This is a genomic window from Chloroflexota bacterium, assembly GCA_016875875.1.
Lineage (GTDB): Bacteria > Chloroflexota > Dehalococcoidia > GIF9 > UBA5629 > 9FT-COMBO-48-23.
This window is the reverse complement of record VGOP01000002.1, coordinates 1-230,686: the sequence shown is the minus strand read 5'-3', so window position 1 is coordinate 230,686 and position 230,686 is coordinate 1. Positions and strand designations below refer to the sequence as shown.

Annotated in this window: 239 protein-coding genes and 3 pseudogenes; 129 read left to right on the top strand and 113 right to left on the bottom strand. The window is 48.5% G+C overall.

The window, feature by feature from the left end; genetic code table 11:
• Positions 1-80 precede the first annotated feature (80 nt).
• From FJ023_02585 to FJ023_02565, 5 genes are all read left to right on the top strand, one after another.
• Entirely contained in the window at positions 81-1,922 is a 1,842-nt protein-coding gene (locus FJ023_02585) for an aldehyde ferredoxin oxidoreductase family protein (GenBank protein ID MBM4446227.1), read from the top strand.
• 66 nt (positions 1,923-1,988) lie between these two features.
• Positions 1,989-2,372, top strand: coding sequence for a 50S ribosomal protein L21 (rplU, locus tag FJ023_02580; GenBank protein ID MBM4446226.1), 384 nt, complete (start codon positions 1,989-1,991; stop codon positions 2,370-2,372).
• On the top strand, positions 2,372-2,635 hold the full coding sequence (locus FJ023_02575) for a 50S ribosomal protein L27 (GenBank protein ID MBM4446225.1): 264 nt from the start codon (positions 2,372-2,374) through the stop codon (positions 2,633-2,635). The genes rplU and FJ023_02575 overlap by 1 nt, the downstream gene beginning before the upstream one ends.
• Positions 2,632-2,838, top strand: coding sequence for a 50S ribosomal protein L31 (gene rpmE / locus FJ023_02570; protein ID MBM4446224.1), 207 nt, complete (start codon positions 2,632-2,634; stop codon positions 2,836-2,838). Before FJ023_02575 ends, rpmE begins: the two co-directional genes overlap by 4 nt.
• Positions 2,839-3,214: 376 nt before the next feature.
• Positions 3,215-4,120: a DUF1385 domain-containing protein gene (locus FJ023_02565; protein MBM4446223.1), complete on the top strand. Its 906-nt coding sequence runs from the start codon at positions 3,215-3,217 to the stop codon at positions 4,118-4,120.
• On the opposite strand, the gene hisI is transcribed toward FJ023_02565, so the two are convergent.
• The 3 genes from hisI to hisA all read right to left on the bottom strand — a co-directional run bounded on the left by hisI (position 4,117) and on the right by hisA (position 5,900).
• Positions 4,117-4,437 (bottom strand): phosphoribosyl-AMP cyclohydrolase, encoded by a 321-nt coding sequence (gene hisI / locus FJ023_02560; protein ID MBM4446222.1) that lies wholly within the window; start codon positions 4,435-4,437, stop codon positions 4,117-4,119. The two genes, FJ023_02565 and hisI, sit on opposite strands and share 4 nt — an antisense overlap.
• A gap of 82 nt (positions 4,438-4,519) precedes the next feature.
• Positions 4,520-4,999: a hypothetical protein gene (locus tag FJ023_02555; protein ID MBM4446221.1), complete on the bottom strand. Its 480-nt coding sequence runs from the start codon at positions 4,997-4,999 to the stop codon at positions 4,520-4,522.
• A 187-nt stretch (positions 5,000-5,186) separates the two neighbouring features.
• A complete protein-coding gene (hisA, locus tag FJ023_02550; GenBank protein MBM4446220.1) occupies positions 5,187-5,900 on the bottom strand; it encodes a 1-(5-phosphoribosyl)-5-[(5-phosphoribosylamino)methylideneamino]imidazole-4-carboxamide isomerase in 714 nt (237 codons plus the stop codon).
• Positions 5,901-6,063: 163 nt separating this feature from the next.
• Between hisA and FJ023_02545 the strand changes: the two genes are divergently transcribed.
• From FJ023_02545 to FJ023_02475, 15 genes and pseudogenes are all read left to right on the top strand, one after another.
• Complete coding sequence (locus FJ023_02545) at positions 6,064-7,206, top strand: acyl-CoA dehydrogenase (protein MBM4446219.1); 1,143 nt, start codon at positions 6,064-6,066, stop codon at positions 7,204-7,206.
• 88 nt (positions 7,207-7,294) lie between these two features.
• On the top strand, positions 7,295-8,848 hold the full coding sequence (locus tag FJ023_02540; protein MBM4446218.1) for an acyl-CoA carboxylase subunit beta: 1,554 nt from the start codon (positions 7,295-7,297) through the stop codon (positions 8,846-8,848).
• Between the two features lie 15 nt (positions 8,849-8,863).
• Positions 8,864-9,607, top strand: a complete 744-nt coding sequence (locus FJ023_02535) for a methyltransferase domain-containing protein (GenBank protein ID MBM4446217.1) — start codon at positions 8,864-8,866, stop codon at positions 9,605-9,607.
• A gap of 18 nt (positions 9,608-9,625) precedes the next feature.
• A complete protein-coding gene (locus tag FJ023_02530) occupies positions 9,626-9,844 on the top strand; it encodes a hypothetical protein (GenBank protein MBM4446216.1) in 219 nt (72 codons plus the stop codon).
• 237 nt (positions 9,845-10,081) lie between these two features.
• Positions 10,082-10,972, top strand: coding sequence for a prenyltransferase (locus tag FJ023_02525; protein MBM4446215.1), 891 nt, complete (start codon positions 10,082-10,084; stop codon positions 10,970-10,972).
• Positions 10,973-11,178: 206 nt separating this feature from the next.
• The gene (locus FJ023_02520; protein MBM4446214.1) at positions 11,179-12,891 is read left to right on the top strand and encodes a TIGR04190 family B12-binding domain/radical SAM domain protein; all 1,713 of its coding nucleotides are present in this window, start codon (positions 11,179-11,181) and stop codon (positions 12,889-12,891) included.
• Positions 12,892-12,902: 11 nt separating this feature from the next.
• Positions 12,903-13,637 (top strand): TlyA family RNA methyltransferase, encoded by a 735-nt coding sequence (locus FJ023_02515; protein MBM4446213.1) that lies wholly within the window; start codon positions 12,903-12,905, stop codon positions 13,635-13,637.
• 121 nt (positions 13,638-13,758) lie between these two features.
• Positions 13,759-14,018 (top strand): annotated as a pseudogene (locus FJ023_02510) (GIY-YIG nuclease family protein).
• Between the two features lie 148 nt (positions 14,019-14,166).
• On the top strand, positions 14,167-14,955 hold the full coding sequence (locus FJ023_02505) for an alpha/beta fold hydrolase (GenBank protein MBM4446212.1): 789 nt from the start codon (positions 14,167-14,169) through the stop codon (positions 14,953-14,955).
• A gap of 33 nt (positions 14,956-14,988) precedes the next feature.
• Complete coding sequence (locus tag FJ023_02500; GenBank protein ID MBM4446211.1) at positions 14,989-16,404, top strand: amidophosphoribosyltransferase; 1,416 nt, start codon at positions 14,989-14,991, stop codon at positions 16,402-16,404.
• Entirely contained in the window at positions 16,385-17,410 is a 1,026-nt protein-coding gene (locus FJ023_02495) for a phosphoribosylformylglycinamidine cyclo-ligase (GenBank protein MBM4446210.1), read from the top strand. The genes FJ023_02500 and FJ023_02495 overlap by 20 nt, the downstream gene beginning before the upstream one ends.
• Before the next feature lie 10 nt (positions 17,411-17,420).
• A complete protein-coding gene (gene purH / locus FJ023_02490) occupies positions 17,421-18,953 on the top strand; it encodes a bifunctional phosphoribosylaminoimidazolecarboxamide formyltransferase/IMP cyclohydrolase (GenBank protein MBM4446209.1) in 1,533 nt (510 codons plus the stop codon).
• Positions 18,954-19,091: 138 nt separating this feature from the next.
• Positions 19,092-19,574: a transposase gene (locus FJ023_02485; GenBank protein MBM4446208.1), complete on the top strand. Its 483-nt coding sequence runs from the start codon at positions 19,092-19,094 to the stop codon at positions 19,572-19,574.
• Between the two features lie 136 nt (positions 19,575-19,710).
• Complete coding sequence (locus tag FJ023_02480; protein ID MBM4446207.1) at positions 19,711-20,034, top strand: hypothetical protein; 324 nt, start codon at positions 19,711-19,713, stop codon at positions 20,032-20,034.
• Positions 20,006-21,109 carry a hypothetical protein gene (locus FJ023_02475; GenBank protein MBM4446206.1) on the top strand — a complete coding sequence of 368 codons (1,104 nt, stop codon included), beginning with the start codon at positions 20,006-20,008 and terminating at the stop codon, positions 21,107-21,109. The genes FJ023_02480 and FJ023_02475 overlap by 29 nt, the downstream gene beginning before the upstream one ends.
• Positions 21,110-21,341: 232 nt before the next feature.
• Here FJ023_02475 and FJ023_02470 read toward each other — a convergent pair whose 3' ends face one another.
• Positions 21,342-22,550 (bottom strand): hypothetical protein, encoded by a 1,209-nt coding sequence (locus FJ023_02470; GenBank protein ID MBM4446205.1) that lies wholly within the window; start codon positions 22,548-22,550, stop codon positions 21,342-21,344.
• Here FJ023_02470 and FJ023_02465 point away from each other — a divergent pair.
• From FJ023_02465 to FJ023_02330, 28 genes are all read left to right on the top strand, one after another.
• On the top strand, positions 22,549-22,740 hold the full coding sequence (locus FJ023_02465) for a hypothetical protein (GenBank protein ID MBM4446204.1): 192 nt from the start codon (positions 22,549-22,551) through the stop codon (positions 22,738-22,740). The two genes, FJ023_02470 and FJ023_02465, sit on opposite strands and share 2 nt — an antisense overlap.
• A gap of 46 nt (positions 22,741-22,786) precedes the next feature.
• On the top strand, positions 22,787-24,169 hold the full coding sequence (locus FJ023_02460) for a 2-hydroxyacyl-CoA dehydratase (GenBank protein ID MBM4446203.1): 1,383 nt from the start codon (positions 22,787-22,789) through the stop codon (positions 24,167-24,169).
• A gap of 147 nt (positions 24,170-24,316) precedes the next feature.
• On the top strand, positions 24,317-25,483 hold the full coding sequence (locus tag FJ023_02455; GenBank protein ID MBM4446202.1) for a 2-hydroxyacyl-CoA dehydratase: 1,167 nt from the start codon (positions 24,317-24,319) through the stop codon (positions 25,481-25,483).
• Positions 25,484-25,538: 55 nt separating this feature from the next.
• The gene (locus tag FJ023_02450; GenBank protein MBM4446201.1) at positions 25,539-26,351 is read left to right on the top strand and encodes a 2-hydroxyglutaryl-CoA dehydratase; all 813 of its coding nucleotides are present in this window, start codon (positions 25,539-25,541) and stop codon (positions 26,349-26,351) included.
• 70 nt (positions 26,352-26,421) lie between these two features.
• Complete coding sequence (locus FJ023_02445; protein ID MBM4446200.1) at positions 26,422-27,204, top strand: 2-hydroxyglutaryl-CoA dehydratase; 783 nt, start codon at positions 26,422-26,424, stop codon at positions 27,202-27,204.
• Between the two features lie 251 nt (positions 27,205-27,455).
• Entirely contained in the window at positions 27,456-28,901 is a 1,446-nt protein-coding gene (locus tag FJ023_02440; protein MBM4446199.1) for a hypothetical protein, read from the top strand.
• The gene (locus FJ023_02435) at positions 28,898-30,559 is read left to right on the top strand and encodes a hypothetical protein (GenBank protein ID MBM4446198.1); all 1,662 of its coding nucleotides are present in this window, start codon (positions 28,898-28,900) and stop codon (positions 30,557-30,559) included. The genes FJ023_02440 and FJ023_02435 overlap by 4 nt, the downstream gene beginning before the upstream one ends.
• Complete coding sequence (locus FJ023_02430) at positions 30,519-31,715, top strand: HesA/MoeB/ThiF family protein (protein MBM4446197.1); 1,197 nt, start codon at positions 30,519-30,521, stop codon at positions 31,713-31,715. The genes FJ023_02435 and FJ023_02430 overlap by 41 nt, the downstream gene beginning before the upstream one ends.
• Before the next feature lie 13 nt (positions 31,716-31,728).
• Positions 31,729-32,298 carry a TM2 domain-containing protein gene (locus FJ023_02425; GenBank protein MBM4446196.1) on the top strand — a complete coding sequence of 190 codons (570 nt, stop codon included), beginning with the start codon at positions 31,729-31,731 and terminating at the stop codon, positions 32,296-32,298.
• A 17-nt stretch (positions 32,299-32,315) separates the two neighbouring features.
• Positions 32,316-32,621 (top strand): hypothetical protein, encoded by a 306-nt coding sequence (locus FJ023_02420; protein MBM4446195.1) that lies wholly within the window; start codon positions 32,316-32,318, stop codon positions 32,619-32,621.
• 38 nt (positions 32,622-32,659) lie between these two features.
• On the top strand, positions 32,660-33,685 hold the full coding sequence (locus FJ023_02415; GenBank protein MBM4446194.1) for a ubiquitin-conjugating enzyme E2: 1,026 nt from the start codon (positions 32,660-32,662) through the stop codon (positions 33,683-33,685).
• A 104-nt stretch (positions 33,686-33,789) separates the two neighbouring features.
• Positions 33,790-34,218 carry a hypothetical protein gene (locus FJ023_02410; GenBank protein MBM4446193.1) on the top strand — a complete coding sequence of 143 codons (429 nt, stop codon included), beginning with the start codon at positions 33,790-33,792 and terminating at the stop codon, positions 34,216-34,218.
• 280 nt (positions 34,219-34,498) lie between these two features.
• Entirely contained in the window at positions 34,499-35,758 is a 1,260-nt protein-coding gene (locus FJ023_02405; protein ID MBM4446192.1) for an acyl-CoA dehydrogenase, read from the top strand.
• Between the two features lie 509 nt (positions 35,759-36,267).
• On the top strand, positions 36,268-36,627 hold the full coding sequence (locus FJ023_02400; protein MBM4446191.1) for a winged helix-turn-helix transcriptional regulator: 360 nt from the start codon (positions 36,268-36,270) through the stop codon (positions 36,625-36,627).
• 72 nt (positions 36,628-36,699) lie between these two features.
• A complete protein-coding gene (locus tag FJ023_02395; GenBank protein ID MBM4446190.1) occupies positions 36,700-37,323 on the top strand; it encodes an SCP2 sterol-binding domain-containing protein in 624 nt (207 codons plus the stop codon).
• A 17-nt stretch (positions 37,324-37,340) separates the two neighbouring features.
• Entirely contained in the window at positions 37,341-38,405 is a 1,065-nt protein-coding gene (locus tag FJ023_02390) for a permease (GenBank protein ID MBM4446189.1), read from the top strand.
• Positions 38,406-38,441: 36 nt separating this feature from the next.
• On the top strand, positions 38,442-38,708 hold the full coding sequence (locus FJ023_02385; GenBank protein MBM4446188.1) for a thioredoxin family protein: 267 nt from the start codon (positions 38,442-38,444) through the stop codon (positions 38,706-38,708).
• A 57-nt stretch (positions 38,709-38,765) separates the two neighbouring features.
• A complete protein-coding gene (locus FJ023_02380; protein MBM4446187.1) occupies positions 38,766-39,281 on the top strand; it encodes a hypothetical protein in 516 nt (171 codons plus the stop codon).
• Positions 39,281-39,994 (top strand): sulfite exporter TauE/SafE family protein, encoded by a 714-nt coding sequence (locus tag FJ023_02375; GenBank protein ID MBM4446186.1) that lies wholly within the window; start codon positions 39,281-39,283, stop codon positions 39,992-39,994. Before FJ023_02380 ends, FJ023_02375 begins: the two co-directional genes overlap by 1 nt.
• Before the next feature lie 22 nt (positions 39,995-40,016).
• The gene (locus FJ023_02370; GenBank protein ID MBM4446185.1) at positions 40,017-41,738 is read left to right on the top strand and encodes a redoxin domain-containing protein; all 1,722 of its coding nucleotides are present in this window, start codon (positions 40,017-40,019) and stop codon (positions 41,736-41,738) included.
• A 13-nt stretch (positions 41,739-41,751) separates the two neighbouring features.
• Entirely contained in the window at positions 41,752-42,585 is an 834-nt protein-coding gene (locus FJ023_02365) for a tetrahydromethanopterin S-methyltransferase subunit A (GenBank protein MBM4446184.1), read from the top strand.
• Between the two features lie 11 nt (positions 42,586-42,596).
• Positions 42,597-43,673: an ACR3 family arsenite efflux transporter gene (gene arsB / locus FJ023_02360; protein MBM4446183.1), complete on the top strand. Its 1,077-nt coding sequence runs from the start codon at positions 42,597-42,599 to the stop codon at positions 43,671-43,673.
• A 67-nt stretch (positions 43,674-43,740) separates the two neighbouring features.
• Positions 43,741-44,070, top strand: a complete 330-nt coding sequence (locus FJ023_02355; protein MBM4446182.1) for a helix-turn-helix transcriptional regulator — start codon at positions 43,741-43,743, stop codon at positions 44,068-44,070.
• Positions 44,071-44,102: 32 nt separating this feature from the next.
• Complete coding sequence (locus tag FJ023_02350) at positions 44,103-44,756, top strand: hypothetical protein (GenBank protein MBM4446181.1); 654 nt, start codon at positions 44,103-44,105, stop codon at positions 44,754-44,756.
• A 5-nt stretch (positions 44,757-44,761) separates the two neighbouring features.
• Entirely contained in the window at positions 44,762-45,463 is a 702-nt protein-coding gene (locus tag FJ023_02345; GenBank protein MBM4446180.1) for a hypothetical protein, read from the top strand.
• A 26-nt stretch (positions 45,464-45,489) separates the two neighbouring features.
• Positions 45,490-46,239, top strand: a complete 750-nt coding sequence (locus FJ023_02340) for a hypothetical protein (GenBank protein MBM4446179.1) — start codon at positions 45,490-45,492, stop codon at positions 46,237-46,239.
• An 88-nt stretch (positions 46,240-46,327) separates the two neighbouring features.
• A complete protein-coding gene (gene arsM, locus FJ023_02335) occupies positions 46,328-47,161 on the top strand; it encodes an arsenite methyltransferase (protein ID MBM4446178.1) in 834 nt (277 codons plus the stop codon).
• Positions 47,158-48,243, top strand: coding sequence for a DUF763 domain-containing protein (locus tag FJ023_02330; protein MBM4446177.1), 1,086 nt, complete (start codon positions 47,158-47,160; stop codon positions 48,241-48,243). The genes arsM and FJ023_02330 overlap by 4 nt, the downstream gene beginning before the upstream one ends.
• A 9-nt stretch (positions 48,244-48,252) precedes the next feature.
• Here FJ023_02330 and FJ023_02325 read toward each other — a convergent pair whose 3' ends face one another.
• Complete coding sequence (locus FJ023_02325) at positions 48,253-49,560, bottom strand: MFS transporter (GenBank protein MBM4446176.1); 1,308 nt, start codon at positions 49,558-49,560, stop codon at positions 48,253-48,255.
• Positions 49,561-49,682: 122 nt separating this feature from the next.
• Here FJ023_02325 and FJ023_02320 point away from each other — a divergent pair, with 122 nt between their 5' ends.
• Entirely contained in the window at positions 49,683-50,474 is a 792-nt protein-coding gene (locus FJ023_02320; protein MBM4446175.1) for a DUF3800 domain-containing protein, read from the top strand.
• Between the two features lie 204 nt (positions 50,475-50,678).
• Entirely contained in the window at positions 50,679-51,083 is a 405-nt protein-coding gene (locus FJ023_02315) for a DUF2784 family protein (GenBank protein ID MBM4446174.1), read from the top strand.
• A gap of 150 nt (positions 51,084-51,233) precedes the next feature.
• Here the strand turns inward: FJ023_02315 and FJ023_02310 are convergent, their stop codons facing one another.
• Positions 51,234-51,731: an exonuclease gene (locus tag FJ023_02310; GenBank protein ID MBM4446173.1), complete on the bottom strand. Its 498-nt coding sequence runs from the start codon at positions 51,729-51,731 to the stop codon at positions 51,234-51,236.
• 303 nt (positions 51,732-52,034) lie between these two features.
• On the opposite strand from FJ023_02310, the gene FJ023_02305 reads away from it, so the two are divergent.
• Positions 52,035-53,411 carry an MFS transporter gene (locus FJ023_02305; GenBank protein MBM4446172.1) on the top strand — a complete coding sequence of 459 codons (1,377 nt, stop codon included), beginning with the start codon at positions 52,035-52,037 and terminating at the stop codon, positions 53,409-53,411.
• A gap of 371 nt (positions 53,412-53,782) precedes the next feature.
• Positions 53,783-54,463: a hypothetical protein gene (locus FJ023_02300; protein MBM4446171.1), complete on the top strand. Its 681-nt coding sequence runs from the start codon at positions 53,783-53,785 to the stop codon at positions 54,461-54,463.
• Between the two features lie 124 nt (positions 54,464-54,587).
• Here FJ023_02300 and FJ023_02295 read toward each other — a convergent pair whose 3' ends face one another.
• Both FJ023_02295 and FJ023_02290 read right to left on the bottom strand, forming a co-directional pair.
• Complete coding sequence (locus tag FJ023_02295; protein ID MBM4446170.1) at positions 54,588-55,448, bottom strand: DegV family protein; 861 nt, start codon at positions 55,446-55,448, stop codon at positions 54,588-54,590.
• Between the two features lie 355 nt (positions 55,449-55,803).
• Positions 55,804-56,286 carry a YbhB/YbcL family Raf kinase inhibitor-like protein gene (locus FJ023_02290; GenBank protein ID MBM4446169.1) on the bottom strand — a complete coding sequence of 161 codons (483 nt, stop codon included), beginning with the start codon at positions 56,284-56,286 and terminating at the stop codon, positions 55,804-55,806.
• A 297-nt stretch (positions 56,287-56,583) separates the two neighbouring features.
• Here FJ023_02290 and FJ023_02285 point away from each other — a divergent pair, with 297 nt between their 5' ends.
• From FJ023_02285 to FJ023_02275, 3 genes are read left to right on the top strand one after another with little or no spacing between them, the layout of a single operon-like run.
• A complete protein-coding gene (locus tag FJ023_02285; GenBank protein MBM4446168.1) occupies positions 56,584-57,498 on the top strand; it encodes a DUF362 domain-containing protein in 915 nt (304 codons plus the stop codon).
• Positions 57,499-57,543: 45 nt separating this feature from the next.
• Positions 57,544-58,137, top strand: a complete 594-nt coding sequence (locus FJ023_02280; protein MBM4446167.1) for an ECF transporter S component — start codon at positions 57,544-57,546, stop codon at positions 58,135-58,137.
• A 42-nt stretch (positions 58,138-58,179) separates the two neighbouring features.
• Complete coding sequence (locus FJ023_02275; protein MBM4446166.1) at positions 58,180-59,175, top strand: DUF1893 domain-containing protein; 996 nt, start codon at positions 58,180-58,182, stop codon at positions 59,173-59,175.
• 36 nt (positions 59,176-59,211) lie between these two features.
• Here FJ023_02275 and FJ023_02270 read toward each other — a convergent pair whose 3' ends face one another.
• The 4 genes from FJ023_02270 to FJ023_02255 form a co-directional block, all read right to left on the bottom strand.
• The gene (locus FJ023_02270) at positions 59,212-60,351 is read right to left on the bottom strand and encodes a hypothetical protein (GenBank protein MBM4446165.1); all 1,140 of its coding nucleotides are present in this window, start codon (positions 60,349-60,351) and stop codon (positions 59,212-59,214) included.
• 52 nt (positions 60,352-60,403) lie between these two features.
• Positions 60,404-60,847 carry a hypothetical protein gene (locus tag FJ023_02265; protein MBM4446164.1) on the bottom strand — a complete coding sequence of 148 codons (444 nt, stop codon included), beginning with the start codon at positions 60,845-60,847 and terminating at the stop codon, positions 60,404-60,406.
• A gap of 88 nt (positions 60,848-60,935) precedes the next feature.
• Entirely contained in the window at positions 60,936-61,514 is a 579-nt protein-coding gene (locus FJ023_02260) for a MaoC family dehydratase (protein ID MBM4446163.1), read from the bottom strand.
• Between the two features lie 179 nt (positions 61,515-61,693).
• Entirely contained in the window at positions 61,694-62,173 is a 480-nt protein-coding gene (locus tag FJ023_02255; protein ID MBM4446162.1) for a hypothetical protein, read from the bottom strand.
• A 220-nt stretch (positions 62,174-62,393) separates the two neighbouring features.
• Between FJ023_02255 and FJ023_02250 the strand changes: the two genes are divergently transcribed.
• The gene (locus FJ023_02250; protein MBM4446161.1) at positions 62,394-63,440 is read left to right on the top strand and encodes an aldo/keto reductase; all 1,047 of its coding nucleotides are present in this window, start codon (positions 62,394-62,396) and stop codon (positions 63,438-63,440) included.
• A 12-nt stretch (positions 63,441-63,452) separates the two neighbouring features.
• Positions 63,453-63,902 carry a DNA-binding protein gene (locus FJ023_02245; protein MBM4446160.1) on the top strand — a complete coding sequence of 150 codons (450 nt, stop codon included), beginning with the start codon at positions 63,453-63,455 and terminating at the stop codon, positions 63,900-63,902.
• A gap of 9 nt (positions 63,903-63,911) precedes the next feature.
• Here FJ023_02245 and FJ023_02240 read toward each other — a convergent pair whose 3' ends face one another.
• The 20 genes from FJ023_02240 to FJ023_02145 form a co-directional block, all read right to left on the bottom strand.
• Entirely contained in the window at positions 63,912-64,607 is a 696-nt protein-coding gene (locus tag FJ023_02240) for an amino acid racemase (protein MBM4446159.1), read from the bottom strand.
• Between the two features lie 6 nt (positions 64,608-64,613).
• Complete coding sequence (locus tag FJ023_02235) at positions 64,614-65,978, bottom strand: alpha/beta fold hydrolase (protein ID MBM4446158.1); 1,365 nt, start codon at positions 65,976-65,978, stop codon at positions 64,614-64,616.
• A 140-nt stretch (positions 65,979-66,118) separates the two neighbouring features.
• A complete protein-coding gene (locus FJ023_02230) occupies positions 66,119-66,871 on the bottom strand; it encodes a hypothetical protein (GenBank protein ID MBM4446157.1) in 753 nt (250 codons plus the stop codon).
• Between the two features lie 15 nt (positions 66,872-66,886).
• Positions 66,887-67,477 carry a rhomboid family intramembrane serine protease gene (locus FJ023_02225; GenBank protein ID MBM4446156.1) on the bottom strand — a complete coding sequence of 197 codons (591 nt, stop codon included), beginning with the start codon at positions 67,475-67,477 and terminating at the stop codon, positions 66,887-66,889.
• Positions 67,478-67,517: 40 nt separating this feature from the next.
• Positions 67,518-68,495, bottom strand: coding sequence for an MBL fold metallo-hydrolase (locus FJ023_02220; GenBank protein ID MBM4446155.1), 978 nt, complete (start codon positions 68,493-68,495; stop codon positions 67,518-67,520).
• Positions 68,496-68,911: 416 nt separating this feature from the next.
• Positions 68,912-69,907: a DUF128 domain-containing protein gene (locus FJ023_02215; protein MBM4446154.1), complete on the bottom strand. Its 996-nt coding sequence runs from the start codon at positions 69,905-69,907 to the stop codon at positions 68,912-68,914.
• A gap of 170 nt (positions 69,908-70,077) precedes the next feature.
• The gene (locus FJ023_02210) at positions 70,078-71,814 is read right to left on the bottom strand and encodes an NAD+ synthase (protein ID MBM4446153.1); all 1,737 of its coding nucleotides are present in this window, start codon (positions 71,812-71,814) and stop codon (positions 70,078-70,080) included.
• Between the two features lie 161 nt (positions 71,815-71,975).
• The gene (locus FJ023_02205; GenBank protein ID MBM4446152.1) at positions 71,976-72,344 is read right to left on the bottom strand and encodes a hypothetical protein; all 369 of its coding nucleotides are present in this window, start codon (positions 72,342-72,344) and stop codon (positions 71,976-71,978) included.
• A gap of 119 nt (positions 72,345-72,463) precedes the next feature.
• Entirely contained in the window at positions 72,464-73,807 is a 1,344-nt protein-coding gene (gene glnA / locus FJ023_02200) for a type I glutamate--ammonia ligase (protein ID MBM4446151.1), read from the bottom strand.
• A 34-nt stretch (positions 73,808-73,841) separates the two neighbouring features.
• The gene (locus FJ023_02195) at positions 73,842-74,183 is read right to left on the bottom strand and encodes a P-II family nitrogen regulator (GenBank protein MBM4446150.1); all 342 of its coding nucleotides are present in this window, start codon (positions 74,181-74,183) and stop codon (positions 73,842-73,844) included.
• Positions 74,180-75,406: an ammonium transporter gene (locus FJ023_02190; protein ID MBM4446149.1), complete on the bottom strand. Its 1,227-nt coding sequence runs from the start codon at positions 75,404-75,406 to the stop codon at positions 74,180-74,182. Before FJ023_02190 ends, FJ023_02195 begins: the two co-directional genes overlap by 4 nt.
• A 134-nt stretch (positions 75,407-75,540) precedes the next feature.
• A complete protein-coding gene (locus FJ023_02185) occupies positions 75,541-76,224 on the bottom strand; it encodes a response regulator transcription factor (protein ID MBM4446148.1) in 684 nt (227 codons plus the stop codon).
• A gap of 44 nt (positions 76,225-76,268) precedes the next feature.
• A complete protein-coding gene (locus FJ023_02180) occupies positions 76,269-77,267 on the bottom strand; it encodes a DUF128 domain-containing protein (GenBank protein ID MBM4446147.1) in 999 nt (332 codons plus the stop codon).
• 17 nt (positions 77,268-77,284) lie between these two features.
• Entirely contained in the window at positions 77,285-78,055 is a 771-nt protein-coding gene (locus FJ023_02175) for a hypothetical protein (GenBank protein ID MBM4446146.1), read from the bottom strand.
• A 2-nt stretch (positions 78,056-78,057) separates the two neighbouring features.
• Positions 78,058-79,563 (bottom strand): FMN-binding glutamate synthase family protein, encoded by a 1,506-nt coding sequence (locus tag FJ023_02170; GenBank protein MBM4446145.1) that lies wholly within the window; start codon positions 79,561-79,563, stop codon positions 78,058-78,060.
• Between the two features lie 14 nt (positions 79,564-79,577).
• Positions 79,578-80,351, bottom strand: a complete 774-nt coding sequence (hisF, locus tag FJ023_02165) for an imidazole glycerol phosphate synthase subunit HisF (GenBank protein MBM4446144.1) — start codon at positions 80,349-80,351, stop codon at positions 79,578-79,580.
• A gap of 23 nt (positions 80,352-80,374) precedes the next feature.
• On the bottom strand, positions 80,375-81,523 hold the full coding sequence (locus FJ023_02160) for a hypothetical protein (protein MBM4446143.1): 1,149 nt from the start codon (positions 81,521-81,523) through the stop codon (positions 80,375-80,377).
• A 16-nt stretch (positions 81,524-81,539) separates the two neighbouring features.
• Complete coding sequence (locus FJ023_02155) at positions 81,540-82,820, bottom strand: NAD(P)/FAD-dependent oxidoreductase (protein MBM4446142.1); 1,281 nt, start codon at positions 82,818-82,820, stop codon at positions 81,540-81,542.
• Positions 82,821-82,827: 7 nt separating this feature from the next.
• A complete protein-coding gene (hisH, locus tag FJ023_02150; GenBank protein MBM4446141.1) occupies positions 82,828-83,457 on the bottom strand; it encodes an imidazole glycerol phosphate synthase subunit HisH in 630 nt (209 codons plus the stop codon).
• 44 nt (positions 83,458-83,501) lie between these two features.
• A complete protein-coding gene (locus FJ023_02145) occupies positions 83,502-83,951 on the bottom strand; it encodes a 4Fe-4S dicluster domain-containing protein (GenBank protein MBM4446140.1) in 450 nt (149 codons plus the stop codon).
• 515 nt (positions 83,952-84,466) lie between these two features.
• Between FJ023_02145 and FJ023_02140 the strand changes: the two genes are divergently transcribed.
• Positions 84,467-85,246: a hypothetical protein gene (locus FJ023_02140; protein MBM4446139.1), complete on the top strand. Its 780-nt coding sequence runs from the start codon at positions 84,467-84,469 to the stop codon at positions 85,244-85,246.
• Between the two features lie 93 nt (positions 85,247-85,339).
• Positions 85,340-85,849 (top strand): hypothetical protein, encoded by a 510-nt coding sequence (locus FJ023_02135; GenBank protein MBM4446138.1) that lies wholly within the window; start codon positions 85,340-85,342, stop codon positions 85,847-85,849.
• A gap of 478 nt (positions 85,850-86,327) precedes the next feature.
• Here the strand turns inward: FJ023_02135 and FJ023_02130 are convergent, their stop codons facing one another.
• The 6 genes from FJ023_02130 to FJ023_02105 all read right to left on the bottom strand — a co-directional run bounded on the left by FJ023_02130 (position 86,328) and on the right by FJ023_02105 (position 92,407).
• Complete coding sequence (locus FJ023_02130) at positions 86,328-87,200, bottom strand: IS1595 family transposase (GenBank protein ID MBM4446137.1); 873 nt, start codon at positions 87,198-87,200, stop codon at positions 86,328-86,330.
• An 88-nt stretch (positions 87,201-87,288) separates the two neighbouring features.
• Positions 87,289-87,957, bottom strand: coding sequence for a phosphate signaling complex protein PhoU (gene phoU / locus FJ023_02125; GenBank protein MBM4446136.1), 669 nt, complete (start codon positions 87,955-87,957; stop codon positions 87,289-87,291).
• Between the two features lie 60 nt (positions 87,958-88,017).
• Entirely contained in the window at positions 88,018-88,950 is a 933-nt protein-coding gene (locus tag FJ023_02120) for an inorganic phosphate transporter (protein ID MBM4446135.1), read from the bottom strand.
• Between the two features lie 113 nt (positions 88,951-89,063).
• Entirely contained in the window at positions 89,064-89,693 is a 630-nt protein-coding gene (locus tag FJ023_02115) for a DUF47 domain-containing protein (GenBank protein ID MBM4446134.1), read from the bottom strand.
• A 398-nt stretch (positions 89,694-90,091) separates the two neighbouring features.
• Positions 90,092-90,877 carry a hypothetical protein gene (locus tag FJ023_02110; protein ID MBM4446133.1) on the bottom strand — a complete coding sequence of 262 codons (786 nt, stop codon included), beginning with the start codon at positions 90,875-90,877 and terminating at the stop codon, positions 90,092-90,094.
• 147 nt (positions 90,878-91,024) lie between these two features.
• Positions 91,025-92,407 carry an NAD-dependent malic enzyme gene (locus tag FJ023_02105; protein ID MBM4446132.1) on the bottom strand — a complete coding sequence of 461 codons (1,383 nt, stop codon included), beginning with the start codon at positions 92,405-92,407 and terminating at the stop codon, positions 91,025-91,027.
• Between the two features lie 357 nt (positions 92,408-92,764).
• Between FJ023_02105 and FJ023_02100 the strand changes: the two genes are divergently transcribed.
• Positions 92,765-94,297 carry an aromatic ring hydroxylase gene (locus tag FJ023_02100; protein MBM4446131.1) on the top strand — a complete coding sequence of 511 codons (1,533 nt, stop codon included), beginning with the start codon at positions 92,765-92,767 and terminating at the stop codon, positions 94,295-94,297.
• 255 nt (positions 94,298-94,552) lie between these two features.
• On the opposite strand, the gene FJ023_02095 is transcribed toward FJ023_02100, so the two are convergent.
• Positions 94,553-95,398: an NAD-dependent deacylase gene (locus FJ023_02095; protein MBM4446130.1), complete on the bottom strand. Its 846-nt coding sequence runs from the start codon at positions 95,396-95,398 to the stop codon at positions 94,553-94,555.
• A gap of 438 nt (positions 95,399-95,836) precedes the next feature.
• Here FJ023_02095 and FJ023_02090 point away from each other — a divergent pair, with 438 nt between their 5' ends.
• From FJ023_02090 to FJ023_02080, 3 genes are all read left to right on the top strand, one after another.
• Positions 95,837-96,142 (top strand): hypothetical protein, encoded by a 306-nt coding sequence (locus tag FJ023_02090; protein ID MBM4446129.1) that lies wholly within the window; start codon positions 95,837-95,839, stop codon positions 96,140-96,142.
• Positions 96,143-96,296: 154 nt separating this feature from the next.
• Positions 96,297-96,752, top strand: a complete 456-nt coding sequence (locus FJ023_02085) for a hypothetical protein (GenBank protein MBM4446128.1) — start codon at positions 96,297-96,299, stop codon at positions 96,750-96,752.
• 285 nt (positions 96,753-97,037) lie between these two features.
• On the top strand, positions 97,038-98,459 hold the full coding sequence (locus FJ023_02080; GenBank protein ID MBM4446127.1) for a hypothetical protein: 1,422 nt from the start codon (positions 97,038-97,040) through the stop codon (positions 98,457-98,459).
• 260 nt (positions 98,460-98,719) lie between these two features.
• Here FJ023_02080 and FJ023_02075 read toward each other — a convergent pair whose 3' ends face one another.
• Positions 98,720-100,657, bottom strand: coding sequence for an FAD-dependent oxidoreductase (locus FJ023_02075; GenBank protein ID MBM4446126.1), 1,938 nt, complete (start codon positions 100,655-100,657; stop codon positions 98,720-98,722).
• Positions 100,658-100,864: 207 nt separating this feature from the next.
• Between FJ023_02075 and FJ023_02070 the strand changes: the two genes are divergently transcribed.
• Positions 100,865-101,968, top strand: coding sequence for a GNAT family N-acetyltransferase (locus FJ023_02070; protein MBM4446125.1), 1,104 nt, complete (start codon positions 100,865-100,867; stop codon positions 101,966-101,968).
• The gene (locus FJ023_02065; protein MBM4446124.1) at positions 101,958-103,190 is read left to right on the top strand and encodes a glycosyltransferase family 1 protein; all 1,233 of its coding nucleotides are present in this window, start codon (positions 101,958-101,960) and stop codon (positions 103,188-103,190) included. The genes FJ023_02070 and FJ023_02065 overlap by 11 nt, the downstream gene beginning before the upstream one ends.
• Before the next feature lie 58 nt (positions 103,191-103,248).
• Here FJ023_02065 and FJ023_02060 read toward each other — a convergent pair whose 3' ends face one another.
• Complete coding sequence (locus FJ023_02060; GenBank protein MBM4446123.1) at positions 103,249-104,085, bottom strand: tetratricopeptide repeat protein; 837 nt, start codon at positions 104,083-104,085, stop codon at positions 103,249-103,251.
• Positions 104,086-104,284: 199 nt separating this feature from the next.
• Here FJ023_02060 and FJ023_02055 point away from each other — a divergent pair, with 199 nt between their 5' ends.
• Complete coding sequence (locus FJ023_02055; protein MBM4446122.1) at positions 104,285-104,584, top strand: hypothetical protein; 300 nt, start codon at positions 104,285-104,287, stop codon at positions 104,582-104,584.
• 480 nt (positions 104,585-105,064) lie between these two features.
• Positions 105,065-105,295, top strand: a complete 231-nt coding sequence (locus tag FJ023_02050) for a hypothetical protein (GenBank protein ID MBM4446121.1) — start codon at positions 105,065-105,067, stop codon at positions 105,293-105,295.
• 200 nt (positions 105,296-105,495) lie between these two features.
• Here FJ023_02050 and FJ023_02045 read toward each other — a convergent pair whose 3' ends face one another.
• Positions 105,496-107,052, bottom strand: coding sequence for a hypothetical protein (locus FJ023_02045; GenBank protein MBM4446120.1), 1,557 nt, complete (start codon positions 107,050-107,052; stop codon positions 105,496-105,498).
• A gap of 38 nt (positions 107,053-107,090) precedes the next feature.
• Positions 107,091-107,990, bottom strand: a complete 900-nt coding sequence (locus FJ023_02040) for a GNAT family N-acetyltransferase (GenBank protein ID MBM4446119.1) — start codon at positions 107,988-107,990, stop codon at positions 107,091-107,093.
• 150 nt (positions 107,991-108,140) lie between these two features.
• Here FJ023_02040 and FJ023_02035 point away from each other — a divergent pair, with 150 nt between their 5' ends.
• Entirely contained in the window at positions 108,141-108,833 is a 693-nt protein-coding gene (locus FJ023_02035; GenBank protein MBM4446118.1) for a PIG-L family deacetylase, read from the top strand.
• A 5-nt stretch (positions 108,834-108,838) separates the two neighbouring features.
• Here FJ023_02035 and FJ023_02030 read toward each other — a convergent pair whose 3' ends face one another.
• Complete coding sequence (locus FJ023_02030; GenBank protein MBM4446117.1) at positions 108,839-109,486, bottom strand: MBL fold metallo-hydrolase; 648 nt, start codon at positions 109,484-109,486, stop codon at positions 108,839-108,841.
• Positions 109,487-109,752: 266 nt separating this feature from the next.
• On the opposite strand from FJ023_02030, the gene FJ023_02025 reads away from it, so the two are divergent.
• The 3 genes from FJ023_02025 to FJ023_02015 are packed head-to-tail and all read left to right on the top strand — an operon-like array spanning position 109,753 to position 111,938.
• Positions 109,753-109,977 (top strand): hypothetical protein, encoded by a 225-nt coding sequence (locus FJ023_02025; GenBank protein ID MBM4446116.1) that lies wholly within the window; start codon positions 109,753-109,755, stop codon positions 109,975-109,977.
• A 55-nt stretch (positions 109,978-110,032) separates the two neighbouring features.
• Complete coding sequence (locus FJ023_02020) at positions 110,033-110,938, top strand: MBL fold metallo-hydrolase (protein MBM4446115.1); 906 nt, start codon at positions 110,033-110,035, stop codon at positions 110,936-110,938.
• Position 110,939: 1 nt separating this feature from the next.
• Positions 110,940-111,938 (top strand): hypothetical protein, encoded by a 999-nt coding sequence (locus FJ023_02015; GenBank protein ID MBM4446114.1) that lies wholly within the window; start codon positions 110,940-110,942, stop codon positions 111,936-111,938.
• 8 nt (positions 111,939-111,946) lie between these two features.
• On the opposite strand, the gene FJ023_02010 is transcribed toward FJ023_02015, so the two are convergent.
• Both FJ023_02010 and FJ023_02005 read right to left on the bottom strand, forming a co-directional pair.
• Positions 111,947-112,786, bottom strand: coding sequence for a DegV family protein (locus tag FJ023_02010; GenBank protein MBM4446113.1), 840 nt, complete (start codon positions 112,784-112,786; stop codon positions 111,947-111,949).
• Positions 112,787-112,814: 28 nt separating this feature from the next.
• Positions 112,815-113,198, bottom strand: a complete 384-nt coding sequence (locus FJ023_02005; GenBank protein ID MBM4446112.1) for a PadR family transcriptional regulator — start codon at positions 113,196-113,198, stop codon at positions 112,815-112,817.
• Between the two features lie 233 nt (positions 113,199-113,431).
• On the opposite strand from FJ023_02005, the gene FJ023_02000 reads away from it, so the two are divergent.
• Entirely contained in the window at positions 113,432-114,775 is a 1,344-nt protein-coding gene (locus tag FJ023_02000) for a DUF4147 domain-containing protein (protein MBM4446111.1), read from the top strand.
• Here FJ023_02000 and FJ023_01995 read toward each other — a convergent pair.
• The gene (locus FJ023_01995; protein ID MBM4446110.1) at positions 114,764-115,252 is read right to left on the bottom strand and encodes a GNAT family N-acetyltransferase; all 489 of its coding nucleotides are present in this window, start codon (positions 115,250-115,252) and stop codon (positions 114,764-114,766) included. The two genes, FJ023_02000 and FJ023_01995, sit on opposite strands and share 12 nt — an antisense overlap.
• Complete coding sequence (locus tag FJ023_01990; GenBank protein MBM4446109.1) at positions 115,253-116,554, bottom strand: peptidase U34; 1,302 nt, start codon at positions 116,552-116,554, stop codon at positions 115,253-115,255.
• A 151-nt stretch (positions 116,555-116,705) separates the two neighbouring features.
• Here FJ023_01990 and FJ023_01985 point away from each other — a divergent pair, with 151 nt between their 5' ends.
• Positions 116,706-117,812 (top strand): CBS domain-containing protein, encoded by a 1,107-nt coding sequence (locus FJ023_01985; protein ID MBM4446108.1) that lies wholly within the window; start codon positions 116,706-116,708, stop codon positions 117,810-117,812.
• On the opposite strand, the gene FJ023_01980 is transcribed toward FJ023_01985, so the two are convergent.
• Positions 117,783-119,246, bottom strand: a complete 1,464-nt coding sequence (locus tag FJ023_01980; protein MBM4446107.1) for an alpha/beta hydrolase — start codon at positions 119,244-119,246, stop codon at positions 117,783-117,785. The genes FJ023_01985 and FJ023_01980 overlap by 30 nt on opposite strands.
• 215 nt (positions 119,247-119,461) lie before the next feature.
• Here FJ023_01980 and FJ023_01975 point away from each other — a divergent pair, with 215 nt between their 5' ends.
• Together FJ023_01975 and FJ023_01970 are read left to right on the top strand one after the other, a co-directional pair.
• Positions 119,462-121,720: a hypothetical protein gene (locus tag FJ023_01975; protein MBM4446106.1), complete on the top strand. Its 2,259-nt coding sequence runs from the start codon at positions 119,462-119,464 to the stop codon at positions 121,718-121,720.
• A gap of 41 nt (positions 121,721-121,761) precedes the next feature.
• On the top strand, positions 121,762-122,010 hold the full coding sequence (locus FJ023_01970) for a hypothetical protein (GenBank protein ID MBM4446105.1): 249 nt from the start codon (positions 121,762-121,764) through the stop codon (positions 122,008-122,010).
• A gap of 102 nt (positions 122,011-122,112) precedes the next feature.
• Here FJ023_01970 and FJ023_01965 read toward each other — a convergent pair whose 3' ends face one another.
• From FJ023_01965 to FJ023_01935, 7 genes are all read right to left on the bottom strand, one after another.
• Positions 122,113-122,940: an amidohydrolase gene (locus FJ023_01965; protein ID MBM4446104.1), complete on the bottom strand. Its 828-nt coding sequence runs from the start codon at positions 122,938-122,940 to the stop codon at positions 122,113-122,115.
• A 167-nt stretch (positions 122,941-123,107) separates the two neighbouring features.
• Positions 123,108-123,602 carry an isoprenylcysteine carboxylmethyltransferase family protein gene (locus FJ023_01960; protein ID MBM4446103.1) on the bottom strand — a complete coding sequence of 165 codons (495 nt, stop codon included), beginning with the start codon at positions 123,600-123,602 and terminating at the stop codon, positions 123,108-123,110.
• 154 nt (positions 123,603-123,756) lie between these two features.
• Positions 123,757-124,953: a DUF4872 domain-containing protein gene (locus FJ023_01955; GenBank protein ID MBM4446102.1), complete on the bottom strand. Its 1,197-nt coding sequence runs from the start codon at positions 124,951-124,953 to the stop codon at positions 123,757-123,759.
• Complete coding sequence (locus FJ023_01950; GenBank protein ID MBM4446101.1) at positions 124,892-125,923, bottom strand: hypothetical protein; 1,032 nt, start codon at positions 125,921-125,923, stop codon at positions 124,892-124,894. The genes FJ023_01955 and FJ023_01950 overlap by 62 nt, the downstream gene beginning before the upstream one ends.
• Before the next feature lie 27 nt (positions 125,924-125,950).
• Positions 125,951-127,168: a saccharopine dehydrogenase gene (locus FJ023_01945; GenBank protein ID MBM4446100.1), complete on the bottom strand. Its 1,218-nt coding sequence runs from the start codon at positions 127,166-127,168 to the stop codon at positions 125,951-125,953.
• Between the two features lie 13 nt (positions 127,169-127,181).
• Positions 127,182-128,492 (bottom strand): ribulose 1,5-bisphosphate carboxylase, encoded by a 1,311-nt coding sequence (locus FJ023_01940; protein MBM4446099.1) that lies wholly within the window; start codon positions 128,490-128,492, stop codon positions 127,182-127,184.
• A 12-nt stretch (positions 128,493-128,504) separates the two neighbouring features.
• A complete protein-coding gene (locus FJ023_01935; protein ID MBM4446098.1) occupies positions 128,505-130,046 on the bottom strand; it encodes a hypothetical protein in 1,542 nt (513 codons plus the stop codon).
• Between the two features lie 281 nt (positions 130,047-130,327).
• On the opposite strand from FJ023_01935, the gene FJ023_01930 reads away from it, so the two are divergent.
• From FJ023_01930 to FJ023_01900, 7 genes are all read left to right on the top strand, one after another.
• On the top strand, positions 130,328-130,699 hold the full coding sequence (locus tag FJ023_01930; GenBank protein MBM4446097.1) for a winged helix-turn-helix transcriptional regulator: 372 nt from the start codon (positions 130,328-130,330) through the stop codon (positions 130,697-130,699).
• A gap of 26 nt (positions 130,700-130,725) precedes the next feature.
• Positions 130,726-130,908 carry a hypothetical protein gene (locus FJ023_01925; protein MBM4446096.1) on the top strand — a complete coding sequence of 61 codons (183 nt, stop codon included), beginning with the start codon at positions 130,726-130,728 and terminating at the stop codon, positions 130,906-130,908.
• A gap of 246 nt (positions 130,909-131,154) precedes the next feature.
• Complete coding sequence (locus FJ023_01920) at positions 131,155-131,631, top strand: hypothetical protein (GenBank protein MBM4446095.1); 477 nt, start codon at positions 131,155-131,157, stop codon at positions 131,629-131,631.
• Positions 131,632-131,660: 29 nt separating this feature from the next.
• Positions 131,661-131,891: a sulfurtransferase TusA family protein gene (locus tag FJ023_01915; GenBank protein ID MBM4446094.1), complete on the top strand. Its 231-nt coding sequence runs from the start codon at positions 131,661-131,663 to the stop codon at positions 131,889-131,891.
• Positions 131,888-132,508, top strand: a complete 621-nt coding sequence (locus FJ023_01910) for a hypothetical protein (protein ID MBM4446093.1) — start codon at positions 131,888-131,890, stop codon at positions 132,506-132,508. Before FJ023_01915 ends, FJ023_01910 begins: the two co-directional genes overlap by 4 nt.
• A gap of 4 nt (positions 132,509-132,512) precedes the next feature.
• The gene (locus tag FJ023_01905; protein MBM4446092.1) at positions 132,513-133,790 is read left to right on the top strand and encodes a (Fe-S)-binding protein; all 1,278 of its coding nucleotides are present in this window, start codon (positions 132,513-132,515) and stop codon (positions 133,788-133,790) included.
• A gap of 44 nt (positions 133,791-133,834) precedes the next feature.
• On the top strand, positions 133,835-134,014 hold the full coding sequence (locus tag FJ023_01900; GenBank protein MBM4446091.1) for a zinc ribbon domain-containing protein: 180 nt from the start codon (positions 133,835-133,837) through the stop codon (positions 134,012-134,014).
• Positions 134,015-134,053: 39 nt separating this feature from the next.
• On the opposite strand, the gene FJ023_01895 is transcribed toward FJ023_01900, so the two are convergent.
• The 3 genes from FJ023_01895 to FJ023_01885 are packed head-to-tail and all read right to left on the bottom strand — an operon-like array spanning position 134,054 to position 135,375.
• Positions 134,054-134,527 carry a redoxin domain-containing protein gene (locus FJ023_01895; protein ID MBM4446090.1) on the bottom strand — a complete coding sequence of 158 codons (474 nt, stop codon included), beginning with the start codon at positions 134,525-134,527 and terminating at the stop codon, positions 134,054-134,056.
• A gap of 57 nt (positions 134,528-134,584) precedes the next feature.
• Entirely contained in the window at positions 134,585-135,097 is a 513-nt protein-coding gene (locus FJ023_01890; protein ID MBM4446089.1) for a ferredoxin:glutaredoxin reductase, read from the bottom strand.
• Positions 135,094-135,375, bottom strand: a complete 282-nt coding sequence (locus tag FJ023_01885; GenBank protein MBM4446088.1) for a glutaredoxin family protein — start codon at positions 135,373-135,375, stop codon at positions 135,094-135,096. The genes FJ023_01890 and FJ023_01885 overlap by 4 nt, the downstream gene beginning before the upstream one ends.
• Positions 135,376-135,604: 229 nt before the next feature.
• Between FJ023_01885 and FJ023_01880 the strand changes: the two genes are divergently transcribed.
• The 3 genes from FJ023_01880 to FJ023_01870 all read left to right on the top strand — a co-directional run bounded on the left by FJ023_01880 (position 135,605) and on the right by FJ023_01870 (position 138,764).
• Positions 135,605-136,735, top strand: coding sequence for a hypothetical protein (locus FJ023_01880; GenBank protein MBM4446087.1), 1,131 nt, complete (start codon positions 135,605-135,607; stop codon positions 136,733-136,735).
• Between the two features lie 198 nt (positions 136,736-136,933).
• Positions 136,934-137,806: a universal stress protein gene (locus tag FJ023_01875; GenBank protein ID MBM4446086.1), complete on the top strand. Its 873-nt coding sequence runs from the start codon at positions 136,934-136,936 to the stop codon at positions 137,804-137,806.
• Between the two features lies 1 nt (position 137,807).
• A complete protein-coding gene (locus FJ023_01870) occupies positions 137,808-138,764 on the top strand; it encodes an abhydrolase domain-containing 18 (GenBank protein MBM4446085.1) in 957 nt (318 codons plus the stop codon).
• A gap of 178 nt (positions 138,765-138,942) precedes the next feature.
• Here FJ023_01870 and FJ023_01865 read toward each other — a convergent pair whose 3' ends face one another.
• Positions 138,943-139,254, bottom strand: coding sequence for a hypothetical protein (locus FJ023_01865; GenBank protein ID MBM4446084.1), 312 nt, complete (start codon positions 139,252-139,254; stop codon positions 138,943-138,945).
• A gap of 184 nt (positions 139,255-139,438) precedes the next feature.
• On the opposite strand from FJ023_01865, the gene FJ023_01860 reads away from it, so the two are divergent.
• The 11 genes from FJ023_01860 to FJ023_01810 all read left to right on the top strand — a co-directional run bounded on the left by FJ023_01860 (position 139,439) and on the right by FJ023_01810 (position 154,264).
• Positions 139,439-140,914 carry a hypothetical protein gene (locus FJ023_01860; GenBank protein ID MBM4446083.1) on the top strand — a complete coding sequence of 492 codons (1,476 nt, stop codon included), beginning with the start codon at positions 139,439-139,441 and terminating at the stop codon, positions 140,912-140,914.
• Positions 140,915-141,103: 189 nt separating this feature from the next.
• A complete protein-coding gene (locus FJ023_01855; GenBank protein ID MBM4446082.1) occupies positions 141,104-141,544 on the top strand; it encodes a DUF1616 domain-containing protein in 441 nt (146 codons plus the stop codon).
• A gap of 73 nt (positions 141,545-141,617) precedes the next feature.
• Positions 141,618-142,859, top strand: coding sequence for an NAD(P)/FAD-dependent oxidoreductase (locus tag FJ023_01850; protein ID MBM4446081.1), 1,242 nt, complete (start codon positions 141,618-141,620; stop codon positions 142,857-142,859).
• Between the two features lie 51 nt (positions 142,860-142,910).
• Positions 142,911-144,257, top strand: a complete 1,347-nt coding sequence (locus FJ023_01845) for a hypothetical protein (protein ID MBM4446080.1) — start codon at positions 142,911-142,913, stop codon at positions 144,255-144,257.
• On the top strand, positions 144,250-144,966 hold the full coding sequence (gene uppS, locus FJ023_01840; GenBank protein ID MBM4446079.1) for a di-trans,poly-cis-decaprenylcistransferase: 717 nt from the start codon (positions 144,250-144,252) through the stop codon (positions 144,964-144,966). Before FJ023_01845 ends, uppS begins: the two co-directional genes overlap by 8 nt.
• Positions 144,967-145,149: 183 nt before the next feature.
• Positions 145,150-146,550, top strand: coding sequence for a transcription termination/antitermination protein NusA (nusA, locus tag FJ023_01835; GenBank protein MBM4446078.1), 1,401 nt, complete (start codon positions 145,150-145,152; stop codon positions 146,548-146,550).
• Between the two features lie 25 nt (positions 146,551-146,575).
• Positions 146,576-146,848: a YlxR family protein gene (locus FJ023_01830; GenBank protein ID MBM4446077.1), complete on the top strand. Its 273-nt coding sequence runs from the start codon at positions 146,576-146,578 to the stop codon at positions 146,846-146,848.
• Entirely contained in the window at positions 146,845-148,653 is a 1,809-nt protein-coding gene (infB, locus tag FJ023_01825) for a translation initiation factor IF-2 (GenBank protein ID MBM4446076.1), read from the top strand. Before FJ023_01830 ends, infB begins: the two co-directional genes overlap by 4 nt.
• A 77-nt stretch (positions 148,654-148,730) precedes the next feature.
• Positions 148,731-149,099: a 30S ribosome-binding factor RbfA gene (rbfA, locus tag FJ023_01820; GenBank protein MBM4446075.1), complete on the top strand. Its 369-nt coding sequence runs from the start codon at positions 148,731-148,733 to the stop codon at positions 149,097-149,099.
• Positions 149,089-150,078 carry a tRNA pseudouridine(55) synthase TruB gene (gene truB, locus FJ023_01815; GenBank protein ID MBM4446074.1) on the top strand — a complete coding sequence of 330 codons (990 nt, stop codon included), beginning with the start codon at positions 149,089-149,091 and terminating at the stop codon, positions 150,076-150,078. Before rbfA ends, truB begins: the two co-directional genes overlap by 11 nt.
• Before the next feature lie 49 nt (positions 150,079-150,127).
• The gene (locus FJ023_01810; GenBank protein ID MBM4446073.1) at positions 150,128-154,264 is read left to right on the top strand and encodes a hypothetical protein; all 4,137 of its coding nucleotides are present in this window, start codon (positions 150,128-150,130) and stop codon (positions 154,262-154,264) included.
• A 333-nt stretch (positions 154,265-154,597) separates the two neighbouring features.
• Here FJ023_01810 and FJ023_01805 read toward each other — a convergent pair whose 3' ends face one another.
• Positions 154,598-155,263, bottom strand: a complete 666-nt coding sequence (locus tag FJ023_01805; protein MBM4446072.1) for a histidinol phosphate phosphatase domain-containing protein — start codon at positions 155,261-155,263, stop codon at positions 154,598-154,600.
• A gap of 64 nt (positions 155,264-155,327) precedes the next feature.
• Here FJ023_01805 and FJ023_01800 point away from each other — a divergent pair, with 64 nt between their 5' ends.
• From FJ023_01800 to FJ023_01770, 7 genes are all read left to right on the top strand, one after another.
• Positions 155,328-156,236 carry a universal stress protein gene (locus FJ023_01800; GenBank protein ID MBM4446071.1) on the top strand — a complete coding sequence of 303 codons (909 nt, stop codon included), beginning with the start codon at positions 155,328-155,330 and terminating at the stop codon, positions 156,234-156,236.
• A 51-nt stretch (positions 156,237-156,287) separates the two neighbouring features.
• Entirely contained in the window at positions 156,288-157,415 is a 1,128-nt protein-coding gene (locus FJ023_01795) for an inositol-3-phosphate synthase (protein ID MBM4446070.1), read from the top strand.
• A gap of 43 nt (positions 157,416-157,458) precedes the next feature.
• Positions 157,459-158,583: a glycosyltransferase family 4 protein gene (locus tag FJ023_01790; protein ID MBM4446069.1), complete on the top strand. Its 1,125-nt coding sequence runs from the start codon at positions 157,459-157,461 to the stop codon at positions 158,581-158,583.
• Positions 158,584-158,592: 9 nt separating this feature from the next.
• Complete coding sequence (locus FJ023_01785; GenBank protein ID MBM4446068.1) at positions 158,593-159,195, top strand: CDP-alcohol phosphatidyltransferase family protein; 603 nt, start codon at positions 158,593-158,595, stop codon at positions 159,193-159,195.
• Between the two features lie 22 nt (positions 159,196-159,217).
• Positions 159,218-159,406: a hypothetical protein gene (locus tag FJ023_01780; protein MBM4446067.1), complete on the top strand. Its 189-nt coding sequence runs from the start codon at positions 159,218-159,220 to the stop codon at positions 159,404-159,406.
• Between the two features lie 73 nt (positions 159,407-159,479).
• On the top strand, positions 159,480-160,763 hold the full coding sequence (locus FJ023_01775) for an adenylosuccinate synthase (protein MBM4446066.1): 1,284 nt from the start codon (positions 159,480-159,482) through the stop codon (positions 160,761-160,763).
• A 48-nt stretch (positions 160,764-160,811) separates the two neighbouring features.
• Positions 160,812-161,294 (top strand): MGMT family protein, encoded by a 483-nt coding sequence (locus FJ023_01770; protein MBM4446065.1) that lies wholly within the window; start codon positions 160,812-160,814, stop codon positions 161,292-161,294.
• A 14-nt stretch (positions 161,295-161,308) separates the two neighbouring features.
• Here FJ023_01770 and dapA read toward each other — a convergent pair whose 3' ends face one another.
• The 5 genes from dapA to rpsO are packed head-to-tail and all read right to left on the bottom strand — an operon-like array spanning position 161,309 to position 166,632.
• Positions 161,309-162,211, bottom strand: a complete 903-nt coding sequence (gene dapA, locus FJ023_01765) for a 4-hydroxy-tetrahydrodipicolinate synthase (protein MBM4446064.1) — start codon at positions 162,209-162,211, stop codon at positions 161,309-161,311.
• 22 nt (positions 162,212-162,233) lie between these two features.
• Entirely contained in the window at positions 162,234-163,259 is a 1,026-nt protein-coding gene (locus tag FJ023_01760) for an aspartate-semialdehyde dehydrogenase (GenBank protein ID MBM4446063.1), read from the bottom strand.
• Complete coding sequence (locus FJ023_01755; GenBank protein MBM4446062.1) at positions 163,246-164,064, bottom strand: 4-hydroxy-tetrahydrodipicolinate reductase; 819 nt, start codon at positions 164,062-164,064, stop codon at positions 163,246-163,248. Before FJ023_01755 ends, FJ023_01760 begins: the two co-directional genes overlap by 14 nt.
• Before the next feature lie 51 nt (positions 164,065-164,115).
• On the bottom strand, positions 164,116-166,317 hold the full coding sequence (locus FJ023_01750) for a polyribonucleotide nucleotidyltransferase (protein MBM4446061.1): 2,202 nt from the start codon (positions 166,315-166,317) through the stop codon (positions 164,116-164,118).
• Positions 166,318-166,341: 24 nt separating this feature from the next.
• Positions 166,342-166,632, bottom strand: coding sequence for a 30S ribosomal protein S15 (gene rpsO, locus FJ023_01745; GenBank protein MBM4446060.1), 291 nt, complete (start codon positions 166,630-166,632; stop codon positions 166,342-166,344).
• 158 nt (positions 166,633-166,790) lie between these two features.
• Between rpsO and dnaX the strand changes: the two genes are divergently transcribed.
• From dnaX to recO, 4 genes are read left to right on the top strand one after another with little or no spacing between them, the layout of a single operon-like run.
• Positions 166,791-168,413 (top strand): DNA polymerase III subunit gamma/tau, encoded by a 1,623-nt coding sequence (dnaX, locus tag FJ023_01740; GenBank protein MBM4446059.1) that lies wholly within the window; start codon positions 166,791-166,793, stop codon positions 168,411-168,413.
• Positions 168,410-168,715 carry a YbaB/EbfC family nucleoid-associated protein gene (locus tag FJ023_01735; protein MBM4446058.1) on the top strand — a complete coding sequence of 102 codons (306 nt, stop codon included), beginning with the start codon at positions 168,410-168,412 and terminating at the stop codon, positions 168,713-168,715. The genes dnaX and FJ023_01735 overlap by 4 nt, the downstream gene beginning before the upstream one ends.
• Positions 168,716-168,743: 28 nt before the next feature.
• On the top strand, positions 168,744-169,340 hold the full coding sequence (recR, locus tag FJ023_01730) for a recombination protein RecR (protein MBM4446057.1): 597 nt from the start codon (positions 168,744-168,746) through the stop codon (positions 169,338-169,340).
• Positions 169,341-169,352: 12 nt separating this feature from the next.
• Positions 169,353-170,123 carry a DNA repair protein RecO gene (recO, locus tag FJ023_01725; protein MBM4446056.1) on the top strand — a complete coding sequence of 257 codons (771 nt, stop codon included), beginning with the start codon at positions 169,353-169,355 and terminating at the stop codon, positions 170,121-170,123.
• Between the two features lie 55 nt (positions 170,124-170,178).
• Here recO and FJ023_01720 read toward each other — a convergent pair whose 3' ends face one another.
• Entirely contained in the window at positions 170,179-173,697 is a 3,519-nt protein-coding gene (locus tag FJ023_01720) for a PAS domain S-box protein (GenBank protein ID MBM4446055.1), read from the bottom strand.
• Positions 173,698-173,978: 281 nt separating this feature from the next.
• On the opposite strand from FJ023_01720, the gene FJ023_01715 reads away from it, so the two are divergent.
• Positions 173,979-176,030, top strand: coding sequence for a M28 family peptidase (locus tag FJ023_01715; GenBank protein MBM4446054.1), 2,052 nt, complete (start codon positions 173,979-173,981; stop codon positions 176,028-176,030).
• Between the two features lie 47 nt (positions 176,031-176,077).
• Here the strand turns inward: FJ023_01715 and FJ023_01710 are convergent, their stop codons facing one another.
• From FJ023_01710 to FJ023_01540, 35 genes and pseudogenes are all read right to left on the bottom strand, one after another.
• Positions 176,078-176,320, bottom strand: coding sequence for a hypothetical protein (locus FJ023_01710; GenBank protein MBM4446053.1), 243 nt, complete (start codon positions 176,318-176,320; stop codon positions 176,078-176,080).
• On the bottom strand, positions 176,317-177,000 hold the full coding sequence (locus tag FJ023_01705; protein MBM4446052.1) for an oxidoreductase: 684 nt from the start codon (positions 176,998-177,000) through the stop codon (positions 176,317-176,319). The genes FJ023_01710 and FJ023_01705 overlap by 4 nt, the downstream gene beginning before the upstream one ends.
• Before the next feature lie 2 nt (positions 177,001-177,002).
• On the bottom strand, positions 177,003-177,617 hold the full coding sequence (gene wrbA / locus FJ023_01700) for an NAD(P)H:quinone oxidoreductase (GenBank protein MBM4446051.1): 615 nt from the start codon (positions 177,615-177,617) through the stop codon (positions 177,003-177,005).
• A 43-nt stretch (positions 177,618-177,660) separates the two neighbouring features.
• On the bottom strand, positions 177,661-177,909 hold the full coding sequence (locus tag FJ023_01695) for a hypothetical protein (GenBank protein ID MBM4446050.1): 249 nt from the start codon (positions 177,907-177,909) through the stop codon (positions 177,661-177,663).
• A gap of 30 nt (positions 177,910-177,939) precedes the next feature.
• Complete coding sequence (locus FJ023_01690; protein MBM4446049.1) at positions 177,940-178,725, bottom strand: DOMON domain-containing protein; 786 nt, start codon at positions 178,723-178,725, stop codon at positions 177,940-177,942.
• Entirely contained in the window at positions 178,604-179,029 is a 426-nt protein-coding gene (locus FJ023_01685) for a CoA-binding protein (GenBank protein ID MBM4446048.1), read from the bottom strand. Before FJ023_01685 ends, FJ023_01690 begins: the two co-directional genes overlap by 122 nt.
• Positions 179,030-179,032: 3 nt before the next feature.
• Positions 179,033-179,557 (bottom strand): type 1 glutamine amidotransferase, encoded by a 525-nt coding sequence (locus FJ023_01680; GenBank protein ID MBM4446047.1) that lies wholly within the window; start codon positions 179,555-179,557, stop codon positions 179,033-179,035.
• A gap of 67 nt (positions 179,558-179,624) precedes the next feature.
• A complete protein-coding gene (locus tag FJ023_01675; GenBank protein MBM4446046.1) occupies positions 179,625-179,972 on the bottom strand; it encodes a Rieske 2Fe-2S domain-containing protein in 348 nt (115 codons plus the stop codon).
• 30 nt (positions 179,973-180,002) lie between these two features.
• The gene (locus FJ023_01670; protein MBM4446045.1) at positions 180,003-180,581 is read right to left on the bottom strand and encodes a superoxide dismutase; all 579 of its coding nucleotides are present in this window, start codon (positions 180,579-180,581) and stop codon (positions 180,003-180,005) included.
• Between the two features lie 31 nt (positions 180,582-180,612).
• On the bottom strand, positions 180,613-180,738 hold the full coding sequence (locus FJ023_01665; GenBank protein ID MBM4446044.1) for a desulfoferrodoxin FeS4 iron-binding domain-containing protein: 126 nt from the start codon (positions 180,736-180,738) through the stop codon (positions 180,613-180,615).
• 84 nt (positions 180,739-180,822) lie between these two features.
• A complete protein-coding gene (locus FJ023_01660) occupies positions 180,823-181,662 on the bottom strand; it encodes a ferritin-like domain-containing protein (GenBank protein MBM4446043.1) in 840 nt (279 codons plus the stop codon).
• A 262-nt stretch (positions 181,663-181,924) separates the two neighbouring features.
• Positions 181,925-184,351: pseudogene (locus tag FJ023_01655) on the bottom strand (copper-translocating P-type ATPase).
• A gap of 76 nt (positions 184,352-184,427) precedes the next feature.
• A complete protein-coding gene (locus FJ023_01650) occupies positions 184,428-184,760 on the bottom strand; it encodes a cupin domain-containing protein (GenBank protein MBM4446042.1) in 333 nt (110 codons plus the stop codon).
• Positions 184,761-184,764: 4 nt separating this feature from the next.
• Positions 184,765-185,181 carry a hypothetical protein gene (locus FJ023_01645; protein ID MBM4446041.1) on the bottom strand — a complete coding sequence of 139 codons (417 nt, stop codon included), beginning with the start codon at positions 185,179-185,181 and terminating at the stop codon, positions 184,765-184,767.
• Between the two features lie 62 nt (positions 185,182-185,243).
• Positions 185,244-185,549 carry a hypothetical protein gene (locus tag FJ023_01640; GenBank protein MBM4446040.1) on the bottom strand — a complete coding sequence of 102 codons (306 nt, stop codon included), beginning with the start codon at positions 185,547-185,549 and terminating at the stop codon, positions 185,244-185,246.
• Between the two features lie 13 nt (positions 185,550-185,562).
• Positions 185,563-185,664 carry a rhodanese-like domain-containing protein gene (locus FJ023_01635; GenBank protein MBM4446039.1) on the bottom strand — a complete coding sequence of 34 codons (102 nt, stop codon included), beginning with the start codon at positions 185,662-185,664 and terminating at the stop codon, positions 185,563-185,565.
• Between the two features lie 30 nt (positions 185,665-185,694).
• Positions 185,695-186,066 (bottom strand): rhodanese-like domain-containing protein, encoded by a 372-nt coding sequence (locus FJ023_01630; GenBank protein MBM4446038.1) that lies wholly within the window; start codon positions 186,064-186,066, stop codon positions 185,695-185,697.
• A 42-nt stretch (positions 186,067-186,108) separates the two neighbouring features.
• On the bottom strand, positions 186,109-187,293 hold the full coding sequence (locus FJ023_01625) for an FprA family A-type flavoprotein (protein MBM4446037.1): 1,185 nt from the start codon (positions 187,291-187,293) through the stop codon (positions 186,109-186,111).
• A 12-nt stretch (positions 187,294-187,305) separates the two neighbouring features.
• The gene (locus FJ023_01620) at positions 187,306-188,511 is read right to left on the bottom strand and encodes a DUF438 domain-containing protein (GenBank protein MBM4446036.1); all 1,206 of its coding nucleotides are present in this window, start codon (positions 188,509-188,511) and stop codon (positions 187,306-187,308) included.
• Positions 188,512-188,551: 40 nt separating this feature from the next.
• Positions 188,552-189,238, bottom strand: a complete 687-nt coding sequence (locus tag FJ023_01615) for a High molecular weight rubredoxin (GenBank protein MBM4446035.1) — start codon at positions 189,236-189,238, stop codon at positions 188,552-188,554.
• A gap of 22 nt (positions 189,239-189,260) precedes the next feature.
• On the bottom strand, positions 189,261-190,496 hold the full coding sequence (locus tag FJ023_01610) for a SufD family Fe-S cluster assembly protein (GenBank protein MBM4446034.1): 1,236 nt from the start codon (positions 190,494-190,496) through the stop codon (positions 189,261-189,263).
• Positions 190,484-191,233: an ABC transporter ATP-binding protein gene (locus tag FJ023_01605; GenBank protein ID MBM4446033.1), complete on the bottom strand. Its 750-nt coding sequence runs from the start codon at positions 191,231-191,233 to the stop codon at positions 190,484-190,486. The genes FJ023_01610 and FJ023_01605 overlap by 13 nt, the downstream gene beginning before the upstream one ends.
• A 12-nt stretch (positions 191,234-191,245) precedes the next feature.
• Positions 191,246-191,779, bottom strand: a complete 534-nt coding sequence (locus FJ023_01600; GenBank protein MBM4446032.1) for a hypothetical protein — start codon at positions 191,777-191,779, stop codon at positions 191,246-191,248.
• Between the two features lie 13 nt (positions 191,780-191,792).
• Positions 191,793-192,020, bottom strand: coding sequence for a sulfurtransferase TusA family protein (locus tag FJ023_01595; GenBank protein MBM4446031.1), 228 nt, complete (start codon positions 192,018-192,020; stop codon positions 191,793-191,795).
• Positions 192,021-192,049: 29 nt separating this feature from the next.
• A complete protein-coding gene (locus tag FJ023_01590; protein ID MBM4446030.1) occupies positions 192,050-192,256 on the bottom strand; it encodes a hypothetical protein in 207 nt (68 codons plus the stop codon).
• A complete protein-coding gene (nifU, locus tag FJ023_01585) occupies positions 192,231-192,659 on the bottom strand; it encodes a Fe-S cluster assembly scaffold protein NifU (protein ID MBM4446029.1) in 429 nt (142 codons plus the stop codon). Before nifU ends, FJ023_01590 begins: the two co-directional genes overlap by 26 nt.
• Positions 192,660-192,671: 12 nt before the next feature.
• Positions 192,672-193,871 (bottom strand): cysteine desulfurase, encoded by a 1,200-nt coding sequence (locus FJ023_01580; protein MBM4446028.1) that lies wholly within the window; start codon positions 193,869-193,871, stop codon positions 192,672-192,674.
• Positions 193,872-193,885: 14 nt separating this feature from the next.
• A complete protein-coding gene (locus FJ023_01575) occupies positions 193,886-194,752 on the bottom strand; it encodes a hypothetical protein (GenBank protein MBM4446027.1) in 867 nt (288 codons plus the stop codon).
• Positions 194,753-194,932: 180 nt separating this feature from the next.
• Positions 194,933-195,844: an FAD-binding protein gene (locus FJ023_01570; GenBank protein MBM4446026.1), complete on the bottom strand. Its 912-nt coding sequence runs from the start codon at positions 195,842-195,844 to the stop codon at positions 194,933-194,935.
• 16 nt (positions 195,845-195,860) lie between these two features.
• The gene (locus FJ023_01565; protein MBM4446025.1) at positions 195,861-196,097 is read right to left on the bottom strand and encodes an NrdH-redoxin; all 237 of its coding nucleotides are present in this window, start codon (positions 196,095-196,097) and stop codon (positions 195,861-195,863) included.
• A gap of 367 nt (positions 196,098-196,464) precedes the next feature.
• Entirely contained in the window at positions 196,465-196,842 is a 378-nt protein-coding gene (locus FJ023_01560) for a transcriptional repressor (protein ID MBM4446024.1), read from the bottom strand.
• A 198-nt stretch (positions 196,843-197,040) separates the two neighbouring features.
• Positions 197,041-197,523 carry a PaaI family thioesterase gene (locus FJ023_01555; GenBank protein ID MBM4446023.1) on the bottom strand — a complete coding sequence of 161 codons (483 nt, stop codon included), beginning with the start codon at positions 197,521-197,523 and terminating at the stop codon, positions 197,041-197,043.
• An 87-nt stretch (positions 197,524-197,610) separates the two neighbouring features.
• The gene (locus FJ023_01550) at positions 197,611-198,120 is read right to left on the bottom strand and encodes a hypothetical protein (GenBank protein MBM4446022.1); all 510 of its coding nucleotides are present in this window, start codon (positions 198,118-198,120) and stop codon (positions 197,611-197,613) included.
• Positions 198,047-198,328, bottom strand: coding sequence for a zinc-ribbon domain-containing protein (locus tag FJ023_01545; GenBank protein ID MBM4446021.1), 282 nt, complete (start codon positions 198,326-198,328; stop codon positions 198,047-198,049). The genes FJ023_01550 and FJ023_01545 overlap by 74 nt, the downstream gene beginning before the upstream one ends.
• Before the next feature lie 169 nt (positions 198,329-198,497).
• Positions 198,498-199,259, bottom strand: coding sequence for a cyclase family protein (locus tag FJ023_01540; protein ID MBM4446020.1), 762 nt, complete (start codon positions 199,257-199,259; stop codon positions 198,498-198,500).
• A gap of 431 nt (positions 199,260-199,690) precedes the next feature.
• On the opposite strand from FJ023_01540, the gene ligA reads away from it, so the two are divergent.
• Together ligA and FJ023_01530 are read left to right on the top strand one after the other, a co-directional pair.
• Positions 199,691-201,721, top strand: coding sequence for an NAD-dependent DNA ligase LigA (ligA, locus tag FJ023_01535; GenBank protein ID MBM4446019.1), 2,031 nt, complete (start codon positions 199,691-199,693; stop codon positions 201,719-201,721).
• Positions 201,722-201,872: 151 nt separating this feature from the next.
• The gene (locus tag FJ023_01530; GenBank protein ID MBM4446018.1) at positions 201,873-202,454 is read left to right on the top strand and encodes an aminoacyl-tRNA hydrolase; all 582 of its coding nucleotides are present in this window, start codon (positions 201,873-201,875) and stop codon (positions 202,452-202,454) included.
• 32 nt (positions 202,455-202,486) lie between these two features.
• On the opposite strand, the gene FJ023_01525 is transcribed toward FJ023_01530, so the two are convergent.
• From FJ023_01525 to FJ023_01515, 3 genes are all read right to left on the bottom strand, one after another.
• Positions 202,487-203,062 carry a flavodoxin family protein gene (locus tag FJ023_01525; protein MBM4446017.1) on the bottom strand — a complete coding sequence of 192 codons (576 nt, stop codon included), beginning with the start codon at positions 203,060-203,062 and terminating at the stop codon, positions 202,487-202,489.
• Positions 203,063-203,121: 59 nt separating this feature from the next.
• Positions 203,122-203,565, bottom strand: a complete 444-nt coding sequence (locus FJ023_01520) for a peptidylprolyl isomerase (GenBank protein MBM4446016.1) — start codon at positions 203,563-203,565, stop codon at positions 203,122-203,124.
• Between the two features lie 90 nt (positions 203,566-203,655).
• Complete coding sequence (locus tag FJ023_01515; GenBank protein ID MBM4446015.1) at positions 203,656-205,236, bottom strand: FAD-dependent oxidoreductase; 1,581 nt, start codon at positions 205,234-205,236, stop codon at positions 203,656-203,658.
• A 126-nt stretch (positions 205,237-205,362) separates the two neighbouring features.
• Here FJ023_01515 and FJ023_01510 point away from each other — a divergent pair, with 126 nt between their 5' ends.
• From FJ023_01510 to FJ023_01480, 7 genes are all read left to right on the top strand, one after another.
• Positions 205,363-206,331, top strand: coding sequence for a phospholipase (locus tag FJ023_01510; protein ID MBM4446014.1), 969 nt, complete (start codon positions 205,363-205,365; stop codon positions 206,329-206,331).
• Between the two features lie 221 nt (positions 206,332-206,552).
• The gene (locus tag FJ023_01505) at positions 206,553-206,780 is read left to right on the top strand and encodes a hypothetical protein (protein MBM4446013.1); all 228 of its coding nucleotides are present in this window, start codon (positions 206,553-206,555) and stop codon (positions 206,778-206,780) included.
• A 20-nt stretch (positions 206,781-206,800) separates the two neighbouring features.
• Positions 206,801-207,001: a 30S ribosomal protein S21 gene (gene rpsU / locus FJ023_01500; GenBank protein MBM4446012.1), complete on the top strand. Its 201-nt coding sequence runs from the start codon at positions 206,801-206,803 to the stop codon at positions 206,999-207,001.
• An 11-nt stretch (positions 207,002-207,012) separates the two neighbouring features.
• Positions 207,013-207,342, top strand: a complete 330-nt coding sequence (locus FJ023_01495) for an RNA-binding protein (GenBank protein MBM4446011.1) — start codon at positions 207,013-207,015, stop codon at positions 207,340-207,342.
• Positions 207,343-207,404: 62 nt separating this feature from the next.
• A complete protein-coding gene (locus tag FJ023_01490) occupies positions 207,405-208,544 on the top strand; it encodes a DEAD/DEAH box helicase (GenBank protein MBM4446010.1) in 1,140 nt (379 codons plus the stop codon).
• Positions 208,545-208,893: 349 nt separating this feature from the next.
• Complete coding sequence (gene tcmP / locus FJ023_01485) at positions 208,894-209,721, top strand: three-Cys-motif partner protein TcmP (GenBank protein MBM4446009.1); 828 nt, start codon at positions 208,894-208,896, stop codon at positions 209,719-209,721.
• Positions 209,722-209,731: 10 nt separating this feature from the next.
• Positions 209,732-210,457, top strand: a complete 726-nt coding sequence (locus tag FJ023_01480; GenBank protein MBM4446008.1) for a phage Gp37/Gp68 family protein — start codon at positions 209,732-209,734, stop codon at positions 210,455-210,457.
• Between the two features lie 135 nt (positions 210,458-210,592).
• On the opposite strand, the gene FJ023_01475 is transcribed toward FJ023_01480, so the two are convergent.
• Positions 210,593-211,564, bottom strand: a complete 972-nt coding sequence (locus tag FJ023_01475) for a hypothetical protein (protein ID MBM4446007.1) — start codon at positions 211,562-211,564, stop codon at positions 210,593-210,595.
• Between the two features lie 115 nt (positions 211,565-211,679).
• Entirely contained in the window at positions 211,680-212,129 is a 450-nt protein-coding gene (locus tag FJ023_01470) for a hypothetical protein (GenBank protein MBM4446006.1), read from the bottom strand.
• A gap of 188 nt (positions 212,130-212,317) precedes the next feature.
• On the opposite strand from FJ023_01470, the gene FJ023_01465 reads away from it, so the two are divergent.
• Both FJ023_01465 and FJ023_01460 read left to right on the top strand, forming a co-directional pair.
• Positions 212,318-213,205, top strand: coding sequence for a hypothetical protein (locus tag FJ023_01465; protein MBM4446005.1), 888 nt, complete (start codon positions 212,318-212,320; stop codon positions 213,203-213,205).
• Between the two features lie 238 nt (positions 213,206-213,443).
• The gene (locus tag FJ023_01460; GenBank protein ID MBM4446004.1) at positions 213,444-213,833 is read left to right on the top strand and encodes a cupin domain-containing protein; all 390 of its coding nucleotides are present in this window, start codon (positions 213,444-213,446) and stop codon (positions 213,831-213,833) included.
• A gap of 30 nt (positions 213,834-213,863) precedes the next feature.
• Here FJ023_01460 and recN read toward each other — a convergent pair whose 3' ends face one another.
• Complete coding sequence (gene recN / locus FJ023_01455; protein ID MBM4446003.1) at positions 213,864-215,639, bottom strand: DNA repair protein RecN; 1,776 nt, start codon at positions 215,637-215,639, stop codon at positions 213,864-213,866.
• A gap of 396 nt (positions 215,640-216,035) precedes the next feature.
• On the opposite strand from recN, the gene typA reads away from it, so the two are divergent.
• From typA to rlmB, 3 genes are all read left to right on the top strand, one after another.
• A complete protein-coding gene (gene typA, locus FJ023_01450; protein ID MBM4446002.1) occupies positions 216,036-217,886 on the top strand; it encodes a translational GTPase TypA in 1,851 nt (616 codons plus the stop codon).
• Positions 217,887-217,996: 110 nt separating this feature from the next.
• Positions 217,997-218,563, top strand: a complete 567-nt coding sequence (locus tag FJ023_01445) for an NYN domain-containing protein (GenBank protein ID MBM4446001.1) — start codon at positions 217,997-217,999, stop codon at positions 218,561-218,563.
• A gap of 122 nt (positions 218,564-218,685) precedes the next feature.
• On the top strand, positions 218,686-219,423 hold the full coding sequence (rlmB, locus tag FJ023_01440) for a 23S rRNA (guanosine(2251)-2'-O)-methyltransferase RlmB (GenBank protein MBM4446000.1): 738 nt from the start codon (positions 218,686-218,688) through the stop codon (positions 219,421-219,423).
• 56 nt (positions 219,424-219,479) lie between these two features.
• On the opposite strand, the gene FJ023_01435 is transcribed toward rlmB, so the two are convergent.
• Positions 219,480-220,130 carry a thymidylate synthase gene (locus FJ023_01435; GenBank protein ID MBM4445999.1) on the bottom strand — a complete coding sequence of 217 codons (651 nt, stop codon included), beginning with the start codon at positions 220,128-220,130 and terminating at the stop codon, positions 219,480-219,482.
• 212 nt (positions 220,131-220,342) lie between these two features.
• Here FJ023_01435 and FJ023_01430 point away from each other — a divergent pair, with 212 nt between their 5' ends.
• The 5 genes from FJ023_01430 to gap all read left to right on the top strand — a co-directional run bounded on the left by FJ023_01430 (position 220,343) and on the right by gap (position 224,648).
• The gene (locus FJ023_01430) at positions 220,343-220,849 is read left to right on the top strand and encodes a TIGR00725 family protein (protein MBM4445998.1); all 507 of its coding nucleotides are present in this window, start codon (positions 220,343-220,345) and stop codon (positions 220,847-220,849) included.
• A gap of 4 nt (positions 220,850-220,853) precedes the next feature.
• On the top strand, positions 220,854-222,143 hold the full coding sequence (locus tag FJ023_01425; GenBank protein MBM4445997.1) for a phosphopyruvate hydratase: 1,290 nt from the start codon (positions 220,854-220,856) through the stop codon (positions 222,141-222,143).
• Between the two features lie 10 nt (positions 222,144-222,153).
• A complete protein-coding gene (locus tag FJ023_01420; protein ID MBM4445996.1) occupies positions 222,154-223,152 on the top strand; it encodes an MBL fold metallo-hydrolase in 999 nt (332 codons plus the stop codon).
• Between the two features lie 26 nt (positions 223,153-223,178).
• Entirely contained in the window at positions 223,179-223,565 is a 387-nt protein-coding gene (gene queF, locus FJ023_01415; GenBank protein MBM4445995.1) for an NADPH-dependent 7-cyano-7-deazaguanine reductase QueF, read from the top strand.
• 69 nt (positions 223,566-223,634) lie between these two features.
• Positions 223,635-224,648 carry a type I glyceraldehyde-3-phosphate dehydrogenase gene (gap, locus tag FJ023_01410; protein ID MBM4445994.1) on the top strand — a complete coding sequence of 338 codons (1,014 nt, stop codon included), beginning with the start codon at positions 223,635-223,637 and terminating at the stop codon, positions 224,646-224,648.
• Between the two features lie 52 nt (positions 224,649-224,700).
• Here gap and FJ023_01405 read toward each other — a convergent pair whose 3' ends face one another.
• Genes FJ023_01405 through FJ023_01390 form a run of 4 tightly spaced genes read right to left on the bottom strand, consistent with a single transcriptional unit; the run spans position 224,701 to position 229,120 of the window.
• Entirely contained in the window at positions 224,701-225,468 is a 768-nt protein-coding gene (locus FJ023_01405) for a hypothetical protein (protein MBM4445993.1), read from the bottom strand.
• Positions 225,469-225,508: 40 nt separating this feature from the next.
• Positions 225,509-226,678 (bottom strand): (Fe-S)-binding protein, encoded by a 1,170-nt coding sequence (locus tag FJ023_01400; GenBank protein MBM4445992.1) that lies wholly within the window; start codon positions 226,676-226,678, stop codon positions 225,509-225,511.
• Positions 226,675-228,066, bottom strand: a complete 1,392-nt coding sequence (locus FJ023_01395) for an FAD-binding oxidoreductase (GenBank protein ID MBM4445991.1) — start codon at positions 228,064-228,066, stop codon at positions 226,675-226,677. Before FJ023_01395 ends, FJ023_01400 begins: the two co-directional genes overlap by 4 nt.
• A 4-nt stretch (positions 228,067-228,070) precedes the next feature.
• On the bottom strand, positions 228,071-229,120 hold the full coding sequence (locus tag FJ023_01390) for a (Fe-S)-binding protein (protein ID MBM4445990.1): 1,050 nt from the start codon (positions 229,118-229,120) through the stop codon (positions 228,071-228,073).
• Between the two features lie 141 nt (positions 229,121-229,261).
• Between FJ023_01390 and FJ023_01385 the strand changes: the two genes are divergently transcribed.
• On the top strand, positions 229,262-229,846 hold the full coding sequence (locus FJ023_01385; protein MBM4445989.1) for a sigma-70 family RNA polymerase sigma factor: 585 nt from the start codon (positions 229,262-229,264) through the stop codon (positions 229,844-229,846).
• A gap of 574 nt (positions 229,847-230,420) precedes the next feature.
• Positions 230,421-230,686, top strand: a pseudogene (locus tag FJ023_01380) (cell surface glycoprotein related protein).

Here is a 230,686-nt window from a genome sequence, read left to right as displayed (position 1 = left end):
TTTAGCCTTAACTGTATAATAACCTTGTTGTCCCGTCATTCCAAAATTTCGCACCAGATTTCGCTTCAGGAGGTGAACCAATGGCCGGTGGCTACTTAGGTAAAATTCTCTACGTTGACCTGACAAAAGCCAAGATAATGGAGGAGCTTGTTGAAGAGGCTCTGTATCGGAATTTCCTCGGCGGTTACGGTATCGGCGCCAGGATATTATTCAGCCGTCAGAGAGCTCAAGTAGACCCCTTGGGGCCAGATGCCATGCTGGGATTCGTTACCGGCGTTCTCACCGGCACTCCCGCCCTCTTCGGCTCGAGATATGTGGCGGTGGGCAAATCACCGCTCACCGGAACCTGGGGTGATGCCAACTCCGGCGGTGATTTCGGACCACACCTGAAATTCGCCGGCTATGACGCCATTTTCTTCACCGGCATATCACCAGCACCCGTTTACCTCTTAATCGATGATGGTAAAGCCGAGCTGAGAAAAGCAGACAAATTGTGGGGCAAAGACACCTGGGAAACGGAGTCGCTGCTCCAGGCTGAGCTTGGCAAAGAGGCTCGAATCTCCTGCATCGGCCCTTCAGGAGAGAGTCTGTCCCTCATCTCCTGCATCATAAACAACAAGGGGAGGGCCGCCGGCCGCTCTGGGCTGGGGGCGGTGATGGGGTCGAAGAAGCTCAAAGCCATAGTGGTGCGAGGGAATAAGCCAGTTCCTATTGCCCATGAGTCAGAGCTAAAAGAGGCTAGGACGAAATACCTCAAGGAGCTAGGCGGCGCCGTTGAGGCATTCCGCAATTTCGGCACTTGCGCCGGTATGAATGTATTAGTGCAAATCGGTGATGCCCCGGTCAAGAATTGGCAAGGGACAGCGCTGGACTTTACCACTGCTGCCGACATAAGCGACCAGAGCGTGATTAACCTGCAGGAACGCAAATACGGCTGCTGGCAATGCCCCGTTGCCTGCGGCGGCCATATGAAGCCAGGCACAGGACAATACAACTATCCGGCGGAAGTGCACAAGCCGGAATACGAGACCCTGGCAGCCTTCGGCTCCATGTGCCTGAACGACAACCTCGAGTCCATAATAAAGATCAACGATATCTGTAATCGCTACGGGCTGGACACGATTTCCGCCGGCTGCACAATGGCCTTCGCTATAGAGTGCTACGAAAATGGGCTTATCAGCAACAAAGACACCGATGGCATCGAGCTTAAATGGGGTAACCACAAAGCCATCGTGGAGATGACCGAGAAGCTGGCAAAGAGAGAGGGTTTTGGTCAGGTGCTAGCCGATGGCGTCAAGCGGGCAGCGCAGCAGATAGGCAAAGGAGCCGAAGAGTTCGCCATCCACATCCAAGGCCAAGAAGTGCCCATGCACGACCCCAAACGCTACCTGTACTATGCCACTGCCTATCTTGATACCACGCCAGCCCGCCATACACAGGGAAGCTACGGCACCAAGCCAGCCAGCGGTCTGGAATTTCCCGCTTACGACAGCAAGTCCACTGCCGGCCGCGGCCAGGCAAACAAGATGGGCAGCGACCTGATGCATGCCATAAGCTGCGCCGGCCTGTGCATGTTCGGTTTGGGTTTCATGCCCGCCAGCGCCCTCACCGACTTCATAAACCTGACCACAGGCTGGAACTACAGTATAGATGACCTGCTGAAAATAGGAGACAGAATCGCCAACATACGGCAGGCGTTCAATATCCGTGAAGGTATAGGCATGGCTGACTTCAAAGTCCCGGGCAGAATTTCCGGCAATCCTCCACCCGAAGCTGGCCCCACGGCGGGAAAGAGCGCGGATTTCCCCACACTGCGCAACGATTATCTCGCCGCCAGGGACTGGGACGCCAGCGGCAAACCCAGCAAAGAGAAACTGCTCGAGCTCGGTCTGGAGGACGCGGCTAAGGCTCTATGGGGTTAAGCTGCCAGGTGAGGGTGAATTTGACATTCAGCTATCTAATCTGGTAAATTACCCTTTGCTTTGAAAATGACACAAACTTACGCTATAGTCGAAACCGGCGGCAAGCAATATAAAGTAGCCCCGGGCCAAAAGATCAGTGTTGACCGTCTAGAAGTTGCCGACGGCGAAGATGTCGAACTTTCTAAGGTGCTGCTTATCGCCGATGAAGAAGACACCATCGTCGGCAGCCCGACCATCGATGGCGCCAAGGTAATTGCCACCTGCCTCGGTGAAGGTAAAGGCGACAAGGTTATCGTCTTTAAGTATAAACCCAAGGTGCGCTATCGCCGGAAAAAGGGACATAGACAGCTTTATGCTAGACTGGAAATCAAGGAAATCGTTAAACCCGGCAAGGAGATAGCACCAAAGAAAACCCAAAAGAAAAAGGCGACAACCGGAGGTAAGAGCTAATGGCACATAAGAAGGGCGGAGGCAGTACACGCTACGGGCGCGACAGCAAGTCTAAAAGGCTTGGCGTGAAACGGTACAGCGGTCAGCAGGTTCATGCTGGCACCATACTGGTCAGACAGCGAGGAACTCGCATTCACGCGGGTAACAACGTGGGCATAGGCAAAGACCACACCCTGTTTGCCCTGATTGACGGCACCGTCAAATATGAACCGGCAACCAAGAACCGGAAAAAAGCTAGCGTTTATGCTGAGCAAACGAAATGAAGGCTAAAATACATCCTGAATACCACAACGATGCTAAGGTGATCTGCTCCTGTGGCAATACCTTCACTACAGGCTCCACCAGGAAGACACTGAAAGTGGAGCTATGCAGCAAATGCCATCCATTCTTCACCGGCGAACTGAGGATAGTGGACACCGCCGGTAGAGTGGAACGCTTCAAACGCCGCTACAAGCTTACCAAATAACCAGGCGGATTTGAGACACTCCTTATCTACGTACAGGCCTAAAGACCTGTGCCTACAATCTCACGAAAATCCTAATCTCAAATTTCCAAGCACCAAGCAAATCCCAAACTCAAAATACAAATGACCAAAACCATCAGGTGTTTCGAATTTGGCAAATTCGGATTTTGATATTGTTTGGGATTTAGGGTTTAGTATTTAGGATTTCTTATCTTATGAGCGAGTCTCGACTCTTTAGGGTCGAGTTCCCGAGGTTAAAACCTCGGGTCTAGGATTTCTCTGATGGGGCTAAAGTGATGAGTGTAGGGACAGACCTTCAGGTCTGTCCGCCTGCGGACAGGCTTAAAAGCCTGTCCCTACGTCAGCAGAAAAGTTAAGTATGAAAGAGAAACCTTTCCATTACGGTGGGCAAGCGGTAATCGAAGGCGTGATGATACGAGGGCAGGAGAATGTGGCTGTCGCTGTCCGCCGACCCGATGGTGAGATAAGCGTAACCAGCCAGCCACTTGCCAACCTATACAAAGGCCGCGTGAGAAATTGGCCCATCATCAGGGGCATAATAGTACTCATCGAGACTTTAGCCCTGGGGATTCAAACCCTGCTTCACTCCGCCCAGATTGCCGCAGCCGAGGAAGACGAAAAGGGCATATCTCCAGCGCTGCTGTGGGGGAGCTTGGTTATCGCCGTTGCCTTCGCTGTAGCTCTATTCTTTGTCACTCCACTGCTGCTCACTCGATACCTGGTCGATCCATACATCGCCTCAGCCCTAGCCAGCAACATCGTCGAGGGCATCATACGCATCGGCATCTTTATCGCCTATCTGAAAGTGATAAGCCTGATGCCAGATGTGAAGAAGATTTTTGCCTATCACGGCGCCGAACACAAGGTGGTCAATGCCTACGAAGCCGGGATGCCCCTGGAAATAGATTATGTCAAAAACTACTCTACATCCCACGCCCGCTGCGGCACCAGCTTCCTGTTGGCAGTCCTGGTTATCTCTATTTTTGTCTTCGCCCTGCTGGGTCGCCCGCCACTGTGGCTGGGCATTCTGTCCCGCATCGTTCTCATCCCTGTCATCGCCGCCATCGGTTATGAGTTTATCCGCTTCGGAGCCAACCATAGTCGGAACTGGTTTATACGTGGTCTCCTCGCCCCAGGTCTTCTATTACAAACCATGACCACAGGAGAACCAAACGACAACCAACTGGAAACAGCCTTATCTGCGCTGAAAAAAGTCATCGAAGCCGATAGTGGCGAGCCATTAACCTCTAACAATCAAGCTTAGCCGATATCTTTCCTGTCAAATTCCTGAAAGAAACAGCTCCGGTTGCCGGTGTGACATACCGGGCCGGCCGGTTTAGCCCGAATCAGGATAGCATCGCTATCACAGTCTTTAGCCATGGACTGCACTTTCAAAATGCTACCGGAGGTAGCCCCTTTGTGCCATAATTCCTGTCGGCTGCGGCTGTAGAACCAGGCCTCACCGCTATCCAGCGTCCGCTGCAGAGCTTCCTTATCAGCGTAGCCCAACATCAGCACTTCGCCGCTATCGGCATCTTGAATTATGACCGGAATTAGACCCTTATCATCGAATTTCAACATCACACACCACCTTATTTATTATCCGACATCGGACAGGTCTGAAGACCTGTCCCTACATTTTCTAATCTGTAGGGACAGACCTTTAGGTCTGTCCGCCCAGTTCCTTGATATCAAACATGAAGGAGCCTGCAAAAGCATAGCTCTTATAATCATCCACTAACCCCTTCCGCACCGGATTATTCAGTATATACAAAGCCACCTCTTCAAGCACCTCTTCCTTCCTGAGGACATGGTCATAATAGCTCCTTTGCCAAAGAGGACTAGCATGCGCTCTCGTAAATGCAAAACTGCTTTCTGGCTTAAACGTCCTAATAAATTTATGCAGGGAAGATTCTTTCTCTCCCAAAAGCAAGAGATGAAGATGGTCAGGCATGAAACAGTAAGCATAAATACCAAAGTCATTTTGTTCACCGCTCCGTCTTAAAACAGGTAAAACAATATCAACTATTTCTTTGTTTTTAAAATATGGCCTCTTTTGATATGTAGAGCACGTGATGAAATAAGCATAAGGCCCTGTGTAATCAAAACTCATAAGCCTTGGTGAACTTCTTCGCTGCTGCAATATTTCCCCCTCTACTTTCGGACGTGTCTAAAGACCTGTCCCTACATACCCTCCCCCGTCATTGCCAGCGAAGCGTGGCAATCTCATAGTTCCCCTCACCGAGATCGCCACGTCGCTAACGCTCCTCGCGATGACACCAGAGAAAAAGACAAACGTATGGATAGACCTTCAGGTCTGTCCGCCCTCCTCATAGCCCCAGAGCTAGAGCCTCGCTCAATTTCATATCGCCGGTGTAAAGCGCCTTGCCCACAATAGCACCTTCTACCCCTATCTCCTTGAGCTTACTCAAGTGATTCAAGGCTGAAATGCCACCGGCAGCAATAATCGGCAAATTCAAACCTTTGACCATCCCGGCTATGGCTTCAAAACCAGGCTCGGTAAGTGTGCCATCGCGTTTTATATCGGTATAGATAATACGTCTCACTCCCATAGCCGCCATCTTCAAGCCCTGCTCTAAAGCTGTAATCCCAGTGCCCTTCTGCCAGCCATGAGTAGCCACACGCCCATCCCTGGCATCTACACCAACGACTATGGCTTCACCGAACTTCTGGCACAATTTTTCCACCATCTCTGGCTGCTCTACTGCCACTGTCCCCAGAATCACGCGATTTATCCCTATAGCTAACAGCCTGACCACCGTAGCTTCATCCCTTATACCGCCGCCAAGCTGCACGAGTAAGTTCACCCGTTTTGCTATAGCCTCGACAACAGCAATATTACGCGGCTCACCACCGGCAGCACCGTCCAGGTCAACCAGATGCAGCCGACTAGCTCCTTGAGCCTGCCAGTCGAGGGCAACAGCCACCGGGTCCTCAGAGAAAACCATCTCCTGGCTGTAATCGCCCTGATACAGCCGGACACATCTGCCACCTTTGATATCAACGGCTGGAATTATCTCCATGCCATACCTGCAGTTCAACTACGAGATTGCCACGGCTGTTCCCTCGCTTCACTCGGGACGCCTCGCAATGACAAAGGAACACACTATTTTAACTTCCATGGATTTACTATACAATATTAAAGGTTTGCCCAATTACTTTCAAATACAAGGAGGACAATAAAAAATGGACTTCGAGCTTTCCGAAGAGCATAAAATGTTCCAAGAAGCCATACGTAATTTCGCGGAAAAAGAAATCGCTCCGCTCGTTGAGGAAGCTGAGAAAACAGCCACCTTCCCCCTCCAGCTATTTCCCCAGATGGGCAAGTTAGGTTACCTCTGCGTCAGGTATCCCGCCAAGTATGGCGGCGCCGAGATAGGCAAGGTAGGCGACTGTATTTCAGTCGAGGCTGTAGCTTACCACAGCGTCGGCATATGTGCCGGTATCATGGTACAGGGAGGAATTGCTACCTCTGCTGTCTACGCACGAGGGAGTGAAGACCAGAAGCAGAAATACTTAATGCCAGCCATTAAAGGAGAAAAAATAGCCGCTTTCGGGCTTACCGAGCCTAACGCCGGCTCCGATGCCGCAGCTATAGAGACAACAGCAACTAAAAAGAACGGCAAGTACATTCTCAATGGCACAAAGATCTTTATCACCAATGGAAATATCTGCGACTTCGTTCTGGCTGCCGCTTATACGGACAAAAGCAAAGGGTCTAGAGGCGGAGTCAGCCTGTTCATTGTCGAAAAAGGCACCCCCGGATTCAACCGTGCCAAGCTGCATAAGTTTTGTGGCCGTTCCGGTGAAACAGGGGAGCTAAGCTTCGAAGATTGTCCCGTACCCGAAGAAAATCTCATCGGTGAAGAAGGTAAAGGCTTTCCCTACGTTATGGAATCGCTAACTGGCGGCAGAATATCCCACGCCTCCCGAAGTCTAGGCTTGGCCCGGGCAGCTTATGATGCTTCCCTCAAATACGCTCAGGAAAGGGTACAATTCGGGCAACCTATCGCCAAATTCCAAGCCAATGCCTTCAAACTGGCACGAATGACCATGGACATAGAAGCAGCGCGCTGGCTGATATTCCACGCCGCCTGGCTCTATGACCAAAACAAGCCACACTTGAAAGAAGCAGCTATGGCCAAGCTTTTTGCCAGCGAGGTAGCAGTAAGCGTGACCGCCGAAGCCATGCAGATTCACGGCGGCTATGGTCTGACGGAAGAGTCCGTGGTCCAGCGCTACTTCCGCGACTCCCGAATGTCAACCATCACCGAAGGAACTTCAGAAATCCAGCAGCTCGTCATCTCCAGAGAAATCGGCATTCGCTAAAGCCAGGAATAAGTTTCATTGCATTTAGGCATTGAGGTAAGCGAAACATCTAGCAGCTAAAAACCAGACTGCGAAAGGCGGGGCAACAATGTCAAAGACCAAAGAGCTAATTGAGGCTTACAAGGCAAAGCGAGACAAAATAAAGCAAATGGGTGACCCTAAAGCCATTGAGCAGCGCCATAAAGCTGGGCAATGGTCAGCACGGGAAAGAATTGACTATTTCTTTGACGCAAATACTTTCACCGAAATAGGACTTTTCGTTAAGCACAGGACTACAAGTTTCGGTATGGACAAAAGGGAGGTGCCGGCTGAAGGAGTAATAACTGGCTACGGTAAGGTAAATGGCAGACCAGTCGTCGCTATTGCCGAGGACTTTACTGCTATGGCAGGAACCTTTGGCGAATATCACGGCAAGAAATTTGCCCGCGCCCTCGAATTTGCCAAAGACATGGGCTGGCCCTGCATAAGCATGAACGACTCAGGAGGAGCCCGGCTCCAAGAAGGAATGGATACTCTTGAGGCTTATGGCTGGCTCTTCAGAGCCCAAATCCTGGCTTCTGGCATAGTGCCCCAAATATCTTTGCTCATGGGACCATGTTTAGGCGGGCAGGCTTATCACCCGGTAATGCAGGACTTCCTCATTCAATGCCGGCACACCGGCTTCATGGGCATCGCTGGCCCTGCCTTCGTAAAAACTCAAATCGGGGAGGAAATTACACTGGAGGAGCTTTCTGGCTGGAAAGCTCATGCCATTAAATCGGGGCAAACCCACATCGTAGTCGGAAACGACAAAGAAGCCTTAGATGCCTGCAAACAGCTTTTGTCCTTCCTCCCCTCTAATAATAAGGAAAAGCCACCCTGTGTCAAGACGAAGGACGACCCCGAGAGAACAATCCCAGAACTGGATACCATAATTCCCGACAACTCAGCCCAACCCTTTGACATGCTTAAACTAATCACACTGGTAGTTGATGATGGCTGCCTTTTTGAGCTACTGAAAGACCACGCACCGAACTGCATCATAGGCTTTGCCCGATTCAATGGTCGCCCGGCAGGTATAGTAGCCAATCGGTCAACGTACATTGGCGGGGTAATCGACGTAGACGCCGCAGACAAAATGGCCAGATTTATAAGGTTTTGCGACCTGTTTAGCATCCCGCTGATCAGCTTCCAGGACTGTCCCGGGTATATGATAGGCTCTGAACAGGACTGGAAAGGTATTCTGCGGCATGGCGCCAAGTTGCTTTACGCCTGGGCCGATGCTACCGTGCCCCTGATTTCAATCATGGTAAGGAAATCTTACGCCGGTGCCCACTACGGGATGTTGGACAAATCCATCGGTGCCGACCTAGTCTTCGCCTGGCCAACAGCACAGGTCACCATTGTCGGAGCTGAGACTGCAGCCAGCGTCATCTTTGCCAAGGAGATAAAAGAGGCAGAAAACCCCAAAGAGGTGAAGGGCAAACGAATACAGGAGTATCGAGAACTCTACGAGAATCCCTACATGGGAGCCGAGCGAGGCTACATCGATGACATCATAATGCCTAGCGATACCAGGAAGATGATAAATAGAGCCCTAGACACCTTGGGAAATAAGACCGTGGCCCGACCATGGAGAAAGTATTCTAATATCAACCTCTGAAACCTTAGAAGTCGCATGGCAGTCAACTACACCGATATTTCAAAGACATATGACAATTATCGCTCCTACCCACAGAGTCTGATAAAAAAGGTTATTGCACTGGGGAGGATTAGTGCAGGAAAGAAGGTCTTAGACCTGGGCTGCGGCACGGGAAATATAGCTTCGCAATTACGGAATATAATAAAGACAGATGTAATCGGTGTAGACGCGTCGCTCCCCATGTTGAAGGTCGCCAGGGGCAAATCTGTTGAAGTTATCTGTGCCGATATCGATAACCGGCAATTGCCTTTCCGTGACGGTTCTTTCGATACCATAATAGGAGCTTACGTTGTTCATCAAATAAAAAACCTGAACTCCATGCTTTCAGAGTGTTATCGCGTGTTGCGTGGTGGCGTCCTGGTTCTTTTAACCTCCAGTCATAAACAAATCGAAAATCAACATCCGATTATTAAAAATTTTTTCCCCAGCTACATCGATATCGATAAAGGTAGATTCCCAGATATTCACCAGATAGATTACCTGTTGAACTGTCACGGTTTCAAAAATATTAAACACGAAGAGGTGACTGTTGAGAACATCCCCATAGACTACGAATATCTGCAAAAAGTGAAGAGCAAATATGTCTCGACTTACCACCTTATACCCCAAGGCGAATTCGAGAGTGGTATTAGGCAATTGGAAGCGTTCATCGTGAACCGGAATCAGTCAGAATTCAGGAACTGGCATGGGACGATAATATGTGGACTAAAGACTGTTTGATAAGGAGGTAAATACGGAATGTTCTGCTTAAATTCGTATCCGACAGAAATTGTGTGGACATGGATTATCCTCTTGGTCGCCCTCTGGACTATGCCGTGGAAAGGCGTGGCTCTATGGCGTGCTGCCGGCAACAAGCATCTATGGTGGTTTGTGGCACTGTTTGTGCTCAATACGCTGGCCATCCTGGAGATAATATATATCTTCGGATTCAGCCGGAGGAAATCAGCAGCAGCCTGAACAACCCATCCATCACCCAAAAATCTTAAATACTAAACCCTAAATCTCAAACAATACCAAAACTCGAATTCTCCAAATTCGAAACTGCGCTGTTTTGGTCATTAGAATTTTGGGTTTTGAGTTTGTTTAGAGCTTAGAAATTCGAATTTAGGATTTATACGGTAAGATGCACAGAATAGATCACTATCGAACATACTGTAGACATGGCCTTCGCCTGTTTGCTATACTCAAGAACTCGTGAAGCTAAAAGTTTGGTTCCTCGAGACCAGGCCACAGTTTTTGCTCCTCTCCGTGGTGCTAGCTTTTCTGGGCACCTGCATGGCCTGGCATGACGGCGCCTTTCATCTTGGCCACGCTATACTGGCTTTCATCGGACTGCTTCTGTGCCATATCAGTGTCAACGTCCTCAACGACTACTATGACTATAAAAGCGGCATTGACCTGAAGACCAGGAGGACACCATTCAGCGGCGGCAGCGGCTTCCTTCCCGCCGCCTCTCTAAAGCCTAAGCATGTCTTCTGGTTTGGCCTAACCTGCTTCCTGCTGGCAGTACCCATAGGCATTTACTTCGTGCTGGTCAGCGGCTGGCTCCTGCTGCCGCTGCTTGTTATAGCTGCTGTATGCATTCTACTCTACACGCCGCTACTGACCAGGCTGGGATGGCCTGAGTGGTCACCGGGAGTTGGTCTGGGAACACTGCCGGTTCTGGGAGCTTACTTCATTCAGACGGGCGAATACACGCTCCCCGCTGTTATAGCGTCTATCCCCTCCGGCATATTAGTGCACAATTTGTTGTTTCTGAACGAATTCCCTGACACCGAGGCTGATATGATAGCAGACAGAAAGACACTGCCCATAACTTTGGGGAAGGCAAGGGCGAGCATAGTCTACTCAGTTCTCACTGTAGCAGTATATGTATGGATATTCGGCTCTGTGGAACTAAAGCTGATACCTGCATTCTGTCTCATAGCTTTGCTAACGCTCCCCTTCGCCATCAGGGCTATTCAAGGTGCCCTGAGATATCAAGACGAAAGCAAGCTGATGCCGGCTATGGCAAATAACGTCCTTGTTGTTCTGCTGACTCAATTACTTCTGGGCATTGGCTATCTCCTAGCAGGAATCTTCTGAAAATGTAAAAACTAAACATCAAAATGCAAAATTACAAGTCAAAATCCAAAAATGGTTCTTAAAGAGCAAGTTTACGCTTTATAAAGTGGACTCTACTGCGTCCATTGAGCAAGGTTTCTATTTTGCATTTTTATCTGTCATTTTGATTTTAAACTTTTTATTTTTGATTTTTAAGATAGCAAAGCTATAGAATTGCCATCTAGGAGATTACTGTGCCAACTGACCTGATTCTGCTACATGCCCCCAGCATCTACGACTTCCGCAAAAAGACTATACTTTACGGACCGGTCAGCGACCTGATTCCACCTTCCTACGTCTTCGAGATGTACCCCATCGGGCTCACCAGCATCGCCGAATATCTGGGACGCGCCGGCTACCAAGTGCGCATCGTAAACCTTGCCGTGCGTATGCTCAGAGACGGGAAATTCGATGCCGAAGCCTTTATAAAGCGCCTTAAGGCGCCAATCTTCGGTATCAACCTGCACTGGATGGTGCACTGTCACGGCTCAATTGAGGTGGCAAAGATAGTTAAAAAATGGCACCCTGAGTCAAAGTTGATATTCGGCGGCTTCTCCTCCACCTACTTCTCCAAAGAGCTGCTTGAATACCCCGATATAGACTACGTGCTCAGGGGAGATTCCACGGAAGAACCATTCCGCCAGCTAATGGACTGCATAATAAGGCATAAGGGGGAACTGGGGAAAGTGCCAAACCTTGCCTGGAAAGACAGCCAGGGCAGGATACAAGAAAACCCCTTCTCCCACGTCCCCACCGACATCAGCGATGTCATGGTCAACCATTACGGCAACGTAGTTCGGTCTGTGATTAGGTACCGCGACCTCATCAGCTACACACCGGTCAAGGACTGGCTTCGCTATCCCATTACGGCGGTGCTCACCTGCCGCGGCTGTACCGAGAACTGCGTTATCTGCGGAGGCTCTGCCGCAGCTTTCCGCAAGTGCTATAACCGAGGCAAGCCAGTTTTCCGCTCTCCGGAAGCGGTGGTTCGAGACGTCAGGCAAATCTCGCGCTTCAGCAACGGCCCCATCTTCATACTGGGCGACCTGCGTCAGGCAGGAGAAGACTACGCCAGCCAGGTCTTTAGCCTGCTTCAGAAGAACCGGGTTAAAAACCAGTTCATTCTCGAGCTATTCTACCCGGCTTCGAAGGACTTCCTGCGCCAGATGAGCCTGGCCTGCCCTGACTTCTGCCTGGAGATTTCTCCCGAATCTCACGACCCCGAGATAAGGAAAGTCATCGGCAGGCCATATTCCAGCCAGGAACTGGAACAAACGCTGGGCGACGCCCTCGATGTCGGCTGCCGGCGGCTGGATGTGTTCTTCATGATTGGACTGCCCGGGCAAACCCCACAGTCAGCCATAGACACCACCGATTATTGCGAACATTTACTTGAAAGATTCCGTGGAGACAAGCGGATTTCCATGTTCACCTCCCCGTTGGCGCCATTTCTCGACCCGGGCAGCCTTGGCTTCGAGTACCCCGAGCGCTACGGCTACCATATACTGTTTCGGACGCTGAAAGAGCACCGCCAGGCGCTGGCATCGCCGAGCTGGAAATATTCCCTCAATTATGAGACGGACTGGATGACCCGCCAGCAGATTGTGGACACATCCTACGAAGCCATACTGCGCCTGAATCAACTCAGAGTGAAATACAGAATTATATCTGAACGATTAGCCAAAATAAGCGACCAGCGCCTTAGAGCCGCCTGGGAGATGGCACGTCGCCTTGATGACTTGCTGTCAAAGAACAATATTGAGGAAATAGACCACCTGAAACCAGAGGTGGACAGAATCAACATGTTCCCCGTAGCCGAGAAAATTCAACTGGAAGTACCGCCGCCATTCATCAAACTGAAGCCATTCCGAGCGCTGTGGTTCTTAGTGACAGGACGGTAAATGCTATTGCTATGCCAAAGCAGCGGCTGGACAATCTGCTGGTGACGAGAGAGCTGGCTGAAAACAAGAAAATGGCCCAAGCTCTGATTATGGCCAGCAAGGTAACCGTGTCCGGCAGGAAAATCACCAAGCCGGGCACCCTGGTTGATGAAAACGCAGAGCTTGAGCTAGCCGAAAAACTGCCATATGTCAGCCGGGGCGGCTTCAAGCTGGCTTACGCCTTAGATGAGTTCAAGCTCGATGCCACCTCCCTGACAGCCATGGACGTCGGCGCCTCCACCGGCGGCTTCACCGATTGCCTGCTCCAGCGTGGTGCCAGGCGTGTCTACGCCATAGACGTCGGCTACGGCCAGCTCGACTACAAACTGAGGCAGGACCCCAGATTAATTGTCATGGAAAGGGTCAACGCCCATTATCCCTTCTCCCTGACGGAAAAGGTTAATATAGCCACCATGGATTTGTCCTTCATCTCGGTGACCAAAGTAATCCCCAATGTCGTAGAACACCTTGCACTACCAGGTTGCATAATAGTGCTATTCAAGCCGCAATTCGAGGCAAAGAGAAAAGAGGTGGGCGAGGGTGGCATAATCAAAGACCCGCAGATTCACGCCCGAGTTCTGGCACGCTTCATCGTCTGGATAACCGAGCATGACTTAAGATTGCGCGGACTGGTCGCCTCGCCTATACTGGGTGCCGAGGGCAACAAGGAATTTCTGATACTGCTCACACCAAGCCAGATGAAATGACATAAGAGTTACGTTTACTTATCATCACGAAGAGCTTCCTTCTTTGTGTCATCGCGAGGAGCGTAGCGACGTGGCGATCTGAACAGAGACGAAAATGCATAAGCAGTATTATGTCTATATAATGACAAACAATAGTAACAGAGTGCTATTACAGGTGTTACAAATGACCTTAAAAAGAGAGTTTATGAGCATAAGGAGAAATTGATAGAAGGCTTCACCAAAAGATACAATGTGACTAAGCTAGTATACTTCGAGGCCTGTGATGATGTAAAAGCTGCCATTTCCAGGGAAAAGCAAATCAAAGGTGGCTCAAGACAGAAGAAGATAGACCTGATTTGCAATATAAACAATAAGTGGCAGGACCTATATGATGATTTGTGAGAGATTGCCACGCTTCGCTCGCAATAGCATTTCTTGTTTGTCATCGCGAGGCGTGTAGCGACGTGGCGATCTCATTAAAAGGCAGACGTGGTTGCCAAGCAGAGATTGCCACGCTTCGCTCGCAATGACATGAGTGAAGAGGCTCGCAATGACAGGAGAAAAAAAGAAAAAGAACTTCACGCTCACAGTGGACAACCTTCGCCTTCCCGGTGAGGTCTATTTCCCAGAAACCACCAAACGGCCTTGCCCAGCCCTGTGCCTTTGCCACGGCATCCCCTCCGGAAAGCCCAGCTCAAGCGATGACGGAGGCTATCCAGGGTTAGCCGAAAGGTTCTGCGCTGCCGGCTTTATCACCCTGATTTTCAACTTCCGGGGAGCAGGCCCGGCTCAGGGCAATCTGGACATGCTGGGCTGGACACGAGATTTAAAGGCTGCCATCGACTATCTAGCCGGCATACAGGAAGTGGACAAGTCACGCCTCTGCCTCCTCGGTTCCAGTGGTGGTGCTGCTGTGAGCGTTTATGTCGCCGCCAATGACCACAGGGTATCTTCTGTGGTAACCCTCGCCTGCCCGGCTGAATTCAATTTCTTGACTGATAAACAGCGCGCTAAGGCTACCATTAACCACTTCCGCAACATCGGGCTGATAAGAGATAAAGACTTTCCGCCCTCGGCCGATGAATGGCTTCATGGCTTCAACACAGTCTCGCCGCTCCGCTGGATAGACAGAATCTCTCCCCACCCCCTGCTCCTGATTCACGGCGATAAAGACGACCTGGTGCCAATAGAACACGCCTACAAGCTCTATAAAGAAGCCGGCCAGCCTAAAGAGATGGTAATAATTCCTGGCGCCGGGCACAAATTGCGCCTAGAAGAAAAAGCCGTAACCACCGCCCTGGACTGGCTAAGAGCAACCACCAAATTGACCTCTACATAGGAAAAGGCTTATAATTAAGATGCAAGTTTAGCTATGCATGAAAGCTGCGGTATATTCGGCATCTATGCTCCTGGAGTAGATGTAGCCCGAATTACCTTTTTTGGCCTTTATGCCCTCCAGCATCGTGGTCAGGAAAGCGCCGGTATCGCCACCGCCGACGGAAAGAAAATCTGCCTCCACACCTCAATGGGACTTGTTTCCCAGGCGTTTACCGAGGACGAGCTAGCCCAACTCCAGGGTCATATAGCTATAGGTCACACTCGTTACTCCACCACCGGCTCAAGCCGCGCCAGCAACGCCCAACCCATACTGATTGAAGCAAACTCGACAACCATAGCTTTAGCCCACAACGGCAACATAGTTAATGCCAAATTCCTCCGCGACGAGCTCTGTCATCTGGGATACACTTTCGCTACCACCACCGATTCTGAAATTATAGCCAATCTCGTCATGTCCTCCACAGAAAGGAATCCTGTAGACAGGATAAGGTATGCTATGCGCCGGCTGCAAGGAGCCTATTCTGTGGTAATTTTGACTAAAGATAAGCTGATTGGAGTTCGCGACCCTATGGGAGTACGGCCGCTTTGTCTTGGGACTATCGATGGCGGCTGGGTAATTGCCTCAGAAAGCTGCGCCCTCGGCCATGTTGGAGCTCAATTTATCAGGGAAGTAGAACCTGGCGAAATAGTGGTCATAAATAAAAATGGGGTCAAGAGTTTTACCGAAGAGAGCACCCGAAAAGCCTTATGTATCTTCGAGTATATCTACTTCGCCCGTCCCGACAGCATTATCCAGGGCAAGCTTCTTTATCCAGTACGGCAAGCCATGGGCAGAATACTGGCTCGAGAATATCCTATTGAGGCTGATTTGGTGATGGGTGTTCCTGACTCGGCTACCGCTGCTGGCATCGGTTATGCCACAGCTTCGGGCATTCCCTACTGCGAGGGCCTAATCAAGAACCGCTATGTGGGACGCACTTTCATCGAGCCTGACCAGAGACTGCGAGACCTCGGCGTTAAGCTGAAGTTCAATCCACTGTCTGAAACAATCGTCGGGAAAAGGCTGATAGTCGTTGATGATAGCATCGTCCGCGGCACCACCACTCCTAAGGTAGTCGCTATGCTCAAGCGAGCTGGCGCCAGAGAGGTACACCTGCGCATCTGCTCCCCACCCATACGTCACCCCTGCTTCTTCGGCGTGGATATGGCAACCAGATGGGAGCTTATCGCTGCCCAGAAGACCATACCTGAAATCAGAGACGTCATTGGAGCTGATTCCCTCGGTTATATAAGCATCGACGGCTTAATCGAGTCGGTAGATCTGCCTAAAGATATATTCTGCCTGGCTTGCTTCACCGGCGAATACCCCATACCGGTTCAGCTGGAGATGGACAAACTGGCACTAGAAGCCATACCTTCAGGGAGCTTGAGTGAACTCGGCGGATCGTGAGGCTTACGCCCAGGCCGGCGTTGATATCAAAGCCGCCGATAAAGCCAAAGAGCTGATTAAGCGACTGGCTCGGTCTACTTCCAGACCCGAAGTCTTAACCGATATCGGCTTATTCGGCGGCATGTTCCAATTAAAGGACTACGCCGAGCCGGTATTAGTTTCCAGCGTCGACGGCGTGGGCACCAAGCTCAAAATCGCCTCGTTTTTGAATAAGCACAACACCATCGGCTTCGATTTAGTAAACCACTGCGTTAATGACATACTCACCTGCGGTGCCAATCCGCTTTTCTTTCTCGACTATATCGCTATGGGCAAACTACTGCCAGAAAGAGTGGAAAGCATCGTCAGCGGCATAGCCCAGGCCTGTAAAAACGTCGCCTGCGCCCTCATCGGCGGTGAAACCGCCGAGATGCCGGGAATATACCAGGGCGATGACTATGACCTCGTCGGCTTCATCGTTGGGGTGGTGGAAAAGGCAAACATACTCAATGGCAATTTCATCACTTCCGGTGATATTATCCTCGGTTTGCCTTCCAGCGGGCTGCATACTAATGGCTATTCGCTGGTGCGTAAGGTCTTCGATATAGACCGCAACCCGTCTTCGTTGCAGGTCTTGTACCCCGAACTGAAACGGAATCTCGGCGAGGAGCTTCTCCAGCCGCACCGATGCTACTATTCAGAGCTGAAGTCAGTTTTGCCGATGGTTAAAGGTCTGGCTCATATTACCGGCGGGGGATTCGAAGGAAATATCCCCAGAATCTTACCCCAGGGCATAGCTGCCCAAATCAGCAAGGATTCCTGGCCTGTTCCGCCCATCTTCAAGCTCATTCAAGAGCGGGGCAAAATAAAAGAAGTCGAGATGTACCAGGTCTTTAATATGGGAATAGGCATGGTCATTATTTGCTCGCCAGAACAAGTAGCCGAACTCGCCACTGCCTTGCCTGAAACCCAAAAAATTGGTAAAGTTATCAAGTCCACAAATAGCCAAAAAATAATCATTTCCTAAGGAGGTTAACTTGCGCGCTATTGTCAGCGTATCCGACAAATCAGGACTGGTCGATTTTGTCCAAAAACTAAAAGATTTAGATGTCGAAATCTTCAGCACCGGTGGCACTAAAAAGGCTATTGATGCCGAGGGCATAAAGGTCCACAGCATCTCAGAGCTAACCGGTTTCCCTGAGATTTTAGATGGTCGGGTGAAAACCCTTCACCCGGTAGTCCACGGTGGCATCTTAGCCAGGCGTGACTTTCCCCAGCACATGGACGAGCTGGCAAAGAACAAGATTCAAACTATAGATATGGTAGTGGTCAACCTATATCCCTTTGTCCAGACAGTGACCAAAGCAAATGTCTCCCTTGAGGAGGCACTTGAGAATATAGACATCGGCGGGCCGACGATGATCCGTGCCGCCGCCAAGAACTTCCCATCTGTCCTGGTAATCGTCGACCCTGAAGACTATGACGTTATCCTCGACAAGCTGCGCCAGGGCAAGGTGGACCAGAAAGAGCGGAAAAGGCTGGCTCAAAAAGCTTTCCAGCACGTTGCCATGTATGACACTGCCATCTCCCAGTATCTCCGAGACGAAGAGACCTTCCCACAAGACATGACCATAGCCATGAAGAAGCTCTATGACCTGCGCTATGGGGAAAATCCCCACCAAAAAGCTGCCCTCTACACCGAGCAATCCATAAAGCAGAAGCCTACGGGCATGACATCGGTCAAGCTGCTCAGCGGCCCGGAACTATCCTTCAATAATTTCCTCGACCTTGAGGCCGCCTGGAGCACTGCCTGCGACTTCAACGATCCCACCATAGCCATAATCAAGCACAACAACGCCTGCGGGCTTTGTAGCAACAAAGACCTTATCGAAGCCTACAAGAGAGCTCTTGCCGGTGACCCGGTATCCGCATTCGGCGGCATCGTTGCCTGTAACCGCCCCATTGACCTCGCCCTAGCTGCCGAAATTGATAAAACTCATTACGACTGCATCATAGCCCCAGGCTACAGTGACGAAGCCCTTGAAATCTTTAAACGCAAGAAGAACATGCGTCTACTCTCGTTGCCCATACAGACACATCAAGGCAAAACCGGGAACATCGACCTGCGCCCTATCGGCGGCGGTTTCCTGGTGCAAGAGCAGGACTATTACACCGAGGAAGAATTTAAGCCCAAGACGGTATCCAAGCGCGAGCCAACCAAGGCTGAAATGCGCGACCTTCTCTTCGCCTGGAAAGCGGTGAAACACATAAAGTCGAATGGTATCGTCCTGGCTAAAGACAACACGCTGCTCGGCATGGGCACAGGGCAACCCAACAGGGTAGTTAGCGTCGAGTTGTCTCTGAAGAGGGCTGGTGATGCCGCCAAAGGCAGTGTCCTCGCCTCCGATGCCATGATTCCATTCCCTGACACCGTTGAGGTGGCAGCACAGGGCGGAGCAACTGCCGTAATCCAAACCGGCGGCTCAGTAAGAGACAAAGAGGTAATCGCCACGGCCGATAAGTATAATATGGCTATGGTGCTCACCGGTATACGCCATTTCAAGCACTAAGACGACGGACACATAATGTAGAGGGCAGGTCTTTAAGGCCTGTCCGCAACGGACAGACCTGAAGGTCTATCCCTACAGAATTGATAACATGGCGAATGTAGGGGCAGGTTTTTAGACCTGTCCGCAAAACGGGGAGGAATGCTAAAGCAACGAAAGAGTTCACCAAGGCTGTGCAGCTTCGATTATTCAGGGCCTTATGCATATTTCGTCACTTGTTCAACCTATCAAAAAAGACCATATTTCAAAGAAAAGGCAGTCATTGACACTGTTATGCCCTTATTGAAACGTTTGGGTACGCAGAATAGCTTCACTATTTACGCCTACTGTTTTATGCCTGACCACCTTCACCTTTTACTATTAGGAGAGGATAAATCCTCTTTACACACGTTTATGAAAACATTTAAACAAGAGACCAGCTTTAAATTTAGGAGGACATGTAATAGCCCTCTTTGGCACAGGAGTTATTATGACCATGTTCTGAGAAAAGAAGAGGCACTTGAAGAGGTGGCTTTATATATACTGAATAATCCGGTGCGCGCAGGGCTGGTGGATGACTATCGGAGCTACGCCTTTTCTGGTTCTTTCGTTTTCGATACAAACGTGGCGAGTAGACAGACTTAACAAGCAGAGTGCATAATGTAGGGACAGGTCTTTAGACCTGTCCGCAACGGACAGACCTGAAGGTCTGTCCCTACAGAGTTAAAGACACGAGGAAGCTACATGTTTAGTCCACAGAGGTGAATAGTTTGGAGGTGAAATGGAAATGATGATAATCGATAAAGATAGTGTCAGTGCTACCAAGCAGAAGGTGGCTGACCCTAAGAAAATAAAACAGGCTATTAAAGATGTGAAAAAAATGCTGGAGATAAAAGAGGCTCTCCTGTGGCGGTCTGAAGGGATGACGCCCTGCTGCGGCTCTCTATGCAATATATCGGCACATCTCACCCGTGAAGTAAGCATACTGGAAAACACCCTGTCGGCATTGGAAAATGGTAATACGGCTCAAGCCACCGACTTATTACAAGAGTATATCAATGCATTAGAGGCAAGCTGTGAACCCAGCCAGCCAAACTATTGTTGACCTCGATACTCTGGTCGAGGCTCTGCCCCAGAAAGCAAAAAGGCTTTTCCAACGCATATTCTCGGTTTCGACTGCTAAGGGCTGCCTCAAGCCACCTGCCACCATGCTCCCCTGGATTGAGCAGCAGTTCGGTTCGGTGGATAGGGTAACCGAGCAGAAAATCATCAAGGTAACCAACTTGGTCACCTTTGAAGGCGCCATATTCAACTCACTGCGAGCCCTGCGTCCACGGCAGTATGAAGACAGGCTTAGAGTCGAAGCCAATATTCTGGATAAAGCCAAAGACGACCCGCTAAGCAAACCTCTGGAAGATACCCCGGAAGACCTTTTCGGCAGAATAAAAGGAAAGTACTGCATCACCGCCAGCAATATCGCCAAATATGACGGGCTCCACGGCATGATAATCTTCAAAGACTTTAACCCGCTCAAGTTCTCCAGAGAGGAGATTATCGACTATCTGGACACCGGCTGGAAGTGGGCACAAAAAGCCCACCAGTTCGACCCCTCGGCCAAGTACTACTTCTTCCTGTGGAACGCACTGAAGAAAGCCGGAGCGAGTATGGCTCATGGCCATGCCCAGGTGGTGCTCAGCCACGATTGTCATTACGCCAAAATCGAAGCCTTGCGCCAGGCCGCCCTTCGCTACAAAGCCGAAAATGGCTCCAATTATTTCGACGACCTGTACCAAGTTCATCTCAACCTTGGCCTGGCTCTAGAGAAGGACGGAATCCGAATCCTGTCTTACCTGACCCCCATCAAGGAAAAAGAAATGATGCTCCTTTCACCCGCCTTGAACGACTCCTTCAAAGACAGGCTCTATGAGGTCCTGGCCTGCTTCCGTGATTGCATGCATGTAACCGCCTTCAACGTGGGCATAGCCACCCCACCCCTTAACTCTCTCCCCAAAGAATGGAAAGGCTTCCCCATCGTCGCCCGAATAGTTGACCGCGGCTATCCGTGGGATGGCTCCTCTGATTTCGGTACTATGGAGCTTTACGCCGCCAGCATCATCTCCAGCGACCCGTTCCAGGTAGCCCAAGAGCTTAAGAAGGCTTTAGTCTCACCCGCACAATAGCAAATCCCAAATACTAAGCACTAAATCCTAAACAATATCAAAATTCGAATGCTCCAAATTCAAAACGCTCAATTTTAAAGAACTGTCATTGCGAGCGGAGCGTGCCAATCCCCGCACAGCAACAACGTTTGCCTCTGCTTAGATCGCCACGTCGCCCTTCCCATACGGGAAGGGCTCCTCGCGATGACAAAGGACAAATGTAGGGACAGTCCTTCAGAACCTGTCCGAGAATTCAGTCGCTACCGCCTATAGTGGATGGCACCGCACTAGGCTGCTTCCTCTTCAACCTCATCCCGAAGATGAACCTGGTGACATTAGTTCGTTTTATACACTCGTAGAGAAGCATAATCGTCGTGAACGATAACGCCGCGATGATAAGGTACTTGAGATAGATGTTGATATCCCACTGGATCACATAGTAGCCTACGATGATTATCACAGTCTGGTGCAGTATATAAAACGGCAGCACCGCCTCATTGCCGTATTGCAGGAAACGATTAGTGAAAGATAAGTACCTGCGGGCATAGCCCAGGATAGCCATTATCCAGAACCAGGTATTAAAGCACCGGAGACAGGTGAACAATATACTCGCCGGCGAGTAACCAAGGGGCGGTACGCGTTCTGATAGTTCAACATATGCGTCTGTTGCAGTCATCATCAGCGCCAGGATAAGTGCCAGCGCTTTGTGGCGGTCAATGGCCTGCCAGAACCTGCCATCAGCGCAGAAAAGGCAGCCATAGACAAAGAAAGTAATGTAGTAGAGAAAGAATGCCCAATCTTTCACCAGATTTTGTTCTCCGCCGGGAAACAATGGCAGCAGCGCGGCAAGGAAAATCCACAAGGGCACGGCATACAAGAATATGATTCCTCGCTTACGTACAGAATCAGCCAGTTTTGAAATCAACTTCTCGCCCGCTGGCTTGCGCAGCCATAGAAAAAGCGGCAACGCTAACAGCGTGAAGGTGAACAGGTAGGCGAGGAACCAGAGGTGATGCCAGCTGAGGTTGCCCGTCCCTGCATAACTTCCCGAGTAGGTGCCTTCAAAAAAGTGCGGGTAGAACTGAAAGAACGAGCCAGTGAACTGCCCCTCATATATCCGTTCCAGGTATACTTGTGGCGGCACAACTAGCAGCATGCCGAAAATTAGAGGGACCAGTAGCCTCAAGACACGTTCCTTGATAAAAGGTCCTTTCTTTCTAGCGCCGAGGGAAAACCAGGCAGCAGCACCAGCTACCAGGAAAAGAGGCTGCATGCCCCAGTAATTGAAGAAATGATTGTAAGTCGCGAAGGCCAGACCGGTTTTAGCGTTTTTCAAATGCCAGGGGTCAAAGTCAAAAAACCTGCTGCAATGAAATAGGAACAACGCCAATATAGCCAGAACCCTGACCCAGTCAAGGTCATAACGCCTCACAGAGCTACTGTGCACCTTAGACCCAGCCATGAAATCTTCCGCATATTATAACAGGTCAGTCAATAGCTTCTTTCCCAAGGACGACCTGTTGGTAATGCTGCCGACAGACATGGAGGTCTGCCCCCTGTTTGTCATTGCCAGCCCTTCCACGGAAGGACCTCCTCGCGATGGCAGAATAGAAACCGAGATTGCTTCGCCACTATATGTAGTGGCAAATTAAACGATGCATAATCCTCTCTTGTGTTATAATACGGGACATATATCTGATGCCCTTCAGCCAAGATTTCAAAAGGAGTGAATTAGCTATGGTTACGGAAGAGAAAAAGAAGGTTATAAACCGGCTGAAATCAATGTACCCGCTTCGAGCCAAGGTAAATGAGACCTACCTGAAGAGCACTGAAGCCATCAAGGCGGGCAAGCCCGCTGTCTGGGCTATGCTCAACTTCTACTACGGCGACCCTATACTCAAAGCCATGGACGTGGAAGTGGTCTATCCCGAAAACTATGGTGCCATTGCTGCGGCAACAGGAGTTGCCCAGCGATACCTGGAACAGGCTGATGCCGATGGCTTTCCTACACATCTCTGCGGCTACAGTCTGACCAGTCTCGGCTATACATCGCGGATGATGAGAGAATTCAAAGGTGAGGTGCCGCCAGAGGCTCCCTTTGGAGGCATGCCAAAGCCGGTATTTCTGCTGTCCTCAGCCGCTATCTGCGACGCCAGGTACAAGTGGTTCCAGTCATTAGGCCGCTACATGGATGTGCCGGTATGGCCACTGGAATCACCCAGCCCCGGAACAAAAGAGTTCTTCATCGAAGGCGCTTTCCAGAAAATGGTTGACCTGGGAGTGAAACATCTCAGGGACTTTGTCACCTTCGTCGAACGCATGGTGGGCAGGAAAATAGACTGGGACAAGCTAGATGAAACGGTTAACCTCATGATAGAAATAAACCGGGTGTGGCATGAGGTGAACGAGCTGCGCAAGGCAAAACCATGCCCCATGCACAGCAGGGACTTCTGGAGCACCATGCCAGCAGCTCTGTTCCTGGCCGGCGACCTAAAGGATTCGCTGCAGCTCTACCAAAATATGTATAAAGAGGTGAAAGACAGGGTAAATGACCACGTAGGAGCCGTTCCTGAGGAGAAATACAGGTTGGTATTCGCCGAGCTTCCACCCTGGCATAGCTTGGGATTTTTTGACAAACTGGCTGAGAGGGGGTGGAACTTCGTCGTCGAGAGCTTTGGCTATCGCCCGCCCATCCCCGTTGACCTCAGCCAGGTCAAAGACCCGCTGGAACGAATCACCAGATTCAGCCTCCAGTTCTTTGCTGGCTACTACGAAGATGCCCGGCAACAGAATGTGCTCGGTGGCTCTTTCGCTTATCCTTATTTGAAATATGCCAGAGAATGGAAATGTGACGGGGCAATGCTTCATCCCCTTATCACCTGCCGCAGCGCCTCCACGCACCTGCCTTACGTGGCAAATATGCTGATGGAAAAGCTGAAAGTGCCTTCACTGAGCATAGAAGGAGATATCGTAGACCTCAGATTGTTCAACCCTGAAGATGCTTTAGCCAAGGCAGAGCCATTCGAGGAAACAATGGAGCACTACAGAAGAGTGAGGAAACAGGAAGGCTTCGACTGGTGAACAAAAGTAAAAAATAAAACATCAAAAGTCAAAGACGAAAATGTGCTTTGATGTTTGTTCGCTTGAAAAAGAAACATTTTTGCATTTTTATCTGTAATTTTGATTTTTGGTTTTTAATCTTTGATTTTTCAAAAAGAGGTTGCAGCAATGTCAGATAAAAGCCAAGGACTGAGCAAAGCCCAGGAGATCTACTTAAACCGGTCGAAGAGGGTCAGGGAACTCAAAGCAACTGGCAAGAAGATAATAGGCTATCCCTGCGTCTATGTCCCTTTAGAAATGCTTACCGCACTAGACCTCGTCTCGTACCGGACGTGCGGGGACATCAAAGAGCCGGTAACTGAGGCAGATAGAGCGCTGCCCAGTTCATTCTGCCCTATTATGCGCACCTGCCTCGATTGTGCCTTGAAAAGTAAAAACGATTTCCTTGATGGTATGGTCACCGTCCATTCCAGCGACCCTCAGGAAAAGACAGCCCGCGTCTGGGAATCTTATATCAACTACCCATATTTTCACTTCATAGATATGCCCAGCACCATCCGTCCCGAGGCCATTGAATACTTCAAGTCACAATTGAATGACTTCAAGAAGACTTTGGAGTCCTTCACCGGAAAGAAACTGACCGCAGATAAGCTTAAGGCAGCCATTAAGTCTCATAATCAACAACGAGCGTTGGTGCAGGAATTATACGAGCTGACCAAGCCAGCCCCACCGCTTATCTCAGGCACTGAGCTTGTCCAGGTAGTAAAAGCGCTTATGAGCCTGCCTGTAGCCGAAGGGAATAACCTGTTAGCGCAGGTTATAGGCGAGGTCAAGGACCGCGCCGATGGCCCCAAGAAAAAGCCAGCGCGTCTACTTATCTGGAGCAGTACATTGGATGATATTGATGTCATGCAGGTATTTGAGGCTAAGGCAAATGTGGTGATGGATGAGAGTTGCGGCAGCATCAGAGCCTACAGGGGCAGTGTAAAGCTGACCACTGACCCATTGGATGGACTGGCTGATTACTACATGAAGGAGATTACCTGCGCCCGCACCTTCAGACAAGCCAATATCGGTGAGACAAAGAAAGACTATGCCAAAGACATACAAAGCCGCTTCGGTTACCTCAAGGGCATCGTCAGAGAATGGAAAATCAATGGCGCCGTATTGCTGTTAGTCAGGTATTGCGACCCCTTTGCCTTCGAAATGCCGTCGCTCAAAGACTACCTCGACAGCATCGGCATTCCCAGCACTTACATAGAATATGATTACACTATAGGAGCTTTAGCCCCATTAAGAACCAGGGTTGAGGCCTTCCTTGAGACAATCCGCTAAGAACATTTCTCCAGAGGTCAACTTGTATTTCGCTGGCGTAGACATAGGTTCCACCATGACCAAGGTGGTGCTCACGGACACAGCTGACAGGATATTGTCTGCCATAAAAGGCCCTACTGGACCTGAGCATCGCCAGCTAGCCAACGAGGTCATGAGAATGGCACTGGAGCAAGCCGATTTGCAGCTCGGCGACATCTCCTACATCGTAGCCACGGGCTACGGGCGGGTGAATGTCCCTTTTGCTGACGACCAGATAACAGAGCTTTCCTGCCATGCCAGAGGCGTCTCCAGTTTGTTTCCCAACGTCAGGACTGCCATAGATATCGGCGGACAGGACGCCAAGTGTATGAAGACAGAGAAAGGTAAGCTGGTCGACTTCGTCATGAACGATAAATGCGCTGCCGGAACCGGCAGGTTCCTAGAAGTCACCGCTGCCACTTTGGGTATCAGGCTGGAAGACATGGGAGACATCGCATTGAAATCTACCAAGAAAATCCAGATCAGCAACCTATGCACCATCTTCGCTCAGCAGGAGGTGGTAGCACTGCTATCCCGCGGGGAAAAGCTGGAAGATATCATAGCTGGGCTCCACGATGCGCTGGCCAGCCGGGTGGCAGCACTGGCACGGCGGCTGAAGATAGAACCCGATGTAGTGCTCACCGGTGGCGTGGCCAAGAACATCGGCATGGTTAAGGCGATGAAAGAGAGTTTGGGCTGCGAAATCCTCGTCCCTGAAGAGCCACTACTAACTGGGGCGCTTGGGGCTGCCATACTGGCAAAGGAAATCTATATGAAAGCAACGGCAGAGGGCGAGCCCATCCCAACAAAGCCTCGTCGCCTGGAAAAGGCTACCTTCTTTCAACAATAAAATATAAAAGTGATTAAAACATTTTTGCATTTTTACCTGTCATTTTGATTTTTGGTTTTTGATTTTTAATATGATGTGGTTTATGGGCATAGACATCGGCTCGGCATATAGTAAAGGAGTCATAATCAGAGATTCCGAGCTTGCCGCTTACCGCGTGATTCCTTCCGGAGCCAATTACCAGACAGCGGCAGAGACGATAAGGCAGGAGCTTCTGAGACAGCTTAAGCTGAGTCAAGATGATATAGCCGATACTGTAGCCACTGGCAGCGGCGCCAACAACGTGGCTTTCGCCAGCCGACAAGTCAGTGACATAGTCTGCACTGCCAGAGGCATAAATAGCATCTTTCCCCAGGTCAAAACAGCAATCGAGGTGGCGGGACAGTCTACCAAAGTAATACGGATAAATGAACAGGGAATGGTGACCAATTTCACCGTCAGCGAAAAATGCGCTGCCGGAAGTGGCCGGTTTATCGAAGTCATTGCCAACGTACTGCGAATAGATTTAAAAGATTTCGGCCCGCTTTCGCTTAAGTCCAAAAACCCAATCACCTTCGGCACCGGTTGCGCTGTCTTCGGCGAATCAGAGGCCATCACCAGAGTCACCGAAGGTATCCCAAAGGAGGACATCGCCGCCGGGGTCAACAAAGCCTTAGCCAGCAAGATTTCATCGCTGGTCAAGAAGATTAAGCTGGAGGAGCCATGCGCCCTCTGCGGTGGTGGCGCGCTCAATACCGGCCTCGTCAAGACTGTAGAGCAGGAATTGAATATACAGCCCCTTGTGCCCCCACAACCCCAAATCATCACCGCCCTAGGCGCCGCCGTAACCGCCAGAACCTCAAACTTAAACACGTAGCCAATGGATAATGCCCCCCGTGTCATTGCGAGCCCCGATACAATCGGGGCGTGGCAATCTCAACACTCCCCACCGGAGATCGCCACGTCGTCCCGATGCAATCGGGACTCCTCGCGATGACGGAAACCTATAAGAGTTCAGCGAGGCTAAAGCCTCACTGCTACATTTTTCCAATCAAAACTAAATTCAGTCGTCATGCCACCGACACAATGTGTTAGAATAGTGGTAAGTCAATCGGGAGGAGGGCAAAGATGAGATTCATTCTGCTGATCCTAGCTGGTACCTTGGTTTTGGGCTTATTTACAATAGGTTCCGTGGTTGTGCCATGTCAAGTAACTGCTTCAAATTTCCAAGTAAAGGAAGCTATTCCAATATTTACAAATGCCACTTTATCTAATGAAGAAACTATCCAGAGCAAAATCGCTCTCCAAACATCATATCTTTCACTGTCGCTGAGGACCGACAAGCCAGTATATTTGGCCGGCGAGACTGTAAATATTACCGTCAGCACATCTGTAGTCAACACCTATGTTCGTGTGCTAGCCCAGCTTCCAAGTGGTCTTCAGGAAACAATTGCCAACTTCACCACAAGTGGCACTTATACATTCTCGTGGTCGGCACCATCAACACCAGGACAGGTAAGATTCACCTGCGAGGGTCAAGCCGTAGTGGAAGTATGGGGCAGTTGCGTCAGCTACGTATGTGTTGCTTCAGATTGCTGGTTCGAGACTTACCCCTGCCTCCAGGCGACTACGGTCACGGGCAATGCCTCGTATGACATTCGCGTTTTCAGCCGGGCAGCGTCCATATCAGGCCGCGTCACTGACACCAATCAGAACCCGATTAGCATGGCTACTGTTTATCTTGCCAGTACTATGCAAAGCACCACAACAAACAACGATGGATTTTATGAATTTATCTCCTACCAGCTTGGCAACAATTACACTTTGATTAACCAGATACCTACGGTTACAGAAACTGTTTCTGCCGATGCAATCGCCTGCGAACCACAGCCTGGCAAAAGTGTACAGGTTCAGGCCGAGCGCGGCGCTTCCGAAGTTAACTTCACCCTGAGGCGTTCTTTTTATCCACCGGATATTGATTTATCTGATTTCACCTTCGATGCTTTCCCTGGCTGGCCAGAAGCTAAGGAATACTCCACATGGCAGAATATCGTTGGTATCACCATTGACGGGCCGGTGGAGCCGAGAAAGTTGCTCTTTGGATCAAAGGAGATATCGCCACCGTGGTTCAATATGGACAATAAGAAACTGTACCTCATTACCAAACCAGAGTTCGGCCGCTATTTTATAGAACTCCAGGGCGCTCAGAACACTGACTATACAGTTGCCGCTGCCACAACCCTGAACAACCAGTACTTCGAGCCAGTGACTATGAGCGGAAGGATCGAAGGCCAGAGTGGCCAGCGGATCAGACTTATGCTTAACCAGAACGGGATGGAGTTAAAGTCTATCAAACCATTTCCCTTAATTCTGGTGATTATCCCAGCGGTCGTCGGAGTCATAGGTGGCCTTGTTGCCGCCTACTTTCTAACCGGTGGAAAATTCCGAGGGCTGAAACTGCAAAAACGGAAGGGTGCGGCTAAGGGGAAAGCTCAACAAAAGACTGGTAAAGAGGGCCGAGGTAAAAAGGGCGAAAAAAAGAAGCCAAGCAAGAGCACGCGTAAAGGCCGATGAACAGAATCAGCGGCAAGGCGAGCTTGAAGGTCTGGGGAAGCCCTGAAGATAGCAAGGTTGTTATCTACATAGAGAAGCAAGCTTACGACGCCATTTATCGCCACGGTGCAGCCAATCCTCAACGAGAGATAGTCGGTATCCTTCTGGGCAATGTCTCCGAAGATAGCACTGGCAAATATCGGGTTGACATCGTCGGCATTGTTAAATCGGATTCTGCTCCCGGGAATCAAACCCAGGCGCAGTTCACCCATGAGGTCTGGCTACAGCTCGTAGAATCAGCTCAGAGAAACTATCCCAACCAGAAAGTTGTCGGCTGGTACCACACTCATCCCGGATTCGGCGCCTTCATGTCCGATGATGACGTAAATTCCCATCGCGTTGCTTTCTCACACCCGTGGCATGTGGCTGCTGTATGTGACCCCATAAAAAACGAGCTCAGCTTTTTCGGTTGGGATAGCTCAGAAATAAAGGCGATCAAAGGTTTCTACACCTATGAAGTCCTGTCTAATGAGCCAGAACCATTACTTCAGCCAGAGAAAATGGCACCACCGCAAAGGAAGATGCCTGCTTTCCTTATACCGGCTTTGGCGCTTTTTGTGGCTCTGTTTATCATCATAGGACTTGCCTTTACCGTCTGGTTACCAGGAGGACAGAAGGAGGCAAGCCAACCACCATTCAAGGATTTTCCAGTAGCTGCTGTCCCATTCCGTAACGAAGAGAAAGGGGAGGTATATAACTATTATTTCATTCAAAATAACGGCGAGGTTTGGCGTTATACACTGAACAAGGAAAAGCCCTGGACTAAAGAAAAATCCTTGCCCATCACCTTGAAAGAAATTGTGGAACAGCCAACAGCTAATCCACAAGAGAATAGTGGTAACAACATCGGCGCCTTGGAATTGCAAGCTAATGATGGAACTGGGAAGCCTTGGACTCTGAGTGCATATATCATCAATACCGGTGAGCTTACAGAGTGGCGAAAGACAGAGACGAGCGCAACACCAACAGCCGGCATCTCACTCTCCGTCTCTGAGAAGTATTTGCTCTTTGGCGCAGCCAAAGATACAATGCCTCTACAGTTATCATTCACCGGCAGCGGAAACCTCTCCTGGCTCGTCTCATCTAAACCGGACTGGATAAAGGTGGATAAAGAATCTGGAGTCGGTAATGCTACTATCAATGTTACGGCGAAGCGCAGTGATCTCAGCCCGGGAGACCACCTAGACAAAATGCTCTTTAGCTACAATAGTGACAAAAAGACTGAGGAGGTTATCATTTTTGTTACAGTCGTTCCGGTGACCGAACCGTTGGCCAAACCAGAGCAGAAACTGCCGAGCTTCAAGATTATTTCTGTAAAAGATGAAAACGATGATGGGAAAATTTCACGGGAGGGCGAGAAGGTTTTAGTTCTGGTACAGAATAGAGGAGATAGTTCTGGTATGGTTGAGGTTTCAATCGATTCCAGCGCAGTGTTTGCCATTTTGGAGTCACCCGAAGCTCAAGAACTAAAGCCTAACGGAGAATTTGAATTTGTATTCCACCTTAAATCCAAGACAATAAGAAGTGGAATCAGTGAGAACTTAGTCTTTAAGGTCAAAAATTTAAACTCAACTACCGATGAATATGATGAAGAATCAGAACGCTTCTTCACACCCTAGCCATACTCCAGACCCCATTCAGGGTCGCTACGACACTCTTAGATTGATTTCCTGGTGGCAACAGGAAAAGGTGGCCAAGGCCAAGGTGATGGTAGTCGGTGCTGGAGCTTTAGGAAACGAAATCCTGAAAAACCTGGCACTGGTCGGCACCGGCCGCATACTTATAATTGACTTTGACGTCGTTGAAGCTGCCAACCTTACCCGCTCTGTCCTGTTCCGGGCTGAGGACATCGGTAAACTAAAGGCCAAGGTAGCTGCCCAGCGACTGAAGGAGCTGAATCCGGATGTCAAGGCTTCCTACATTTGTGGTGATATCACTAGCGATGTCGGCCTCGGCATCTTCCGCAATATGGATGTCATTCTGGTTGGAGTGGACAATTTCGGCGCTAGGATTTTTATCAACCGCGCCTGCTTCAAGGTGGGCACGCCCTGGATTAACGGCGGCATACAGGAACTGATTGGAGAATTCCACGTCTATATACCCGGTGAAGGTGCCTGCTACGAATGCAATCTACCAAAGGAAGCCTACAAGGAAATGAAACGCCGCCTATCCTGCCTGCTACCGATTGAGGAGCTAGAACAGGGAAGAGTCCCGACAACACCCACCATCGCCTCCATTATCGGCGGGCTCCAGGTCCAGGAAGCTCTTAAACTTACCCACGGGCATGAGATTACCGGCGGCAGCGGCCTTGTTTTCAACGGGTTGACCAATGAGTTTTTGCCGGCTAACTTTCCCCTCAACGAAAGATGCCTAAACCATAATCAATTCAAATCCGTTATTAGTACTGCAAGGGGCGCTGCCGACAGCACTTTCGGGGAACTGTTGAATATGGCCGAAGAGAAACTTGGTTCCGGGGCAGTTATACAACTGGATTTTGACCTGGTTTTCAGAGCGACTTGCACTTGCGGTCACTCTAGGCAGATTCTGAAACGACTCGACAAACTTAGCTCAGACAAGCTAAGATGTCCAAAATGCAAAAAACTCATGCAGCCAGATATGACATCCACTATCAGCAAAGCTACACCATGGATTCTGGACAAGACTTTGTCCCAGGGGCAAGTGCCGCCGTTCCACGTTATCACGGCAAGGAATATGGCGTCAGTGGCCCACTTTGAACTTGACGCGGACAGGGATAAAGTATTAAATTTCACATGAAAGGAGGTTCACTATGGAAGAGTTGGAGGTAAGACTAGTCCGTCTATGCCCTAGCTGTGGTCCTGTTACCGACTACAATGCCGACTTCAAATGCAAGGCTTGCGGAAAGTATACCAAGGAAGAAGTCATCGCCGGCGAATTAGCCGTAGGGCCTGCAGCAGCAGTCACAGAGCGGGAGGAACGCTATGGGCGTAAAAGGATGTGCCATGAGCACGGAAAAGAAATAGATATGAATGCCAGAGTGTGTCAATACTGTGACATCCATATACCCGACAGCCGTGTCTCAGGGAACACAGTCATGGCTCTGGCTGTAATCCCCGGCATTTTCGGATTGCATGGCCTAGGACACATAATTCTGGGCAGAATAGCCATAGGTTTTCTCATTCTCTTTGCCGGGTTGGCGCTCATTGGTGGTTTGATAGCCTGCGCCGTTACATATTACTACTACATGGAATCCGCCTACATCGCCTTGATTGCCATACTAGCCATCGCCTACATTTTCCTGTTTGTCTGGCAAGTCATAGATGCTAATGCCAGCGTTGGCAAATACAATCGGGCTTACGAGAGCCATAAGGTAGCATAAGGCGGGGTGTTGAAGTCGTGACGGTATTGCTTGTCCTCACCCTATGCATAGCCGGCTTTGTTATTGGTTTCATAGTCCTGTACACAATGCGTCGGCGATACACCAAGGCCAAGCCAGCAAGCCAAGAGATAGTTAAAAAAAACGTGGAGGAGACACCTTGCCTCTGGTGCGGCAAACAAGAATACAGCAGTAAAAACCCTTCTTTCACCTGCCCCAAGTGTGGCACAGTGCATCACCGGTCATGCTGGATGGAATATGGAGGCTGCACCACATGGGAGTGCCCTCTGGCACCACTCGGGGAAAAGGCAAAAGAAGAGGCCTGATAATTCAGCCAGCAACATAAATGAAGGAGGTGGCTTAAATGAGAGTATACATCTGGGATTTCACCCATGACCGCTATTATCCGGCATTAGTCTCCGAAAATGCCACGGTTGGAAGGCTGCTCTCGCAAATTACACCGCAAATAGTTAAGGAGCGGGGACCTGGGAGGCAAATGGTCGCTTATCTTCAGAAGACCGGTGAGCAATTATACCGGAATCCCGAGGGACGCTATTTAAGAAGAGGTGGGGTCTCCCGATACTTAACGCTTCACCCGTGGCAGACTCTAGCCTCAGTCGGTGTCGTTGAAAATGAGATACTGGTTCTGTGCTATTTCATACAGCCGGGCGTGAAAACACAAACAATCGACTTACAAAAGCGGCTGCAACAAGAACATGAATGGCTCAAGGAGCTAGCTGCCAAATCTGACCTTATCGAGGTTGAATCTATAGAGGGCGACCCGCCCACAAAATACCGCGTCACTTTTAAATACAAAGGCATAATGCTTAATCCTGCCAGCGAGAAGCCAACCCTGACGGCAAACCACATCATGGAGATTTATCTGCCAGCCGGTATACCTGGTTATCCCAACGAAGCACCCTATGTCCTGTGTCTCACCCCCCATTTTCATCCCAATATCAGCCCGGAAAACAACATGGTCTGCATCGGTATAGAACGAGACTGGGAAAGTTCTCTGGATATAGCCTGGCTGGTTACACACCTGGCAGACATGATTACCTACCGAGTCTATGGTTTCGAGAAACCCTATAACCAGAAAGCGGTAAAATGGACTAAAGCTAATGAGGCAAAAATGCCGCTAGATAAACGACCTCTGTTTAAGGATGACGCAGTAGTAACAACGCCTTCTAAAGAAGCTGAAGAGGATAAGGTTACATTCCAGAAACCCTTTGCGGTGGCAAGGGTGACTGCAAAGTCGACTCGGTCGGTAAAGATAAAGCGAGCCACAAAAAAGGCCGCAACAAAAACAAAAGGCAAGCAGCAAAAAACAAAGCAGGTAGTAAAGGCTAAATCTCCCAAACTAAGTACTGCACGCAGTAAGCGAAAATAGAGCACCACCAGGTCTTTACCAGAGCATAATAAAAGCGCGGTCAAGGAAAGGAGGAAAAAGAAAATAAAAATGGAAAGAGAAAGAGCTAGCGAAAGGAGGAGTCAATGAGAATAAGTAGGCGAACGATATATATTTTGCTTCCGGTAATTGTTCTGACTCTGCTCGGGGCTTTCTTTGCCGGATGCGCCTGCGTACCACCAGGAACAATGCCCCCAGTGTGCCAGCAATGGTATGAAAAGGGGAAACAAGAGGGTTACAACACAGGTTACAACGAGGGTTTAAACAGAGGTAAAGAGACTGGCTACAGCGAGGGCTATACCAAAGGTCTACAAGAGGGCAAGACACTATGTCCAGAATGTCAGAAGTGTCCGGAATGTCCTCAATATCCTCAATACCCATATTCCTACTATCCATATAATTATCCATATTACTACCCGTATTACTATTACGGATACGGAGACTACTGGACTGGATATCAAGACTGCAAGAACACGTTCTGCACCCAGTGTCCAACCTGTCCCCTCTGCCCTTAGGCGATGCTCAGTTCAAAAGTCTCAATGCGACACCTTACATCTGAACAGATGCGGGGCAGGCCTTGAGGTCTGCCCCCACTTTTATCGCTGATAATTATATGTAGCTACGAGGCTTTAGCCTCACGCGAGGCGACCCTAAAGGGTCGCAACTACATCCGTTGGTAAGTGAGAGGGGTGACTGCCTTGGCATTTCGCCTAAAAAGGGGTAAAATCATGATATCTGTTGACATGGGGTTGTGATATACCCAACTATTGAAGCCAAGCACAAAGGAGGAGAAGAATGTTAGAAGTGTTTTTGACCCAAGAGCAGAAGAAGCTCAAACAGGAGGTTCAGGACTTCGTCAAGAGCGTACCCCGACAGCTCATTCTGGATATGGATGCTGATAAAGTCGAGTTTCCCTATGAATTTGTCAGGGAGGCAGGCAAGCGAAATCTGCTTGGGCTCAGGTTTCCCAAAAAGTACGGTGGCAGGGACCTCAAATGGGTGGATGAAATCCTGTACATAGGAGAGATCAATAAACTGGGCATACCTTTTGCCTGTCTCTGCTCAGTGGTCTCCATAGTTGGCGAGGGCATAAATGTATTCGGCTCCGAGTCACAAAAGGAGAAATACCTTAAACCTCTTCTGGCTGGAACGCAGTGGGCGGGAGAGGCGCTCACTGAGCCCAGAGGCGGCTCTGATTTCTTCGGTGCCACCACCGTGGCTCGAAAGAAAGGCAACACCTATTACCTTACCGGGCAAAAACGCTTTGTCGTCGGCTCTGAAGGTGCCGATTTCTTTCTGGTGTTCGCCGTCACCAATCCCGGCGCCGGCCGAGATTCAATCAGTGCTTTCATCGTGGAAAGGGACTTTGGAGTGGAGGTAAAGCATGTCTACGGCTTGATGGGCAGCCGAGGGTCGGGCACAGGGAGATTAGTTTTTCGAGACGTGCCGGTGCCGGAGGAGAATCTGCTGGGTAAGGAAAACGATGGGGCAAAGATATTTTACAAGTTGATGGTGCCAGAAAGGCTTCTTTCAGGTGGAGTGGGTGGCTCCCGGGCGTTACTGGAAATAGCCGCCAGATATGCCAACAAGAGAAAAGCTTTTGGCCAGACCATAAGAAATTTCGAGGGGGTTAACTTCAAAATCGCCGATTGCGTAACTAAACTCGATGCCGTCAGCGCTTTGGCCTATGCTGTAGCCAAGACAATAGACGATGGCATAGGTACCCCGGGTTATCAAAGAAGACTGGTATCCGAAGTCAAGAAACTGGCCACCCAAACGCATTGGGAAGTGGTAAACGACGCCATGCAAATTCTTGGTGGCATCGGATATACCAATGTATTCCCCGTGGAGCGGGCACTAAGAGAAGCCAGACTTCTCATGATCTGGACCGGAAGCAATGAAATCATGAACTTAATCATCCAGCATGAATATTACAAGGAAATCCTAGCTAGAGGTATTGAGGGCAGAGACATTGAAGCCGATGTCTCCCTTACCGAAGAGCAGCTTGCTGAAGAGAGGATTTACGAGTCAGAACCTGTGCCTACCACACCGTAAATTCAGCCAACAAATGTAGGGACAGGTCTTTAGACCTGTCCGCAGCGGACAGACCTGAAGGGGTTCTGCTCGGAACTGGTTGTTTTCAAAGAAACCATTTTATAAACCATTCCTTTACCTTAGGAGACAAATATTTGTTTAAAAGCCTACCGATTGGTCGAGATAGCAAAAGGATAATAAGCAAACCTACGGTTAGATAGAAAGGTAGCCAAGGAATCGTATTCACAAATATGCCTTTCTCCTTAAGCAATAAGGGAAATGTATAGAAGAAGTTGGCAAGCAAAATACCGAAGGCGATATTGATGATATCACGCATATAACAATTCTAGCATAATTCCTGAGGCGGTTACATGAGTACGGCAACCACTTTAGAACAGAACCCCTGAAGGTCTGTCCCTACGTTTCTAAATCCCAAAACAATATCAAGATTAAAATTCTCCGCACTTGACAAGATAACTCTCCTGTAGTACTATATGCATAAATGCGCATATAGGGACAGAGGTTCAGAAATGCGAGAGTTAGTAAAGGCTTTTAAGGCCCTTTCCGACGAGACCAGACTGAGGATTCTCAACCTGTTATTGGAGCGGGAGTGCTGCGTCTGCGAGGTGATGCAGGCGCTCAATATCTCCGAGTCCCGTGCCTCTCGAAACCTGAGTGCCCTCTACGATGCCGGATTCTTGAAGCTCAGGCGCCTCGGGCTATGGGCACTGTATTCCATAGATAAAGAAGGCCTAAAAGAGCACTATGCGGACCTGATCGAGGCTGTCAACAAAGCGCTTGAGGGAAATGAAACAGCCCTGCAGGATAGAAAAAGGCTGAGGAACGCCCAAAGAATAGGCCCTGGTTGTGTAGTTGGAACACCCAACTAAGCCATTTCTTTTTATCCCATTGTATGCGTATATGCAAATTTAAGAATTCAACCAAGGAGCGGAGCCCAGAAAATGGTGGTGTTTCCGTCAAAGGAATGGGTTAAGGCGGTTTTAGAGGCCGCAAAGCAAAATAAGAATAAAGAGGCGGCAAAGGATTGGCACGGTGATTTTCTGTGTACAGTCGAGGGCGACGAGGAACTCCTAAGAGAGTTAAACAAAAAAGAAATCGTGGAAGGTTTCATGAGCTTGATGGATATAATGCCTCCGGAGGCACGAAAAAAGTATAAGGATGCACCTACAGGCAAGATTCTTGAAAGCCTGGGGATTCCGCTAGACGCCTCTGTTAGAGAGTTGAATATAGATAAAGTGTTGAATAAAGCCTCAAAGTTATCTGCAGACGAGATAAGAGATATACGAATGCACATCTGGGCAGATTTCCGGGATGGCGCTCTCAGAGACCTGATGCCTGTGGCTCCTGGTGAACACGAAGACGCAATTTTTAAGCTTTCCGGGAATTACAGCACCTGGAAGCTGATGGCTTCAGGCAAACAGGATGTCATCAGATTGAGAATAACCGGCAAATTGAAGCTTAAAGTCGCCTTGAGGCGCGAAGTCGCTCTATCATATATGATTCTACGCATGAAACCAGTGGTAACGCTGGTAACTGAAGTATTCGCTGAAGTTCCGGTCAACTAGTAGAAGAGTTTCGGAAAATGTCGTTAGTTATTGAGCTTCTTAAAGGTGGCGTGGCTGCCCTCCAGGACTACATCCTTGCCCACACCCTGACCTGCTTGGTGCCGGCTTTCTTTATCGCCGGCGCTGTCTATGCGCTTTTCCCTAAGGAGAAAATACTCCGTTATCTCGGACCAAACTCACCCAAGTATATTTCGTATCCTATGTCGGTTGTGGCTGGGCTGTGCCTGGCTGTTTGCTCCTGCACCATCCTACCCCTGTTTGCGGGAATAAGGCGTAGCGGGGCCGGCCTTGGACCAGCAATTGCCTTTCTTTATACCGCCCCGGCTACCAATATACTGGCCATCATCTACACCGCAAGTCTTATTGGCATTGATTTTGCCCTTGCCCGCATCATCCTGTCCATCAGTTTTGCCGTCATCATCGGCATCAGCATGGCCGCTCTGTTCTCTGACAAGAAGCCTGAAAAAGCGGCTGATGACCCACCTGCTCAAGCCTTCGCCATGAACGAGAAGAGCAAAGTCTCAAACTGGCTCTGGGTATTCTTCGCCCTTCTGGTTGCCATCCTGCTCTGGGGAGCTTCATCTCTGATAACGCTTACGGTGAAATTGATTGGGCTTGTCCTGCTCCTAACAGGGCTTGTGCTCGTAGTCAGGCACACATTAAGCCGAGACGATGTGATGAGGTGGATGCGGGAGACATGGTTCTTTGTCCGCCAAATTCTTCCCCTGCTGCTGGTCGGCGTTTTTGTGGCCGGCATGCTCCGGGTAGTCATACCAGCAGATTTCATCGGTCGCTACTTCGGAAGCTCAACGGTGGGGGCGACATTAGCGGCGGTCCTGTTCGGAGTCTTCATGTACTTCCCAACCCTAGTGGAGGTACCAATGGCGCGGATGTTCCTAGACCTGGGCATGGGAAAGGGGGTTCTCCTGGCCTACCTGCTGGCCGACCCGGTGATCTCCCTGCCCAGCATTCTGGTCGTCAGACAGTTCATTGGCACCAAGAGGCTCTTCTGGTACGTCGGTATCATAACAGTCTGCTGCACCGCCGCCGGACTGATATACGGTTTTGTTACCAGTCTATGACATTTGAGACATTTTGATAAATAAAGGAGGTTAAAGATGAACATAAAGGTCCTAGGGCCGGGATGCGCCAGGTGCTACGAGTTGGAAAAGACCGCCAGGGAGGCAGTTAAAGAACTCGGCATTGACGCCACTGTGGAAGAGATCAAAGACATGAGCAAAATCATAGCTTATAACATCCTGACCACACCTGGCTTGGTGATCAATGAACAGGTGGTCAGTAGCGGTAAGGTGCCTTCAAAAGCAGAGGTCACGCAGTTAATCATAAATGCCATGGCTAAAGGAGAGCAGAAAAAGGGCTCTTGATATTATAACCATGGTAAAACATGGCAAATTCAAAGTATTAAGGAGATACCGAAAAATATGAACATATCACTTAGAGCCAAGCTGCGCTTCGCTATAGCCGCTGTCCTGGCTGTCGGATTGCTTTGTGCTTGCTCAAGTCAGGCTGCCACACCAGCCACACCACCAGAGGAACCTACCATGCCATCTGAAATAACGACTACGCCGCCTGATGAGCCGTCAACTTTTCAGAATCAAAGGGTGGACGTCGTCTATTGCCATCGCCCGCAACGCTGTGTCACCTGCCTCTGCTTCGAAGAGCGCATCATCTACGTTGTGAACACGTACTTTCAGAACGAGTTGAAAAGCGGCAAGCTGACTTTTGGAGTATACAACATCGGGGACAGCAAGAACGCCGCTATCGTCAAGAAATACAGCGCTGTTGGCTCACAATTGTTTATAAATACGGTAAAGGATGGTACCGACCACATTAGAGACATACAGGAAATCTGGTACTGGAAATGCAGAACCAACAAAGCGGGCTTCGACCAACAGGTCAAGAGCGCCATCGAGCAAAGCCTTAAGGACGTAGAATAATGGACTTAGGCAGCATTTTGGGCAGTTCTAATATCCCGGTACTCACAGCACTGCTCCTTGGACTGATAACCGCCATCGCCCCCTGCCCCATGGCGACCAACATCGCCGCTGTAGCCTACATCAGTCGCAACGTGACAGACCGCAAGTACGCTGTAATAACCGGCACCCTCTATACCTTAGGACGCATGGTCTCTTATTCTGTTCTTGGCGTCCTCATCATCGTGGTTGGCCTCGAAATCCCAGGAGTGTCTTCATTTCTTCAGGATGTCGGTGAGCAAATCTTAGGTCCAATCCTGATTATAGTCGGTTTGCTTATGCTAACCATCGACAGGTTTTCTTTTGGCCGAGGAGGTGGGAAACTAGCCTCGTTAGGAGGAAAAGTGGCCGACTGGGGCATGATAGGCGGATTCCTGCTGGGTATTATCTTTGCCTTAGCTTTTTGCCCCTATAGTGCTGTGCTATTCTTTGGGGCATTGATACCTATGGCTCTTGAGTCCACTGGTGGCGTGGCTTTGCCTGCGGTATATGCCATCGGCACCGGCTTGCCAGTACTGATATTTGGCACACTCTTGTCTCTGGGGGTAGCCGGAATTGCCACCTGGTTGAATGCCATTACCCGTGCCGAACGGATAATTCGCATAATCGTTTCCTTGATTTTTATAGGTGTGGGCATATATTATGTACTACTATGGATACAATCTTTAAATTATTAAACCGAAAAGGGTGTGAAATATAATGCCGATTTTTAAGAGAAGTCGAGAGCGGGTAAGAGGCGAAATAAGTTTGATTGCTTGTATCCTTATCGGGCTAACATTGCTGGCATCGGGGACAGGCAAAATAATTGCGGCAGAAGAGGCGCCAGCCCAAGTTGTTGACTTCATCAGCAACATCATCCCCGATATCTTCATAACCCCGGGCACTATCTCTTTTATGTATGATATTTTTATACCACGTGTCATTCCCTGGGCAGAATTCATTTTAGGAGCTTGTCTACTCGTCGGTTTCCTACCACGGCTTATGGCTATTCTGACCATTCCACTCCTTCTAGCATTTCTAGGAACAAATCTTTGGTCGATTATCCAGGGAGGATACACCACATGTGCCAGTTGCTTTGGCATCTGGGAAAAGTATTTCGGGTCGCTCACACCTGTTCAATCCCTTATTTATGACCTCGTACTTATCGCTCTTGCCATTTTGATAATAATCATCCATCCGGCGGGTTTCCTTTCCAGCAGACGATGGCTGGACAATCTAGGCAAGGGAAAGAAGTTTGATGCAGCAACAGTAAGGTTAAAAATGCGTGTATTTAGTGAGCAACTAGGAAATCTAGGAGCCAGAGTTATGGCATTTTTCAGGCTGATTGGAAAAGGCATTAGAGAGCATCCTCTTATTGCAATTTTTGCCGGCATATGTGTTCTTGGCCTGCTTGCATACGGTGCCATCGCAGCATCCACCCACACTGCCGCTCCCGGGAATGATACCACAGCAAAGATTCCGGTGGCCTCTGACATATCTGTTTCAGAACTATCTGAGACAAGTGCGGTAATCTCCTGGACAACAGATGAGCCAGCAATAAGCAACATTGAAATATATACAGAAGACCACATTTTCGTCATTACTGTGACTAACAAAAAACCGGTTAATTCTCATCAGATGCTCGTCGGTGGACTTTCCCCTGATACCACATACTACTTTAATATTCTGTCTGAAGATAAACAGGCACTATCGCAAGAGCACTCGTTCAAAACACTGGCTCCAGCTCCAAGTCAATTTACAATTTCTTATGTTAGAGTGTCTGCCCTCATCGACTCCAGTGCCACAATAACCTGGGGTACAAACAGACCGGCCACCAGCAAAGTCGAATATTGGATTCCAGGCGCTAAAGACCGAAACACTATATCAAACGATACACTTACCACGCAGCACAGTATCAATCTGACCTCACTCGAAGTCGATGCCATATACCATTACCAGATAAGGTCAATAGATGTCAGTGGCAATCAGGTAATCTCGCCTGAACTTGCCCTGAGTGGACAAACAGGCAAACCCGCACCTGATTTCACCCTCAATTCTCTTGATGGTAGAACTGTAACGTTAAGCGATTACCGCGGGAAATTAGTTATGCTGGACTTCTGGCTATGGTCATGCTCAGCCTGCAGAAAAAAGATGTCTATAATTCAAGAGGCTTATGCCAAAATCCCGACAGACAAGATAGCGATACTCTCTATCCACCCCAAAGTGAAGGAATCGATAATTCAGATGTATGTTGATGATACGGGGTTGACTTTTCCCGTTCTTTTAGATTCTGAAGGAGTAGTGAGTGACCTTTATAAGGTGCCCGTCTTACCCACAACTTTTCTCATCGATGGTGACGGAATTATTCGGCTTATAGACCCAGAATTTAGCAATACCGAAGATTTGGAACGTCTCTTCAACACCTTCCTCAAAGGTACCTGAAAATAAGTACGCTATGCTCAAGGTAAAACCACCAGAGGGCTATCCTCCAGAGGAAGGCCGCTATCTTAGGGGCAACGACTATTCTCCCGTCGCCGTCTGCGTCATTCTGGACACCTTTGACTGGGCTATACCCCCCGAGCTGAATGAACTGGTAATGTCTGGAATAGACTCAGGGGCGGCTCTTTCCGGCATGCTACAGACAGAGAACATAGGGTTAGAGAAGATGATTTGCAATATCGTGGCTAACCCGAATATCCGCTACATGGTTCTTTGCGGCAGGGAATCAGCCGGCCATTTGCCCGGCGAAGCGCTGCTGGCGCTCAAACAAAATGGCGTCGATGACACTAAACGCGTTATCGGCTCAAAAGCCCTCACTCCATTTCTTTACAACATACCCACGAAACTGATAGACAGGTTTAACCAGCAAACAGTCACCATCGTCAATCTGCTGGGTCAACCAGGTGAAAGAGACACCAAAGTCCCCGGATTAAATCCAAAAGTGATAGAAGAGGCAGTTCGGAGCTGCTATCAGGAGGCTCCCACAGCATTCATGGGCTACACGCTCTATGATATGGGGGCATATCCCAAACCGGCTATATATCATAAAATTGAATCTAAGCTAAATCAGCCACATCAAGCTACCGAACCGGGTAAATCGAAGATGGGCACGGGGCTGGTGCTGCACAAACTCCTGCCCCAGACCGATTGCCAGAAGTGCGGCAAAAAGACCTGCCTTGCCTTCGCCATTGACCTAGCAAAAGGGAAATGCCACCTTGAGGATTGTCCTTACCTAGACCAGCCTGAGTTCACTGAAAACCGCAAGGCTTTAGCCAACCTTCTGGAATAGGAGAATAATCTATGGAAAACGCCGGGCCGAAAACTATAGCTGGTAGACTCTCTATAATAGATAGATTCTTGACGCTCTGGATATTCCTTGCCATGGGCATAGGGGTAGGTCTAGGCTACTTCGTTCCCGGGGTGGCTAACTTCATCACCTTCTTCCAAGTAGGCACCACCTCTATTCCTATAGCCATAGGGCTTATTCTCATGATGTATCCACCACTGGCCAAGGTGAAATACGAGGAGATGAACAAGGTATTCTCTGATGTCAAATTCCTGGGATTCTCTCTATTCCAGAACTGGATTTTTGGTCCCATTCTTATGTTCGTCCTGGCTATTGTCTTTCTAAGAGGCTACCCGGAATACATGATAGGAGTGATCCTTATCGGCCTGGCTCGCTGCATCGCTATGGTCATAGTCTGGAATGAGCTCGCCCAGGGTGATAGGGAATACGCCGTTGGTCTGGTAGCCTTCAACGCCATCTTCCAGGTCCTCTTCTATTCCGTTTACATATTCATCTTCATATCCGTGCTGCTGAGCAAGCTCGGCATTGTGGAGGGGGTGAACGCCAGCATATCCATCGCCGAGGCGGCCAAAACAGTGTTCATTTACCTGGGAATACCCTTCCTAGCCGGCATTATCACCAGGTACGGCATGATAAAACTGAAGGGCAGAGAATGGTTTGAACACACCTTGATGCCTAAGCTGAGCCTCGTAACGCCAGCAGCGCTGCTTTTCACCATCGTGGTCATGTTCTCGCTGAAGGGAGAATACATCGTGCAGTTGCCCATGGACGTGGCCAGAATAGCAGTGCCGCTTATTATCTACTTCTTCTTTATGTGGTTTTTCACCTTCTTCATTGCCTACAAACTAAAGGCTAATTACCAGAAAGCAACCGCAGTTTCCTTCACCGCGGCGTCGAACGATTTCGAGCTGGCCATAGCTGTAGCAGTTGCCCTTTTTGGCATTGACTCGGGCGAGGCATTTGCCACCGTCATAGGTCCACTTCTTGAAGTACCAATACTCATCAGCCTAGTGAACGTGGCTTTCTACCTTAGGCGAAAATATTTCGCCACGAACCACAATAAGAGCTAACAAGAGAGTTAAAGTAAACCACTATACCACTTGACAAAAATACATTATCTTGTTTATAATTTGAAATATGTCGAATTTTCGAAATACCGACGCTGAGCGACTCGCCATCGCCTTCAAGGCGCTGTCGAATCCACACCGCTTGAGCATTTTCATGCGCCTGGCTTCATGCTGCACCCCTGGAGAGACCTGCGAGACAGATACTGACATTCGTGAATGCGTAGGGGCGATTGGCAGAAATCTGAGTCTTTCGCCTTCAACAATCTCTCACCATATAAAAGAACTCCACAGAGCAGGCCTGATTAGAATGAAAAGGCGTGGACAGACCGTCGAGTGCTGGGTCGACCCCGAGACGCTTGATTCGCTGGCCACGTTTTTTAAACAGCCTGTCAATGTTTGATTTCTTTCTGACGCCAGAAAGGAGGCTATATAATGAGCGATAAAGGCTCTGAAAAGATGCGAAAGGCAGATTGTTGCGACCAAAAGGGATGTTGTCCGTCTCTGGCGGATAGTACTAAGCAGCAACCACCGAGCAAGAAACAATGGTGGAAGATTGCCGTCTTTGCCTTAGGAATGCTCATGGTTATAAGTGCGACAACCTATTCCATCGTAACGCGGCATATCAATGCTTCAAGCACCCCATTGGATAAGAGTGGCATACCGCAAATAGCATCCAATACTGTCTGCAATGCCGCATCTACACTGGGCATTGGCGACCTGGCTTGGGTCCAAGAGCTCAATGCCATATTCACTAACCATGATTTAATTTTCGTGGTTCTGCCAGGAAGTGATGGCGATTCAACTAAAACACTTGCCGACCGGATTTCCGACGCCACAGTAAAAATCGAGGCCAGACATACAAGTGTCGGGACTTTCACATTGAGCGCCAGCGACCCCGAGTTCTCAACCACGACGGAGCGCTTGGCTATTGCCGAGTTACCGGCGGTTCTGGTCATGAGCACCAGCGGCAACGGAGCGATTATTACCGGCGACATCACGGAAGGAAAGCTTCTGCAGACATATGTGGTGGTTACCCAACCTGTTTGTGCGCCAGGTGGCTCCTCTGGTTGTTGCTCCGGAAAGTAGTTACCATGGAAGAATGGATTAAACAGGTCTTCAGTGCACCTGAATTCGGCTTTTTAGTGCTGCCTGCAGGGTTTCTGCTGGGAGTGATCACTGCAGTCGGTTGTATTGGCTGCAGTGTTCCGTTGATAGCTGCGGTCATCGGATATGCCGGCTCCCAGGAACAGCCAGAGAAAAGGGACATCCTGGTAATAGCCGGTTTCTTTATGCTAGGAACAGTCCTTACCCTATCAGCAGCCGGCTGGCTTGTCGGTTACATTGGGCAGGTGGCAGGAAGCATATTCGGTTTATACGGCAAGATACTGATTGCCGTCATTACGATTTTCTTCGGGTTTGCAGCACTTAACCTTCTTCCCTTCCACATCCCATCATTCAGCCCGGTTAAAAGGAATCTCCCACGGGGCTTTGTAGGGGCTTCGGTTATGGGATTGGGTGTCGGCGGTGCCAGTATAACCTATACCATGGCATGCTGCGGCCCGATGATACTACCAGTGGTTCTCGGCTTATCTGTATTAAAAGGACAGGGAGGATGGGGTGCCCTGATACTGGCCGTGTTCGCCATTGGGTATAGCCTACCTATGGTAGCAGCTATATTAGGTATAGGATTCGGTAGATTGACCGGAATTGCCAACAAGGTTGCCGGGCCGATTCGCATCGCATCTGGCATCCTGCTGATAGCTGCAGGCTTCTGGCTGATTCTAACACTTTAAAATGCTAATCATTATGGAAGTCTTCTATGGCAACTGAATTGAGTTCGCTAACAAATATATGTCTGCCGACTATGAAGGAAAAAACCATTGGCACGATATGCTTACTTGCGCTGATGACAATGCTGATGTTCCTGCAGGCCTGCGTTGAGGCTCAGCCCGGCTTCGAAGTATTGTCTCTAGACGTTACACCAGCAAAGATTACCACCGGTGAGAAAGCCACCGTTGAGGTTGAGGTTAGAAACAACAACGCCGAAACGGATACGTACAACGTGCCTTTGATGGTCAACGGCGTAGCGGATGATAGGAAAAGCGTTGCACTTGCCCCCGGAGCCACAGAGTTAATAACCTTCACGCTTACCAGAAGCCAGGCTGGAACCTATAGAATCTCGGTTGGAAGCATGGAATCAACCCTCGTGGTCGAAAAGCCTTTACCTGCGGAATTTCGTCTTTCTAACCTGGAGATCAACCCAACTGAGGTTGACAGCGGGAGGAATATAATTATCACCGCCAAAATAGTCAACGTAGGTGGTACTCAGAGCAGCTACACTGCTGAATTGAAGATAGACGGCGTCACAAACCAGACTGAGAAACTGACTATACCTGCCGGGGCTGATTGTATGCTGGTCTTCAAAATATCCAGAGATTTACCTGGGACTTACGTGGTTACCATTGGTGACCTTAGCGGCCAGTTTTCGGTAAAGGAACCATTTATGCCAGTAATCATTATTCCCCCATGCCCTCCCTCCAACTCCGGCTCCTGTGGTCCTGGAGGCTGACGGTAGCAGTATCACTGCCCAGTTAGGGTAGAAAGCAAACAAAAGGGGAAATCATAATACTAATTTTATCTAGATAGGAGGTCAGAAAATGAAAAAAGAAGAGGTCAAAAAAGTCGTTCGGGAGGGCTATGCCCAAGTTGCCAAAAGCGGCAGTTCTTGTTGTGCTCCACAGAATCCGTGCTGTGGCACAACCAACATAGCCACAAATATGAGCAAGATGATAGGCTATACCGACGAGGATATACAGTCAGTTCCAGAGGGAGCTAATTTAGGCCTTGGCTGTGGCAACCCAGTAGCACTAGCTTCTTTGAAGGAAGGTGAGGTTGTACTCGACCTTGGCTCAGGCACCGGTTTCGACTGTTTCTTGGCGGCTAACAAAGTAGGCAAAACGGGCAAGGTTATCGGCGTGGATATGACGCCGGAGATGGTCGAAAAAGCCCGAGAAAACGCCCAGAAAGGCGGCTACGGAAACGTGGAGTTCCGGCTGGGCGAAATTGAAAACCTGCCCGTGGCTAATAATTATGCCGATGTAATTATCTCCAACTGCGTCATCAACCTATCGCCGGAAAAAGAAAGGGTCTTCCAAGATGCATTCAGAGTGTTGAAGCCGGGTGGCAGATTGATGGTCTCAGATATAGTTTTGATGAGAGAACTTCCGGATTCGATAAAGAACTCTGTGGCTGCTTACATCGGCTGTGTGTCTGGCGCTGAAATGAAGGATAAATATTTAGAGGCTGTCAAGGCAGCGGGGTTCAAGCGAGTAAATATAGTTGATGAGACATCTTTCCCTACTGATTACGCACTAAACGACCCGACATTACAGACACTAATTACTGACCTAGCTATCCCCAGAGATGATCTTAAAAAGCTAGGCAGCTCAATTAGAAGCCTAAAGGTCCATGCAATAAAACCGGGCAAATGACCAACTCGGCACAACGAACTGGAATTGCCAATCTGCCTTTGCACTACGGCAAAGCGCCGCGGTGGCTATTCGACCGCATGACCAAGCTGGCTCGGGAAATCACCATCGCCATCACCACCGAGTTCGGTCCTAATGAGATGCTCCGCCGCCTGTCAGACCCTTTCTGGTTTCAAGCCTTCGGTTGCGTCCTAGGTTACGACTGGCACTCCAGCGGCGTCACCACCACAGCATGCGGTGCCCTCAAGGAAGGGATAAGAGGGCTGGAAACCGACCTGGGCTTATTCATCGCCGGCGGCAAGGGCAGAACATCGCGGAAAACTCCAGCTGAAATAGAGAACTACGGTCATCTCTTAAAGTCAAACCCATCAACCCTGGTCTATGCCAGCCGTATGGCAGCCAAGGTTGATAACTCAGCACTTCAAGACGGCTATCAACTATACCACCATACCTTCCTCTTCACCGCCGATGGTTCATGGTCGGTAGTCCAGCAGGGGATGAATGAAAACAATCGCTACGCCCGCCGCTATCACTGGCTGGGCGAAAAAATAACCGATTTTGTCTGCGAACCCCATTCTGCCATCTGCTCACAGGCTAAAGGCACAGCCTTAAATCTAGTAGCCGCTGAGAGCCAACCGGCACGGGACACCATCACCCAGATCACACTTGAGGAAAAACCAGAGGTACTCATCAGCCAGTTAAAGAGACTCAAGACCCTAGACCTGCCATCTCGCCATCACCTCAGCCTCGATGATATCCATCCCGACCGTCTACATAAGACCCTTCTTATCACCTATGAGCATAAACCCGACAACTTCGAGAATCTACTGAGCTTAGAAGGTGTCGGCCCAAAAACTATCCGCGCCCTCAGCCTGATCTCAGAGCTTATCTACGATGTACCGGTCAGCCTTCGTGACCCAGCCCGCTACAGCTTCGCCCACGGCGGCAAAGATGGTCACCCTTATCCTGTGGACAGGAAAACCTACGATAGAAGCATCGAAATCCTGCATAAAGCTCTGGAAAAGGCCAAAGTTGGTGACCAGGAGAAAATAGCTGCCTTCAGACGATTAAGAGCCTGGTTATAGACACGCTGTCTAGACTGAGCCAACATTCGTGTCTATCTTTGGTTTTGGTGGCGTACACAGGAAAATAGCTACAAAGCCAATGGCTCCTGCTATCCAAGAGATGACCATGATTGTGAAATAGGTGCCTTGGAGGTCATAAACAAACCCTGCCAGAGGCGCAGCCATGGCTTGAAACGACATCGAAATAGGCGAAACCACTCCATTAATGTTTGCGAAGGCCGTGGCCCCCAAATAGTTACCAATAATAGTGGGGACACAGATATAGGCTAGCCCGAAGCCAAAACCGGCCAGCAGCGGGTATAGATAAGCCGTCCACATAGCCTCGGGCGAGACGAACCAGAACAGAAACCCTCCCAGCAGAACGCAAAAAGCACCGAAGGCAAAAAGGAAGCGTGGCTCGATAATGTCACCCAGAGCGGCAGTAGTGAAACGCCCCACAATGCTCAAGCCGATAGCCAAACTGTAGAAGAAGGCCGCCATGGCCGGGTCAAAACCACGGTCTTGCAAGTGGAGAGGTCCCTGAGTGACAATCACCTGCCACAGAAAGAAACTGCACACCACAGCAACCACTAAAAGCCATAACGTTGGCGCCTTTAGAGCATCGCGCAAAGTCCAATCAACGGGGGTGCGATATGTTCGCGTCGCCCGAGTGGTATCGCTTACTGCTGCCTCCGCTTCATGCGGAGCCAGCCCATGAGGATGTTGACCTACATCAGATGGCTGGTTTCGCACCGTAAGCATAGCCACAACTATCCCGATTATTGAAGCCAAGGCGATAATAAACCAGCCAACGCGCCAGTTTCCACCGCCAGCCTCAACCGCCACACTTATTATTTGAGGCGCCAAAAAACCACCAATAGCTCCACCTCCCATTACCAGGCCCATAGCCATGGCACGGCGGGCACTAAACCAAGCGACGATCACCGTTTGAACCGGAATCATCGAGGCAAGCGCTGCCCCCAAGCCAACAAATAGAGACAGAACGAGGTACATTGAGTAGATGTGGCCTATCAAGCCCATGAGAAATGTAGCCATGGTCACAATGGTTCCGCCGATAGCCAGGGTAACACGCGCTCCGAAACGGCCAATCATCCAGGCAGCCAGTGGGCCAGTGAGGCCAAAGAGAAACATTAAGGCAGTAGCGCCTATCATTGTTTCTCCCCTCGACCATCCCATCTCCTCAATCATAAACGGATAGAGCACCGCCGGGCTGTAGAAGGCAAAACCGATGGGGATGGTATAAACAACCCAAAGGAAGAATATTAACCACCACCCATAGAAGCCCTTTGTTTTCGTCTCAGCTGCCAAAATAACTATCCTTTTTCATTTCTAAAGATGCTCAGCGCACGAGCTTAATATTATACCACCATGACTCATGTTTTGACCCACTACCCAATGATAATATTGAATGTACAAAAATTAGCACTTATAATGTTCGTATGGCATTCAACTGCTACATAGACGAAAGTGGGGATGAGGGCATAACCTGCGGTGGTTCCAGGTGGTTTACTGTGGGAGCACTTGTCGTTCACGATTCACTACAAGAACAAGCCCGCTCAATGGTTACTAGGATTAGAAATAGGTTTAACTTGAGAGAAGACCAACCATTACACTGGCGAGATATCAAAAAACATGATAAGAAATTATACGTATGTAAAGAATTATTAACAGAAAAATGGCTTTACATACTTATTACAACAGATAAAACCCATCCCTATATTGTTGAGGCAAAGGGTTTAAAACAGAAGTGCGCCATGTATTTCTATTCGGTAAGACTTTTACTTGAAAGGCTAACATGGTATGCTCGTGATAATGGAAACGAGAAAGTCGTCCCGACCTTCGAATACCGGTCTAACATTAGCTATAAGGGGATGACTGATTATTTATCCTCTTTATCTCAAGGAATACCCGAAACACAAATATCTTGGAACAATTTGGATTGGGGAAATTATAAAATAATGCAGAAACGGCAAAGTCTGCTATTGCAGGCATCTGATTGCATCTGTGGTGCAGCTAATGACGGGTTAGAATACAGCGAGTTGGGATTTATTGAACCGCGATATATTCTCAGTTTATGCAAGCGCTTCTATCGCAGGGGCGGTAATCTATTTTCCTATGGCTTCAAATTTTTGCATGCCGATGATAATGAATTACTCAATTTGAAGAAAGAATATGAATGGTTAAATCAAATGGAGGCAAAAACAAAGCCCGAAGGATCCCATAGCTCGTAGACTACTGCCGCCAATTAAGGCGACCTTCGGACTCCAACAGTCTTATTACTAGCGGTAAGTATAGCATATACGCTATGCGTTGTCAAGTTTTTTCCAACACATCTGTTCTTATTAGCCCTAACACTATGTCCAAATTGACCACTACCCAAGATTGACACAGAACTGAACGTAAAGTATACTCGCCGAAAATCTGGCTGGCATATAATGCACTGGAAGATTCTTGCCGATGTAGTTACAGGGCTACACCTTTCCCTGATAAGCTTCTTTGCTGTTTCGGTGGTGCTTTTAGCCATAGGCTTCTTCAAAACACGTCGCAATTGGAAGATATTCTATTGGGTTTTCGTTGCCCTGGCAGTGGGCTTGCAGGTGGCACTGTCGACGGGGATATTGAAGTCCTGTCCTATAACCGACTTAGAATATAAGCTGAGAATGTTTTATGACACCAGCGAAAGCTGGTTGCGAACCAGGTCGCTTCTGGCAACTGCCATATTCAATGTGACCGGAATGGAGGTGCCTGAATATGCCTTGACCATTGCCATGGTGACTGGAATAGCAGTAATGGTAATTTCCCTTATTCTCTGGAGACCCGCCAAGCTCGGCTCACGTTAGACATGTTTTGCCAGCCAGGCTTAGCTCACACTGGCAAATGGGATATTGTAAAGCAAATTAGAATCTTGGAATTTGCTTAGAATTTAAATATCAGGATTTCGGGCTTCGCAGCGCTTTAGAGAACCAGCCACACCATTGCAGAGGCAATCCTCAGAACGAATTCAGCCTGTCTCTCAGCACTTTGAGGTTCACCACATCTTCTCTGTTATACTTCAGTAGAAGCTTCAAGGCGCTCTGGTTGCCGCCCTTGAGGTAACTCCACCATAATCGTACTGCCTCATATCCGTTGACGCCCTGGAGCTGCCGGGGGATGCCTAGCCGTCGCTCAACCAGTTTCAAGCCACCATATAAGCCGCATCTCCAGCAATCATACATCAGGTCGTGATGGTCGTATTGAGTGTCGAGGTTCATGCCAAGAGACGCGGCAATGAAACGAATATCAAATCTTCTGCCGTTATAGGTATAGACGGTTTCTACGTTCCTAAGGGCGGTGATGAGATTGCCCCTGGTGACCTCATCGCCTACCAACTGAACGAGTTCATTATTTCCGCCATCGCAACGGAGCACGCCTATCACAGTTATGTAGTCGTAACCAGGTAATAAACCGGTGGTCTCTATATCGAGATAGGCTTCAGCTGACCGTCTCATAGCCTGCGCCTTACCCTTCCGTCAGATTCCCTAATAGCATACACCAGTGACACCTAGGTTGTCACTAATGGGATTCCTACCAACCCCTCACCCTTTATCCCTCTCCCCTTCATAAGGGGAGAGGGAAGAAAATTATTAAAGGGGCTTCGCCCCTTTAAATTCCGCTTATAAAAACCTCTCCATTAATGTTATTCTCTTGTGTTCATATTGCCAATTTCAGGCCAAGCAAATCTCGCCTTCACACCAAAGGCAACAAGTGGTAGAATTGGCAAGTTTACACAAATTCGAGAATCTGAGACAGGCATGGACAAGGCACCAAGTCGGCAAGCCGCTTTATTGGTGACTACGGTGGGCTCCTTCCTCACCCCCTTCATGGGCTCCTCCATAGCCATTGGACTCCCCTCAATTGGGGATGAATTAGCCATGGACGCCATCATGCTGAGCTGGGTGGCTACGGCATACATCCTGTCAGCAGCCATGTTCCTCGTCCCTCTTGGCAGAATAGCCGACATATATGGCAGGAAGCGAATCTTTACCTACGGCATGCTTACCTACACTGCTGCCTCACTTCTTTCGGCAGTGTCAACTTCAGCGGCCATGCTCATCTCCTTTAGGGTCTTACAAGGAATAGGCGGGGCAATGATTTTCAGTACCGGCGTGGCTATTCTAACATCAGTATTCCCTCCCGAGGAGAGAGGCAGAGTCCTGGGCATAAATGTTGCCGCTGTCTATGCAGGACTTTCAGTAGGTCCATTTGTGGGAGGGCTATTAACACAATACCTCGGCTGGAGAAGCATCTTCTGGGCAAATGTACCTCTGGGCTTACTGATAATCGCTCTTGTCTTCTGGAAAATGAAAGGCGAATGGGCTGAAGCGAGAGGGGAAAAACTAGATATCGCTGGCTCCATAATCTACAGCCTGATGCTTATAGCCATAATGTATGGATTCACCATGCTGCCAGAGCTGCCAGGTGCCGGGCTAATTCTAGCTGGTGTCCTCGGAATCATAGCCTTCGTTAAATGGGAAAACAGAGTGGAAAACCCCGTCCTTGATATAAGCCTGTTCAGGAACAACACGGTATTCGCACTATCCAATCTGGCGGCATTAATCAATTACAGCGCTACGTTCGCCGTTGGCTTTCTCCTGAGCCTGTACCTCCAATACATAAAAGGTCTCACCCCTCAAATCGCCGGCTTAGTACTGGTAGCGTCACCCGTGGTGCAGGCTATCTTCTCGCCGTTCGCCGGTAGGCTTTCCGACAAAATCGAGCCGCGAATTGTGTCTTCAGCAGGTATGGGACTAGCTGTCATCGGCCTTATCTTCTTCATTTTCTTAGACCAGACAACAAGCCTGTGGTTCATCATAGCCGGTTTAATAACCCTCGGCTTCGGCTTCGCCCTCTTCACCTCCCCCAACACAAACGCGGTTATGAGCTCTGTTAACAAGAGATTTTACGGGGTAGCCTCGGCAACGCTGGCTACGATGCGGCAGCTCGGGATGATGTTCAGCATGGGCATGGGCATGGTAATGCTGATATTCGCCGTATACATCGGCCATGTGCAAATCACACCGGAATATCATCCGGCTTTCCTGAGCAGCGTGAACACGGCATTTATCATATTTGCCGCCCTATGCTTCGGCGGCATCTTTGCCTCGCTGGCAAGAGGCAAAGTGCGATGAAGCCGTCCGCAAAGTCCAAAACAAATGACACAACTTTCAAGGCTTGAGGACTGAGTTTCCACATATCTTAAGCGCAATCTACACGGCTGCATTGCTTTTGATATAGGCCACTGCACAGACATAACATCTGCTTGTTAACTCGTATCACTATAGACGATTATTAGAGGAGCTGAAGATTCTAGTAGAAGAAGAGGTAATAAAACAGGCATTGATGTACATCGTCTGATATGTGCGGATGAAAAGGATCTGCCGTGGATTAGCGAAGCTACGTTCACAGTACAAAAGTATGAGTTAAAAAAGGACTAATGAGGGGTTCACCAAATCGGAAACGTATATTATGATATACATAGATATCCTTGAGGAGTACAAATATGGCCGACATGATAAATGGACGACCGATAGAAGGCAGAATTTCGATTCAAGCTGAATCATTTTTCACGCAATCAACTGACATCTTGAATGACAATGCAAAACTCAAGCAAGTAAAAGTAGTAGCGTACACTGAGACGTGCACCCTTACCGGCCATACCTATTGCATGAATCATCAACGCCTTTTGGATGCCCTTAATCAAGGCTTTATACCAAATTCGTTGCCCATTGGAAAGGACTTCGTGCCACTTACCAAGGTCGAGGTGTCATTCCCAAATCGAGAAAGGGAATTTATGTCATCTATTTACGTTAGGAAGGCTAATATTCTTTTTGTCTGCGAAGATAATGGACATCAACCTAAAATGTCAGAAATTAATGATATACCAAAAATATACCCGGTGAAAGCGAAAACCCCCATTGAAGCAGAGATACGTATGAAATTATATACCCTAACGGGCCAGATATATACTCAAGCGTGGCAAAAACTGTTAGATGCCGTTGAGAGGGCTGACAATTTCTTACCACTAACAAATGTGGAAATATATCCGGCACTGGCTAATACTGCATTGACATTTGATTTTGTCGCTGTCAACCGGGACAAAATAATCTACGTTGCTGAATCTTTAAGGTTGACTAAAGCCCCTTCGCCTGCGATGGAACTTACAACTTCAATTCCGGGGTAGTAGAAATCAAGATGTCACAGCCCTTTGAGGCGGTTAATCAGTCCCATTTTAACCTACTTTGTCACTGCGCAATCCTACTAAGACGTTCGCAATATCAGCCTCTGCGTCTTAAATTTTATCATCCTTAATCGGCGTAGAAGCCGATGGCAAGGAGCCCGGGGCCACAATGCACCCCCATGACTGGGGCAAACTCAGTTATATACATTTCAGCGCATTTAAATCTCGATTCAATCTCAGCAGCGAGCTTCTTCGCTTCTTCCAACTCATCGGCATGCTGCACCATGACATGTACTTTAGAATCGCCCATCCTCTGTGCCATTATCTTAAGCATACACTCTACAGCCCTTCTCTTAGTCCTGGGGCGTGCCACGGGCATCGTCTCACCAATCTCCGGATTATGTTCCAGTACAGGTTTCATATCCAGCACAGAGCCAACCCAAGCCGCGGCTCTGGCGATGCGACCCAGCCTGGCGAGATAGTAGAGCGTATCCAGCATGGCCAGGAAATTCACCTTGCCCATTATTTTTCGTGCCGCCTCGATTGCCTCAGCCATCCCTGCACCCTTGCTGGCCACTCGAGCCGCCTCACGAACAATAAACCCCAAGGCAGCAGCCACAGAGCGGCTGTCAAACACCTCGATGGTAGTGTTTGGCATCTCTTCTTTGGCTATCTCCCTGGCTGCCGACGCTGCCTCAAAAGTCTTGCTTTGCAAACTGGTCACGGTGATACAAAGTATGCTTTCGGCTTTCTGCCCCACCTGCCGATAGACTTCGAGGAAGTCACCGGCTGATGCTGTTGAAGTGGTGGGTAAGTTCTCCTTTTTCCGCATGATTTTGTAGATTCCGTTAGGGGTAATATCAATTCCATCGCGGTAGCTCTTGCCTTCGTAGACTATCTGGAGGGGTACCACACTGATATCATATTTCTCCACTATCTCCTGCGGCAGACAACAGACGCTGTCAGCAACAACGGCGACTTTCCTCATAGCACACCCCCTAAAGAATTATATAACTACTTTGCCATACGAGGTAGTCGTCTGTCAATAGCTTGTGCTAGCCTCTTCCATAAAAAAGAGGGGTTCTCGAAAAGAATGTAGGCCTTTCCAACGTAGATATATCAAAAATCAAAACTTAAAAGTCAAAATGCCAGATGAAAATGCAAATATTACTTTTTGCTCTTCGAGACCGTATAGACATGAAGATTGCCTTTACTTTCGACTTTTGAATCGTCATTTTGCATTTTGATGTTTGACTTTTACATTACCCCCGGTCCGAAAAATGCAGACCCGAAGGTCTGTCCCTATATTGGTTGTGCTAGGGTCAAGTGTGGCTAAATAAGGCTCAGCGCTGATATATGCCTATGAGCTGGCTTTCGGCAAGTATATGCCCCTGCATAGCCTGCAGCACCTGCTCTTTTGACGCGCCGGCAGCCAAATCTAAGGACTTATCTAATGCACATAGAGTGAAGCGGTAGTGATGCGGAGAGCCTGACGGTGGACAGGGGCCAAAATAACCAATTTTGCCGGCACCGCTCTTGCCCTGTAAAGCTCCACTGGCCAGCTTGCCGTCCTTAGGCACAGCTTCTGGCAAGCCCCGGGTATCAGGCGGCAAGTTGAAGATAACCCAATGTGTAAAAACTCCGAAGGGAGCATCCGGGTCATCAACTATCAGGGCAAACGAGGCTGTCCCAGCCGGGACTTGATTCCAATCGAGCGGCGGTGAAACGTTTTGTCCTTCACAGGTATACTTGACGGGAATTTTCGCCCCAGCCACAAAAGCAGAGCTGGTAATGACAAACGCTGCGCTGCTATCCACCAGGGGCATTTCAGGTTTTGGGGCTGCCGCTTCTTCAGACTGTAGTTTTTCTTCTGATGGCGCCGGTTGCGCACAGCCGGCAATAGCGAACGCTATCAATAACAAGCTCACAAAGACCAGGCCAAGCTTCCACATTTTCTATCACCTCCTCATTGTTGAACAGCAATATGATTGGCAAGATTTCGCCATCTGTCACTGCCGAGACAAATCCTATTCGCTTCTCAGATCCCTGTCAAGGTCGACCTTTTTGTCCGATTGACATTTGTCAGCTATAATATAGATGAAAAAGATTAACACAAAGTACCCATGTCCACTGAGAAATTGCCAACCACGGTAAGTCTGGTGCGCACCCAAAACCGGCTAGAGGGCGTGCCCAAGGCTATCGCTTTGCTCCAGTCCAATCCGGTGCGGGGCAAATCAGTCGTCCTCAAGCCCAATTTCAATACCGCCGACCCAGCTCCCGGCTCCACTCACAACGACACCTTGCGCGCCCTGGTCTTAACCCTTCAGCAGATGGGGGCTACCCGCATCATTCTTGCCGAACGCTGTGGCCCAATGACTACCACCCAGCGAGTGATGAAAGATAAAGGGGTCTTTGAGCTGGCTCAAGAGCTGGGCTTTGACATCGTCAACCTAGAAGAGCTTGGGGCCGATGGCTGGGTTCACTTCCATCCCAAAGATAGCCACTGGAAAGATGGCTTTCTCTTCCCTCGTCTTTACCTTGAGGCAGAATCCATCGTGCAGACTTGCTGCCTGAAGGCCCACGCTTACGGCGGCCACTTCACAATTTCCCTGAAAAACTCCGTAGGTATGGTAGCAGGCAAAGGCTATCCATACATGCAAGAGCTGCACGGGTCACCACACATCCGACAGATGATAGCCGAAATCAACACCGCCTATTCTCCTGATTTAGTTGTGCTGGATGGTGTGGACGCCTTTGTCAAAGGTGGTCCGGACCAGGGCACCCGGGCCCAGGCTAATGTGCTCCTTGCAGGCAGCGACCGTGTGGCCATTGATGCCGTGGGAGTAGCCATATTGCGGCTACTTGGCACAACTTCGCTGGTGAGCCAAGGAAGCATCTTCGAGCAAGGCCAGATTGCCAGAGCCGCTGAGCTAGGCCTGGGCATAAAATCGCCCGACCAGATTCAATTGGTTACCGGCGACCCCGAGAGCGAAGCCTTTGCCACACAGGTCAGGGACATCTTGCTTAACGAACAATAGCAGAAAAACATAAACAGTTGTCTATGCTGAAAGGAGCCTTTACTGATGATTGACAGAATCGCCTTTTCTAGACCTCAGACCTTCCCTATGGCACTAAAATACAACGACATCCGGAGCTATGTCCTTACAGTCATGTTCGTTGCTCTGGCTGTATTCATGCCCTGGGCTTTCCACCAATTTCATCTTGCCGGGCCCACCTTTCTGCCCATGCACATCTTCGTATTGATAGCCGGGCTGCTATTTGGCTGGCGTGCCGGCCTGGTTGTCGGACTGCTTACGCCACTGGTGAGCTATTTCATCTCGGGTATGCCTGTCCTGAATGTTCTGCCGCAGATTATAATTGAGCTTTCAGCCTATGGCTTTATAGCCGGTATACTGCGCCAGAAATACAACCTGCGAACAATATGGTCATTGCTCGGAGCCATCATAGGCGGACGCATGATGCTACTACTGGCAATTCTGTTAATATACTTCATCGCAGGGACAAGCTACAGCCCTCTAGGCCTAGAGGCGAATCCATTTGTTTCCTTTTGGTCGACGATTAAGCAGGGCTGGCCAGGCATAGTTGTACAGTTGGTTTCTATACCGATAATAGTCTGGCTGGTGGAAAAGGTTCAGGTAGAAAGAACTAGAAAGTAGCTGCGACCTTTAGCGTCGCCGATTACCCCACATGCAAAGCACATGTACAAACCCTTGTTCGATGAATTCCTGACCAGCGGCAAAACTCTCCAAGTATATGAAGGCGGCAAGCTCATCTTTACCTCAAACAAGGACGGGCTGCTGCCATTCGTCGAGTACCTCGAGAAATTCGCCTCCGATCACCGGAATGTAGTCATCTTCGACAAAATAATGGGGCATGCTGCGGCTCTACTATGCATTAAGGCAAATTGCCGGGAAGTCTACAGTCCGCTGGGCAGCCAGCTTGCCGTCGAGGTGCTGGAGAAATACGGCGTCAAGTATCACCTGACCGAAATCGTGCCCTACATCCAGAAGCCCAACCAGAAAGATATGTGCCCCATGGAGAACCTATCGCTCGATAAAGAGCCTGAAGAGTTCTACAGGCTAATCAAAAACTTATTAGCCGAAACCCCTGCTAAGGTAATTAAGGAGGTAAACAGAAAGATGAAGAAATCATCCCCGGAGGTGGTCTACAAAGAATTATTAAAGGGTAAGACCATGGCTCTGGTTATTGAACATGAGTTACGCGGTGTTACGCCTGATATGCTAGACTGGTGGTGGGACAACATGGATAACGATACTTACAGGTTGTGGCACCCGCAGGACCATGTTGCGCTTGAGTGGCAAATCCCGCCAAGCGAGGTGGGACATGCCGGTGCTATCCATATGGCTTGCGAGAGTATAAGCGACGTACCGGCTCATATTTTACGCATCCGCTGGGAGGAGCCTAGTGCGGCGCCCATTGCTACAATTTACAGTCATGTCAATGTCGGCAGTGCCCTTGCCGCCGGCGCTGACGACATACCCCTCGGTAGTGCCGTCCATGAATATGAAGAGACGTCTTACGGAACACAAATGCGCTCCACATTTATTCTTCCCGCAGTTGTACCTCAACAGTTCCTTGATTCTTTGCGTCAACACAATATAGCTGAAATGGGCCGGTTCCCCGAATTTCTGCCACAACTGTTTAAGCAGAAAACCGCTGCTGAGGCAAAGTAACCTATGCCAGCGAACATCCGTCTAAGTTGAACTCACTTATTGTGCCTCAGTTCGTAATCTAGTTGCTGAGACTAACACAGCCCCCAGACCGAAAAGAGCTATGGCGAGTCCGATCCAAAAGCCCAGATATGGTATCAGCCTGAGCAAACTAAGAATAACAAGCCCCAATGCCAGAGCTCCCACCATGATAGCCTTGGACTCCACCTCTCTAGAGCGCACGATAATCCATCGCCCTATGAACAGACCAACGAAGACCTGGCTGATATAAATAGCTATCGCATACAGGGCCAAGGCAATTAATCCCACCGGTACACCGATGACCGTAATGCACACCATTATGGCAGCGACAGGGGTAGCGAACAAAATGACAGCTCCCCAACCCAGACTTGTCCAAGGTTTACTTCGTATTGAATCAGCGATTGACGCTGACCTTCTAGGAACAATCAAGATGATAATTATACCTGTCACCAACGCCATCAGGAAGCCCACCACCTTACCACCTATTCCACTGAATGGGGCAGGTTTCTTTATTTCCGGCACATTGTGGGTGGTTTTACCGCCGACCTCAGCACCGGACTGAATATCAGCTTCATTTTCGCTGGTGTAGGTCAAATCGCCACCAACATCCGCTGTAGATGTTACGGCCAGGTTGTCAACTTTAAGTTCAATGTCTCCCTTAACTCCATTACTAATGGTAACTTCACCACCACCACCTTTGACATCTCCTTCAACAAGCCCGCCAATACGTACATTCCCGGCGCCAAAAAGAAAATCACCACCGATTTTGGCTTTGTTAGCGATACTCGCCTGGCTACCGAAAACTATCAGGTCACCACTAACATCGCCGTTGATATTGACTGTTTCTCCCGCCAGTCGCGCTGCATGGGCAACATTACCGTTAATACTGACCGTCTGGCCGGCAGCGACAATGCTGCCCTTGACTTCACCGTTAACCGTAATAGTGCTACCAACCGCCCAGAGGTCACCATTAACGATGCCATCAATAATAATAGTGCTACCGGCTATATAGAGGTCATCATCAACTACCTCCCCACTGGCAATAGTGACGGTATCCTCGCTACGAAGGTCGGCCGCCAAAACAGGCGCGGAAATGAAGAAAGTCAACAATACAGCAAACAGAAGGGCAACCAGCCCTGTTGAGATGTGTTTTTCCATAATTCACCTCCAATAATCTGCTTTAAAACCTCGTTCGAAACAAGGCATGTTACTAAGGTAGAATAACCTGTGCCGTGCCGACGGCTACCTTTTCTCCATCTTGATTCATTACCCACAAATCAAGAACTACAAAGTTTTCCCGTTTGCCAATCGGGTGCTTTTCGGTCACAGCAGCGCCATAAGTGCAGCTAGAACCGACAGGCACAGGCTTAATAAGCTTGACCTCCATTCTCTTCAACCTGCCACCGACAGGGAACGCCCAGTTGGTAATGACGGTAGCCATCAGTGACATCGTCTGATTACCATGCATCACCGGAAGCGGCAAGCCGAACACCTGGGCTGTCTTGCACCACTCTGGATGGGTGTGAACCGGGTTATAATCAAGCGAGGCTACAGCGTGTTTCCAGATAACCTCTTGGCTTACGTGTTGCTTAACTTCAGGCAGCACATCACCGCAATTTACCCACTCAAAGGTTAACCTCTTTGCCATTATCATTACCTCCCTAAATGTGGATAATTCCTCTCTGTCATTGCGAGCCAAGCGTGGCAATCTCTCAGGTTGCTTTAGAGCTCGCGTGCATTACTCACGCCTCCAGAGCATGCTCGCCCTTGATGAACCTCAACACATCGGCCTTGGACCTAGGCAAGACCAATGTCATGAAGCATCTTCCCTTCAACTTGCCGTTCTGGTCGTACATCTCGGACAGATACCTCATGTAATATTTCCCTCTTTTAATCCATTTATCATGGCTTTTAGTCTTAACAGTAAGGACATCGCCTACCCGAATCGGGTCATGCCATTCAATTATCTGGCCGGGATTTCTGGACCCCGGAGTCCTAATCCAGCTACCATGCCCCTTCTTGAGAACAAAGAAAAGGACCTGAGTAGCGAACATGGGATGAGCCACCAATCCATCATAGCCGCATTTCTTGGCGTATTCCTCATCATAAAACACTGGATTAGCATCAGGAACTCCTTCGGCGTAAGCAATCACATCCTCAGCCTTGACCTCAAACTTGAACGGTATTACAGTCTCCTTGCCTATCTCTATTTCATCCCAGAACTCGTAATCCTCTATCTGTTGCCGTTCGAGAAAATCGGCTGAGAAGCTTTTCTGTTTTTCCGTCTTCTGATATTTCGCCATCTCTTCTAAGTAACCCATTCTTTACCTCCTTATCATTCATGATTGCCCCTGAACTCGACTTATGATTATATCACAAGGGTCCGTCCGACCGTCCCTACATAATCCGCCAAATTGTGCAACCAGACAACTAGCTAATCGATTTTGCGTAGTTGTAGCTTCATCTCGTTGTGGCTATAACATATAACATCTGCTCAAGCCTACCGCCTTACCGATTGTCTATGCTCGTTCCACAGTTGTCGTACCTGTTCAAGATGCTTTTTGGTTTCAGCAGCTAGATTTAGGAGAACGTGTCTAAGCTCGACCGAGTCTGTCTCAAAAACATCAAAGAATTTATGCTCAATTATACTTTCCTCAATATACACGGCGACAGACAAGGCATTAATCAAAGACAATGCTTTTACTCTGTTAGGCTCGGACTCCCTCTCCAAATAGCTCGAGAAGACGCTGATGGCAGTTGTATTGAATCTACCCTCACTTGGATACAGACCCCTCCTGCCAGCAATTTCACACAACCTGCGTAGCTCGCTGGCATGGTCTACTTCATCGACAGCCAGCCCAGCCCAGAAGTCTTTATATTCCGGGAATCTATCTGCGTAAGCTCTATAAAGCCGCGCCACAGCCTCCTCATTCTTAGCCAGCATTTCTATGATATCTGAGCCTTTGTCTCCCAATGGCATAGAACGCCTCCTTCACCAGCCTGGTAGCCCATATATGATGATTAGATGTTTACCATAATTCTACACCCAGTTCTCTTTCAATAAAAGAGGTTGGAGTTTGCAAGCCATCAAAAAGTAAAAACCTGCTGCCTTGTCATTTCAGCCAGCCCTTGTGTGCGGTAACTTTATCTCAGGACGTGGTACAATTACCCGAAGCGGTTTATTTCTCTGAGGTGGCACGTTGGAGAAGATAAGACTGGGCAAAACTAATATGCTCGTCTCGCGATTGGGTTTCGGTGGTATACCAATTCAGAGGCTCACCGAGGATGAAGCAGTCAACGTGGTCAAAAGATGCCTGGACCTGGGCATCACTTTCATTGATACTGCCAATGCTTATACCACCAGCGAGGAACGCATCGGCAAGGCTATCTCAGGACGGCGGGAGGAGCTTATTATAGCCACAAAGTCGCTTTCACGAAAGCGCGAGGGGGTGGAAAAACACCTAAAGCTAAGCCTGGAGCGGCTTAACGTTGAGTATATAGACCTGTACCAATTCCACGGCATCAGCGACTTTAACTCTCTGGACATGGTTCTTGGCCCCAACGGGCCGATAGCCGTGGTGGAAAGGGCTAAAGACATGGGGCTGGTGAAACATATCGGCATTACTTCGCATCAGATAGACGTAGCCAAGAAAGCGGTGGCATCAAGCCGCTTCGAAACCATCATGTTTCCGTTTAATTTTGTTACCTCAGAAGCAGCCGATGAGCTTCTGCCCCTGGTCAGAGAACATAACGTCGGTTTTATAGTCATGAAGCCACTGGCCGGCGGGATGATAGACAACGCTGAAATCGCCTTCAAATATCTTCTCCAGTTTCCGGATATGGTGACAATCTGCGGCATAGAGAAAGTGACTGAGATAGAGGAAATCATCCAGATACTGGACGGTCCCCACACAATGACAGCAGCAGAGCTGGAAGAGATGCAAAAACTAAAACAGGAACTTGGCACCAGGTTTTGCCACCGCTGCGACTACTGCCAACCCTGCAAAGAAGGTATATTGATATCCACTGTCATGATGTATCCCAGCTTGGTGCGTCGTTTACCTCCGGAACATTTGGTCTCAGGCATCTGGGGTGCAATCGTGGAAAAGGCAACTAGCTGCAATCAGTGCGGTGACTGCGAGGAAAGATGTCCGTATCATCTTCCCATTCGAGATATGATTTCTGAGTACGTCAACCAATATCAGAGGGAAAAGAGTAAACATCAAAAGCTAGAGCCATCAGCATAAAGGAGGCTTGCCATGAAGTCATCTGAAGGGAAAATCGGTCGGGTTTTTGTAATTCGCCTTGAAGATGGCGACGCTATCCCTGCCTGCATCGAGAGTTTTGCCGAGGAGAAGAAGATTTCTGTAGGACAGGTCATTCTGATTGGTGGTATCGGCGATGGTCAGGTAGTTGTTGGCCCTCGACGGTCAGATGAAATGCCGCCCGAACCAATGCTCCTCCCCGTGGACGGGGTGCATGAGGTAGTCGGTGTGGGGATAATCGCTCCTGATAACAAGGGTAAACCAACGCTGCATACACACGCCGCACTGGGAAGGTCAGGAAAAACCACCACCGGCTGCCTGCGCCCCGGTGTAACCACCTGGCTGGTGGGGGAGGTAATCATCTTCGAGATACTGGGCACAGACGCAGTTCGTATTACCAGCGAGAAGGCAAGCTTCGAGCTTCTGCAGGTGGACCGGACTTAGGACGGCTTTCTACGACAGCATCTGAGCAACGACACGCTCAACGTGAATCCTGGTTGTATCTAAAAATGGTATGCCGTTGTATGTTTCTTCTCTCAAAATCAAGGGCAGTTCCGTCCCCCCCAAAATCAAGCCTTCGATGCCTTCCTGCGCTTTTAGCCGCTCGACTATTCCCAGCAATCGTTCACGCGTTTCAGAAAGTATAATGCCGTTTACCAATTCATTCATGTACTTGTCATGAATATAGACTTGCTCCTCCACCCCAGGCACTACAATGGTTATCCCCTCTTTAGAAAATGTATCTGGATAGAGCCGTCCCTGCATGGTGAAGCGTGTGCCAAACAAGCCAACTCGTTTCAGACCTAATTTCTTAGTCGCCTCGCAAGTGGCCTCCACAATACTAACCAGCGGAATCGGTGACTGGCGAGAAAGCTCACCAAATACTATGTGTGGTGAATTGGATGCCAACAACACCAAATCGGCTCCCGCTTTAGCCAGCTTCTGCACTTCCCCCAATAGATAGTCCGTTAGCCTGACTAATTCATTCGCACCAATCAAATCCAGCATCTTTTTCATGTCGATGCTGTTTATTATGATTAAAGGGTAACTTCCATCCTGTTTTCGTTGGCGGTATGATGCAATAATCTGGCGGTAGTACTCTGTGGTTGACTCTGGCCCAATACCGCCAACGATTCCTAGAGTTTTCATCTTAAATTATTTAGCCTGGATAAAATCGTTAAACTGCACATAGATTCTATCTTTCGTACATACCCAGTTGGGAACGTTTATCACCTGTGTCCCACCACCACCACCCCGTGGTGTAAGTACAAGTGATATTATTCCATCCGGAGGGTCAGCCGCCGGGATATAAAGGTCAGCACCGCTTATGAAAAACGGAATTGCCGAAAAGAAATAAGGAATCGGTGTGGAAAGATCGTTTTTATCGTCAGCGCCATTATCATTAACAAATATGGCAATTACCAGCTTGTTAAGGGGACATATGGCAGGGGTGACTATATTAGAGCCATTGACTGTGAGAACGTCGCTGTCAATGCCCTGGTCGCCCCAAAATTCTTTGTTCCTGGTAATCAAAAGGTTGCTTTGGTGGTCGCTGGTATCGGCGTGGCTGCTGAGCCCTTTGCCGGGCATCTCTGTGTTTAAACGAATTAAGTAATCGCTTCTTATAAAAGGTTCAAAATAGTAGTGCGTCATAAAAGTTTCTTGTAGCAGGCAAAATTCGTAATTCACGCTGCTCCTGGCATTAAAGGGGCCCCAGGCTCCAGTCCCACCTATTGGAAAGGTTGCCTGTGGCTGGCTCGTGGTTCTGGCGCCAGTTTTGCCATCGACTTCCCATATCTGTAAAGTGGTATCTGAAGCTCCTGTGTTTTGTGGGAAAATGACCGCTCTTCCGGCAAGCTGAATTTTACTAGAAGGCTCAAGTACAATCTTGTCCGTTGCCGGTGCCTGGCCAGTAAGGAATTTGTACATTTCCACAAATGCCTCAGCGCAGGTGGCGCACTCGACATGAACCACGTTGGGAAGATTTACATTCGTCGCTCCTACTATCTCACCAGCAGGAAGGAATCCAGGCGGTCTCTGCCCAGCCCATAAAGCCAAGGTGGGCACTCCACCTGGAAGGTCGGTGCTTGTCCTGCCGTCGATATTTACATAGTGGGCAACCCTTGCAGCACGTTCCGGCGAGCTTCTCAGGTATGTCTGCATCACCATTGTGCCCAGAGAATGCCCGACAACGTCAACCTTATCGGCGCCGGTATCCTTGATAACGGTGTCGATAAGCTGGTCAATGCCCGCAAGAACATCCGCCGGTGGAAATTCAGGGGAGAGACCGGCGGAGGTATCGTACTCATAGGCTGCTATGTAGTTGGAGGGATAGCCGTTGCTTTCAAATCGCATAGCCTGTGACTCGAATTGGGCTGCTGAACCGGCAAAACCATGAACAAAAATGATGGGCTTAATATTGCTGGGCGTTGTAACCTTGACCTCGCCTGGCGTGCATGCTGGGAATAACATCCCGACCAATACGAGAACTGCAAGCATACCAAATAATTTATTCTTCATGCCTTTAACCTCCTTGAATTAACGTTTTCATGCTCTAGGCAAATTCTCTTGTGAATCATAATATAATGGTGCATCCCATTTTATGTAGTTGAGCCGAGAATTGCAATCGGCCTTCTTTCGGCAATAAGCCCTCTTCTACCTTAGAAAGTAAAAACGAGGGACTTTGTTATTTCGGCCAGGCTACCCGTTAAGGCTTCCCTATCGGCATACCTTACATCCAGAGTCCGCGGCGAGATTTTGTCGGCTTTTGCCTGCAGATATCTACATTCCCCTATCAACGGCTTTAAAATCAGCCGGTTGCCGCCGAAAAAAATGTGGTCAGGGGCGAAGCTCCCCAACTTCTCCTCAATTCTATTGCCGACCCGGCGCAGGAAATCCTTCCTCTGCTCCTCGGTCCTGCGGGCAAATCTCTTCTGGCTTCTGCCGCCTTTCCTGTGTTTTTTATGTATATATCCGGTGCCTGTTTTCCATGCCACCAGCTTATCAGCATCAAATATACCTAAAGCATACCACCCCCACGTTACCAGAACGACACCAATGATATATCTCCTCTCCAGAACTTCGTGTAGGACTGAGACATCAAGTTTACCTGCGGAAACCTTGTTCTCAGCGATGGGGAGCGGTGGCAGGACAATGTGCTTGTTCCCAAGTCCATTCCAGAATATGGCTGCACCGGTCCCGTATTTCTCGGCACCACTGACGACCGCCTCAGCTTTAACCGCCTCCTCAATTTCATCGGCATGGGCAGCGTACTTCGGCCCTAATGACAGCTCATCCACATAGTCCGGGAAAGAAGCGGCGGAGATATATAGGGTGACAAAATTTCCAGCCGAGACGTCGAGAGAGGAAAGAAAATGGTATAAACCTGCTTTGTGGAAGAACCGACTTCGCATGGTACTGTGGGCGAACTAAGAGAATGGGGTACGCACCCGTCTACGCAAGACGAGGCCGGCTATTAGACCGAAAACTAGGCCGCCGAGGTGACCTTGCCAGGCCACGCCAGGGACAAAAGACATTATGAGGAAACCTACCAACACCGCCACCCAGAGTGGGATAGGGGCCGGTATGGGAAACACGTACACTCGCAATCTGGGCGTCAGTATGGCAAGCGCGCCACCCAGAGCAAAGATGGCACCTGAGGCACCGATAACTATGGCATAAGGCGAACCCAGGAGCATAAACAATACATTGCCCAGTATTCCGCCGCCAAAATATATTATGAGAAAGTCACGAACCCCGATGAGCCTGATTAAAAAGCTGCCGAAAAAGTAGAGGGTAAGCATATTGAATACCAGATGCCATATACCGCCATGGACAAAAAGGTTGGTCAAGATTGTCCAGGGTTGTGCCAGGAAAGACGCAGTTCGCAGCCCCAGCAGCGGTATAAGGTCGTGATCCATCATCCCTGCTACAATGGTGGCTATATACACCAAGAAGCAGAGGATTATTATGGCCAGTATCGGCGCGATATTATCACTTCGGTAGCTGCGATAGCTCATCTTTCTCCGTGCTATTCCAAAAAGCTTCCACTGATTTTCGCTACGCCAGCGAATACAGCACCTTATGATTTTTCGTCTCTTTGCGCACCTTGCCGTCTGCCTCGAGGTAGTCCAAGTGGGCGATAGTCTCCCCCACAGCAAAGAATTTCTGCACTGGAGGGAATTCTGCCCACGAGTTGCAGTCTATATCCCAGGTTATATAAGGGGCTACTTCCCAGGCTGTCTTCTCCCCATTTTCCAGAGCTGACAACGCCTCATTCAACCTGTCCCGGTGATGCTCCTGCAGTTCGGTAATCCTTTTTCTATGGTCGTGCCAAATATTGCGATGGCCGGGCAAAACAAGACTCACATCAAGTGCATAAACCTTCTCTAGGTTTGTTAGATAATGCTTGAGTGAATTTTCCAGTTGCGGCCAATGAGTGATGTTCGGAGTGATGTCAAAAAGAATATGGTCACCACAGACAAGTACCTTCTTGCTGGCCTCGTAAAGGCACATATGTCCCGGGGAGTGCCCCGGTGTTTCGATACATCGGAACAGGTAATCACCAATCTCTATCTCACCCCCTTCTACCATAGCGATAAAATTAATCTGACGTCTCGAGCTATAACGATAGCCCGGATGACCCTCCCACACCCTTTTCATTTCATCCTCGGGAAAGCCATGGGAGCCATAAAAGACGAAGTGCTTCTTCCAGTAATCTTCGGACGGCTGGAAATTAATAAAGGAGGCTTCCGTCCTGTTGAAGTATACTTTGGACGTATCAGTGGCCAGAACCCCCACCAGACCTGAATGATCGGCATGCAAATGAGTGATGAAGAAGTCCGTCCTGTCAAGGTCGACATCCAGCTTTTGCAAGGCAGAGCGCATCGGACGCAGACATTCCTCACGGTTCATTCCCGTGTCGATAATTAGAAACCGGTCCCGCCCCTTTACCACATAAGAGTTCAGAGCCTTTAAAGGGCTTCTGGGAAGGGGGATTTCAAGTTTGTATAGGCCAAGCAAAAGCTCTTCAATCATCAGAAAGTTAACCTCAAACGCAAAACGTATTGGTTATTTTATCATCTTTCATAGCTTTTTGTCTTTACTTAATTTGTCTTTACTGAATATGTAGGGACAGGTCTTTATAAGATCGTGCAAAATGTTATGTAAACTCAAGCAAACGTGAAATCCTAACAGAGCTACTTCCAGTTTGCTGCGATAATATTCCTTGAGGTACAGAGTGCCCAAATTTCATATCTTCAAATACCTCTTTATGCTAGACTTGCGAGACTTCACGTCAATCAGCCGAAACTGAGACAACGGGCCGACATTTTGGAATCATTAGGGGCAACACCATAGTTGCAGTGCGAAAGTGATGACTGTTTGGCCATGTTTTAGTGCCTGATTGAAGCGATGGAGTCAAGTGACCGAGTTTGCTTTGTTAGGCAGTTGCTTCAGAGATTCCAAAAGCTGACCAACTGTTGGAAGTCAACCATACCGCTTTCAGCCGTGTTCTCGACTTCAATTCCTGCCTCTACTGCCGCGGCTACCGGATTCAATCCACCCAGTAATACCATACCAACCCGGTTCATGCCAACAGAGATTTGACATATGGGCTCACTCATATTGCCCAGGGCAAAGACGCCGTTTATGCCAGCCGCTCTAAGCTTCGCAATAGTCTCTTCGACGATTGCCCTCGCTGGCGCTGGTATCTCTCGGAAATTGGCCAGTATCTTGCCGCTGCCGGTTTTAGCAGTCTCGCCGACGCTTGTCATTCCAGCACGAATATATTGTTCGGAAGGGTCCAGGGATGTACCCCCATAGTTAATTATGGCCACGAAACGTCTTGGCTTTGAATCCCTAATTTCAAGTACTCCTCCGAATTTAGATTCCATCGGGACTCCGTGTTTTAGCAGCACGCCATTTACAGTCACACCGCATACTGTGGCCAGACCTATCTTGCCATCTGGAATAACTACATCACCAAGCTTCTGGCCTTCAGTCGCTGTCACCACTAGTTCACTCACACATATCCCAGCTTTAAACACGCCTTTCATAGCTTCCACAGCTCTGGGGAAGTCATCCTTGTTGAATAGTGAAGTATTTATGGGAACTTGGCCAATTCGGCTCTCTGGGCTAAAAGTAGTACGAAATGCTAGAAGCTCAAGTTTTTCTAGAATGAAACCGATTTGGTCTGGCGCCAAGGCTATTCGCAGCTCCTCAAGTCCTCGCGACGTAATCATCCGTCCATCTATACCCAGGGGCTGGGTATAACCTCTCTCATCCGTAATCTTCAGGTGGTATCTGACGGCTCTCTCGCTGAGTGAAAGCCCACGTTTTTCAAGCTCCCGAGCGATTGTGATTGAGCCTAAGGGCTCAAAAGACTCACTCAATACCTTCAGAATGGATATGATCTTTCTTTCTGTATCAGAGTTGGCACTTGATATCATGTTTTATGACAATGCCTTATATAGGTTACCATGTATTATACTATCTCCAATGCAAAAACAGAATACTTGATTGTCTACGGTTGTAATGCTCAGGGGTATTACTGAGAACTTGCTTCTACTTAACTAGTCGCGTCTAGCCAAATATTCCCGGATAGTGTATTTTTTACCAATTAACATTCATGAAATCGATTGGTTATAGGCAACCTTCTGTCGCGACCGAAAGCTCTAGGTGTTATCTTAATACCCGGCGGTGCCTGACGCCGCTTATATTCGCTGGTGTCAACCAGTCGAGCTGCACGTTCAACTACCTCCTTTTTAAAACCCATATCAATAATTTGCTCAACGCTTCTATCCTCCTCAACATAAGCCGTTAGAACGGGGTCGAGCAAGTCATAGGACGGTAAACTATCGGTATCTTTCTGTTCAGGCCTTAACTCAGCCGACGGTGCCTTATTTATAACGCTCGGCGGGATGAGTTCACGCCCAGCTACCGAGTTACGATACTTGGCAAGCTGGTAGACCAAAGTCTTGGGCACATCCTTTATCACGGCAAAACCACCGGCCATATCTCCATATAAAGTGGTGTAGCCGGTGGCTATCTCACTCTTATTACCAGTAGTAAAAACAAGCCAGCCGAACTTGTTAGATAGAGCCATCAGAATATTGCCTCGGATACGCGCCTGTATGTTCTCCTCAGTTACATCTGGCTTAGCATCACGAAACTGGTCTGTCAATATTTCAAGGCAGGCTTGATATACCTTCTCGATGGATACAGTAATAAGCTTGATGCCCAAATTCTGAGCCAGAAGCTCAGCATCAGAGATGCTCCCAGACGAAGAATACCTCGAAGGCATTGATACTCCTATCACATTGGCTGAGCCTAAGGCATCAACAGCAATAGTAGTTACCAAGCTGGAATCAATGCCCCCAGAAAGTCCTATCACCACCTTTTCAAAGCCGTTCTTTAATACGTAGTCATGTGTTCCCAGCACCAAAGCATCATAGACCTCACCGGGAAGGCTGCGCACCTCAACTTGCCTCGGTAGCAACGCTGGTTTTGAAGCACTAAAAGGCAACTCAGACAATACTATTTTGGCTGTGTGCCATCGTTGATCCTGTAGCAACAGTGTCTCTTTCCTCCATCTCGGGTCATGTAGACGAGTGCGAAAAACGGCTTCCACATCAAGGTCAACCACAATCAAATCCTCTTCAAATTGCTTACCTCTAGCTACAAGCTCTCCTTTTTCATTCAGCACCATGCTACTACCATCGAAAACCAGTTCATCTTGTCCGCCCACAAGGTTGGTATAGGCGACAATAGCCACATTGTCTGAAGCACGAGTTCCCAGCATCTTTTCTCTAAAATCGCCTTTGCCGGCGTGGTAAGGTGAAGCACTTATGTTTATTATTACTTCTGCTCCAGCATATGCCTGAGCAGTAGCTGGCCCGGCTTCGTACCAGATATCTTCGCAAATATTCACGCCCACCCCGACGCCACTTATTACATACATTGGACATTCCCTGCCAGCCTGAAAATAGCGGTTTTCGTCGAACACGCCGTAGTTTGGCAAGTATATCTTGTGATAAACGCTACAGAGCTTGCCATCGTTAATAATTGCTGCAGCGTTGTAAATATCCTCCTTAGCATCAACAAAGCCAACAACGACTGCAAGCCCAGAGGTATGCTCAATAACTTTGTCAAGGCACTTTAAGTTTTCTTCGATAAACTGTGGTTTAAACAGAAGGTCTTCTGGTGGATAGCCACACATAGCAAGTTCGGGAAAGGTAATAAGGTCAACTCCTAAAGACCTGGCCTCGGTAATGGCTTTCAGGATTCTTTTTGTATTGCCAGCAAAATCACCTACAGTGACATTGATTTGAGCCATGCCAATACGCAGCTTGCGCATGTGTTTGTTCCCCTCCACGATGCTATACCGCTAGTAATTTTAACACGCAGACAAGTACACCTCGAGTTGATATGCAGCCATCTGAGTCGATGACTGCTAATTGATTTTCCAACTCGCGGTGGAGATATCAGAGGCATGATCGATGGCGACTGTTGAATAATCTAATTCTTAACATTAACCTCCACTACATTTTGCCGGGCAATGGCGATTTCCGTACCATTTTTCTTAACGAAAACGTGCATCAGTCCCATTACTTCGTACTGCCCATCTTCTAGGCTGGTTGTATCCCATCTGGTGGGAAAGTTTTGATGCTCATCGGCCGACTCCCCGATTTTAATCCAGGTTTCTGCCCCTTTCTCACGATAATACCAGGGGTTGGTTATTTTCGCGATAGGGCCGGCGACACCCAGTGCTTCCATCTCCTTGCGTAGCAGCTCCTCATCAAACTCTTCTCTTAATACAACCATCCCGGAATAGCTTTTCAGAACCGCCGTAGGAACAATATAGTGTGGCCCCCAATTGTATGACATTACTCACCTCCAATTAATCATATTCACTGGATTTTGCTTACTGCCATAGTCAATCATTACTTTCTATAATCACCTCCTTCTTAGATTAATTTGCTTGGTTATACAAACTTAACATCGAACTACAATATGGGTAGATATCTCTTAGTTTCGTACTCGGTCACATGGATCCGGTATTGGTCCCATTCCATTTTCTTGTTCTTTAAGAAAGCGTAAAAAACGTGCTCGCCCAAGGCTTTGCGCACTAACTGGCTCTTTTCACACAACTGAATCGCTTCGTACAGGCTCGCCGGCAAAGTGCCTATGTTCTTTTTCTTTCTCTCTTCGTCTGTCATCTCATAAACATTTTCCTCCACTGGTTCAGGCGGCTCGTACCCTTTTTCGATGCCATCCAGACCAGCAGCCAGCATCACACTGAAGGCAAGATAGGGATTGCAGGCGGGATCAGGAGACCGAAATTCTATCCTAGTCGCCTTCTCCTTACCAGGCTTGTATTCGGGTACCCGTATCAGGTCAGCCCGATTCCGCCTAGCCCAGGACAGATAAACAGGAGCCTCGTAGCCAGGCACCAACCTCTTGTATGAGTTCACCCATTGGCTGCAAATTAGCGTGATCTCAGGGGCATGCTTCAACAGACCAGCGATGAAACTCTTGGCCACCTTGGACAGGTTATACTTATCATTGCGGTCGAAGAAAGCATTCTTATCGCCCTTGAACAACGACTGATGTACATGCATGCCACTGCCGTTGATGCCAAAAATAGGCTTTGGCATGAATGTGGCATACAACCCATTCTGTAAAGCTACCTGTTTCACTACTAACCGATAAGTCATCACGTTGTCTGCCATGGTCAGAGCATCTGTGTACCTCATGTCTATCTCGTGCTGGCTATGCGCCACTTCATGGTGCGAGTATTCCACGCCGATGCCCATCTCATCCAAGATAAGCACTGTTTCCCTCCTCAAATCTGTGGCCGCGTCCAGAGGCACCATGTCGAAGTAGCCTCCCTCATCAAGTGTCTCCGTTCCCTTCGAATCCTTGAAGTAGAAATATTCCAGCTCTGGACCAACATAGTACGTGTAGCCCATGTCCGCCGCTCGCTTTAGGTTCCACTTCAAAACATATCTGGGGTCACCTTCAAAAGGCTCGCCGCCAGGCTTCAGGATGTCGCAGAACATCCGTGCCACCGCACGATGCTCTCGTGGCCGCCACGGTAGCAATTGAAAGGTGTCAGGGTCAGGCATGGCCACCATATCGCTCTCGTCGATCCGGGCAAATCCCTCGATGGAGGAACCATCGAATCCCATGCCATCTTCAAATGCCTCCTCCAATTCCTCACGGGTGATGGCAAAGCTCTTCAGAAAACCTAAGATATCGGTGAACCACATCTTGATGAACTTGACATCATGCTCCTTTGTCATCCTGAGTACGTATTCTTTACTCTCCTCTTTGCTTTTCTTTGCCATTTCTAGCCTCCTTTATTTATTTATTTTTTGCTCTTTATATTGCATTCTCATCCATCTCACCGGTTCTGACACGTACCGCACCTTCAACTGGGATGATGAATATCTTGCCGTCACCCCTCTCCTCCCCCGTCCTAGCATTTGTGCTAATTGCGTTAAGCACCTTGGGGACATCCTCATCAAGGACGACGACCTCTATCTTAATCTTGGGCAGAAAATTCACGCAGTACTCTCCAACTCGCCATTGCAGCGTCAGCCCTTTTTGCCGGCCTCTACCAATTACCTCGCTGACCGTCATGCCGAAATAGCTCTGGCTTTCGAGGGCAATTCTGACAGCGTCTAACTTTTCTTCTCTGATGATGGCCTCTATCTTCTTCATCTCAGCAGCCCTCCATAAGCTCGTTCACCGTGCTGTGAGATATCAAGCCCCACTGTTTCCTCTTCACTGCTTACGCGCAGACCGATGGTGACATCCACCAGCTTTGCCAATAGCCAGGTTATACTGAAAGCGAAGGCTATAATGACAGCAATACCAGCAATCTGTATGGGAACTTGCAGCCAATTGCCATCGATAAGCCCTTTGGCTCCGCCGACTGCTCCTGTGGCGAAAATGCCTGTAGCTATAATTCCCCATGTTCCACCAACCCCATGACAGGCGAAGACATCTAGAGACTCGTCTATTTTGCCTGCCCTGCTTCTCCAGAACATAACATAGTATGAAAGCATGGCGGCTATGACACCGATGGGTATGCTGGCAATGGGATGCACGAAGCCAGAGGCTGGAGTAATAGCGGCAAGTCCTACAACAGCGCCGGTAGCTACACCTAAAACTGATGGCCTGCGGTGTATCCAACCTAATATCATCCAGGTCAGAGCGGCAGCCGCACCAGCAGTGTTAGTAGTGACGAAGGCATTGGAAGCTAAACCACCAGCTGTCAAGGCACTACCGGCATTGAAACCAAACCACCCGAACCAGAGTAGACCACTCCCTAACACGACCATGGGTATGTTATTTGGTTCCATAGGTTCTCGCTCCTTGAATCCCTTGCGCGAACCGAGCACCAGGGTCAGCGCCAGTGCTGATACACCGGCATTTATATGCACTACAGAACCCCCAGCAAAATCTAGAACACCCAGTCTGGCAAGCCAGCCACCACTGCCCCATATCCAGTGGGCCACCAGACAGTAGACCAGCGTCAGCCACAGAGTGGAAAAGATGAGCAACGAGCCAAACTTAATGCGCTCCACAACGGCGCCAGTGATGAGCGCCACGGTGATGATGGCAAACATCGCCTGGAACATCATGAACGCTAGATGGGGGACAGTGTGGGCGTATATGGATGATGGCTCCTGTCCCACCCCCATCAATCCAAGCCACTCAAGGCCTCCAATTATTCCACCTTTGTCTGACCCAAAGCTCAAACTATAACCGTAGAGAACCCAGAGAATAGACACCAGAGCTAGGATAGCGAAGCTCATCATGATGGTAGAGAGGACGTTCTTCCTTCTTACCATTCCACCGTAAAACAAGGCTACCGCCGGCGTCATGAGCATGACCAATGCCGTCGATACCAATAGCCAGGCAGTATCACCGGTATCTATGGACATGCGCACACCTCCTTTCGTTATTTATTTGCCTGACCTTAGTTTAGACGGCAATTGTTACCAACATATTACAGACATGTTAAATATATGTTGCGAATCTTGCAGAGAATCCTACTATGGCGGTTCATCGTCTATACTCCATTGCTGAATCTGTAGCCAATATTCCTCACGGTTTGAATATAGGTATTATCGGGGTCGTTGAGCTTGCTTCTCAGTCTCCTTATGTGCACATCCACCGTCCTATCGCCGCCGTAGTAGTCGTATCCCCAGACCTCATTGAGCAGAACCTCTCGTGCAAAAACCCTTCCTTTATTCCTGGCTAGGAATTTAAGCAGCTCATATTCCTTAAAGGTCAGAGCAAGTAGCCTACCATCGATGGACACTTCGCATTTATCGATGTCTATCACCAGATCGTCGCATATTACTAAATCTTCGCTTCGTACATTTTTTGCCCGCTTGATGACTCGCTTTGCTCTAATCACCAGCTCGGCTATGTCCCAGGGTTTAACCACGAAATCATCTATCTCCAAATTCGAATCAAAATGACTTAATCCTTCACCGGAGATAAGGGCGATAGCAGGAAAGTGTCTTGTTATCCTCAATTCACGGAGCTGCTCTAGCATCGACTCAGTCTGGGCTGAAGCTGGTGATCCATCCATGTCCATAAACAAAACATCACACGCTTGTTTTATAAGCTCCTCAGATAAATTTGAGCTATTATTAGCAACCGAACAGACAAAACCCATACGGGTAAGCCCTGAATGCAGTTCCTTAATTTCCCCGTCGTCTTTAGCTATTATGAATACTCTGTGCAAAGCTAATACCTCTTACAACGTCAATCCACTCAATATGTAAGCACTTACAAACTCCAAAAACTCCTTAATTCTCCAACGCCAATGACACCGTTCATCGCCTTACTGGTCACATCTATACCGGTTTCTGCAGCCGCTGCCACAGCGTTAAGCCCGCTGAGAAGCACCAACCCAACTTTGTTTAGCCTCACAGGGATTTCGCACACTGGCTCATTTGCCTTCCCCAGCTTGACTGAATTGCAGAGGTTAGCTAATCTTAATCTTTCCAGGACTGCTTCAACCGCTGATCTTGAGGGCATCGGAATCTCATGGAAGCTAGCAAGTATCTTACCTGCGCCTCTCCTTGCAGCTTCAATGACACAAGTCATCCTTCCAGCAATGAATATCTCAAACGGGTCAAGCGTAGATCCTTCGTATTCAATAAGGTCAACAAAGCGCATCGGAATGTGATCTCGTACCTGCAGTATGCCGCCAAACCTAGAATCTATCGGAATCCCAGCCTTAAGCAATGACCCACTGAACACGGCATTGCACACCATAGCAAAGCCTATTTTGCCTTGAGGAACAATTGTCTCTCCCAATCTTTCACCCTCAGAAGCCACAGCCACTTGATTACTGGAACAGAGACTAGTTTCAAAAATACACTTCATCGCCTCTAGGGCTCGAGTGAATTCTCTTTTGGGAAATAGAGATACGTCGATTGGAATATACCCGGTATGGTCAGACATATCGAAACTAGTTAGATAAGCAAGCAGCTCAAGCCTGTCGGTTACAAAGCCCACCTTATCGCAGACCAATGCGCTCCTCAACTCCTCAAGCCCGGGCTGAGTGATTGACCTGCCATCCCGATAACCTATGGACCGGGTAAGGCCTCGCTCATCCATTATTTTGAGATGATACCTCACCGCCCTCTCGCCGAGGTCTATACCATGTGCCTTAAGTCGACGAGATATCACTCTACCACCCAGTGGTTCCGGTGAATCGCTAAGCACTCTTAGAATCGCAGCTATCTTTCTTTCTATCTCGCGTGTCTCTTGCCCAATCATTTTCAAAGCCTCCCTAACTAATAAGCATAGAGCCTACCGTACGGCCGTAGATAAAGTGGGAATAGCTTAATGAATCTGTGCCTCAATATTTCCTTTGCATTATGACCAAAGTAAGATGCAAATTCGCCCACGTACTTCTCTAAATTCAGGTGGTCATCCCCATCAAGCTCAGCCACACCCACTTCTTTACCTAACTGGAAATCAGCGACATTTCCCCTGAGATAGATAACACCACCATGCATACCTGTCCCTATGTAGTTAGCGCGATGCGTTTCGCCGTCTTTCAAATTCAAGCCGAGAATGACCAAAATTCCACCAGCCATATATTCACCGAGGAAGTCCTGAGCAGTTCCCCCGATGACCAGCACTGGCTTTTTATCTCCGTATTCTTTCATGTGTATGCCGGCTCTATAGCCGACACCATCTCTTATAAAAATCTTGCCGCCCCGAGCCGATAAGCCGGTGATGTCGCCGGCATGACCATGGACTATGATTTCCCCTTCGTTCATGGTGTTTCCGCAGCCATCTTGGGCGTTGCCGTGCACGATAATTCTGGGCCCATCCATGAATGCTCCTAAGTCATTCCCCGGCGTGCCGAATATCTCAATCTCAACGGGCTTACCCAAGTCGGTGCCAATGTACCTCTGTCCATAGACATTTCGAAGCTCGATTCTTTTAGTACCGTTACCTACAACTGCCTTCAATCGAGCATTCAGCTCACGAGCCAAAATGCCTCTGGCATCGATTTCCACTACTGAGTTCTGTTTTTCTTTGACGGCACGTGCCATTTTTAACCTCCTGCCATCCTTACTCCTAAGATTTCCATCTCCGTATCGGTGAGTCCAATACCTCTTAAGGCCAGCCTATTGCCACGCAGACTCTCTAAGGCATTAATGCCCATACCGCCGAGTATATCCTTCAATTCAATGCTCCAACCTCGAAGGAGGTTGGCCAGACGTCTAGCTCCTATGTCAGGATTAACTCTTTTGGTCAAAGCAAGGTCGCTGGTGCAAATACCCCAAGCACACTTGCCGGTATGACACTGCTGGCAACAAGTACAACCCAAAGCCATCAGAGCTGCAGTGCCAATATAGACAGCATCAGCGCCAAGAGCAATTGCTTTAGCCACATCACCACTGTTTCTGATGCCACCAGCAATAACTACCGATGCCTGATTGCGTATACCCTCCTGCCTTAGTCGCGTATCCACCGAGGCCAGAGCCATCTCAATTGGAATGCCAACATTGTCACGGATGATTTTGGGAGCTGCACCTGTAGAACCTCGCAACCCATCGAGAACTATCATGTCCGCTCCTGCCCTAACCATGCCGCTGGCAATTGCCGCCGAGTTATGAACAGCAGCTATTTTCACCGATATTGGCTTGGTGTAGTCCGTAGCCTCTTTAAGAGCATAAACTAATTGAGCCAAATCCTCTATAGAGTAGATATCGTGCTGTGGTGCTGGAGATAGAGCATCGGTTCCCTTAGGAATCATGCGAGTCATAGCTACCTCGGCACTCACTTTCTCCCCAGGGAGATGTCCACCAATGCCAGGCTTAGCTCCTTGACCGATCTTAATTTCAACTACTGCGGCAGCATCTAGGTACTCAGGATGTACGCCAAACCTCCCCGAAGCTACCTGGACTATGGTGTTCTTGCCATACTTGTACAGCTTCGGATGCAGTCCGCCTTCACCGGTATTCCACAAAGTGCCAGACTCAGTAGCCGCTCGAGCGAGAGATTCCTGGACATTTATACTTACTGCTCCATAAGACATGGCAGAGAATATCACCGGCACTTCTAATTTGACCTGGGGAGCCAGCTTCGTCTTCAACTTAAGGGCGCCTTCACTAACCTCGATCTTGTCTGGTTTACGACCGATATATGTGACCAGCTCCATAGGCTCACGCAGCGGGTCGATTGAAGGATTTGTTACTTGGCTGGCATTTAGAACCAGATGGTCCCAATATACGCGATAGCTCTTGTCATTCCCCATACCAGTAAGAAGGACGCCACCCGTCTCCGACTGCTTGATAATGTCTTCAATTACCTCAGGACGCCAGTTATAATTCTCCCTGTAATCTAGAGGGTTCTTCCTGATGCTCACGGCATTAGTAGGACAGAAGACCACACACCGATGACAGCCAACGCAGTTTTCCTCCTGGCTTCTCACCTCATCATCAGCAGCATCATAATGGTGCACATCGAAACTGCATTGATTGACACACACCTGGCACTGGATGCAGCGGTTTGAATCCCTTTCTATTATGAATTTTGGTGGCAAATAAGTCTTCATCTTGATACTCCAATCTATTGATCTGTTCTTACCGGAATCCCTTTTTCCTCTAGATAGGCTTTTGCCTGACGTATAGAGTAGGTGCGGTAGTGAAAGATGCTGGCTGCAAGGACTGCGTCAGCTTTGCCGACTACAAGTGCCTGATACAAATGCTCCAGACTTCCAGCACCACCACTGGCAATAACTGGCACTGTCACCACCTCGCTGATAGCGCTGGTTAACTTTAAATCGTAGCCTGCCCTGTGACCATCCGCATCCCAACTGGTTAACAGTATTTCGCCCGCCCCCAACTCAACAGCCCTCTTTGCCCATCCCACAGCATCTATGCCTGTTGATACTCGACCACCATGAGTGTAAACTTCCCACCCGGGTTTGTTGCCATTCTCGTTCCGTCTGGCATCTATAGCCACCACAACGCACTGAGAGCCAAACCTACGCGCTGCTTCGGCAACGAGGTCAGAGCCGTAAACAACAGCAGTGTTCACACTAATTTTGTCAGCGCCTGCCTCAAGCATACGCCTCATATCTTCAAGACTGCGCAGTCCGCCACCGACAGTAAGTGGAATAAAAACCTGTTTCGAGACAGATTCAACTACGTCCACCATAATATCACGGCCTTCAGGGGTAGCCCCGATATCCAAGAAAACTAATTCATCAGCGCCTTCCCCGTAGTAAAATGAGGCAAGCTCCACAGGGTCACCAGCATCACACAGGTTTGTAAAGCTTGTACCTTTCACTACACGACCCTGAGTTACATCAAGACAAGGTATAATTCTTTTTGTCAGCATAGCTATGAATCCTTCTTTGCAAACTATCTTACTTTGGCCACTTTCTCCGGCACCATACCTTTTCTTAGTTGAAGCGGTTTCTCTAAACTACCTATTATGGGCTCACCACCCATAGGAATCCACGCCTTATCTAGGTCAGGACAAATCAGCCGAATTGCCGACTCTTCTGAAGAGAGATAAAGCATTTGGTCTTTTATGCCAGCAGTTAGCGGGCGCAGCCTAATCCTATCAGTAAGCCCAATCATTTCACCTTGATGAGCAATGATTATGGTGAAAGGTCCATTCATCAAAAGACTGCCGTACACCTGACGCAAAGCCTGGAAAAACTCTTGTTCTTCTAGAGGGCGGCGCTCTATATCATTCCAGAAAGGCGGCGCCAGTATCTTGGCCACTACCTCTATGGGAAGACAATGTTTTCGAATTAGAAGGTCAACGGCATAAGCCACCACTTCAGTATCAGTCTGTAGAGTGCAATGATAGCCAAATTGCTCCAGATAGCGCCGGTTTATGCCATAAGACGAGATTTCACCATTATGCACTACCGTCCAATCCAGGATGTTAAACGGATGCGCCCCACCCCACCAACCAGGGGTGTTAGTAGGAAATCTGCCATGTGCTGTCCACAGGTATCCTTCATAACCTTCCAAACAGAAATATTCAGCTATCTCCTCAGGATAGCCAACTCCCTTAAATACGCCCATATTTTTGCCACTGGAAAAAACGAAGGTATCTTTGATTCCGGTATTGATATCCATGACCCTATCTACGACATAGTCATCATCCAACTGCCCTTTAGATTCACGGCGGTTCACTTCCAGGAAATAACGCCACACCAGAGGCGGATTCGTTATAGCAGCGGTCGATTTGGTCGGCACTACCCCATCACGAACCACCTGAAACTTCTGTTTAAGAAAATCCTCTGTTTCCGCCTTTCCTTCTCGGCTCAAATACATAATGTGAAAAGCGTATAAGTCAGCGTATTCCGGGTACAACCCATAAACAGCGAATCCGCCACCAAGCCCATTGCCACGTACATGCATATTAGCAATAGCCTTTATTATGTCCCTTCCCGAGAAACACTTACCTGTTGTGTCCATCATCCCAAAAATAGAGCAGGCGTCGATTGCCTTGTCATCGCAGTAGGGATTGCTAATCTTTGCAATATCTTTCATCTCACTACTCCAAGATTCATCGGTTATTCACTGAGGCGAGGGCATTTCCCAGACGCTCCTGCCACAGCTCTCGAGGCAGATATGCCAGACCAAAGTCGTCAGCCAGAAGCGCCTGCTTAAAATTAGCCACGTTAACCCTGTCTTTCATCAAACTGAAAACCATGCCGGATTTCTCGATATCTCCAACAAAAACCATTCCCATCACCAAGTCACCACTCAGGATAATCTTCTTATAAACACCATCGTTCCGCTGACCGACTTCCTCCCAGTTACTGTCAGGCGGAGTAGCTACTACTCCGGCTGTAGTAATATCAAGCCCGAAATAGTTGAGCGAATTCATAGCTGTACCACCCCGGTATTCAGCCCTGACACCTGCCATGTTATAGCCGGCGACCCTACCCCCGATGTACGCATTGGGCCATATAGGAGTCACTCGGTTTGTGTCATAAACAAAATCATAAGCTTCGGCTACATCTCCGCAGGCGTAAACATTCGGATAATTTGTAGACATAAGGCGGTCTACTAATATACCGCGATTCACTTTTATCTCAGTACCAAGCGCAAGTTCAGCACGTGGCAATACCCCAATCGCCATAACCACCAGGTTGCACGGAATTTTTTCGCCATTATCTAGGATAACCCCCTCGGTGTGTGTTTCTCCGACTACATCCGCCACAGTTTGGTTGGTGATGATCCTAACGCCGGCTTGCCTGAGAGTCTCTTCAGCGATGGAAGATGCTGTTTCGTCGAGTATAGTATTAAGTATCCTGTCTTTCATTTCGACCACAGTGACACCAACCCCTCGCTTCACCAATGCTTCAGTCACGCTGATGCCGATAAGTCCGCCACCGATTACGACGGCTTGGAAACCATCGTTTATAAACTCATCTACTGCCATGGCGTCCTTAATGGTCAGGAATGTGAATACACCATTCTTATCGCCGCCCTTCATCTTAGGCACTATAGGTATACCACCTGTGGCAAGCAGCAGTTTTCCCCATATAATTTGCTCTCCGTTATCCAGTTGAGCAATCTGACGGTTTAGGTTCAGGTTTTGCACCTTGATGCCCGACAGAAGTCCGATATCGTTTCGGCCGTAGAAATCAACAGGCCGGAACAGTATTTCATCCACAGTACGTTCACCAGCCAGATATTTTGATATTAGAGGGCGAGAGTATGCCGGGTAGGGCTCGTCGGAAACTATTGTTATGGAATTTGTCTTGTCGACCTCGCGAATATTCTCAGCAGCCCCTATGCCACCGGCTGAGTTGCCTATGATTAGGTATTCAGTTCTAATTGCTTTCCTATTTTTCATATTGTCCTTCCTCGCTCAGTGCCGTTTCCAAAAAGTTAGAATACATCCTTAAACCCCATTTGCCGCTTTTCTCTGGGTGGAACTGGGTTGCCACCAGATTGTCCTTGATAACCACACTGCACATAGGTACGCCGTAGTCTGTAGTGCCGGCTATAACCGAAGTATCATCCGGGTCAACGTAATAGCTATGAACAAAGTAAAAATTGGCTCCGTCCGGTATGTCATTAAATATAGGGTGTTTCACTTGCTGCCTGACCTGGTTCCAGCCCATATGAGGGACTTTAAGTCCATTAGGCAGTCTCTTTACAGTCCCAGGGATTACTCCTAAGCATCTGTGCCAGCCACCTTCCTCAGTGCTGGAAAAAAGAAGCTGTAATCCGACGCAAACGGCGAATAATGGCCGATTCTCATGTATCAACTGTCGAATTGCATCTGTCATACCTATAGCCTCCAGTTTTTCCATGGCGTCACCGGCAGCACCAACTCCCGGCAGAATAACAGCCGCGGAACTGAGCATGTCGCCTGGTTTATCAGTGATATTCGGCTGATAGCCCAGCCCTATAATTGCATTGGCAACACTACCCAGATTCCCTGCGCCGTAATCGATTATGGCAATCATTTCACCTCTTACTCCTGGAATATCGACTACTAACTTCGAATGAGTTATCCAACTTTGCCATCTTCCACAAATACAAGCGCCTCATTTGGGCAATTGGCCACGCAAGCTGGCACATCACTTCCCGGACACAAGTCACACTTTGCCACAATCTTTCTATCTCCATCCCGGGCAAGTGCTCCATTAGGACAGGCTACTATACATGTCCAACAACCTATACACTTTTCAGCGTCAACAGCTATGGCTCCAGTGATTTCATCTCTATGCATAGCGCCGGTGAGGCAAGAGTAAACACACCAAGGCTCGTCGCAATGTCGACACTGCAGGGAGAAAGACACCTCCCCATTTCTCTCCACACGGATGCGCGATAAAGGTCGCGGAGACTCTCTCTTAAACGCCTTTCCAATATCTCGTGTCTTAGAATGCTCAGTCAGGCAGTAGACCCGGCAAAGCCCGCAGCCCATACAAGCCTCTTCTTCTACGTAAATTCTCTTCATTTCTCTCCTCTTGGTATATGGTATACGGCAACCGCTTGCCGTATACCATATTAGCATGTTGCATTAACCTTGTCAAGCCCCTTGGATGAGATTTTTACAGAAAATGACGTGGTTGCAGAAGCTGCTATTATGGTGCCTTAATTTGAAAACTTGCAGCAAAAACTCGACTACGAAGATAACATTAACATATCGTCACTTCGTGAGGCGTGATGACCACCGTTCATCCTCACGCCACGACCTTCCCCAACTGCGGAAACCATTTTGGCAACTCTCCCTTTTGTTCCTAGTGCGCATGCACAACATTTTTCACATAGCGGTCAATATAGCTCAATATGCGAGGATTTTGGTAATAGGCACTTGTGGGGGGAGAGGTAGGCATAGGTCTTTAGCCCCGTCCAAGGCGGACAGACACAATTCAGAATACAGCCGCAAAGAAGTTGACATCACCTAATTTCATATCTACAATGGCATTTGCAGAATAATAAACTGCCGAGACTACAGTTGGAGGTGACACCATGCCGGATTGGATTGAGGGAGCGCAGGTGCTTAACAGGCTCATACGACCGCTGACTTTCCCCATCGCCGTCAAGCTGGTGAAAAGCGCTGATGACCTTCCCGAGAAAACCAGGCGTCCTTTCAAGGATATGGGTTTCAAGACGAATGTCTGCGTTGGGATGACATTGACCCGCAAGTACGGCTGGACGGTGGGCATGACAAACGAGGACAATACCTGTCCAATAGCAGCATACACTTACGGATGGAGTGAGTCAGAGCCGGAGATTAAAAATGCCTTAATGGAGTTCATGAAAGTAATGAACTACGCTGCCAACGACAACGCAGCTAAAACAACCATGGAAGCTGTGGCAAGTGTCAAGCTGAACAAGGGAGCATATGCCGGGGTGATTTTCTCTCCGCTGGAAAGAACTAAAATCGAGCCGGACCTGGTCATGGTTTTTTGCAATGCCGCGCAGGCGATGAGGCTGGTACATGGAGCAACTCAGGAGACAGGTATAAGCGTGCATTCTATTTTCAGCGGCCGTGGGGGAACCTGCACTGAAGGAGTCCTGCAAACGTTCAAGACCAAGGAGCCAAAGGTGGTGCTGCCAGGAAACGGCGATAGAGTTTGGGCGATGGTGCAGGATGATGAGCTGGCTTTCACCATACCTATCAACTTACTCGACAGCGTAATCAGAGGTCTTGAAGCTACCCACGAGCGCGGAATCCGATACCCGATACCGGTAGATGTAAGACACGAGCCGACTTTCCCGGGCCAACTCAAAGAGGTCAGACAATAAAACTAGGCAAGTATCCCCTATTGCCACGTATTACTTTTATCCAAGAATATTATACACTAAAATCAGGCATGAGGCTTTTAATAGGGGACAACAATGTCTATTAAACAAACAAGGGGTAATAGCAAGAGAAGAATGGCATACTTTAAGAAGCAAGAGCTTAGATTTATCGTCAATGTATTGCCTATCTTTTACTTTGTCTTCCTTATTTTCACAAGTATTTCATGGGTTATATACCCCCTTGATGAGGGGGTGGCAGAGGTGATTACTATAACTACTGGTGCAATAACACTCATCCTATTTATTGGCATCACTTTGTTGATTTTCATTGCATCTTTCAAAATACAGGGGAAGTCAGTGGTAGCTGCAATTTTCAAGAATTATTCAGAGATTACAGCATTAGAAAAATTAAAGAGGGGAATAAAAAGTGAGTTGAAGTCAACAAACGAACGGCTAGATAAAGAATTGACACATATTGATAAAAGGTTAGACAATATTGATAGTGCTTTGAAAGAATTGGTTAGGGGTGCTAGTCATGCCAAAACGTCATCAAGTTCAAAAGATAAAACCAAAAAAGAGAGCAAAGAGAAAGGTGGAAAGGCGTAAAATAACTAGAGAGCAGTTTCACAAGTTGGTCAGGAAATCGGCACAACCAACAAAGAAGCGTAAGTAATGTGTGTGGAGATAATTAGGTGGGAATAACAGAGATTGTCTTACTTGTATTATTGACTGTAGTAATAGCAGTAGCACTAATCATACTATACTATGTTAGACACCCCAAATATCGGAGACAAAGAAGGAACTTATTGGTCAAACCTTCTATCGCAAGATATTCACGCAAGGTACTACGGGAACTTTGCTACATATTCGAAAAACACTTTGGGAGACAACCAAACCAAAGCGAACTAATAAGGCTAATAATTATGACTAGCCATTACGTTATACCGCAGCCGTGGAAACATTTGATGCGATGGAGAATAAGGATGTTTTTGGCATCAGAAAATGGCGTATGGTACGGCGGGAGGGCTGCAAGAAATATCAAGATGCCGAAACTAGAGTGGAGAGTATCAGCTTGAAGGCAATTCTAAATCCGCTTCAAAATGAGTTTGAACATGGGAATTTCATCGTTGCGATGGTTATACCGAAAGGTATATTCGTTAAGGTATGATTGCAAGTATTTAGGGGATACGGCATGATAGACACCGCTAATACCACGCTTCGCCAAAGACCAGAAACCCTCAATGCTGTTGGTATGGGCATCCCCGTCAACATAGACCTTAGCACCATGCTCAACCCTTCTGTGTTTGTAGCCAGCATTGGCAACTCTATCGTAGCTGAAAAACTCATCAGTATAGACAATGGCAGTCCGAGCCACGTTCTTGCTGATAAGAGGCATAACAGTAGACCTTTTGACATTGGAGACAACAGAGGCAGTGACCTTGCCTTGCCTTTGGACAATGCCAATTACAGCAGTCTTGCCTTCAGCACCACGACCCCGCCTACCTCGCCTAGTTCCACCGAAATAAGACTCATCAACCTCGACTTCGCCGTTAAGAGGGATAGTGTCCTCACCGAACAAAGACCTGATTTGCCTGAACATTCTCCATGCTGTTTTGTAGGTCACGCCAGTCATTCGCTGAAGTTCCTTTGCGGAATGACCAGACCTAGTGGTGGCGACCCAGAGCATGGCGTCAAACCAAGTCCTCAAAGGCGTGGCGGACTTGTGGAATATCGTGCCAGCGAGGGGATAGACCTCATGCCCGCAGTAATCGCACTTGTAGCAAGGTCTCGACTTAATCTTGTGGTGCTTTCTTACCCTGTCGCAAACAGGACAATAGATGCCGTCAGCCCACCTATAGTTCTTAAGCCACTCCAAACAGGCATCGTCATCAGGGAACTCACGCTTAAACTGTGCCAGAGTGTATTTTTGAAACTCTGCCTTGATTTTGTCGGTCATTTCCGTATCCCCCTTATACACGTAGTATATCACAAAACATACGTGTTGTCAAGGGATACTTACCTAAAACTATAGCCAGATTGGCTCGTTAATATTTAGAAATCTCGAGCTCCTCCATCTTTCCGGTCACGGTGAAGACGACACGCTCGCAGATATTGGTTACCCTGTCGGCAGCCCGTTCCAGGTTGTGGGCAACCCAGATGAGGCGGGTCGCTCTATTAATGGTCTTGGGGTCGACCATCATAAAGGTGAGAAGCTCACGAAAAACCTGGTCATAAAGACCATCCACAGCGTTATCCATGGTGACGACGTGCTTTGCCAATTCCACATCGCGGGTGACGAAAGACTTGAGGCTTTTATCAATCATTTCGGTGGTCAATTCTGCCATCCTGGGAATATCAATCAGTGGTTTCAAGGGTGGCTCATCGCCAATCATGACTACAATCCTGGCAATTCCTTCAGCATAGTCGCCGATCCGTTCAAGCTCTGTTGTGATACTGAGCACAGCCACAATTACACGCAGCTCGTTGGTCTTCGGCTTCTGCGTGCCCACAAGCTCGATACACATGTCTTCGATGGCGTATCGCAGCTCATCGATCTTGGCATCAGCAGCAATTATCTGGTGGGCAGTCTTTAAGTCCCGTTTTTTCAATGCCTCAATTGAGCGGTTTATCTCCTTCGTTACCATATCACCCATAGCCAGGACTTTATCTTGAATTTCCTGAAAACCTTTGCTAAAACTGGCGCTCTTTTCCATTGTCATTACCTCCCCAACAGTTTAATTATACACATCGTTAGCCGCTGAGGCTACACATTTTCAGTTTAATGGAATAAATCTAATTAAGAAATAAATGATACTAGCTATGATAGCGGCGCCTGGGATAGTAAAAATCCAGGCCCAAACAATAGTTAAAGTTACGCCCCAGCGCACGGCAGAAAGCCGATTGGCAGAACCCACGCCTGATATAGCACCGGTGATAACATGTGTAGTGCTCACTGGAATACCCATATGAGTGGCTAAGAAAATACTGAAGGCGCTGGCCGTTTCAGCACAAAAACCATCGATCGGTCTTAACTTGGTGATTTTCTGTCCCATTGTTTTGACAATCCGCCAACCACCGCTCAATGTACCCAGAGCAATGGCGGCGTGTGCGCTGAGGACAACCCAGAGAGGCACTATAAATTCGCTGATTAAGCCCCCGGTAAAGAGAAGACTGGTGATAATACCCATAGTTTTCTGTGCGTCATTGCCGCCATGTCCCAAACTATAAAGAGCCGCAGAAAAAAGTTGTGAAACTCTAGACCACTTGTCAACCGCAGCCGGCGTTTGCTTACGTGCCATCCATGTTGTAATAACCTTTAACAAAAAACCTAAAACTAGACCAATAGCCGGCGCCAGGACAATAAAAGCCAATGTCTTGTACCAGCCGCTGGCTATAATCACCCCGAAGCCGCTCTTGGCTATAGCGGCTCCGGCATACCCGCCAATTAGAGCATGAGAAGAGCTGGTAGGCAGTCCCAAATACCAGGTAAGCATATTCCAACCAATAGCGCCGCAAACACCAGCCAGGATTACCACTGGAGTTACTGTATTGACATCAATCATTCCTTGGCCGATGGTTTTAGCCACCGCCGTGCCGAAAATAAGGAAAGCCACGAAATTAAAAAACGCTGCCCAGATGACGGCCTGTCTCGGCGATAAAACCCTGGTGGAGACAACAGTGGAAATGGAATTTGCGGCATCATGCATGCCGTTGGTGAAATCGAAAATCAGGGCTACGACGATGATAAAGATTATAAATAATAAGCTTAAATCCACCGTATCCTGCCAGGCTGAGTTAGAGACAAGTCTGCCATAGGGTCTCAGGCATATTTCAGCGCCACACCTTCCAGGATGTTGGCTACATCCTCACACCTGTCGACGGCGGTTTCTATATGCTCGTAAATCTCACGCCACTTTATAAGGTGAGCATAATCTGTTGAGCTAACAAAAAGCTCCGCCAGTGCCGAGCGATAGACGCTGTCCCCCATATTCTCCAGGCGGTTAATCTCCACGCATAGCTTAAGAAGCTTATCCCGGTCAATGCGGCCGTGTATTTCAGACACTCCCTTCTCGACCTCAATGACTGCCTGCACCACGATATCGGCAAGTTCCCTGACCCTATCAGTGGGACAGTCCACCTTATAGAGCAACATAGCATCCGCCGCTGAGTGGATGAAGTCAGTTATATCATCTAGAGACTCAGCCAGCAGAGCGATATCCTCGCGGTCCAGCGGGGTCACAAAGGTACGGTGTAATTGGGCGATAATTTGATGGGTGATAGCGTCACCCTCATGCTCCAGAGTAGTTATTACCCCCACTCTTTCCTTAACGTTCTCCCACGTGTTCACCATGTCTCGTAACTGATGAGCTATCTTAACCACGTTCTGAGCGCTCTGCTCAAAAAGGACGAAAAACTTTTCTTCTCTGGGGAATAAAGAAAACCTAGGCAACGAGTAACCTCCTTTGGTGGCAAAATGGAGAGACAGAAAAGATAATAGAATTTAAACGTGGGGAAGAGGACGGGCCACCTCTCAGTTTCTGATTAAGGCAAACCAGCATAATAATCTGCCACTATCATTGTAGATGAGGTCTAGGCAGCAGTCAAGCGAAGTCGAACTGGATAGTTTATCCGTGGATTCATAACACTCCCTTTACATCTCAAGGAATGATGGGCAAATGTAGGGACAGGTCTTTAGACCTGTCCGAGACGGACAGGCGGACAGACCTTAAGATCCGTCCCTACTGTTTTGCATTTGAAAATTGGAATTTTGAGCTTGGGATTCAGTATTTGAAGCAGGGGATAGCCTGGAGCAGATGCTCCAATCTACCCGAGTTGTGGCTGTACTGACTAGCCGAGATCACTCACAGCCTGGTGATACCAGTAAATCAACTTGCAGTTCATATCAATGTTTTCCTGGGGCACAGTGGAATGCATATCCGAACCAAAAGGTGCTACCAGCCTGTCATCGAAAATCGCCTGTGGTAGAGCATCTCTTATTTTCCTGATGGTAGTGCTGAAGTTTGCCGTAGAGGAGGAGACCATCTCCACCCCCAGGAACGAGTAGTCGAAACCATGCTGGGGTATCTCCACAAACGGCTCAGGCGACAACCGGCCGTAGAGCCTGACAAAACTGTCACTTTGATACGATGTTGTCGTGGTTTTTTCTTTGACCTTGCGTCTGATAGGAATGCCGCCAGTCAATACAGTTGCTGTAATATTTAGTTTTCTTACGGTCTTGGTTACCTCTGTCTCGGTGTAAGTCTGTATCCTTCCGTTGAGAATCAAGAACGACTCCCTTGACTCCATTCGCCTTGCTTGGCCACTCCTGTCCAAGAATATGACTGCTTGCTCCTCAAACTTCAGCGTGTGTGCCTTATATCTTTGTGAAGACTTGCGAAGCTCCGAATCAGTGCACACAATTGCCACCAGCCCTAGCTCTCTTAAGCTCCGGGCAATTGACTCCGCCATCTGCATGGTGTCATAGCTGGCGATGATTTTCGGTATCTTTCCTGTGAGGCGAAGTCGAGTCTCATAGGGATTCTTAGCCACAATGGCTGCCACTTTCTTTACCAGCTCTTCCTCAAGCGTAGCCGGGGGAGCTATTGCAACATGTACTACTTCATGTTCAGCCATCAACGCTCCTCGTCCCGGGGCAGCAGCCCTACCTTACAATACCACGCTTTTACTAAAATGAAAAGAGGCGATTTATTAGCTTGTACTTGGAAGTGTTTCAGGCCTTGCTAATAATTTGATATAACAATAAGACATCTTGCGCAAAAACTATGCCCAGGGCGGCTCTTTGATACTGGTATTTTCAAAATAGTCATTATCCAGAGGTCGCTGGGCAACACCTGACTCCACAGCAGCCTTGGCTACAGCATGAGCTACCGCTAAGTGCACTTTAGGGTCGAGTGGGTTGGGGACAAGCTCGCCTTCGTCTGTAGTGCTAACAATGGCCAAGGCAGCGGCTTTATACATCTCATAGTCTATCTTAGTAGCCATTGCATCCAGTGTTCCCCGCCAAATTCCGGGGTAGCCGAGCAAGTTATTGACCGTCCTACCATCAACAGCTAGAGCAGCACCCGATTTCGTAGCGATATCCGGGGCAATTTCCGGATACGGATTCGTCAAAGCAAAAATTATCTGTCCTTTCCTGACCATGTTCGGTTTTATCAGCCCCTGTACACCACTGGTGCCGATGACGATATCAGCCGTTTGCATGATCTCATCTAAATTGCTTGGAGTGCCTCCGTGTTCTGCATGCCGTTTAACGCTGGCCTCAGTCCTGGCCGTACCTAAGGCAGGCTTACCTGTGTATTTCAGGATAAACTTTCCAATAGATAGACCAGCGGCACCTAGGCCGATAAGGCCGACCTTTGCCTCCTCAAGTGCCATGCTGCAAATCTTACAAGCATTAAGCAGAGCTGCCAGTGTCACCACAGCGGTACCTTGCTGGTCATCATGCATAACGGGGATATCCAGGTCTTTTTCTAACGCGTCCTGAATTGGAAAACATCTTGGTGACGCTATGTCCTCTAGCTGAATGCCTCCAAACGTTGGAGCAATATATTTTACGGTTTCTACAATTTTGTCAGGGTCGGTAGTGTTCAATAAGATAGGAACTCCACTAACTCCAACCAGCTCCTGGAGCAGAGCAGCCTTTCCCTCCATAACGGGCATTCCTGCCACCGGACCAATGTTCCCCAGTCCGAGTATGGCAGTGCCGTCAGTAACAATAGCCACAGAGTAAGGGATGTTTGTGTAGGTATATTTAAGCCCTGGCCGCTCCGAGATTAATCTACATACTTCAGCAACGCCAGGGGTGTATACCTTCCTTAGAATGTCTATCGAGTTGATAGAGTGGATGCTTACCGTCTTGATTTTCCCATCTTTGTGAAGGTCGAGCACATCGTCCCTGACCTCGAGAACAGTGACCTCTGGTAGTTTCGACACCTCTTCTATTAAATGTGCCAGCTCCTCTTCATTCTTGATAAGCACTTCAATGTCTCTGATAGTATAATAATGCCCCAAATGCACCGTTGTTAAATTGCCGATATCTACTCCAACTCTACCGATGGCTGTAGCTAATTTGCCCAAGGTGCCCGGAACATTAAGGTTTTTGCAGCGCAAAGTTCTGGCAAACTGGTATTTCCCATTTTCCATTATTTTACCTCCGCATCTGTGGGACTATTGCAGCCAAAAGTGCTGGCCTAGAGCCACCAGGCATATTCACTAGCCGAGGATCAGCGGAACCAGGTAGATTCGTACCGCATTGAGGGCGAATAATTTCCCAAGGTACATAACATCGATCACCAAAATAATATGCGCTAAGGATTCCAATTCTAACACGAAATCTTAAGTTTAGCGAGCAAACTTGAATATCTTTGTGTGCAAAGTTTTTTGAAACCACCAATGTGAGGCAACGTGACCCAATGTGACTTTTTCGCCGTAAAGTGGTAGCATTATAGTCACCAGTTACTAACCTGAATATGGGGATATTCATTAAGTAAGGAGGATAAAATGAGGACAAAGGAGCAGTATATTCAAGGCCTGGCCAAGATGAAGCGGAACATCTATTTCGACGGCGAGCTGATCGACCGCACAGACGAGCGCCAGATGGACTGTCTAAACACCATCGGCACCACGTTCGATGAAGCAGCCAAGCCGGAGAACCAAGACCTGTGCACAGCCATCTCTCATCTCACCGGTGAGAGGATAAGCCGCTTCACCCATATCCATCAGAACACCGACGACCTGCATAATAAGCAGGACATGACCCGCATGCTCTGCCAGAAGGTGGGCGGCTGCATCCAGCGGTGCATGGGCATCGACGCCACTAACGCCGTCTACAACGTGTCCTACGAAGCAGACAAGGTGAACAAAGGTGCCACTCAATACCATGAGAACTTTAAGAAGTGGCTCACCCGTTTCCAAACCGAGGACTTGGTGGGCTGCTGCGCTCAGACGGATGTCAAGGGCGATAGGATGCTGAGACCTGCCGACCAGCCGAACCCCGATGCCTACGTACGGATCAAGGAGAGGCGTGGCGATGGCATCGTGGTCAGCGGCTGCAAGCTGCACATCTCCGAGGCCTCAGTGGCCGACGAGATACTAGTGGTGCCCACCCGAGCTTTGCGCCCAGAGGATAAAGACTATGCCGTTGCCTTCGCCATTCCGGGCGACTGGGATGGGCTGAAGCAAGTAGTCACCATCCACAACCTCAGACCCAGGGAGCATTTCAAGCGCGGGTTCTTGCCAGGGGCCACAGATTCCTACATGATCTTCGATGACTGCTTTGTGCCTTGGGAAAGGGTCTTCCTCGCTGGTGAATCGCAGCATGGCGGCGTGCTCGCCCTGCTCTTCGCCTTGTTCCACCGCCACTCCTATTCGGGCTGTAAGCCGGCCATCGGCGACATCCTATTAGGGACCGCAGCCCTTGCCGCTGATGTGAATAACGTTTATAAGACGCCCCATGTCCGGGAGAAGCTATCCGAGATCATAATGACCACCGAGTTGGGTTATGCCGCCGGATACACGGCTTCTGACCTTGGAAAGCCGGAGGTCTATATACCGGGCGTGGGATTCGTACCTTATGGCCCCGGCTCCTACATCCCTAATTCAATTTACTGCAACGTGGGACGCTGCCTGACAGGCGAGGCAGTGTGGCGTGAAGCAGAGATTCTGTGCGACATCGCTGGCGGTGTAGTAGCCACCTTCCCCCACGAGAACGATTTCGTGAATCCAGAGACCAGAGACCTGCTCCTGAAATATACCAAGCGGAATAAGGACATGCCAGTAGAGGATCAGGCCCAGTTCTGGCGATACTTGGGCGACGTCCTATGCTCAGCGACCGGCGGCATACACAATGTGGGTAGCTACCATGGCGGCGGCTCACCAATCATGGAGCAAATTGCCATAACTACCCAGTATGACATCGAGTCCAGGAAAAAGCTGGTGAAGCATATCGCTGGCATGAGCGGCGGTGACCGCGAGGCCCTAAGCAAGCAGAGGGCAAAGCCAAGCAAAACACCCGCCGTGGCAGTCAAGAAATAGTTAGTCTACCGTCTCATCAGCCCCTCCCCACCACAACAGGGAGGGGCTTTTCTTTTTGGCCAGAGCCAAAAACACGCCCGGTTGTCAGAAGATATGTCCGTCATAAATTTTTGTACGCAGTCCGAAACCCAAACACCTTTGCCATTCCGGGAAAGCCTGGTATTGAACATTTCGTCGTATTGTTCAGTACCGTCTTCTACCTTCTGACTAACATTGCCGCGGTTAATAAATCTTTCTTACTGGTACTGTAACAGCTCACCGGGACAGTTTTTTCACAGCCTCAACAAGCTTGGGTAGAATCTCAGCGGTGCGGCCTTGAATTAAATAATCGGAAATCCCTTCGACTGTCAGCGGGGTAGGTTCGGCGTTGACTTCGATTATCGTTGTTGCCGACTCGCTTTTCACAAAATAGAGGCCTGATTCCGCCTTCCGTTCTTGTTCAACCTGCCGCTGCCGGGCTATACGAGGCAACTGAGCAAAAGGATAGACAACCGCTGAAGTCCCGCAGATTAGCATTAAGTCGCATTTCCAGGCTTCTTCAAGGCTTTCGTGGGCAACGTCTGAAGGTATCGGCTCATTGAAGTGAACGACATCACCTTTTATCGGGCTGCTGCATTTGTTACATCGCGGTGGCAATTCCCCGGCCTGTGCCAGTCCCTCCAGGTCATACTCGTTACGCTTAAATCTTGAGCCACAGGAAAGGCACCTAAGTTTCAAAACGCTGCCGTGATATTCCAGAACCCGCTTGCTGCCTGCTTTCTCATGCAAGCCGTCAATGTTCTGGGTAAGCACGGATTTCAGAATACCAATTGCCTCCAGTTCGACAAGGGCATAATGACCAGGGTTCGGCTCGGCATCCTTAAGGTTGCTAAGCAAGGTTCGCCCGCCCAGTATATCTTCCCAATATTCTTTAGGGTTTCTGAGGAACTTGTCATAGGTCTGATAAGCTCTTTTTTCCGCTTCGGGGTCTTTGGTCCAAATGCCATCTGGCCCGCGGAAATCCGGTATACCAGATTCGGTTGACATGCCAGCACCAGTTAAAGCAATAGCATAATTGCTTTTGAACAGGTCTCTGGCAGCTCGCTCAATTAGAGATTCCATTACCTTGGTATTTATCCGTGGTGGTTCAGGGGATGCTTATAGGCAGTTTCATTTGCTCTTTGGCGGGGGCAATACTTTTTCAGGCCGATAGCTGGAGCAAATCCCCTACCAACACGTCGCCATTGATGGGATGACGCAGGAGCAGATTGGCGTTAATATGATATTTGTTTTGCCTGTCCACCCTTTTTCGAGAAATATAGCCTAGAACCAAACCATGATTGGTGATAAAAGTCCACTTGGCCATTTGACCGATTTCCTGCGAGTTTTTGACAAAACTAGAGAGATTATGCTAGCTTAAGTTAGATTGCTAACGCATTCACATTGCGCTGAACACAATTCATCTATTAAGTTTCATTATTCAAAAATCACCTTGATTATAGCTAGAGAACAGCTTTGAGGTCAAGGGGCAGAAATCACAAAGAAAGGGGGGCAACGGCAGTGGCTGTGAAAACAAAACAGGATGCAGCTAGGGTCTTGGCTGACGCAAGCGGAGACAAGTGCTTCTTTTGCCATGACGGCTGTGTTGTAAAGAATTTACACCAATTAGCTGAGTGCTTGGCTAATATGACTGAAGATTCATATCGCCATCATGTGACTCCACTTAAGAATGACTTCAGTACCTGGGTTCGTGACGTATTCGGCGATGACAAGCTGGCCAACGACTTGACTCGCTGCACCAATCATGCTGAAGCGGTTAAAGCGGTGAGAGACCGAATCGCCTGGCTCCAGAAGAAAATGAAATAAGCGTAGTAGCGAGGCTTTAGCCTCGCTCTCAACCTCGACCATGCGACCCTAAAGGTTCGCCACTGCATTGAAAAAATTGTTGCACAACAGTATGCTAAAGAGCGAGTTTGACAAAGACAAACAGATAGGTTTAAATATCTAAAACTAGGTTAACATGAAATCTACATACTACGCAGGGCTACAATCTATAGCCCTGGCTTTAATTTTCATGCCTGAGCCCGTTACCACCGTCATAGGCGTTGGGCTACTGAGCTATGCCAGAAAGAACGCAAAACCGCAGCGGCCTACTAACTTTCGTCGCTTAACAAATACTTTCGAGGACCACTACAGCTACAGGGTTAATATGGTACGTGGTACGGCCATAAACTATCAATTGTCTCCAAGAAGACATGGGCAACTACCTAGAGCTTATCCGAGTATCGCCAAATTGCAGGATAACCCTCAACTCGTGAAAGCCCTGCGCGAAAGGGTACAGGGGCAATCCGCTCGTATATCCTACTCAAAACTAGAACCTGCAGGCTTAATGAGAGGCCCCAGAATAAGAGACCGCGCTGCACTAGCCACACCTCAAAATATGTCGAACCCCAAAATGAGCTCGATTATTACCTAATCTTTCCATTGCCGAGCTACTGTTATATAATTTCAACCGCTGCCCAAGCAAATGTATCGGAAACAGATGTAGCCCAGACCCTTTAGGGTCGGGCCCCCGAGGCTAAAGCCTCGGGGCTACATGTTTGGTGTGTATCACCAATGAGTGTAGGGAGATGTGTCTATACGTCATTGTGAAGGGCATAAGCCCTGGAACAGCCCCAGAGATTGCCACGCTTCGCTCGCAATGACAGAGAAAAAAGATGTAGGGACAGGTCTTTAGACCTGTCCGAAGCTAACAAAACTGATGACATCTAAAACTATTGCCCCTGACCTGAAAAGCCTTTTCCAGCCCAAATCCGTAGCTATAGTCGGTGCCTCACAGGACGAATGGAAATCAGGCGGAATGTTCATTTCCAGCCTGCTGAAGAACGGCTACAAGGGGATAATCTATCCCATAAACCGCAAGGAATCGGAAATCATGTCCCTTAAAAGCTACCCCAGCGTTCTTGATATCCCCGGAGAAATAGACCTAGCGGTAATGGCTATACCTGCCCAGGGTATACCCCAAGCAATAACAGAATGCGCTCAAAAAGGTGTCAAGTTCGCCGTCGTCCACAGTGTTGGCTTCAGCGAACTGGGAGCTGAGGGCAAGGAACTGGAACGGCAGATGGTAGAAGCTGCCCGCAGGGGTGGTGTCAGAATAGTCGGGCCCAACTGCATGGGAATATTCTCGCCACGGGGCAACGTCAACACCATCGTACCATACGCCACAGTGCCCATGGAGCCTGGCGGCGTGGCTTTCGTCGGGCAGAGCGGCTGGGCAAGCGAGAATATGACACGCCTCGGCAGCGAGCGGGGACTTCGCTTCAGCGGCATCATAAGCATCGGCAACCAGAGCGACCTTAACATCGAGGACTTCCTAGAGCATTTCGGTAACGACCCAGAGACTATGGTCTTCGCCGCCTACATTGAGGGCATAAAGCAACCGGGACGCTTCCTCAAGCTTGCAGGGGAAATCTCACCTAAGAAACCGATTATCATATGGAAGGGCGGCAGCTCAGAGTTAGGCGCTAAGGCGGCTGCTTCCCACACCGGCTCTCTGGCCGGTAATTACGCCTTGTTCGAGGCCGCCAGCCGGCAGAAAGGCATAGTCTCGGCACAGAGCCTGGAAGAACTCATGGACCTGGCCGTGGCCTTCAGCTGCCCTTATCTGCCCACAGGGAAGGAGGTAGGCCTGCTGATTGAGGCCGGAGGTGGCGCCGTGGCCAGCGGAGATGCTTGTGCCAAGGCAGGACTCAATGTCTCGCCTCTTCCCGAAGATGTTCAGCAAAAGCTTCGCGAATTTCTCAAGGGCAAGATACCACCCTCCCCAAGCCTAAAAAACCCCGTAGACCTGGTGTGGGCTCCCTTTAGCGAGGCATCTTCAATTTACGCCACCTGCCTGGAGATAATGGCTCCGGCAGTGGACTCCTGCCTGACTATCTGCTATGCCTTTATACATGATGAGTGGTTCCTGTCACGCCTGGAGAGCATCCGTGACCAGACCAAGAAGCCGATAATCGTCGTTCCCGGCAACTCCATTGACCAGCGTCAAGGTATGTTCCTGGCAACTAGGCGAGGCATACCAGCCTATACCATGCCGGATAACGCCGTAAAGTCTCTGGCAGCCTTGACCCGCCGCGCCGAATTCCTCAGAAACCTCGCCCGCCAAAATACTAAATCCTAAATTCCAAACTCCAAACAAATTCAAAACCACTAATACCAATTACCACAACATCGGCCGTTTCGAATTCGGAGAGGAGAAACCCTCACTGTCATTCCGAGCGCAGCGAAGAATCTCATCGTATCCTCCCTACCGAGATTATTCAGTCGCTCCGCTCCTTCAGAATGACACGAAGTGGAATGACCAAAACATCGGCTGTTTCGAATTTAGTTAATTCGAATTTTGATATTGTTTAGGATTTGGTGCTTAGTGCTTGGGATTTCTTAGCGTATGTCGAGCCCGGCACGGTAGCCTTCCTCCACAGCCTCTCTTATGCCGCGCGGCTCGACACAGTCACCTACCGAAAAGACCTGTGCAACCCTACCCTGCAAAACAGACAGGAGCTCGGTGTCAGGCACGGCACCTGCCGCCAGCACCACGGTATCCGCTTCGACTACCTTTCTCTCACCCGCGCCAGTTCTGATAGCAACGCCAGCTTCGGTGATTTCCTCATACTCAACCCCGGTTAGCATGGAAACTCCTCTATACTTTAGCCTGCCTAGTAAAGGCTCCCTGATAAACTGGTGCACCTTGGTAGCTAGCTCTGGGCCTCGCCTCATGATGGTGACCTTCTTGCCCCGCTCAACCAGATACAACGCCGTCTCGCAGCCCACCAGCTCACCGCCTATCACCGCCACCCGCTCTCCAGTCTCAGCGCCAGCAAGGACTTCGTTTGCCTGGATAACTTTCTTGCTCTGTATGCCGGGTATCTGTGGAATAAACGGTTTGACACCAGTGGCCAGTACCACAGCATCTGGCTTTAGCTCATTCAGCATGTCCGCATTAAACCTTTGCCGCAGCCGCAGCTCAACGCCCAGCTTGGTCATCTGCCCTACCAGATACTTTCGAAACGTTTCAATCGTGTCTTTGAACGGTGGCTTTGCCGCCAGCAACAGTTGACCACCTAACTCATCAGCCTCATCGAATAAGGCCACCTTATGCTCTCTTAACGCAGCTACTCTGGCTGCTTCCATCCCGCCTGGACCACCACCCACCACAACCACCTTCTTAGGGCTTCCCGTCGGCTTAAGCTCATACTCCCGTTCCCTGCCCAGAGTCGGATTAACCACGCAGCAAACACCTTCCTTACGCCAATTCATGCTGTCAAGGCAGGTCAGACAATATAGACAAGGCCGGATGTCTTCCGTTCTGCCCATCGCTACCTTCTGCAGCAGGTGAGGGTCAGCCAGGAGCGGCCGGCCTATGGAGATAAAGTCCGCCTTGCCATCACCAAGAACGTCTTCACCGAGTTCAGGTGGAATCCGGCCCACAGTGATGACGGGGATTGAAACAACCTTCTTTACGCCTTCAGCCAGCGGCACGAAGCTACAGGGTGGCTGGGCCAGCGGCGGACGCCGAGCCGGCCCAACCGTATGCGCCGATACGTGAATAGCATCAACGCCAGCTTTCTCCGCCAGTTGAGCTACTACCTGCGTCTCTTCCAGTGTGATTCCCCCCTCCGCACCTATTTCCATGGCGCTGAGGCGGCACCAGACGGGATAGTCCCTGCCAACTCTTTCCCTGATAGCCTCTATCACCTCCAGCAGGAATCTAGCCCTGTTTTCGATACTGCCACCATAAGCATCCTGTCGGTGATTGGATAGTGGGGACAGAAACTCGGATATGAGATAACCATGAGCACCGTGAATCTCAACGCCATCGAAACCTGCCTTCTTAGCCCGCTCCGCCGCCTCAGCGAATTTAGCCACCAGCGCTGCTATCTCTTCTGATGTCAGCTCTCGGGGCTGTTCGCTTCCCGGCACCGATATGGGCGATGGAGCTACCGGCTGATGGCCAGTGAACCGGGCTGAGGTCTGCCGCCCGGCATGATGGATTTGTATCGCTGCCTTAGCTCCATGCTGCTTTATAGCTGCCGCCAACCTGCTCAGGTCGGGAATAAACCGGTCGTCGTCAATACATATCTGCCTCACCGTACCTTTGCCCACCGGAGAATCCACGCAGGTAATCTCCACGATGACGAGACCAACACCACCCTTAGCCCTTTCCTCATAGTAGTCTATTTGCCGCTGTGCCACCGACCCGTCTTTTGAGGCATAATTCGTCGCCATCGGCGGCATGACCAGCCGGTTCTTAAGCTCCAGTCTCCCTATCCGGCCGGGCTCAAAAAGCTTCGGAAATTGCTTGTTTGTCATTTTTGGCATCCTCCTTTATTTCTGCGGGCAACCCGCCTAATCTAGCACATTCTTTAGCTCGCCTTCAACAAAATAGTGTGTTGTGTCCAAAGCATACTATACATGTCGTAGGGACAGACCTTCAGGTCTGTCCGCCTTTCCACATCGGACAGGTCTAAAGACCTGTCCCTACATTCACTCCTGTCATTGCGAGCGAAGCGTGGCAATCTCTGTCTAATGACCACGCCCACCTTTAGCCGAGATCGCCACGTCGCTAACGCTCCTCGCGATGACGCCAGAGTCTTAGACTCGCACATTGGCATAATTGTATTTACTCAGGCTATAATAAGCAGGTTTAGGCTTATGAGCTTTCAATTCAATTTGGAGAGCTTTGACTCCATATACTCCGACTGGAAAAAGCTTCAAGACGAATCGCCAGCCGGCTCATTTTTCTCATCACCTGAATGGTCAAAAACCTGGTGGCAGCAGTTCGGCTCTGGCGCTAATCTATATCTGGGCGCCGTCAGACAACAGGGAAAAGTCACAGGAATCGCCCCGCTTCTCGTAAATGGCTATATCGCTTCCTTTATCGGCAGCAGCGACGTCTGCGATTATCTGGACTTCGTTGTGAAGCCCAGCAAAGAGGAGAGCTTCTTTGGCGAGCTACTGGATACACTGAAAGCCAAAGGAATTGTCCGCTTAGACCTGGCACCTTTGAGGCCTGATTCCACGGTAATCAAAAGTCTGGTAAAAGTTGCCCCAAGGCAAGCATGGCAGGTCTCATGCTCCCAAGCAGATGTTTCTGTGGAACTCGATTTGCCCGCCACCTGGGAGGACTATCTCCAATTGCTCTCAGGCAAACAGCGTCACGAGTTGAAGCGTAAGCTCAGGAGACTTGACGAAGAAGGCGAACTGAACTACCGTCACAGCACAGATGCCAATCGACATGATATTGACATCTTTCTGCGGCTGTTTCGAGATAGCCGCCAGGATAAAGCAGTTTTCTTGACTCCCGAAATGGATTCGTTCTTCAGGGCGGTGGCAAATGCCATGGCAGGGCAGGGATTGCTAAGGTTAAATATGCTGGAGCTCGATAAAAAACCCGTAGCCGCTACCATGTGCTTTGACTATAAGGATACGGTATACCTGTACAACAGCGGCTATGAGCCGGACTATGGATGGTTGAGTGTGGGAGTGATTTCAAAGGCACTGTGTATCAAGGACAGCATCGAGAGGAACAAAAAACGCTTTGACTTCCTGAAAGGCGGCGAAGCCTACAAATATCATCTCGGTGGACAGGAGCTGTCACTATACAAGTGCTCATTGAGTTATGCAGCATAGGAACGATGGCATGATAGAACGACTCAACATAGCCATGATTAGCATTCATAGCTGTCCTCTGGGCGTGCTGGGAGGCAGGGATACCGGCGGGATGAACGTTTACATTCGAGAGATGGCGCGAGAGCTGGCTAAAAGAGGACATACCATAGACATATATACCATGGCTCATCAACCACAGCATGGTCCGCCAATAAACCTGGGGCAAAACGTCAGGATTATCCATCTTGAAACCGGCGTTAACGAAGACATGCCTAAATTAGCCATCTATGATCATATTCAAAGGCTTGCCTACGGCGCGGAAGATTTCAGAAAGTATAACCAGATGGAATATGACCTGATACACAGCCACTACTGGCTATCAGGTCTGATAGGCAAACAATTACAAGCCCTGTGGCATGTCCCTCATGCCGTGATGTTCCACACACTTGGTGCCGTCAAGAACAGCATCGGCATCGGCGAACATGAGCCCGAACTGCGGATAGAAAGCGAGCGAGAGGTGATAGGTAGCTGCCACCGCATTATCGCCTCCACGGCAAAAGAAAAGGAAGAGCTTATAAAGCATTATGGCGCTTCTCCCGAAAAGATTGCCATCATCCCCTGCGGCGTCAATTTGGACCTGTTCAAGCCTGTAGATAAGGAGACAGCCCGGAAGGAACTGGGCTTAGACCATCAAAAGGTCATACTCTTTGTCGGCAGAATAGACCCTCTGAAAGGACTGGAACAGCTATTAGCAGCATTGACTTACATAGAAGGCGAGAAGCCTCCGTTGCTGATGATAGTTGGTGGCGATGAGCACAGTCAGGGGCAGGTGCAGTTGCTGCAGCAGGCTGCAAAAGACCTGCACATCCAAGACCGGGTTAGCTTTGTCGGCTCTGTAGCTCAAGACAAGCTGCCGCTTTTCTACAGCGCTGCCGACATCTGCGCCATACCTTCCTACTATGAAAGCTTCGGCATGGTCGCCATGGAATCGCTTGCCTGTGGCACGCCCATAGTAGCCAACAATATAGGTGGTATGAGACATATCATCCGCCACGGCGAAATGGGGCGCATAGTCAAAGATAACTCCCCCCACAATCTGGCCAACGAAATATCAGCGCTGCTTTGCCGGCAAGAAGACAAAGACCAGCATGTCACAACAAGGCGAAACAAGATGACCGAATTCAGCTGGGCAACCATCGCCGACAGGATACTACAGGAATACGACAGGCTGCTAGGCGATTAAACAAAACAGGCAATCGTTCAGTACTCAGACAAAATCACTGCTGCAGTCACCAATGATGCTATCGGCCTTTAGCCCGATGGGGCTTTCCAACCTGTCCAACCACTTCTCTCAACCACTCGAGAGATGCGGTATCTTCTTTCCAGAATTGCCCCCAGTGCTCCCAATAATAGTAAGCCTCATCAGCACCTCCCACAGTGACTTCACCAGGCCTTGCTGATTTAGGTAAGTGATGCTTGGTCTTCAAGAGTTCCATTCCCACCAACGGTAGATACTCAATAGCCTCACGAAGTGCTGCAGTTGCTTCTGGCTGGCGTCCCAGCTTAAAAAGAGCCAGCGCTCGTCCATAGAGGGTCTCAGGCATTACATCATCTGGGTACTGCTTGGTAACTTTGAGGGCATCTTGAAATCTGCCCAGCTTGAACAATGCCTCTTCGGCCATGGCTCGAACCCCTTGATTATCATTGGGATTCAAGGATAGCAATTCTCGAAATAATCTCACAGCCTCTTCCGTTTCCCCCTCATAGTATCTGGCCAAAGCCAATCCATGGAGGCATCGCAAAAATGGTCTGTTTTCCAGCCATCCCCATTCGAGGCGATCTTTGCCTGCCTTGAAGTCTTTGGGGAATGCCTTGCGACCAATACGAACAGCCTGATCCCAAAGCTTGTTAGCTTCATCGATTAGATTTCGTTCTGATAGAACTAGGGCTAAATGATGAATCGCATCTAAATGGTCAGGCATCTGAGCAAGTACGGTTTGGAAGACTTTCTCAGCTTGGTCGAGACTGCCATTCTCGTATGACTCACATCCCCTGTAGAACTCGTCCATCAAATCGTCATGTATATCTGGGTAGACAAACTCCCACTCATGTGGCGCCACTCGATATAGTTTCAGCATGAACTCATTCTTCTATTGCCAAGCTATTGTCAATGACCGTATACTTGGCAAAGCATCAGTTAGAATATCAGGTTATTCCGTCTTATTCAATACTCGCTCCAGCAGTCGGTTCTGTGCATCTTTAATGTGCACCTAATAAGGTATTAAAATAGAGTTATGAGGCGACTTTGGCAATAAATCGTATTGGAAAGGGGCAATGATGAGGCAACAGAAAAGAGCATTACGGGAATATCAGCAAGCGTTGATCGATGCCTACTACGATATGCAGATGCATTCTATCCTGGATCCTCTCTATGACGCATTCCAGCAGTGGAAGCGAGGTGGCCTACAACATAGCGAGCTGACAGAGTTAATTCACAAGGTTCATAGAGAGAACCAAAAAGTATATAGCTTCTTCACTCAGAGCCGTACTCGGATTATCAACTGCATTAGGATGGACCAAGCCTGGTTTGAGAATTGGAAAGCGACTCATCCACCTCTTCCCAGGATAGAGCTATGAGCTTTGACCAGTGGTAACAGAATGGACAATTGTGTGATCCAACAAAACGCTAAAATTGTAAAGCACGCCTAATCTTTCTGTCTTTCTGAGAGGTTGTTAGTAGCCTTTTTGGCAATTGGTGAGCAAGGACGAGTTAGAATCAGCGCTAATGCTTGTGGGAATGTAAACATCAAGCTGTGATTAGATTTAAGGCGGACTTTTGACTTAATTTGATAGACACGGTTATTATTGAACGTATGAACAGAAGTATAAAATTGCTAATAGGAGCGCTATACGTTCTTGGTCTGGGGTTGATAATTAGTTTGGGTTCTATCATATTCTTTGTATTGCATATTTACCTAACCGGCTTTGCCTTAGTTTCAACATGGGTGTGGGTAGCGATGGCTTTTGTTTGTTCCGCGGTATGTACAGTAGCTGGGATTGTTCTGGCTGCGGTTGGAATGAAAATGCTGGTTAAATCGTGAAGAGGCTATCACCATTATGGGGATGAACAAAGGCAAAAAATGGCTAGTAGGGGCGCTATGTGTTTCTAGCTTAGGAGCGATAAGTGACCTAGCTATAGCGGTACTGATATGGGCTTCATTAGCCGGTTGGAATTTGCCCACAATAGAGCTTGAATGGTTGTCGGTGATGCTGCTTTCTTCCCCAGTGTGTAGAGTGATTGGGATTATCTTGGGTGTACTTGGCCTGAGGATGCTGGTCAAATCGTGAAGAGGCTACTAATCACAATCGCAAGCTTGCTATTAATAATCTAAACAGGACCTGAGGATTCAAAAATGTAAGATACTGACCTGCCCCCAACAATTATACCGCTCCTCAAGCCTTGCAGAATTGCACCTTTTGAGTAATTGTTCAGTTGGTGCGTAATGACTCTGGCACACCTAGCGTGTTATGTGTTGGTATACTGCCGGTCACCTTTGTGAGCTAATCCTATCAGCCTTGTAGAATCCCAATCCTGACGCGTCTTTCCTTCCCTGTTCTGTGGAAACATCGAACGTTATACCTTTTTGCGTGAGTTGCCAAACAATATTTCCATCAGGGGTAACTTCAACTATCTTTGTAGACCCAGTAATCAAGGTATTGCCGTTGGGCAATCTGTTGGCGTCTCTAACCGGCAACGCCCACTTTTCAAACCCAGGGGATTTCCAGACAGTCTTGCCTGTCTTTGGATCAATTTCCACTGCCTGATGAAATCCCGCAGGAGGTCTTCCCTGATTCGCCACCAATATATTGCCATTAGAAAGAACTTGCGGATCGTGTTGAGTTTCAAAAACGCCTTCCCCAATAGTACTAACAACTGAGCCCTGAGGGTCGACCTCAACAACGAAGTTGAAATTCCTCGGGCTAATTAGCGTGTTGCCATCAGGCAGCCTAGTCACTGCATTAGTGTGAGTCCAGCCCTCATCATAGATACTGGCGTACGGGGATTTGTCAAAATGGTCTTTGGCATACCAAGACCAAACAACCTCACCCTTTTGATTTACCTCGATTATCTGGGCATCATTCTTTTGATCAGAAGCACCAAATGCAAAAATCGTGTTGCCATTTGGCAGACGGTCCGCATCATGGGATATTTTATTAGTTAGGTATGACCAGACAATTCTACCCTTACGGTCAATCTCATACACTCCCCTACGAGGCAATACGAACAAGATGTTATTATTCGGTAGCAATTCCACATCAAAACCCGGATTAGTGTACTGCCTTAAGTCCTGCGGAACTAGGTATTCCCAAACTATCTCACCTCGCATGTTTACTTCTATTATCCTTGGCTTTTGAGGATTGTGGTTGTCTGGCAATAAAGTGGTGCCAGCCCACACTTTATCAGACTGATAAACATCCACCTGCAAGTCCGGATCTGTGGTTCCTGTTGGCATCGGCATGGGTGTTATGCTTGGACTACTTACTTGCCTGTTTTCGTTGCCGTTTTTATCTACCGCGGTTACCGCAAAGTAATACCTGGTCCCATCTCTAAGTCCGGTTGCCTGATAGTTGGTAGCTAGGATATCTCGTATCTGGTGAATAGGCGTAAGACCAGCAGAATCCTTTACCTCTGATTCGCTTGCATATACGTTGTAGTGGTCGAAGTCTTCAGCAGTGCTTTTCTCCCACCACAGGTTTACTCTTCCATCATAGGCATCAATGGCAATAAGGCCAGCAATTGGGGGTGGAGGCGTGGTATCAAGTGTAGGTGTAGGTGCTTCTGGAGTAGCGGGCGCCGGCGTGGAGGTTGGTCCAGATACTCCAGTGCACGAGCCTGAAACCAAGACCACACTAAGGATGACTACAATAACTAACCAATAATACTTCATGCGGCCTCCATTTGGCTCGCAGTCATACAAAATAGGCGACTGGGCTCTCGTGTCCTTTAATTTATAACGACGGTCTGATTCTGTCAACCTACAATCTCGATTGCTACGCACTAAACAAAAGTCAGTTTTGTGCAATGCTAATCCGACGCATGACATGGAGCGCCATTTTGTCACTTCTGAGGTAGTAAAACGGGCTAGGGTACGACTTTCTCATACCACATCGTTTCTCCATATAGCTGAAAACCCAGGGAACGGTAAAGTGTAACGGCTACAATGTTCTGGCTGTCTACGGTTATGTCTATAAGCTCCCGACCTTTGCCTCTAAGATGTAACAGCCCTGCCCGGAGCAGCTCTTTGCCCAGGCCTTTGCCTCGACAGTCGGTGTCCACACCCAGCATATAAATCCGCCCCTTCTTCTTGCCTGTAGCTGAATCCCGACCGCATTCTGCCTCATTCCAGCAATAGCCGATTGGCTTACCTTCGCTTAAAGCTAAAATCACATCGTCAGTGCAGTCACCTCTGGTGCTTAGTTCCCAGCCTATGTATTCAGCAGTATTCGGATTGAAACCCCAGGTGTCTATAAAGCAGCGATTTTCAATCCAGGCGAACAGCGCCTCCTCACCGACTTTAAGATGCCGAGATTCCATGTCTGACTGTTCAACAGCCTCGAGATTTACACTGAAAACATCCAACCTCAGCTCATAGAAGCGTCGAACTACCTTAAATCCCAGATTTGACAAGAGTTGCGCCTGCATTGACTGAGTCGCAGGAATACTCACGTGAGCGACTTTTGCCCCCAACTCTCTGGCGCGCTTCATGGCGCGGTCAAAAAGCTCTTTAAGTACAACTTCTGACTTATATGAGGAGCTGACACCGCACTCGAAGATTACTCGCCCGATGCCAAGCTCCGGCAGGACATTAACAAAGCCGACGATTACCCCAGCCATCTCAACGAAGAAAAGGTTCTCCTCTACACGATAATCAGGCCGGCTCAACAGGTGAGCAAAAACCGCACCCTCTTTGAGTTGCTCGTAGGCGGCAGCATCCCTTGGGTCCTGCGGATGGCAATTCCTGACAGTTAATTTATGGCCCATTCTTCAGCTCTTTCCCCTCCCCCACCACCGAGATTACCACGCTTGGCTCGCAATGACAGGAAAACAATATTCTCTCAGCATTGCAATTGTATCAAGGCAGGTAGTATCATACAATTTCATGCAAGCACCTTTGCCCTGGAGGCTCGAAACATGACGAAGAATCTTTACGCAATGGTGATTTCATCTCATGCCGACGACGCCGAATACGGTATCGCCGGAACTGTGGCTAAATGGACGCGTGAGGGCAAAAAGGTCATATACGTGGTATGCACCAACGGCAACAAGGGCAGCAACGACCCTGAGATGAAGCCTGAGAAATTGGCAGAAATTCGCGAGCAGGAACAGCTAGCCGCCGCCAAGCTGCTCGGGGTAAAGGAGGTCATATTCCTGCGACATGAAGACCAAACTTTGGAGGACACGCCAGAATTTCGGAAAGAAATTGTCCGCTTAATCAGAACCCATCGGCCAGAAATCGTAGCTACCAGCGACCCCTACCGACGTTACATCTGGCACCGTGACCACCGCATCACCGGTCAAGTTGTGCTGGATGCTCTCTTCCCCTACGCCCGAGACCGCTGGGCTTATCCTGACCTACTTGAACAAGGGCTCGAGCCTCACAAAGTTAAAGAGGTTCTTTTCTGGGGTGCCGAAGAACCGAATTACTTCAGCGATATTACCGACACCTTTGAAACAAAGATGACAGCCTTGCACTGTCACCACAGCCAGGTGGGTCACTTCACTGGCGAATGGGACGATTTCCTCAGACAAAGATACGAAAAATTTGCTGAAGGGAAAGGGTTCAAGCTGGCGGAGACTTTTTACCGCGTCGAGATATGGTGGTAGACCATCTATGACGATAGCCAGAGAACATCACCGCACAGGTTAGCGTCATGCGGCTTCGAAGAGAAGATAGCAAATTCTTTCTTTTCCTTACCTAATACGGTGGCCTCACCATGGCCGGGATATACTTCAGTATCATCAGCTAAGACAAAGAGCTTGCTTTCTATAGACTTCAGTATCTGCTTGAAGCCAGCCGGTGTCCCAGTTTTACCCGGACCACCGGGGAAAATGGTATCTCCAGATATCAAATATCTGCCTCTTAAAAAGCACAGGCTTCCCGGTGTATGCCCTGGCGTGTGTAATACTTTGATTTTAAGCTTGCCTACTTCTATGGTGTCGCCGTCATTAAGCTCGATATCCGGACTAGACGGCAGCCCGCCAGCATCTAGAGGATGAACTGCTACGGGAACCTTGAGCTTAGTCTTTAACTCATCAAGTGCCACGATGTGGTCAAAATGATTATGGGTTATCAGGATATATTCGGGATTGGTATTTGCCAGTTGTCTTAAAATCTCATCAGCTTCGCCAGGTACATCCACCACTACGCTGTCCCTGGTTGCCTGACATACTACTATATAGGCATTCGTGCCAAAGGGGCCAAGCTCCAGCCTGATTATCATGACAGCATTGTCTTGTACCACTTTTCCCATTTTCATTCTTACTAGACTCAAAATGACGATGCCAGAATCGGGGCATCGCAGCCGTAAATTAAGGCAGGTTCCACTATATTTCAGATTCTAACACCACCGACTTGTCCGGTCAACAAGAACCATAATGTAGGGACAGACCTTCAGGTCTGTCCCTACATTTGTGAATAAAACAGGGCAACTCCCGACAGTAATTCACAAAAGCTTGAGATGCCTGGCTTTAACGTGTTAGGATTTAAGCGCAGAGTCGCCTTCTGGAAGGGATGTAATATTCTATGTCTTGCTATTTTCGTCATCTTAAGGAAATCTTCGACGAGGCTGGCATTCAGGTCACTTCTAACAACAGAAAACAAAACGATGAGGCTATCCATCAAATACTCGGTATTACCTACAAGGACTGCCCGCAGACCTGTAAAAAGCTCAAGCTACAGATAATCAGCAATGAGCGGAAACGGCAGGAATTCATCCAAAAGCTCAAAGCTGCCATGAGTCCCTCATAGAATATAGGTAACAAACACTGAGAATATACAGTTGCTGGAAACGAAGAGAACTTAAATGGAAATACACACTATCACGCCCAATCTCAAGTTACTAAATCTCCAGCCGCCGATACCGGGATACGGGAAATTCATAGGAGCCTATCTGTTCTGCGGTGAAAAAAATGCCATCATCGATGTCGGGCCGAAAGCAGCCATACCTAATTTGCTCCACGCCTTAGCAGAACTCAATCTTAGCCCCAGTGAAATAGATTACATCATACTGACACATATCCACATGGACCATGCCGGCGGAGCCGGAACAGCACTAAGAGAAATGAGCAAGGCTAAAGTCCTGGCTCATAGTCGAGCCATCCCACATCTGGTTGACCCCAAAATACTGTGGCAGGCTAGCCTCAAAACCTTGGGTGAGACCGCGATTGAATACGGTGAGATTGAGCCAGTACCTGAGCACAGGATTATCGTCGCCACAGACCAAATGAAGCTCGACTTAGGCCGAGGTCTGACGCTGGAGATATATCTTACACCCGGACATGCCCCTCACCACTTAAGCATTTTCGATAGGGCAAATGGGGTGTTAATAGCTGGTGAAGCGGCTGGGGTCTGTATTGAGGGCATTGTCAGACCGACAACACCACCACCCTTCAAACTGGAAGAGAACCTGTCTTCCATAGGTAAGCTCATCGCTCTTGAACCTCAAAAGCTGTGCTATGGTCACTTCGGCTGCTATGACAGCGGGGGCGAAAGATTGAAGTCTCATAGGCAAAAACTCATCGACTGGCACAAGATTGTTAGCGCTGCAACCAAAGCCGGGAAAAGTCCTGAAGATATACTGACACTACTGAGAAAAAAAGATAAGAGCCTGAGTTACCTTGACCGCCTAGACAGAGACGAATACGCCCGAGAGTTTACCTTACTCATTAACACCATCAATGGTTTAGCTGGGGCCGATCAGAGGCAGTAGAGTGAAAAAATTGTTGCCAGCGGTGATACTTTTCTTCCTGGCTCCGGCGATAGCGGAGCTGCTTTCGGGGTCAGCTCCCCCGGTTGAATTCTTTAGTCCCGTCGGATTTGCGCTTTTGACTACCCTCTACGGCAGCGGAGCCATCTTAGCCCGTGAACTGACAATTCACTGGCGAAAGGGTTGGGCTAGCCTGCTCGCCCTAGGTGCTGCCTACGGCATCGTCGAAGAAGGCCTGATGGTCAAGAGCTTCTTCGACCCCAACTGGGTTGACCTTGGCATCCTCGGCTCTTACGGACGATGGGCAGGCGTTAACTGGGTGTGGAGCGTTCAGGTGACACTCTATCATACTTTTATTAGCATCGTGATCCCCATCCTGTTGGCAGAGCTGATATTTTTCAACAGGCGCAACGAGGCGTGGGTGGGGCGGAAGGGTTTTATTATCCTTCCAATCATTTTGGCGGCAGATGTTACACTTGGCTACTTCTTTCTGACAGCATATAGACCACCCACCGCTCATTATATTCTAATGTTGGTAATCGTTGCAGCATTAGTTCTCCTCGCCTGGCGCCTGCCCAGCCAGCCCTTTGCCCCTAAGGTCATAAGTCAAAGGCATCCTTTTTGGTTCTGGCTTACCGGCTTCTTGGGAACCATCGCATTCTTCATAGTATTCTGGGGGCTTCCACACACAACGTTGCCCCCCTGCCTTACCATACTAACTGGCCTCGGCTTAGTAGCTCTGATTATCTGGGGAATGATGTGGATGTCCGGCAACGGAGCGGCATGGACAGGGATGCACCAACTAGCGCTGGCCGCTGGCCCTCTAAGCTTTTTTATCCTACTCACTCCGATACAGGAGTTCGATGCCAGCCGCAAAGACAACCCAGCCGGCATGACTCTAGTGGGATTGGCCACATTGATGTTCCTCGTGTGGCTATGGTGGCGGGTAAAGAGGAGTCAATCGAGATTGGCGAATTCCGGGATAAGGCACGACACGGGCTGATTTGATGTTTACTGCTTCGGCAGCACGCCTACCCCGAGGACATGCGGGCCAACATGAGTGCCTATAACCGGGCTTACCTTCATCCAGTAGATGCGCTCAGTGACAAATCTGAAACAAAGCCGCTCGGCCAAAATCTCAGCTTCCTCCGGCGTGGTAGCATCTTCTATAGCTATCTCTTCAATATCGGGGAAACTCATAGCAAAGTTACATAGATAGTCAATCGCCTTGGCCCTGCAGCGAACTCTGGCAACCCCTTCAGTAAGACCGCCTCTTATGGTGAGGATGGGATTCACTTTCAGCGCCGAGCCCAGAAATGCCTGCGCAGTACCAATACGCCCACCCCTTCTCAAATACTCCAACGTGTCAAAAGCCATGCGAAAGTCCACCCGATTCATGCTGCTACAGACAGCATCAATCACCTCATCAAAACTAGCACCCGCCTTAGCTGCCTTGGCCGCCGATATGACAATTAGCCCCAACCCGGCAATCGCCGATAGAGAATCGATTATCTCAAGCCGAGCTTTACTCTTCCTCAGCTCTTTACCATCAATCGCCGCTTTATAGGTAGCACTGAGCTTCGAGGAAATAGTAATAGCCAGGATTTCATCTGTTTCTTTGGCCAGTTTGTCATAGACCTCAGCGAAAGTTCCCGGGGCAGGAGCTGAGGTTGTCGGTAAATCCCTGCAATGCGACAGCTTAAGGTAGAAATCCTCGGTCGTCAGGTCAATGCCATCCCGATAGGCCTCAGTGCCAAAATGAACGTTCAGCGGCACTACCGTGATTCCCAGCTCATCAGCCGTCTCAGGCGTCAAGTCAGAGGTACTGTCAGTAACAACCTTCACTGCCATTGTCTCTCACCCTTCCAGTTAAAGGTATTCAATTTCTAGTCGGCCGAGGCCGTCTCACCCAGCGCAAGACCATATTTTCATGATCAGCCCCTTGCATAAGCTTAGTAACCACGGTACAGAAATCGCGCCATTCATCTGAACGGTTGGCCAGGAACTGACGTCCCTTCCCCGTTATCTGATAATACCTTCTTCCCCGCCCTTCAGTAACCTGTTTCCACTTGGACATGACCAGTCCGTTCTTCTCCAATCTGAGGAGTGAGGGATAAATCGTGCCGCTTTTCAGTTTAAGGTATCCTCCGGTTATCCGTTCTAATTCCTTGACGATCTGGTAACCGTACATAGGCAGTCGGTCGATGACAGAAAGAATGATGGGGTCAATAAGCCCTTTTAGCAGCTGCTGAACATAAGCCAACTTAGTCTCCTTCCAAGCCTTGTACTGCTATGCCTTGCACTACTATCTATTTTAGTACAAACTATCCTCCAGGTCAATATCTGTGCAGCGAGTGTTCGCTTCGCTCAGAAGGACAGATTGTTCCGGACAGGTTTAAAGGTCTGTGCCCGCAAATTGTTAATTTTTCCGACTGAACAGCGTATACTTAAGGTCCAGAAAAGGCTCTTTCTGTTTTTGCTCTATAGGTTAAAGTGATGGTAAAGAACTGGGATGAGCTGACCACAACCAAATTAAGGCGCCAGGCTCTGAAAATCATCGAGGCTGGCATAGAGCGTGTTCTGGCCAGAACTATCATGAAATCAGCCGTAAGCTATAATCCAGAAGGCGTGTCACTAAAGGTGAAAGACACCGCATATAATACCGCCAAGAGTAGGATTTTAGTTATCGGCGGCGGCAAAGCATCAGGGCTCATGGCAGAAGCACTGGAAAACACTATAGGCGCAAAGAATATCGTCACCGGCATCGTCAATTGTAAGGGGGGAGGTTACAGAACGAAGAGGATAAAGATAATAAAAGCCGGTCACCCCCTCCCGGACAAGAGAGGCTTTAACGGCATGAAGCAGATGCTGGCTTTAAAAGACAAGTACTCCATAAATGCCAATGACCTGGTCATATGTTTGATTTCCGGCGGTGGTTCGGCTCTAATGCCCTGTCCTGTTGACGGCATAAGCCTTGAAGATAAGCAAAAAACGACTGAATTACTATTGAAGTGCGGCGCTGAAATACATGAAATCAATGCGGTAAGAAAGCATTTGTCTAGAACAAAGGGTGGCCGGTTGGGGGAGTTCTATTCACCAACAAAAGTGGTTTCGTTGATAATATCCGATGTTATCGGAGACGACCTTGATACCATCGCCTCTGGACCAACATATCCAGATTGTTCAACCTTTCAGGACGCTTACAGCGTGCTCGAAAAATACGACTTGACGGCCAGTGTTCCACAAAGCGTCCTCTCATACTTGAAAAGGGGCTGCTGCGGCGAGGTGCCAGAGACACCAAAGAGACTAACCAACTGCCATAATCACATAATCGGCAATAACCATCTGGCCCTAGAAGCCATGGCACAGAAGGCTGCAGAACTGGATTTTACACCTCTTATTGTCACAGTAGAGCAGAAAGGTGATACCGCTGAGGCAGCCTATATGAGAGCCGGGGAAATCCTTGAAGGTAAATATCAGGGCTACAATGCCATTCTGATTGGTGGTGAAACCACGCCGAAGTTACCGGAGAATGCCGGCAAAGGTGGCAGAAATCAGCACTATGCTGCTGTATCGATGCTGGCAATGAAATCATATCCTGGCTATTGGGTAGCAGCCAGTGTGGGTACAGATGGCTCCGATTACCTGCCTGATGTGGCCGGAGCTATGGTGGATAACAACACTCTGCTAAGCGCTACTTCACGTGGCATAGACGTAAAAGCATACATCGACAGGTTCGATAGCCACACGCTATTTAAGAAAATCGGTGGCTCACTCATCATAACCGGCAACACCGGAACCAATGTCAGCGACGTGATGCTGTACTTGCTAGGGCAATAGGCTCTTTTCCATAAAGCATACAGTGAAGGGTAAATGCTCAAAATTCTTTGTTCCGACTTTTTTGAAACCAAGTTGCTGGTACCAGTTCTTTAAAACTGCGCTCTCATCTATCATCCCCAAGGCGACTTTTTCACCTTTGTGTTTTTTAACTTCGCCCAAAACGAATCCCACCAACTTCCTCCCATAGCCTCTGTGCCTATATTCCGGAAGCACAGCCAGTTTATCCATGTAGTAAAGCGCATCATCGGCCTTTTCCACGGCCACAAAACCAACCTGCACACTATTCAAAAACAGCCCAAACAGCCTTGCCTTCTTCTTCAGTTCCAACAATTTATCCAAAGCCACAAAAGAGGGATGAGTAGGACAATTGCGCTCATTCAGCCCAAATTCAAGTGCCACGGTCTTAAACGAGTTCCGTATCACTTCTACACTGCTCTTAAGGTCGCGCTCTTTGTTTATTTCTCTAATCTCTTCCACTTATAATCCATTGAGCTTATTGTAACTCCGCCAATAGCGTCGGAACAGCCACCTCGGTTTTGTCACCGGCAGCCTATCCAGCTTGGCACCCCAATTTCTGACCATAGCCCTGGCTTTGGCAAAGTATTTATCGACATTGTCCTGATTCAGCGGTAGCCGACCGTTTTCCACCGAAGAAATCATCTCCTTTTCATACTTTTTTATCTGGGGCTGAATAGCATTCAGGGCAGCGGTGAAATGCCACAATGCCTGGCGATGCAGCTTTTCGCATTCCCACCAAAAAGACTTCGCATCATAACTTGCCTCCCCATCCAGATAACCGGTAGGATTCAACGTATCAGGAAAGAAAACCGGATAATAAGGGCTCATACATGGATCGGCAGCACCAGTGGTGTAGTAGAATTGCGCTTTCTTCCCTAACTTCGCCACCATAGAACACACTGACTGACTGCGACGTATCAGTTTATCGGCTGCATGCATGCAAATAGTCCCGCCGGACTTATCTGGAGTCCAACCAACATGACCTCCGTGGTCACGGAGAAGAGCCATAAAATCCGCCGTGGTCAGCACACCTTTCTTCTGTAAAAGCATTTCACGGGAACGTGCCTGACGCGGTGCTCCCTTGGCACCCCACGTTATTATTTTGTCGGAATAGCATTTGCGGAAATTAAAGTCAGCTTCGCTTTTGCAATAGCCTTTCTTAACAGCGTTCTCGAGTAATCCGGGTGAGCAGGCATCAAATTCCTCCTCCAGAGAAATTATATTCGATATGCTCCAGAAATCTTTGACCCGTTTCCATGCCCACCATGATTTTACCGTTTCCAGTACGTAGGCCTCTTGATGGCCTGCAATCAGAAAGCTGTTCATGTAGGGCAAATTTTGTCGGTAGCCACAGTTGCCGCCTTGCCCATATTTCTCCAATAGCTCAATTATGGTCTCCAACGCCTGTTTGGCAGTTCGGCTTCGTTCCAGAGCCAAGCGCAATAAATCCATGCCCGTAAGCCCGGTGGGGGCTGGTTTCTCTCTCGTGAACAGAGCTTCATTGCCTATAGCCACGCCATACTCGTTGGCGCCCATCTCAGCTCCGAACATCCAGAACGGCTGACAGAGCATTACCCTGGCAGTTTCAGAAACTTGCGGTATGGTCAGATAGGTGCATTTTACCTTTTCACCCTTTTTATGCTTCTGGCGAGGGTAAATTTTTATGTTCTGAACTTCGTCAGGTTCCCGGTCACTGTTCTTGCCAAATAGAGTGGCGCCATCTTTGGTAGCCGAGCCGAGAGCAACAATAGTATCGCACATGTATTTCCTCCTTGTGCTCCGTATTGAATTGACGATATTTGTCGGACTCCCTATTTATACCGTGGCAAAGCAATTGCTGTCAAACCTGCCGTATACCTTGCCTAGTTTGTCCGCAGCATTTATACTATGGAATGCACCTTAAGGAGACAGCATGCCGCGTTATATAAATCTGGGCGAGGTCTTTGGAATTCCAGTTCGTTTGCACTACACCTGGTTACCTGCCCTAATTCTAATAACAGCAGTACTGGCGCAGCAATTCTACGGATTCTACCCGCTATGGCTGAACATAACACACGGGATAGCTGCTAGCTTCCTTTTTCTCGCCTCCATGTTTGCCCGTGCCCTAGCCCAAAATGCCGTAGCTATCAAGCTAGGGATGCCTGTAAAGAGCACCACCCTCTACGTATTCGGTGGGACACCTCGGATAACTGAACAGGACACCCGGCCGATTCCCGAGATACTAGTGTCTGTAACCGGCCTATTGGCCAGCTTTGTGATAGCCGGCATATTTTACGCACTCTCGTACACTCTAGCCGGTATTACAACCTCTATGCCTGGTGAATTCATGCAACTGCTATTCTTTTTCAACTTTATGATAGCTCTGTTTAACCTTATTCCGGCTTTTCCCCTAGATGGAGGCAGAGTTCTACGAGTCATCCTGCAGCTTACAATGAAGGATTACAGCCGGGCAACGAGAATTGCCACCATGACCGGGCGAGTCATAGGTTTCCTGTTCATCGCTGCCGGTATTATAGCAATTATCCTCCCCGGTAATTGGTTTGCCGGCGTACTCATGATTGTGTTCGGCTGGTTCCTGGAAGATGCCGCCACAGCCAGCCGGCGCCAGGCGCTGGTACGCGACGCTCTCCGCGGCATGACAGCATATGATATGATGACCGATGCCTACACCCCAATAAAACAACAACTTACTTTTGGATTGGTCCGAGAATATATAATCAACTCCGGCCAACACTGCTTTGTAGTCATTGAGGACGGCAAGCTGCAGGGAATCGTAACCCTGAACGATATACAGATACCAGAAAAGCACTGGGACTCGACCCACATCAGTGACCTAATGACGCCCGCCGATAGGCTCAAGACAGCTCAGCCTAACCAGCCAGCGGTAGACCTGCTCGAGCAGATGGATGACTACGACATAGACCAGATACCGGTAGTACAAGAGGGCAGGTTGGTCGGCATGGTCACGCGGGAGTGCCTACTTCACTTTTTAAAAGCTCGAGCCGTGCTCAGAGCCTGAACGAAATGCACTTATCTCACCAATAACTTTCCTCTGCCGACTTTCCTTGTAATAAACCCTCCACTTAGCCTCGAACCAGCGGAAGGGTTTTTCAGCCCGTGACCACACCTGCACCCTCAAGTCACGCGAATTATCGGTCGCCCACGATGCCTGATAGACTTCAGCCAAAGGCGTGCCAGCTACTACCTCGATTTCATAATGGTCGCGCCTCGTTCCCTCGGGCAACAACCCCTGCCGATATATTTTCCAGTCCACCTGTATATAATTTCCCGGGGTAGCTCTGGTTCGCAGATAAAGGCGGCAGTCTTCCGGATTATCAGGATTAAGCCAACGCATCTCCTCTATGTTGGTAAAAATCGCTGCTGACCTCTTTAGGCTGACTTCGTAACGGCTCCTCAGGTCTTTCTCATAAGTCGGAGGGTAATACTCCAATATGTCCTCCCATTCCTGCCACTTAATATAGGACTGGTTCCAATGCCGTAGTCGGCTGCTAATGCCAAGAACATCACCAATGATGTCCTGCCAGTAGTCTGTTCCCAACAGCAAGCCAGCATTATGCTGCAAGCCACCATCCCTAGCCAAAACCGAGCACTCTATAACCCCACCGAATATGTATTTTAAAATCTCCCCGGCAATAAAATCAGCCACCCCTTCTATAACGTGGAAGTCGCTATGGCCATGCTCGCCGTAGTAGATTACATCAGCGCCGTCAGAGTATTGAGCTGATATCGGTAGAGCACCATCATCCATATCACGCGGGTAAGGGTCAAAGCCACCATAATCAAATTGCGGGCTCAATGGTGCGTTTTCACCCGATATGAAAGCTAACCAATGCTTGTTCTGTCCTACCCATTTGCCATCTTCAGAGCTATCATATTCACCTACTGAAACGCAAATCCCATGGTCAGGGCGTAGCAGCCACCCAGCCCGACAATAGTCAACAAATGGCCCACCACCAATAAGCTGATACCTATTCAGATTCTTAACCGGGCAATTTATTGTAACTACCAGCGCCACTCTGTCAACTAGATTATCTATATTCTTGGCTACCGCATAAAGTGCCGCCTTCCCGCCCATACTATGTCCTATCAATACCAGATTTCCCCTATCACCGAAGTGATTATCGATACTGTCAGCAATGTTGTTTGCCCAGGTTTCGATATCCACATCGTTCGGATAACATCTGTTCAGGACATCAACTTTAACCTTAATGCCGGGATTGGCCTGCTCATATTCAGAAATATAGTAAGATACCTGCTCTAGCATGGCATCAGCCAGAAACTGTGGACCGCAGGGATTTCCAGCGGCACCATGAAGAAAAACGAAATTTAACTCCTTGACCCTATCAGGACTCTCCACAGCTGAGCTGGCTGTACCTGAAAAGCCAAGCTGAAGGCACAGCACCACAGCCAGTACAACTGGTAATCGCTTCATAACCTGGTGAAACATCGCACCTAATGACAAAAAAGAATTAGAATAAACAGTGAGAATTCTATCAGAGAAGGCAAGCAAAGGGAAGAATTGTTACCCGTCTAAGGATAGAGAAAGTATTGTGAGAAGGCGAAAGTTTTAGGCTTTGCGCTCTCCATAAAACCTATTGACACCTTACTGAAAGTCATTTATCATACACAACGATAAAGGAGAGTGAAATGAAAAGAATCGGAAAATTATGCTTAAAAATCGTCTTGGTGGCGACTGCCTTATCACTGGTTCCACTTAGTTCTGCGGTGCAGCCAGTCGCAGCTGCCACAACAAATGGCGCTCCTGCTGTTTCCATCCAATGGGAACAAATTTCACCTATGTCAAAGCCGCGTCATTCCGGGGCAACCGCGGTGATTAATGGCATCATCTACACAATAGGCGGAATTGAGCCTCCTGGCGACTTCGAGTTTATGATGGTGACTCCTTCGGGAGGCAATATGCCGATTAAGATGCCAGGCATAGTTACTGGCGCGATAGTAGAGGCTTACAACCCGAAGACTGATAAATGGACTACTAAGGCTCCTCTACCCTATCTACCAAGCGCCGAAGCCCGCAAATCAGAGGGTAGGGTATACCTCGCCGCTGCGGCCTACAAGGGCAAGATTTACACATTCGGTGGCGCCAATGTATACCAGGAAGTCAAGGATACCGTAGATGTCTATGATGCCGCCACGAACACGTGGAAAGCCGGAATAGCCAAGCTGCCTAAACCAGCGGTAGATATGTCGGCTGTCGCTTATGGCGATAAAATCTATCTTTTTGGCGGTAGTGCCAGCACCGACTTATTCTCTGCTCAGTATTTTTACAACGCCTGCTACGAGTTTGACCCTGCCACTGGCAAGTTCACCTCGAAAGCAACCATGCCTACTCCAAGATCTAGAACCTCAGCCGTAGTATTCAAAAACCGCATACTGGTATTTGGCGGTTCCTCCGGCTTCGGCAACGGCAATGCTCAGCTATACGACCCCGCCACAGACTCCTGGAGCCGCATAGAATGCGTCATCTGGGAACGCGGCATTTGGTTCGGGACTACTGCGAACGACATGGTCTTTCTGATGGGAGGCAGAGATGAGCAGGTGAGCACGTCTTCCGTGGTTGATGTATATAGCGACCAGTGGCAAACGTGGGTAACTGGAACCAGCATGCTCACTCCTCGTGAGGGCGCCTTCGTTGCTGCTGTCGATGGCAAGCTATACGTGATGGGAGGGCGTGATAACAAGGGCGATCCAGAAGGGCAGGGTGAACCGTTAGCCAGCGCCGAACGAGGGACACCACCAGCAACACCACCCACCCTTGACTTTACACAAACACCATCGGAACCCAAGATAAAAATACATTGGACTCCCGTAGCCCCACTACCCAAACCGCGCTGTTACGGCGCTGCCATAACTATCAACAACATCATCTACACTATCGGCGGATTAGAGGACCCTCTACCATATACCGGTAAGCTAGTTGAAGCCTATGACCCCGTAGCTAACAAGTGGACCAGCAAAGCACCATTGCCGGAGGGCAGATTCAACTTCGGCGCTGCTGCGTATAAGGGCAAAATCTATACCTTCGGTGGAGCGGACACCGAGCTGAAGGTAGTCGACACAGTAGATGTCTATGACATCGCTTCTGATACCTGGCAAGCGAAAATCGCCAAATTACCTTTCCCTGCTGCGGGTATGTCCGCAGCGACCTACGGAGAAAAGATATACCTCTTCGGAGGTTGCAGCAAACCGCAACTGTTTATCCGTTCCACATACTATTACAAGAACGTATATGAGTTTGACCCGGTGAACTTAACTTTCACGCCTAAGGCTGACATGCCCATAGCCAGAAGTATGTCCGTCGCCTCTGTGGTCAATAACAAAATAGTGGTCATAGGCGGCGTTGAATCCACAGGAGCCACAATGTGTGCATCAATGAGCCCGCCTGACAACACATGGGAGACAAATACTGATATGCCAAAGAAGTGTGGCGGCCATGGTGGCACCGCCGTAGCAGAGAGCGTACGCGTAAGCACAAACACAAACGTAAACGTATTTATTATCGGTGGACACGCCGAACCATCTGTCCAGGTATATAACTCCGAGGCCGACCAATGGGGCGAAGCGACGCAGATGGACCAGGGGCGAAATGTCATGTTTGTCGCCGCAGCCGCTGCCTCACCTGAATCAATATACGTCATCGGCGGAGCAGACAGCAAAGGTAACCCATTAAGCAGCGCTATAAAGGGAACGTTATCTGAAGGTGAAGCCGAGCCAGCACCAGAAACTACGCCAGCGCCTGAGCCAACATCCCCAACCCCGGGTAAGGGAATGGGCTGTGCTAAGGCCAGCAGCAGTTCAGGTTTACTATCAGATGCTAGCCCCCTATTATTAGGAGTCGTGTTGGTAGCTTTGGTAGTGAGCAGTCGAAGGAAACGAAATAATAAATAGAATTACGCATTAGCCCGAATTATGAAAGGAGGCATTAAGACATGGACCCGGTAACCACAACTAACTTTGTGCTATGCATCGTAATACTTGCCTTAGGCATCTGGGCTTACGCTAAGAAGAAGTACGATGTGCCGCTTTATATCGGCATAGCTTTCGGCCTTTTTGCCATCTCTCATCTTATGACACTCCTTGGGCTCGCCGCAGGCCTGACCATCTTTCTTATCACAATAAGACTGATAGCCTACCTGCTAGTCGTGTTCGCTCTGTACAGAATATTGGTCAAAAAATAGGCTGAGACGGATAGCTGGAAGATTCTGCAGGGGCTGGCTCCAAACCAGCCGATACAATGTGTGCTGTGTGAGAGCGAAACTAAGCCCGCGGGAACTTATTTCTTACTGAAGCCCATATACGCGTTTTGCATTCTCGCAAAGGAACAGCTTCTTTACCTCGTCGTCCAGTCCGAGCGCATCCAAATCCTTTAAGCACATGGCTGCAGTAATCATGGGATAATTGGTGCCGAAAAGGACTTTCTTCTGCCCGTTCTTTTTCAAGTAGTCTACGAATTCCTTTGGGTAGCGTTTGGCAGTATAGGCCGAGGTATCAATATAGACATTCGGATGTTTCGTTGCCACGGCAATCATCTCCACCGTCCAGGGATATCCGATGTGCCCCCCAACGATCCTAAGCTCAGGAAATTCAATGGCGACCTCATCGATATATGGTATCGGCCGTCCCGGCTCAGAAGGGCAGAGGGGACCAGTATGTCCCACCTGAAAACAGAATGGAACGCCGAGTTCTGTGCATTCTGCGTACAGAGGATAATAGTGCCTGTCAGTGGGGGGCAAATTCCAAAGCCACTGGACAATTCTCAAACCCTTGAAACCGAGTTCACGCACACAGCGCCTCAGCTCTCGAATTCCGTCCATAGGCCTATACAAATCAACCGACCCGATGCCAACAAAACGGTCAGGATGCTTCTTGACAAGGGTAGCCACTTCATCGTTTGAGATAAGCGGCCCCTGGGGACCCCACCAGGCACATATCAAGCCCAATCCAACGTCTGCCTCATCCATGGCAGCTATGGTGGTCTCTACCGGAATCTCCTCGGTTAGTTCTTCCGTCCCCGTCCATCTCCGAAGGGAATCGAACATGGGGTGATTTAAGAACTTCAGGTTTGGGTGCTGCATCCAAGCATCAATAATCCCATAATCTTTAGCCATGATATCCTCCCATGTTTTATTTTGGAAATTTTTCAGGTCGCACTCTTAATGACAGAAATTGTAGCCTTAATTGTAGCTTAATGATGGGGGTGATACAACACACTAAACGTCGGCCTGGGTTTATTTAATTAAAGCGCTAGCCTATTCAAGAATCTTCCCGATGCCTGTCACCTATTTTTACTGGCACGCTCCACCCGGGGAATCCACCTGGGCACAACCTTACAATACTCCCCGTATGTGGCTCCAAACTTCTTCCTCAAGTTCGGCTCTTCATAATAGACAACAAAAAGATGGGAAGCCAACCATAAGAATGCAGTGTAGGCAAGCAAGGTCAGTGACATAAAGAAAATTGCTTCGCCGAGAAGCACAAGTAGAACTCCGGTGTACATCGGATTTCTGTTCACCTGATACAGCCGCCTCGATACCAGCGATTTGGGAGGTGCAATCGGTGCCGGAGTACCTTTGCCGGCAAAAGCGAAGTCCCAGGCAGTCCAAAAATAGAGGGCGGCACCAAGAGCAATCAGAGCAAGTCCGATGAACCTGGAGTTTCCAATATCATAAGTCCATTCAAGGCCAGATGTCAGCAGCAGGTAGGGCACCAGGACAGTCACGGAGCCGGGTACCAGTATGGTAAAGATTACAGTTCCAAAAACAGCTGGCATGGCTTTTTGTGCAGCTATCTTAATTGAAGTGACGATATAATCTCAACTGCACTGCTCAAAAATTTAAATTCAAAGTATTCGTAATTTAGAATTTCCTCAAATATACGGCCAGACTTTCAAAGCTTGCCCTTTCACAGAGAGGAGTTTTCTGGTTCTACTGTGCAATAACGCTGCTCAGTTTCTGAAATGCCTGGCTTTCTACGTCATGGCATCTCAAAATGCTTCTCTGCACATCAGATAGAAACGTGGGCGGTTTCTCCAGGTCTTCAACAGCCTTTGCCATTAGACCGTCAAGCTCCTGGTTAATTCTTGCCATGCCATCCAGTACGCCTGGTTCTTGCTCCTCAAAGAGCTGGTTCTTCTCAACGATTAGCTGCCTCATCCTTTTGAGATTGGGCCAAGAATCGGGCATAAACCCCGAGGCAATCTGCCCCCAGATTTCCGCCGACTGGCGCACTATCTCCGCCACTTCCTTGAGAGCCGGCTTGCCGACAATTAAGCTGGCCTCTTCGAGAAATCTGGCATACATGGAGCGAAAGGCACTTCCCCCAGTGCCAGCTATCCCAATATACATGAAGCCGTTCATCAGAGCACCTAATAGATTCAAGTCCTTGAATTGCTCCGGCCACTTTACCACCAGCTCAGCCCATTTCTGCATGCCAGCAAGACCGATATTCTTTATCGGTGGCTTCAGCATGTTGTGACAGCAATCGAGTATGCCATCCTTAATACCTGTGCTTAAATCGCCGATTTGCGCTGGATACTTTATCTTCAACAGCCGATGTTTCGGGGCAAAAGGAGGAAATTTTGAACTTCTCGCCCGGGCTAAGTCAGCCATGCTTACCGTTACCGGGTTTTTGCCTCGGTCGTAGATATGCACAATGTCCTTATCCTCATCCAGTCCAAAGACAACAACAACATGTCCGCCGAAATGGGCTTCCTCTGGAAGGGCGAAATATGGCAGGTAAGCCATGTCCAGATAAACGACTGCTGGCTCGCCGCCACGAAGCAAAGCCTTTAGCTCTTCGTATCCCTTGCCGGCACTGGCTGTCTCCATCATGGTTACCTCGGCACCGAGCCGCTTACAGATGGTTACGGCAAACTCGGCAACCTTACCGTTACGACCACCGATAAAAGGGTATGGCATCATCTTCATGTACCAGTAAATATAACCGATGCCACCACCCAGCCCCAGTAACATCTCCTCGGACAAATTAAGCCCATGATAGTCCAGCACCCGCTTCAAAGCAGTCGTCTCGCAATGTTTTCCTACGTACGGTTCGAATCCTTCAATCATCAACTTTTCTGGCATTTTGCTTCCTCCTGTATATTCCGAGCACTTCGTAGTCATCAGGAATGCAATGCTGTTTCGCTACCTGCGCCGGGTCAAATCCTGTAACCTGCCATTTTCCACCCCAGCCCATCTCTTTGGCCGCCAGAAAGAAATGTGCCATAGCGATGCCCACGTCAAGGCGATAATAGTGCTTGCCATCACGAACGGCACTGTATCTTCCTTTGGCATCTGCCACAGCTATGACTTTCTCTCCGGTTACCAAAAAGCGCCACGGTTGGGTATTGGCCCACGATGGAGCCAAACGGGCACATTCCAGAGTTTCAAGAAGTTCCTTATCTTCAGTCCTAAGCGGCTCGCCCCATTCAGAGCTAAAAGCTATCTGCTCCAGCGGCTTCCTACGCCCGAAATTCATCGCCCCCAGCTCGAACAGGTCATGCGTAAGCCGACCGTAAAGTGAGGTATCTGGATGACCGAGCGGCGTCAAGGCGATGACACGCTCATCTCTCTCCAACCCCAAGAAACCACCAATACGCTCCTCGGTGAACAAGCCACCAATCCAGCAGGTGCCCAAGCCCTGCTGGGTAGCAAAGAGTATCATCTGCTCCATCCGGAAGCCCATGTTCAACATAAACAACGGCTTATCCTCTGATGTGGCTATGATGAAGTGCGGTGACGAGCCGAAAAGCAACCGTGCCCCGGTGAAGAACAGCATCCGTTCAGCCACTGACTTGCCTTCCCTGACAAGATGAAAGCGGATTCGGATACCACCATCCAGAGCTACAGAGTTCGCACCAGAGCCGACCACAGCCTGCAGAACTTCTTCCGGGACAGGCCGTGACTGGTAATGACGCACGCTGATACGATGGCATATGGCTTCACGGATATTCATTGGTTCACCTCTCTGAGAGACAACAATAATATGGTGAATGGAGAGTGCTTGGCGACAGTCTACTTTCCAATATAGTTGCGACCTTTTTAAGGTCGCATTGGGCGAGGCTAAAGCCTCGCCCCTACATTGACAGACCATCTCCGCAACACCAGGTAATCAAGTTAGCTAGCTAAGCAGGTTCACCTTCTGCGACTTGCCATTTTTGTCTATATGTTCGATGCTGATAGGAAAGCCTCTACCGGCAGCAGCTTTCACTTTGGTCTTGGCAAGCTCAAGCAGGTCCATGGGATTGACGCAGGCTTCAGGCGGAAGCACACCCTTCTCTTTGATCTTTCCTGTAGCCATGAGTATGGCACCTATCGCCGCCGGTATACCTGTGCCTTCACCCATGCCCTGCCCTCGCGAAGACATCGAGAAAATATACGTGTTCTTCCCGCCATCCTTGTACCCTTTGACCACAATTTTCAAACAACCCATCGGCTGGTTAATCTTAGCCTCTTTCAGCAGCCTCTGCCGCTGGGAAAGTATATAGCTTACAGCAAACTCCAGAGGAATAACATTGTGACCCTGTACCTCAATGGGTTTCTCATCCGTGATACCCAGCCTTACCATCCCCTTTATCAGCTCGGCATAAGCCGGCGGCAGTACCAGCCCTAGATTTGTCACCCTCTTTACACCCTTTAAATACTTCGGCAGAGTTATAGTCTCAGGATGCGGATAGCTATAGACGCTGTATTTACCGACATCTTGAAATTCAGTCTCCTCCTCCAAGGCCTTTCCGCTGTCCTCAAAGAGATTCACCGTGGTAAACTTGCCACCAAGGAACATTGGTATATCTATCTTCATGGAGTGAATCCTGTGCTTCACCACCGCCGGACCTTCAATCTTCTCGCCGCCATGGGCATGATATATGTCCACCGCCTCAACTTGGTCGAGCAGAGAATCAGCACAGAACCTGACCAGAACATTGGCCACGCCGGGCGAACTCCCCATTCCGATGAGTGCTGAAACACCAACTTTCTTCGCCTTATCATCCATGGCCAGAATCTTCTCCGTGGCATCAAAATCATCGCAGACATCGACATAATTGATTTTGGCTTCTATCACGGCTTTCAGTATGCTGGGGCCGTACTTGTAGAACGGCCCAACGCAGTTCAGGACAACCGATGAGCCGCCAATCGCCCTCTTTATGCTCTGGGGATTTTCGGCATCAACTTCCACGGCGGAAACTTTACATCCTTTGAGCCTTCCGACTAGCTTTCTTGCTACCGCAACATTAATGTCAGCGACAACTACTTCGGAGAACACGCCGCTTGAAGCCAGCGTGTCACTGGCTATGCTGCCGACCGCCCCACAGCCACCTAAAACTGTAACCTTAGACATTTGCTTACTCCTTTCAAATCCTAATGCCTTTGCTGAACGGGTCTACCCATTCCTTAAGGGAAATCGCCAATTCCTTATGGTCCTTGGCATATTCCGCCAGTGGAACGCCCTGCATAGTGGCATCGATCGCCTGACGGAACGCCTTGCCACCAGCGATAGGACCCTGAGGATGCGCATGAATGCCGCCTCCAGAGCCTATGACGATATCATTGCCCAAAGCCATCATCACCTGTGGCACCATGGACGGCGTAATTCCGCCAGATGCCATAGGTAACGTCGGCTTCAGGTTGTACAACGGGAATGACAGGTTTCTAGCAGCGTTTTTGAACTTATAATCAATCACCGGCGCTTTCCCGTAGGGGGCAGGAATAACAACAACATCAGCACCGGCCAGCCGAGGCAGCTTGCCCAGTACAAGATGAGAACTCATGCCATGCCAGGGCGACATATAGAAGGCGCCGGCAACATCCATGTGGGCAAGGATAGGAACATTTATTTTCGGATCATCGGCCAGCGCCTGCATAACCGGAAAGCCGACGGCGAGGTAGTTTATCATAAGCGCATTGCAGCCCAATTCCACAGCGCGCTTGGCATTTTCAAAGACCTTGGGGATGGCATCCGTTACGTTCACGGTATATAGAGTGCGTTCACCTGTTTCCTCATAGACCTGCTTCTCAATCTTCATATAGCTCTTAACACGCTCAAGCGCTGAATTGAATGAAGCATCGGCTATCAACTCATCGTCCTTAACAATGTCACAGCCACCAGCCGCTGCCTTCCGGAACAACTCAGCTCCAACCTCACATGTATAACCCGTGCACGGCTTTATCATGTTGTTAAGAAGGGGACGTTTTTCCACGCCTAACACTTTCCTCACACCTTCAATGCCGAACTTCGGTCCCTTGAAACCAGCAACATATTTCTCAGGGAAACGAATATCTACCAACTTTATGTCGCCACCCATAGAAATGTTGCCCACCACTGTAGTCAGCAGCATGGGTATCTGCTCGCCGATGTTAACCTCCGGATAAGCCACCTGCACAAACCACTTCCTGTCTTGTAGATTGGGAGGTACGGTGGATTCGTAGTCGGGCATCTCGTAGACGCCGATCACCTTGGCGATATGCTGGCAACGAACCTCTGGAGTCTCACCGGGCACGGGCACCCAGGTGCCTGTGCTCTGCTCCACAGCCAGCATGGGAGCTATCAGTGGCACGGGGAGCGCTGCCGGGTAGGAAACCAAATACGTGCCGATAACATATTCATCGTAATCCACGCCATCCGGCAGAGCTATGGGAAGACCTAGAATCTCTTCTCTATCCATATTAGCACCTCCTTACAATGTTGCTTTATCAAATCTCTCCTTGTTCAGCTTTCTATAGAAATTCCGCAGGCTACCATACACTTCTTGATATGAATGAAACAGCGAGTCGTAAATCTCCGAATTCTCCGGCTGCGGCTCATAAGCTCTATCTACCTTGACCACCTTTCTCAGAGACTCAAAATCTGGGTATATACCGAGGCCAACAGCAGCTACCAGCGCTGCTCCTACCGCTCCAGCTTCTTGAGGGTCGCAAACGGTTTCAATTTTCCTTTGAGTTACATCAGCCATAATCTGCATCCACGGTTTCCCCTTTGCCCCACCACCTATGACTCTGAGCTGCGGCAATGGAAATTTGAATTCTCTCTCCACGATTTGTACGATCCACCTTATGTTGTAGGCCACACCTTCGTAGACAGCCCGCAGCAAGTCCTCACGGCTATGTTCAGCGCTCAAATTGAGAAAGGCGGCACGGACATAACAATCATCTATAGGAGCCCTTTCGCCGTAAATCCAGGGGGTGAAGAGCAGGTAATTGGAGCCCGGTGGAATTCTGGCAACCTCATCATCCATAAGGGCATAGACACTGGGGATATTCGGGTCCTTTTTCTCAGCCTTGTAGAACTCGTCGGCAATCCACTGCAGACAGGCGCCGGCAGTCTCGGATTCAGCAAATAGCAACGCCTTGCCCGGGTCCGCCGAATGAATCGTGGCAGCACCACATTTGCCCTGCGGTGTTCGTTCTGTGACCACACCCACCCAGCCAGACGTCCCCAGATAGATATGTCCTTCGCCTTCACCGACGGCACCAGAGCCTACCGCGGCACACGAAGCATCTCCAGAACCGGCGATTACTGGCGTACCCTGTAGGAGCCCATATTCCTTGGCTGCCTCTGGCGTAAGTTCGCCGACCTTGTCTATCGACCGAACCAGAGGCGGAAACTTCTCAGAGTCAAGACCGACATAGCGAAAAATACCATTAAGCCATGTCTTCTTTTTCAGGTCAATTCCAAAGACAGAGCCGCCGGTCCATTCCATGACCATGTTGCCCGTGCTGCGATAGAAAAGATAACCGGCGACATCGAGAAAACAGCTCATCATGTTATAAATCTCGGGCTCTTCACCTTTGAGCCAGAGCAGCTTAGGTAAACCATCCTTACCACCTAAAGTAGCGCCGGCAATTAGGGCAAAAACACGGGGGCCCAAGAATTTTCTCATCAGCCGCTCCGCCTGCTCACCAGCCCTGTTGTCAAGCCAGATTATGGCACGTCTCAGCGGCCCTTTTCGCGAATCCATGGGGATTATGCCGAGCATCTGCGTGCTGTAAGTAATACATAACACATCCTTGGGTGAAACACCGGTTTGTTCCAGTAGAAGCCTCGTCGTCCGAGTCACTGCGTTCCACCAATCTACAGGTTCCTGCTCCGCCCAGCCCGGCTTGGGATAGTAGGTCTTGTAGGGCTCAAAGCACTTGCCGTGGACATGTCCTTCAATATCCACCAGAACTGCCTTATTGCCGCTGGTGCCCACATCATGGGCGATTATGTACTTGGCCATTATCCACCTCGAGCGCTTATTATACCACCTTTAGGATTTGGGGCGAATACGCAGCTGCTACAATGTAGGGACAGACCTTCAGGTCTGTCCGTGAAATTATAAACGGGCGTCTCGGACAGGGCTAAAGCCCAGTCCGTACATTTACCCACTTGTCATCGCGAGTCCCGATGCAATCGTGACGTGGCGATCTCGGTGCGTTAAAAGGACCGGAGAGAAGGCTCGCAAAGACATGAAAACAAGCCAGACTTGACAATGCAGTCATAATATGATAATATTTCAATATACATATATTTATATTAACAACAAAGGAAGGTGTATTGCTAGTGAGACATAACCCTGAGCTCTACAATCTAAAGGCGGAATTGTGCAAGACATTCGCTGACCCGAAGAGGCTCATCATCATCGATGAGCTGCGTGAGGGCGAGAGGACAGTAGGCGAGCTAGCCCGTGTGGTGGAGCTGCCTCAAGCGGTTGTCTCCCGGCACCTCGCCATTCTCCGCGACAGAGGTGTGGTGCAACACCGCCGTGAAGGAACAAGTGTTTACTACAGCCTGAGCGACCCGAAAATAGGCGATGCCTGTGACATGGTACATCAAATACTTCTCGACCAGATAGAAAAGAACAAACAGTTAGCCGAGAGATTAGTAGCTTAATTCTAAAGCAGAAAAGGAGATACAAAATGCCAGCGCAAGAATACGGATGTAACGACTGCAGAATTACATTCGCCAAACCAAAGCCAGAAAATCTGAAAGATAAAGAGAATGTGAAATGTCCCCGCTGCGAAAGCGGCAATGTCGAGAAATTCGATAGCCCCGCCGATAAGTTCAGATTCTTCACCAGGTTCGCATTCAGCGGCGGCTGAGGCTAGAACGGCCGAGGCCGTGAGCCTCGTTTATGGGATTGGACACAACAAGAGGTCACAGTTATCAGAATAAATACAAAGCAGCCAGCTCATACTGCAAAGGAGGTGCCAGCGGACAGGTTCAAAGACGGTTCCAGCCTAGCTTAAGGGGGCCTGTAGCTCCTACCTGTGGCATAGCAGGTACTCGCAACCTGGAGCATGCCACGTTCAACACACAAGAATTAATAATGAAATAGGAGGAAAGAAATGGCAAAAGATGATGCAGTAACCATGATTATAATTAGTGGCGACATGGATAAAGTCTTTGCTGCCTTCAGTATCGCCATTGGGGCTGCCGCAGCCGGCAAGGAAACTAACATGTTTTTCACCTTCTGGGGTATAAAGGCCATCCAGAAGGGGAACTTTACAGGCCAGGGCCTCTTTGGCCGCATGATGGGCCTCCTGAACCGGGGTGGCATCAATCGCATCGGCCCTTCCCGCTTCAATTTCGGCGGCATCGGCCGGTGGATGTTCAAACGGATGATGAAGTCACATAAAATAACACCCCTGGAAGAACTTCGGCAGACCGCTATTGATCTGGGAGTTAAGCTCCTGCCCTGTGAGACGAGCATGCAGGTCATGGAGATAAAACGGGAGGACCTGATTGACGAGGTCGAAGACTCATGTGGAGTGGCCACCATGTTAGAGATGGCTTTCCACTCCAAAGTAACGTTATTCATATGACGCATAAGGAGGCAACAATGCCACAAGACATAAAGGCAGACCAAAAACTGAATTTGGAGGGACTGCTCTGCCCCATTCCAATAGTCAAGGTTAGTCAGGCGATAAAGAGTCTGCCCGTCGGCGGCGTACTGAAGGCCACAGCTACTGACCCAGGTGTGCTTGCCGACATACCTGCCTGGGCTAAGAGCACCGGCAACGAGGTCCTGGCTATGGAACGAGAGGGCAAGGTTATCACCTTCTTCATAAAGAAGCTGAAATGAGCACATTGGACACGGTAGCCGCAGGGGTGGTGCTTATCGGCGCCGTTATCTTTATAGCAGGCGTAATAGCCATTCTGGTGATTTCACAACGCCGACCTTACAACGCCGAACTGGCACCGATCAAAGGCTCGCCAGCTCAGGGAGTGCTATGGGCCTTCACCCTGGGTCTGGCCCCTTGGGGCAAGGAGAGTGCCCGCATACACTGGATATCATACATCCGCGGCGTTATCTTTCACCTGTGCATTTTCGCTGGTGCAGCTTACCTGATAGCTACTCCCTGGCTGGCTCAAATGCCCGAACCATTACGCCTCTCCCTGGCAGCCCTATTCGGCATAGGCGCCCTTTTGGGATTAGCAGGCTTCTGGATTCGTATTGCAGACCCAACCATGCGACTCCTCAGCACGCCTGACGACTATTTTGCCCTGGCACTGACCACGCTGTTTCTGGTATCCGCAGCCATATCGGCCTACGCAATAAAGTATCTGCCAGCCTTCTGGGCTACCTCGGGCATCACCATGGCCTATGTTCCCTTCGGCAAGCTCCGGCACTTCATATACTTCTTCTACGAACGCGTCTTTTTAGGCTTGGTTTTTGGACGCCGCAGTGTATTGGAATAAGAATATGACACGCACAGCAATCGCCGAACAAAACAAGATGGCTCTGGCCAGGGAAATGCTTAGCAACCTGGTTGACCGCAGAGTGTTGACTGCCCTGGAGGTCTGTGTCCACTGCGGCATCTGTACCGAGAGCTGTCACTACTACCGGTCTAACCCCAAGGCAGAGCACACTCCCTATTACCGCGCTGAGCAAGTCCGCCGTTTGTATCGCCAACTCTTCGACCCCATTGCCCGTGCCTTTCCTTGGTGGTTCGGCGCCAAAGCAACAGCGGATGAGGCTTTATACAAACTTGCAGAGATAGCCTTTGCCAATTGTACCTTATGTCACCGTTGTACCTTCGAATGTCCTTTCGGCGTAGAGACAGCCGAGATCATGCGGGTGATGAGGTCAGTGACTACCGCAACTGGACACGGCCCTGAGATGCTCAGCGAGATAGCAGGTGCCGCCATCGCCAAGGAAGAGAATGCTGACCTCTTCCGTGAAATATTCTTAGAACAGGTGAAGGAGCTAGAGAAGGAAGTGCAGGACCGCTTGGGCAGCTCCAAAGCCAAGATACCGGTGGATAAGAAAGGAGCCCGCTTCCTCTACGTGCCTCTGGCCGGAGCCCATACCATTATCCCACAGGCGATAATCTTTAACTTAGCCAAAGAATCGTGGACTCTGAGCATGTTTGACACGGCCAACTACGCCGTTTTCCTGGGCGATACCGCCAAAGCTAAGCGCATTGCTCAACGCATCATCAAAGAAGCCGAGACGCTGAAAGTACAGGAAATGATTATCACGGAATGCGGCCATGGCTACACCGCAATGCGATGGGAAGTCCCCAAGTGGTTTGGCCGTCCTTTGCCCTTCGGAGTACGCAATATAATCGAAGTGCTAGATGAATATATGCGAGATGGTGTGCTGCAAGCTAACCCCTCCACAAATGGCGAGCCGGTCACCTACCACGACTCCTGCAACCTAGGGCGCAAGGGCGGCTTGCTTGAAGAACCGCGACGCGTGATTCGGGCCGTGGTCGGAGACTTTCGAGAGATGCTACCTAATCGGCTGCACAGCTTTTGCTGCGGCGCCGGAAGTGGCCTGGTGACAGTGCCAGAGTGGACTGATATTCGCCTTCAGGCTGGCAAGCTCAAGGCAGACCAGATTCGCCAGACCGGAGCTAAAATCGTTGTTACATCTTGCGATAACTGCCGCCATCAAATCGGAGAGCTAAGTGAGCATTACGGCTTGAATATCGAAGTAACCAGCATATCTGAGCTGACGGCCAAAGCCCTGGCTTAGCTACGGATAATGAGCATACTTATAAATCTAGGGAGAAACGAATCATGCCAATCTATGAATATGAGTGCCCAAACTGCGGCGAAAAGTTTGAAGCCCACCGCAAAATAGCTGACAGCGACAGCGAGGTAGAATGCCCTAAGTGCGGCAAAAAGCAGCCGCGTAGAATATTCTCCACCTTTGGCCTGGCTTCCCCAGGTAAATCCTGCATCAGCAGCCCGGGCTGAAGCGTCTCCCATTGAGGCAGTCTGCCTCACAGAACAAAATCAGCGCCCTTTAAGTACTGCTATTATTTCCTCGATATCCGGCAATTGACTCAATGGGTACACCTTGACAAACGAGACCTTGCCCTTTTCATCCAGGATTACATTGGCTCTCTCTGAGAAACCTTCTTTTTCCCTGAACAGCCCGTAAAGTCTGGCAACATGGCCATGAGGCCAGAAATCTGATAGCAGACGCAGGCTTTTTATTCCCAGGTGTTCCGCCCAAGCCTGCTTACACGGCACTGAGTCAATGCTCAAGCCTACAGGCACCGTATTCAGAGATGCAAAGGTGTCTTCATTTGCCTCCAGCGCTTGCATCTGCTTGGCGCATATGCTGGTCCAGGCTAGAGGATGAAGGGAAAGCAAAACCCGTTTCCCTTTCCGGCTTGATAAATCAAATTCTTTATTATCGTGGTCTTTAAGCACAAATTCCGGTACCGTCTCTGTCGCTTTCACAGGACTGGTTCTTTCCTTCATACTTCACCTCCCTCAGATTGACTTGATGGAAATGGTACAAGTTCCTTTCTATCACTGTCAGATAAATTTTTCGAACCTGTCTTTACTGGCTTTGCAGATGGGGCATGTTTCGGGAGGGTCGCTCCTGGCGCACAAATAGCCGCACACCTTACATCGCCACACTGGCAGAGACAATGACAGAACTCCGGCAGCCACTGGTTTTGGTGCCGCCTTCTTCCTATCGTCAGGCTTCGGCCGCCGTTCAGGTATGGATTTAATCTGCTTTTCCCCTTTTACCACCTCGGGCGACACATATAGACCGCAATAGCAGGTGCCGTACTCGCTTATGTCGGCGTCTCTGTAATCGCACGGGCAGATAATATCGATGTCATCCTGCCTGTTACCGGAAGCCAAACGGCAGGGACAAGCTTGGTAACCATACCGCTTCTGGTTTACAGACAGGCCGCGCACCAGCTCCCGGGTGAATTCCTTGTCCCGGTTCAGATGATATCCATCTGCCTCAGCCTCCCTATCAAGGCGTTCATGCAGCTTTACAACTTCCTCAGAGCTTATCGCTGTATCACCTGTCATGACTTTAATGTTTCCCTGATTTTGTTTTCATCGAAACCGACTATACATTTCTGGTCGTTTACTACCATTGTGGGAAAATTGCAGTCGGGATTCCAATGCGTTACTTCCTTCAACGCTCTATCCTTTTCACCACCCTGCAGCAAATCAACGTACTCGTAATCATATTCGATGCCCATACTCTCCAGTAACTCTCTTGTCTTCTTGCACCAAACGCAGGTGCTCAGGGCATACAGCATAACCTTACCCATATTTTTACCGGCAACATGTTCCACAGCCATTGTCTACACCTCCATACTGGCAAAACTTATTTTTGTTCTCAGGGATTCTGCTCGAAACCGTGACTTTTGTCAACTTTATTTTGCTACATGTTCGCCTTTGGGGGCAGTCGGATTATGATTCCAGTAAGCCGACGGATCCAGAAACTGGTATGTGGGGTAGGCATGCAACACAACTTCATAGTGCTACTTCGCAAGCGAATTGTCAATACCTTTGTGGTAGAATAGGAGTATGTGGAAAGACCGACTTAAGAGAATTCTCCGCTGGGGGTGGAGGGGAATCGAAGTTTGGGCCACACTCTCAGCAGTGGGGGTTACATCCTTGCTGAGAGCATTTCTTAAGGGAGTTGTGGCTGAGTGGTCGTGGTATGACAAACTCTTTTTGTTTGGAGGAATATTTTTACTCGTTTTAGGGATTCTAGCATTTCTCAGTCCACGGCTAAGACAATTGGTGGGGACAAGTGTCAAAACACAACAACAGGAACTACCCGAGCACAATGGCAGAGAGTTCTATCTTACAAGGGGTGAATTGGTCACAGTAAGGAAGAAAATGTCAACCGAGCTAAAGGGTGCAACTAAGATATGGATTGCAACTTGGATAGGGAGGTATTTTCTCACCGAAGAGCTTTTTAGTAAATATCATGTAGACAGGCTATTATTACTAGACCCTTATAGCCAATATGCCAAAATACATACAGGTATAACGGGGGCAGATGAGGATGTTTTTGTGAATAGCATCAACGATGTCGCTAAATTAGCCCAAAAAAGCGATACCATTGTGAGATTCGCAGATTTTCCTATTATGGACTTTGTGATGATTGTGGATAAAGAGTGTTTTAGAGACGAGAATAAGTTCACTGATGATGCTTGGATACGCGTGGAAACAGCAATACCATTCGGAGACCCTAATAATTGCCCGAATTTTGTAGTATATAACAAAGGCGAAGAGAATCAAGAGTGGTTCAAGGCGTTAGTAAAACATTATAATCTGTTGTGGGGTAAAGGCAGACCCGAACCAACACCACGCACTAGAACCGAGGTTTATCCAACTAGCGATAAACTCACTCTCGTTGTACGAGCTATTGCAGAAGCGCAGCAAATCACCCCTAAGAACAAGGATATAACTGTATATGTTAAGCCTGATAGTATGCTAAATAGTATGTACGCCGAGGAGTTAAGGGATATATTATTTAAGCTTCAAGATGAGAAGGCAATTATACTAAAAGAATTCCCCAATTGGATGTTGTCATCCCAAAAAACCACACAAGAAGGACTTAGCAAACAAATAGAAGCATATGCCGACCCATCGAAAAAGAATTTCATTGTAAGAACACTTAGTAAATTTGAGAAGTTACTGAAATGACAGAAAATCTCTATTTCTGGATTATGCACCTTTTGCCAAACTATCTCCATCAATCTGGGCTTAGCTTTACCTGCAGCACATCGTGCGGGAAAATTGCCAAAAGCTTCGCCTGAAGTTAATATATAGAAACAGCTAGAACCGATAGATGGTAACGCTTCCAGAGTTTATCGCCAGCACTAGGCAGGAGGTACAGACAAAATGTATAAAAAAATACTCGTCCCATTGGATGGTTCTGAACTGGCTGAGCAGGCTATTCCCTATGTTGAAAGTCTGGCCAGAAAATTGAACAGCGAGGTTGTCCTGATAACCGTCTGTTTGCCCGGTGACCCTCTGGAGCGGGCTCTGACGGAGTATATTGAAAGAAGAGCTGAGAAAATTCAGTCCCTGGGAATGAAAACGCGGTCACTATGTATCGAGGGTGAGCCTGCCGCCTCGATAATAAATTTTGCCGAGAAATACGATGTCAGTTTAATTGTAATCTCCACTCACGGTCGCACCGGTATCAGCCACTGGCCACTGGGAAGTATCGCCAGCAAAGTGGTGCAAAGGTCAAATATACCGGTATTTCTGGTGAGGTCGAGCTACCCCAAAAAGGCACCTGTCGGCAAGGAGCTAAGGAAGATTCTGGTAACACTCGACGGCTCGCAATTATCCGATGCTATCATACCTTACGTAGAGAAGTTAGCCAAAGCGATGGGCTGTGAAATAGACCTTCTCAGGGTCATCGAGCCGGTGAAGCTTCCTCAACTAGCCGCTTATAGAGACCGGGAGAAATACGAGAAAGACTACATGGCTAAGTTGGAGAGGGAAGCTGAGCGCTATTTAGACAAAAAGAAAGCTGCTGTGTCAGACAAAGGTATAAAGGTTAATGCGGCATTGCTGCAAGGGAAACCAGTTGAGACCATACTCCAATATACTGAAGACAAATCAGTTAGCCTGATAGCCCTGACAACCCATGGCTTTTCAGGCATAACCAAGTGGGCCTACGGCAGCGTTGCCTCCAGAATTGTTGAGGGTTCTACTAAGCCGGTCTTGCTGGTGCGCCCACCTCTCCCCACTTTGAAAGATTAATTTGGACAAAGGCGTGAACCCATATACCTATAAAAGTAACAAGCTACAGCCGAACTTGCATCTGAAAGAGACGACCTCACGTTGGCTGCGTTACGCAGTCGATTTCCCCACCGCCCACCCCACAAAATATGAAGAGAACAACACCGTCTTCGGGGAATACTTTCAACCAAGAAATACAGCCCGGGCTTCGCTGGCTATTCTAATTCACGGGATGGGAGACCGGAGCATAATCCCCTGTAGGTTTCTGGCACGAACTCTGGCAAAAAAGGGGATAGCCTCGTTCATTTTATATCTGGTCTTTCACTCCCGCCGCATGCCACAAGTTATAAGAAACCGACCTCACCTATTCTTTACCCCAGAGGAGTGGTTCGAAGGCTATCAGAACTCTGTAATCGAAATACGTCAGGTAGTAGACTGGGCAAGCGGCAGACCAGAGATAAACAAGGAACAAATAGCAGTTGTCGGCATAAGTCTTGGTGGATTTGCGTCAGCTATTGCCATGGGTGTTGACAAGCGCATAAAAGCAGGGGCGTTCCTAGTTGCCGGAGGAAATTCAGAGCGAATTGCCTGGGAGAGCAAAAGCGAAACCATCAGAAAAAGCCATATTTGCACCGAGGCGGAATGCCACAGAATTTACAGCCACTATCCGCAGTACCTTGCTGAGATAGCCGAGAAAGGGTTCGAGAACGTTGTCCCTGCCAAGGGATGCTTTCAAACAGACGCGATGACCTTCGCTCCATATCTCCGAGAACGTCCGGTATTGATGTTAAACGCTCTCTGGGATGAAGCTATACCCAAAAAGGCTACGCTCGATTTCTGGGAAGCTTGCCACAAGCCTTCTATCGTGTGGTTCCCAGGCACTCATGTCACCTTCTGGCTATGGTATCCACTCATCAAGCAGAAAATTACTGGTTTTCTCAGCTCAACTTTCGACATGTCCTACAAACCCCAGACGTGAGTTACCCAAATACACATGCCGCCCAATGCGAGACCATAGAGCAACCCCAACACCTCCTCTCTACCACCGAGGTCGCCACGTCACTAGCACTTCTCGCGATGACAGATAAATAGTTACGTAATTATCCCATTGGGGAACATACAGCATTACAGGTCTAAAGAGATAGACCCTATTTCGTCTATCTCTTTTTATTTTCTACCCAGTTCACAACTATGCTCACAGAAGTAATAACCAAGCCAACAAGAATCGGAACTAGCCACCCTTGTAGCCACAAACAAAGAGTGTACTTATCAGTTATCCTAATACGAAAATTTTCCCAAGAAGCAAACAAGAAGAATCCCCAAAATACAAGGTAAACTGCCCAACTTTCTAAGCTGTTCAATCTACGTTTTCGTGCCTCACTCAACGAAAAGAGTAGTACTGCTAGCGCTGGCAAGGCAGCAATAAGGGTATTTACTGCTGCCTTGATTGGTTCGGAAATTTCAAACATAATCTAACTCCTGTAGCTCATTATACTCTCAGGCGACTTTCGCCGCACGTGTATACGTTTGTCAAGAGGATAATAGCGAATAGTTATCTATGCCGAATTTGCCTCAAGTAAGCTTTGTTGCTACAATATGAGTCGCCTTTTTGAAGCAGACTCTAGAGCAGCAAGAGAAGCCAACTAACTCACCTTGAACAACGAATCAGTTGACCTAATAACAAAGCTCAAACTTTTGTTTGAACCTGACTCCATTGTCTTTCTGGGAGCCACTAACGACCCCAGAAAATGGGGATTCCGTATACTAGCCAATATTGTAAACGGTGGATTTAAAGGGAGAATATACCCGGTAAATCCCACCAAAGAAGAGATATTGGGACTAAAAGTATACAAGAGCGTTGGTGAAGTCCCCGAAACCCCCGACATGGCTGTCATTGTGATACCACCATCAGGTGTACCCGCAGTTTTGAGGGAATGTGCCACCAAGGGCATAAAAGTTGCATTAGTCATAACCGCTGGTTTTGCCGAGGTCGGAGCAGAAGGACAAAGACTCCAGCAAGAGATGGTCGAGATAGCCCGCAGCACTGGCCTGAGATTTATGGGGCCTAACTCCAATGGGCTCGTCAACCCCCATCACAGATTCTATCCCGAGATGCCACCCATTTTCCCTCACCCGGGTCCCATTTCCATAGTCTCCCAGAGTGGAAATATAGTCGGAACCATAATGCGCCTGGCGATAGAAAGTGGCTTCGGTTGTGCCAAGTGTATCAGCAGCGGCAATGAAGCAGACCTCCACTCCGATGACTACATTAGATACCTGGCAGAAGACCCACAGACCAAAGTCATACTTAGCTATATCGAAGGCTTCAAGGAAGGTTGCCAATTCTTTGAGACGGCTAAGGAGGTAAGCAAGAAAAGGCCCATCGTAATGCTCAAGGCCGGTGAAACGCCAGCCGGAACCATTGCTGCCAAGTCACATACCGCGTCCCTGGCCGGATCATACACCATATTTGACGCCATGTGCAAGCAATCCGGAATAATAAAGGTAACAAGCTTGGACGAGCTTGTTGATACCGGCATCGCCCTCCTGTGCCACCCGTTGCCACGAGGTCGAAGAGTTGGCATAGTCACCGCTGGCGGGGGGTGGGGAGTTCTAGCTGCCGATGCCTGTGCCAGATTAGGTCTCGAGGTCGTCTCTCTGCCTCCCGAGACCATCAGGGAGCTGGATAGCTTCATGCCAGCATGGTGGAACCGGGGTAACCCAGTTGACCTAGTAGCTGGCATCTTTGGAGACGCTGTACTCAGATGTGTTGAAGTAATTTTACGCTGTCCTGTAGTTGACGGAGTCATCATGTTGGGGCTAATGCCTGCCTTACCTTTAGAGCAGTTTGTGCTTGCTACCAAAGAAGATGAAAGAGAGCGCCTGCGGGAGGCACTCGTTTCAGGAATAGCTGGTATCTTTGACAAATTAAATGAAATGACCGACGAGTATAAGAAGCCCATCATTGTTGCCTCCGAGCCGATGGCCTTCAGTGCCAATCTGTCCAAAAGGATAATCCGTACCTTAGCAAGCAGGAACTCCATATGTTATGACATGCCACATAAGGCGGCTTCAGCTTTCGCTAACCTGGCAAAGTACAGCGAATATCTGAACCAGGATAGCAAATAACTACAACCGCAGACATAACCAACGATTGCAAGTCGGACAACACCCCATATATAATGGCACCAAATTTAGAATGCGACTTTGCAATCAGGAGTCACCATTTGCTATGGCTGTCATCAAGCTGCATATATCTACTGCAGTTACTTCTACCACTAAGCTACTTCTGAAAGTCAGCTTGCCTAACTGAATACCATGAGTAAACTGGATAAAGCCTTGTCTACTTTCCTGATTGTAGCCATAGTAGCTACGTTAAGTTCCATTATCTATATTGCGGTTACACCAAGTGAAGCTGAAAAGTTTACTGAATTCTACATCTTGGGTATAGAGGGCAAGGCTCAGGATTACCCAAAGCAAGCAATTTCAGGCGAGCCTGTTGACATAGTACTTGGTGTAGTGAACCACGAATATCAGCCAGCTAGCTACAGGGTGGACATAAAGATAGATGATATCGAAGCCAGCGAAGTAAATATAGGTACGCTGGTTGATCAGCAAAAATGGGAGGAGAAGGTGAGTTTCACTCCGCAGATAGTTGGCGAAAGACAAAGGGTCGATTTTTATCTATATAAAAACGGCGAAAATGAGCCCTGTTTGAAGGAGCCACTCAGACTTTATATTGATGTCATTTCACCGTAGCGGTCTGTTAGCCATGTGTACAAGGATGGCTTTTTCTGGCCGAATTACCTCAAAAGCTCGGACAAATTAGGAGATAAATTTGTATAACACTATCATAATCGGCGCAGGGCCGGTTGGTAGCTATCTAGCCGGGAAGTTAGCCCAGCTTGGCCACAAAGTGCTTGTCCTGGACAAGAAAATGGCTGCCGGGCAGAATATTTGCTGCACTGGCATTGTCGGCAAAGAATGTCTTGATTTGCTACCCGTTGACAAAAACCTCGTTATAAGGCAAGTTAGCTCAGCCAGATTACTGGCACCTTCAGGCAAACCGATTAGACTGTGGCGGAGTGACAAAGTGGCCTACGTCATTGACCGGCCAGCTCTTGACCAAGCGCTGGCAGACCGGGCTCAGGCATACGGAGTCTGTTATCTTTTTGGTACACAGGTGTCCGATATCGAGGTCGGGACCGAGCGCATACAAGTCTCAGCCAATTGCGGAGAGCAAAAGAAATTATTTGAAGCCGAGACAGCAGTCATCTCTACTGGATTCGGTTCGTCTCTGCCCAGTAGGCTTGGTTTAGGAGAGATAAATGACTTCGTCATCGGGTCCCAAGCCGAGGTAAACATGACTAACCCTGACGAGGTAGAAATTTACTTGGATCAGAGACTGGCTCCTGGCGGTTTTGCCTGGCTGGTGCCTACCAGAGATAATAGAGGCCTAGCTGGATTATTAACACACCAGCAGCCCGAACGGCATTTAAACAAGTTGCTATCAAGCCTTAAAACTCAAGGCAAAATAACCTCAACAGAAGTCAGCCCGGGGTACGGGGCCATCCCTCTCCGACCTTTACCCAAGACATATGGTGACCGAATACTGGTAGTTGGTGAGGCAGCCGGTCAGGTTAAACCGACTACCGGTGGTGGCATATATTACGGACTCATGTGTGCTGACATAGCCACTGATACTCTACATCAAGCACTCCAAGCCCATGACCTGTCTAAATCCAGACTGGCTTCCTATCAGAAGAGATGGCGAGCCAGACTAGGTAAAGAGCTCAAAGTTGGCTACTGGGCACATCGTTTTTACAAGAGACTTGATAATCGGCAGATTGAGTGCCTACATAGTTTTATAAGCAACAACGATATACCACAGTTTATAGCTGACCTGGATGATTTGTTTTTTGATTGGCACAGCGAGCTCATCTTAAAAACACTAAAGCACCTGGCTGTCGCTATTCCTGCCCAGGCAATCAAACCCCTTATAAAACATAAGGCGACCGCAAATTCACTGAATCGCCGTAGTCTGGCAAAGCCGAAAGGTTTAAAATTGGAGTAAAATAAGCTGAAAGGTCATATTTGGCTTTATAAGATAGCTGGGAGATAAAAAATGAAAGTAATCTTTCTTTGTGGGGGCATTGGCAAAAGGATGTTCCCCATCACTGAGGACAAATTCCTGTTAAATTTTTTGGGTAAAACGCTACTCCAGCATCAAATGGAAGCAGCCAAGCAGGCTGGCCTAAATCAGTTCTTAGTCATTGGTAATCCAGCAAATATGAGACAAATAGAGCAAACAGTCAGAATGGTCTCCGGTACCAAGATCGAGCTAGGTCTGCAAAAACAACCTCTCGGCATTGCTGATGCCATAAAAAGCGTAGCCTCTTTCTTGGACGGAGACTTCATAGTAGTGAATCCTAACGATATTTTTGCAGCCTCGGCATACACTAGGCTCCTTCAAGAAGCCAAAAAGAAATCTGCAGCCTCATACATGCTCGGTTACCAGACAAAGGGATATTTCCCAGGTGGTTATTTAGTTATAAACTCAAGAAATGAGCTCAAACATATTGTGGAAAAGCCGAAACCTGGCGAGGAGCCAAGCAATTTGGTAAACATTCTGGTCCACCTTCATTCCGATTCCAAAAGACTTTTGAAATACATGGAAAATGTTAAGACAACCAGGGACGATGTCTACGAATGTGCCCTGGATAATCTGGTCAAAGACGGGCACAAAATCAAGGTGATCCCCTACGCTGATTTCTGGGCACCAATAAAATACCCCTGGCACATCTTTGATGCAGTCAAACATCTCCTGGATATAAACCAGCCAATGACTTCGATCTCGGCTTCCATCTCAACAAAAGCTACAATCGAAGGCAAGGTTATCATAGGCGAAAATGTCAGGGTGTTAGAAAATGCAGTTATAAAAGGGCCAGTTTACATAGGCCCTAATTCCCTAATCGGCACAAATGCCCTGGTGCGAGACTATAGCCATATCGGAGCCGACTGTGTCATCGGTTATTCTACAGAGATCAAGGGTTCCTACATAGGTGATGGCTGCTGGGTTCATTCCAGCTATATTGGTGACTCCATAATAGGCAAAGGTTGCTCCTTCGGCGCCGGCACTGTCCTAGCCAATTTCCGCTTTGATGAGCAGAACATCTCAGTTACGGTTGGAAATGAAGCTATCAATACTGGACGAGATAAACTCGGAGCAATAATTGGCGACAACTGCAAAACAGGAATTAATGCCAGTGTTATGCCCGGCATCAAAATCGGGCCCAGCTCTACCGTCGGTTCTCACGTCTGTCTGACGAAAGACCTGGGGCCAGAGAAAATGATACTGTCCGAGCCACATTATAGAACTCAGCCCAACCCGGTTAAGCTTGATGAAGCAAAGAGAAAAGAATTGAAAGAAAAACTCGAAAGACTGGGCAATATTGAATCAGAAAATGATTAAACTGCCAGATTTAAAACATCTGCCTCAACACGTAGCCATTATCATGGATGGTAATGGACGGTGGGCAAAAAAACGCAGCTTGCCCAGATTAGCTGGACACAGACAGGGAGTTAACACAGCACAGAAGATAGTTGAAATCTTCATGGAATACAAGATCCCCTACCTCACTCTATATGCTTTCTCTACCGAGAATTGGAGCCGACCACGAGGTGAGATAGACGGGATATTTAAGATTCTGGAAGAAAGGCTAGAAGAAGGAATTAAGTTCGCCCAGGAAAATAGTATAAGAATACGCCACCTGGGTAAGCCCGATGGACTGCCACTAAGACTGCAGGAGAGAGTAAAACGAGCACTGGAGCTGACTCAGAGCAACAAACGGGTAACTGTGAATCTAGCTTTCAATTATGGGGGGAGAGATGAGATTGTTGAGGCGGCACGGAGTCTTATATTTGGCTGTATTTCGCCGCAAGATATCAATGAAAAGGTTTTCAGCCAACACCTCTATACTGCTGGCATACCCGACCCTGACCTAATCATCCGTACTGGAGGCGAAATGAGGCTGAGTAACTTTCTTATATGGCAGTCCGCCTACGCTGAGATCTATTTCACGCCAGCTTTATGGCCCGATTTTGATAAGAAAGAAATTGACAAAGCCCTTATTGCCTACAACCAACGCCAACGCCGTTTTGGTGGCTTACCATCAGATTAAAAATGCACCAAGTGCCAAACAAGCGAGGTATACAGACAAGAGATGAAAAACTATCAATAGCGGCTAGATTTGCATTTCATTTATAATTATGTTATACTAGAAACGGAATTTAAGAGTGCACTGAAAAAGTGGGGCTAGTTCCCACTTTTTTGTTAAGGAAATGGAAATGGGGAGTGGTATTCGATGAAGACCGAATTCATGGTTGCCCTTACCCAACTATCGGCTGAGAAGCATCTGCCTAAGGAAGTGGTGCTGGCTGCGATAGAGTCAGCACTCGCCTCCGCATACAGGAAGGATACTTTCGTCTCCGGTCAGGACATCTCAGCCAAGATTAACCCCAGCACTGGCGAAGTCAAGGTCTACGTCAGAAAGACAGTGGTTGAAAAGCCAACCGACCTACTACATGAGATAGCCATTGCCGAAGCTAAAAAGATCGAAAGAAATGCCCAGATTGGCGAAATAGTAAGCATAGAATCCACACCACCGAATGCCGGGCGTATCGCTGCTCAAACGGCAAGGCAAGTTATACTGCAGCGATTGCACGAGGCGGAACATCATGCAATTTTCGAGGAATTCACCGGAAAAGAGGGGGATATAGTTACTGCAATGGTGCAACGCATCACTCCGGAGCAAATTCATATTGATTTGGGTAAAGCTGAGGCAATACTTACTAGCAGCGAACAAGTGCACAATGAGCGCTATCGAATTGGGCAAAGGCTCAAATTATACGTCTTAGAGGTAACCAAGACCACCAGAGGACCTCAGATATTAGTGTCTCGCTCACATCGCAACCTGTTGCGAAGGCTTTTCGAACTTGAAATCCCAGAAATATATGGCGGCACCATAGAGATAAAGTCAATAGCTCGCGAGGCAGGCCATCGAAGCAAAGTGGCCGTAGCAGCACGCCAAGAAGGTATCGACCCTGTGGGTTGCTGTGTTGGGCTACGTGGCATCAGAATACAAAACATCGTGAATGAACTACATGGCGAAAAGATAGATGTTGTCGAATGGGCTGATGACCCAGCAGTGTTCATCGCCAATGCCCTCAGCCCCGCTCAAGCATCAAACGTTGAACTTAACGAATCGGAGAATACCGCTACAGTCGCTGTTCCTGATAAACAGTTATCGTTGGCCATCGGCAAGGAAGGGCAAAATGCCAGATTGGCGGCGAAACTAACAGGCTGGCGAATCGATATCAAGAGCAGCTCAGCGATCGAGGCAGAAAAGGCCAGTTTGGGCAAAGAAGCGGTCACTGAAGAGGAACTTCCTGGTCCAATACCCGTCAGCAAAGCAGAGGTAATCACTGAACAGGAGCCAGCCGGTGATGAGGAAAGCGTAGAAGTAGCCACAGCTCCAGCCGACTTCGAGCTTGTTTTGGCTGCCGAGATTACCTCACCAGCCAAATCTGCAGAGGCTCGACAAATTAGGTTCGCTGAAGATATCTTGCAAACGAAGCTAACTAAAACAAAGAGAAAAAAGAGCGGCAAGAAAGAGACGGACTTGGTGGAAGGCAAAAGCAAACCCAAGAAAGCACGCCAAAAATGGGTTGCCTCTTCTGAAGAAGACGAAATTGAAGAGCAATGATAATAAGGTTCCTCGGCAAAAGCACATGCCTGAGCGTAGCTGCGTAGCTTGCCGAGAAAAAAGGGGTAAAAAGGAATTAATACGACTCATCTGTAGCGGTGGCAGTGTAAAGATAGATAATAAGGGTAAAGAGGTAGGCCGAGGGGCTTATTTATGCCCAATACGCGAGTGCTGGGAGATAGGACTGAAAAGTAATCGCTTAGAGTATGCTTTGCGGGCTAAGCTCACTTTGGAAAATCGCCAAGTGCTGGTAGAATATGGCAAGAGCCTACCCAAAAAGGGGGAGAGCCTGATTTGACTAGCAAGAAACAAGAATCGATCGTCGACCAAGAACAGAATAGCCAGGAAGTTAAGACTGGTTCACAGGTACGGACTCATGTTAGCCTTCCCACAGCTCTCAGCGTGAAGCAATTGGCTGACCTTCTACACGTTAGTGCAGTCGACATTATCAAGCAGCTCATGCGAGACGGTGTTATGGCCAATATTAACCAGGCTATAGATTTTGATACCGCGGCAGTTGTAGCTGCTCATTTCGGCTATGAAGCTAAAAAACAGCCGGTTTCGACCCAAATAAAACGGCCTGTGCCAACAGGTGGTGGCAAACTTTCCCCACGCCCACCAGTGATCACCATTATGGGACATGTTGACCATGGTAAGACAAGCCTACTCGATGCCATCCGCCAAAGCAATGTAATCGCCACCGAAGCCGGTGCTATTACCCAACACATAGGAGCTTACCAAGTCGAGGTGGACTCACGAAAAATTACTTTTCTGGACACGCCAGGGCATGAAGCTTTCACTGCCATGAGAGCCAGAGGGACTCAAGTTACTGACATAGCTGTCCTAATAGTAGCTGCTGATGACGGAGTGATGCCCCAAACCATAGAAGCTATAAACCATGCCCGAGCCGCTGATGTGCCTATAGTAGTCGCCATCAACAAAATTGACAAACCAAACGCCAATCCAGATAAAGTGAAACAACAACTGGCAGATTTAGGCTTGCATATTGAGGAGTGGGGAGGCGACATTGTATGCGTGCCAATATCAGCCAAGAAAAAACAAGGTATAGACGAGCTTCTGGAAAATCTTCTTCTGGTCGCTGATATACTGGAGCTTAAAGCTGAGCACGATTGTCCAGCAGAGGGTATAGTAATTGAAGCTAGACTTGACAAAACCAGGGGGCCAGTAGCTACCCTTCTGGTCCAAAAGGGCATACTCAAGCCCGGCGATATCCTTGCTATTAGCAATATATGGGGCAGAATCAAGGCTATGTTTAATGAGCTGGGTAAACACCTTAAAAAAGCTGAACCAGCCATGCCTGTAGAAGTTCTTGGGCTAAACGCAGTCCCACATGCTGGAGACTCTTTCAAAGTTGTGAGCACCGAGCGTGAAGCAAGGATACTCTTGGAAAAACAAAAGGACACACAGCAAAAAGTCACAACTCGCGCCAGGACTTTGAGCCTGAGTGACCTTTCAACCCAAATCAGCGCCGGACAGATAAAGGAGCTCAACATAATTCTTAAAACAGATGTCCAAGGCAGCATCGAACCTATAAGGGATTCTCTAGAGCAACTGGGTGATGAGAAAGTTAAAGTTAGAGTCATCCACTCGGGCAGCGGAAGCATTACAGAAAGCGATGTACTACTGGCATTAGCCTCTAAAGGAATAATCATCGGCTTTAACAGCCGACCAGAACCAGGGGCACAGCGATTGGCCGAAGCAGAAAGAATAAGCATTCGGCATTACAATATAATCTACGAAGTGGTAAAGGATGTGGACAAGGCCCTAAAAGGTATGCTCGAGCCAACCTATGCTGAGGTTATCGAAGGGCAGGCAGAAGTACTGGCTGTCTTTGGCACAGGAAAAAAGGGCAAGGCAGGTGGGGTTTCAGTCAAAGAAGGTAAGTTAAAACGAGATGCTTTAGCTAGGGTCATACGTCGAGGCGAGTCAATACACGAATCCCGCATCAGCAGCCTAAGGCGGTTCAAGGAAGATGTTAAAGATGTGGCCACTGGCTTTGAATGTGGCATTAAAATAGAGGGCTTCTCAGATTTCCAAGTTGGCGATATTATCCAATCCTACCGGCAGGAAGCAGTACGCTAAACCATCCTGATTTCGGTTTTTCCAGGCTAGATTCTTTCCTATATACAAAATCACAGTTTTAATTCTAAGGAACAGATATGACACGACGCACTGAGCGGGTAAGCAGCATAATTCAGCAGGAAATCAGCGATTTACTCCGAGATCAAGTCAATGACCCTAGGCTTGCCAGCCTTATTTCAATAACCAAAGTTTCGACATCCCCTGACTTGAGACATGCCAAAGTGTTTATTAGCACTATGGGAGATAAGGTGAACAAAAACGAAATATTGCAGGGCTTCGCTGCTGCTTCAGGTTTTTTTCGCAGGCAATTGGCCAACCGTTTAAACTTAAAGCACATGCCTGAGCTTAGCTTTCATCTTGATGACTCTATTGAGCGGGGAGCCGAAGTTATAAGACTAATCGAGCAGGTTGCTTCAAGAGATACCGAAAACGAAGATGAGCATTGACGGGATTCTCAACGTCAACAAACCAGAAGGCAAGACCTCTTCCAATGTGGTAGTTTGGCTTAGACGCCTTACTGGAGAGAAATATGTCGGACATGGTGGTACACTGGATCCAATAGCTACAGGTGTGCTACCAGTTTGTTTTGGTCAGGCGACCCGAGTTACCCGATTTCTAACTGATAGCAGCAAGACATACCTCGCCCATATTGAACTAGGCATAACTACGGATACCTTTGACAGGCAAGGTAAAATAATCGAGCGCAGAGACCCCGGTGCCATCACCGTGACCCAGATAGAGGAAGCCCTTACCAATTTTCAAGGCGTAATTGAGCAAGTACCTCCAGCATACAGCGCTTTGAAACACCAGGGAAGACGATACTATGAACTCGCGCGTGCTGGCATACCAATAGAACTGAAACCAAGACAAATCAAAATTATCGACATAGAGCTTATTAACTACAAGCCACCGCTAATAACAATCAATGTGGAATGCAGCAAGGGCACCTACATACGCTCCTTAGCTCATGACATGGGACAATACCTGGGCTGTGGCGCTCATATAAAAAACCTTACCCGCTTACGATGTGGGCCATTTCCCGTTGAAGACGCATTATCTCTGCCCCAAATTGAAGATGCCTTTCAGAAGGGCTCTTGGAAAGAGTCTCTTTATCCCATGGACAGCCCGCTTTCAAACTGGGAGGCAATCATTGTCGACAAAAGAAATGAGCTCGCTATTAGAAACGGCCGTTCATTGTCTTTAGATGAAGCCTTCCTGTCTTCAGAGAAACACTGCCGTGCCTACAACCTTGATGGATATTTAATAGCTGTGCTGCATTTTATCCCTGAAAAAAAGCTATGGCATCCAGAAAAGGTTTTTCGCCTTCCACAAGTCAGCTGCTCAGAGCAAAAAGGGGCATGCCAGATTTATCGGTTTTCAGAGCAAGAAATCTGCTATAATAACAAAAATAAAACGGATAGTTAAGAACTAGCCGGGGCTTCCTCAAACTGACCTGCGCAACCACACTGGACAAATGGGGTATGTTCTTGGATTAGACGTCGGCTCCGTCAATGTTAAGCTGGCATTGACAGATGCTCATGGCAGCATCATAAAACTTGATACCGAAAAGATAATCTCGAGCCCCAAGGTCGCAGTTAACTCGCTCATCACCCGTTTAAGTGAGAAAGTAAATCTTGGCCAGATTGTCAGTGCTGGTATATCCGGCTCTGGCAAAACCGTAATCCCAGAAGAATTCAATTGGTCGGAGTACAGCAGTTCGCTATCGATTGCCTCAGGACTCCTTCACTGCCATCCTGACGCCAAAACCATCATACAAATTGGTGGCCAGAGTTCCATTGTCATACAGCTGGAGGATGGGCTGGGAAAGCCATGGAAGGTAGCATCAAATCCTCTTTGTGCCGCAGGCACTGGAAGGTTCCTTGAACAGCAGGCATACAGGCTCGGCATCAGTATGGACGAATTTGCTAGCCTAGCACTTAAATGCGAGAGTAGTCCACCCAGAATAGCTGCCCGGTGCAGCGTCTTTGCTAAAACCGACCTGATCCATCTACAGCAAAAGGGTGTCCCAATTGAAGCAATGCTCTATGCACTCTGCGAAAGCGTTGCTCGGATGGTCGCCTCTCTCAAGAAAGGGGCTTTTAAGGAACCAGCTTACTTCGTTGGTGGTGTTTCGGCTAATAATGCAATAGTAAAGTCTCTTATTGATGTACTGTCTGAAAGGAATGGGTATCCTGTGGAAGTGACCGTCCCAAAAAACTACCTTCACATTGAGGCTCTGGGAGCAGCTTTACTTTCGATAGGAAAGAGTTCGCTTGTAACCGAGTTACCAGAAATTGATGCCCAGCAGCACTATTTCAAAATACCCAAGCTAGAACTTGCCGCATTCCAGGACAGCAGATTAATTCAGCAAATAGAGCGCCCATGCACTGGTCATCTAGGGGTTGATGTTGGTTCTACAAGCACCAAGGCGGTGATTCTAGACGAGTCTAGCAAAACTGTACTGACGAAACATTACCTCATGACTGCTGGAAGACCTGTTGACGCAGTCAAAAGGGTCTTTAAAAGCCTGCTTCGGAACGGAGCGGACAGGGTCAAAATAGCTGGTGTCGGCATTACCGGCTCCGGCAGATACCTTATCGGCAGCCTCATCGGGGCAGATTTGATAAAGAACGAAATCACCACACAAGCCAGAGCCGCCTCAGAAATAGAGCCAGAAGCGGATATTATTGAGATCGGTGGCCAAGATTCAAAGCTTGTCATAAAAAGGAATGGCGTCGTCGTCGACTATCAAATGAACAAGGCATGTGCCGCCGGAACTGGAAGCTTTATTGATGAGTTGGCTGAAATGCTCGGCGTTTCGGTAAGCAACGGTGATTTCTCCAATCTAGCCTTCATGGCACCACACACTATTGACCTAGGTACAAGATGCGCTGCCTTCATGGGGCAAGCAGTAGCTTCAGTCCAACAGGAAGGTGTGCCACTCGAAGTAATCACAGCTAGCCTTGCCAACTCCATAGCCAAAAATTACCTATCCAAAGTAGTCGGCAACAAAAAACTGGGAAATAAAATTATCCTCACCGGAGCTGTATTCTACAACCAAGCTGTTGTCTCTGCATTTCATGAGCAGCTTAAAGACAAAAACCTGATTGTAGCGGAACATAAGGAAATCAGTGGTGCCATAGGTGCTGCGCTACTGGCAAAAGAACATACGTCTGGACAAGAATCAAAATTCAAAGGATTCCAGAATGTCATAGATAGCGAGTGCACTCTTTCTACATTCACCTGTAAAGGATGTGAAAATAATTGCACCATCACCCGCATGCAGGTGCCTAATGAGAAACCCACTTTCTATGGCAGCAGGTGCGACCGTTACGACAGCACCATCAGCCAAGGAAAAATTAAAACCTTCTTTGATGAGCGCGAAAAGTTGCTCTTCCGAGAATATCGGGGGGATTCCGGTTCTGGTCCATCAGTGGGAATACCTAGGGCACTATTGATATATGACTATGCACCGCTGCTCATCGCTTTTCTAAACACACTTAATGTAAAGGTCACCATTTCCAGTAAGACCACCAAGGAAATAATGGAGAGGGCGGTTGAGCTAAGTTACACCGACAGTTGTTTCCCTCTCAAGCTTCTCCACGGTCATTTGGCCAGCTTTACAGACGTCGATTATATCCTCTATCCATGTACTACCCGACTAGGCAAGAAAGAAGGAGACGAAAACCAGAAATATGCTTGTCCTCTTATTCAAGCGTCCCCATTTATAACACGTGAAGCTCTGGACCTCGGAGAACGACTTTTGATACCTATACTAGACTTCAGTCGCGGTTATGCTGACGCAATAAGCAATCTCGCAGACGTTGCCGTGAAATTGGGATTTAGCAAAAGCGAAGGCAAGAAGGCAGCCCTTGCCAGCATTAAAGCACAGCAGCGATTTGAGGCGGATAAAGCAGCTCTTGGCAGGAAGCTCTTAAAAAAACTACATAAAAGCGACCAGCTAGGCGTGGTTCTTTTTGCTAGGTCCTATATGTCGCAGGATTCGGGGGCCAACCTCGGTATAGCCGAAAAGCTTGCGCAGCTTGATGTAGTGCCTATACCGCTCGACTTCCTGCCTCTTGATTCAGTAAATCCTAAGGAATACTCAGACCGCCCGTACTGGTCCTGTGAAGGCAAACACATAGCTGGTGCTGCTATAGTAGCATCAGATGCGCAGCTATATGGGCTAGTACTGACAAACTTCGGCTGTGGTCCAAACTCATTCATACTCAGAATTGTTGAAGATATAATGAGAACTAAGCCTCTGGGGCAGCTAGAAATTGACGAGCACGCGGCTGAGGCCGGCATAGTTACCCGCCTCGAAGCTTTTGTGGATACCGTGAATGGATTCGCCCGCTCTGCTAAACAACCTGAAACCCGGCACAAAGATATTTACAGAGGAACATCTACACTCATTAGCCCACAGAAGACATTTATCATTCCGAGAATGTCACCTCATGTCGAGGTTATAGGCGCTGCAATGGAGGCCTGTGGGGCCACGGCAATCGTGCTCCCCGAGCCAGACGAACAAAACCTCCTCTTTAGCAACCAGCTAACATCAGGCACAGAATGTTTGCCATATCGTATAACTTTAGGCGACTTCATAAGATTCTGTCACAAGAATAATGCCAACCTAAAAAACTTTGAGGGGTTTACTGCTGGAGCATACGGCCCATGCCGCTTTGGCAAATACGCAATAGAACAGATGAAGCTATTGAAGGATATCGGTTTCGACCTTCCAATTCACACCACGGTGTCAAACAATGCCTATAGAGATATTAACCTCAGCCCTGATTTTGAGCGGCTAGCATGGAAAGGAATCGTCGCTGTAGACTGCCTGGAAAGACTCCTCTGGCGTACTCGCCCCTATGAAAGATATGCCGGATTAGCAGATAGGCTTTTCGAGGAGTACGCAAGCCAGATTAAAAACCTTGTTTGTAAGAAAGAAACCCCTGATGATATTCTGCAACAGGCGACCGCTGAATTCAGGTCTATCATCGACTCCGGCCAGCCCAGAAAACCACTGGTCGGCATCAACGGCGAGATATACTTGCGGTCCAACAGATTCAGCAACAATAACCTCGTGAAGATATGCGAAGATGCAGGCCTTGAAGTCATAGTTTCCCCAATGAGTGAATGGCTCAAATACACCTACTACAGGCATCTCGAGGATGCCATACTGGATCGGAAACTCAAGAAAATCATAACCAGCTACATAAAAAAGCGAATTCAGGAGCACGATGAACACTTCATAGCCGCCAATTGCGGTAACCTTTTGGATTCAAAAGAGCCTCCTACTTCTAAAATACTAGGGCTAACAAGTCAGTATTTTTCCACTAAATGCGGCAGCGAGGCAGTTCTGAGTATAGGCAGCGGAATCGACTGGGCAAAGGATCCCAAATTTTCCGGGGTCATATCTGTAATGCCTCACGGCTGCATGCCTGGGGGAATCGTGGCTGCAATGGCAGAAAAGTTCAGCACTGTATATCAGAAGCCCTGGATCAGCCTCACATATGACGGCTTCCCCGAAACCAATAATTTGGCAAGGATCAACGGTTTTGCTGAAATCGTAAAATTCTGCAGCAAAGAGGCCCAAAAGGCACTTAGATAGACTAGCCTCTTCCAGAACGAGCTAACGATAAGCCGCATTGCCCACTAACTCACGTATTTGAGCTGAAGGCCATTTTTATGCAGTTTGAGGATTTTACCACAAGGGTCTTGACAGTCTGTATTATAATAGATATGATTCAGCTTTGATGAAAGGAGGTGAAAGACATGGCACAGGCGTATTGTTTCAAATGCCGGAAGAAAGTGGAGATGAAGAACCCGCAGAGCGTTACCTTGAAGAACAAGAGACCAGCAACACGTGGAAATTGTCCATCCTGTGGAACCAAGGTTTTCCGAATTGGCAAGGGCTAATACATCTATATCTTTAGCCAGAGCTTCAAGACGACTTGTTAACTTTCTCAATTAAAAGCAGGGGGTTGCGGTCAATAATTTGTGGGCGTTGCCGCGGGTTTATGTTTGCCTGATGAAGGATAGACTCCACTGAGGTCGGCGTCAGTAAGTCATTTTCATCGTGAGCATCAGAGCTAACTATAAGTCTTGCTTTTGCTTTTTGGCTTACTGAAGCAACATGAGCATTGGCTGTAGAATGTCCTCTTCGAGCTGTGAGTTCAATAAAGATATTATTTCGGGATGCAATAGAGGCTTCTTCAGGTGTTATCAGGCCTGGGTGGGCCAAGATATCAACGTAGGGAGATTGGACAGCGGCAAGGTTAGTGCCTTTCTCTACTGGTTCTACAGGTGTTTCGCCGTGCACCACTACTAGCCAAGCCCCTATTTCTTTGGCTCTCTTAGCCACCTCAGAGATAGCCTGAGGCGGAATATGAGTAAGTTCTACACCGGGAATGGCTAGGATGTCCCAATAAGCTCTGGCTAGAGCGCAATCATCACTTATTTCCTTGATTACCCTGCTAAGTGAGCCAAGGGCTACATGGTCGGTAATAGCAACAGCTGAATAGCCTTTGACAAGAGCACGACGGATTAGTTCGATCGGTGATAAAATACCATCGCTATAAAAAGTGTGGGTGTGAAAGTCATAAAGCACCTTTCAAAAATACCACAAAGGCTTTGTCTTAAGCAAGAGCATACGCTATAATCAACTAAAGAAGATGGCGAATAGGATGTTTAAACTGCAGGAGATCTTAGTTCCTTTAGACGGTTCTGGGGAGGCTGAAAGTGTACTTCCTTACCTTAGAGACCTAGCGCCAAGATTTGGTTCCAACGTGCACATTTTAGGTGTGGGCATCGGCAGAAGGACACGCCGTGTAAACCGCCTCCTTGAAGATTACATAAACAGAATCGCAAGTGGTCTACACAGCGACAATATCAAAGCTGAACCGGTGATCCATTATGGTATTGCAGCGGACAAAATCCTTGATTTTGCCGTAGAAAATGGAATTGATTTGATCATCATGGCCACACATGGGCGAAGCGGTGTCACGCGTTGGTGGATGGGAAGCGTAGCTGAAAAGGTGATAAGTGAAGCTACAGCCCCGGTTCTGCTTGTTCGAAGCAAACGACCCAGTAAAACCGCGACTGCTGGAAAGCTACACTTTCTTCACAGAATACTTGCACCTTTAGATGGCTCAGACATTGGTGAAGCAGCCCTACCTTACGCCGAAACACTAGCTACAAATTCGGGAGATCCGATCAGCTTGCTCCAGGTTGTCTCACCACCCGGAACAGTAGAGGCCAGTTTACTCGGTGGTCCGGACTGGAGAAAGTTTGTCAAAGCCATGTGTGATGCTGGCGAAGATTATCTGAAGAACATCGCTGAAAGACTAAACGGCAAGGGCATTATATCCACATACGAAGTGGTCACTGGTGACTCCGCTGACAAAATAGTAGAATATGCCGATGATAAAAGGGTTAGCTTGATAGCCATGTCAACCCATGGTCGAACGGGTCTTGCTAGGTGGGTATTAGGTAGCATAGCCGACAAGGTGTTACACGGTGCCAGAATGCCCATATTATTAGTTAGGTCACCCAAGATGATTATCCCCAAACCAAGGGGATAGAATAGAGTGTCATCGCCAGTGGTACATTAGAAATACAGAGAGGAAACAGTTATGGGAAAAATAAATGTTGCTATAATAGGTGTCGGCAATTGTGCCTCTTCGCTTGTTCAGGGCGTCCATTACTATAGAAAAACCAAAGAAGGTGAATTTGTGCCCGGGCTAATGCATATTAATCTTGGCGGCTACCATATAGGCAATATCAACTTCGTAGCTGCCTTTGACATAGATAAAAATAAAGTCGGTAAGGATCTAGCCGAAGCCATTTTCACTCGACCTAATAATACTTTTAAGTTTTGCGATGTACCTAACACAGGGGTCAAGGTAACTCGAGGCATGACCCATGATGGGTTAGGGAAATATTTGTCGCAAATAATCACAAAGTCATCAGGGTCTACAGCTAATATTGTTAGCATTCTTAAAGAAACAAAAACAGACGTGGTGGTAAATTTTCTGCCAGTGGGAAGTGAGGAGGCAACCAAGTGGTACATAGAGCAAGTACTGGCTGCTGGCTGTGGCTTTATTAACTGCATACCAGTCTTCATTGCTCGTGAACCGTACTGGTATAAACGCTTCGCCGAGGCAGGATTATCAATTATCGGTGACGACATCAAATCTCAGGTCGGAGCTACAATTACCCATCGCGTATTAACAAGGCTATTTCGTGACCGTGGAGTCAAGCTGGAAAGAACTTATCAGCTTAACTTTGGCGGCAATACTGATTTCTATAACATGCTGGAACGTGAGCGCCTGGAGTCAAAGAAAATTTCCAAAACTAATGCCGTCACCTCCCAGCTAGATTATGAGATTGAGCCCGAAAACATCTATGTCGGCCCCAGCGACTACGTGCCATGGCTAGCCGACCGTAAGTTCTGTTACATTAAAATGGAAGGTTGCACCTTTGGTGACGTCCCCCTCAATTTAGAGCTTAAGATGGAGGTATGGGATAGTCCAAACTCCGCTGGGGTAGTTATTGATGCCATAAGGTGTTGCAAATTAGCCATGGAGAGGGGTCTAGTTGGAACTATAGTAGCTCCTAGTGCCTACTTCATGAAGTCACCACCCATCCAATATTCTGACGATGAAGCCCGAAGACGAGTTGAGAACTTCATCGCTGGCAAGGAGCAACAAACACCAATTTGCCTCCCTGAGATAGTCAACGAGAAGGCAAAGGAAAGTTAGGCAACGCAACTCTCAGATTTGCCAAAATAGGGCAGCAACAGCAGTGAAAATTGGCTTAGTTTCCCCCTACGACTATTCCTTCCCAAGTGGAGTTGTCAACCACATCGCTTATCTGGCCCATAACTTCATCCAATATGGGCATAAGGTCAAAATAATAGCCCCTTTTCCGAAAGGAGGAACCCGCTACTTCGAAGAAGAGGTTACCCCTATAGGCAAGCCCTTACCTGTCCCATTTGCTGGTGCTATCGCCAGAGTCCCTGTATCCCCCTGGCTACCTGCGCAAATGGGTGAAATCTTGGCCAACGAGGACTTTGATATTCTTCACCTCCACGAACCTTTCACACCTATGCTCTGTTTAAGCGCCCTCCTTAAGTCGAAATCCATAAATGTTGGCACTTTCCACGCCTGCCATACTAAGCCACGAGTCTACTGGCTAGGCAGACCTATTTTTAGGAGGTGGCTACCAAGGTTGCATGGCAAAATCGCCGTTTCTAAACCGGCGCTAGAATATGTGAGTCGGCATCTGCCAGGTGACTACCATATCATCCCAAATGGTATCGATGCCGAACACTTTTGTCTTAACGGCCCTGGGCGGAAAGAACTCGTTGATGGCAAGATAAACATCCTCTTCGTCGGTCGGCTTGAAAGGCGAAAGGGCCTAGGCTATTTACTCGATGCATGCGCCAAGGTAAAGCGCAGTTTTCCCAACTTACGGCTAATTGTAGTTGGCCCAGGCATTATGTTACGCCTTAGATATGAAAAACTGGTCGAGGACATGGACCTAACTGACAATGTGGTTTTTACTGGTTTTGTTCCCAGCGATGAACTACCTTCATACTATCACAGTGCTGATGTTTTCTGTGCCCCGGCTACCGGTGGTGAAAGCTTCGGCATAGTCTTGCTAGAAGCTATGGCATGCGGAAAACCAGTAGTTGCCACTAACATTCAAGGCTATGCTAGCGTCTTGGCTCACGGTGAGGAAGGATTGCTTGTGCCACCCCGAGATGAGGAATCTTTGGCTCACGCCCTGCTATCCCTCGTGAATGACAAAGCCTTGCGTCTCAAGATGGGTGCCAAGGGGAGGATTAAAGCCGAAAAATATAGCTGGCCAAACATCGCACGACAAGTTATAGATTACTATAACAGCTTGCATGATAGCTGTGCGTAAAAACATTATATGATAAGCTTAGCTGAATTCAGAAAAATAGCTGCTCGACGCATTGCTGAGCCGCTAAAAACAATCCTAATCAAAAGCCGACTAAAACCTAACACATTGACCTGGTTTGCCCTGGCAATAAGCATAATCGCGGCTGGTGCTATTGCCACCAATCACCTTCTCATCGGCGGATTTCTAGTCCTTATCTCCGGATTATTCGACATTCTGGATGGAGCACTGGCCCGCTTAACTAACCAAACCACTCGCTTCGGCGCTCTGTTAGACTCCACTTTCGATCGGATTTCCGACGCCATAGTGCTTTTCGGTCTTTTGGCTTTATATTTAAGAATTGGAGGCACTAGTGAAATAGTGCTTATTTTCCTAGCCTTGATCAGCGCATTGCTCACCAGCTACATACGAGCTAGAGCCGAAGGCCTCGGGATAAACTGCTCCGTCGGTTTGTTTACCAGGGCTGAGAGAGTTATAATATTGGCGCTTGGGTTACTTTTAAACCAATTGTTTGAATTCAGCATTCTTATTACTTTATTGCTTTTGGTAGTGCTTGGCTTTGTTACTGTAGGGCAACGGTTGGTATATGTATGGCAACAAACAAAAAGTCAATAAAACAAGCCGGGGGTGAAAAGGTATGAGCGACAAAGTATTTGAATGGGGCCTAACGACTCTTAGCATTCTTGCGCTACTATGGATGGTGTTGGGAAGTATCCTTGGGATACTAAGCATTGCCTGGGTAATAATTATAGGCTTAGTTATCTGGATTGTGGGCGGCGGGGCATTGCTCTACTTCTGGGACAAAAACTATATGTCGCAAGTTTAGGCTTCAAGGCTTCATTAGCCCATAGAGTTACCTTACCCGACTTTCACACTAAGCTAGCATAAAGATAAAGATAATGTCAGTTGTAGCGATTATCGGTGCCCAATGGGGAGACGAGGGCAAAGGGAAAATAGTCGACCTCCTGGCTGAGAAAGCAAAGGCGGTAGTTCGCTTCTCGGGAGGCGATAATGCTGGACATACTGTAATTAATCCTTACGGTGAGTTCAGGCTTCACCTTGTCCCCTCAGGTATCTTCCACTCTGAAACAGTCTGTATAATCGGTAACGGTGTAGCAATTAACCCAGTAGTACTCCTGAAAGAGATTGATAACCTCCAGAAACACGGCGTTGATACCAGCCATTTCTTCATCAGTGACCGAGCACATTTGATAATGCCTTATCACACCCTCATGGACGGACTGGAAGAGGAGCGCCGAGGCAAGGGAGCTATAGGCACCACACGCAAAGGAATAGGTCCTGTTTTCGCTGACAAGATAGCTCGCCTAGGAATCCGCACCTGCGACCTACTGGATAAGAAAAATTTTCGGTCTCGACTTAGCTCAATCCTCGAACTCAAGAATACCATACTCACCAAAATATACAACGCCCCACCGTTATCTCTGGAAGAGATTTACGAACAATACTGCTCCTATGGAGAGCGGCTAACCCCGTTCATTCGAGATGCTGGCCCCATAATCCAGGACATGGTGTCCCGGAAACAACCGATTATATTAGAAGGGGCTCAGGGAACGATGCTAGACCCCGATTTCGGCACCTATCCTTACGTAACCTCATCTTCACCTATGGCTGCGGGCAGTTCCACAGGTTCTGGAATAAGCATCAAGCAAATTGACCAAATCCTCGGTGTTTTCAAAGCTTACACCACACGAGTGGGTGGTGGGCCTATGCCGACAGAACTTAAGGACAAAACGGGTGAATTCATCAGAGAACGAGCTCACGAATACGGTGCTACTACGGGCAGGCCACGCCGCTGCGGCTGGTTCGATGCTGTGGCTGGACGCTTCAGCGCCCAAGCCAATGGTTTCACCGGTATAGCTCTAACCCGCCTCGATGTCTTAGACGCATTCGACTCATTAAAGATATGCACAGGCTACAAATTAAATGGTGACATCATAAAAGACTTTCCGAGCTATATTGCTATATTGGATAAATGTCGGCCAGTCTATGAGGAACTACCAGGTTGGCAAGTACCGATAAGCGACATCCGCCACCATAAACAACTGCCTTCCCAAGCCCGCCGTTACATAGCCAGGCTTGAGGAACTTCTCTCCTGCCCTGTTAGTATCATCTCTGTCGGCGCCAGCCGAGACCAGGCAATAATGGTCAAGCAGATTGTGTAAGGCTTTCTAAGTTTTAAGGCAAATCCCTGTTGACAACGAGATAAGATCATGCCTAAACCGCGTAAAACCTGGCGACAGAAGCTAGAAGAAGAACATCCTGAGCATGGTAAAATAGTTAATATTCCCCCAAAAATGCAAAACAGATTTGGCACCGGCAAAATGCTTATCCCCAAGCCGCTGGATATTGATGCATTAATCAATAAAGTCCCGAAAGGGAAACTTGTCACTGTGACCCAGATCAGGGATAAATTAGCCGAAGATGCGCACGCCGATTGCTCTTGCCCTATGACAACCGGGATTTTCCTTCGCATTGTTGCCGAAGTAGCAGAAGAGGACTTTAAAAGCGAAAAGGGTAAGGTAACGCCCTACTGGCGCGTGATTAAGGCAGATGGTAGCTTGAATGAAAAATTTCCCGGCGGTGTGCAAGCTCAAGCTGCTCACTTAAAAGAAGAGGGCCATATCATCGAGCCAAACAGAGGCAAAAAGCCACCTCGGGTAAAGAACTTCGAAAAATCCTTGCAGAAGCTGTGACTACAAATCCAAACTTAAGCCCTAACAGCTATTAGCAAGTCAATCTTGTAGCTCTTCAAAGTCTGCTCAATGACAGCCTTGGATTTCTCGTCAGGCTCAGTGAGTGGCAAGCGGGGCTTACCTACGAAAAAGCCTAAGTAATTCAAGGCATATTTGACTGGTATCGGATTGGCAACAACAAACATGGCATTAACCAAAGGTAACAAATTACGATGTACGGCTGCTGCCTTTTCGATATTGCCCTGAAAATAATCAACCACCATCTGTTTGAATTGAAGCCCGACTAAATGCGAAATCACGCTGATAACCCCATAGCCACCCAGACATAGTATGGGAAATGTGTCACCATCATTACCACTATAAACCAGGAAACCCTTCTTAGCTCCTTGTATAATCCTGGCTATCTGCTCAAGATTAGCACTAGCTTCCTTCACTCCAACGATATTATCAATCTGGCTAAGCCTGACGCAGGTTTCAGCAGCCAAGCTGGTAACAGTGCGTGACGGAACATTGTAGAGGATGCATGGTAAACTTGTTACCCCAGCGATAGCCTTAAAATGCTCGTACAAACCATCCTGAGTAGGACGATTATAATATGGAACAACCAAAAGACAGCCATCGACTCCAGCCTTCTCCGCCTCTTTGGTCAGCTCTATGCTCTCTGCTGTGCTGTAATTACCGGTGCCAGCTATGACTGTGCCCCGGTTACCAACGGCTGACTTGACTTCGGCAAAAAGGCGTAGCTTTTCCTCACGCGTAAGAGTCGGACATTCCCCGGTAGTACCCGAGACAACGAGTCCATCACTGCCTGAATCGAGCAGGGCTTTTGCCAGCTTTTTGGCCTGTGTGTAATCAACTTTACCTTTAGCATCAAATGGAGTAACCATTGCTGTGAGCAAGCGACCGAACTTTTTCATCATCGGCCTCCGTATATGTAGTCTATTTCCCACCCTTAACCCAGCCCCGCCGTGCTGCTTCTTCAGCAATCTGGACAGCATTGAGGGCAGCACCTTTACGTAAATTATCAGCCACAACCCACATTACCAATCCCTTGGGCTGAGAGGCATCAGCCCGTATGCGCCCCACATAAACATCGTCTGAACCCACAGCCAGCCAGGGCTGTGGATAAAGGCTAACATTAGGGTCATCAAGCACCTTGACGCCAGGAGCCTGAGCCAATATATGTCTTGCCTCTTCAGGGCTCATAGGGTCAGTAAATTCGATATTTACTGCCTCACTATGCCCAATAAAAACAGGCACTCTGACACAGGTTGCTGAAATGGCTATATCAGGAGCATGCATTATCTTGCGAGTCTCTTCCACCATCTTCCACTCTTCTTTAGTATAGCCATTATCCAAGAAAACATCTATCTCTGGTAGTAAATTGAATCCAATTTGGTGAGGATAGACATGAGGAACGACATTTTGTCCCTCCAAAACTAACTTAGCTTGGGTAGTCAATTCTTCCATGGCTGCTGCGCCAGTGCCCGACACCGACTGATATGTAGAGACGACGATCCGTTTTATTGGGTTAACTTTATGCAGTGGATAAAGCGCCACTACCATTTGAATAGTAGAACAATTCGGATTGGCAATAATCCCTTCGTGCAACCTTATGTCTTCAGGGTTTATCTCAGTTACAACCAGAGGTACTTTTGGCTCCATCCTGAAAGCTGCGCTATTGTCAACGACTAAAGCACCAGACTTAGCAGCAATTGGTGAAAAATAGCGACTAATCTCAGAACCAGCCGAAAAAAGGGCAATATCAATGTTATGAAAAGACTCGGGGCTGGTCTCCTTAACCTCGAGCTCTTTATGACCGACATAAAGTCTCTTGCCTGCTGACCGGTCGGAGGCATAGAGATTCACCGATGCCACGGGAAAATTGCGCTGCTGCAGAACCTTAATGAACTCCTGCCCGACCATCCCGGTAGCACCGACAATAGCCACATTATATGCCTTCATCGCTCCCCCTTAAATTCAACAGGGTATCCAATCCGTAAACCAATCCTCGTCGATTCACTACTTCTTTTATTGCCATAATAACGCCTGGCATATAACACTCCCGCCCTATAGTATCATGACGAACGCTCAGCGTTTGCCCCTGCCCTCCAAACACAACCTCCTGACTGGCAACAAATCCAGGTAATCTTACGCTATGGATGGTTATGCCGTCAACCTCCCCACCACGAGTGCCGCTGAGTGTTTCTTTTTTGGTTTTTGAATAAAGGAAGGGCTTGCCTCGCGATTGCAGCATAGCCTTTGCGGTAGCCAGTGCAGTCCCCGATGGTGCATCAGCTTTCTCGTGATGATGCATTTCAATTATATCAACGTAGTCAAAGAACTTGGCTGCCGCCTTAACCGCATTTAATAGCACTGCTGCCCCGATGGTAAAGTTAGGGGCTACTACGGCACCTACCTTGTTGGCTTTTGACAGTTGGGCAATCTCTTTGAGATTGTCGTCTGAAAGTCCCGATGTGCCTATAACAACGTTAATACCCCGTTTAAGGGCAATACGAGACGCCGATATTGCGGCTTCAGCAATGGTGAAATCTAGCAGCACTTTTGGATGGCATATTTCAAGAAGCGAGTTCAGATTGGAAGAAAGAGGCACCTTCTTTAAACCATCAGGCAAAGTCAGATGCTCTTGAGTCGCCTTAATGTCAACACCACCAACCAATTCTAGTTCAGGGTCTCGACATATCGCAGCCGTGGCCTCCCTACCCATCTTGCCTAAGGCTCCATGCAACAACACTGTTATCGGTTCCATTTCCCACCCCCTCAATGCTTTTTCATGAAAGCAAAGGCTTTTTAACGCCACTTAGTAACGCCGACGGCGGCTATCTCGGCTATCCCGCTGCTGAGCAACAGGGCGGTTTCTTTGCGGTCTATGGGGAGGACGACCTGTTGCAGTAGAATCCGCAACTTTAGCTCCTGGAACTTGTGACAAATCTGAAAAAACTGCCCGTCGTGACAGATTGACCCTGCCCAGATGGTCAATTTCGATAACTTTAACCATAATCTCATCGCCTACCTTCACAATATCCTCCACCTTGTCCACGTGATAATCAGCCAGCTCACTGATATGAACTAATCCTTCTTTTCCAGGCAGAATCTCGACAAAAGCGCCAAAGTTTGTCAAACGAGTCACCTTTCCAGTATAAACACCGCCAACTTCCACATCTCGAGTCAGGCTCTCTATTTTTTCGATTGCTTTCTGAGCTGCTTCCTGACTGGGTGAGCCGATAATCACCGTCCCATCGTTATCAACATCTATGGTCACCTTCGCCTCATCAATTATGGACCGAATGGTCTTGCCCCCAGGTCCAATCACGGCACCGATCTTGCTCGGGTCAATAGTCATCTTATACATTCTGGGCGCATAAGGGCTAAGTTCAAGCCGGCTGGTGCTGATAGTCTGCCTCAGCTTACCAAGTATTTCCCTATATGCCTCACGCGCCTGCTTTATCGCTTCAGCCAAAATCTCATATCTTATGCCTCTAAGCTTGATGTCCAATTGGAGAGCCGTAATCCCCTGGCTGGTACCGGCCACCTTGAAGTCCATATCACCGTAGGCATCCTCCATGCCCTCAATATCAGTAAGGATGACATAGTTGTTATCCTCACTGGTAACTAGCCCCATAGCTATCCCCGCCACAGGAGCCTTGATGGGCACACCAGCATCCATTAAAGCTAGAGTTGAGCTGCAGACACTCGCCATAGAAGTGCTGCCATTAGAGCTAAGTACCTCAGAAACCAATCGTATCGTATAAGAAAACTCGTTTTCGCTGGGTATCACCGGGGCCAGAGATCTTTCCGCCAGAGCACCATGTCCTATTTCACGTCGTCCTGGCGACCCAAGGCGCTTTACCTCACCAGTAGAAAAGGGTGGAAAGTTATAGTGGTGCATGAAACGCTTTGTCGCCTCCAATCCCAAGCCATCAATCAATTGCTCTTGACGTAGAGAACCTAAAGTGGTTATGGTCAATACCTGAGTGAGCCCTCTGCTGAACAACCCTGAGCCATGAGTACGCGGCAGGAAACCGACTTCACCAGTAATGTGACGTACCTCCTTGGGTTGGCGGCCATCAAGGTGCTGTTTCTTTTCCAAAATGCTCGCTCTAGCTGCCTTTTTAATTTGGTCTTCGAGAGCAGCATTAATATCAGCTTCAGGAAATGGCTCCCTTAGCTTCTCGATGGCTTCCTGTTTAACCGCCTCAATTGCCTTTTCGCGTTCGGCTCGTTCCATATGACTAACGGCCTGAGTCAACTTGGTTCCAAACTCAGAAGAGACAGCAGCTATTAGTTCGGGAGCAATACCATCCGCCTTCATCTCCATCTTAGGCTTGCCATAAACCTGCCGCAAACGTTCCTGGAATCTTATAATCTCCTGATTCGCCTCGTGCCCAAACTTAATCGCTTCTAGAACTATCTCCTCAGAAACTTCCTTGGCTCCTGCTTCCACCATGACTATGGCTTCTCTGGTGCTGACAACAACAAGGTCCAACAGGCTATCGTTCAGCTGAGGCAATGTTGGATTTAACACAAGGTTGCCGTCGAGATAGCCGACACGCACCGCACCTACCGGACCATAGAACGGGATTGAAGAAAGAGTCATCGCAGCTGAAGCTCCGCTGACCGCTAGTATATCAGGGTCATTTTCCTGGTCAGTGGAAAGAACAGTAACCACAATCTGAACATCGTTATGCAAATTCTTGTCAAAAAGTGGACGTAGACTGCGATCGGTTAGTCGTCCGGCTAGGGTTGCCTCTTGACTGGGGCGTCCCTCTCGTCTTATGAAGCTCCCGGGAATCTTGCCAACAGCATAATGCCTTTCCTCATAATCTATAGTCAGATGGACGAAATCACCATTTCCGCGGGGCTCATCAGTAACACAGACAGTGACCAATACCACGGTATCACCGTAGCGAACAGTAACAGCGCTGTCAGCTTGCGTGGCTAACTTGCCTGTCTCAATAGTTAGCAACCTGCCCCCAATTTCACATTTGTCAGACTCAAACATAATCCACCCAAAATACCTGGTAACTTATTTCCTCAAACCTAACCTGGTGATAAGACTGCGGTAACGTTTGACATCGCTCTTGGAAACATAAGCGAGCAAGCGCCTTCGTTGTCCTATCAACTTTAGAAGACCACGACGGGTGTGCTGGTCATGAGGATGCACTTTCAAATGCTCAGCCAGTTGGTTTATCCTCTCCGTAAGCACTGCCACCTGAACCTCAGCAGAGCCGGTATCACCATCGTGAATTTTAAAGTCTGAGATGACAGCTCCCTTCTTCTCTTTGTCCAAATTTACACTCCTTTTGTATGCGTCTATAAGGCACAATTATAACATAGCTACAAAAGCAATGCACGGTTCCTTTGCATCATATCCCCCCTTTCCTTGAAAGGAGAGGGGAATTAAGAGAGATGAGTTCAAAAATTATTAACCAAACTCTTTAGGAATCAGCACACATAGAGTATAATAAGGGCAGCATGACTTCCCAAGTTTTCTACCGCAAATGGCGCCCCCAGACCTTGTCTCAAGTAGTAGGACAAGAGCATGTTACCCAAACACTGCGTCACGCTGTAGCTAGCGGGCGAGTAGCCCATGCCTATCTTTTCTGTGGTCCACGAGGCACCGGTAAGACTAGCACTGGACGCATCCTGGCTAAGGCAATAAACTGCCTAAACCCCGAGGAGGGCGAGCCGTGCAATGGCTGCGCATTGTGTAAGGCAATTAACGAAGGTAGCGCTCCTGATATCATAGAAATAGACGCAGCTAGCAACAGGGGCATTGATGAAATTCGTGACCTGAGAGAAAAAGTCAATTATTCTCCAAATCTGGCTCGCTACAAGGTCTACATTATAGACGAAGTCCACATGATAACTAAAGAAGCGTCCAATGCCTTCCTTAAGACCCTGGAGGAGCCACCTCCCCACGCTATATTCATTCTGGCAACTACGGAACCTCACAAAGTCCTGCCAACCATCCTATCACGATGTCAGCGGTTTGATTTCCACCGTCTCTCCCAATCATCAGTTATCTCCAAGCTCAATCTTGTCTGCGAAAAAGAGGATGTGCATATTGTGCCCGAAGCCTTAAGGCTTATTGCCAAAGTAACTACCGGCAGCCTCCGCGACGCCGAAAATCTACTGGAGCAACTGGTTACCTACTATGGGCATGAGATCGAGCTGCACCAGGTACAAGAGATGCTAGGCATTAGTGGAGACCTGCGTATTGGAGAGTTAGCCAAAAATATCGTCAATAAAGATATCACTGCCGGTCTTAAGACCATTAACAGCATCACCAGTGACGGACTTGACCTCCGCCAATTTAATCGTGAACTGGTGGATTATCTCCGAGAGATGCTTCTGGTTAAGTCTGGCTCAGAAGAAGTGATTGATGTTACCAGCGACGACTTAATTGAAATTAAAGAGCTGGCAGCAAACGCCAGCCTGGATTACCTGCTGACAGCAGTCAAGCGCTTCGGTGAGATAGACCTTCGCCTGGATAACTATTCCCCTCTACCCTTAGAATTGGCCCTCGTTGACTGCATATTGTCTGTGGCCGGAGACAAGCAGTTGGTCAAACCTAAACAGTCTGAGTCAGAAAAGCTGGCCACGGTGGCTAGCCGACCAACCAAATCAACCAGGTCGGCTCCAAAGGCTAAAGCTCCGACGCCAGCAGAAAGCACTGAAATTGAAGCGGAACCAAGCGGAACCAAGGGAACTCCGGAGGCGATGTCTTCTCCAGAAATCGACCAACTGCGCGACCGCTGGAAAGATTTTGTTAATGCCATGCGCGGTGAGGGCTCGAAAGGCAACCTGGATGCCTTTTTACGTAGCGCTTGCGAACCTCTAGCTATTGAAGATAACACTTTAATATTAGGTTTTTATCACGAATTTCACAAGAAATATATCGAAGACCCCAAGTATAGGCATCTGGTGGAAAAGAAGCTACGAGAGGTCTTCGGACGTTCCTATCAGGTGCGTTGCGTTCTTACTAACCCCAGCGGGAAAGTCAAAATGGAAACAGAGAGCCCTCTAGTGAAAACTGCTAAAGAAAGCTATGGAGCTAAAGTTGTTGGCAGGAAGCCCAGAACGGAGGAGGAATGAACAAGTTTGTTTTACGCCAGGCACAGGAATTACAGGCTAAGCTAGCCAAGGCTCAGCAAGAGCTAGCTGATATGACTGCTGAAGTAAGCTCAGGAGGCGGAGCCATCAAGATAGTGGTTGATGGCCAGCAAAGAATTCGCTCAGTGAGTATATCGCCAGCAGTTATAAACGCTGAAGATGCTGAGATGCTCGAGGACCTGGTCGTGGCAGCAGTGAATGAAGCTATTCAAAAATCCCAGGAGCTCGCTGCCAGCCACCTGAGCAGTATAACCGGTGGACTCAAGATTCCGGGGCTGTTCTAAGGAGGCAAGACTTTTGAGCACTGATTTAATGCCCGCTGCCGAACCCATAGCCAGATTAATAGAAGAACTCAACAAGCTGCCAGGTATAGGGCCCAAAAGTGCCCAGCGGCTGACCTATTATCTGCTCCGAGCACCTGCAAATGAAGTTGGTGCCTTAGCTGACGCTATCAAAAACCTAAAAGAAAAAATGGTTTTGTGTTCCATTTGTCTCAATATCACCGATTCCGACCCCTGCACTATCTGCCGCGATGAAGAACGCGACCGTACCAAAATCTGCATCGTCGAAGAGCCTATAGATATCCTTCCCCTGGAACGCACCAGAAAATACAAAGGACTTTACCATGTGCTTCACGGCGTCATCGCCCCGACCGACGGGATAGGTCCTGATGAGCTGAAAGTTAATGAGCTGTTATCACGCCTCAACGCCGGCCTGGTGACAGAGGTGATACTGGCAACCAATCCCAACATAGAAGGAGAAGCCACCGCCATGTACCTCCAGCGCCTGATTGCCCCGCTTGGTATTCGAGTCACCCGGCTGGCTCGCGGTTTACCCTACGGTGGTGACCTGGAATATGCTGATGATGTCACCCTTAGCCGTGCCTTAGAAGGCAGGCAAGAAATGTAACCAACGTAGATTATGACGGCACCCCGCGTTTACCAAACAGAAGCTATTATCATCAAGCGAATTAAGCTGGGCGAAGCCGATAGAATACTTACCCTTTATACACCTGAACTGGGCAAACTGAAAGCAGTAGCCAAAGGGACACGCCGTCCCCAAAGCAAGCTGGGCGGCCACGTAGAGCTTCTCACTCACAGCCACCTGATGCTGGCTCGGGGCCGCAACCTCGACATCATCACTCAAGCCCAGACCATCAATAACTTTTTGGCCATAAAGGATGATTTAGAACGTATTTCATGCGGTCTCTACATCGCAGAACTGGTTGACTCCTTTACCGGCGAGCGCATCGAAGACCGCCGCCTCTTTGACCTGATGTTGGAAGCCCTACAACAGTTGTCCCAGTCCAACGATTGCGAGCCTATTCTACGCTATTTTGAACTTCACCTTCTCGACCATCTCGGCTATCGTCCCCAGCTACAGCAATGTACAGAATGCAATTTACCTTTGAAGCCGGAGACCAATTTCTTCAGTCCCAGCCAAGGTGGTGTCCTCTGCCACGATTGCGGTTTTCACGAGCCAGTGGCGCGCCCACTATCCCTAAATGCCTTAAAGGTGCTGCGCCTGTGGCAGAATTGCGACTTTGCCACTGCTAGGCGAGTAAAAATAAATCCAGAGCTAGCCACGGAGCTGGAACAACTGATGCGGGAATATCTCAAATACCTTCTGGAAAGGCAGCTCAAATCAACAGCCTGGCTTGACAAGCTAAAGCAGGAAAGGCAGCACAAATAGAGCCAAAATTCTCTCGCTTGAAGAGAGACGCCGGGTTAGGATGAGTTTCAGCAAGTCACCCCCTGACTAATATGCGGTTTACCTCTATCTTCAACTGCTTGGCATCAAACGGCTTGATAATATAAGGCGCTTTGGTCTTGGAAAGAAAGGCCATGGTGCTCGCTCCCATAACATCGCCGGTTATAAAAACTACCCTCTCAGCCAAAGCCAGTGATATCTTTTGAAAATGCCTGTACAACTCAATGCCATTCATGCCCGGCATCTTGATATCCAGCATGATGACCTGGTACTCCTTACTCTTAACCTGTTCCAACGCATCTTCAGCGCTATCTAAAGCTTCCACCTCATGCCCTTCATCCATCAGCATCTGGCTTACGAACTGTCTTATCACCGCCTCATCATCTACCACCAGTATCTTAGCCTTGAGCACCTTATGAGGCTCTTCGATGACAGGCTCAGGCATCTCCAACTGCTTGTGCTCAGTAACTATGGGCAATTCCACAATTAAGGTAGCGCCTTTGCCTAGGTGGCTTTCAGCCCATATCCTGCCTTTATGTTCGTTTACTATGCCATGACAGACGCTCAAGCCAAGCCCTGTCCCTTGACCTACCTTTCTAGTGGTGAAGAAGGGGTTAAATATCTTCTCAAGATTTTCCTTGGCTATCCCCAGACCATTGTCTTTAAAAGACACTCTTATGTTGTTATCCATCTCCTCTGTCTTAATTGCCAGCTTGCCGCCACCGTGGGCTAATTTGACCTCTGTTTCGGCATTCATAATTAAATTGAGAAACACCTGCTGGAGTTGACCGGGGTCAGCGACAGTCATGGGCAAATCAGGGTCAAGCTGGAGGACAACCTTTACATTATTGTTCTGCAAAGAATAAGCTCGCAGGTCAAGCGTGGTGTTTATGATTTCGTTAACATCAACATATGTCCGTTCCGGCTTGGTCTGACGGGCGAAGATAAGCATTTTTCTGATAATTCCGGCTACCCGCTGAGCGCCTTCATTAATAACTTCCACATCTCGCCTTATATCCTCAGGGATATCTTTTCTATCTAATAGCAAGTGGGCATAACCAATCACTGCGGTGAGAGGGTTATTTATCTCGTGGGCGACACCTGATGCCAACTCACCAACAGAAGCCAAGCGACTGGAGAACTGAGCCCTCTGCTCCAGTTGCCTTAGTTCTTGTTCTGCCTTCTTGCGCTCGGTGATGTCAGTTATCATCCCCAGAATAGCGTGCCCTCCACCGTATGTGATCAGCTTTGTAGCCAGTATCGAGTTGACTCGTCTTCCATCTTTAGTGAGAAGCGTATATTCTAGTTGTTCGGACTCGAATCCTTTCTTATGACGCTCGAAAGCTACCCTCACCTGTTCCCTAAATTCGGGCGCAATCAGTGTTATGAAGTCGAAATCGTGAGAGCACAACTCTTCCCTCGTGTAACCCATGACTTCTTCACATTTCATATTGGCATAAACTACTGGCCCCATCTTGTTAATGAAAATCATGTTTGGTGACTCTTCTGCCAGGGTTCGGAATTTCTCTTCAGACTCCTGCAATGCCTCCTCAGCTAGCTTACGCTCGGTGATGTCGCGGCTGACCCCCCGAAATCCGATGATTCCGCCGTTTTCATCTCGCAGAGGGAAGACCGCGTCCTCGGTGAGTATTCGCGTTCCGTCCTTTCTAATCTGTTCCGAATGAAACAATTTGAGTGGCTCACCAGTGCGATACACCTTATTGTAGGCCTCAAACACCTTTTTGGTATTCTCAGATGGCGTGTAAGCCTTGTAGCTCATCCCCGTTAGCTCTTCCCTGGAATAGCCTAACTGCTGACACAGTGCATCGCTAAAGAAAGTGAAGTTGCCGGCAAGGTCCACCTCATAGTAGGCCTCTTTCATTTCGTCAAGCATCGTACGGTATCGCTCTTCCGACCGCCTTAAAGCTTCAATCATCTGCAGGCGCTCGGTGACATCACGGCCGACTCCCCGAAAGCCAATTATTTCGCCCTTGTCATTTCGTAAAGGAAAGACCGAGGCTTCGGCAAGTTTTCGCGTTCCGTCCTTTCTAATCCGTTCCATAGGAAACATTTTAATCGACTCACCTGTACGATACACATTGTTATAGGTCTCAAACACTTTTTTGATATTCTCAGGGGGTGTGAAAACCCGGTAGTTCATCCCCATTAGCTCTTCTCTGGAATAGCCTAAATGGTGACACAGTGCATCACTGAAGAACGTGAAGTTGCCGGCAAGGTCCATCTCATAGTAAGCCTCTTCCATTTCCTCTAAAACAGTCCTATATCTCTCCTCTGACCGCCTTAAAGCGTCCTCCATCTGCAGGCGTTCAGCGATATCACGGCCGACTCCCCTAAAGCCGATTATCTCGCCCTTTTCGTCTCGTAAGGGGAAAACTGCGAGCTCGCCATGCCCAATACTGTCATCTTTTCGAACGGTTTTAAAATTGAAATCTCTAATTGGCTGACCTTCCCTGTAGATCTGATTAAAAGCTCTATAAACGTTCTTGACATCATCACTAGCGATGATAGCTCGGTAGTTCATACCTATCAGCTCTTCCCTGGAATACCCTAGCTGGCGACATAGTGCATCATTAACAAAAATGAAGTTGCCAGCAAGGTCAACTTCAAAGTAACCATCCTCCATCTCCTCAAGTATAGTCCGATATCTCTCCTCCGAATGTCTTAAGGCTTCCTCTGCCTTCTTGCGCTCGGTCACATCGACTGCACTAATTAAAAATCCTATCTCCTTACCGCCTTCAAATACCAAATGGTAACCTCCCGGGTAGAAAAAGGTTCGGATGTCCCCTTTGGCAATGACATCAACATCCACAGATTCAGCAGGGGTATGCTGTAAACCTTGAGCAAAGGCCTCCGCTACCTTTGCCTTACTCTCCGGGGAGATAAATTCCAGCAAATCTTTACCGATTACCTCACTCTTGTCATATCCATAGAGTGCCGCAGCTGACTCATTGGCATCAATGATTTTTCCATCTAATCCGACTAAGGCATTAGCGACCTGGCTATGTTCAAAGAGATACCTGTATCTCTCTTCTCTATCTCGCAACGTCTCCTCAACTCGCTTGCGCTCGCTGATATCACGCGCAGCAGTGAAAAAGAAGGTGTTCCCATCTACTTCAATAGTTCTAGTATGCATCTCAAATGGCACCACTGAGCCATCTTTACAATAATGCCTTACTTCAAAAAGGTCTGACCCCTGTTCCAGAATTTTCTTAATGCGTGGCTCGACCAGTTCTGAAGACTCAGGGGTCTCCAGCTTATAAAGATTAATTTTCATTAATTCTTCTATAGTGTAGCCATGCGACTTAGCTGCTGCTTCATTAACGTAAATGAGATTACCCTCAACATCATGAAGAAAGACGGGGTCGATAGCGCTTTCTAAAATCTGGATGCTTTTCTCTAAAATCTGGTCTCGCAGCTTCAACTCCTGCCCTGCGCGTTCATGTTCGGCTTCCATTGCCTCCAGCTCAGCAACCCGTTGACGCAAGGAGTCCAGTTCTTTTATTAGCTGCCCCTTTGTCTTTTCAGTGCCCTTCATCTCCCACCTCCTTAAAAAGGAATAAATATTGCCGCACGCTGCCCGAATTTCATTATACTCGCTATCTCCACTAGCTTCCAGTGCACATGTCAAATAGTTCTTCGGAAATACCAGATTCCAAATCTCAAGCAAATTCAAATACAAAATATCTCAACCTGTAAAGACCTGTCCCTCTTTTCTCAAACTGTTTTTGCATTGTGAGACATGATGACAAGTTTAACAGAAAGGTTTACAATAGGCCTCAATCTGGTACGGTTTCTCAGCCAAGGGGGTAGTAAAGGTTGGTTAACCATCTAAAGCGGCTGCTTCTCCAGTTCCTGGCCTTCTTGCTACTCTCCTTATTTTTCTCCCTTATTCCGGCACTATTGGCAGTATTAGGTAACACATCAAGCTATGCGCAGGCTCTCTTAAATATATGGTATGGCCTGCTCCCACCGATAGCCTTGCTGCTCCTGGCTTATCTCCTGTACCGCAATGAGGCTAACTGGCTGACATTTCTGGGCAGAGCCTGGATGGGAGTGGGCACTTGGTTTCTATTGCAGCTAGCCTTGGAATCCCTGACCACAGTTTCACCGCTTCTGTCGCTCTTATCGCTACCGGCTAAATTTGCCGGAGGGCTCCTGGTAAGACATCCGGTCGGCTATGTGGCTTATTTTTCTGGCTGGGGACTGTTGTCAGGGATCATCGTTTTTCTCCTCGGCGGATTAGCCCTGTACATTTTCGGCTACCGCCTCAAAAGTGAAACCTACGGGCGGATGACAAGTAACGTTAACACTAAGCCCGCCTTTGTAGTCTCAACAATCGTTCTGGTGTTCTTGCTGGTCGCAATACCTCTATCAATTTATGCCATCTCCAAACCTACCACAGGCAATTTCGTTGAAGGCGTTGCTCAACCCTCCGAAGATGAAATATATGGACATATAAAGGATGTCTACGATTTTGGCCCACGGCGACCGGGTTCGGCGTCATATCAAGACGCCGCTGCTGATTTGACTGCCTGGCTCAAAAGCTCAGCCCCCCCGGTCACTATAGAGAGCACAACATTCGACTATTGGGAAGAGAGGAAATGGCAACTGGTTATAGAGCCTAATGGAGACAATCCAACTGAAATGGAATGTTACTTCTGGCCCTACAGCGGTCAGACACCACCTGAAGGTATCACTGCCCAGCTTGTCTACTTGGGCCAGGGTACGGAAGCAGACTTTCAGGCTGTTGATGTCAAAGAAAAGATGGCACTGATATCTTTGCCGCCCATAAATATCGGCTGGAACGAACTGAAGCTATTCTCCTACATGGCTTATGACCCTGACAATCTCGCTGCTGGCAACAGCCATCCATACCCCATTGGCTGGATACTCCATTCTTTCAATATCTACCCAAGACTTGAACAAGCCGGTGCCGTAGGCGCGGTTTACATACTGGAAGATTATCCCAATATGGGACCGCTTACCTATTACGCTCCCTATGACGGCCAAATCCGCTCAGTGCCCAGCCTGTATATCCGAGAAGAAGATGGTGAAATACTTAAAAAGAGGCTGCAGGAAGGACCATTGGAAATCAATCTAGTCCTCGATGCAACCATATCCAGAGGTGGTGGAGAAGCGATCAATATCTACACTGTTCTACCGGGCAAAAGCGACAGAAACTTCATCATCTCTTCCCATTTCGACTCTCCCTGGCCCAGCGGTGTAGAGGACAGCTCCGGAGTGGGCATGGTTCTGGCTCTTGCCCGCTACTACGCCCAAGTCCCACCGGAAGAGCGCCACCGGACGATGGTTTTCTTGTTCACCGGCTCCCATTTTGTTGGAGAACCATCCAGTGATGATTTTATCGAGCGGCACAAGGAGGGAATGCTCTCAGATAGCCTCTTTTATATGTGCATCGAGCACATCGCCGACAACTGGCCTTATAGCAATTATGTAGAGGCAAGGGGCGTGTTTTTTAAGGAGAACCCCGTGGCTATCAGCCTTTATGCCGTATTGCTCCAGCGCTACGGACTTTATGGCACCCTTCTGTTTCCCACAGTAACCCCGCTTGGCGTTCCTACCGATGCCGGCCCACTCAGCCGTGAGGGATTACCCGTGGTCAGCTACATAAGCGGCCCAGTTTATCTTTTCGATGCCGCTGACACACTGGAACGTGTGCCTCGCGACCAGCTAGTACCACTGGCAAACTTGTACATCGATTTCATTGAAAACCTGAATAGATATCCAGACTTTATGCTGCGTTTCAATATCAATACGTTAGCCAGATTACTCACCGCATTCGTATTCAGCCCCCTAATCGCTATTGGCTTCGTCGCCCAGCCGAGAAGAAAAGAGGATAAGATATAGAGGGACTGGTTTTTTGTCATTGTTTGGTCTTTGAGGGAAGAAAGAAATCACGGTCGAGATGCCTTCCTGGTTTGCTGATAGATATGTAAGCCTAACAGGACTATAAATGGAATTATCAGACTGTCATGAATCTTGAAAGCCAACGGTTTGGCTAGCAACCCGAATGTCAAAAACTCAACAACCCGGTATTCCGTGATACCCAAGCCCGTTATGATATAGAGCATTATCACAACCAGCAACAACCAGTGCACCACTCGTTTGGCCAGGTTTTGCTTAAATACGTTTCTCATCTTTCAAAGAAGCCGTCGTCAAGGTCGGCACTGTTAGAATAGCCTCTACTCTCCCAATAGCCTCTATAATCGACGTCGTCAGATAGCTCGATTTCCGTTATCCATTTTATCCACTTATATCCCCATTTGCTTTCAGCCACAAGCTGAAAAGGAAAACCTCTTTCTGTGGGAAGAGTAACGCCGTTCATACTGTAGGCGACTAGTATGTCATTATTGATTATGTAATTGACGGGTAAGGAGGTTGTGTACCCATCATAGGCATGAAATATAACCACCTCCGCATCTGGCAAAACCTTTGCTTCTGCAAGCAAATCTCTCACCAGCAAACCTCTCCAAAGGATGTCTACACTCCACCCCTCAACACAATCAAGCGTTACAATTTTCTCGTAATTCTGATAGTTGTTAATGACTTCGTCGTAAGCGTAAGTCTTAGGATTTGTTACCATTCCGGTTATTTTGAGCCTGTAGCTTTCCAAATTCACATTCTGCGGGCCTTTTATGGAATTCTCTCTAAATTCATTTATTGAGGAAAGCTTTTCGCCTTGATACTCTCTTATCTCCACAGGCTGCAGTTTGCCTGCTTCACCCACAGGTTTACCTACGGCACAGGCAAAACCAGCTGCTAAAATCAATAAAAGAAACACAACCAAAACAATTACACTGCTGACTGCTCTTTTCATTTCTATCTGCCTGCGAGTTTCCTAGCTATGTTAGCTACATGCCTGCCCTGAAACCGTGCCATGGCCAGCTCGTTGTCACTGGGCATACGACTGCCATCTGGCCCTGTTATTGTCGTCGCTCCATAGGGACTGCCCCCGGTTATCTCATCTGTTGTAGTCTGGCGGGTCTCTGAGTAAGGCAGCCCCACAATCACCATCCCAAGATGAAGCAACGTAATGTGGAAGCTAATGATGGTTGTCTCCTGTCCGCCATGTTGGGTGCCGCTGGAGGTAAAGACACTGCCCACTTTGCCCACAAGAGCATTCTTTGCCCATAACCCTCCTGCCTGGTCCAGAAAATTACGCATCTGGGCACACATATTGCCGAAGCGTGTTGGGGTACCGAAGATTATGGCATCGGCATCAGCTAAATCACTTGGTTTGGCTATCGGGATGTGAACAAATGCTTCACGCGCCTTTTTAGCCCCTGATTTCTCCAAAACCTCGTCAGGAATCAATTCAGGAACTTGAAGCAGTTCTACCTCGGCTCCTTCCACTTCACGGGCACCTTCAGCTACAGCTTCCGCCATTCTGTAGATATGCCCGTACATGCTGTAGAAGACTATTTTAATCTTCATTACACCTTTCTACCCTTTGATAGCCATCCTGTTTCTAGAATGCTTAAACCGGTATGCCAAAAAAGGCGATTGCTAACAGAGCGTGAACAATCACCGATGGCCAGAATATCCACCAGATATAACAATGATACCGAAAGAAACGTTGATAAGCGGGATACTTAGTGAGCTTGCTCAACAAACTGCCGTTGGGAATGCACCGACAAGAAAAGAATATCAGCATACCCGCTAGCAGATTGACAATGCCTAAGATGAATATCAGCCTGGCAACTATTATTGATTGAAAGATTTCCATTATACATACCTCCAAGATCGCTTGTGCGGACTACAGTTCTATCTCCCCGTATCCGCGACTAACGTGCTTTTGCGTCGACTGGTCATCCAAACCATAGGACCAAATGATTTTGTTAGCACCTTTGAAGATTGAAATGTCATATTTATCGCCGGTATCCAGCAAGCGCTTGAATTCAATGGTGGTATAGCCACCTGCTTCTTTGCCGCCGAATTCGAGGATGTCATTGGCGCCGCCAAGTTCAGTATCTGGAGAATGCGGACCATAGTCTCCAGTACAGAAGAAGTCATAAATGGTGGCTTTGTCATCCTTGACAAAACCCAGCACCATATCAGCATCCTTCATCCTTGTCCCCGGTTGTATGCCCACGGCTAACCAGCCGCTCGTCTTAGCTTTCATGCCAATGTATATATAATTTCCGTCGCTAGTCCATTGTATTTCATAATCGCCAAATGTCTGCACCCCAGCATATTCCCCGGCGGTAATCACACCGTCAGCTGACCATTCGGCTGGCTGCGGTGCTGAGGGAGTAGATGGCGTTTGCGGCAAGGATGCCGACGGAGGAGCTGGCGATGGCTCTGGGGGTACCTGTAGTGGTGAACAAGCTGCACCCAAGATGACGAACAACACAGAGAATGCAACCAGTACGGCGAAACGGCGTCTGAATCTCATCCAAGAGCTCTGTTTAAAAATCATTCTATTCACCCCTTGCCTTTTTTCTACGTTCACCTCGAACAAGTTGCATGTGTTGCTTACGCATACATTTGTCCATGACCACCAAGAGCCCGGCATCTCTAACTTTAGCTGCGGCTTCCTCATTGATAACCCCTTCTTGCATCCACACCACCTTAGCCCCAATTTTTATCGCTTCGTCAACAATCGGCATCACTTCGTCCGACCTTCGGAATATATCCACCACCTCCACTTTTTCAGGTATTGAGCTGAGGTCGGGATAGCTAGTCTTGCCCAATATCTCTTGTACACTAGGGTTAACTGGAATTACATGATAACCATGTTTCATGAGATAACGAACTACCCTATAGCTGGGCCGCTCCGGATTGGACGATGCCCCAACGATAGCCACATTTCGGTATGTCTTTAAGATATCAGCTTCTAGTGAAATAGCTTATCCTCCAAGAGCCTGGATGATTGCGCGATTAAATAGCGGCAAGTCAGATGGTTTGCGAGAAGTAATGATATTGCCGTCTTTAACCATGGGCTCATCTACCCAGATGGCGCTGGCATTCTTAAGGTCTATTGTCACCGAAGGCCACGAAGTGAGACGGCGCCCCCTCACTATATCCGCTGAGATGAGCAGTTGTGGGCCATGACAAATGGCCGCTATCACCCTGCCTAAATCGTGTGCCTTCCTTACCAAATCAATCATAGGCTGGTGCAGTCGCATCTTGTCAGGGGCATAACCACCGGGGATGATGATAGCATCAAAATCATCAGCTCTAACTTTATCGGCATCGATGTCGACATTTATAGTCGCCTTGCCTCTCTTGCCCCTATAGCTCGTCTGGGAGCCGCTGCCCACTACAAACACCTGGGCACCAGCTTCCTTCACTGCCTTCAAAGGCTCGACGAGTTCGGAATCCTCAAAATCCTGCTCTGCCAGTATGGCAATACGCTTTCCCTTTAATGACATCGGCTACCCCCTACAATCAAATATTAGAGAAGCCAGCGGCGACCTTTGCTTATCAACTACCCAAAAACTAAACCTCAACCAACACTTTATCGCCTTCGACCTTAATCTTATACGCAATAGTAGATCGCGGCGACTTGAGAGTCTTTCCTATAGCAGAGAAAACACCGGAGCCCTTCAGCCAGCGGACTACATGGCCGTCACTTAAGTCAAACTGTGAGCCATGCAGTGGACAGGTGACCACAGTCCCTTCAAGACGACCTCTGGATAAATTACCACCGAAATGAGGACAGCGGTTATCAATAGCATAGTATTTATCGGCAACCTTAGCCAAGAGAATATCATGACCTTCAATTTTGACCTCTTTCATCGTCCCATTCGTAAGGTCATGCTTTTTAACCACCTCGACAAACTTCACCATATTGCACCTTCCTCGACTGGACAAACCTTACTTCAGCCGGCTTTCGGCAACAGACCAGTTTATGTTTTTAAAGAAGGCCTCGATGTAATCAGCCCGCTTCAGCCCGTAATCAGTGATGAAGGCATGTTCGAAGACATCCATTACTAAAATTGGCACACAACCAGCAGGATGGCCAACATCATGCTCATTTATCCATTGGTTGAAGAGCTTTCCGCTTACATTGTCCTCATATAAAATGACCCAGCCGATGCCGCGCATGGTACCTGTGCCCTTGAAATCCTTCTCCCAGTCCTCATAGCTACCAAAGTTCTCCGCTAGTTTCTTTACCAGCTTTCCCGACTTATCTATCGCTGCCTTGCCGCCGAGATTTTCGAAGTAATACTCATGCAACCGCATACCGTTGAATTCCCAGCCCATCCGCCGTTTCAGTTCAGCATATTCCGGCGTGCCAACCTTGCCCTCCTTCAGCATAGAAGCCAGCATATCCATCAGCTTGTTGGTATTTGTTACATAGCCCTGATAAAGGGTAAAGTGATTCTTTAGCAACGTCTCGCTAAAACCCTCCATGCCAATCAACTTGCTATAATCTTTCGCTTCGTAAGCCATTTTCCCCCTCCTTTTTCATTTCCATCTTTATTTATTTGGCTAATATCATTGGTTTACCACAACAAACCAGCTCACCACCGCCAACCTTCTTCACCTCAACCACATTCCCACAAATCTCACACCTGAAGATTTCCCCAACTGCCTTAACTTTTGCCATTTCATTCCTTCCTTTCAATATATAATTATGTGATTTCAACGATTAAATTCGATTACGGCGATTTATCGCTGCAATCTATTCTTTTTATTTCTCTACTTCCTTCAGTAGGTCGTCGAATACCTCTATATGATACAATTCGTGGTCCCTTATTCGCTTAAGCAGCTTTTTCAGGTCAGGCACGGTTACTTCTTTGGCAGCTCGGTCATATTCTGCAGCTACTTCTTTCTCAATCTTAATATCAGCGCGGAGCATGTCACCCATCTTGGTCGATTTATCAATCTTGGTATGCTCCAGTTTAGGATTACCCTTGCCGCTGACCATCTCCTCAGCCAGCCAGCCCATATGCTGCATCTCATTTATCGCCTGGTCCTGCATCTCCAGCTTCATTTCCTCATTCTTTGCCAAATATGAGTGCAGTAAATATTGCAGAACTACTGTATATTCATGTTCAATACCCCAGTTAAGAATCTTAGCCACCTTATCCTTGCGGTCACCCCGCAGGTCTTTAGCACCTTCCTTCTTTGCTTTGTCTACGAAATGGGCGAAGTCACCATGATGGGACTCCTCATCCGATAATACGCGTTTCAGCAACCGTTTTGTCTTGCGGTCACCGATAGCCTTAATGTGCTCCTTATACATAGTTATGGCATCCTTTTCCAGCAGCACATTTCTCTTCATCCAATCACTGACCGACTTGCCTTCCATGCGCATCTTGCCCCTTTTCATGCTGGGCTTACCACCTAACCCCACTATAGCATCAGCTAGCCAATCAAGATGGCGCATCTCCTCTCGGGCAATGGCTTCAATCTCACAAGCCATCTCACCTTCACCCATGGCATAGGCATGGGTCAGATACTGGATAATAGCGCCATGCTCGCCCTCGAGGTCTTCATTAAGTAAAGCAATGATTTCTTCCTTTTTCATCTGTCCCTCCGTAAATTTATTTCATTTGTCGCAAATAGGTAGATTTAATTGCAGCCCACGACTACCTGAAGAAACGCTTTAGCCCTCATTTGCTTTTCTCGGTGAGATATTTCCCAGGGTTTTGGTCGAAAGCCTTCTTACAACCCACTGCGCAGAAATAGTATTTCTTTCCTTTGTACTCGGAAGTAGCTGCAGCTTTTTTCTCGTTCACCTGCATTTTGCACACTGGGTCTACCGCCATATGCTCACCTCCTTCCATTGGTTTTTCAAACTTAGCCGGCCTGAATGTTCTTAATCTCAGCGAGTTGGACACTACAGTGATAGAACTGGCGGCCATTGCCAGAGCCGCCAGCATCGGGTTCAGGAAACCGTAATTACCGAAAACGAAGTGGAGTCCTGATGGGACAGCAGTATGCCCAAAAACAAGGTACAACAGACCTGCTGCCACCGGTATAAGTGCTGTATTGTAAGCAAAAGCCCAGAACAGGTTCTGCTTGATAGTGCTCATGGTGCGCTTGCTCAAAGATATGGCAGTTACAATGCCATCTAAATCACCACTGATCAGCGTTATATCGCCGGTTTCCATGGCAACATCTGTGCCGGTGCCTATGGCAATGCCCACATCCGCCTGTGCCAGTGCCGGAGCATCGTTAATACCATCCCCCACCATCGCCACCACCTTGCCCTCCTCCTGCAATCTTTTGACTTCCTGAGCTTTATTCTCCGGCAAAACCTCAGCCAGAACGCGGTCAATCCCCGCCTCATGAGCAATTTTCTCAGCCGTGCGACGGTTATCGCCGGTAATCATCACCACCTCAGCGTTTAATCTACGCAATGCCTCCACTGCTTCCTTGGCATTCGGTTTAAGAGTATCTGCCAGGCCAATAATGCCCGCTACCCGGCTGTTCACACCGAGGAACAACACGGTCTTACCCTGACTTAGCAGGCGTTCGGCTTCTTTCTGCATGCCATTCAGAGAAAACTTTTTTTTCTTCATCAAAGCGAGGTTGCCCAGCAAAAGCTTCTTACCCCCTGCCACGGCTTCCACGCCATGTCCCGGCATAGCCCTAAAATCTGAGACCTTAAGTAGCTTCAGGGTTTTTTCATAAGACGCTTTGACTACGGCCTCCGCCAGCGGATGCTCTGAATCATGTTCAACCGAGGCTGCTAACCGCAGAACCTCCTCTTCCGAAATGGATGGTACGGCAACTATGTCAGTTACCCTGGGTTCGCCCCGCGTCAATGTTCCTGTTTTATCCAGCAGCACAGAATTTATCTTGTGTGCCCTTTCCAGTGCCTCTCCACTCCTGATGAGGACGCCGTTCTCGGCCCCTTTGCCGGAGCCGACAATGATAGCTGTCGGAGTAGCCAGGCCTAAAGCACAGGGGCAGGCGATAATCAATACGGCCACAAAGTTAAGCAGGGCATAAGTCAGTGCTGGCGGTGGCCCCAAGAAAAACCAGACAATAAAAGTTACGATGGCAATGCCTATCACTGCCGGCACGAAGTAGCTGGCAATGACATCAGCCAGGCGCTGTATAGGTGCTTTGCTTCCCTGTGCTTCCTCTACCAGCCTTACAATACGGGCTAGAGTGGTATCCTTGCCCACCCTGGTTGCCTCGAATTGCAAGCTGCCCATCCTGTTAATAGTACCGCCGATGACCGTGTCACCAACTTTTTTGTCTACGGGGATGCTCTCTCCGGTTATCATAGACTCATCAATGCTGGAATAACCCTGACGGACGATACCATCTACAGGTATCCGCTCACCCGGCCGCACCAGTATAAGGTCACCGACCTGAACCTCTTCCACAGAAATCTCAATTTCTTTGCCATCACGTATCACGGTGGCTGTCTTTGGCTTGAGGCCAACAAGCTTTTTTATCGCCTCCGAGGTCTGTCCTCTAGCCCTAGCTTCCAAAAATCGGCCCAGGAGAATCAGGGCTATAATCATGGAGGATGTATCAAAATAAAGGCCAAGCTCTATATCTGCAGCAGCAAACAGAGAGGGAGCCAATACTGCCACCATACTATAGAAATAAGCCGCCGAAGTACCCACAGCAATAAGGGTATTCATATCGGCGGTCTTATGCTTCAGCGCTCCCCACATTCCCTTGTAGAATCGCCACCCTGTCCAGAACTGTACCGGAGTAGCTAAAGCCCAGAGCAGATAGGGTTTCCCGGGGAAATCAGGCCCCATGCTCAGCGCCATTATCACCACAGCAAAAGCTAAAGCGAAGATAAGCCTGTTTCTTAGACCTCTCGTCTCTCGCTGAGCGGCTGTGGTGACATCTTCCAGCGTTGCCGCTTCTGACCCCAATCCGTAACCGGCCTCCTCAACTGCCCGTCGCATCACAGCCACATCAGTGCCATCGACATATTCGACTGTGGCTTTCTCCGAAGCCAGGTTAACATTGGCTGAAATAACCCCGAGCACACTGGAGAGAGCTGCTTCCACACGGGCGACACAAGAGGCACAGGTCATACCACTCACAGGAAATATGGACTTCTTGGTGGCTACCTTGTAACCCAATTCCGAGATGGTTTTTGCGACCGTGGCCAGATTAACCTTCGAAGGGTCATACTCTATGGATGCCTTCTCCGAGGCAAAGCTAACATCGGCCTTTTCCACACCCGGAGTCTGGGCAAGACCTTTCTCAATAGTAGCCGCACATGTCGTGCAGGTCATACCAGTTACATGTATGCGCGCCTTCTGAGGGTTGCTTGACTTGGATTTTACAGCCACGGTAAATTACCTTCCTGAACTAAGCCTTTATCATCGTCAGTATCATCTTAAATCCCTTAATCGCCTTAAGGGCATGTGGCTGATTAGCAGGCATTATAACCATCTCGCCTTGTTTCACACGAAGAGGTTTTCCAGAGATGACGATTTCCGCTTCGCCCTCAAGTACATAAACTAAAGCATCAAAAGGTGCCGTGTGCTCACTAAGTCTCTGCCCCTGGTCAAAGGCAAATAAAGTTACTGTCCCGGTCTTCTTGCCTATGATTTCCCGGCTAACTATAGAGCCATCCTGATAGTCCACCAGTTCAGCCAGTTTCGTAACCTTTGCTTCAAGTTGTTTTTCGATACGTTCCATATTTTTATGCGCTCGTGACCCAGACGTAAATCAAATAAGCCAAATAAGCAATGACAAAAAACAGGAAAAACCCGACCCCAACCCATATCACAATTCGCGCGCCTTTCAATACTTCTTTTGGACGTCCACGTGCTCTAATTATCGTAGTGAAACCGAGAGCTAGCACAGTAAGCCCCATTGATGCTATAGCAGTTCCGTCCTCGTGGCGCGGCTGAAATCCCCACCCTGCTATGCCTGCAAAAAGTACCCCGCCTACAATAATTATCGGAATGCTAGCGTAGACAATTTTTAAACCCATCTTCGTTAGTTGAGTTTTTACTTCCTTTGTGCTTGCAGCAGTTATATCCAGTGTCTTCGATATAACCTTAAGGTTTAAGCCAAAAACAATAACGAATACACAAATCGCCAATAAGCCTGTCATGACAAACCTCCTCTCTTTTTCATTTGGCACGCAAACTATATAATCTTGCCAGCTAACACAACTCACCCCCCTTCAACGCTGATGTCTATGCTGTCTATATCATCAATCCCTCTCAGCGAGGAGACCATACCTACCAGGGTATTGGAAATAATGTCGTTGGGAAAAGGTGTGAGAGGAACATCTTTACCATTGACGGTGATCTCGACATTGCCCTTCTTCTGATTGATTTTCAAGCTCTTTATGTCTTCTGCGCCTTTCAGCGAAGCAATGGCGCCAACCATAGTTCGAGCTAAAAACTCCTCAACGAACTGGTTCATCTCGATAGTGATGTTGTTCACTTTCAGTTTTGCCTTGAAATTTCCCTTCATCTCTAACCTCCGTTCAATTCCCGGTGGATTCTATTGGATAGCCCGCTGCCTTCCAAGCTTCATACCCTCCTTTTAAGACCTTCACATCAGAGAAGCCCTTCTTGATCAACTCCAGCGCCGAACTGGCACTCGTTTTCTCACTTGGTCAACTGCAATAGAGGATAATCTCCTTGTCAGATGGAGGCACCCATTGCCCTGCTATTATTGTGGCAAGCGGAGCGGATACCGCCCCTTTGATATGATCCACATTGTATTGGTCTTCATATCGAGTATCCACAATAACGATGTTGGCATTGCTCTCCATTTTCCCCAATAATTCCTCAATTGATATACGAGGCACCCATTCTAAAAGCGTAGGGCTAGACACAGGCTCTGGTACAGGCGTTTCCTCAAGTGCAGGCGGTGCAATTTGCACGGAGACTTCAGACTCGGGTTTCGAACATGATAGACCCATAACCGCTGTCAGTACAGTAATAACCACTGTAATATAGATAACTTTTTGCCTTAGACTCTTCATTTTGCTGTCACCTTTAAACCCGATACGAGAATTTGACTATTGTTAGACGAAGCCATGCTCTTTGTGCTTTTGGGCGATGGCATCAGCTAGACTCTCTAAAGCCTTGAAATCTGCTTCTCTCGGGTAGCCCTTAGCCAAAATAGGTTCTAATATTTCCACCTTCAGGCTTGGCATCAATGCTATCAGTTGTTCAACAGTCCTGCCTCCCCAACCATAGGAACCGATAATAGAGGCGAATTTCAAATTCGGTCTCAGGGCGTTTGCCAGAAAAGCAGCATAGACAGCATTGGGATGTGGGCCAGCCAAGACAGTGGGTGTACCGATAACAACGGTCGCTGCATCCACCAAAGCCATTGCCAGCTTTCCGATATCGGTGACAGTGAGGTCGAACTGTTTCACCGTCACACCCCTCTGAGCCAGAGCTTCAACAAAATAAGCCACCATCTTGCGGGTGCTGCCATGCATAGATACATAGGGCAAGACTACGATGTTCTTAGGCTCACCAAAGACCCAGCTATGATAAGCTTCGGTGATAAACTCAGGTTTATCGTACATAGGCCCATGGCTGGGAGCGACAAGTTCAATCTTGTAATCTTTTATTTTCTCCAGGTTCTTCTGGATAATCGTTCGGAAGGGCATCATAATCTCGGCATAATACCTCTTGGCCGCCTCGTATACCTGCCCTTCGTCAGTAACATACGTGTCAGTCGTAGCCAGATGAGAGCCGAAGAAATCACAAGAAAACAGAAACTTTTCTTCTCTCAAGTAGGTCACCATGGTCTCAGGCCAGTGAACCCATGGAGTATGAATGAACTCAAGTGTCCTGTCTCCCAGCGAAATAGTTTCTTTGTCCTCGACGGTTATGAACCTGTCTTCCGGAACCAAAAGCAAGTCTATCAGCATCCCCTTACATTTAGGGGTGCATATGACCTTTGCCTTAGGATATTTCTCAAGGACATAAGATATGCTACCTGAGTGGTCCTGCTCGGCGTGATTGGCAATCACATAATCTATGTTTTTGACTTTAAGCTCGTCCAGGTGATTTACCAGCACCTGCTCCATAGTCGGGTCTGCCGTGTCTATAAGAGCAACTTTTTCGCTCCCCTTAATCAGATACGAGTTATAGCTGGTACCGTCGGGAAGCGGTATAAGCGAATCAAACAGCCGTCTGTCCCAGTCAATCGCCCCTACACGGTGAATCCCAGGCCTTATCTCTCTTGGTTTCACTTTACTTCTCCTTCAATACTCCAGCAGTCTCTTTTCTCCCTCAATCATCTTCACATCCGTGATATCCTGAGTAACTTCCAGACATCCCAGGTATTCAACGTCTTTACGAACAGCAAAGTACCGAATATAAATCAGTCTACCCTTCAGATTAATCCAAAACTGGGCTGTATCTCTCTTGCCGCTTCTAAAATCTTCCAATATCTGATTGACAACATGTACACTCTTTTCAGGATGGCATTGTTGAACTTTCCGTCCGATAATTGCTTTAGCTCTGGGGAAGATTCTGTCCTTGGACTGGCTGAAGTATCGGACTGTGTCATCTTTGCCCACAAAAGTCACATCCACCGGCAAGGTGTCAAGGAGCGCTTCGAGTTCCTCCCCCGATAAAGCCCCGGTTTCGAAAGAAACCATGCCTTCCATCTCTGGTTTAAAGGCTGGCCTCTCCACCTCCCCAATAGCTATCCTTGCCGGCTCGGGAGTAAAGCAGCAATAACCGAGCTCATCGAATTGATGTCTTATATCAGGCCACTCGTTTTCACCTATAACCTGTAAAGCAGTTGGGAACAGAATGTTGTTCTCTTTGTAAAAGTGACTCGATAGCATCTCAGTCAAAGCCAGTGCTGCTTCATCCAGTTGCTTGGCAAAGTCTTGAAAAGCCATACTTTTATGACCATCAACTATGCGGTAAACATTCTTCTTTATCTCTCTTATCTTGTCATGTTCCATCCACATAACCGCCGGCGGTTCTTTAATCCCATGCTTCTCAAGTGAGGGAAAAAGTACGTTCTCCTCTCGCACATAGTGGCTTTCAGAGTCCTTAAGATGCTCAACTATATGGTATAGCTGTTTCATGCTTTCACCAATTGAAGCAAAACCTTTTGCTCCCTTTATCCCCTTGGCAATATTCTTAAGCTCATCAGCAAACTGCAAGAGCAATTTATGCTCCTCCATGAGAATATGGATGGGATGTCCTGCAGGTGCTAGAGTTTCTTTCTTTTCCAGCGATTCTTTGAGAACAGCCAGGTGAACATCGCAGAATTTCTGTATTTCTTCCCTAGGCATGCCCTCTTTTATAAGCTCTTCCTCCACTGCTGCTATTTCAGTCGGTGGGACATCTCCCAGTGTTTTCTTGAACTCTTCTTTCATCTGCTCAGGGTCAGCACCTTCATGCAGCTTCTTGAGCAACCCCTTCAGGATTTCCTTTCTGCCTTCCGCCATAGCCCTAGCTCCTCCTTACGGTTTTTGCCATAATCTTGCGTTACTCAACCTTCTCAAACTGGTATTTGCTAGCACCGCAAACAGGACACACCCAGTCATCAGGTAGCCTTTCAAAAGGCGTGCCAGGTTTTATTCCACCATCGGGGTCGCCTAGCTCAGGGTCATAGATATAACCGCAAACCGCGCATTTGTATTTCGCCATTTTCGGTGCTGCCTCCTTTTTCTCTTCAATGTAACTCGGGGCCGTCTTAGGTGTGGAGCCTCTCTTGACATCATGATAATAAGCATAAGTCATCGGCTCACCTTCTTTTACTACATCCGCTGCCACAATCTCTCCTATGAAGATGGTATGAGTGCCGACTTCTACCTGATTAATCACCTTAGCTTCAAGATAAGCCAGAGTATTGTCGAGCACTATCGGCGCCCCGGTTTCACCCAGCTTATAATTAATGCCTTTGAGTTTATCTACCTCCCTGCCCGACTTAAAGCCGAAGCCACCGATGAAACTTAAAGGTGTGTCCTGGGAAAGGATTGAAACCGTAAACGCCTTACTCGCAGAAACAAACTCGTTAGTTAGGTTTTGCTTATTGAGAGCCACAGCGATAATAGGCGGCTCAGAGCAAACCTGAAAGACCGTATTGGCAATCTGACCGTTAAGCTTGCCATCTTCTTTGGAACACACCACATACAGACCATAACCCAACTTATAAAGCGCTTTTAGATTCATAATTCACCTCTAGCAATCTAAACTACATGACTTCTTTTTCGCTGGCTTCGACAGCTCGTTGTATTTCAAGGTTGAGCTCAGGTGGCAGGCCTTCTATATCTACTCTCAAAAAACCTCGCACTATGGCAGCGGTAGCTTCGTCTCGAGTTAATCCCCGCATCATCAGATACTCCACTTCCTCTTCAGCTATCTTGCCCACAGCCGCCTCGTGGGACAGGTCTACGCCAGCCAACGTGCCCTTCAATTCCGGTATAGCATGAATCATGCCCTCGCCTCGTAATATGAGGCCGCGACATTCCAGATGTCCTTTTACATCAGGGGCACTGCCTTCTATATAACCCCGAGCGTAAATGTTCCCCCCAGTAGTTATAGCCCGTGATATTATCTCCGTCCTGGCTCCTTTAGCATTGAGCAGAACCCGCGAGCCGACATCCATATTAGAGCCAGGCAACGCCACCAATATGCTGTTAAACCTGACAACGGCATTCTCACCGACGCATCTTGCCACAGGATACATTTGCAGCGAGTGAACTGGCCTCATAATGACATAATTGCTCAAGAACACACCGTCTTGCTCAATGATTATGCCCGTGCGCGGGCGGACAGCTATCTCCGGCACCCAGCTATGTATCATGGTAAAAGTAACCTTAGCCCCCCGCTTGATGTAAAATTCAGAAATGCCTATATGAATACCCGGTTCCTCTCTGGGAGCTGTAGTGCAGCCGGTGATAATGTGCAACTCAGAACCTTCTTCGGCAATAATGATATTGTGAACTTTTTGCGCCAGGTTACGTTTTCCCAGATAAAGGCAAGCCTGAACCGGATATGAAGCCCTGCTTCCAGACAGAGCTCTGATGAAGTAGCCATTGTTCTGACCGAGCTCCACGTTGGCAGTGTATTTGTCGGTATCTACAGCTACGGCTTTCCACGAGTAATCGGCCAACCAGTCGTATTTCTCCAGAGCTTCATTGGTGCTCATAACCTCTATGCCATCTTGCTTTGCCCTGCGATGTATTGTGGAATGGTCTATTTGAATGATTGTTCCTGAGCGCTGGCTATCATCGTCTAATGTAACACCAACCTGTACCATTTGTTTCTTGGCTTCAGCCGGCAATTTCGACGGGTCATCATGATAGGGCAATTCATCCCCAGAATGAGCATATTTGTCTAAATCTATATCCTCACCGAAAGCCGCTGGCTTAGACGCCGCTGCTTTGGCTGTCTCTTTAGATGCTTTGGCAGCATCTATGTTACGCATCTTTTGCACTCCTCATAACCTTTACGCTTTATCGTCTCCAAAATCTCATGAGGGTCTCCCTCGCAAACTATCCTACCATCAAGCAGGACATAACCGCTGCGGGCATTGACATAGTCCAAAATATGTCCTGTATGAGTAATAATGAGTCCAGCGTGCCTCCGGTCACGTATAGGATGCTCTTTCTGTAGAAGTTCATTTATAAGCTGTCCAATAAGAGCGATGTTTACCAGGTCAACACCGGATTCAGGCTCATCCAATAACGCCAGGTCTGGTTCTTGAGCCAATAATTGCAGAAGCTCAGAACGTTTTATCTCCCCTCCGGAAAATCCGTAGTTCACCTCCCTATCCATGAGTTCAGTCAGGTTAGCTTTCTCTGCCAGACTACCTATGGCCTCATCGCTCACTCGCCCTTTGGCACAGGCAGTTACCATGTCACGAGTTTTCACACCACGGACAACCGGTGGTCTCTGGAGTGACATACCAATCCCCAAACGGGCTCTTTCATCCACAGGCAATCCAACTATGTCCTTACCTTCGAAGATAATGCTGCCCTTGGTTACCCGATATTTGGGAGAACCCATTATCGCCATCAGAAGAGTGGTCTTCCCACTACCATTGGGCCCAAAAAGCACATGCGTTTCACCAGCTTTAATGTTCAAATTTATATCATGCAATATCTCTTTGTCACCCACAGCCACGCTCAGGTGTTTAATCTCCAACACATTATCCGACTCCATATTACTCTCTCCTTAGCCGCCGTCCAGAGTAGGGTGCTCCGCTTTACGGAACCATCCTGCCGGGTCAATAAGATACTCCCGATAGTCAACCAGAGCCAGATAGTGACCTCTCTCTTCGGCAGCCAGTGACGTATAGAGTTGCCTCTCGGCATCATAGACAGCCTTCTTCTCACCCTGGTTGTTGTAGAATTTCTCAGTCTTGTTCTCCATTTCCATAGCTTTGGCTATGGCATCAAACTCAGCATCGGCCACCTGCACATTGGAGCCGACTGTCCGCATCGCCTCGGAGAATAAGGTTTTAAGTATCTCCCCCTTACGAGGCTGAATGTTGACCTCAGGCCAGGCTTTTTGTTTCTTTATGGCGTTATATATGTCTTCAAATCTCTGCCGGTGTTTATCTTCCTCACCAGCCAACCAATCAAAAAGCTCTCTGCCCACCTTGTTACCGCTTTCCCGGCTGGCTTTCTGGTAGTACCCCTTGCCATCAATTTCCATCTGTATAGCAAACTGAATTGCTTCTAAAGTCTTGCCATGTTCGTTTTCCATATGCCCCCCACTGTCATGATTTTCTTACAAATACTTTGTATATCCCTTTATCTTCCTCTATGCCCAGGAATTCATTGCCTGTCGTCTTGCACCAGTTTGGCATATCCTCTTTTATACCCTTGTCATCGGCTAGGACTTCCAACACCTGCCCAGATTTTAACTCCTTCATCTTTTTGGCAGTTTGGGCGATAGGCATTGGACAATAAAGTCCGACGCAATCTAAAGTTTCATCAGCTTTCATCCATTGCCCCCCAAATGATAATACTTACCTCACTTCTTCCCGCCTTTTTTCAGCGGCTCACCGCATTTAGGGCATTTAGTGGCTTTTTTATCCAGAATTGTTATCTCGCATCTAACGCAATAGCTGAGGACTGAACCACAAGCCTCGCAGAAGGGACAGCTGGCGACAATCAGCTCCTCCTCGCAGTAAGGACAGAGACAACCTGCTTCTTTAGTCGTTTTCTTCTCCTTCTTCATGCTCTTCTCCTTTCTCTTCTAGACCTTCGATGGTGATTCCCTTCTTCTGGGCGTAATCACGAATTGCTCTTCTTAGGGCTTGAGCTCCCAAGTTAGAACAATGATATTTGTTCTTAGGCAAGCCTTCCAATTCCTGAGCTACCAGGCTTGGAGTGATTTTCACAGCCTCCTCCAGGGTCTTTCCCTTTGCCATCTCACTGACCATGCTGGAAACGGCGACTGCAGCACCACAGCCAAAGGTCTGAAATTTGACGTCTTCAAGACGGTTATCCTTAACCTTGATATAAAACGTCATCATATCACCACAGACCGGATTGCCCTCCTCACCAATGCCATCAGCGTCTTTAATCTCGCCGACATTACGGGGATTCATAAAATGGTCCATTACCTTTTCACTATACATCGGCATAAAACTTCACCCCCTCTTTTCTTTCACGAATTTGGCATACAACGGCGACATTTGCCTCAACCTATCCACGATAGGTGGCAATTTCTCAAGCACATAATCTATGTCCGCCTCATTATTGTCCACCCCCAGACTAAAAAGCAAAGAGCCCTGAGCAATTTCATGTGGAATGCCCATGGCAATAAGGACATGGGAAGCCTTCAAAGCCCGAGAGGTGCAGGCTGAGCCACTGGAGACAGCGATTCCCTGGCTGTTTAGCATTAGCAGCATGGCTTCACCTTCAATAAACTCAATGCAAAAGCTGGCGTGGTGGGGAAGGCGCTGGGTCGGGTGCCCGGTAAGAATGGTATGGTCAATTGCACTCAGTAGACCGTTGATTAACCTGTCTCTGAGCTGAGAAAACTTCCCCGTCCGCGATGGCATGTCTTTAACAGCTAACTCAGCAGCTTCGCCCATACCGACAATAGCTGGCACATTTTCCGTGCCTGGCCTACGTCCACCTTCCTGCACCCCTCCATCCATTAATGGCATAAGACGAACCTTCTTGCGTACCCACAAGGCAGCTGAGCCCTTGGGGCCATAAAATTCGTTCCCTGCCAGACTTAAGGCATCCACGCCCAGTTTATCTACATCCACCGGTATATTGCCTGCGCTGGCGACGGCATCGGTGTGGAAGAGCACTTCAGCCTCTTTGGCTATCTTACCTATCTCAGCGATGGGCTGGATTGTGCCCACCTCTCCATTGGCATGCATAACGGATACCAATATCGTGTCCTTCCTGATATTCTTGGCTATCTCATCGGGATCAACAAACCCGTATTTATCTACCGGCACCACAGTAAGCTCAAAACCAGCCTTCTCTAAAGTTCTGGCGGCGTGCAGCACCGAAAAATGCTCAACCGCAGAAACAATTATATGCTTTCCCTTTCCGCTCTGACCTTGAGCCAGCCCTTTGATTGCCACATTATTCGCTTCGCTGCCGCTAGAGGTGAAGATTATCTCTTCAGGACTGCTGCCGATAAGGACAGCAACCTGCTCTCGAGCTTTTTCCATCGCTTCCCTGGCTGCATCACCCCAGTAGTGAAGCGATTGTGGATTCCCATAGACATCTCGAAAATAAGGCAACATCGCCTCCAACACATCAGGCAATACCGGTGTAGTAGCGACATAATCTAGATAAACTCTTCTTTCAGGCTTTGCATTTCCCATCCTCACATCTCCTTTCACTTGCCAGATTTCGCCTTGCGCGCCTGATATTTAGTTAAGCCTTCATTAAACAACCTCTCTTCTTCCTCGGTAATGACGATAAGAGTCGGCACCTCCACAGGTTTCCCCTCAAGGCTCACAGCCACCATAACGTAATAGGCAGTCAGCGCTGGAAGCCGCTTGCCACTGAGAAGATTCTCTGCCTCAACCTCTATCCGCACCTCCATTGATGAGCGGCTAGTAAAAGTGATTTTTCCATGCACCAGCACCAAGTCTCCAACGCGCACCGGATTATGGAAATTGATGTCTTCGACCATTGCAGTGACCGGGTTAGCCCGACTATGGCGGGCAGCCACTACACCGGCAGCGTTGTCCATCAGCTTCATCAACTCGCCACCATGAACAAAACCGGCAGGATTAGTCTGGTGTGGCAACATCAGTTGCGCCATCTCAACCGCTGAATGCCCCACTGTCCTGCCTTTAAATTCCTTGCTCTTGTTCAACGCTTCCAGCAGCTCATTAAAATTCTTTTCATGATTCGCCTCAACCTTACACATCCTGCGGAAGAAATCAGCGATTTCACTGAAACCTTCCTCCTCTGCCACCTTCGCCGCTTCGGGATACAACTTGGTCGCTTCCTCATGCTCAAGACCAGTAGCCACTTTCAAATTTGCCGCAGTATCACCGAGGCGGCCAAGGAATTTAAACTCATGCTCGGCATGTTCCGCTTCATTCTGAGCTGTCGTCAAAAACATTTCGGCTATCTGCTCAAGGCCGGCTTCTCTGGCAGCCTCAGCAAAATATGTATAATTAGCACGAGCATGTAGTTCTCTTACAAGAGCCTTACGTAAGTTTTCCTGTGTTTTACTTCCTTGTAACTGCATAATCCTGCCTCCGCTCTGCAAAGATACGAAGATTAGTTGCAAAATCTTATATATGCTTAATCATCTTAATCTAGACCAAAGCAAAGCCCCTGTCTGCGACTTTTGTCTCACAAATTATAGCTGCCAGTCTCCATCGTTAGGCGCAACCAATACCACCCCTTACAAAAAGACTTTATATAATCAGCCCAGCCTCTGCAGATAACGATGGGCTTGAAGGGCTGCTTTAGCCCCCTCACCAGCAGCCACCACTATTTGCTTTTCCGGGACGCTGGTGACATCGCCAGCAGCGAAAAGCCCCGGTACATTGGTCTCATTATTACAATTAACTTCGATTTCCCCATGGCGGTTAAGCGTAACTACATTCTTCACCAAATCCGAATTGGGGATAAGACCGATTTCAATAAAGACACCACTAACCTGAAGCTCCCTTTCCTGTTTCGTTTTCAAATCCCTTACTCTTATCCCGTCCACAAGTTTTTCTCCGGTTATCTCCACAACTTCATGCTCCAAAAACATCGTCAGGTTCACGGCGCTCTTTACTCTGTCAATTAATATCTGGTCACCGGTGAGTTGAGTCAATGATACCAGATAGACATGCTCAGCGATTTTGACCATGTCATCAACGGCCTCCAGGGCTGAATTGCCACCGCCGATGACAGCCACCTTCATATCAGCAAACAGGGGACCATCACAGGTAGCACAGTAAGTAACCCCTCTGCCCCTGAGTTTTTCTTCGCCCGGGACGTTTAAGGGGCGGGGACGTTTGCCGGTTACAATTATAGCTGCCTTAGCCTGATAGGTCTCACCGCTATCGGTCTTAGCCTCAAAGCCGCCGCTTGTTCGGGATAAACTGCTGACACCTTCCCCGGTTTTTATATCTATGGGAAACTGCTTTACCTGCTCCTCAAACTTCTTTATCAGCTCCGGACCTTCGATGATCTGGTAGCCCATATAGTTTTCTATACCCAATGTCCAGTTGACCTGGCCCCCCAGGTCCTTGCTAAGCAACAGGGCATTCAGCCTCTTTCGTGCCGCATAGACGGCTGCTGTCATGCCGGCAGGACCACCACCGATAATCATCAAGTCGTACATTGCCCGTACCCTTCATCTAAAGGTTCAGCTTCTGCTTCAGCCATTTTTCGTCATAGCCAACGGAAATCTCACCATCGATGTCAATGACGGGCACAGCAAATTGCCCTGTCTTGTTGAGCATCTCCTCACGAGCAACCTTATCTCTGGCAACATCAAGATTCTTATAAATAACTTTGTTTTCGTCCAGCAACTGCTTGACTTTGATGCACCAGGATCAGGTAGTGGTAGAATAGACTTTAACCTCTTTTGCCATTTCATGCTCCTTTTGGTTTACTAGGGGGGGCGTTTGTCTCATTGAAAGCGGAGTTTCTGCCTCCCGTCACTCACTAGATAAAAAGCTGCCAGTCACTGTCGACAACTGGTTCTACCACAAATATAAGCACATACAAACCCATTGTCAAGATGAGGGGAATTTAGCCGCAAAATCCTCACTGCACCCCTTTCCTCAACTTCTCTACACCGCAGCGAGTGTCTTGTGTTGCCTTGACCTTCGCCCTTATCTCAGCCAACAGCTCCCACGCCCCCTCCTCATCATGGTCAATAATGACCTGCTCCAACCTGGTTACCTGCTGCTCATCGAGTGCTATTACCGCTTTTGCCATGAACCACCTCCCAGACAATCAACTATCCTGGCACTCCCGGCATACTCCACGAAACTCAAGCTTATGGTATACAACCATGAAGCCTGTTTTCCGGGCTATACTGCCATTAATCTCTTTGTTCACCGGCTCATCGACATCAAACACCTGGCCGCACTTCTCACATCTGAAATGATAATGGTTATCTTGTCTGGCATCGAACCGGCTCACAGTACCGCAAATGTCCAGCTCTGATATCTCCCCGCTCTGGCATAGCAATCTGAGATTACGATATACTGTCCCCAAGCTGATGTTAGGTATCTCCTTCTTCACCTCGTTATATAACCAATCAGCCGTGGGATGAGAGTTCGTACCCCTCAACACCTCGATAATAGCCTCTTTCTGTTTAGTTCTCCTCATTGCCTTTATTAATAATAGTTATCGTTATTTGTATTATACAGGAATCTTTAATTTTGTCAATAGGGCTTTTTATTGGGTAGTGGGTCAATTTGAAATAGAGGACTTTTGAAATTTTTCTAGCAGGAGCATTTAGTACCTGTTTTTTCCTTGAAGAGAGCATTATTCCAAAAGATCGGAAATCGGTAATAGACTGGAGTATCACTGAGGGTAGTTAGCCAGAAATTCACGCAATATCGACTCATCCACTTTTCCGATTTTCGCGAGGCTGGAAAGGCTCGGAAACATCCACTTGCTTTGACTCTCCGCCAGGAGCTTGCCATCTAAAGAATGGACAGTAGCGCGTAAGACACCATTCCTGTCGTCATGGCTGACAATCTGCCCTTCCACAACGATTTCGGTATTAACCTCTGTCGGGTTCAGGTAGCGAATTGTCATCTCTAGAGTGACTCCAAACCGCCCCAGGCGAGAGATGATTGTCCACTCACACACCTCGTCCATTAGAAGGTAAATAATTCCACCATGAGCCAATCCACCAATTCCACATAGGTAGTCAGGGATCACACACTTGGTAAAGCAACCTTGCTCGGAGAACCAGAAGCGAAGTTTCAAGCCACGCTCATTCGTTGTTGAGCAGCCGAAACAGCGACCCTTCCAATAGTTTATAACTTCTCGCTCAGTCATATAAGCCTCCTCTCTCAAGAATTTAGCCTAATTATGACAGGCCCCCGAAAATCAGTCCAGCCGTAACATTATGTCCAAATAGACCCACTACCTTTTATTGTACAGTGTTCTTCTTTTAGGGCTAACGATAAGCCTCAGCCCCTCAATGTTCACAACCACAATCTCGTCGCCGACTTCCAGCTCTGACTCAGCACACGTAGCCTTCCACAGCACACCCTGGACTTTGACATAGCCATCGGGAGCCAGCCGTTTAGTCACTTTGCCCTCATTGCCGATTATAGTCTCAGCAGACACCTTCGGCCTCATGAGAAAGGTCGGCCTGCCTATCCGGTACATGATGTAGGAATGTACGGCTAAAGCTGCCATCAAAATAGCCAGACCCCGCAGCGGAATATTTATGTTGAACAAATGTGGCAGCACCCAGAGGACGACAGCCACCAGCATAGCTTCCTCAAGCATCCAGCCTAAAACCGCTTGCACTTTATACCAGAGCGGCGGTTTAGGCTTCATTTCAGGCTCACCCCTACTCCGCATTATATCGCCCTTCGCCACAAAGATAAGCACAATTCGGACAGTATCTCGAGTCGGCGGGAACATCGGCTCCGCAATTAGGGCAACAATTGCCTAACTTCACACCGCAAGTGCCGCAGTATTTATAACTTAGGAGATTTTGTGAACCGCATTTTGCGCAGGCCTTTTCCGGCTGCTGCACCCCTGGAGCCAGCTGCGTCCCACAAGCCGCACAAAACCGATAGCTCATAAGATTCTCCTCTCCACACTTAGGGCAGAGGAACGTTTCTACCATGTTAGCAACACCCCATGCTCATACATAACCGCATTCTTCTCAAAAACAACCTCAATTTTAGCCGTTTGAAGCCTTTGTCTCAAGGCATAATTATAATTATGTGAGGCACTGTGCTTACAACGCTACAATTCTCCGGTCAGGCAAAAGCGAAAAAAATCCCGAGGTGGTATCAGCCCTCAAGTATGGCGACAACACGAGCCCAGCCGGCGCTGCCGCCGGTGAGCTTCACCGGGAAACAAGCCACTTTGAAGCCGAACGGCTTGGACAGCTTGTCTAAATTTGCCAGCTTCTCTATATGGCAATATTCGTTGTCTTTGCCAACGAAGTGGGCACCCCACAGCACGCTTTTGTCACCAGTTTTGGCAAACTCCTCTTTTATTGCCCAGAACGGTCTATCCCACCCCCAGGCATCGATTCCCATAACCCTAACGCCCTGCTCTATTAACCAAAGGGTGGACTCCGTGGTCATACCGCAGCCAGCCTCAAAATACTCCGCTTTCCCCCATAATTTGTCAGCACCGGTCTGTATCATCACAATGTCCCAGGGCTTAATCTTGTAGCTAATCTTCTTCAAGGCTGCTTTAAGGTCGTCCACTGTTATGCCGGAGCCACGAGGCTTATGCCTCATATCCAGCACCGCGCCATCATGATAGAACCACTCTAAGGGCATCTCATCGATAGTCCTGGCTCTCTTTCCTTCAGAAGTGGGGAAGTAATGCCATGGAGCGTCAACGTGAGTCCCGGCATGTGCCCCCAGCGTTACGCTGTCATTAGCCCAACCCAACCCTTGTGGTAAGTCCTGCTCGGTGCAGCCGAAGAACATCTTCATCAAACCGACAGCCTGCTGATGAGGCTCATGAGTTACCTTCACCGGCAACGGCTCGCTGGGACTATCTTCCGTGGGAACGCTCAAATCTATTATCCTCACCATATCTCGCCTCCAACAATGCCCATGCCAAGATTATGGCATAGGGAGGGTCAGTTGGCAATAACATAAGTTCATATCTATCCGGATCTCAGGACTGTATGCCTGCTCCCACACATTATAAAAATCTTAAATTCTAATCCCTAAGCACTAAACAGATGCAAAACCCAAAATACCAATAACCAAAACACTCGCCTTTTTGTCATTGCGAGGTATAAAGTGCCGTGGCAAACTCAATTCACCTCCACTGTCATTACGAGGAGCGCTAGCGACACGGCAATCTTTGTGGGGAATGGACAACGGGAGATTGCCACGCTTCGCTCGCAATGCCACAAAAAACAGAGACCGCGCTCTTGATGACATTGAGCCGGTTATAGTCCCACCGCTGCATATTTAATCCTGTTTTTACAACGTGCTATACTATCAATGAGGCTTTTATGGCTGGCATAGCTGAGGCAAAACAGAGGATAAATAAGCTAAGGGAGCTGATTAACCACCACAACTATCGCTACTACGTGCTGGACAGCCCGGAAATCAGCGATGCTGAGTACGATGAGCTTATGCGTGAGCTTACGCGGCTCGAGGAAACACACCCCGAACTCATCACACCTGACTCGCCCACTCAGCGGGTAGGAGCTGCACCGGTTGAGGCCTTCGGCGTTGTCGAGCATCCTCAGCCCCTGCTCAGCCTGGCAAACGCTTTCTCCGATGAAGAGCTTGAGGCCTGGTACCGACGGGCTTCCAACCTTGTGGGCGGTCGCGACACCGACTTCGTCTGCGAGCTTAAAATCGATGGCCTGGCGGTAGCCCTGACCTACGTTAACGGCCTGCTTGAGGTCGGCGCCACCCGTGGCGATGGCCTCCGCGGCGAGAACATCACTCAAAACCTGAGAACTGTAAAGAGCATACCACTCTCCGTGCCTAAGGAAGCACCACCACGGTTTGAGGTCAGGGGCGAGGTCTATCTGCCCAAAACTGGCTTCAAGAAGCTGAACGAGGAGCGAGCTAAGGAGGACCTGCCTCTCTTTGCCAATCCTAGAAACGCCGCCGCCGGCTCGGTAAGGCAGCTAGACCCCAGGATTACGGCTCAGCGGCCTTTGGATATTTTCATCTACGGCTTGGGCTGGGCTGAAGGCAAGGCAGTCCCGGAAACTCACTGGGAAATCATGCAATACCTGAAGTCGCTGGGCTTCAAAGTAAATCCCAATATCGCCCTCTGCCGTACCATCGATGAAGTGAAGAACTACTACGCAAAGTGGGTTAAGGATGAAGAGGCACTACCTTATGAGGCCGATGGTGTGGTGGTGAAGATAAACTCCATTCCCTTCCAGCTTGAGCTGGGATACGTGGGACGCGAGCCGAGATGGGCCATCGCCTACAAATTCCCTGCCGTTCAAGGCACCACTCGCCTTCTGGACATCGGCATAAATGTGGGGCGGACGGGCAGCCTTAACCCCTATGCCATACTGGAGCCTGTCCAAGTAGGCGGAGTAACCATCAAGCACGCCGCACTTCACAATGAAGAGGACATCCATCGCAAGGACATCCGCATCGGCGATTGGGTCGTCATACAGCGGGCCGGCGAGGTGATACCCGAGATAGTCGAGCCAATCGTCAGCCGCCGCACCGGCAAGGAAAAGGCTTTCCACATGCCCAAGACCTGCCCGGTATGTGGCGCTGAGGTCATAAAACCTGAGGGCGAGGCCATGCACCGCTGCACCAACGCCGCCTGTCCCGCCCAAGCGCTGGAGAGAATCAAGCACTTCGTCAGTCGCGGCGCTATGGACATTGAAGGCGTCGGTGAGAGAATGTCCCAGGCGCTGTTCGAAGCCGGGCTGATAAAAGATGTCGGCGACATTTATAGTCTCAACGAGAAAAGGGAACAGCTACTCAACATGGAAAAGCTGGCAGAAAAAAGCGTCGCCAACATACTCAACTCCATTGAAAAGAGCAAAGGCCGACCTCTGCCGCGGGCCATCTTCGCCTTAGGCATACCCAATATCGGAGATGAGACGGCTGAGCTGCTGGCTGAGCATTATACCAGCCTTGATGACTTAGCCCGGGCGACGCCGGAAAAACTCCAGGAAATTCCCTCCATCGGCCCCAAAATTGCCGACAGCATAGTAGCTTTCTTCCGCCAGGGACAGAATAAAAAAATCATTGAGAAGCTGAGAAAGGCCGGCGTAAAGCTGGAGGCGGAAAAAGTTGGGACTAAGGACTTGCCACTGGCAGGGCTCGAGTTCGTCATCACCGGCACGCTGAAATCCTCGGCCCGCCCGGAAGCCGAAGCCAGGGTCAAAGCTCTGGGTGGCAAAGCTGGCTCCGATGTCACCAGAAAAACCAACTACCTGGTGGTCGGCGAGGACCCCGGCTCTAAGCTGGCACGAGCCCAGATGCTGGGCACAAAAACGCTCACCGAGTCCGAGTTCCTGGAGCTTTTGAAAAGGTCGGAAAACAAACTAAAATAACAGGGGATTAAAAACAAACAATTTAGCGGCGGGGCTTTAGCCCCACCTCAGGCGACAGGGGGATTGAAAGGGGCGCAGCCCCTTTCACAATACTTCTTTCCCCTCTCCCCTTCGACAGGGGAGAGGGCAGGGTGAGGGGTTGAAAAACAATATGAATCTAATTGTAGGACTAGGCAACCCGGGCAAAGCATATGCCCACAACCGCCACAATATCGGCTTCCGCTGCCTGAACCACCTAGCCAAGCTCCACTCCATCCCCGTGAAGCAGCACCAATGCCTGTCCCAAACCGGCAGCGGTAAAATAGCCGGCTTTAAAGTGCTTCTGGCTAAACCCAAGACTTTTGTCAATCTCAGCGGCGAGGCGGTTGGACGGCTGATGCGCAAATATAAAATCCAGCTAGATAACCTGATTGTAATCTGCGACGACCTCGATTTGCCTCTGGGCAAGCTCCGCCTCCGCGCCGGTGGCAGCACTGGAGGCCACAAAGGAATAAACTCAATAATCTCGGTCCTGGGGAGCGAAGACTTCCCCCGCATTAAGGTAGGCATTGGCCGCCCGACCACAGAGGACGGGACAGCCATCACCGACGAGGATATTATAGTTGGCTACGTGCTCAGCGACTTCACCCCACGGGAAGATGATATAGTCAAGCCAGCTATTGCCAAAGTCGCCAAGGCTATCGAGTGTATCTTAACTGAAGGCATAACCGCCGCCATGAACAAATTCAACTAAGCTCACCGAAAAGGTAACGAAAAGAAAGGCAACTATACTGATTTCGGGCTGTGGGCCGAGGTCAATATCTCCGCCAGCCGCCCGCCCAGCTTTCGCGCTTCCTCGATTAAGGACGGGCTACTTTTTACTTCGCCAGGTTTGCTGGCGTACCCGGTGACCGTTACTATCCTATCATCGGGAATATCGGCGGATAGCTTCACGAACCGTCTCAATGCCCTGACGGTATGCTCCAGACCAGCCCCACCACCAATTACAATCAAACCAGCACAAAACATTTTAGGGGAAATTTCGTGGGTGTAGAGGAAATAGTTTCGGTCGACAAAGGCTTTCATTTGAGCCGTCATATTATAGTAATAGACCGGACTGCCCAGAATGATTCCATCTGCGCTAATAAATTTATCCAGAATCATAGGGGCATCGTCATCATGCTTGCAAGCTGAAAACGAAGCACAGTTCTCATGCCCATCGCAGGGGCTTACTCGATATTTAGTCAAAATAATCTTCTCCGTCTCAAAACCGTGGGTGGCTGCTTCCTTGAGCGCCTGGTCAACAAGGTAGCTGGTATTCCCTCCAGGTCTGGGACTGCCAACAATAGCCAGAATCTTCATTATTTTCCCTTCGATTTCGGTTGATTTGAGTGATGATACCTAAAGGGCGATTAGACAATTTACTGTATTTTTACCAGCTCAATTTCAAAAGTCAGGTCTCTCCCGGCAAGAGGATGGTTGGTATCTAAAGTGACCGTGTTGTCAGAGACACTGATAATAGTGACCAGGCTTGTTCCACCATCCGGTCGCCTCATCCCCAATCTCTGGCCAACCTCCGGAGTTATGCCACTGGGAAGTTCTTTTCGGGATACTTCCAGCATCATGTCATCACGATATGGTCCGTAGGCCTCATCTGATGGGATGATAACGGTTTTCTTTTCACCAACTTTCATACCCAGAACAGCTTTTTCAAACCCAGGAATCATCTGACCTGCACCCAAAGTAAACTCCAAAGGTTCACTCCCAATTGATGACTGAGATACGGTTCCGTCTGCCAGTTTTAAAGTATAGTGCACTTGAACGGTATCGCCATTCTTGGCTTGGGCTGCATTACATCCTGTCATCATCACTCCAATCATCAGAATTACCGCTAGAACAATGTAGCTGATTTTAAACACACTAACCTCCAATCTTTATATATATTAAGCTTCCGGTCAACGGAAGACCGGCGGCAGTAGCTGCAGGTAGTCCTTGCCGGCTATGGCGCTGGCACAGATAAACCCGGAGTGGGCAGCGCCCTCGATGCCCCCTTCGTTAAGACGTTTGCCGTATGTATCCCCGGCAAAATACAGCCCTTCGACGGTGGGGCATTTCACATCCACCCACTCATCTTCTGGGTGCCGCCACAGTATGCAGGTATCTCCAACGGCAAACAACATGAACTCCAGCGATTTTCGCCAGCCCGAAAATACAGTATCCGCAAACTTCAACATCCTGTCAATCACTATATCCACTTTCTTCTTATCATGGGCTTCGGTATCCAGGATACTGCTGGCCATACCCAGCAGATGCTTGCCTTCGGGGGCACTTGTGGGTGCAATTGCAGACATAGCCACTATGTCAAGTGGAACATTGCCCCGGAACAGCCCTTCGCTCTCGGGAATCAACATCGAGGTATGGTAAAAAGACCTGGGGTCTACCTCAAGCTCACAGAAAGTATTAATCGGTTTAGTCATGCCGAACTGGCCGGCAACCATAGAAGTATGTATTATCTTTTTAGTTAATCTAACAAAATCCGCTGGTAGCAGGCTCTCGTGCAAGATTTTCAGCAATGCCTTTGGCGGGGCAGTGCAGACTACCACGGGGGATTTTATTTCCATGATTTTACCATCAATTTCAGCCACAACGCCAGCCGCTTTTCCATTATGGATGATAACCTCTTTGACCCTAGCATTTGTAACTATGTCGCCTTCAGCGTCTTTGACCACGGCAGCAAAACCCTCGGTAATGAAACGGTGCCCGGGTGCCCCGGCGAAAGCCCAGGAACCATTGGTAATATGCACACCAGTTTCCTGGACTTGTAAAAATACCTTCAAATTCTCTCCAGCAGCGTTTAGCGCCGGGTCATTAATGATTGTCTGGAAAGTCCCCATGGCATAGTGGAATTCTTGTGCCAGTTCGCTTTCAGTTATCCCTTCCACCCAATCTTTCAAGGTCACATGGTCGAGTTTTTCAGCTTCAGCTATGGTACGTACCAGGAACTTGCGCTTATGGACCTTCACCATCTCAGCGTAATCTTCATCGCTCATCCAGCCATACTTCTCTCTCCTGCCCACGATGTAAGGCTTCCAGTCATGGTCATACCACACAAAGCCTACGTTGGGATAGAAAATCGAAGCCTTATTAAACAGTGCCAGGGCATGGCTTACACGTCCCCGGTTGGTGTACCAGGCGCCCCTGCCACCAGCTTCGAGGACATATCCATTAAGCATCTTCTTCTTTATCAGCGTGGGCAGATCAGGCTCAGTCCTATCACTAACCCAGGAGTGAGCAGACAGCGCCAGCGTTTTACGGAACTCGTCGGCATCTATAATACCTTCTCCGCGGAATGATGTAGCACGCCCCCCAATCTGCGACGAAGCCTCAAGAATGAGAACCTTCTTATGTTCCATATTTGATAATATGGCACCGACAACCGACCCGGCTATCCCGCAGCCAACTACTATGACATCATAATTGTTGGAGATTTTCGCAGACATTTTTTTCTCCTCTTTTGGATGAAGGGTACCTGCCATATCCTGGCTTACCTGCGCCAGGCATTATGGCATTTTACACCTCAATTCGCTGATTGGCAATTTTTGCTGTTAAGAGCTTGACAAAGGCGGCACAGACATTTAAAGTGCGGGAAATTGAGCAAAATAATGAACACAAAAAGATTATCCTGCCTGGTTTTCCTGATTCTGGTGCTGGTCTTTGCCTTGCAGAGCTTTAGCTGTACGCCCGGCACCGATTATTCCAGTACGGTAAAACATGATTACTCGGAATCAATCGTTAGTGGAGGGCTGGAACGCACCTACAGCGTCCACATCAGCAGTTCCTATGACCCGAGCCAACCGACCCCGCTGGTCATTGTGCTGCACGGCGGCGGAGGCACAGGCCAGGGCATGGTCAAACTCACCGGCTTCAATGCCGTTGCCGACAGAGAGAATTTCATCATTGTCTACCCTGATGGCTTCGGAAAGCACTGGAACGACGGCAGGGGGGTACAATGGCAGTCCCACGTTGAAAACACTGATGACGTCGGCTTTATATCTGCTCTGATAGACCAACTTTCACATGAACTGAATATTGATGCCAAAAGGGTTTATGTAACCGGCATATCCAACGGAGGCATGATGTCGCACCGCCTTGGCTGCGAACTATCCCAGAAAATAGCGGCTATCTCTCCTGTTGCCAGCAACATACCGGTAAACAAGGCGCCAGTATGGTCGCCATCACGGCCGATGCCAGTTTTGATAATCAACGGGACCGACGACCCCCTTGAGCGCTGGGAAGGTGGCGAAATCCGCCTGGGGAGAAACACATACGGGGTAGTCCTGTCTGTAGCCGATACAGTCAAATTCTGGGTTGAGAAGAACCAGTGCTCCTCATCGCCGGTTATCACACAACTGCCGGACAAAGACCCCTCCGATGGCACCACAGTGCGGACGGAAGTCTACGGAGGCTGCGAAGGTGGCGCTGAAGTGGTTCTTTACGCCATAGAAGGTGGCGGGCACACCTGGCCCGGTGGATTACAGTACCTGCCCGAATCAATTATCGGCAAGACATCCCGGGAATTCAACGCCAGCGAGGTAATCTGGCAATTCTTCAAAGAACATCCGATGGAGTAACGTTCCGTCATTTTGTTACTACAAAGGGAAGTAGCACACTGTAAAAAGTAGCCCGGAGTACAGGTGACCCCGCAGAAATTTTACATAAGGCACGTTTTAGCGTATAATGGTTGAAGTAGTTCCAGTTTAGGTTGTTACAAGCTTCTTAGAATCCGCTCAGATTTATTTTAAGCATTGGATGACCGAACTCTAACTAAAATTTAGAAGAGAAGAGGTATCCAATGAATTTTCAGGACAAGACGCTCCACTGCACCGCTTGCGGGACTAATTTCAATTTCAGCACTGATGAGCAAGGGTTTTTCGCATCCAAAGGCTTTACTAACGAGCCCAAACGCTGCCCCTCCTGCCGTCAGGCAAGGAAATCAGGACACTACGTAAACAGTTGCTACAGCTCCTCAGGCCAGATTTTAGGCCGTGCGCAGGCCCGGCTGGCCAGTTTACTAGTCTGACTAGAATTAGGTGATTTATTATGTCGGTAGAAGTACAGATACGTCAGGGTGAATCCCAGGATGCTCTGCTGCGTCGCTTTCAGAAGCAGGTGCAGCTAAGTGGAATCATGCGTGAGGCGAAAGCCAATCTCCGCTTCGTGTCCAAGAGAGACGCTTACCGGATAAAATCAAGAAACAGCGCCCGGCGGAGACGGCAGCAGGCTAATAGAGGACCGCGCTAGGGGGTTCCATCATGAATATCTATGTGGGTAACTTACCGCTTGAGTTGACCGAAGACGAGCTCCGGAGGGAATTCTCGGTTTTCGGGCAGGTGAAATCCGTCAGCCTCATAAATGACAAATACACCGGCAGCAGACAACCGCGGCTATATGCCTTTGTTGAAATGGACTCGAAGGTAGAAGGCGAAGCCGCAGTTTTCAACCTCAAAGGCAAAGAAATAGGTGGCCGGGTAATTGAAGTTATCTCGGCTCTTCCCCTTTCGGACAACAAAGATAAATGGTTCTTAAATAGCAAGAGAGTTAGCCGTTATCATAACAAAAGACAGCAAGGACACCAGGCCTAAGTTGAATCGCCTCTCCCAAATTGGACACCAATCAGTTAAAAATAACTTTTCAAGGAGTTTTTGTGAATTTCGAAGCATTTAATTTTCATCCGAGCGTTATAGCCGGTGTGCGAGCGCTTGGTTATACTACGCCCACACCCATCCAGGTTAGAGCCATCCCTCCCATAATGCAGGGCCGTGATGTCATCGGCCTGGCACAGACCGGCACCGGCAAGACAGCCGCCTTCGTGCTGCCCATTTTGCAGCGTCTGCTGCAGTCCCCCAGGGGGCGGGTCAATGCTCTCATAATCTCGCCCACGCGTGAACTCGCTGAGCAAACCTGCGAGGCTATTACTGACCTGGGCAGTCAAACCCGACTGCGAAGCATCGCTATTTACGGTGGGGTGAGCATGCAGCAACAAATGCAGGGGCTGCGCGACGGGGTCGAAATAGCTGTTGCCTGTCCCGGCCGCCTGCTGGACCACATCTGGAAGGGCACAATCGATTTATCGCATGTGGAAGTTCTTGTTATCGACGAGGCGGACCGGATGTTTGACATGGGCTTTCTGCCGGACATTCGTAGTATTTTGAAATGTCTCACCAAACAGCGCCAGACGCTCCTTTTCTCGGCCACCATGCCTGACGATATCCGGCGTCTGGTCCAGGATGTCCTGCACCAGCCGGTTACGGTTCAAATCGGCCGCACGGCGCCGGCACTCACGGTATCGCACGCGCTGTACCCGGTTGAGCAGCATCGCAAGACTGCGCTGCTGATAGAGCTCTTACGGCACATCGAAACGGAGTCGGTACTTGTCTTCACGCGTACCAAACACCGCACCGAGCGTGTCATGCAGCAGCTGAAAAGAGCCGGGTTCAGAGCCACCTCATTGCAGGGCAACCTGACTCAGGGCAGGCGTCAGGCTGCCATCGATGGCTTTCGTGACGGCTCGGTTAAAATCCTGGTAGCGACCGACATCGCCGCCCGCGGCATTGACGTATTGAGTATTTCGCACGTCATAAATTACGACATGCCTGAGACCACGGATGCCTACACGCACCGCATCGGCCGCACCGGACGTGTTGAAAAAAACGGCGATGCCTTAACCTTTATCACCGGTGCCGATACAGCCAAGGTCCGGGCTCTTGAGCTTATTCTCCAGGCAAAACTGGAGCGCCGGAAACTGCAAGGCTTTGATTACTCGGAGCCCGCTGCCGCCAGATAACAAATACATCCGCTCCCCAGGTCAATTACGACGGCGCATATCACCAAATGATAGGATTAGTAACAGAAAGACATTTTGCCGGGTAACAAAACATCGTATCGCGTAGCTATATTCTGTCTATCCCAGGCACCTTAGCCATATATTCTTTCGGGAGCCCTGGCGACGGGCATACCTGGCCCGGCGGCTTACAGTACCTGCCGGAATCAGTGATTGGCAAGACATCCCGGGAATTCAACGCCAGCGAGGTAATCTGGCAATTCTTCCAAGAACATCCGATGAAGTAGCATTGCCTCATTTACTCGGCCGAGCTTGTTGCGTATTACTATTGAGGCTATAATGTGCCCCAGACATGGGCTTGAAATTAGACAGAATCGGCTATTGGTCAGAAATCAAGCTTGACATCCTGCGACAATACGCACAGGCATACTCCACGATTCTTACTAATACAAACCTATATCACGTTTACATCGATGCCTTTGCTGGAGCTGGTAGGCATATTTCTAGGCGGACGGGAGATTTGATACCTGGAAGTCCAATAATCGCCCTTGAGATTGTCCCTCCTTTTAAAGAGTACTTTTTCATTGACATAGATAGTTCCAAGGTCTCAGAACTGACAAAGAATACATCGCACAGACCTGAGGTCCACATCTACGAGGGCGACTGCAATGAGAAATTACTCAAAGAAGTATTCCCAAAAGTGCAGTACAGGGATTATCGTAGGGGCCTTTGTCTCCTTGATCCGTATGGTCTTCATCTTAACTGGCAAGTAATAGAGACTGCTGGACAAATGAAAACTATTGATATGTTCCTGAACTTCCCAGTAGCAGACATGAATCGTAATGTATTCTGGCGAAATGTCGATGGTGTGGACAGGGCGGATATCGAGCGCATGAATGCATATTGGGGTGACGAATCCTGGAGAACTGTTGCCTATAGCCAAGTACCTAGTCTATTTGGAGGGGACAAGGAATTAAAGATGACCAATAAGACGATTGCGCAAGCTTTTCGAAAAAGATTACTCGAAGTCGCGGGATTCGAATACGTGCCGCAACCACTTGCGATGCGCAACTCGCGGGGTTCTGTCATATACTACCTTTTCTTCGCTTCTCAACAATGGGTGGCTGATAAAATAGTTAAAGATATAGTTAAAGATATTTTCAAAAAGTACACTAGGTAGGCATTGCTTTATGGCCGCGTTATCGTCAATAGAATGGACACAATCGACATGGAACCCGGTGACTGGCTGCAGTAAAGTCAGTCCCGCTTGCAAGAACTGCTATGCGGAGCGCATGGCATTAAGACTGCAAGCAATGGGCCACCGTAGATACGCCAATGGATTCAAGTCCACCATGCATTATCAGTTGCTCAGCCTCCCACTCAAATGGAAAAAGCCACAAATGATATTCGTGAATTCGATGAGCGACCTGTTCCATGAAGAAGTTTCTGAAGAGTTTATTTTAAGCGCGTTTGACACTATGAAAACAGCTCGCTGGCACAATTATCAGATATTAACCAAGAGAACTGAGAGACTGGTTGAGTTAGATTCAAAACTGCCCTGGGCCGAAAACGTCTGGATGGGCGTTAGCGTCGAGAATGAGGATTATACATTCCGAATAGACCATCTTCGTAATACAGGGGCAAAAGTCAAATTTCTCTCGTTGGAACCTCTCCTCGGACCTATACCTAGCCTTAATCTGGAAGGAATTGACTGGGTAATCGTAGGTGGTGAGTCTGGTCCTCGGCCTAGGAAAATGGAAATGTCTTGGGTACTCGACATACGGGATAAATGCCAGAACGTGGGAATATCTTTCTTCTTCAAGCAGTGGGGAGGAAGAAGTAAGAGGAAATCAGGCCGAGAACTTGAGGGGCGAACTTGGGATGAGATCCCCGCGCCAAAGAGCCAGAATCTGTGATTGGCAAGATGTCCAGGGAATTCAACGCCAGCGAAGTAATCTGGCAATTCTTCAAAGCACATCCAATGGAGTAGCACTTCGTCATGTTGTTATTATCAGAGGGAAGTCATGGTGGCGAATTGCATGCCACAGGTACTATACGTTGTCAGCAATTGATTCGAGCAGTCTGTAAAACCATTGGCAAAACTCTTCGCTTTCTTCAAAGACTGCTTCCTGCCATCGCCCAGACGTCTTTACAAGATATGAGCCTGAGTCATCGTTACAAAGCCGTCCTTTACCTTTCATCACTGAGAGACATTTCTCATACAAGAAGCCTGGTAGTCTCCATCGGCTGGGTATCCATGTTTCTGTTTCCTGAGCAGAGGCAGTAAGAAGTAGGTCTTTGTTTAATCTAGGGAAATAGCCGCAACCAGGTAAATTGCTACCGTCATTGAACAGAAAATCGTCGGCGATATATAGGGTGTTCTTTCCCTTCTTCTTGTGTGCATGCATCTCAAAATACTTTTTAGTGGCATGAGGGTGCCGTGACCGTAAGCTCTGGTCATCAATATCCTCGTATTGCTGGATAACTTTTTTGACCTTAAGCCACCCGTATATGAAATACAATCCTCCGTCGAGGTGCTCAGGACTGATATCAGTAACAATCATTTTCTCACTGTTTTTACCTATGGGCTTGAATCGACTAAAGAACAAGAAGAGACTACCTTTATCTACGCCTTGGTTTTGTAGTTGCGCTTGTGCGCTATCTACCTGGCCAAATGCACCTACCTGATGATTTGAACCTTCTGCTAACCACGGACATGGCCCAAGCCAAGGATCGAAATGGGCATATTTCTTAGTGATGCCTTCTTTGACTTTATTACCAAAACCAAGCGCCTTAGAGTTAATCAAATCCTTTAGAGTCTCGGCGTCAATTCCGGGTAAATAATTTGGTTCGATTTTAATCTGTTCATATCTTGTTCTATTACCAATATTTTTCCCAATTTCACCATCTGGAATCGGTAATACAACATATTTACCAGTCTGGGGGTCAAATGGTGAGTAATCTCCCCCAGCACTAGAATCAAAGCCTTTTCGGCTCAATACAACCTTTCCAAATTTGTGCATTCGTTTTTTTCCAATTACTATCTTATCGCTACAGGCTAACAAAACAGCATGAATCTATGTTAGCCAATTGTATAATTCAGCTTGAGGTAAAGAGATTTTTGTAATTGGCTAGATATTACGTGAGACTGTTGATATGAGCTAGGCTGCACTCATCACACAGTGGTATCCAATCAGGGGCATTATCATCAAGTGTGATCCAGCCTTCGGCTTCATTGGCGGGTATGAAGCCAGTAACAGGCATTCCACCGCATTTATGACATTTCAAGTCTGCCATTTCTTCTGCGATCTCTTCTCGTGTTGCTCTGGCTTTAGCCCATCGCTTCTCTGTTATCTTAGGATTATTAAAGTGTTTATCGCACGCCGGCATTAACCAGCCATCATCTTTTGTCGGTATCCAATGAGTAGGTATTTCACCACAGATCAAGCAGTCGGGGAAATTCATATGGAAGTTATAGGATTCTTCATGGTTGTTGAAGTTAACTCCTTTGATCAGCTCATTCCACCATTTGTCCATTTCCTCAACAGTCATTTCCTTCCACGTTTTAGCAGTTACTCTCTTCCCCATTAGTTATCTCCTTCCTTAACAATTATACAACCAAACATGATAAAGTAGTATATCCATACTGTCTTCGTATAAACCTATGCCCCTTGGCTATAAGAGTCGTACCGTTAGTCAATGCAGTTTTGATTTTCATTTTTCATTGCCGTAATATTGTGCTACACGCCCTAAGAAGATAGTGCGGGAGTGGGTGGGTGAATAAAGCATCTATGGTCTTGCAGTTTTTTGCCCGATTAAGTTGCCTCTATGATGGAAGATTCCTTAGGCCTCTCTGGAGCAAATACCCTGATCGCGATGACAATGACTGGGACGCCCTGAGTATATTTCTGGAGGGTTATGCTTTTGCTCGCCAGGGGGCTCCGAGCAACTTTGCCCATGCAGGCTGTGCTGCACTTCGCAAGATAAGAGAGAGCGGCTTCACACTGGCAAATCCCGATGTGGCAAGTGAACTGTGGGCGAAATTTTCAACCAGTCTTCATAATACTGACTTGAACTACGCTAACAACCCGCTATGTCCGAAGGAAACAGAATATAGGCGTAAATACAGGGGCACGTCAAGGACGTCAAGAACCTCCCGGTCGTCCGCTTTGGAATTTCTGGTAGCACTCTCGCGAAGGGGCGAATCAACCAACATAATTGCGTACGCTAAACAAAATTTAGAACGGGAACACCTTCGGACAGTTCATCAGCTGTTATCAAATGAAATTAACGGAATTGGGAATAAGATAGCCTCGTTTTTTCTACGTGATGTTGCAACCTTCTATCATATCTTGCCTTCAAAAGACCGGCACCTACTGCAGCCGATAGATACCTGGGTAAGGCGTGTGTCTGAACAACTCATGGGGAGGCAGATGCCTGACGAAGAGATAGCAATGTGGATTGTCCAAGAAGCAGAGAAGAGTGTCGTCAGCTCTGAGGCAGTCAATCAGGGTATGTGGTATTTTGGAAGTCAGATCGGAGGCTCGGAGTATCGGGTATCATGTGCCCTTGATGACCTCAAACTCGCGAAAGTCCTTGTTGACGAACACATTGATGCTTTGCAGTCAGAGTTGGAAGCGTGGAGACGGTCCTCATTTGGATAAAGTAACAAACAGCCATAATGTGCGATTGAATTTGTTAATTTGGGCAAACGGTGGGCTATCTATATGAGAGGCTTTGTTCTTTCAAGCGACCTTGCGGTTGTCTTGCTTCCAGGCTTCTGCCTTTTGAATCACGGCGCGGGCATCGGTCAGGGCCACTGTTGACGGGCGGACGGTGCTCGTGCTAAATTTAGCTGACAGAATGTTATGTCATTAACGAAATTATCTAGGAGGCGAACGGATGGCAGGATATGTGGGACCAATTGAAAAACGAACTTTAGGTAATGATTATTTTAGGCAAGTATTGTTTACGGGGAGGTACGCTCAGCTTGTGGTAATGTGTTTACAACCGGGTGAAGAGATCGGTAACGAGGTGCATTCAAATGTTGATCAGTTCTTTCGCATCGAACAAGGCGAAGCAATTTTTGTTTTCAATCAAAAAGAGAGGCATTCGGCAAAAAATGGCGATGCTGTCATAGTTCCGGCAGGCACGCACCATAATGTAATAAACAGTTCGAGTAAGACAAAACTGAAGTTATACACCATATACTCTCCTCCTAACCATCCCGACAAGACCGTGCATAAGACGAAGGCCGAGGCTGAGAAAGCTGAAGCGGAAAAACATCACTAGCAGGGCAAAGGCTGTACTAAAAGTTATATATCAGGAGCCCTGGCGCTGGTCTTGCTTCCAGGTTTTTGCCCTTTGTATCACGCCGCGGGCATCGGTCAGGGAAACTTCAGTGTACTGCGGACCGGCAAGCATGACGGCAATCTCTTGGGTACGAGCCTCGCCTTCAAGTGACTGAAGCATGCTGACAGTCCGAGCGCCTGACTCTTCCTTGTGAACGTTGTAATGGGCGTCGGCATAAGCAGCAATCTGTGGAAGATGAGTTACGCAAATCACCTGGCGATTCTGAGCTAATGCCCACAGCTTCTTGCCAATAATTTCGCCGCTACGTCCACCGACACCGATGTCTATCTCGTCGAAAATGAGAATGGGGATACTATCAACCTCCGACAGAGCACATTTCAGCGCCAGGGTAAAACGGGAGATTTCACCTGTAGAGGCGATTTTGGTTATAGGCTTGACAGGCTCGCCGGGATTGGTCGATGCCATAAACTCAACTACATCAACGCCTTCGTTGTTAAAAGCGTAAGTTTTTTCGTCAGGTAGAGGAATACCTTCTTCAGCTTCCTCCCGGGTTATGGACACCTGGAATTCAACCTGCGACATGCTCAAATCCTGGAGCTCCTTCTTCACCTCGGCAACCAGCTTCTCCGCCGTCGCTGAGCGCGCTGTCGAGAGCTCGGAGGCTATCCTGCCCATCTCCACCTTGAGCTCAGTGCGCAGCTTCTCCAGCTCGGCCTGCCTCTCCGAAGAACGGGAGATTCCCTCCAGCTCTTTTTCAGTCTTCTCCAGGTAGCTCAGTATGTCAGTGACGGTCTGCCCGTATTTCCGTTTTAGACTTTTTATAACCTCAAAACGCGACTCCACCTCTTCCAGCCGCTCCGGGTTCTGCTCTAACCTGCCGCTGTAAGCGCTGATTTCCCGCGCCGCCTCCTCGACCCGGTACACCGCGTCTTCCAGGGAACTTAACTGCTGGCTGAGCGTGGGGTCCAGCTCTACGAGCTTCTTCATAACTGCCAGCGCTTCATTCAATTTGTCCAGAGCCGGAGCTGAAGCACGCGAGGCATCTTCCCTGCCCAGCGCCTGGTAGGCTTCATAAGACATTGCCTTCAGCTTCTCAGCCGAAGACAGTAGAGTCCGTTCTTTTTCCAGCTCTTCCTCCTCACCGGGACGCAACTCAGCTTTTCTTATCTCATCGAGCTGGAAGCGCAGGAATTCCTGGCGGCGAGCGGCATCTTTCTCGGCTTCAACCAGCGACTTTAGCTCCTGTTCCAGTTTATGAAGCTCTGCCACTTTAGCGGTGAAGCTGTGCCGCAGCTCCAGGGTATGACCGTAGCCATCCAGGAAATCCAGGTGATACTTGGTATCGAGGAGAGACAGGTGCTCGCTCTGGCCGTGAATATCGATTAGCAGGCGTCCGATCTGGCGTAGAATGCCTCTGGTAACGGCACGTCCGTTGACTCTGACAATGCCGCGCCCGTGCCTTTTGGATTCGCAACTGATAACCAGATTATCCTCATCTGATTTCAAGCCATTTTCGTCCAGGAGTTCCCTGAGCTGCGTCAGATATTCAGTCTCGGGCAGGGCGAAAACACCTTCGATGTGGGCTTCGTCGCTGCCATGGCGGATAACCTCCTCGCCCACTTTCCCTTCCAGCAGCGTCTCCACGGCATCGATGAGTAGTGATTTGCCGGCACCTGTCTCGCCGGTGATGACGTTCAGACCGCGGCTCAGGTTCCAGCCTATATTCTCAATGATTCCAAGGTTCTTGACCCTTAATTCCAGTAACAAACCACCATCTCCCGCAATTAAAGTGTGTCTAGCTTATATTTTACCACTTATGAATCAAATCCTAAATCCTAATTTCTAAATCCTAAATAAATTCAAATATCCAAATTACTAAAGATTACATAGATTTGTGGAGATTATGGAGGTTTATTGAGATATGGGTACCGCGGAGCATCTGCTCCGCGTAAGGACGCACATTCTTCGACAGGCTCAGAATGAGCGGTAAAGGGAGCTTCATAATGATATACGCAATGTAGGGGCGGGCCTTTAGGCCCGCCCGCAAACAACAGGTGGACGGACCTGAAGGTCCATCCCTACAACTCCCGCCGGGGGAGAGAGGATTCGCTTTAACAGTATGAAATACTCTAAAATAGCTGTGCTGGTAAGCCTATACAATGCGGAGAAAGTAGAATTACCTTGAATTATCGAGATGATTTAAGAAACATAGTCATAATCGCCCATGTAGACCACGGCAAGACAAGCCTGGTCGATATGATGCTGAAGCAAAGCAAAATCTTCCGTGATAACCAGCAGGTGGGCAATTTGATACTTGACAGGAATGCACTGGAACGGGAGAAAGGCATTACCATTCTAGCCAAGAACACAGCGATAACCTATCGCGGCGTAAAGATAAATATCATAGATACTCCGGGTCATGCTGATTTCAGCGGCGAAGTAGAGCGAGTCATGAATATGGCAGACGGCTGTCTGTTGCTGGTTGATTCCATCGATGGACCTATGCCACAGACCAGGTTCGTGCTAAAACATGCGCTGGATAAGGGGCTGAAGCCGATTGTGGTCATTAATAAGATAGACAGGGAAAATTCCAGGATTGCCGAGGTGGTCCGTCTGACTCAGGACCTGTTTCTGGAATTAGCCACTGACGCTGACCAGCTTGATTTTCCAGTACTGTACGCCAGCGCCAGGGACGGCACGGCTTCCACCGACGCGGAGAAGGAAGGTCAGGACCTGATACCGTTGTTCGAATCTATACTGCACAAGGTCCCGCCACCCAGCATCGAGTCCGGACCTTTCCAGATGCTGGTATCCAACCTGGACTATAGCAGCTACAAAGGCAAGCTGGCCATCGGCAAAATTTACCGCGGCAGCGTTAAGCCGCATGATAAGGTGGCTGTTATCGGGAGCGATGGCAGCACGCAGAACTACGAAGTGAACCAGGTGTTCACCTTCATGGGTCTCGACCAACCGGAAGAGGAGGAGGCAACCGCAGGCGATATTGTGGCTATAACCGGCGTGGAAACAGTAAGCATAGGAGACACCATAACCAGCACCGACCAGCCGGATGCTTTACCTCGTATAGAGATAGGCGAACCTACATTAAAAATGATGTTCGGTATAAATACCTCACCGCTCGCCGGCAGAGAAGGGAAATACTGCACCTCAAGGCAACTCCGTGAAAGGCTTTACCGGGAACTGGAAACAAATCTCAGCCTGAGGGTTCAAGATACCGTAACCCCTGATGTTTTCCTGGTATCTGGCAGAGGAGAGCTGCACTTAGCAATACTTATTGAGACTATGCGACGCCAGGATTACGAGTTTGAAATTTCAAAGCCGGAAGTTATAACTAAAGAAATAAATGGCAAGGTTATGGAACCTGTGGAAGAGCTGACCATCGATACGCGCGAGGAATATGTAGGTGCTCTTATGGAAACTTTGAGCACGCGCCAGGCCAGATTGGCCAATATGCGCAACGACGGACAGGGTAATGTGCGCCTGGAGTTTCACATCCCCACGCGTGGTCTAATCGGTTTCCGCAGCCTGTTTTTAACTACCACCCGGGGTGAAGGCATTATGAGCACACTATTGCTGGGATATGAACCATGGTATGGAGATATCGTCTCGACCCGTAGCGGCATGCTGGTAGCTTCTGAAAACGGTACTGCAGTTACTTACGGGTTAAACAATGCCCAGGAAAGAGGTACAACATTCATTGAGCCAGGCACACCAGTATACGAGGGCATGATAGTGGGGATGAATTCGCGGGGAAGTGACCTGGCAGTCAACGTTGCCAAAGAGAAAAAACAGACCAACATCCGTGCTTCAACAGCCGATATTGCCATTAGGTTGACGCCACCAGTGAAATTTAGCCTTGAAGAAGCTCTGGGCATGATCAGCGATGACGAACTTATTGAGGTGACACCTAAAAACATCAGGTTGCGTAAGCGGCTGCTGACACAGAACCAGCGCGCTAGAGCCCGCCATGCAGCAGGCAAAGAACCACAACAAATTGCTAATAGCCGTACTTAATGGGTGAGGGCGGGTAACAAATAGTCAGATTGCATGATATACGTTTGTCAACATACGATGGTATAATATCAGTAGTCAAAAGTTAGCGGCAGTTCGCAAGGGAGGATGTTATGGACGATAGAGTCGCCATCTTCATAGATGGAAGCAATCTATATCACGGTCTACGAAGTAACTTTGGACGCCACAACCTCAACTTCTCTGAATTCTCCAATAAGCTATGTGGGTCCAGGCGCTTATTCCGAACATATTATTACAATGTCTTACAGGATCCGACTCAACGGCCTGATAGCTATCGAGAGCAACAGGATTTTTTTGATGCCCTGCGCAAGACGCCATATCTAGAGGTTCGACTAGGGAGTACCAAAGTGGCACAGGGTATCCCTGTTGAGAAAGGTATAGATATTATGTTGGCTACAGACCTGCTATATTTTGCCTGGAACGACTTCTATGATGTGGCAGTGCTTGTCAGCGGTGACTCTGATTTTGCCTACGCTCTTCAAGCTGTAAAGAACATGGGTAAGCATGTCGAGGTGGCCTACTTCGAGAGTGGTGTGTCAAAGGACCTCTTGAATGTAGCCGATAATCGGTATCTCCTAAACCGGAGCTTTTTCAGTGGTTTGTGGACACGTAAAAGTTATACCTATCACAGAAGAGTGATTGGAGAAGGTCAGAAGTAAGGCCATTTCGGGTGGCATGGTCAGCGTCCTGAATCTTCGGCCAGTGCAGGTGCTATCAGTGGCAAAATCCAGAGTTAACTCCAATCTATTGTCGATTTCTGCTAATGTCTAAGGAACGAAGAATGGCAGATACTATCGAGGGTAAAAATCCTGTAGTTGAGGCACTAAAGAGTGGCCGTCCTATAAATAAGGTGTTGCTCGCCCGCAATATTGGGCTTCATTCGGCAGTTACCGAAATATTGAACCTTTCCAGATCTAGAAGGATCCCCGTAGAATTTGTGGAAAGACGGTTTATTGACAAGTTGGCTATGACTTCTTCTCACCAGGGAGTTATTGCGTATACCTCAATCAAGGAATACGTTACATTGGAAGATTTACTAACTATATCTAGAGACAAAAAAGAACCGCCCCTTTATTGTATCCTGGATGGTATTGAAGACCCCTATAATCTAGGAGCTATTATAAGAAGTGCCGAAGCGAGCGGCATTCATGGTGTGATTACCCGCTCAAGAAGAGCTGTGGGACTCACAGCAACGGTGGCTAAGGCATCAGCCGGTGCTGTGGAATACGTGCCAGTAGCGAGGGTATCCAACATCTCCCAGACAATGCTGGCATTGGGAAGAAACAGTGTCTGGGTTGTTGGAATAGACCAGACTGGCAAAATTCCGTACAGTCAGGTGGATTTCAAATTACCGACAGCAATTGTAATAGGCAGCGAAGGCAAGGGACTGTCGGATTTAGTCAAGAAAAGGTGTGATTCTCTGGCATTTATTCCTATGCTAGGCAGAATTACCTCACTTAATGCCTCTATCGCTGCAGCATTAGTGATGTATGAAGCTTTCAAGCAAAGAGGATGGTAATCTTCACTCCTTTTTCAGGAGCTATTAGCATACCAAGACAAAGAAAGCCAAATAGTTCACTCCAGCGGCATGCGCAGCACCATCTTTGCCAGGTCCCAGCAGTGTTCGTACAGGTGAAGCCCCTTGCTGAAGGCCACCATGCAGCCGTCTTCTACACCAATCTCCTTAGCCATGTGCTCTTTCAACAACTGCAAGCCACCGAGGTTTGTAGGGAAACCACCCCACAAATCCCAACTCCTGAAGTACATGATGAAATTTAGGCGGCCATCCTGAACCCTGGTATCTAACACCCTTAGACAGGGCGGGTCTTTCAGGTAAATGCTATCCCGATTGCCAATCGTCATACATAGCTGGTTGGTATCAAACCCTTGCTTATAGCGCCTGATTACCTCATCGATTTGAGCAGCCAGGTCTTCACCATAAGTGTACTCTTCATTCTCCTGCTTAACGGCGGTCATCAAATACGACATATACTCCTCAATAACCTCGTCTGTAGTAGGTGCTGGGACTCCCATCGGTACATCAGGTCTTAGTGGTCTCACACCGGGATTGCGAATCATAACCGCAACAAGAGGTATCTCTTTACGATGAGTGCCTTCAAAACTACCCTGTTGTATAAGATACGTCCTCCCCTGCAACAGAGCCTTCTCAAGACACTGGAACCAGGCATCTCCGATAGTAAGTGCCTCAATTACCGTTAACTCCATGGGTTGCCTCCGGCCATATGTAGTTTTTTAGCAGAGATAAGTATAGCAAAACATCGCATTGCCAGTCGTGCTTGCTAACATATTTGCTATCAAAAGAGCAGATAGGCTCACTCGATTTTTTTCAAATTATGGGGGTTAACCTCTTTTGCCGCTACTAGACTCCGATGGTATAATGGCTGAAAGATTAAGCCTACAAATTTAAATCGTTGACTGTGGGTAAACCAAGTTTTGAGAAAAAGCTAATCATCGCAGTTATCGGCGGCGGTAAATGCTCTGCCCAGGAGGCGGTTCTGGCTGAGACTGTAGGCAGAGAGCTGGCTAAGCGGGGAGCTGTTCTTGTCTGCGGTGGCTTGACCGGCGTTATGGAGGCAGCCTGCCGCGGAGCTGCCATCGAGTCCGGGCTGACCTTAGGCATCTTGCCCGGCGATGACCCGGCTGATTGTAACCCTTATGTTCAGATCCCAGTGGCCACCGGTGCAGGTTACGCCAGAAATATAGCCGTGGTTAACTCAGCTCATGCCGTAATTGCCATAGACGGTGATTACGGGACACTGACCGAGATCGGCTTCGCTCTGAAAAGCAACATCCCAGTTGTAGGATTGAATACCTGGACTCTGCTGCGAAACGGTGAACAAGATAAGTCTATAATCAAGGCAGACGATGCCGTTGACGCCGTGGAGAAGGCTATCACTCTGGCAAAAGGACAAGAGCTGGGTTGAAACGATGAAATCAACAAAGGCGAACATTAAAACAATCAAAGCCCGCGAGATACTTGACTCCCGAGGCAATCCCACTATTGAAGTACAGGTGGAACTGTCCGACGGCACCACCGGCATAGCTGCCGTGCCCTCAGGAGCCAGCACCGGCAAGTATGAAGCCGTGGAACTCCGAGACGGAGATAAGTGCAGGTACGGCGGGTTAGGGGTTTGCAAAGCAGTAAGCAATGTCAATGACAAGATGGCTCCAGCACTCGCCGGCATAGCGGCTTCAGAGCAGGCAGAGATTGACCAGAGATTGCTTGAACTTGATGGCACTGCCAATAAATCCAATCTCGGGGCAAACGCTATTCTGGGGGTATCTTTAGCTACCGCCAAAGCTGCGGCTAATTCAGCAAATCTCCCCCTGTACCGCTATCTCGGCGGCACTGCTGCCCACCTTCTACCTGTGCCCATGATGAACATACTTAACGGTGGAAAACATGCCGCTGATTCCACTGATTTTCAGGAGTTTATGGTAGTGCCAGCAGGCGCCACCAGCTTCAGCCAGTCGCTTCAGATGGGAATTGAAATCTACCATGCTCTTAAGAAGGCAATCAAAGTCAAAGGGCTCAATACCAACGTCGGTGATGAAGGTGGCTTTGCGCCGTCACTGGCTTCCAATAAGCAAGCCATTGAGCTGATACTGGCAGCAATTGACCTCGCTGGCTACAAAGCTGGCGACGATTGCTTCATTGCTTTAGACCCTGCGGCGAGCAGCTTTTACGATGATGGTAAATATATTTTATCTAAAGAGGGCGCAGCTCTAACCAGCAATGAAATGATTGACTATTACGCCAAATGGGTATCGAGCTACCCAATCATCAGCATTGAAGATGGGCTGGACGAGGATGATTGGTCAGGTTGGATATCACTGACATCCAAACTAGGCAAGAAGATAAAACTTGTTGGCGATGACCTTTACACCACAAATCTGGAACGGCTGGAACGAGGCATTTCTCAAAAGGCATCCAATGCTATACTAATAAAGCCGAACCAAGTGGGCACACTCAGCGAAACCCTGGCGACGGTAAAAAGAGCGCAGCAGGTTGGCTGGACAACCATAATCAGCCATCGCTCCGGCGAGACCGAAGATACCACGATAGCTGACCTGGCAGTTGCCGTTGGCTCCGGGTTGATAAAAACCGGCGCCCCATGCCGCAGCGAGAGAGTAGCTAAATATAATCGCCTGCTCATGATAGAAGAGGAACTCGGAGCTGACGTCCGTTTCGCCGGTAAGGAAGCACTTTCAATTTAGGAGGACGAAAATGGAAATAGTCCAGGGGGTTCACCAGATAAAACTGCCGCTACCAGCGGGAGCAGCCTTAGACCACAACAATGCCTATTTGATAGAAGGTACAAAAGGCAATTTGCTGATTGATACTGGCTTTGATACACCTGAGGCTTTCGCAGCCTTGCGTGATGGTCTACGATTCAGTGGCTTCGGATTTAAAGATATAACTCTGATAGTGGCAACTCACATTCACCCCGACCATTATGGCATGACGGATAAGCTGAAACAGATGTCGGGGGCTAATGTGGCGTTCAGCGAAATCGAGGAAAAATTCATCGATTCGCGATATGTGAAAACAGATGACCTGTTGAAGGAGGTAAAAAAGCTCTTCGAATCTAACGGTGTGCCTGAGGAAGACCTGTCCGAATTCACTGAAGCTTCAATGGCGGTGCGGCAATTCGTAGGAGTGGTTAAACCTGACATTAAGCTGAAAGATGGGGACAAAATCACCGTCGCCTCTTCAGATTTCAAGGTAGTGCTGACTCCGGGACATTCACCAGGCCATATTTGCCTCTATGAGCCGAGGCGGAAACTCTTCTTTTCCGGCGACCATATCCTACCCGATATATTCCCTAATGTCGGTCTCCATCCACAATCTGGTGAAAACCCGCTGGGCGACTTTTTCAATTCATTGGAAGTCCTGGCTAAACTAGAAGTCAATTTCATTTTCCCGGGACATGGCTCCGTTTTCAGCGGGTTTTCGCTAAGGCTCGGTGAGCTATTTCGCCATCACGAAAAACGGCAATTAACCATAAAGAGAATTATAGAAAATGACATGAAGACTGCCTATCAAATAGCTACCGAGATCCCATGGATGCCCAGCGGCGAGGCCGTCAAGTTCGAGAATCTGTCTACCTTCGATAAGCGTCTGGCTGTTATGGAAACCATAGCTCAACTTAAACTCCTGATGATAGAAGGCAAGGCAGAGAAAGTTGTGAAAGAAAATGTCGACCTCTACTGGGCCGGGGGTTAAGGGTGATAGACGAAATCAAAAAGAGGGTGCGGAGCCTCAAACTAAAATATAAGTCCTATCCCCAAAAAGAGCTGCTGATAGCCATGCCTAACCCTTACCCCGACAGGGAATATGAGGAGGAAATGGTTACCAGCGAGCTTACCTGCCTCTGCCCGCTCAACCCAGGACAACCCGACTACGCCGCACTTACCATAAAATATGCCCCCGATAAGCAAATCCTCGAATTAAAGTCGCTCAAGTTCTATCTGGCTAGCTATAGGATGGTGGAAATATTCTACGAGGAGGCAACCAACCGCATACTTGAAGACCTGGTCAATGCTGTGAAACCCAGAAGAATGGAGATACTGGCAGAGTGGAATATAAGGGGCGGCGTTGGAACTAAGGTGAGGGTAAGTTATAATAATAAATCCTAACATTCATTCTGAGCCCTTTACTCTCACTCAGGGTGACAACCAAAAACACAAAAGGAGGAGGATTAACAAATGGCAGCTCAAATAGGAATCAATGGTTTTGGACGCATTGGCAGGCTGGCTTTTAAGGCAATAAGCCAGCACTACCGCGACAAGCTTGAAATAACTGTCGTCAACGACCTGACTGACGCTCAGACCAACGCCCACCTGCTCAAATATGACAGCACCTATGGCATCTATCAGGGAAAAGTAGAGGCAAAGGACGATGCCATAATGGTTGACGGCAGAAAGACAAAAGTCCTGGCTGAGCGCGATCCGAGCAAGATACCGTGGAAAGACTACGGGGTGGACGTTGTAATAGAGTCCACCGGGCTTTTCACCGATGCCGCTAGAGCATCTGCCCACTTCCAGGGTGGAGCCAAGAAAGTCATCATCTCAGCGCCGGCCAAAGGCGAAGACATAACCATAGTCATGGGCGTAAACGAGGACAAGTACAATCCTGCCCAGCATCGCATTATCTCCAATGCCTCATGCACCACCAATTGCATCGCTCCGGTGGTCAGAGTCTTACACGATAACTTTGGGGTAAGCAAAGGGCTGCTCTCGACAATTCACGCTTATACTAACGACCAGAGGCTGCTCGACATGTACCACAAGGACCTGCGCCGGGCACGCTCGGCAGCTATAAATATCATTCCAACCACCACCGGAGCCGCCAGAGCCGTAACCCTGGTTATACCGGAACTTAAAGGTAGGCTTGATGGCGTTGCTTTCAGGGTGCCCGTGCCCACTGTTTCCATGTGTGACTTCGTGGCCGACCTCGACAAAGAGGCGACTGCCGAGCAGATAAACAAGGTTTTCCAGGCTGCAGCCAAAGGCAAACTTAAGGGCATTCTGGAGTACTGCGATGAGCCGTTGGTGAGCACAGACTTCAAAGGTAACCCGGCCAGCTCCGTATTTGATGCCCTGAGCACCATGGTCCTCGCCGGCAATATGGTCAAGGTACTTGCCTGGTACGACAATGAGTGGGGCTACAGCTGCCGCCTAGCTGACCTGGCCATATATATCCTCGGTAAGGGTTTATGAAATAACCATTACTGAATGGGAAGGCATCTATAAGCGTGTAAACCTTGTTTTGTCAGCGCTGGGAAGCCGCAGGATAGATGCCGCTCAGCAGGGGAGTAGGGTCAAGCAAAGGCCCTATGAAGCTAATGGGGTATCTAAACCCTATCTTGCGAAGTTCCTTTAATCCCGCAATGGCTCTCTCCAACTCGCCAGGAGGCAGAGCAATTATCATCTCATCGTCTGATACACCACCCATGGATCTCTCGCCGTAGCACGGAATACTCACTGCTGGCTTACCGGTAACATAGCACTGAGCCAGCGAGTCGGAACAAGCACCCTCTCCAATGAACGAGAACGAGAAGCGCTCATATTTTATCTTCTGAAGACCACATAAAATCATCATTATTTGGGCTGGATTGCCGTAGACCAGGATAACTTCGGGCTCAAACTTCTGCTTTGTCAGGGGAGCTAGGACTATGGCACCACCAACAGGAATGCGATAATAATCACCCTGCTGTTGTAAGGCTTCTTCTGGAGAGCGAAACCAGGTGGTAGAAAGCATGGCTGCTTCAGCCTGCATGCTCTTCTCAGTGGCGTGTCTTAAGCCAAAAAGTCGTGTGCAGCGATCACTTATCCTATCTGCCTTGGTCATGCCCACCGTCAACTCATTAACCCGCACTATAAAGGGAACTTGACAGAAGGTGAAGAAACGGTCGAGCCTGACGACATTCTTTATGTTATCAAGCTCCTCAGCTTGCTCCAGTCTTCTGTAAGCGATAATCTTTGTCTTCAGACGCAGCGTGTTCTCTAATTCCGTACCTAATTCAGCCCAGTTCGGCATTGCCTTTTCCTCCTTCCTAACTACATTGAAACAGCAGCTATCACTTCTTTGCAGGCAGAGATTTCTTTACGATCTGTGAGATATCCTTAACAGCCAGCTTGCCGTCCAGGTCTTCAGCTTTGACGGCATCGCTGAACATCGTCAGGCAGCTTGGGCAGGCAACTGCTAAAATATTGGCACCGGTCTCGTAGGCTTCCCTGACTCTAACCCGTGCCGGACTTTCCTCGCCTCCTGCCAGGAGGTCCATAATGAAGTTACCACCTCCGCCACCGCAGCAGAAAGCATCAGCTCTATTCTTTTCCATCTCCACCAGCTCAACACCCGGTATACTCCGCAGTACCTGCCTCGGCTCTTCGTATATCTGGTTATAACGACCAAGGAAACATGGGTCTTGATAAGTGACTTTTGCCTTATTTGGGGAAGGTTTTACCCTGTTTTTCTTGATCAAATCATTTAGGAGCTGGGTATAGTGATAAACCTCGAAGCTGGCACCTAATGCCGGGTAACGGTTTTTCATAGCATTGTAACCGTGTGGGCAAAGTGTGACTATTTTCTTTACACCAAGCTCCTTGAATTTCTGGCTATTTTTCTCAACCAAAGTCTGAAACAAGCCCATTTCGCCCAGCATATAGATTTCATTGCCGCAGCACTCTTCACCACTGCCCAAGATCCCAAAGGAGACTCCGGCTGCGTTAAACACATCAACCAGGCTCTTGGCCATTTTCTGCCCGTTTTCGTCGTATGAGCCCAGACATCCCACGTATAAAAGGTATTCGTCGCCAGGCGCATACATCTTCGTGCCGTTAGCCCAAGCAGCCCGGTCACTTCTGAGCAGCTTCAGAGGATTTCCATAACCGTAAACAGCTTCAAAAAAGCGTGCTACCCGCGGCGGTATCCTGCCCTTTTCAACCATGTCACTCCTGGCTCCTACTATCCAGTCAACAATATCAGGAGCAAACTTCATTGGGCATTGTTCAGTGCAGTTCTTACAGGTTGTGCATGTATACAGGATTTCCGCAAGGTGTTCCGACCACTCAACTTCACCCTTCAGCCAAGCGTAAATTAGCCACAACCGGCCGCCCGTAGAATAAGTCTCAAATCTGAACCTTCTGTAGGGAGGACAATTGAATGACGAGTAATCAGTAGGGAATTTGCAATAGCCGCATCTAAAACATCTATGGATTTGGCTGACGTATTTCTGCTGCATCATTTTACCTCCCAGTTACCGGGATTCATGATTCCGTTGGGGTCTAAGAGCTGTTTTAGCTTTTTCATCAGGCTAAGCGTATTCGGGTCCATCTTCGCCATCAGCATCTTCTGTTCGTCCAGGTCTGCCTTCCAAAGAACGCCCCCTTCCTCAAGAGCGAATTTGCTGCATTCATCCAAAGCCTCTTTAGCTCTGGCCATCTCATCTGGGTTGGCTCTGTTGAAAGAGAAGGAAAAGGAGAACATCATGCAGTGCCCGGCACCGATAAGTCGTGTCGTAGAAGCATAAAAGACGTTATATTTTTTGGCCACCTCATCCAACTTCTTAATGAAAGCAGGAAACTTCTCAATGGGGGTTATAGGGCCAGCATATTGAAATCCACCGCCTTTGGCCACATCAGCGAATCTCGTTATATCCTTCGATGGCATAGACATCAGCGGTGCTTTCATATCTGGTGAAACGCTCAACGGACCTAGATCTCGGCTCTCAAAATAACCCCAAAGCGCGTCCCAGACCATCTTCCGCTTAAACTCAAGCTCTTCTCCTGAATCTCCGGTAATGTAAGCCATTATCCAGAAAGTCCCTTTGTACCTTAAGGGTAACGGCTGAGCTGAAATAGTGACATCTTCAACCATTTCAGTATGGCTGAGCTTGAGCATGATATCTGGAACCAACTCAACTCTGTCTGTCAGGAACAGCATTACATCTCTTATCTTCTTGCAGGGATAAAGCTTCAGACCAAGTTTAGTGATAATGCCAGTGGTACCGAACCATCCCAGGAAGAGTCCACTGAGGTCAGGCAACGGAGGCCCTTTCGAGAACCAGTACGACGACACAGAGCACGAGCCAATACGACAAATCTCCCCTGTTGGTAATACCACTTCCAAGCCGGAGACCATGTCCGAATTAAAGCCGTGTTGCTGTGACAGACGCCCCTGCCCATGTATCACCACATTGGCCACCACCGTGGCTACTGGCGGCGAATCTGGTATGCTATGTCTCAAGTCGGGATGATGCTTCTGTAAATAACTCTTTAGTGCACCGTGTGTAGTTCCACCCTCAACGACTACATACCTAGCCTTCTCATTCACTTCCAGAATCCTGTCCATTCTCTTCATGTCCAATAAGATTCCACCCTTCTGAGGTATAACCAGGCCAGTTAATGCCAGACCTGCTCCTTTGGGAACTATCGGCACTTTCTCTCTATTCGCCAGCTTAACTATCTCCTGTACTTCTTCGGTTGTCCTGGGCAGCACCACGTAATCCGGCTCATGTGCTGGCATCAAGCCACCATCCCGAGCATAGAAATACTGCTCTTCTTTCTGGTTGGAAACGTAGTTTTTGCCGACTGTTTTGACTAAAGATTCATATATAGCACTCGTAGTTACCATGGCTTTACACCTCCACTGCTAATTCAGGTAGTTTCAGTGATTGCTCTTCCCCCATCGCCAGCTTGCATAAGTCAATCATATGGATCGGCTTGATGCCAGCTTTAACAACCTTCTCGGCTAAAGAATCCCAACAAGCTGGGCAGTTGAACACACAATACTCAGCTCCGACTTTCACCATATCATCTATATTCCGCTTCTGCACATCATCTGCCAGCGCTGGTCCCTTTGCCATCCGGAATACCTCAGCACAACACAGCCCATTCTCCTTATCATACTCCCGCTTTAGCCTTTCAACCCCGATTAGCCCAAATATATCGTCTACGAAATGGTCTATCTCCGGAACAAGCCGAGTCGAGCAATTCCGCTGGTAGGCGGCTTTAATATTCAGCGGCTTTATCAGCTTTTTGTGCTCTTTCAGTTTGTCATACAGGTATTCGAAATAATGAATTGGTTTGAACGGCACTTCGATTCCGTAGGCACGAGCTAGAGAAGTATAGGTGCCATAACATTCGTCATGAAGACACACCAGTTCCTTGATTCCCTGATTTTTAATATTTTCAATTATCTTAGGGAGCCTATCCTTTATCACGGATGCCTTGGCATAATGCAAGTAAACAGCGTTACAGAAAAATTCCTGGCCAAAAATCACAGACCAGGCAATGCCGTCGAAAAGTTTTCCCTTCACCAGGGTATTGAATTGCGGCATGAAGCAATACGACAGTGCCCTCTCCTCCACTTTACCTACCATAAATCTACCCACTGGCTGGCATTGGTTAATCCACATGGTGATGATAGGCCTGGGTGCCGGCAATATCCCCTTTTCCTCCTGGCGCTCGACGATTAAGTAGAAGGGATGGTTTCCAAAGGGACAATACTCCTCGCAGGCATAACATGTAGTGCACGCCTCCAGTACAAAGGAATCCTCACCATTTATTACCTTCTGCCATTCTTTCTTCGCCCTGTCTTTATCAAATTTCATATATTGACACTTAACAAGGCAGCTGACTGCCTTACAATCGGTGCATTTTGCTTTGTCGAACTTCAATTCAGGCATTTTAGCGTCCCTCCCTTCAATATATCGCATTATTCAAGAAATATCTGCCTATGTCAACATATGTTGTCAATATAACCGGCTTCATTTTCGGTAAAATTACTCTACCTAAGCCAAAACTACATATAAACGTTTTCCTTTTATTTGCGTTCTACTATAATAGACACCAGGCAAGAGGTTATCCTGGTGCTAAGTGAAGAATATTTAGTACAGCAGGCAGTAAATGGTGATCAAGCAGCCTTTACGCAGCTATACAACCAGAACTTTGATAAAATTTATCGTTATATCTATGTCAAGGTTAGAAATCAAGTTGAGGCGGAGGACTTAACTCAGGATGTATTTATTAAAGCGCTTGAATCGATTGGCTCTTACCAGTGGCGTGCCCTACCATTTGCCGCTTGGTTATTCAAGATCGCCCACAACAGGGTAATCGACCGTATGAGAAAACAGTCTAAGGAAAAAAGGGCCAGTCTCGAGGAAGCCTACGCACATAGCATGGAGGACCCGGTGCAGATGACAGAGCGGAATTTTGAAGTTTACCAACTGAAGCAAGCATTGGAACAGTTGCCAGAGGCCCAGCGAGAGGTAGCCATGCTCCGCTTCATTGGGCAATTGTCAATTGCTGAGGTGGCTAAAACGCTGGGTAAAAGCGAGGGGACAGTAAAGGCATTACAGTTCAATGCTACGGCCTCACTAAGAAAGGCCCTTTACGGGAAATGGGATGACTAGAAAATTAGACGATATTTTCAGCGAATGTTATGAGCGGATACGCTCGGGCGAAAGCCTTGAAAGTTGCCTCATGCGCCATCCGGAATATGCCGCTGAGCTCGAGCCATTGCTCAGAACCGCCCTTGACATTGGCAGGCGAGCTTCCTACATCCATCCTCGCCCCGAATTCAAACACTGGGCGCTAGTGAGGCTCGAGGGCGCACAACATTATGCCAAACAACAAAAGCCGCCAGAAAAGCCTGGCCTCTTCAGCTGGCGCCAAAGCTGGGCTGTGGCTATAACCACCATACTTGTCCTTCTGCTAAGCGGTGGCAGCACCATGGCTGCCTCATCAACTGCCTTACCTGACGAACCACTTTATCCGGTGAAGCTGGCCACAGAACAGGTGGGAGTTGCTTTTGCTATTTCCGATGAGAACAAAGCTCAAGTTCACACCAAGCTGGCCCAGACGAGGGCTGTGGAAATCCAAGCTATGGCTAACGAGGGGAAGGCCGAGCAGGTCGCCATTACTGCCGAAAGGCTAGCTAACCAGTTGGAGCAGGCTAACTTGGCAATAGAAAAGATGGAGATCACAACGCCTACACCTGAACCGACACCAATACCTACACCTGAACCGGTACCTACACCTACACCCGAGCCGACACCTACACCTGAACCGACACCAATACCTACACCCGAGCCGACACCTACACCTGAACCGACACCAATACCTACACCTGAGCCGACACCTACACCTGAACCGACACCTACACCTGAACCGACACCAATACCTACACCTGAGCCGACACCTACACCTGAACCGACACCTACACCTGAACCGACACCAATACCTACACCTCA

What these genes read in the sequence shown, in the direction of transcription:
- FJ023_02585 (MBM4446227.1), top strand. Translation starts at nt 81, where the DNA reads ATGGCCGGTGGCTACTTAGGTAAAATTCTCTACGTTGACCTGACAAAA.
- rplU (MBM4446226.1), top strand. Translation starts at nt 1,989, where the DNA reads ATGACACAAACTTACGCTATAGTCGAAACCGGCGGCAAGCAATATAAA.
- FJ023_02575 (MBM4446225.1), top strand. Translation starts at nt 2,372, where the DNA reads ATGGCACATAAGAAGGGCGGAGGCAGTACACGCTACGGGCGCGACAGC.
- rpmE (MBM4446224.1), top strand. Translation starts at nt 2,632, where the DNA reads ATGAAGGCTAAAATACATCCTGAATACCACAACGATGCTAAGGTGATC.
- FJ023_02565 (MBM4446223.1), top strand. Translation starts at nt 3,215, where the DNA reads ATGAAAGAGAAACCTTTCCATTACGGTGGGCAAGCGGTAATCGAAGGC.
- hisI (MBM4446222.1), bottom strand. Translation starts at nt 4,437, where the DNA reads ATGTTGAAATTCGATGATAAGGGTCTAATTCCGGTCATAATTCAAGAT.
- hisA (MBM4446220.1), bottom strand. Translation starts at nt 5,900, where the DNA reads ATGGAGATAATTCCAGCCGTTGATATCAAAGGTGGCAGATGTGTCCGG.
- FJ023_02545 (MBM4446219.1), top strand. Translation starts at nt 6,064, where the DNA reads ATGGACTTCGAGCTTTCCGAAGAGCATAAAATGTTCCAAGAAGCCATA.
- FJ023_02540 (MBM4446218.1), top strand. Translation starts at nt 7,295, where the DNA reads ATGTCAAAGACCAAAGAGCTAATTGAGGCTTACAAGGCAAAGCGAGAC.
- FJ023_02535 (MBM4446217.1), top strand. Translation starts at nt 8,864, where the DNA reads ATGGCAGTCAACTACACCGATATTTCAAAGACATATGACAATTATCGC.
- FJ023_02530 (MBM4446216.1), top strand. Translation starts at nt 9,626, where the DNA reads ATGTTCTGCTTAAATTCGTATCCGACAGAAATTGTGTGGACATGGATT.
- FJ023_02515 (MBM4446213.1), top strand. Translation starts at nt 12,903, where the DNA reads ATGCCAAAGCAGCGGCTGGACAATCTGCTGGTGACGAGAGAGCTGGCT.
- FJ023_02505 (MBM4446212.1), top strand. Translation starts at nt 14,167, where the DNA reads ATGACAGGAGAAAAAAAGAAAAAGAACTTCACGCTCACAGTGGACAAC.
- FJ023_02500 (MBM4446211.1), top strand. Translation starts at nt 14,989, where the DNA reads ATGCATGAAAGCTGCGGTATATTCGGCATCTATGCTCCTGGAGTAGAT.
- FJ023_02485 (MBM4446208.1), top strand. Translation starts at nt 19,092, where the DNA reads ATGCTAAAGCAACGAAAGAGTTCACCAAGGCTGTGCAGCTTCGATTAT.
- FJ023_02480 (MBM4446207.1), top strand. Translation starts at nt 19,711, where the DNA reads ATGGAAATGATGATAATCGATAAAGATAGTGTCAGTGCTACCAAGCAG.
- FJ023_02465 (MBM4446204.1), top strand. Translation starts at nt 22,549, where the DNA reads ATGAAATCTTCCGCATATTATAACAGGTCAGTCAATAGCTTCTTTCCC.
- FJ023_02470 (MBM4446205.1), bottom strand. Translation starts at nt 22,550, where the DNA reads ATGGCTGGGTCTAAGGTGCACAGTAGCTCTGTGAGGCGTTATGACCTT.
- FJ023_02460 (MBM4446203.1), top strand. Translation starts at nt 22,787, where the DNA reads ATGCCCTTCAGCCAAGATTTCAAAAGGAGTGAATTAGCTATGGTTACG.
- FJ023_02455 (MBM4446202.1), top strand. Translation starts at nt 24,317, where the DNA reads ATGTCAGATAAAAGCCAAGGACTGAGCAAAGCCCAGGAGATCTACTTA.
- FJ023_02450 (MBM4446201.1), top strand. Translation starts at nt 25,539, where the DNA reads ATGACCAAGGTGGTGCTCACGGACACAGCTGACAGGATATTGTCTGCC.
- FJ023_02445 (MBM4446200.1), top strand. Translation starts at nt 26,422, where the DNA reads ATGATGTGGTTTATGGGCATAGACATCGGCTCGGCATATAGTAAAGGA.
- FJ023_02440 (MBM4446199.1), top strand. Translation starts at nt 27,456, where the DNA reads ATGAGATTCATTCTGCTGATCCTAGCTGGTACCTTGGTTTTGGGCTTA.
- FJ023_02435 (MBM4446198.1), top strand. Translation starts at nt 28,898, where the DNA reads ATGAACAGAATCAGCGGCAAGGCGAGCTTGAAGGTCTGGGGAAGCCCT.
- FJ023_02430 (MBM4446197.1), top strand. Translation starts at nt 30,519, where the DNA reads ATGAATATGATGAAGAATCAGAACGCTTCTTCACACCCTAGCCATACT.
- FJ023_02425 (MBM4446196.1), top strand. Translation starts at nt 31,729, where the DNA reads ATGGAAGAGTTGGAGGTAAGACTAGTCCGTCTATGCCCTAGCTGTGGT.
- FJ023_02415 (MBM4446194.1), top strand. Translation starts at nt 32,660, where the DNA reads ATGAGAGTATACATCTGGGATTTCACCCATGACCGCTATTATCCGGCA.
- FJ023_02410 (MBM4446193.1), top strand. Translation starts at nt 33,790, where the DNA reads ATGAGAATAAGTAGGCGAACGATATATATTTTGCTTCCGGTAATTGTT.
- FJ023_02405 (MBM4446192.1), top strand. Translation starts at nt 34,499, where the DNA reads ATGTTAGAAGTGTTTTTGACCCAAGAGCAGAAGAAGCTCAAACAGGAG.
- FJ023_02400 (MBM4446191.1), top strand. Translation starts at nt 36,268, where the DNA reads ATGCGAGAGTTAGTAAAGGCTTTTAAGGCCCTTTCCGACGAGACCAGA.
- FJ023_02395 (MBM4446190.1), top strand. Translation starts at nt 36,700, where the DNA reads ATGGTGGTGTTTCCGTCAAAGGAATGGGTTAAGGCGGTTTTAGAGGCC.
- FJ023_02390 (MBM4446189.1), top strand. Translation starts at nt 37,341, where the DNA reads ATGTCGTTAGTTATTGAGCTTCTTAAAGGTGGCGTGGCTGCCCTCCAG.
- FJ023_02385 (MBM4446188.1), top strand. Translation starts at nt 38,442, where the DNA reads ATGAACATAAAGGTCCTAGGGCCGGGATGCGCCAGGTGCTACGAGTTG.
- FJ023_02380 (MBM4446187.1), top strand. Translation starts at nt 38,766, where the DNA reads ATGAACATATCACTTAGAGCCAAGCTGCGCTTCGCTATAGCCGCTGTC.
- FJ023_02375 (MBM4446186.1), top strand. Translation starts at nt 39,281, where the DNA reads ATGGACTTAGGCAGCATTTTGGGCAGTTCTAATATCCCGGTACTCACA.
- FJ023_02370 (MBM4446185.1), top strand. Translation starts at nt 40,017, where the DNA reads ATGCCGATTTTTAAGAGAAGTCGAGAGCGGGTAAGAGGCGAAATAAGT.
- FJ023_02365 (MBM4446184.1), top strand. Translation starts at nt 41,752, where the DNA reads ATGCTCAAGGTAAAACCACCAGAGGGCTATCCTCCAGAGGAAGGCCGC.
- arsB (MBM4446183.1), top strand. Translation starts at nt 42,597, where the DNA reads ATGGAAAACGCCGGGCCGAAAACTATAGCTGGTAGACTCTCTATAATA.
- FJ023_02355 (MBM4446182.1), top strand. Translation starts at nt 43,741, where the DNA reads ATGTCGAATTTTCGAAATACCGACGCTGAGCGACTCGCCATCGCCTTC.
- FJ023_02350 (MBM4446181.1), top strand. Translation starts at nt 44,103, where the DNA reads ATGAGCGATAAAGGCTCTGAAAAGATGCGAAAGGCAGATTGTTGCGAC.
- FJ023_02345 (MBM4446180.1), top strand. Translation starts at nt 44,762, where the DNA reads ATGGAAGAATGGATTAAACAGGTCTTCAGTGCACCTGAATTCGGCTTT.
- FJ023_02340 (MBM4446179.1), top strand. Translation starts at nt 45,490, where the DNA reads ATGGCAACTGAATTGAGTTCGCTAACAAATATATGTCTGCCGACTATG.
- arsM (MBM4446178.1), top strand. Translation starts at nt 46,328, where the DNA reads ATGAAAAAAGAAGAGGTCAAAAAAGTCGTTCGGGAGGGCTATGCCCAA.
- FJ023_02330 (MBM4446177.1), top strand. Translation starts at nt 47,158, where the DNA reads ATGACCAACTCGGCACAACGAACTGGAATTGCCAATCTGCCTTTGCAC.
- FJ023_02320 (MBM4446175.1), top strand. Translation starts at nt 49,683, where the DNA reads ATGGCATTCAACTGCTACATAGACGAAAGTGGGGATGAGGGCATAACC.
- FJ023_02315 (MBM4446174.1), top strand. Translation starts at nt 50,679, where the DNA reads ATGCACTGGAAGATTCTTGCCGATGTAGTTACAGGGCTACACCTTTCC.
- FJ023_02310 (MBM4446173.1), bottom strand. Translation starts at nt 51,731, where the DNA reads ATGAGACGGTCAGCTGAAGCCTATCTCGATATAGAGACCACCGGTTTA.
- FJ023_02305 (MBM4446172.1), top strand. Translation starts at nt 52,035, where the DNA reads ATGGACAAGGCACCAAGTCGGCAAGCCGCTTTATTGGTGACTACGGTG.
- FJ023_02300 (MBM4446171.1), top strand. Translation starts at nt 53,783, where the DNA reads ATGGCCGACATGATAAATGGACGACCGATAGAAGGCAGAATTTCGATT.
- FJ023_02295 (MBM4446170.1), bottom strand. Translation starts at nt 55,448, where the DNA reads ATGAGGAAAGTCGCCGTTGTTGCTGACAGCGTCTGTTGTCTGCCGCAG.
- FJ023_02290 (MBM4446169.1), bottom strand. Translation starts at nt 56,286, where the DNA reads ATGCCCCTGGTGGATAGCAGCGCAGCGTTTGTCATTACCAGCTCTGCT.
- FJ023_02285 (MBM4446168.1), top strand. Translation starts at nt 56,584, where the DNA reads ATGTCCACTGAGAAATTGCCAACCACGGTAAGTCTGGTGCGCACCCAA.
- FJ023_02280 (MBM4446167.1), top strand. Translation starts at nt 57,544, where the DNA reads ATGATTGACAGAATCGCCTTTTCTAGACCTCAGACCTTCCCTATGGCA.
- FJ023_02275 (MBM4446166.1), top strand. Translation starts at nt 58,180, where the DNA reads ATGTACAAACCCTTGTTCGATGAATTCCTGACCAGCGGCAAAACTCTC.
- FJ023_02270 (MBM4446165.1), bottom strand. Translation starts at nt 60,351, where the DNA reads ATGGAAAAACACATCTCAACAGGGCTGGTTGCCCTTCTGTTTGCTGTA.
- FJ023_02265 (MBM4446164.1), bottom strand. Translation starts at nt 60,847, where the DNA reads ATGATAATGGCAAAGAGGTTAACCTTTGAGTGGGTAAATTGCGGTGAT.
- FJ023_02260 (MBM4446163.1), bottom strand. Translation starts at nt 61,514, where the DNA reads ATGGGTTACTTAGAAGAGATGGCGAAATATCAGAAGACGGAAAAACAG.
- FJ023_02255 (MBM4446162.1), bottom strand. Translation starts at nt 62,173, where the DNA reads ATGCCATTGGGAGACAAAGGCTCAGATATCATAGAAATGCTGGCTAAG.
- FJ023_02245 (MBM4446160.1), top strand. Translation starts at nt 63,453, where the DNA reads ATGAAGTCATCTGAAGGGAAAATCGGTCGGGTTTTTGTAATTCGCCTT.
- FJ023_02240 (MBM4446159.1), bottom strand. Translation starts at nt 64,607, where the DNA reads ATGAAAACTCTAGGAATCGTTGGCGGTATTGGGCCAGAGTCAACCACA.
- FJ023_02235 (MBM4446158.1), bottom strand. Translation starts at nt 65,978, where the DNA reads ATGAAGAATAAATTATTTGGTATGCTTGCAGTTCTCGTATTGGTCGGG.
- FJ023_02230 (MBM4446157.1), bottom strand. Translation starts at nt 66,871, where the DNA reads ATGCGAAGTCGGTTCTTCCACAAAGCAGGTTTATACCATTTTCTTTCC.
- FJ023_02225 (MBM4446156.1), bottom strand. Translation starts at nt 67,477, where the DNA reads ATGAGCTATCGCAGCTACCGAAGTGATAATATCGCGCCGATACTGGCC.
- FJ023_02220 (MBM4446155.1), bottom strand. Translation starts at nt 68,495, where the DNA reads ATGATTGAAGAGCTTTTGCTTGGCCTATACAAACTTGAAATCCCCCTT.
- FJ023_02215 (MBM4446154.1), bottom strand. Translation starts at nt 69,907, where the DNA reads ATGATATCAAGTGCCAACTCTGATACAGAAAGAAAGATCATATCCATT.
- FJ023_02210 (MBM4446153.1), bottom strand. Translation starts at nt 71,814, where the DNA reads ATGCGCAAGCTGCGTATTGGCATGGCTCAAATCAATGTCACTGTAGGT.
- FJ023_02205 (MBM4446152.1), bottom strand. Translation starts at nt 72,344, where the DNA reads ATGTCATACAATTGGGGGCCACACTATATTGTTCCTACGGCGGTTCTG.
- glnA (MBM4446151.1), bottom strand. Translation starts at nt 73,807, where the DNA reads ATGGCAAAGAAAAGCAAAGAGGAGAGTAAAGAATACGTACTCAGGATG.
- FJ023_02195 (MBM4446150.1), bottom strand. Translation starts at nt 74,183, where the DNA reads ATGAAGAAGATAGAGGCCATCATCAGAGAAGAAAAGTTAGACGCTGTC.
- FJ023_02180 (MBM4446147.1), bottom strand. Translation starts at nt 77,267, where the DNA reads ATGATTGGGCAAGAGACACGCGAGATAGAAAGAAAGATAGCTGCGATT.
- FJ023_02175 (MBM4446146.1), bottom strand. Translation starts at nt 78,055, where the DNA reads ATGGCACGTGCCGTCAAAGAAAAACAGAACTCAGTAGTGGAAATCGAT.
- FJ023_02170 (MBM4446145.1), bottom strand. Translation starts at nt 79,563, where the DNA reads ATGAAGACTTATTTGCCACCAAAATTCATAATAGAAAGGGATTCAAAC.
- hisF (MBM4446144.1), bottom strand. Translation starts at nt 80,351, where the DNA reads ATGCTGACAAAAAGAATTATACCTTGTCTTGATGTAACTCAGGGTCGT.
- FJ023_02160 (MBM4446143.1), bottom strand. Translation starts at nt 81,523, where the DNA reads ATGAAAGATATTGCAAAGATTAGCAATCCCTACTGCGATGACAAGGCA.
- hisH (MBM4446141.1), bottom strand. Translation starts at nt 83,457, where the DNA reads ATGATTGCCATAATCGATTACGGCGCAGGGAATCTGGGTAGTGTTGCC.
- FJ023_02145 (MBM4446140.1), bottom strand. Translation starts at nt 83,951, where the DNA reads ATGAAGAGAATTTACGTAGAAGAAGAGGCTTGTATGGGCTGCGGGCTT.
- FJ023_02140 (MBM4446139.1), top strand. Translation starts at nt 84,467, where the DNA reads ATGCCGGATTGGATTGAGGGAGCGCAGGTGCTTAACAGGCTCATACGA.
- FJ023_02135 (MBM4446138.1), top strand. Translation starts at nt 85,340, where the DNA reads ATGTCTATTAAACAAACAAGGGGTAATAGCAAGAGAAGAATGGCATAC.
- FJ023_02130 (MBM4446137.1), bottom strand. Translation starts at nt 87,200, where the DNA reads ATGACCGACAAAATCAAGGCAGAGTTTCAAAAATACACTCTGGCACAG.
- phoU (MBM4446136.1), bottom strand. Translation starts at nt 87,957, where the DNA reads ATGGAAAAGAGCGCCAGTTTTAGCAAAGGTTTTCAGGAAATTCAAGAT.
- FJ023_02120 (MBM4446135.1), bottom strand. Translation starts at nt 88,950, where the DNA reads ATGCATGATGCCGCAAATTCCATTTCCACTGTTGTCTCCACCAGGGTT.
- FJ023_02110 (MBM4446133.1), bottom strand. Translation starts at nt 90,877, where the DNA reads ATGGCTGAACATGAAGTAGTACATGTTGCAATAGCTCCCCCGGCTACG.
- FJ023_02105 (MBM4446132.1), bottom strand. Translation starts at nt 92,407, where the DNA reads ATGGAAAATGGGAAATACCAGTTTGCCAGAACTTTGCGCTGCAAAAAC.
- FJ023_02100 (MBM4446131.1), top strand. Translation starts at nt 92,765, where the DNA reads ATGAGGACAAAGGAGCAGTATATTCAAGGCCTGGCCAAGATGAAGCGG.
- FJ023_02095 (MBM4446130.1), bottom strand. Translation starts at nt 95,398, where the DNA reads ATGGAATCTCTAATTGAGCGAGCTGCCAGAGACCTGTTCAAAAGCAAT.
- FJ023_02085 (MBM4446128.1), top strand. Translation starts at nt 96,297, where the DNA reads ATGAAATCTACATACTACGCAGGGCTACAATCTATAGCCCTGGCTTTA.
- FJ023_02080 (MBM4446127.1), top strand. Translation starts at nt 97,038, where the DNA reads ATGACATCTAAAACTATTGCCCCTGACCTGAAAAGCCTTTTCCAGCCC.
- FJ023_02075 (MBM4446126.1), bottom strand. Translation starts at nt 100,657, where the DNA reads ATGCCAAAAATGACAAACAAGCAATTTCCGAAGCTTTTTGAGCCCGGC.
- FJ023_02070 (MBM4446125.1), top strand. Translation starts at nt 100,865, where the DNA reads ATGACCACGCCCACCTTTAGCCGAGATCGCCACGTCGCTAACGCTCCT.
- FJ023_02065 (MBM4446124.1), top strand. Translation starts at nt 101,958, where the DNA reads ATGCAGCATAGGAACGATGGCATGATAGAACGACTCAACATAGCCATG.
- FJ023_02060 (MBM4446123.1), bottom strand. Translation starts at nt 104,085, where the DNA reads ATGCTGAAACTATATCGAGTGGCGCCACATGAGTGGGAGTTTGTCTAC.
- FJ023_02055 (MBM4446122.1), top strand. Translation starts at nt 104,285, where the DNA reads ATGAGGCAACAGAAAAGAGCATTACGGGAATATCAGCAAGCGTTGATC.
- FJ023_02050 (MBM4446121.1), top strand. Translation starts at nt 105,065, where the DNA reads ATGGGGATGAACAAAGGCAAAAAATGGCTAGTAGGGGCGCTATGTGTT.
- FJ023_02045 (MBM4446120.1), bottom strand. Translation starts at nt 107,052, where the DNA reads ATGTCATGCGTCGGATTAGCATTGCACAAAACTGACTTTTGTTTAGTG.
- FJ023_02040 (MBM4446119.1), bottom strand. Translation starts at nt 107,990, where the DNA reads ATGGGCCATAAATTAACTGTCAGGAATTGCCATCCGCAGGACCCAAGG.
- FJ023_02035 (MBM4446118.1), top strand. Translation starts at nt 108,141, where the DNA reads ATGACGAAGAATCTTTACGCAATGGTGATTTCATCTCATGCCGACGAC.
- FJ023_02030 (MBM4446117.1), bottom strand. Translation starts at nt 109,486, where the DNA reads ATGAAAATGGGAAAAGTGGTACAAGACAATGCTGTCATGATAATCAGG.
- FJ023_02025 (MBM4446116.1), top strand. Translation starts at nt 109,753, where the DNA reads ATGTCTTGCTATTTTCGTCATCTTAAGGAAATCTTCGACGAGGCTGGC.
- FJ023_02020 (MBM4446115.1), top strand. Translation starts at nt 110,033, where the DNA reads ATGGAAATACACACTATCACGCCCAATCTCAAGTTACTAAATCTCCAG.
- FJ023_02010 (MBM4446113.1), bottom strand. Translation starts at nt 112,786, where the DNA reads ATGGCAGTGAAGGTTGTTACTGACAGTACCTCTGACTTGACGCCTGAG.
- FJ023_02000 (MBM4446111.1), top strand. Translation starts at nt 113,432, where the DNA reads ATGGTAAAGAACTGGGATGAGCTGACCACAACCAAATTAAGGCGCCAG.
- FJ023_01990 (MBM4446109.1), bottom strand. Translation starts at nt 116,554, where the DNA reads ATGTGCGATACTATTGTTGCTCTCGGCTCGGCTACCAAAGATGGCGCC.
- FJ023_01985 (MBM4446108.1), top strand. Translation starts at nt 116,706, where the DNA reads ATGCCGCGTTATATAAATCTGGGCGAGGTCTTTGGAATTCCAGTTCGT.
- FJ023_01980 (MBM4446107.1), bottom strand. Translation starts at nt 119,246, where the DNA reads ATGAAGCGATTACCAGTTGTACTGGCTGTGGTGCTGTGCCTTCAGCTT.
- FJ023_01975 (MBM4446106.1), top strand. Translation starts at nt 119,462, where the DNA reads ATGAAAAGAATCGGAAAATTATGCTTAAAAATCGTCTTGGTGGCGACT.
- FJ023_01970 (MBM4446105.1), top strand. Translation starts at nt 121,762, where the DNA reads ATGGACCCGGTAACCACAACTAACTTTGTGCTATGCATCGTAATACTT.
- FJ023_01965 (MBM4446104.1), bottom strand. Translation starts at nt 122,940, where the DNA reads ATGGCTAAAGATTATGGGATTATTGATGCTTGGATGCAGCACCCAAAC.
- FJ023_01960 (MBM4446103.1), bottom strand. Translation starts at nt 123,602, where the DNA reads ATGCCAGCTGTTTTTGGAACTGTAATCTTTACCATACTGGTACCCGGC.
- FJ023_01955 (MBM4446102.1), bottom strand. Translation starts at nt 124,953, where the DNA reads ATGACTACGAAGTGCTCGGAATATACAGGAGGAAGCAAAATGCCAGAA.
- FJ023_01950 (MBM4446101.1), bottom strand. Translation starts at nt 125,923, where the DNA reads ATGGTCTGTCAATGTAGGGGCGAGGCTTTAGCCTCGCCCAATGCGACC.
- FJ023_01945 (MBM4446100.1), bottom strand. Translation starts at nt 127,168, where the DNA reads ATGTCTAAGGTTACAGTTTTAGGTGGCTGTGGGGCGGTCGGCAGCATA.
- FJ023_01940 (MBM4446099.1), bottom strand. Translation starts at nt 128,492, where the DNA reads ATGGATAGAGAAGAGATTCTAGGTCTTCCCATAGCTCTGCCGGATGGC.
- FJ023_01935 (MBM4446098.1), bottom strand. Translation starts at nt 130,046, where the DNA reads ATGGCCAAGTACATAATCGCCCATGATGTGGGCACCAGCGGCAATAAG.
- FJ023_01925 (MBM4446096.1), top strand. Translation starts at nt 130,726, where the DNA reads ATGCCAGCGCAAGAATACGGATGTAACGACTGCAGAATTACATTCGCC.
- FJ023_01920 (MBM4446095.1), top strand. Translation starts at nt 131,155, where the DNA reads ATGGCAAAAGATGATGCAGTAACCATGATTATAATTAGTGGCGACATG.
- FJ023_01910 (MBM4446093.1), top strand. Translation starts at nt 131,888, where the DNA reads ATGAGCACATTGGACACGGTAGCCGCAGGGGTGGTGCTTATCGGCGCC.
- FJ023_01905 (MBM4446092.1), top strand. Translation starts at nt 132,513, where the DNA reads ATGACACGCACAGCAATCGCCGAACAAAACAAGATGGCTCTGGCCAGG.
- FJ023_01900 (MBM4446091.1), top strand. Translation starts at nt 133,835, where the DNA reads ATGCCAATCTATGAATATGAGTGCCCAAACTGCGGCGAAAAGTTTGAA.
- FJ023_01895 (MBM4446090.1), bottom strand. Translation starts at nt 134,527, where the DNA reads ATGAAGGAAAGAACCAGTCCTGTGAAAGCGACAGAGACGGTACCGGAA.
- FJ023_01890 (MBM4446089.1), bottom strand. Translation starts at nt 135,097, where the DNA reads ATGACAGGTGATACAGCGATAAGCTCTGAGGAAGTTGTAAAGCTGCAT.
- FJ023_01885 (MBM4446088.1), bottom strand. Translation starts at nt 135,375, where the DNA reads ATGGCTGTGGAACATGTTGCCGGTAAAAATATGGGTAAGGTTATGCTG.
- FJ023_01880 (MBM4446087.1), top strand. Translation starts at nt 135,605, where the DNA reads ATGTGGAAAGACCGACTTAAGAGAATTCTCCGCTGGGGGTGGAGGGGA.
- FJ023_01875 (MBM4446086.1), top strand. Translation starts at nt 136,934, where the DNA reads ATGTATAAAAAAATACTCGTCCCATTGGATGGTTCTGAACTGGCTGAG.
- FJ023_01865 (MBM4446084.1), bottom strand. Translation starts at nt 139,254, where the DNA reads ATGTTTGAAATTTCCGAACCAATCAAGGCAGCAGTAAATACCCTTATT.
- FJ023_01855 (MBM4446082.1), top strand. Translation starts at nt 141,104, where the DNA reads ATGAGTAAACTGGATAAAGCCTTGTCTACTTTCCTGATTGTAGCCATA.
- FJ023_01845 (MBM4446080.1), top strand. Translation starts at nt 142,911, where the DNA reads ATGAAAGTAATCTTTCTTTGTGGGGGCATTGGCAAAAGGATGTTCCCC.
- uppS (MBM4446079.1), top strand. Translation starts at nt 144,250, where the DNA reads ATGATTAAACTGCCAGATTTAAAACATCTGCCTCAACACGTAGCCATT.
- nusA (MBM4446078.1), top strand. Translation starts at nt 145,150, where the DNA reads ATGAAGACCGAATTCATGGTTGCCCTTACCCAACTATCGGCTGAGAAG.
- FJ023_01830 (MBM4446077.1), top strand. Translation starts at nt 146,576, where the DNA reads ATGCCTGAGCGTAGCTGCGTAGCTTGCCGAGAAAAAAGGGGTAAAAAG.
- rbfA (MBM4446075.1), top strand. Translation starts at nt 148,731, where the DNA reads ATGACACGACGCACTGAGCGGGTAAGCAGCATAATTCAGCAGGAAATC.
- truB (MBM4446074.1), top strand. Translation starts at nt 149,089, where the DNA reads ATGAGCATTGACGGGATTCTCAACGTCAACAAACCAGAAGGCAAGACC.
- FJ023_01810 (MBM4446073.1), top strand. Translation starts at nt 150,128, where the DNA reads ATGGGGTATGTTCTTGGATTAGACGTCGGCTCCGTCAATGTTAAGCTG.
- FJ023_01800 (MBM4446071.1), top strand. Translation starts at nt 155,328, where the DNA reads ATGGCGAATAGGATGTTTAAACTGCAGGAGATCTTAGTTCCTTTAGAC.
- FJ023_01795 (MBM4446070.1), top strand. Translation starts at nt 156,288, where the DNA reads ATGGGAAAAATAAATGTTGCTATAATAGGTGTCGGCAATTGTGCCTCT.
- FJ023_01785 (MBM4446068.1), top strand. Translation starts at nt 158,593, where the DNA reads ATGATAAGCTTAGCTGAATTCAGAAAAATAGCTGCTCGACGCATTGCT.
- FJ023_01780 (MBM4446067.1), top strand. Translation starts at nt 159,218, where the DNA reads ATGAGCGACAAAGTATTTGAATGGGGCCTAACGACTCTTAGCATTCTT.
- FJ023_01775 (MBM4446066.1), top strand. Translation starts at nt 159,480, where the DNA reads ATGTCAGTTGTAGCGATTATCGGTGCCCAATGGGGAGACGAGGGCAAA.
- FJ023_01770 (MBM4446065.1), top strand. Translation starts at nt 160,812, where the DNA reads ATGCCTAAACCGCGTAAAACCTGGCGACAGAAGCTAGAAGAAGAACAT.
- dapA (MBM4446064.1), bottom strand. Translation starts at nt 162,211, where the DNA reads ATGAAAAAGTTCGGTCGCTTGCTCACAGCAATGGTTACTCCATTTGAT.
- FJ023_01760 (MBM4446063.1), bottom strand. Translation starts at nt 163,259, where the DNA reads ATGAAGGCATATAATGTGGCTATTGTCGGTGCTACCGGGATGGTCGGG.
- FJ023_01755 (MBM4446062.1), bottom strand. Translation starts at nt 164,064, where the DNA reads ATGGAACCGATAACAGTGTTGTTGCATGGAGCCTTAGGCAAGATGGGT.
- FJ023_01750 (MBM4446061.1), bottom strand. Translation starts at nt 166,317, where the DNA reads ATGTTTGAGTCTGACAAATGTGAAATTGGGGGCAGGTTGCTAACTATT.
- dnaX (MBM4446059.1), top strand. Translation starts at nt 166,791, where the DNA reads ATGACTTCCCAAGTTTTCTACCGCAAATGGCGCCCCCAGACCTTGTCT.
- FJ023_01735 (MBM4446058.1), top strand. Translation starts at nt 168,410, where the DNA reads ATGAACAAGTTTGTTTTACGCCAGGCACAGGAATTACAGGCTAAGCTA.
- recR (MBM4446057.1), top strand. Translation starts at nt 168,744, where the DNA reads ATGCCCGCTGCCGAACCCATAGCCAGATTAATAGAAGAACTCAACAAG.
- recO (MBM4446056.1), top strand. Translation starts at nt 169,353, where the DNA reads ATGACGGCACCCCGCGTTTACCAAACAGAAGCTATTATCATCAAGCGA.
- FJ023_01720 (MBM4446055.1), bottom strand. Translation starts at nt 173,697, where the DNA reads ATGAAGGGCACTGAAAAGACAAAGGGGCAGCTAATAAAAGAACTGGAC.
- FJ023_01710 (MBM4446053.1), bottom strand. Translation starts at nt 176,320, where the DNA reads ATGAGAAACGTATTTAAGCAAAACCTGGCCAAACGAGTGGTGCACTGG.
- FJ023_01705 (MBM4446052.1), bottom strand. Translation starts at nt 177,000, where the DNA reads ATGAAAAGAGCAGTCAGCAGTGTAATTGTTTTGGTTGTGTTTCTTTTA.
- wrbA (MBM4446051.1), bottom strand. Translation starts at nt 177,617, where the DNA reads ATGAAGATTAAAATAGTCTTCTACAGCATGTACGGGCATATCTACAGA.
- FJ023_01695 (MBM4446050.1), bottom strand. Translation starts at nt 177,909, where the DNA reads ATGGAAATCTTTCAATCAATAATAGTTGCCAGGCTGATATTCATCTTA.
- FJ023_01690 (MBM4446049.1), bottom strand. Translation starts at nt 178,725, where the DNA reads ATGAGGAAGCCGCAGCTAAAGTTAGAGATGCCGGGCTCTTGGTGGTCA.
- FJ023_01680 (MBM4446047.1), bottom strand. Translation starts at nt 179,557, where the DNA reads ATGTCATTAAAGGGAAAGCGTATTGCCATACTGGCAGAGCAGGATTTT.
- FJ023_01670 (MBM4446045.1), bottom strand. Translation starts at nt 180,581, where the DNA reads ATGGCTTACGAAGCGAAAGATTATAGCAAGTTGATTGGCATGGAGGGT.
- FJ023_01665 (MBM4446044.1), bottom strand. Translation starts at nt 180,738, where the DNA reads ATGGCAAAAGTTAAGGCAGTTGGGGAAATCTTCAGGTGTGAGATTTGT.
- FJ023_01660 (MBM4446043.1), bottom strand. Translation starts at nt 181,662, where the DNA reads ATGAAAAAGGAAGAAATCATTGCTTTACTTAATGAAGACCTCGAGGGC.
- FJ023_01650 (MBM4446042.1), bottom strand. Translation starts at nt 184,760, where the DNA reads ATGGAACGTATCGAAAAACAACTTGAAGCAAAGGTTACGAAACTGGCT.
- FJ023_01645 (MBM4446041.1), bottom strand. Translation starts at nt 185,181, where the DNA reads ATGACAGGCTTATTGGCGATTTGTGTATTCGTTATTGTTTTTGGCTTA.
- FJ023_01640 (MBM4446040.1), bottom strand. Translation starts at nt 185,549, where the DNA reads ATGAAGGGAAATTTCAAGGCAAAACTGAAAGTGAACAACATCACTATC.
- FJ023_01630 (MBM4446038.1), bottom strand. Translation starts at nt 186,066, where the DNA reads ATGAAGAGTCTAAGGCAAAAAGTTATCTATATTACAGTGGTTATTACT.
- FJ023_01620 (MBM4446036.1), bottom strand. Translation starts at nt 188,511, where the DNA reads ATGGCGGAAGGCAGAAAGGAAATCCTGAAGGGGTTGCTCAAGAAGCTG.
- FJ023_01615 (MBM4446035.1), bottom strand. Translation starts at nt 189,238, where the DNA reads ATGAATCTAAAAGCGCTTTATAAGTTGGGTTATGGTCTGTATGTGGTG.
- FJ023_01610 (MBM4446034.1), bottom strand. Translation starts at nt 190,496, where the DNA reads ATGCGTAACATAGATGCTGCCAAAGCATCTAAAGAGACAGCCAAAGCA.
- FJ023_01605 (MBM4446033.1), bottom strand. Translation starts at nt 191,233, where the DNA reads ATGGAGTCGGATAATGTGTTGGAGATTAAACACCTGAGCGTGGCTGTG.
- FJ023_01600 (MBM4446032.1), bottom strand. Translation starts at nt 191,779, where the DNA reads ATGGAAAACGAACATGGCAAGACTTTAGAAGCAATTCAGTTTGCTATA.
- FJ023_01595 (MBM4446031.1), bottom strand. Translation starts at nt 192,020, where the DNA reads ATGAAAGCTGATGAAACTTTAGATTGCGTCGGACTTTATTGTCCAATG.
- FJ023_01590 (MBM4446030.1), bottom strand. Translation starts at nt 192,256, where the DNA reads ATGAAGAAGGAGAAGAAAACGACTAAAGAAGCAGGTTGTCTCTGTCCT.
- nifU (MBM4446029.1), bottom strand. Translation starts at nt 192,659, where the DNA reads ATGTATAGTGAAAAGGTAATGGACCATTTTATGAATCCCCGTAATGTC.
- FJ023_01580 (MBM4446028.1), bottom strand. Translation starts at nt 193,871, where the DNA reads ATGGGAAATGCAAAGCCTGAAAGAAGAGTTTATCTAGATTATGTCGCT.
- FJ023_01575 (MBM4446027.1), bottom strand. Translation starts at nt 194,752, where the DNA reads ATGCAGTTACAAGGAAGTAAAACACAGGAAAACTTACGTAAGGCTCTT.
- FJ023_01570 (MBM4446026.1), bottom strand. Translation starts at nt 195,844, where the DNA reads ATGTACGACTTGATGATTATCGGTGGTGGTCCTGCCGGCATGACAGCA.
- FJ023_01560 (MBM4446024.1), bottom strand. Translation starts at nt 196,842, where the DNA reads ATGAGGAGAACTAAACAGAAAGAGGCTATTATCGAGGTGTTGAGGGGT.
- FJ023_01555 (MBM4446023.1), bottom strand. Translation starts at nt 197,523, where the DNA reads ATGACTGAGCGAGAAGTTATAAACTATTGGAAGGGTCGCTGTTTCGGC.
- FJ023_01550 (MBM4446022.1), bottom strand. Translation starts at nt 198,120, where the DNA reads ATGTTCCCGCCGACTCGAGATACTGTCCGAATTGTGCTTATCTTTGTG.
- FJ023_01545 (MBM4446021.1), bottom strand. Translation starts at nt 198,328, where the DNA reads ATGGTAGAAACGTTCCTCTGCCCTAAGTGTGGAGAGGAGAATCTTATG.
- FJ023_01540 (MBM4446020.1), bottom strand. Translation starts at nt 199,259, where the DNA reads ATGGTGAGGATAATAGATTTGAGCGTTCCCACGGAAGATAGTCCCAGC.
- ligA (MBM4446019.1), top strand. Translation starts at nt 199,691, where the DNA reads ATGGCTGGCATAGCTGAGGCAAAACAGAGGATAAATAAGCTAAGGGAG.
- FJ023_01530 (MBM4446018.1), top strand. Translation starts at nt 201,873, where the DNA reads ATGAATCTAATTGTAGGACTAGGCAACCCGGGCAAAGCATATGCCCAC.
- FJ023_01525 (MBM4446017.1), bottom strand. Translation starts at nt 203,062, where the DNA reads ATGAAGATTCTGGCTATTGTTGGCAGTCCCAGACCTGGAGGGAATACC.
- FJ023_01520 (MBM4446016.1), bottom strand. Translation starts at nt 203,565, where the DNA reads ATGACAGGATGTAATGCAGCCCAAGCCAAGAATGGCGATACCGTTCAA.
- FJ023_01515 (MBM4446015.1), bottom strand. Translation starts at nt 205,236, where the DNA reads ATGGCAGGTACCCTTCATCCAAAAGAGGAGAAAAAAATGTCTGCGAAA.
- FJ023_01510 (MBM4446014.1), top strand. Translation starts at nt 205,363, where the DNA reads ATGAACACAAAAAGATTATCCTGCCTGGTTTTCCTGATTCTGGTGCTG.
- FJ023_01505 (MBM4446013.1), top strand. Translation starts at nt 206,553, where the DNA reads ATGAATTTTCAGGACAAGACGCTCCACTGCACCGCTTGCGGGACTAAT.
- rpsU (MBM4446012.1), top strand. Translation starts at nt 206,801, where the DNA reads ATGTCGGTAGAAGTACAGATACGTCAGGGTGAATCCCAGGATGCTCTG.
- FJ023_01495 (MBM4446011.1), top strand. Translation starts at nt 207,013, where the DNA reads ATGAATATCTATGTGGGTAACTTACCGCTTGAGTTGACCGAAGACGAG.
- tcmP (MBM4446009.1), top strand. Translation starts at nt 208,894, where the DNA reads ATGGGCTTGAAATTAGACAGAATCGGCTATTGGTCAGAAATCAAGCTT.
- FJ023_01480 (MBM4446008.1), top strand. Translation starts at nt 209,732, where the DNA reads ATGGCCGCGTTATCGTCAATAGAATGGACACAATCGACATGGAACCCG.
- FJ023_01475 (MBM4446007.1), bottom strand. Translation starts at nt 211,564, where the DNA reads ATGCACAAATTTGGAAAGGTTGTATTGAGCCGAAAAGGCTTTGATTCT.
- FJ023_01470 (MBM4446006.1), bottom strand. Translation starts at nt 212,129, where the DNA reads ATGGGGAAGAGAGTAACTGCTAAAACGTGGAAGGAAATGACTGTTGAG.
- FJ023_01460 (MBM4446004.1), top strand. Translation starts at nt 213,444, where the DNA reads ATGGCAGGATATGTGGGACCAATTGAAAAACGAACTTTAGGTAATGAT.
- FJ023_01445 (MBM4446001.1), top strand. Translation starts at nt 217,997, where the DNA reads ATGGACGATAGAGTCGCCATCTTCATAGATGGAAGCAATCTATATCAC.
- rlmB (MBM4446000.1), top strand. Translation starts at nt 218,686, where the DNA reads ATGGCAGATACTATCGAGGGTAAAAATCCTGTAGTTGAGGCACTAAAG.
- FJ023_01435 (MBM4445999.1), bottom strand. Translation starts at nt 220,130, where the DNA reads ATGGAGTTAACGGTAATTGAGGCACTTACTATCGGAGATGCCTGGTTC.
- FJ023_01425 (MBM4445997.1), top strand. Translation starts at nt 220,854, where the DNA reads ATGAAATCAACAAAGGCGAACATTAAAACAATCAAAGCCCGCGAGATA.
- FJ023_01420 (MBM4445996.1), top strand. Translation starts at nt 222,154, where the DNA reads ATGGAAATAGTCCAGGGGGTTCACCAGATAAAACTGCCGCTACCAGCG.
- gap (MBM4445994.1), top strand. Translation starts at nt 223,635, where the DNA reads ATGGCAGCTCAAATAGGAATCAATGGTTTTGGACGCATTGGCAGGCTG.
- FJ023_01405 (MBM4445993.1), bottom strand. Translation starts at nt 225,468, where the DNA reads ATGCCGAACTGGGCTGAATTAGGTACGGAATTAGAGAACACGCTGCGT.
- FJ023_01400 (MBM4445992.1), bottom strand. Translation starts at nt 226,678, where the DNA reads ATGATGCAGCAGAAATACGTCAGCCAAATCCATAGATGTTTTAGATGC.
- FJ023_01395 (MBM4445991.1), bottom strand. Translation starts at nt 228,066, where the DNA reads ATGGTAACTACGAGTGCTATATATGAATCTTTAGTCAAAACAGTCGGC.
- FJ023_01390 (MBM4445990.1), bottom strand. Translation starts at nt 229,120, where the DNA reads ATGCCTGAATTGAAGTTCGACAAAGCAAAATGCACCGATTGTAAGGCA.